General features: G+C 71.5%; 232 protein-coding genes, 9 tRNA genes and 1 pseudogene (2 of these 242 running past the window's edge). 117 read left to right on the top strand and 125 right to left on the bottom strand.

Annotated elements, in window-relative coordinates; genetic code table 11:
- Window positions 1-166, top strand: the final stretch of a protein-coding gene (locus QDS12_RS11195; protein ID WP_279879067.1) for an alkaline phosphatase family protein. It extends 782 nt beyond the left edge of the window; 166 of the gene's 948 nt are visible here — the last part of the coding sequence; its start codon lies beyond the left edge, outside the window; the stop codon is at window positions 164-166.
- A 7-nt stretch (window positions 167-173) separates the two neighbouring features.
- On the opposite strand, the gene dapF is transcribed toward QDS12_RS11195, so the two are convergent.
- Genes dapF through miaA form a run of 5 tightly spaced genes read right to left on the bottom strand, consistent with a single transcriptional unit; the run spans window position 174 to window position 5073 of the window.
- The gene (dapF, locus tag QDS12_RS11190; RefSeq protein WP_279879066.1) at window positions 174-1010 is read right to left on the bottom strand and encodes a diaminopimelate epimerase; all 837 of its coding nucleotides are present in this window, start codon (window positions 1008-1010) and stop codon (window positions 174-176) included.
- Window positions 1010-1642 carry a pyridoxamine 5'-phosphate oxidase family protein gene (locus QDS12_RS11185; protein ID WP_279879065.1) on the bottom strand — a complete coding sequence of 211 codons (633 nt, stop codon included), beginning with the start codon at window positions 1640-1642 and terminating at the stop codon, window positions 1010-1012. The genes dapF and QDS12_RS11185 overlap by 1 nt, the downstream gene beginning before the upstream one ends.
- Window positions 1643-1660: 18 nt before the next feature.
- Window positions 1661-3517 (bottom strand): gamma-glutamyltransferase, encoded by a 1857-nt coding sequence (ggt, locus tag QDS12_RS11180; RefSeq protein WP_279879064.1) that lies wholly within the window; start codon window positions 3515-3517, stop codon window positions 1661-1663.
- Window positions 3518-3548: 31 nt separating this feature from the next.
- A complete protein-coding gene (locus QDS12_RS11175) occupies window positions 3549-4094 on the bottom strand; it encodes a dihydrofolate reductase family protein (protein ID WP_279879063.1) in 546 nt (181 codons plus the stop codon).
- 19 nt (window positions 4095-4113) lie between these two features.
- Window positions 4114-5073 carry a tRNA (adenosine(37)-N6)-dimethylallyltransferase MiaA gene (gene miaA, locus QDS12_RS11170; protein ID WP_279879062.1) on the bottom strand — a complete coding sequence of 320 codons (960 nt, stop codon included), beginning with the start codon at window positions 5071-5073 and terminating at the stop codon, window positions 4114-4116.
- A gap of 61 nt (window positions 5074-5134) precedes the next feature.
- Between miaA and QDS12_RS11165 the strand changes: the two genes are divergently transcribed.
- Both QDS12_RS11165 and QDS12_RS11160 read left to right on the top strand, forming a co-directional pair.
- On the top strand, window positions 5135-5338 hold the full coding sequence (locus QDS12_RS11165) for an antitoxin (protein WP_279879061.1): 204 nt from the start codon (window positions 5135-5137) through the stop codon (window positions 5336-5338).
- A 177-nt stretch (window positions 5339-5515) separates the two neighbouring features.
- Window positions 5516-5863: a hypothetical protein gene (locus tag QDS12_RS11160; protein WP_279879060.1), complete on the top strand. Its 348-nt coding sequence runs from the start codon at window positions 5516-5518 to the stop codon at window positions 5861-5863.
- Here the strand turns inward: QDS12_RS11160 and miaB are convergent.
- Entirely contained in the window at window positions 5860-7344 is a 1485-nt protein-coding gene (gene miaB / locus QDS12_RS11155; RefSeq protein WP_279879059.1) for a tRNA (N6-isopentenyl adenosine(37)-C2)-methylthiotransferase MiaB, read from the bottom strand. The two genes, QDS12_RS11160 and miaB, sit on opposite strands and share 4 nt — an antisense overlap.
- Window positions 7345-7401: 57 nt before the next feature.
- Between miaB and QDS12_RS11150 the strand changes: the two genes are divergently transcribed.
- From QDS12_RS11150 to QDS12_RS11125, 6 genes are all read left to right on the top strand, one after another.
- Window positions 7402-7749, top strand: a complete 348-nt coding sequence (locus QDS12_RS11150; protein ID WP_279879058.1) for a hypothetical protein — start codon at window positions 7402-7404, stop codon at window positions 7747-7749.
- A gap of 76 nt (window positions 7750-7825) precedes the next feature.
- Window positions 7826-8587 (top strand): amino acid ABC transporter ATP-binding protein, encoded by a 762-nt coding sequence (locus QDS12_RS11145; protein WP_279879057.1) that lies wholly within the window; start codon window positions 7826-7828, stop codon window positions 8585-8587.
- Between the two features lie 29 nt (window positions 8588-8616).
- Window positions 8617-9504: a glutamate ABC transporter substrate-binding protein gene (locus QDS12_RS11140; protein ID WP_279879056.1), complete on the top strand. Its 888-nt coding sequence runs from the start codon at window positions 8617-8619 to the stop codon at window positions 9502-9504.
- A 120-nt stretch (window positions 9505-9624) separates the two neighbouring features.
- Complete coding sequence (locus QDS12_RS11135) at window positions 9625-10278, top strand: amino acid ABC transporter permease (protein WP_279879055.1); 654 nt, start codon at window positions 9625-9627, stop codon at window positions 10276-10278.
- On the top strand, window positions 10275-11141 hold the full coding sequence (locus QDS12_RS11130) for an amino acid ABC transporter permease (protein WP_279879054.1): 867 nt from the start codon (window positions 10275-10277) through the stop codon (window positions 11139-11141). Before QDS12_RS11135 ends, QDS12_RS11130 begins: the two co-directional genes overlap by 4 nt.
- A gap of 12 nt (window positions 11142-11153) precedes the next feature.
- Window positions 11154-11675 (top strand): YbhB/YbcL family Raf kinase inhibitor-like protein, encoded by a 522-nt coding sequence (locus QDS12_RS11125; RefSeq protein ID WP_279879053.1) that lies wholly within the window; start codon window positions 11154-11156, stop codon window positions 11673-11675.
- Here QDS12_RS11125 and QDS12_RS11120 read toward each other — a convergent pair.
- From QDS12_RS11120 to QDS12_RS11110, 3 genes are read right to left on the bottom strand one after another with little or no spacing between them, the layout of a single operon-like run.
- The gene (locus tag QDS12_RS11120) at window positions 11656-12123 is read right to left on the bottom strand and encodes a hotdog fold domain-containing protein (protein ID WP_279879052.1); all 468 of its coding nucleotides are present in this window, start codon (window positions 12121-12123) and stop codon (window positions 11656-11658) included. The genes QDS12_RS11125 and QDS12_RS11120 overlap by 20 nt on opposite strands.
- 10 nt (window positions 12124-12133) lie before the next feature.
- On the bottom strand, window positions 12134-12526 hold the full coding sequence (locus QDS12_RS11115; RefSeq protein WP_279879051.1) for a VOC family protein: 393 nt from the start codon (window positions 12524-12526) through the stop codon (window positions 12134-12136).
- Window positions 12523-13278 (bottom strand): methyltransferase domain-containing protein, encoded by a 756-nt coding sequence (locus QDS12_RS11110; RefSeq protein WP_279879050.1) that lies wholly within the window; start codon window positions 13276-13278, stop codon window positions 12523-12525. Before QDS12_RS11110 ends, QDS12_RS11115 begins: the two co-directional genes overlap by 4 nt.
- 95 nt (window positions 13279-13373) lie before the next feature.
- Between QDS12_RS11110 and QDS12_RS11105 the strand changes: the two genes are divergently transcribed.
- Complete coding sequence (locus QDS12_RS11105; protein WP_279879049.1) at window positions 13374-13859, top strand: MarR family transcriptional regulator; 486 nt, start codon at window positions 13374-13376, stop codon at window positions 13857-13859.
- 102 nt (window positions 13860-13961) lie between these two features.
- Here QDS12_RS11105 and QDS12_RS11100 read toward each other — a convergent pair whose 3' ends face one another.
- The 4 genes from QDS12_RS11100 to QDS12_RS11085 form a co-directional block, all read right to left on the bottom strand.
- On the bottom strand, window positions 13962-15806 hold the full coding sequence (locus QDS12_RS11100) for an ABC-F family ATP-binding cassette domain-containing protein (protein ID WP_279879048.1): 1845 nt from the start codon (window positions 15804-15806) through the stop codon (window positions 13962-13964).
- A gap of 15 nt (window positions 15807-15821) precedes the next feature.
- Window positions 15822-16760 carry a 4-(cytidine 5'-diphospho)-2-C-methyl-D-erythritol kinase gene (locus QDS12_RS11095; protein WP_279879047.1) on the bottom strand — a complete coding sequence of 313 codons (939 nt, stop codon included), beginning with the start codon at window positions 16758-16760 and terminating at the stop codon, window positions 15822-15824.
- On the bottom strand, window positions 16757-17617 hold the full coding sequence (gene rsmA / locus QDS12_RS11090) for a 16S rRNA (adenine(1518)-N(6)/adenine(1519)-N(6))-dimethyltransferase RsmA (protein ID WP_279879046.1): 861 nt from the start codon (window positions 17615-17617) through the stop codon (window positions 16757-16759). Before rsmA ends, QDS12_RS11095 begins: the two co-directional genes overlap by 4 nt.
- Window positions 17618-17716: 99 nt before the next feature.
- Window positions 17717-18853 (bottom strand): resuscitation-promoting factor, encoded by a 1137-nt coding sequence (locus tag QDS12_RS11085; RefSeq protein ID WP_279879045.1) that lies wholly within the window; start codon window positions 18851-18853, stop codon window positions 17717-17719.
- 404 nt (window positions 18854-19257) lie between these two features.
- Here QDS12_RS11085 and QDS12_RS11080 point away from each other — a divergent pair, with 404 nt between their 5' ends.
- Window positions 19258-22188 (top strand): immune inhibitor A domain-containing protein, encoded by a 2931-nt coding sequence (locus tag QDS12_RS11080; RefSeq protein ID WP_279879044.1) that lies wholly within the window; start codon window positions 19258-19260, stop codon window positions 22186-22188.
- An 85-nt stretch (window positions 22189-22273) separates the two neighbouring features.
- Here the strand turns inward: QDS12_RS11080 and QDS12_RS11075 are convergent, their stop codons facing one another.
- Window positions 22274-23122, bottom strand: coding sequence for a TatD family hydrolase (locus QDS12_RS11075; protein WP_279879043.1), 849 nt, complete (start codon window positions 23120-23122; stop codon window positions 22274-22276).
- Entirely contained in the window at window positions 23119-23961 is an 843-nt protein-coding gene (rsmI, locus tag QDS12_RS11070; protein ID WP_279879042.1) for a 16S rRNA (cytidine(1402)-2'-O)-methyltransferase, read from the bottom strand. The genes QDS12_RS11075 and rsmI overlap by 4 nt, the downstream gene beginning before the upstream one ends.
- 25 nt (window positions 23962-23986) lie before the next feature.
- Between rsmI and QDS12_RS11065 the strand changes: the two genes are divergently transcribed.
- Complete coding sequence (locus QDS12_RS11065) at window positions 23987-25687, top strand: phospholipid carrier-dependent glycosyltransferase (protein WP_279879041.1); 1701 nt, start codon at window positions 23987-23989, stop codon at window positions 25685-25687.
- 1 nt (window position 25688) lies between these two features.
- Here QDS12_RS11065 and QDS12_RS11060 read toward each other — a convergent pair whose 3' ends face one another.
- Window positions 25689-26819 (bottom strand): HoxN/HupN/NixA family nickel/cobalt transporter, encoded by a 1131-nt coding sequence (locus tag QDS12_RS11060; RefSeq protein WP_279879040.1) that lies wholly within the window; start codon window positions 26817-26819, stop codon window positions 25689-25691.
- Window positions 26820-26981: 162 nt separating this feature from the next.
- On the opposite strand from QDS12_RS11060, the gene QDS12_RS11055 reads away from it, so the two are divergent.
- The 6 genes from QDS12_RS11055 (at window position 26982) to QDS12_RS11030 (ending at window position 33209) form a co-directional block, all read left to right on the top strand.
- Entirely contained in the window at window positions 26982-27842 is an 861-nt protein-coding gene (locus QDS12_RS11055; RefSeq protein WP_279880420.1) for a cation diffusion facilitator family transporter, read from the top strand.
- 219 nt (window positions 27843-28061) lie between these two features.
- Complete coding sequence (gene gndA / locus QDS12_RS11050) at window positions 28062-29516, top strand: NADP-dependent phosphogluconate dehydrogenase (RefSeq protein WP_279880418.1); 1455 nt, start codon at window positions 28062-28064, stop codon at window positions 29514-29516.
- Between the two features lie 65 nt (window positions 29517-29581).
- Complete coding sequence (locus tag QDS12_RS11045) at window positions 29582-31093, top strand: molybdopterin-dependent oxidoreductase (protein ID WP_279879039.1); 1512 nt, start codon at window positions 29582-29584, stop codon at window positions 31091-31093.
- 132 nt (window positions 31094-31225) lie between these two features.
- The gene (locus tag QDS12_RS11040) at window positions 31226-31879 is read left to right on the top strand and encodes a fasciclin domain-containing protein (RefSeq protein WP_279879038.1); all 654 of its coding nucleotides are present in this window, start codon (window positions 31226-31228) and stop codon (window positions 31877-31879) included.
- Between the two features lie 21 nt (window positions 31880-31900).
- The gene (sigK, locus tag QDS12_RS11035; protein ID WP_279879037.1) at window positions 31901-32512 is read left to right on the top strand and encodes an ECF RNA polymerase sigma factor SigK; all 612 of its coding nucleotides are present in this window, start codon (window positions 31901-31903) and stop codon (window positions 32510-32512) included.
- Window positions 32502-33209, top strand: coding sequence for an anti-sigma factor (locus QDS12_RS11030; protein WP_279879036.1), 708 nt, complete (start codon window positions 32502-32504; stop codon window positions 33207-33209). Before sigK ends, QDS12_RS11030 begins: the two co-directional genes overlap by 11 nt.
- A 25-nt stretch (window positions 33210-33234) precedes the next feature.
- On the opposite strand, the gene QDS12_RS11025 is transcribed toward QDS12_RS11030, so the two are convergent.
- Complete coding sequence (locus QDS12_RS11025; protein WP_279879035.1) at window positions 33235-33834, bottom strand: hypothetical protein; 600 nt, start codon at window positions 33832-33834, stop codon at window positions 33235-33237.
- A gap of 164 nt (window positions 33835-33998) precedes the next feature.
- Between QDS12_RS11025 and QDS12_RS11020 the strand changes: the two genes are divergently transcribed.
- The 3 genes from QDS12_RS11020 to QDS12_RS11010 all read left to right on the top strand — a co-directional run bounded on the left by QDS12_RS11020 (window position 33999) and on the right by QDS12_RS11010 (window position 35324).
- The gene (locus tag QDS12_RS11020; protein ID WP_279879034.1) at window positions 33999-34604 is read left to right on the top strand and encodes a LysE family transporter; all 606 of its coding nucleotides are present in this window, start codon (window positions 33999-34001) and stop codon (window positions 34602-34604) included.
- 71 nt (window positions 34605-34675) lie between these two features.
- Window positions 34676-34900 (top strand): DUF2630 family protein, encoded by a 225-nt coding sequence (locus QDS12_RS11015; protein ID WP_279879033.1) that lies wholly within the window; start codon window positions 34676-34678, stop codon window positions 34898-34900.
- Window positions 34901-35048: 148 nt separating this feature from the next.
- The gene (locus tag QDS12_RS11010; RefSeq protein ID WP_279879032.1) at window positions 35049-35324 is read left to right on the top strand and encodes an HU family DNA-binding protein; all 276 of its coding nucleotides are present in this window, start codon (window positions 35049-35051) and stop codon (window positions 35322-35324) included.
- A gap of 63 nt (window positions 35325-35387) precedes the next feature.
- Here QDS12_RS11010 and QDS12_RS11005 read toward each other — a convergent pair.
- The 8 genes and pseudogenes from QDS12_RS11005 to QDS12_RS10970 form a co-directional block, all read right to left on the bottom strand.
- Window positions 35388-35524: pseudogene (locus QDS12_RS11005) on the bottom strand (heat-shock protein HtpX); the annotation flags it as partial.
- Window positions 35525-35663: 139 nt separating this feature from the next.
- Window positions 35664-35736: transfer RNA gene (locus QDS12_RS11000), tRNA-Ala, on the bottom strand.
- 44 nt (window positions 35737-35780) lie between these two features.
- Window positions 35781-36689: a hypothetical protein gene (locus tag QDS12_RS10995; protein ID WP_279879031.1), complete on the bottom strand. Its 909-nt coding sequence runs from the start codon at window positions 36687-36689 to the stop codon at window positions 35781-35783.
- Window positions 36690-36776: 87 nt separating this feature from the next.
- Entirely contained in the window at window positions 36777-37379 is a 603-nt protein-coding gene (locus QDS12_RS10990) for a GNAT family protein (protein ID WP_279879030.1), read from the bottom strand.
- Window positions 37369-37851 carry a MogA/MoaB family molybdenum cofactor biosynthesis protein gene (locus QDS12_RS10985; protein WP_279879029.1) on the bottom strand — a complete coding sequence of 161 codons (483 nt, stop codon included), beginning with the start codon at window positions 37849-37851 and terminating at the stop codon, window positions 37369-37371. The genes QDS12_RS10990 and QDS12_RS10985 overlap by 11 nt, the downstream gene beginning before the upstream one ends.
- Complete coding sequence (gene moaC / locus QDS12_RS10980; protein WP_279879028.1) at window positions 37848-38366, bottom strand: cyclic pyranopterin monophosphate synthase MoaC; 519 nt, start codon at window positions 38364-38366, stop codon at window positions 37848-37850. Before moaC ends, QDS12_RS10985 begins: the two co-directional genes overlap by 4 nt.
- 3 nt (window positions 38367-38369) lie before the next feature.
- A complete protein-coding gene (gene glp, locus QDS12_RS10975; RefSeq protein WP_279879027.1) occupies window positions 38370-39593 on the bottom strand; it encodes a gephyrin-like molybdotransferase Glp in 1224 nt (407 codons plus the stop codon).
- Window positions 39583-40968 (bottom strand): UTP--glucose-1-phosphate uridylyltransferase, encoded by a 1386-nt coding sequence (locus QDS12_RS10970; protein ID WP_279879026.1) that lies wholly within the window; start codon window positions 40966-40968, stop codon window positions 39583-39585. The genes glp and QDS12_RS10970 overlap by 11 nt, the downstream gene beginning before the upstream one ends.
- Before the next feature lie 86 nt (window positions 40969-41054).
- On the opposite strand from QDS12_RS10970, the gene QDS12_RS10965 reads away from it, so the two are divergent.
- From QDS12_RS10965 to QDS12_RS10950, 4 genes are all read left to right on the top strand, one after another.
- Window positions 41055-41630, top strand: a complete 576-nt coding sequence (locus QDS12_RS10965) for a 5-formyltetrahydrofolate cyclo-ligase (protein WP_279879025.1) — start codon at window positions 41055-41057, stop codon at window positions 41628-41630.
- Between the two features lie 45 nt (window positions 41631-41675).
- Window positions 41676-41984, top strand: a complete 309-nt coding sequence (locus QDS12_RS10960; RefSeq protein ID WP_279879024.1) for an FmdB family zinc ribbon protein — start codon at window positions 41676-41678, stop codon at window positions 41982-41984.
- Between the two features lie 51 nt (window positions 41985-42035).
- Window positions 42036-42683 carry an SAF domain-containing protein gene (locus QDS12_RS10955; RefSeq protein ID WP_279879023.1) on the top strand — a complete coding sequence of 216 codons (648 nt, stop codon included), beginning with the start codon at window positions 42036-42038 and terminating at the stop codon, window positions 42681-42683.
- Between the two features lie 69 nt (window positions 42684-42752).
- On the top strand, window positions 42753-43115 hold the full coding sequence (locus QDS12_RS10950; RefSeq protein ID WP_279879022.1) for an MscL family protein: 363 nt from the start codon (window positions 42753-42755) through the stop codon (window positions 43113-43115).
- Between the two features lie 50 nt (window positions 43116-43165).
- Here the strand turns inward: QDS12_RS10950 and QDS12_RS10945 are convergent, their stop codons facing one another.
- A complete protein-coding gene (locus tag QDS12_RS10945; protein WP_279879021.1) occupies window positions 43166-43345 on the bottom strand; it encodes a hypothetical protein in 180 nt (59 codons plus the stop codon).
- Window positions 43342-44730: an LCP family protein gene (locus QDS12_RS10940; RefSeq protein ID WP_279879020.1), complete on the bottom strand. Its 1389-nt coding sequence runs from the start codon at window positions 44728-44730 to the stop codon at window positions 43342-43344. Before QDS12_RS10940 ends, QDS12_RS10945 begins: the two co-directional genes overlap by 4 nt.
- Window positions 44731-44885: 155 nt before the next feature.
- Between QDS12_RS10940 and QDS12_RS10935 the strand changes: the two genes are divergently transcribed.
- Window positions 44886-44961: transfer RNA gene (locus QDS12_RS10935), tRNA-Arg, on the top strand.
- Window positions 44962-44973: 12 nt separating this feature from the next.
- Here QDS12_RS10935 and ctaD read toward each other — a convergent pair.
- From ctaD to QDS12_RS10910, 5 genes are all read right to left on the bottom strand, one after another.
- Window positions 44974-46587: a cytochrome c oxidase subunit I gene (gene ctaD / locus QDS12_RS10930; RefSeq protein WP_279880416.1), complete on the bottom strand. Its 1614-nt coding sequence runs from the start codon at window positions 46585-46587 to the stop codon at window positions 44974-44976.
- 62 nt (window positions 46588-46649) lie between these two features.
- On the bottom strand, window positions 46650-46835 hold the full coding sequence (locus tag QDS12_RS10925) for a hypothetical protein (RefSeq protein WP_279879019.1): 186 nt from the start codon (window positions 46833-46835) through the stop codon (window positions 46650-46652).
- Window positions 46832-47818, bottom strand: coding sequence for a TIGR03557 family F420-dependent LLM class oxidoreductase (locus QDS12_RS10920; RefSeq protein ID WP_279879018.1), 987 nt, complete (start codon window positions 47816-47818; stop codon window positions 46832-46834). Before QDS12_RS10920 ends, QDS12_RS10925 begins: the two co-directional genes overlap by 4 nt.
- Window positions 47819-47947: 129 nt before the next feature.
- A complete protein-coding gene (locus tag QDS12_RS10915; RefSeq protein WP_279879017.1) occupies window positions 47948-49591 on the bottom strand; it encodes a methyl-accepting chemotaxis protein in 1644 nt (547 codons plus the stop codon).
- Window positions 49592-49705: 114 nt separating this feature from the next.
- Window positions 49706-50881, bottom strand: coding sequence for a saccharopine dehydrogenase NADP-binding domain-containing protein (locus QDS12_RS10910; protein ID WP_279879016.1), 1176 nt, complete (start codon window positions 50879-50881; stop codon window positions 49706-49708).
- Between the two features lie 140 nt (window positions 50882-51021).
- On the opposite strand from QDS12_RS10910, the gene QDS12_RS10905 reads away from it, so the two are divergent.
- Both QDS12_RS10905 and QDS12_RS10900 read left to right on the top strand, forming a co-directional pair.
- The gene (locus tag QDS12_RS10905; RefSeq protein ID WP_279879015.1) at window positions 51022-51393 is read left to right on the top strand and encodes a hypothetical protein; all 372 of its coding nucleotides are present in this window, start codon (window positions 51022-51024) and stop codon (window positions 51391-51393) included.
- A 101-nt stretch (window positions 51394-51494) separates the two neighbouring features.
- Window positions 51495-52199 carry a response regulator transcription factor gene (locus QDS12_RS10900; protein WP_279879014.1) on the top strand — a complete coding sequence of 235 codons (705 nt, stop codon included), beginning with the start codon at window positions 51495-51497 and terminating at the stop codon, window positions 52197-52199.
- A gap of 67 nt (window positions 52200-52266) precedes the next feature.
- On the opposite strand, the gene QDS12_RS10895 is transcribed toward QDS12_RS10900, so the two are convergent.
- The 7 genes from QDS12_RS10895 to QDS12_RS10865 form a co-directional block, all read right to left on the bottom strand.
- The gene (locus QDS12_RS10895) at window positions 52267-52728 is read right to left on the bottom strand and encodes a chemotaxis protein CheW (RefSeq protein ID WP_279879013.1); all 462 of its coding nucleotides are present in this window, start codon (window positions 52726-52728) and stop codon (window positions 52267-52269) included.
- Window positions 52725-54995 (bottom strand): chemotaxis protein CheA, encoded by a 2271-nt coding sequence (locus QDS12_RS10890; RefSeq protein ID WP_279879012.1) that lies wholly within the window; start codon window positions 54993-54995, stop codon window positions 52725-52727. Before QDS12_RS10890 ends, QDS12_RS10895 begins: the two co-directional genes overlap by 4 nt.
- A gap of 116 nt (window positions 54996-55111) precedes the next feature.
- The gene (gene csrA / locus QDS12_RS10885; RefSeq protein WP_279879011.1) at window positions 55112-55357 is read right to left on the bottom strand and encodes a carbon storage regulator CsrA; all 246 of its coding nucleotides are present in this window, start codon (window positions 55355-55357) and stop codon (window positions 55112-55114) included.
- Between the two features lie 21 nt (window positions 55358-55378).
- Complete coding sequence (locus QDS12_RS10880) at window positions 55379-55798, bottom strand: flagellar assembly protein FliW (protein ID WP_279879010.1); 420 nt, start codon at window positions 55796-55798, stop codon at window positions 55379-55381.
- An 8-nt stretch (window positions 55799-55806) separates the two neighbouring features.
- Window positions 55807-56700, bottom strand: coding sequence for a flagellar hook-associated protein FlgL (flgL, locus tag QDS12_RS10875; RefSeq protein ID WP_279879009.1), 894 nt, complete (start codon window positions 56698-56700; stop codon window positions 55807-55809).
- Complete coding sequence (flgK, locus tag QDS12_RS10870; protein ID WP_279879008.1) at window positions 56700-58079, bottom strand: flagellar hook-associated protein FlgK; 1380 nt, start codon at window positions 58077-58079, stop codon at window positions 56700-56702. Before flgK ends, flgL begins: the two co-directional genes overlap by 1 nt.
- Window position 58080: 1 nt before the next feature.
- A complete protein-coding gene (locus QDS12_RS10865) occupies window positions 58081-58557 on the bottom strand; it encodes a flagellar protein FlgN (RefSeq protein ID WP_279879007.1) in 477 nt (158 codons plus the stop codon).
- Between the two features lie 259 nt (window positions 58558-58816).
- Between QDS12_RS10865 and QDS12_RS10860 the strand changes: the two genes are divergently transcribed.
- Window positions 58817-59659 (top strand): FliA/WhiG family RNA polymerase sigma factor, encoded by an 843-nt coding sequence (locus QDS12_RS10860; RefSeq protein WP_279879006.1) that lies wholly within the window; start codon window positions 58817-58819, stop codon window positions 59657-59659.
- 75 nt (window positions 59660-59734) lie between these two features.
- Here the strand turns inward: QDS12_RS10860 and QDS12_RS10855 are convergent, their stop codons facing one another.
- Together QDS12_RS10855 and QDS12_RS10850 are read right to left on the bottom strand one after the other, a co-directional pair.
- Entirely contained in the window at window positions 59735-60739 is a 1005-nt protein-coding gene (locus QDS12_RS10855; protein ID WP_279879005.1) for a glycosyltransferase, read from the bottom strand.
- A 37-nt stretch (window positions 60740-60776) separates the two neighbouring features.
- Window positions 60777-61814 (bottom strand): glycosyltransferase, encoded by a 1038-nt coding sequence (locus QDS12_RS10850; RefSeq protein WP_279879004.1) that lies wholly within the window; start codon window positions 61812-61814, stop codon window positions 60777-60779.
- A gap of 155 nt (window positions 61815-61969) precedes the next feature.
- Here QDS12_RS10850 and QDS12_RS10845 point away from each other — a divergent pair, with 155 nt between their 5' ends.
- The 5 genes from QDS12_RS10845 to QDS12_RS10825 all read left to right on the top strand — a co-directional run bounded on the left by QDS12_RS10845 (window position 61970) and on the right by QDS12_RS10825 (window position 65550).
- A complete protein-coding gene (locus QDS12_RS10845) occupies window positions 61970-62806 on the top strand; it encodes a flagellin (RefSeq protein WP_279879003.1) in 837 nt (278 codons plus the stop codon).
- 158 nt (window positions 62807-62964) lie between these two features.
- On the top strand, window positions 62965-64317 hold the full coding sequence (fliD, locus tag QDS12_RS10840) for a flagellar filament capping protein FliD (protein WP_279879002.1): 1353 nt from the start codon (window positions 62965-62967) through the stop codon (window positions 64315-64317).
- A gap of 15 nt (window positions 64318-64332) precedes the next feature.
- Entirely contained in the window at window positions 64333-64719 is a 387-nt protein-coding gene (gene fliS / locus QDS12_RS10835) for a flagellar export chaperone FliS (protein ID WP_279879001.1), read from the top strand.
- Window positions 64719-65024, top strand: a complete 306-nt coding sequence (locus QDS12_RS10830; RefSeq protein WP_279879000.1) for a hypothetical protein — start codon at window positions 64719-64721, stop codon at window positions 65022-65024. The genes fliS and QDS12_RS10830 overlap by 1 nt, the downstream gene beginning before the upstream one ends.
- A 181-nt stretch (window positions 65025-65205) precedes the next feature.
- Window positions 65206-65550, top strand: a complete 345-nt coding sequence (locus QDS12_RS10825; protein ID WP_279878999.1) for a hypothetical protein — start codon at window positions 65206-65208, stop codon at window positions 65548-65550.
- A 9-nt stretch (window positions 65551-65559) separates the two neighbouring features.
- Here QDS12_RS10825 and QDS12_RS10820 read toward each other — a convergent pair whose 3' ends face one another.
- Complete coding sequence (locus QDS12_RS10820; protein ID WP_279878998.1) at window positions 65560-66618, bottom strand: chemotaxis response regulator protein-glutamate methylesterase; 1059 nt, start codon at window positions 66616-66618, stop codon at window positions 65560-65562.
- 119 nt (window positions 66619-66737) lie between these two features.
- Between QDS12_RS10820 and QDS12_RS10815 the strand changes: the two genes are divergently transcribed.
- The 35 genes from QDS12_RS10815 (at window position 66738) to QDS12_RS10645 (ending at window position 93865) form a co-directional block, all read left to right on the top strand.
- Window positions 66738-67601: a protein-glutamate O-methyltransferase CheR gene (locus QDS12_RS10815; RefSeq protein WP_279878997.1), complete on the top strand. Its 864-nt coding sequence runs from the start codon at window positions 66738-66740 to the stop codon at window positions 67599-67601.
- An 11-nt stretch (window positions 67602-67612) separates the two neighbouring features.
- A complete protein-coding gene (locus tag QDS12_RS10810) occupies window positions 67613-67987 on the top strand; it encodes a response regulator (protein WP_279878996.1) in 375 nt (124 codons plus the stop codon).
- Window positions 67984-68460 carry a chemotaxis protein CheX gene (locus tag QDS12_RS10805; protein ID WP_279878995.1) on the top strand — a complete coding sequence of 159 codons (477 nt, stop codon included), beginning with the start codon at window positions 67984-67986 and terminating at the stop codon, window positions 68458-68460. Before QDS12_RS10810 ends, QDS12_RS10805 begins: the two co-directional genes overlap by 4 nt.
- Before the next feature lie 27 nt (window positions 68461-68487).
- Window positions 68488-68850: a response regulator gene (locus tag QDS12_RS10800; RefSeq protein WP_279878994.1), complete on the top strand. Its 363-nt coding sequence runs from the start codon at window positions 68488-68490 to the stop codon at window positions 68848-68850.
- Window positions 68850-69332, top strand: coding sequence for a hypothetical protein (locus tag QDS12_RS10795; RefSeq protein WP_279878993.1), 483 nt, complete (start codon window positions 68850-68852; stop codon window positions 69330-69332). Before QDS12_RS10800 ends, QDS12_RS10795 begins: the two co-directional genes overlap by 1 nt.
- A gap of 125 nt (window positions 69333-69457) precedes the next feature.
- Window positions 69458-69829: a flagellar basal body rod protein FlgB gene (flgB, locus tag QDS12_RS10790; protein WP_279878992.1), complete on the top strand. Its 372-nt coding sequence runs from the start codon at window positions 69458-69460 to the stop codon at window positions 69827-69829.
- Window positions 69829-70227 (top strand): flagellar basal body rod C-terminal domain-containing protein, encoded by a 399-nt coding sequence (locus tag QDS12_RS10785; protein ID WP_279878991.1) that lies wholly within the window; start codon window positions 69829-69831, stop codon window positions 70225-70227. Before flgB ends, QDS12_RS10785 begins: the two co-directional genes overlap by 1 nt.
- Window positions 70228-70232: 5 nt before the next feature.
- On the top strand, window positions 70233-70574 hold the full coding sequence (locus QDS12_RS10780; RefSeq protein WP_279880414.1) for a flagellar hook-basal body complex protein FliE: 342 nt from the start codon (window positions 70233-70235) through the stop codon (window positions 70572-70574).
- A 1-nt stretch (window position 70575) separates the two neighbouring features.
- Window positions 70576-72174, top strand: coding sequence for a flagellar basal-body MS-ring/collar protein FliF (gene fliF / locus QDS12_RS10775; protein WP_279878990.1), 1599 nt, complete (start codon window positions 70576-70578; stop codon window positions 72172-72174).
- Window positions 72171-73229: a flagellar motor switch protein FliG gene (gene fliG, locus QDS12_RS10770; RefSeq protein ID WP_279878989.1), complete on the top strand. Its 1059-nt coding sequence runs from the start codon at window positions 72171-72173 to the stop codon at window positions 73227-73229. Before fliF ends, fliG begins: the two co-directional genes overlap by 4 nt.
- Window positions 73229-73855, top strand: a complete 627-nt coding sequence (locus tag QDS12_RS10765) for a FliH/SctL family protein (RefSeq protein ID WP_279878988.1) — start codon at window positions 73229-73231, stop codon at window positions 73853-73855. The genes fliG and QDS12_RS10765 overlap by 1 nt, the downstream gene beginning before the upstream one ends.
- Window positions 73852-75156, top strand: coding sequence for a FliI/YscN family ATPase (locus tag QDS12_RS10760; protein ID WP_279878987.1), 1305 nt, complete (start codon window positions 73852-73854; stop codon window positions 75154-75156). Before QDS12_RS10765 ends, QDS12_RS10760 begins: the two co-directional genes overlap by 4 nt.
- Window positions 75153-75614 (top strand): flagellar export protein FliJ, encoded by a 462-nt coding sequence (locus tag QDS12_RS10755; protein ID WP_279878986.1) that lies wholly within the window; start codon window positions 75153-75155, stop codon window positions 75612-75614. The genes QDS12_RS10760 and QDS12_RS10755 overlap by 4 nt, the downstream gene beginning before the upstream one ends.
- Window positions 75611-76294, top strand: coding sequence for a C40 family peptidase (locus tag QDS12_RS10750; protein WP_279878985.1), 684 nt, complete (start codon window positions 75611-75613; stop codon window positions 76292-76294). The genes QDS12_RS10755 and QDS12_RS10750 overlap by 4 nt, the downstream gene beginning before the upstream one ends.
- A complete protein-coding gene (locus QDS12_RS10745) occupies window positions 76291-77550 on the top strand; it encodes a flagellar hook-length control protein FliK (protein WP_279878984.1) in 1260 nt (419 codons plus the stop codon). The genes QDS12_RS10750 and QDS12_RS10745 overlap by 4 nt, the downstream gene beginning before the upstream one ends.
- Window positions 77551-77559: 9 nt before the next feature.
- Entirely contained in the window at window positions 77560-77994 is a 435-nt protein-coding gene (locus QDS12_RS10740) for a flagellar hook capping FlgD N-terminal domain-containing protein (protein ID WP_279878983.1), read from the top strand.
- Between the two features lie 27 nt (window positions 77995-78021).
- Window positions 78022-78861 (top strand): flagellar hook-basal body complex protein, encoded by an 840-nt coding sequence (locus QDS12_RS10735; RefSeq protein ID WP_279878982.1) that lies wholly within the window; start codon window positions 78022-78024, stop codon window positions 78859-78861.
- Between the two features lie 168 nt (window positions 78862-79029).
- Window positions 79030-79353, top strand: coding sequence for a flagellar FlbD family protein (locus QDS12_RS10730; protein WP_279878981.1), 324 nt, complete (start codon window positions 79030-79032; stop codon window positions 79351-79353).
- Window positions 79353-80120 carry a motility protein A gene (locus QDS12_RS10725; RefSeq protein ID WP_279878980.1) on the top strand — a complete coding sequence of 256 codons (768 nt, stop codon included), beginning with the start codon at window positions 79353-79355 and terminating at the stop codon, window positions 80118-80120. The genes QDS12_RS10730 and QDS12_RS10725 overlap by 1 nt, the downstream gene beginning before the upstream one ends.
- Window positions 80120-81034, top strand: coding sequence for a flagellar motor protein MotB (locus tag QDS12_RS10720; RefSeq protein ID WP_279878979.1), 915 nt, complete (start codon window positions 80120-80122; stop codon window positions 81032-81034). Before QDS12_RS10725 ends, QDS12_RS10720 begins: the two co-directional genes overlap by 1 nt.
- A complete protein-coding gene (locus QDS12_RS10715) occupies window positions 81031-81471 on the top strand; it encodes a flagellar basal body-associated FliL family protein (RefSeq protein ID WP_279878978.1) in 441 nt (146 codons plus the stop codon). Before QDS12_RS10720 ends, QDS12_RS10715 begins: the two co-directional genes overlap by 4 nt.
- Window positions 81472-81567: 96 nt before the next feature.
- Window positions 81568-82539 (top strand): flagellar motor switch protein FliM, encoded by a 972-nt coding sequence (locus tag QDS12_RS10710; protein ID WP_279878977.1) that lies wholly within the window; start codon window positions 81568-81570, stop codon window positions 82537-82539.
- A 64-nt stretch (window positions 82540-82603) separates the two neighbouring features.
- Entirely contained in the window at window positions 82604-83419 is an 816-nt protein-coding gene (gene fliN / locus QDS12_RS10705; protein ID WP_279878976.1) for a flagellar motor switch protein FliN, read from the top strand.
- 14 nt (window positions 83420-83433) lie between these two features.
- Window positions 83434-83871, top strand: a complete 438-nt coding sequence (locus QDS12_RS10700) for a flagellar biosynthetic protein FliO (protein WP_279878975.1) — start codon at window positions 83434-83436, stop codon at window positions 83869-83871.
- The gene (fliP, locus tag QDS12_RS10695; RefSeq protein WP_279878974.1) at window positions 83868-84659 is read left to right on the top strand and encodes a flagellar type III secretion system pore protein FliP; all 792 of its coding nucleotides are present in this window, start codon (window positions 83868-83870) and stop codon (window positions 84657-84659) included. The genes QDS12_RS10700 and fliP overlap by 4 nt, the downstream gene beginning before the upstream one ends.
- The gene (locus QDS12_RS10690) at window positions 84656-84940 is read left to right on the top strand and encodes a flagellar biosynthetic protein FliQ (RefSeq protein ID WP_279878973.1); all 285 of its coding nucleotides are present in this window, start codon (window positions 84656-84658) and stop codon (window positions 84938-84940) included. The genes fliP and QDS12_RS10690 overlap by 4 nt, the downstream gene beginning before the upstream one ends.
- Window positions 84937-85716, top strand: coding sequence for a flagellar biosynthetic protein FliR (locus tag QDS12_RS10685; RefSeq protein ID WP_279878972.1), 780 nt, complete (start codon window positions 84937-84939; stop codon window positions 85714-85716). Before QDS12_RS10690 ends, QDS12_RS10685 begins: the two co-directional genes overlap by 4 nt.
- Window positions 85717-85719: 3 nt before the next feature.
- Window positions 85720-86955 (top strand): EscU/YscU/HrcU family type III secretion system export apparatus switch protein, encoded by a 1236-nt coding sequence (locus QDS12_RS10680; protein ID WP_279878971.1) that lies wholly within the window; start codon window positions 85720-85722, stop codon window positions 86953-86955.
- A 58-nt stretch (window positions 86956-87013) separates the two neighbouring features.
- Window positions 87014-87799 carry a helix-turn-helix transcriptional regulator gene (locus QDS12_RS10675; RefSeq protein WP_279878970.1) on the top strand — a complete coding sequence of 262 codons (786 nt, stop codon included), beginning with the start codon at window positions 87014-87016 and terminating at the stop codon, window positions 87797-87799.
- A gap of 132 nt (window positions 87800-87931) precedes the next feature.
- Window positions 87932-89992: a flagellar biosynthesis protein FlhA gene (gene flhA, locus QDS12_RS10670; RefSeq protein WP_279878969.1), complete on the top strand. Its 2061-nt coding sequence runs from the start codon at window positions 87932-87934 to the stop codon at window positions 89990-89992.
- 31 nt (window positions 89993-90023) lie between these two features.
- Complete coding sequence (locus QDS12_RS10665; RefSeq protein WP_279878968.1) at window positions 90024-90419, top strand: hypothetical protein; 396 nt, start codon at window positions 90024-90026, stop codon at window positions 90417-90419.
- Window positions 90420-90479: 60 nt separating this feature from the next.
- Entirely contained in the window at window positions 90480-91523 is a 1044-nt protein-coding gene (locus QDS12_RS10660; RefSeq protein WP_279878967.1) for a phosphatase PAP2 family protein, read from the top strand.
- Complete coding sequence (locus tag QDS12_RS10655; protein ID WP_279878966.1) at window positions 91520-93241, top strand: MFS transporter; 1722 nt, start codon at window positions 91520-91522, stop codon at window positions 93239-93241. The genes QDS12_RS10660 and QDS12_RS10655 overlap by 4 nt, the downstream gene beginning before the upstream one ends.
- Window positions 93242-93265: 24 nt before the next feature.
- Window positions 93266-93424 carry a hypothetical protein gene (locus tag QDS12_RS10650; RefSeq protein ID WP_279878965.1) on the top strand — a complete coding sequence of 53 codons (159 nt, stop codon included), beginning with the start codon at window positions 93266-93268 and terminating at the stop codon, window positions 93422-93424.
- Window positions 93425-93439: 15 nt separating this feature from the next.
- Window positions 93440-93865 (top strand): SRPBCC family protein, encoded by a 426-nt coding sequence (locus QDS12_RS10645; RefSeq protein ID WP_279878964.1) that lies wholly within the window; start codon window positions 93440-93442, stop codon window positions 93863-93865.
- Between the two features lie 32 nt (window positions 93866-93897).
- Here the strand turns inward: QDS12_RS10645 and QDS12_RS10640 are convergent, their stop codons facing one another.
- Window positions 93898-94563, bottom strand: a complete 666-nt coding sequence (locus QDS12_RS10640) for an HAD family hydrolase (protein WP_279878963.1) — start codon at window positions 94561-94563, stop codon at window positions 93898-93900.
- A gap of 116 nt (window positions 94564-94679) precedes the next feature.
- On the opposite strand from QDS12_RS10640, the gene QDS12_RS10635 reads away from it, so the two are divergent.
- A complete protein-coding gene (locus QDS12_RS10635; protein WP_279878962.1) occupies window positions 94680-95258 on the top strand; it encodes a hemerythrin domain-containing protein in 579 nt (192 codons plus the stop codon).
- A gap of 183 nt (window positions 95259-95441) precedes the next feature.
- Here QDS12_RS10635 and QDS12_RS10630 read toward each other — a convergent pair whose 3' ends face one another.
- Window positions 95442-96671, bottom strand: a complete 1230-nt coding sequence (locus QDS12_RS10630) for a cytochrome P450 (RefSeq protein WP_279878961.1) — start codon at window positions 96669-96671, stop codon at window positions 95442-95444.
- A 100-nt stretch (window positions 96672-96771) separates the two neighbouring features.
- On the opposite strand from QDS12_RS10630, the gene QDS12_RS10625 reads away from it, so the two are divergent.
- The 4 genes from QDS12_RS10625 (at window position 96772) to QDS12_RS10610 (ending at window position 100961) form a co-directional block, all read left to right on the top strand.
- Entirely contained in the window at window positions 96772-98913 is a 2142-nt protein-coding gene (locus QDS12_RS10625) for a catalase (RefSeq protein WP_279878960.1), read from the top strand.
- Between the two features lie 93 nt (window positions 98914-99006).
- Window positions 99007-99855: an ERCC4 domain-containing protein gene (locus tag QDS12_RS10620; protein ID WP_279880412.1), complete on the top strand. Its 849-nt coding sequence runs from the start codon at window positions 99007-99009 to the stop codon at window positions 99853-99855.
- A gap of 138 nt (window positions 99856-99993) precedes the next feature.
- A complete protein-coding gene (locus QDS12_RS10615; protein WP_279878959.1) occupies window positions 99994-100389 on the top strand; it encodes a universal stress protein in 396 nt (131 codons plus the stop codon).
- Between the two features lie 215 nt (window positions 100390-100604).
- Window positions 100605-100961 (top strand): STAS domain-containing protein, encoded by a 357-nt coding sequence (locus tag QDS12_RS10610; RefSeq protein ID WP_279880410.1) that lies wholly within the window; start codon window positions 100605-100607, stop codon window positions 100959-100961.
- Here the strand turns inward: QDS12_RS10610 and QDS12_RS10605 are convergent.
- From QDS12_RS10605 to QDS12_RS10580, 6 genes are all read right to left on the bottom strand, one after another.
- Window positions 100958-101329: an ATP-binding protein gene (locus tag QDS12_RS10605; RefSeq protein ID WP_279878958.1), complete on the bottom strand. Its 372-nt coding sequence runs from the start codon at window positions 101327-101329 to the stop codon at window positions 100958-100960. The genes QDS12_RS10610 and QDS12_RS10605 overlap by 4 nt on opposite strands.
- 239 nt (window positions 101330-101568) lie before the next feature.
- Window positions 101569-102189, bottom strand: coding sequence for a dihydrofolate reductase family protein (locus QDS12_RS10600; RefSeq protein ID WP_279878957.1), 621 nt, complete (start codon window positions 102187-102189; stop codon window positions 101569-101571).
- On the bottom strand, window positions 102189-102701 hold the full coding sequence (locus QDS12_RS10595) for an SRPBCC family protein (RefSeq protein WP_279878956.1): 513 nt from the start codon (window positions 102699-102701) through the stop codon (window positions 102189-102191). The genes QDS12_RS10600 and QDS12_RS10595 overlap by 1 nt, the downstream gene beginning before the upstream one ends.
- Complete coding sequence (locus QDS12_RS10590) at window positions 102688-103047, bottom strand: metalloregulator ArsR/SmtB family transcription factor (RefSeq protein ID WP_279878955.1); 360 nt, start codon at window positions 103045-103047, stop codon at window positions 102688-102690. Before QDS12_RS10590 ends, QDS12_RS10595 begins: the two co-directional genes overlap by 14 nt.
- Window positions 103048-103077: 30 nt before the next feature.
- On the bottom strand, window positions 103078-103587 hold the full coding sequence (locus QDS12_RS10585; protein WP_279878954.1) for a DinB family protein: 510 nt from the start codon (window positions 103585-103587) through the stop codon (window positions 103078-103080).
- Window positions 103588-103608: 21 nt separating this feature from the next.
- Window positions 103609-104277, bottom strand: a complete 669-nt coding sequence (locus QDS12_RS10580; protein ID WP_279878953.1) for a class I SAM-dependent methyltransferase — start codon at window positions 104275-104277, stop codon at window positions 103609-103611.
- A gap of 62 nt (window positions 104278-104339) precedes the next feature.
- Here QDS12_RS10580 and QDS12_RS10575 point away from each other — a divergent pair, with 62 nt between their 5' ends.
- Window positions 104340-104609, top strand: coding sequence for a hypothetical protein (locus QDS12_RS10575; protein ID WP_279878952.1), 270 nt, complete (start codon window positions 104340-104342; stop codon window positions 104607-104609).
- 19 nt (window positions 104610-104628) lie between these two features.
- Here QDS12_RS10575 and QDS12_RS10570 read toward each other — a convergent pair whose 3' ends face one another.
- Complete coding sequence (locus QDS12_RS10570) at window positions 104629-104997, bottom strand: lipopolysaccharide assembly protein LapA domain-containing protein (protein ID WP_279878951.1); 369 nt, start codon at window positions 104995-104997, stop codon at window positions 104629-104631.
- A gap of 34 nt (window positions 104998-105031) precedes the next feature.
- Window positions 105032-106606, bottom strand: a complete 1575-nt coding sequence (locus QDS12_RS10565; RefSeq protein ID WP_279878950.1) for a DNA polymerase ligase N-terminal domain-containing protein — start codon at window positions 106604-106606, stop codon at window positions 105032-105034.
- Between the two features lie 70 nt (window positions 106607-106676).
- Between QDS12_RS10565 and QDS12_RS10560 the strand changes: the two genes are divergently transcribed.
- From QDS12_RS10560 to QDS12_RS10545, 4 genes are all read left to right on the top strand, one after another.
- The gene (locus QDS12_RS10560) at window positions 106677-107450 is read left to right on the top strand and encodes an MBL fold metallo-hydrolase (protein ID WP_279878949.1); all 774 of its coding nucleotides are present in this window, start codon (window positions 106677-106679) and stop codon (window positions 107448-107450) included.
- A gap of 96 nt (window positions 107451-107546) precedes the next feature.
- On the top strand, window positions 107547-107795 hold the full coding sequence (locus QDS12_RS10555) for a hypothetical protein (protein WP_279878948.1): 249 nt from the start codon (window positions 107547-107549) through the stop codon (window positions 107793-107795).
- Window positions 107792-108364, top strand: a complete 573-nt coding sequence (locus QDS12_RS10550; protein ID WP_279878947.1) for a DUF2231 domain-containing protein — start codon at window positions 107792-107794, stop codon at window positions 108362-108364. Before QDS12_RS10555 ends, QDS12_RS10550 begins: the two co-directional genes overlap by 4 nt.
- Window positions 108365-108367: 3 nt before the next feature.
- Window positions 108368-109828, top strand: a complete 1461-nt coding sequence (locus tag QDS12_RS10545; RefSeq protein ID WP_279878946.1) for an SIR2 family protein — start codon at window positions 108368-108370, stop codon at window positions 109826-109828.
- A 66-nt stretch (window positions 109829-109894) separates the two neighbouring features.
- On the opposite strand, the gene QDS12_RS10540 is transcribed toward QDS12_RS10545, so the two are convergent.
- Together QDS12_RS10540 and QDS12_RS10535 are read right to left on the bottom strand one after the other, a co-directional pair.
- Entirely contained in the window at window positions 109895-110512 is a 618-nt protein-coding gene (locus QDS12_RS10540; protein ID WP_279878945.1) for a TMEM165/GDT1 family protein, read from the bottom strand.
- Between the two features lie 223 nt (window positions 110513-110735).
- Complete coding sequence (locus tag QDS12_RS10535; RefSeq protein ID WP_279878944.1) at window positions 110736-111527, bottom strand: hypothetical protein; 792 nt, start codon at window positions 111525-111527, stop codon at window positions 110736-110738.
- 245 nt (window positions 111528-111772) lie between these two features.
- Here QDS12_RS10535 and QDS12_RS10530 point away from each other — a divergent pair, with 245 nt between their 5' ends.
- The 5 genes from QDS12_RS10530 to QDS12_RS10510 are packed head-to-tail and all read left to right on the top strand — an operon-like array spanning window position 111773 to window position 114912.
- Window positions 111773-112051, top strand: a complete 279-nt coding sequence (locus QDS12_RS10530) for a hypothetical protein (protein ID WP_279878943.1) — start codon at window positions 111773-111775, stop codon at window positions 112049-112051.
- A complete protein-coding gene (locus tag QDS12_RS10525; RefSeq protein ID WP_279878942.1) occupies window positions 112051-113439 on the top strand; it encodes a hypothetical protein in 1389 nt (462 codons plus the stop codon). Before QDS12_RS10530 ends, QDS12_RS10525 begins: the two co-directional genes overlap by 1 nt.
- On the top strand, window positions 113439-113807 hold the full coding sequence (locus tag QDS12_RS10520) for a hypothetical protein (RefSeq protein WP_279878941.1): 369 nt from the start codon (window positions 113439-113441) through the stop codon (window positions 113805-113807). The genes QDS12_RS10525 and QDS12_RS10520 overlap by 1 nt, the downstream gene beginning before the upstream one ends.
- Entirely contained in the window at window positions 113804-114253 is a 450-nt protein-coding gene (locus QDS12_RS10515) for a hypothetical protein (protein ID WP_279878940.1), read from the top strand. Before QDS12_RS10520 ends, QDS12_RS10515 begins: the two co-directional genes overlap by 4 nt.
- On the top strand, window positions 114250-114912 hold the full coding sequence (locus tag QDS12_RS10510) for a hypothetical protein (RefSeq protein ID WP_279878939.1): 663 nt from the start codon (window positions 114250-114252) through the stop codon (window positions 114910-114912). The genes QDS12_RS10515 and QDS12_RS10510 overlap by 4 nt, the downstream gene beginning before the upstream one ends.
- 12 nt (window positions 114913-114924) lie before the next feature.
- On the opposite strand, the gene QDS12_RS10505 is transcribed toward QDS12_RS10510, so the two are convergent.
- The gene (locus QDS12_RS10505; protein ID WP_279878938.1) at window positions 114925-115359 is read right to left on the bottom strand and encodes a hypothetical protein; all 435 of its coding nucleotides are present in this window, start codon (window positions 115357-115359) and stop codon (window positions 114925-114927) included.
- A gap of 66 nt (window positions 115360-115425) precedes the next feature.
- Between QDS12_RS10505 and QDS12_RS10500 the strand changes: the two genes are divergently transcribed.
- From QDS12_RS10500 to QDS12_RS10470, 7 genes are all read left to right on the top strand, one after another.
- The gene (locus QDS12_RS10500) at window positions 115426-116328 is read left to right on the top strand and encodes a F0F1 ATP synthase subunit gamma (protein WP_279878937.1); all 903 of its coding nucleotides are present in this window, start codon (window positions 115426-115428) and stop codon (window positions 116326-116328) included.
- A gap of 1 nt (window position 116329) precedes the next feature.
- Window positions 116330-117088, top strand: coding sequence for an MBL fold metallo-hydrolase (locus tag QDS12_RS10495; RefSeq protein WP_279878936.1), 759 nt, complete (start codon window positions 116330-116332; stop codon window positions 117086-117088).
- Window positions 117089-117185: 97 nt separating this feature from the next.
- Window positions 117186-119261, top strand: a complete 2076-nt coding sequence (locus QDS12_RS10490) for an alkaline phosphatase family protein (RefSeq protein WP_279878935.1) — start codon at window positions 117186-117188, stop codon at window positions 119259-119261.
- A gap of 14 nt (window positions 119262-119275) precedes the next feature.
- Window positions 119276-121669, top strand: a complete 2394-nt coding sequence (locus tag QDS12_RS10485; RefSeq protein WP_279878934.1) for a lysylphosphatidylglycerol synthase transmembrane domain-containing protein — start codon at window positions 119276-119278, stop codon at window positions 121667-121669.
- Window positions 121670-121742: 73 nt separating this feature from the next.
- Complete coding sequence (locus QDS12_RS10480) at window positions 121743-121961, top strand: hypothetical protein (protein WP_279878933.1); 219 nt, start codon at window positions 121743-121745, stop codon at window positions 121959-121961.
- 267 nt (window positions 121962-122228) lie between these two features.
- Window positions 122229-122301, top strand: a tRNA-Lys gene (locus QDS12_RS10475).
- A 197-nt stretch (window positions 122302-122498) separates the two neighbouring features.
- Window positions 122499-123383 (top strand): hypothetical protein, encoded by an 885-nt coding sequence (locus QDS12_RS10470; RefSeq protein ID WP_279878932.1) that lies wholly within the window; start codon window positions 122499-122501, stop codon window positions 123381-123383.
- A 7-nt stretch (window positions 123384-123390) separates the two neighbouring features.
- Here QDS12_RS10470 and QDS12_RS10465 read toward each other — a convergent pair whose 3' ends face one another.
- Complete coding sequence (locus tag QDS12_RS10465) at window positions 123391-124848, bottom strand: NAD(P)/FAD-dependent oxidoreductase (RefSeq protein WP_279878931.1); 1458 nt, start codon at window positions 124846-124848, stop codon at window positions 123391-123393.
- A 302-nt stretch (window positions 124849-125150) separates the two neighbouring features.
- Here QDS12_RS10465 and QDS12_RS10460 point away from each other — a divergent pair, with 302 nt between their 5' ends.
- From QDS12_RS10460 to crcB, 3 genes are all read left to right on the top strand, one after another.
- A complete protein-coding gene (locus tag QDS12_RS10460; protein ID WP_279878930.1) occupies window positions 125151-126008 on the top strand; it encodes an ATP-binding protein in 858 nt (285 codons plus the stop codon).
- Between the two features lie 96 nt (window positions 126009-126104).
- Window positions 126105-126662, top strand: coding sequence for a CrcB family protein (locus tag QDS12_RS10455; protein ID WP_279878929.1), 558 nt, complete (start codon window positions 126105-126107; stop codon window positions 126660-126662).
- A complete protein-coding gene (gene crcB, locus QDS12_RS10450) occupies window positions 126659-127024 on the top strand; it encodes a fluoride efflux transporter CrcB (RefSeq protein WP_279878928.1) in 366 nt (121 codons plus the stop codon). The genes QDS12_RS10455 and crcB overlap by 4 nt, the downstream gene beginning before the upstream one ends.
- 66 nt (window positions 127025-127090) lie before the next feature.
- Here the strand turns inward: crcB and QDS12_RS10445 are convergent, their stop codons facing one another.
- The 3 genes from QDS12_RS10445 to QDS12_RS10435 all read right to left on the bottom strand — a co-directional run bounded on the left by QDS12_RS10445 (window position 127091) and on the right by QDS12_RS10435 (window position 128157).
- A complete protein-coding gene (locus QDS12_RS10445; protein WP_279878927.1) occupies window positions 127091-127447 on the bottom strand; it encodes a metallopeptidase family protein in 357 nt (118 codons plus the stop codon).
- Window positions 127448-127508: 61 nt separating this feature from the next.
- A tRNA-Asp gene (locus QDS12_RS10440) sits at window positions 127509-127582 on the bottom strand.
- Window positions 127583-127674: 92 nt separating this feature from the next.
- Window positions 127675-128157, bottom strand: a complete 483-nt coding sequence (locus tag QDS12_RS10435) for a GNAT family N-acetyltransferase (RefSeq protein WP_279878926.1) — start codon at window positions 128155-128157, stop codon at window positions 127675-127677.
- A 46-nt stretch (window positions 128158-128203) separates the two neighbouring features.
- Between QDS12_RS10435 and QDS12_RS10430 the strand changes: the two genes are divergently transcribed.
- Window positions 128204-128770, top strand: coding sequence for a TetR/AcrR family transcriptional regulator (locus QDS12_RS10430; RefSeq protein WP_279878925.1), 567 nt, complete (start codon window positions 128204-128206; stop codon window positions 128768-128770).
- Window positions 128771-128884: 114 nt separating this feature from the next.
- Window positions 128885-129178, top strand: a complete 294-nt coding sequence (locus tag QDS12_RS10425) for a DUF4287 domain-containing protein (protein ID WP_279878924.1) — start codon at window positions 128885-128887, stop codon at window positions 129176-129178.
- 49 nt (window positions 129179-129227) lie between these two features.
- On the opposite strand, the gene dtd is transcribed toward QDS12_RS10425, so the two are convergent.
- On the bottom strand, window positions 129228-129662 hold the full coding sequence (gene dtd / locus QDS12_RS10420; RefSeq protein WP_279878923.1) for a D-aminoacyl-tRNA deacylase: 435 nt from the start codon (window positions 129660-129662) through the stop codon (window positions 129228-129230).
- 371 nt (window positions 129663-130033) lie between these two features.
- Window positions 130034-130106: transfer RNA gene (locus QDS12_RS10415), tRNA-Glu, on the bottom strand.
- Window positions 130107-130208: 102 nt separating this feature from the next.
- Between QDS12_RS10415 and QDS12_RS10410 the strand changes: the two genes are divergently transcribed.
- A tRNA-Phe gene (locus QDS12_RS10410) sits at window positions 130209-130282 on the top strand.
- Window positions 130283-130335: 53 nt separating this feature from the next.
- Here the strand turns inward: QDS12_RS10410 and QDS12_RS10405 are convergent.
- The 3 genes from QDS12_RS10405 to QDS12_RS10395 form a co-directional block, all read right to left on the bottom strand.
- A complete protein-coding gene (locus QDS12_RS10405; RefSeq protein ID WP_279878922.1) occupies window positions 130336-130638 on the bottom strand; it encodes a hypothetical protein in 303 nt (100 codons plus the stop codon).
- A 239-nt stretch (window positions 130639-130877) separates the two neighbouring features.
- On the bottom strand, window positions 130878-132518 hold the full coding sequence (locus tag QDS12_RS10400) for an alpha/beta hydrolase (protein ID WP_279878921.1): 1641 nt from the start codon (window positions 132516-132518) through the stop codon (window positions 130878-130880).
- A 109-nt stretch (window positions 132519-132627) separates the two neighbouring features.
- Window positions 132628-134091, bottom strand: coding sequence for a histidine kinase (locus tag QDS12_RS10395; protein WP_279878920.1), 1464 nt, complete (start codon window positions 134089-134091; stop codon window positions 132628-132630).
- Window positions 134092-134229: 138 nt separating this feature from the next.
- On the opposite strand from QDS12_RS10395, the gene QDS12_RS10390 reads away from it, so the two are divergent.
- Both QDS12_RS10390 and QDS12_RS10385 read left to right on the top strand, forming a co-directional pair.
- Window positions 134230-134499 carry a DUF2277 domain-containing protein gene (locus tag QDS12_RS10390; protein ID WP_279878919.1) on the top strand — a complete coding sequence of 90 codons (270 nt, stop codon included), beginning with the start codon at window positions 134230-134232 and terminating at the stop codon, window positions 134497-134499.
- Entirely contained in the window at window positions 134489-135310 is an 822-nt protein-coding gene (locus QDS12_RS10385; RefSeq protein ID WP_279878918.1) for an NAD-dependent protein deacetylase, read from the top strand. Before QDS12_RS10390 ends, QDS12_RS10385 begins: the two co-directional genes overlap by 11 nt.
- Here QDS12_RS10385 and QDS12_RS10380 read toward each other — a convergent pair.
- Window positions 135294-135638 (bottom strand): hypothetical protein, encoded by a 345-nt coding sequence (locus QDS12_RS10380; protein ID WP_279878917.1) that lies wholly within the window; start codon window positions 135636-135638, stop codon window positions 135294-135296. The genes QDS12_RS10385 and QDS12_RS10380 overlap by 17 nt on opposite strands.
- 136 nt (window positions 135639-135774) lie before the next feature.
- A complete protein-coding gene (locus QDS12_RS10375) occupies window positions 135775-136461 on the bottom strand; it encodes a metal-dependent transcriptional regulator (protein WP_279878916.1) in 687 nt (228 codons plus the stop codon).
- Window positions 136462-136483: 22 nt separating this feature from the next.
- Here QDS12_RS10375 and QDS12_RS10370 point away from each other — a divergent pair, with 22 nt between their 5' ends.
- Window positions 136484-138109 (top strand): glycoside hydrolase family 13 protein, encoded by a 1626-nt coding sequence (locus QDS12_RS10370; RefSeq protein ID WP_279878915.1) that lies wholly within the window; start codon window positions 136484-136486, stop codon window positions 138107-138109.
- 60 nt (window positions 138110-138169) lie between these two features.
- Here QDS12_RS10370 and QDS12_RS10365 read toward each other — a convergent pair whose 3' ends face one another.
- Both QDS12_RS10365 and QDS12_RS10360 read right to left on the bottom strand, forming a co-directional pair.
- Complete coding sequence (locus QDS12_RS10365) at window positions 138170-138622, bottom strand: MarR family transcriptional regulator (RefSeq protein ID WP_279878914.1); 453 nt, start codon at window positions 138620-138622, stop codon at window positions 138170-138172.
- A complete protein-coding gene (locus tag QDS12_RS10360; protein WP_279878913.1) occupies window positions 138619-140247 on the bottom strand; it encodes an MDR family MFS transporter in 1629 nt (542 codons plus the stop codon). The genes QDS12_RS10365 and QDS12_RS10360 overlap by 4 nt, the downstream gene beginning before the upstream one ends.
- A gap of 136 nt (window positions 140248-140383) precedes the next feature.
- Between QDS12_RS10360 and QDS12_RS10355 the strand changes: the two genes are divergently transcribed.
- Entirely contained in the window at window positions 140384-141298 is a 915-nt protein-coding gene (locus QDS12_RS10355) for a PfkB family carbohydrate kinase (protein WP_279878912.1), read from the top strand.
- Between the two features lie 302 nt (window positions 141299-141600).
- Here QDS12_RS10355 and QDS12_RS10350 read toward each other — a convergent pair whose 3' ends face one another.
- The 4 genes from QDS12_RS10350 to pdxH are packed head-to-tail and all read right to left on the bottom strand — an operon-like array spanning window position 141601 to window position 146664.
- On the bottom strand, window positions 141601-143625 hold the full coding sequence (locus QDS12_RS10350) for an ABC transporter ATP-binding protein (RefSeq protein ID WP_279878911.1): 2025 nt from the start codon (window positions 143623-143625) through the stop codon (window positions 141601-141603).
- On the bottom strand, window positions 143625-145358 hold the full coding sequence (locus tag QDS12_RS10345) for an ABC transporter ATP-binding protein (RefSeq protein WP_279878910.1): 1734 nt from the start codon (window positions 145356-145358) through the stop codon (window positions 143625-143627). Before QDS12_RS10345 ends, QDS12_RS10350 begins: the two co-directional genes overlap by 1 nt.
- Before the next feature lies 1 nt (window position 145359).
- Window positions 145360-145953: a helix-turn-helix domain containing protein gene (locus tag QDS12_RS10340; protein WP_279878909.1), complete on the bottom strand. Its 594-nt coding sequence runs from the start codon at window positions 145951-145953 to the stop codon at window positions 145360-145362.
- Between the two features lie 54 nt (window positions 145954-146007).
- Complete coding sequence (pdxH, locus tag QDS12_RS10335) at window positions 146008-146664, bottom strand: pyridoxamine 5'-phosphate oxidase (protein ID WP_279878908.1); 657 nt, start codon at window positions 146662-146664, stop codon at window positions 146008-146010.
- A 94-nt stretch (window positions 146665-146758) separates the two neighbouring features.
- On the opposite strand from pdxH, the gene QDS12_RS10330 reads away from it, so the two are divergent.
- A complete protein-coding gene (locus QDS12_RS10330) occupies window positions 146759-147871 on the top strand; it encodes a citrate synthase 2 (RefSeq protein WP_279878907.1) in 1113 nt (370 codons plus the stop codon).
- A gap of 58 nt (window positions 147872-147929) precedes the next feature.
- Here the strand turns inward: QDS12_RS10330 and QDS12_RS10325 are convergent, their stop codons facing one another.
- Window positions 147930-150467 carry a nitrate- and nitrite sensing domain-containing protein gene (locus tag QDS12_RS10325; RefSeq protein ID WP_279878906.1) on the bottom strand — a complete coding sequence of 846 codons (2538 nt, stop codon included), beginning with the start codon at window positions 150465-150467 and terminating at the stop codon, window positions 147930-147932.
- A 274-nt stretch (window positions 150468-150741) separates the two neighbouring features.
- Window positions 150742-150996: a hypothetical protein gene (locus QDS12_RS10320; protein ID WP_279878905.1), complete on the bottom strand. Its 255-nt coding sequence runs from the start codon at window positions 150994-150996 to the stop codon at window positions 150742-150744.
- A 77-nt stretch (window positions 150997-151073) separates the two neighbouring features.
- On the opposite strand from QDS12_RS10320, the gene serC reads away from it, so the two are divergent.
- Complete coding sequence (gene serC, locus QDS12_RS10315) at window positions 151074-152189, top strand: phosphoserine transaminase (RefSeq protein WP_279878904.1); 1116 nt, start codon at window positions 151074-151076, stop codon at window positions 152187-152189.
- Here serC and QDS12_RS10310 read toward each other — a convergent pair.
- The 9 genes from QDS12_RS10310 to QDS12_RS10270 form a co-directional block, all read right to left on the bottom strand.
- On the bottom strand, window positions 152186-152674 hold the full coding sequence (locus QDS12_RS10310; RefSeq protein WP_279878903.1) for an O-acetyl-ADP-ribose deacetylase: 489 nt from the start codon (window positions 152672-152674) through the stop codon (window positions 152186-152188). The two genes, serC and QDS12_RS10310, sit on opposite strands and share 4 nt — an antisense overlap.
- 3 nt (window positions 152675-152677) lie before the next feature.
- Window positions 152678-153703, bottom strand: a complete 1026-nt coding sequence (locus QDS12_RS10305) for a DNA topoisomerase IB (RefSeq protein ID WP_279878902.1) — start codon at window positions 153701-153703, stop codon at window positions 152678-152680.
- A gap of 56 nt (window positions 153704-153759) precedes the next feature.
- Window positions 153760-154752, bottom strand: a complete 993-nt coding sequence (locus QDS12_RS10300) for a hypothetical protein (RefSeq protein ID WP_279878901.1) — start codon at window positions 154750-154752, stop codon at window positions 153760-153762.
- Window positions 154745-155950, bottom strand: coding sequence for an SAM-dependent methyltransferase (locus QDS12_RS10295; protein ID WP_279878900.1), 1206 nt, complete (start codon window positions 155948-155950; stop codon window positions 154745-154747). Before QDS12_RS10295 ends, QDS12_RS10300 begins: the two co-directional genes overlap by 8 nt.
- 144 nt (window positions 155951-156094) lie before the next feature.
- Entirely contained in the window at window positions 156095-156511 is a 417-nt protein-coding gene (locus QDS12_RS10290; RefSeq protein ID WP_279878899.1) for a hypothetical protein, read from the bottom strand.
- Window positions 156512-156611: 100 nt separating this feature from the next.
- Window positions 156612-159404: an FAD-binding and (Fe-S)-binding domain-containing protein gene (locus tag QDS12_RS10285; protein ID WP_279878898.1), complete on the bottom strand. Its 2793-nt coding sequence runs from the start codon at window positions 159402-159404 to the stop codon at window positions 156612-156614.
- 110 nt (window positions 159405-159514) lie between these two features.
- On the bottom strand, window positions 159515-160018 hold the full coding sequence (locus QDS12_RS10280; protein ID WP_279878897.1) for a hypothetical protein: 504 nt from the start codon (window positions 160016-160018) through the stop codon (window positions 159515-159517).
- A gap of 40 nt (window positions 160019-160058) precedes the next feature.
- Window positions 160059-160982, bottom strand: coding sequence for an NUDIX domain-containing protein (locus QDS12_RS10275; RefSeq protein ID WP_279878896.1), 924 nt, complete (start codon window positions 160980-160982; stop codon window positions 160059-160061).
- Between the two features lie 7 nt (window positions 160983-160989).
- The gene (locus tag QDS12_RS10270; RefSeq protein WP_279878895.1) at window positions 160990-162267 is read right to left on the bottom strand and encodes a geranylgeranyl reductase family protein; all 1278 of its coding nucleotides are present in this window, start codon (window positions 162265-162267) and stop codon (window positions 160990-160992) included.
- Window positions 162268-162359: 92 nt separating this feature from the next.
- On the opposite strand from QDS12_RS10270, the gene QDS12_RS10265 reads away from it, so the two are divergent.
- Together QDS12_RS10265 and QDS12_RS10260 are read left to right on the top strand one after the other, a co-directional pair.
- Window positions 162360-162551: a helix-turn-helix transcriptional regulator gene (locus tag QDS12_RS10265; RefSeq protein WP_279878894.1), complete on the top strand. Its 192-nt coding sequence runs from the start codon at window positions 162360-162362 to the stop codon at window positions 162549-162551.
- Entirely contained in the window at window positions 162541-162957 is a 417-nt protein-coding gene (locus QDS12_RS10260) for a hypothetical protein (protein ID WP_279878893.1), read from the top strand. Before QDS12_RS10265 ends, QDS12_RS10260 begins: the two co-directional genes overlap by 11 nt.
- Before the next feature lie 21 nt (window positions 162958-162978).
- On the opposite strand, the gene QDS12_RS10255 is transcribed toward QDS12_RS10260, so the two are convergent.
- Window positions 162979-163365 carry a helix-turn-helix domain-containing protein gene (locus QDS12_RS10255; RefSeq protein WP_279878892.1) on the bottom strand — a complete coding sequence of 129 codons (387 nt, stop codon included), beginning with the start codon at window positions 163363-163365 and terminating at the stop codon, window positions 162979-162981.
- A gap of 102 nt (window positions 163366-163467) precedes the next feature.
- Between QDS12_RS10255 and QDS12_RS10250 the strand changes: the two genes are divergently transcribed.
- On the top strand, window positions 163468-164361 hold the full coding sequence (locus tag QDS12_RS10250; RefSeq protein ID WP_279878891.1) for a zinc-binding dehydrogenase: 894 nt from the start codon (window positions 163468-163470) through the stop codon (window positions 164359-164361).
- A 139-nt stretch (window positions 164362-164500) separates the two neighbouring features.
- On the opposite strand, the gene QDS12_RS10245 is transcribed toward QDS12_RS10250, so the two are convergent.
- The 18 genes from QDS12_RS10245 to QDS12_RS10160 form a co-directional block, all read right to left on the bottom strand.
- The gene (locus QDS12_RS10245; protein ID WP_279878890.1) at window positions 164501-168346 is read right to left on the bottom strand and encodes a DNA-directed RNA polymerase subunit beta'; all 3846 of its coding nucleotides are present in this window, start codon (window positions 168344-168346) and stop codon (window positions 164501-164503) included.
- A gap of 150 nt (window positions 168347-168496) precedes the next feature.
- The gene (rpoB, locus tag QDS12_RS10240) at window positions 168497-171967 is read right to left on the bottom strand and encodes a DNA-directed RNA polymerase subunit beta (protein ID WP_279878889.1); all 3471 of its coding nucleotides are present in this window, start codon (window positions 171965-171967) and stop codon (window positions 168497-168499) included.
- A 246-nt stretch (window positions 171968-172213) separates the two neighbouring features.
- Window positions 172214-173074, bottom strand: a complete 861-nt coding sequence (locus QDS12_RS10235; protein ID WP_279878888.1) for a DnaJ domain-containing protein — start codon at window positions 173072-173074, stop codon at window positions 172214-172216.
- Window positions 173071-173733, bottom strand: a complete 663-nt coding sequence (locus tag QDS12_RS10230) for a hypothetical protein (RefSeq protein WP_279878887.1) — start codon at window positions 173731-173733, stop codon at window positions 173071-173073. Before QDS12_RS10230 ends, QDS12_RS10235 begins: the two co-directional genes overlap by 4 nt.
- Complete coding sequence (locus tag QDS12_RS10225) at window positions 173730-175019, bottom strand: MlaD family protein (protein ID WP_279878886.1); 1290 nt, start codon at window positions 175017-175019, stop codon at window positions 173730-173732. Before QDS12_RS10225 ends, QDS12_RS10230 begins: the two co-directional genes overlap by 4 nt.
- Window positions 175016-176464 carry an MCE family protein gene (locus QDS12_RS10220; protein WP_279878885.1) on the bottom strand — a complete coding sequence of 483 codons (1449 nt, stop codon included), beginning with the start codon at window positions 176462-176464 and terminating at the stop codon, window positions 175016-175018. Before QDS12_RS10220 ends, QDS12_RS10225 begins: the two co-directional genes overlap by 4 nt.
- A 65-nt stretch (window positions 176465-176529) precedes the next feature.
- On the bottom strand, window positions 176530-177681 hold the full coding sequence (locus QDS12_RS10215; protein WP_279878884.1) for an MCE family protein: 1152 nt from the start codon (window positions 177679-177681) through the stop codon (window positions 176530-176532).
- Window positions 177681-178676 (bottom strand): MCE family protein, encoded by a 996-nt coding sequence (locus QDS12_RS10210; RefSeq protein WP_279878883.1) that lies wholly within the window; start codon window positions 178674-178676, stop codon window positions 177681-177683. The genes QDS12_RS10215 and QDS12_RS10210 overlap by 1 nt, the downstream gene beginning before the upstream one ends.
- On the bottom strand, window positions 178673-179704 hold the full coding sequence (locus QDS12_RS10205; RefSeq protein WP_347882185.1) for an MlaD family protein: 1032 nt from the start codon (window positions 179702-179704) through the stop codon (window positions 178673-178675). The genes QDS12_RS10210 and QDS12_RS10205 overlap by 4 nt, the downstream gene beginning before the upstream one ends.
- A complete protein-coding gene (locus QDS12_RS10200; protein ID WP_279878881.1) occupies window positions 179704-181008 on the bottom strand; it encodes an MCE family protein in 1305 nt (434 codons plus the stop codon). Before QDS12_RS10200 ends, QDS12_RS10205 begins: the two co-directional genes overlap by 1 nt.
- Window positions 181009-181010: 2 nt before the next feature.
- On the bottom strand, window positions 181011-181838 hold the full coding sequence (locus QDS12_RS10195; RefSeq protein WP_279878880.1) for an ABC transporter permease: 828 nt from the start codon (window positions 181836-181838) through the stop codon (window positions 181011-181013).
- A 4-nt stretch (window positions 181839-181842) separates the two neighbouring features.
- On the bottom strand, window positions 181843-182628 hold the full coding sequence (locus QDS12_RS10190; RefSeq protein WP_279878879.1) for an ABC transporter permease: 786 nt from the start codon (window positions 182626-182628) through the stop codon (window positions 181843-181845).
- Between the two features lie 2 nt (window positions 182629-182630).
- Window positions 182631-183590, bottom strand: coding sequence for an ABC transporter ATP-binding protein (locus QDS12_RS10185; RefSeq protein WP_279878878.1), 960 nt, complete (start codon window positions 183588-183590; stop codon window positions 182631-182633).
- A 307-nt stretch (window positions 183591-183897) separates the two neighbouring features.
- Window positions 183898-184287, bottom strand: coding sequence for a 50S ribosomal protein L7/L12 (gene rplL / locus QDS12_RS10180; RefSeq protein WP_279878877.1), 390 nt, complete (start codon window positions 184285-184287; stop codon window positions 183898-183900).
- 78 nt (window positions 184288-184365) lie between these two features.
- Complete coding sequence (gene rplJ, locus QDS12_RS10175) at window positions 184366-185034, bottom strand: 50S ribosomal protein L10 (protein ID WP_279878876.1); 669 nt, start codon at window positions 185032-185034, stop codon at window positions 184366-184368.
- Between the two features lie 214 nt (window positions 185035-185248).
- Complete coding sequence (locus QDS12_RS10170; protein ID WP_279878875.1) at window positions 185249-186004, bottom strand: amino acid ABC transporter ATP-binding protein; 756 nt, start codon at window positions 186002-186004, stop codon at window positions 185249-185251.
- The gene (locus QDS12_RS10165) at window positions 186004-186798 is read right to left on the bottom strand and encodes an amino acid ABC transporter permease (RefSeq protein ID WP_279878874.1); all 795 of its coding nucleotides are present in this window, start codon (window positions 186796-186798) and stop codon (window positions 186004-186006) included. The genes QDS12_RS10170 and QDS12_RS10165 overlap by 1 nt, the downstream gene beginning before the upstream one ends.
- A 43-nt stretch (window positions 186799-186841) precedes the next feature.
- Window positions 186842-187633, bottom strand: coding sequence for a transporter substrate-binding domain-containing protein (locus QDS12_RS10160; protein WP_279878873.1), 792 nt, complete (start codon window positions 187631-187633; stop codon window positions 186842-186844).
- 143 nt (window positions 187634-187776) lie between these two features.
- Between QDS12_RS10160 and QDS12_RS10155 the strand changes: the two genes are divergently transcribed.
- Together QDS12_RS10155 and QDS12_RS10150 are read left to right on the top strand one after the other, a co-directional pair.
- Window positions 187777-188766 (top strand): DnaB-like helicase C-terminal domain-containing protein, encoded by a 990-nt coding sequence (locus QDS12_RS10155; RefSeq protein ID WP_279878872.1) that lies wholly within the window; start codon window positions 187777-187779, stop codon window positions 188764-188766.
- A gap of 108 nt (window positions 188767-188874) precedes the next feature.
- A complete protein-coding gene (locus tag QDS12_RS10150; RefSeq protein WP_279878871.1) occupies window positions 188875-189396 on the top strand; it encodes a hypothetical protein in 522 nt (173 codons plus the stop codon).
- Window positions 189397-189462: 66 nt separating this feature from the next.
- Here QDS12_RS10150 and rplA read toward each other — a convergent pair whose 3' ends face one another.
- The 5 genes from rplA to QDS12_RS10125 all read right to left on the bottom strand — a co-directional run bounded on the left by rplA (window position 189463) and on the right by QDS12_RS10125 (window position 191948).
- The gene (rplA, locus tag QDS12_RS10145) at window positions 189463-190176 is read right to left on the bottom strand and encodes a 50S ribosomal protein L1 (protein WP_279878870.1); all 714 of its coding nucleotides are present in this window, start codon (window positions 190174-190176) and stop codon (window positions 189463-189465) included.
- Window positions 190177-190237: 61 nt separating this feature from the next.
- Window positions 190238-190666: a 50S ribosomal protein L11 gene (rplK, locus tag QDS12_RS10140; protein ID WP_279878869.1), complete on the bottom strand. Its 429-nt coding sequence runs from the start codon at window positions 190664-190666 to the stop codon at window positions 190238-190240.
- Window positions 190667-190810: 144 nt separating this feature from the next.
- Window positions 190811-191572, bottom strand: coding sequence for a transcription termination/antitermination protein NusG (gene nusG / locus QDS12_RS10135; RefSeq protein ID WP_279878868.1), 762 nt, complete (start codon window positions 191570-191572; stop codon window positions 190811-190813).
- Window positions 191573-191605: 33 nt separating this feature from the next.
- On the bottom strand, window positions 191606-191851 hold the full coding sequence (gene secE, locus QDS12_RS10130; RefSeq protein ID WP_279878867.1) for a preprotein translocase subunit SecE: 246 nt from the start codon (window positions 191849-191851) through the stop codon (window positions 191606-191608).
- A 24-nt stretch (window positions 191852-191875) separates the two neighbouring features.
- Window positions 191876-191948: transfer RNA gene (locus QDS12_RS10125), tRNA-Trp, on the bottom strand.
- A 230-nt stretch (window positions 191949-192178) separates the two neighbouring features.
- On the opposite strand from QDS12_RS10125, the gene QDS12_RS10120 reads away from it, so the two are divergent.
- The 5 genes from QDS12_RS10120 to rlmC are packed head-to-tail and all read left to right on the top strand — an operon-like array spanning window position 192179 to window position 196356.
- The gene (locus QDS12_RS10120; protein WP_279878866.1) at window positions 192179-192322 is read left to right on the top strand and encodes a hypothetical protein; all 144 of its coding nucleotides are present in this window, start codon (window positions 192179-192181) and stop codon (window positions 192320-192322) included.
- 53 nt (window positions 192323-192375) lie between these two features.
- Window positions 192376-193584, top strand: a complete 1209-nt coding sequence (locus tag QDS12_RS10115; RefSeq protein WP_279878865.1) for a pyridoxal phosphate-dependent aminotransferase — start codon at window positions 192376-192378, stop codon at window positions 193582-193584.
- Window positions 193585-194616, top strand: a complete 1032-nt coding sequence (locus tag QDS12_RS10110; RefSeq protein WP_279878864.1) for an adenosine deaminase — start codon at window positions 193585-193587, stop codon at window positions 194614-194616.
- Window positions 194613-195242: a DUF4190 domain-containing protein gene (locus tag QDS12_RS10105; RefSeq protein WP_279878863.1), complete on the top strand. Its 630-nt coding sequence runs from the start codon at window positions 194613-194615 to the stop codon at window positions 195240-195242. The genes QDS12_RS10110 and QDS12_RS10105 overlap by 4 nt, the downstream gene beginning before the upstream one ends.
- Window positions 195243-195249: 7 nt before the next feature.
- Entirely contained in the window at window positions 195250-196356 is a 1107-nt protein-coding gene (gene rlmC / locus QDS12_RS10100; protein WP_279878862.1) for a 23S rRNA (uracil(747)-C(5))-methyltransferase RlmC, read from the top strand.
- Window positions 196357-196456: 100 nt separating this feature from the next.
- Here the strand turns inward: rlmC and QDS12_RS10095 are convergent, their stop codons facing one another.
- From QDS12_RS10095 to QDS12_RS10060, 8 genes are all read right to left on the bottom strand, one after another.
- A complete protein-coding gene (locus QDS12_RS10095; protein ID WP_279878861.1) occupies window positions 196457-197488 on the bottom strand; it encodes a UDP-N-acetylmuramate dehydrogenase in 1032 nt (343 codons plus the stop codon).
- Window positions 197481-197885, bottom strand: coding sequence for a MaoC/PaaZ C-terminal domain-containing protein (locus tag QDS12_RS10090; RefSeq protein WP_279878860.1), 405 nt, complete (start codon window positions 197883-197885; stop codon window positions 197481-197483). The genes QDS12_RS10095 and QDS12_RS10090 overlap by 8 nt, the downstream gene beginning before the upstream one ends.
- Window positions 197882-198271 carry a MaoC family dehydratase N-terminal domain-containing protein gene (locus QDS12_RS10085; protein WP_279878859.1) on the bottom strand — a complete coding sequence of 130 codons (390 nt, stop codon included), beginning with the start codon at window positions 198269-198271 and terminating at the stop codon, window positions 197882-197884. Before QDS12_RS10085 ends, QDS12_RS10090 begins: the two co-directional genes overlap by 4 nt.
- An 83-nt stretch (window positions 198272-198354) precedes the next feature.
- Window positions 198355-198525, bottom strand: coding sequence for a 50S ribosomal protein L33 (rpmG, locus tag QDS12_RS10080; RefSeq protein ID WP_192680422.1), 171 nt, complete (start codon window positions 198523-198525; stop codon window positions 198355-198357).
- A 37-nt stretch (window positions 198526-198562) separates the two neighbouring features.
- Window positions 198563-198639 (bottom strand) — tRNA-Met (locus tag QDS12_RS10075).
- A 37-nt stretch (window positions 198640-198676) separates the two neighbouring features.
- Window positions 198677-198749 (bottom strand) — tRNA-Thr (locus tag QDS12_RS10070).
- Between the two features lie 73 nt (window positions 198750-198822).
- Window positions 198823-200211 (bottom strand): amidase, encoded by a 1389-nt coding sequence (locus tag QDS12_RS10065; protein WP_279878858.1) that lies wholly within the window; start codon window positions 200209-200211, stop codon window positions 198823-198825.
- A gap of 339 nt (window positions 200212-200550) precedes the next feature.
- On the bottom strand, window positions 200551-201753 hold the full coding sequence (locus tag QDS12_RS10060; RefSeq protein ID WP_279878857.1) for an ROK family protein: 1203 nt from the start codon (window positions 201751-201753) through the stop codon (window positions 200551-200553).
- A gap of 86 nt (window positions 201754-201839) precedes the next feature.
- On the opposite strand from QDS12_RS10060, the gene zwf reads away from it, so the two are divergent.
- Genes zwf through eda form a run of 3 tightly spaced genes read left to right on the top strand, consistent with a single transcriptional unit; the run spans window position 201840 to window position 205877 of the window.
- Entirely contained in the window at window positions 201840-203393 is a 1554-nt protein-coding gene (gene zwf, locus QDS12_RS10055; protein WP_279878856.1) for a glucose-6-phosphate dehydrogenase, read from the top strand.
- Complete coding sequence (edd, locus tag QDS12_RS10050; protein ID WP_279878855.1) at window positions 203390-205270, top strand: phosphogluconate dehydratase; 1881 nt, start codon at window positions 203390-203392, stop codon at window positions 205268-205270. Before zwf ends, edd begins: the two co-directional genes overlap by 4 nt.
- Entirely contained in the window at window positions 205257-205877 is a 621-nt protein-coding gene (gene eda / locus QDS12_RS10045; protein WP_279878854.1) for a bifunctional 4-hydroxy-2-oxoglutarate aldolase/2-dehydro-3-deoxy-phosphogluconate aldolase, read from the top strand. Before edd ends, eda begins: the two co-directional genes overlap by 14 nt.
- Window positions 205878-205993: 116 nt before the next feature.
- Here eda and QDS12_RS10040 read toward each other — a convergent pair whose 3' ends face one another.
- The 7 genes from QDS12_RS10040 to QDS12_RS10010 form a co-directional block, all read right to left on the bottom strand.
- Entirely contained in the window at window positions 205994-206737 is a 744-nt protein-coding gene (locus QDS12_RS10040; protein ID WP_279878853.1) for an IclR family transcriptional regulator, read from the bottom strand.
- On the bottom strand, window positions 206738-208480 hold the full coding sequence (locus QDS12_RS10035; RefSeq protein ID WP_279878852.1) for an L-lactate permease: 1743 nt from the start codon (window positions 208478-208480) through the stop codon (window positions 206738-206740).
- A 29-nt stretch (window positions 208481-208509) separates the two neighbouring features.
- Entirely contained in the window at window positions 208510-209892 is a 1383-nt protein-coding gene (locus QDS12_RS10030; protein WP_279878851.1) for a heterodisulfide reductase-related iron-sulfur binding cluster, read from the bottom strand.
- Window positions 209893-210048: 156 nt separating this feature from the next.
- Window positions 210049-211272, bottom strand: coding sequence for an FAD-binding oxidoreductase (locus tag QDS12_RS10025; protein ID WP_279878850.1), 1224 nt, complete (start codon window positions 211270-211272; stop codon window positions 210049-210051).
- The gene (locus QDS12_RS10020; protein ID WP_279878849.1) at window positions 211273-212742 is read right to left on the bottom strand and encodes an FAD-linked oxidase C-terminal domain-containing protein; all 1470 of its coding nucleotides are present in this window, start codon (window positions 212740-212742) and stop codon (window positions 211273-211275) included.
- Window positions 212739-214334, bottom strand: coding sequence for a malate synthase A (aceB, locus tag QDS12_RS10015; protein WP_279878848.1), 1596 nt, complete (start codon window positions 214332-214334; stop codon window positions 212739-212741). Before aceB ends, QDS12_RS10020 begins: the two co-directional genes overlap by 4 nt.
- 130 nt (window positions 214335-214464) lie before the next feature.
- Window positions 214465-215487: a pirin family protein gene (locus QDS12_RS10010; protein WP_279878847.1), complete on the bottom strand. Its 1023-nt coding sequence runs from the start codon at window positions 215485-215487 to the stop codon at window positions 214465-214467.
- Between the two features lie 137 nt (window positions 215488-215624).
- Between QDS12_RS10010 and QDS12_RS10005 the strand changes: the two genes are divergently transcribed.
- The gene (locus tag QDS12_RS10005; RefSeq protein ID WP_279878846.1) at window positions 215625-216509 is read left to right on the top strand and encodes a hypothetical protein; all 885 of its coding nucleotides are present in this window, start codon (window positions 215625-215627) and stop codon (window positions 216507-216509) included.
- A gap of 63 nt (window positions 216510-216572) precedes the next feature.
- Here the strand turns inward: QDS12_RS10005 and hpnH are convergent, their stop codons facing one another.
- The 3 genes in view from hpnH to shc are tightly spaced (at most 15 nt apart) and all read right to left on the bottom strand, a layout consistent with a single transcriptional unit that may run on beyond the window.
- Complete coding sequence (gene hpnH / locus QDS12_RS10000) at window positions 216573-217577, bottom strand: adenosyl-hopene transferase HpnH (protein ID WP_279878845.1); 1005 nt, start codon at window positions 217575-217577, stop codon at window positions 216573-216575.
- Window positions 217578-217592: 15 nt separating this feature from the next.
- A complete protein-coding gene (gene ispH, locus QDS12_RS09995; protein ID WP_279878844.1) occupies window positions 217593-219059 on the bottom strand; it encodes a 4-hydroxy-3-methylbut-2-enyl diphosphate reductase in 1467 nt (488 codons plus the stop codon).
- A protein-coding gene (gene shc / locus QDS12_RS09990) for a squalene--hopene cyclase (protein ID WP_279878843.1) crosses the window boundary here: on the bottom strand, window positions 219056-220562 show its 3' portion. The gene runs 473 nt beyond the window's last position; 1507 of the gene's 1980 nt are visible here — the last part of the coding sequence; its start codon lies off the right edge, out of view; the stop codon is at window positions 219056-219058. The genes ispH and shc overlap by 4 nt, the downstream gene beginning before the upstream one ends.

The following is a 220562-nucleotide window of genomic DNA, read 5'->3' as shown; positions in this document are numbered from 1 at the left end:
GCTCACCGTCGTCGCGACCCCCGACCAGCGCCCCCAGGTCGTCCGGACCCCGCTCAGCCACTACTCGCTGGCCGGCTTCCTCGAGGACGTCCTGCACGTCCGGCACCTGCGCCAGGCCCGCACGGCACCGTCGCTGGCGAAGGCGTTCGGCGTCCCGGTGCGGTAGTCGGCGGTCAGAGGTCGGTCACACCCTCCGCGACGACGACCGCCGGCCCGGCGAGCAGGACCCGGTCGTCGGCCGTCCACGTGATGGTGAGCCGGCCGCCGGGAACGTCGACGACGTACGGCGTCTCGCGGGCCGCGCCGTCGGCGTCGGCCGTGGCGACCATGACCGCGCAGGCGCCGGTGCCGCAGGACCGGGTCTCCCCGCTCCCCCGCTCGTGCACCCGCATCCGGACGTGCCGGTCGGCGACGCGGACGACGAACTCGACGTTGACGCCGTGGGGGTAGACGTCCTCGTCGTGCTCCGGCGGGTCGAGCAGCGGACCGACCGGCCCGTGCGGGTCGAGGTCGGCAGGGTTGTCGAGGAACACCACCGCGTGCGGGTTGCCCATGTCGACGTGGCGCGCGCTCCACGTCCAGTCGCCGACGGAGACCGCTGACGAGCCGAACAGCTGCGGCGTGCCCAGGTCGGCGGTGATCTGGTCGCCGTCGACGTAGACCGTCTTCAGGCCCGCGCGGGTGCCGATCGGGATACCGCCGGCCGGGTCGGCCAGGCCCGCGTCGACGAGGTGGCGGGCGAAGACCCGGATCCCGTTGCCGCACATCTCGGAGGTGGAGCCATCGGAGTTGCGGTAGTCCATGAACCACTCGGCCCGGTCGGCGTACTCCGGCGCGTGGGCGCTGCTGCGGACGACACGCAGCACGCCGTCGCCGCCGATGCCGGCCCGGCGGTCGCACAGCGCTCGCACGCGCTCGGCCGCCAGCTCGCCGTGCACCGTGCCGTCGTGGTCGGGCAGGAGGACGAAGTCGTTCTCCGTGCCGTGTCCCTTGAGGAAGGGATAGGCCATCAGTAGAGGCCCTTCTCGTAGGACGGGCCGTAGTAGGCCTCGAGCTCCTCGAGCGTGCCCGGGGCGTTCTCGACCTCCTTGGCGATGACGGCGCGCCGCGGCACGCGGGCGTCCGGCGCCCAGGTCTCCGGCTTCCACAGCGCGCTGCGCAGGAGCGCCTTGCTGCAGTGGAAGAAGATCTCCTCGATCTCGACGACCAGCGCGAGCACCGGCCGCTTGCCCCGGACCATCATCTCGTCGAAGAACGGTGCGTCGGACACCAGCCGGGCGCGGCCGTTGATGCGGAGCGTGTCGCCGCGGCCCGGGATCAGGAAGTCCAGCCCGACGTGGGGGTTCGCCAGCACGTTGCGGTAGCCGTCGACCCGCTTGTTGCCGGGCCGCTCGGCGATCGCGATCGTGGTGTCGTCGATGACGTGGACCAGCCGGCCGGCCGGGTCGCCCTTCGGCGAGGCATCGCAGCGCCCGTCCGCGTCGGCGGTGGCGAGCACGCAGAACGGCGTCGCGGCCAACCAGTCGCGGTCGACCTGGAGCAGCCGCTCGCGACCCTTGGTGCGGGCCCGCTCGTTGGGCTCCCCGACCAGGCCGACGAGCTCGTCGAGCGTGCTGATCTCGGTCCAGGTCGCTGCGGTCACCCGCTGATCGTACGGGGGTCAGCGGCGCGGCTTCACCACCATTGCGGAGCCGCCGCCGCGGCGCTTGGGCTCGGCCACCGCGGTGAGCTGGCCGTGCCTGCCCATCTCGATCGCGGTCGCCGCGCCGATCTCCTGGGCGCCGGTGAACGTGTCGCCGGACGCCTTCAGCTGCTGGCCGTACGGCGCCAGCGCGGCGCCGTACTCGGCGATGAAGGCGGGCTCGGCCGTGCTCACCTGCGTGTTGGTGTTGGCGACGCGCGGCTCGGCCATCGCCTGGGCGATCGTCAGGCCGCGGTCGATCCGGTCCACGAGCAGCTGGCTGACGGTGTCGATGATCGTCGCGCCGCCGGGCGAGCCGAGCGCGAGCCAGGGCCGGTCGCCCTCGAGCACGATGGTCGGCGACATCGAGCTGCGCGGGCGCTTGTTCGCCTCGATGCGGTTGGGGTCCTTCGGGTCGTAGGCGGCGCTGAAGTCGGTGAGCTCGTTGTTGAGCAGGAAGCCACGGCCGGGCACGACGATGCCGGAGCCGCCGGTCTGCTCGATGGTGAGCGTGTACTCGACGACGTTGCCCCAGCGGTCGACGACGGTCAGGTTCGTCGTCTCGACGTTCTCGGTCTCCCTGCCGGCCTGGCCGCGGGCGGCGGCCGTGCCGCACTTCCCGTCGTACGACGACACGGTGCCGGCCGCCACCGGCTTCTGCGCGGCCTGGTGCTCGTCGAGGGAGCAGGCCCGCTCGGCTGCATAGGTGTCGCTGAGCAGGTCGGTCAGCGGGACGTGGACCGACTTCGGATCGCCGACGTAGGCGTTGCGGTCGGCGAACGCGAGCGCGGAGGCCTCGATGTAGTGGTGGTAGAGCGCGCCCGGGTCCATGCCCGCGAGCTTGTAGCGCTCGAGGATGTTGAGCATCTCGCCCACGGTGGAGCCGCCGGAGGAGGACGGCGCCATGCCGTAGACCTTCAGGCCGCGGTAGCCGACCTCGGTCGGCTTCCGGTCGATCGTGCGGTAGCGGCGCAGGTCTTGCCGGGTCATCGTGCCCGGCATGGCAGGCAGGGTCGCGCCCTGGACCGTCGGCGGGTGCTGGACGGTGTGTGCGATCTGCCCGGCGAGCGGGCCACGGTAGAGAGCGTCGACGCCGCGACGGGCGATCAGGTCGTAGGTGCGGGCCAGGTCCGGGTTGCGGAACCGGCTGCCCACGCGGGGCAGGTGCCCGCCCTTGAGGAAGAGCCGCTTCGTCGGCCGGAACTGCGCGAACCGCTTCTCGTTGTCGGCGGTCTGGTCGTGGAAGGTCTGGTCGACCACGAAGCCCTTCCGGGCGAGCCGGGTGGCGGGCTTCAGCGACCCGGCCAGGCTGCGCGTGCCCCAGCGGTGCAGGGCCCGCTGCCACGTCTTGAGGGTCCCGGGCACGCCGACCGCCACCCCGCTCGAGACGCGCTCGGGGGTGAAGTTGTAGGGCTTCCCCGTCTTCGGCTCGATGAACGCGTCATGGCTCATCCCGTGCGGCGAGGTCTCGCGACCGTCGATGGTGCCGATCCTGTGCGTCTTCGCGTCGTAGTGGACGAAGTAGCCCCCGCCACCGATGCCGGAGCTGTAGGGCTCCGTGACGCCGAGCGCCGCGGCCGCGGCGACGGCCGCGTCGACCGCGTTGCCGCCGTTCCGCAGGACCCTGAGGCCGATCCGCGTCGCGTCGGGGTCGACCGTGCTGATCGCGCCGCCGCGCCCGACGCTCGTCGGGATCTTCGGTGGCGCGTTCGGGGCCTGCCTCACCGCCGCTGCCGCGGCGGCGCGCGCGCTGGCGAATCCGGGTGCGACCAGCGCGGGGCTGGTCGAGCTGATGACGGCGAGGGCGATCGCGACGGTGGGGATCCGGTGACGCATGGGATCTCCAGTGCCCCGCGGGACCGGTTCTTTAACGGTCGATCTGATCGACCACCCGGTAACGACCGCAGAGGAACGCCTCGTTGCGGGCGATCTCGAGCAGCTCGAGGTCGAGCGCCCGCGGCAGCAGCGGGGCGCCACCACGCAGCGTGACCGGGGCGTACTGCACCCACACCTCGTCGAGCAGCCCCGCGTCGGCGAACTGACCGGCCAGGTCGCCACCCCCGACCACCCAGAGCGCCTTGCCGCCCGCGGCGGCAGTCATCTCTGCGTGCACCGGCGCGACCGGCCCGCGCCGGAACCGCACGTCCGCGCCCTCGACGACCGGCAGGTCGCGGTGCGTCATCACCCAGGCCGGCTGCGAGTAGCCCCACTCGTCGCCGGCGTCGACGTGGTGCTCCTTGATCCAGAGGTAGGTCGTGGCGCCCATGACGAGCGCGCCGACGCCATCGATGAACGGGCCGTAGTGCATGGGGCCGTTGGCGTCGATCGGCTGCTTGAACAGCCAGCCCAGCTCGTTGTGCTCGTCGGTGATGAAGCCGTCGAGACTGCTCGCGGTGAAGTACGCGGTCACCATGGGACCAGGGTGCACCCGCTCAGGCCTGCCCGACCGCCTCGACCGCCTCGATCGCCTCGATCGCCTTGTCGACGCGGCCCGGGTCGTCGAACCAGACCCAGACCACGCGCGGGTCCTTGCGGAACCACGCGTCCTGGCGCCGGGCGAACTGCCGCGTCTTCACGGCCGTGCGCCGCTTCGCCTCCGGCAGCGTCAGTACGCCGGCCAGGTGCTCCGCCACCTCGCGGTAGCCGATCGCCGTGGCCGCTGTGCGCGACCGCGCGAGGCCTTCGTCGAGCAGGCTCTCGACCTCCGCCACGAAGCCGGCGTCGAACATCTCCTCGACGCGCTGCAGGATCCGGGCGTCGAGGGTCTCCCGGTCGATGTCGACGCCGATCTGGATCGAGTGCGGGTCGACGTACTCCTGCACGGGGAGCCGCGCGCTGAACGGAGCGCCGGTGATCTCGATGACCTCCAGTGCGCGGACGATGCGGCGGCCGTTGTCGGGCTCGATGCGGCCGGCCGCCACCGGGTCGGCCTGCCGGAGCCGTTCGAAGAGCGGGCGGACGCCGTGCTCCTCGAGCTCGCGCTCGAGCCGCTCGCGGACCGTCGGGTCGGTGCCGGGGAAGTCGAACCGGTCGAGGACCGCGCGGGTGTAGAGGGCGCTGCCGCCGACCAGCACCGGGGTGCACCCGCGGCCGCGCAGGTCGGCGATCGTCGTGCGGGCCAGTCGCTGGTACTCCGCCACGGTCGCCGGCTCGGTCACCTCGAGCAGGTCGAGCAGGTGGTGCGGGATGCCGCGACGCTCGCCGAGCGGGAGCTTGGCGGTGCCGATGTCCATCCCCCGGTAGAGCTGCATGGCGTCGGTGTTGACGACCTCGCCGCCCAGCCGCTCCGCGAGGTCGAGGCTGAGCCCGGTCTTGCCGGCGGCCGTGGCGCCGACCACGGCGACGACCGGGATCGCGTTCGCGTCGCCGACGCCCTGCCCTCCCACCGCCATGAGGACTAGTGTTTCAAACGGCCCGGCTCCGCTCGGAGCCACCGACCGACGGGGGAACGACATGGGCTTCCTGGACAAGGCGAAGGGCGCACTGAAGAAGGGCGTGGACACCCAGGGCGAGAAGGTCGGCCAGGGCGTCGACAAGGCGGCCGACATCGCCGACGAGAAGACCGGCGGCAAGCACAGCCGGCAGTTCGACCAAGGCGCGGACCGGACCAAGGACGCGCTCGACGGGCTCGACGGCAAGGACGACGACATCCGCTGACCGACCTCCGCCCTGCCCCCGCGGACCTTCTGGGGCGGGCGGGAACGGCGTGACCGACGGGGCGCCTCACCGGCCACGGCAGTCAATCGCGCCCCAATGGGCCCTCAGTGCCATACCTCACCGCTCGACCGGTTACCGGTCGTCGGAGCAAGTGATGTTCGACGAGGGAGGCACACGATGGATCTGGGTCCACAGCCACGGCCCGCGGCGGAGCCCGGGGAGCCGGAGCCCGGCGGCCCCGACGCACCGCCGTATGCAGGAACGGGCGTGGTGCGCGACATCCGCGCCTCGAACCCGCCGACGGGCGGGGACGAGAGCAGCGGCATGGGCGTGAGCAGCGAGCGTGTCGGTCACACCGGACCGGGCCAGCACGCCACGGACGGCGTGAAGGACACCTCCGTCGACAACGACGGCGACACCGACGTCCCACCGGAGCAACGGCCCGGCAACGAGGAGACCAACCCGGTCGGTCTCGAGCCGAAGGCGGGCTACCCCTCGCTCGACCCGCGGTCCTCGGACACCTAGCCGCAGACGGGAGCGTCCGGCAGCGGCGCCGGTACGCCGACCGTCGGCATCCCGAGTGAGACGCCGGCGGGAGCGGTCGGTGCCGCGTGCCGCGCCTCCCAGGCGTCACCTGACCGGGTGCGGCGCACCGCGAGGACCGCACCGTCGGCCTCGAGGTAGTGCGGCGCGCCCCGGGTGATCTGCACGGTCACCATGTCGCCCGGTCGGATCTCGACGCGCTCGACCAGCGGAGAGAGCGCCGACGAGAAGTGCACGAGCCGGTTGTCGGGCGCGCGCCCGGACAGCCGGCCCGTCGCCTCGTCGCGCCTGCCCTCGCCCTCGGCGACCAGCACCTCGACGACACGGCCCTCGAGCTTCTGGTTCTCCTCCCAGGAGATCTGGTTCTGCAGCTCGATGAGCCGCTGGTAGCGATCCGCCACCACCGACGGCTCGATCTGGTCGGGCAGGTCGGCGGCCGGCGTACCGGGGCGCTTGGAGTACTGGAACGTGAATGCGCTCGAGAAGCGCGCCTCGCGGACCACCTTCAGCGTCTCCTGGAAGTCCTCCTCGGTCTCCCCGGGGAAGCCGACGATGATGTCGGTCGTGATCGCGGCGTCGGGCAGCGCGGCGCGGACCCGCTCGATGATCCCGAGGAACTTCGACTGCCGGTAGGACCGGCGCATGTCCTTGAGGACCTTCGAGGAGCCCGACTGCAGCGGCATGTGCAGCGAGGGCATCACGTTGGGCGTCTCCGCCATCGCCTCGATGACGTCGTCGGTGAACTCGGCCGGGTGCGGGCTGGTGAACCGGACCCGCTCGAGGCCCTCGATCTCACCGCACGCACGGAGCAGCTTCGAGAACGCCTGCCGGTCGCCGAACTCCACCCCGTAGGCGTTGACGTTCTGCCCGAGCAGGGTCACCTCGGAGACGCCCTCGGCGACGAGCGCCTTCACCTCGGCGAGGATCTCGCCGGGTCGACGGTCCTTCTCCTTGCCGCGCAGCGACGGGACGATGCAGAACGTGCAGGTGTTGTTGCAGCCGACCGAGACCGACACCCAGGCCGCGTACGCCGACTCGCGCTTGGTCGGCAGCGTCGACGGGAAGACGTCGAGCGACTCGAGGATCTCGACCTGCGCCTCCTCCTGCACGCGGGCGCGCTCGAGCAGGACGGGCAGCGAGCCGATGTTGTGGGTGCCGAACACGACGTCGACCCACGGTGCCCTGCTCGTGATCGTGGCGCGGTCCTTCTGCGCCAGGCACCCACCGACGGCGATCTGCATGCCCGGGCGCTTGGCCTTCACCGGCGCGAGGTGGCCGAGGTTGCCGTAGAGCTTGTTGTCGGCGTTCTCGCGCACGGCGCACGTGTTGAAGACGACGACGTCGGCCTGCTCCCCGTCGGGGACAGCGACGTAGCCCGCGTTCTCGAGCAGTCCGGAGAGCCGCTCGGAGTCGTGGACGTTCATCTGGCACCCGTAGGTGCGGACCTCATACGTGCGCGTCATGACGGGAAAAGCGTACGGCGACCCGCCGACGCCGCCGGAATCTGCGATCGTGGGTCCATGGCTGGCTGGTCGATCGGTTCCACCGACTCCATGCTCTCGCTCTGGTCGCGCGGGTCGGTGCTGTCGATCGGCAGCGTCGGCTCGTGCGCGTCGGTGGGCAGCGTCGGGTCGTTCGCGTCGGCGTTCTCGATCGGCTCGTCGATGTCCCTCGGCTCGCTCTGGTCGTTCCAGTCGCGCGGCTCGGTGCTCGCGCACCAGTCGGACGGCGCCGTGGCGTCCAGCCAGTCGAGCCGGGCACTCGGTGGCCGGCGTACGTCCGGGGCGCTTCCGCCCTGGACGGCGACCGCTGCCGTCGTCGGCGCCGTGGCCCTCGCGGTCGTCGCCGTGAGCCGCCCGCGACGCTGAGTCTGCGACTGTTCGAACGATCGATCGCCTATGCGTCGTGTTAAGGCGTTCCTCAGTATGGGTAGGGTCTACCGCCATGACAGAGCTCGGAACTGTCGGCCGTGGCCCTTTGGTGACGCTCGACCACGTGGACAAGTGGTTCGGCGAGCTCCACGTGCTGCAGGACATCAACCTGACGATCGCCCGCGGCGAGGTCGTCGTCGTCATCGGGCCCTCCGGGTCGGGGAAGTCGACGCTGTGCCGCGCGATCAACCGCCTGGAGACGATCGACAAGGGCACGATCACGCTGGACGGCCAGCCGCTGCCCCAGGAGGGCAAGGCGCTGGCGCAGCTGCGTGCCGAGGTCGGCATGGTGTTCCAGAGCTTCAACCTCTTCGCCCACAAGACGATCCTCGAGAACGTCATGCTCGGCCCGATGAAGGTCCGCAAGCAGTCGCGGGCTGACGCCGAGAAGAAGGCGCGCGAGCTCCTGGACCGGGTCGGCGTCGGTGCGCAGGCGGAGAAGTACCCCGCCCAGCTCTCCGGCGGTCAGCAGCAGCGCGTGGCGATCGCCCGCGCGCTGGCGATGGAGCCGAAGGTGATGCTCTTCGACGAGCCGACCTCGGCCCTCGACCCCGAGATGATCAAGGAGGTCCTCGACGTCATGGTCGACCTGGCGAAGCAGGGCATGACCATGGTCGTCGTCACCCACGAGATGGGCTTCGCGCGCACCGCCGCGGACCGGGTCGCCTTCATGGCGGACGGCCGCATCGTCGAGGAGAACACGCCCGAGGAGTTCTTCGACAACCCGCGCAGCGAGCGGGCGAAGGACTTCCTCTCCAAGATCCTCAAGCACTGATCAACGACACAAGGAGACAGAGGATGCGCATGACCAGGATCAAGGCGGCCACCGCCGCGACCCTCCTGGTGCTCGGGCTCGCAGCCTGTGGCAACGCGGGGAACGACAACAGCGACAGCGGTCCGGACGTGAAGGTCAGCGAGAACGCCGCCGACAGCTTCGCCGACGGCAGCCGGATGAAGGAGCTCGCCCAGTCCGGCAAGATCAAGATCGGCGTGAAGTTCGACCAGCCGGGCATCGGCTTCAAGGGCGCGACCGACAAGATCCCGAGCGGCTTCGACCCCGAGATGGGCAAGATCCTGGCCGCCTCGCTCGGCATCAAGCCGGACGATGTCGAGTGGACCGAGACGATCTCGGCCAACCGTGAGCCGTTCCTCCAGAAGGGCCAGGTCGACCTCGTGATCGCGTCGTACTCGATGACCCCCGAGCGGCAGAAGATCGTCGGCCAGGCCGGCCCCTACTACGTCACCGGCCAGCAGCTCCTGGTGAAGAAGGACAGCGACATCTCGAAGCTGGACGACGTCAAGGGCAAGCAGGTCTGCTCGGTCACCGGCTCGACGTCGTTGGACCAGATCGAGGCCAAGGGTGCCAAGCCGCGCGGCTTCGACACCTACTCCGAGTGCGTCGACCAGGTCCTCAACGGGACCGTCGACGCGATGACGACGGACGGCGCGATCCTCATGGGGTACGCCGCCGAGAACCCGGACAAGCTCAAGGTGGTCGTCGACCCGTTCTCCGAGGAGCGCTACGGCGTCGGCTACAGCAAGGACCACCCGGAGATGTGCCAGTGGATCGTCGACACGATCAAGAAGGCGCAGGACGACGGCGACTGGGCCAAGGCCTTCGAGGCGACGCTCGGCAAGTCGGGCGTGGACACCCCTGAGCCGCCGCAGATGGACGCCTGCCCGTCCGCGTGATCCCCACCCGGTCTCGATACGTCCTCGCCGGCGCTCGGGCTGCTCGACCGGCGGTCGCCGGTCGAGCAGCCCCGCGAGGAACGAGCGGGGCGTATCGAGACACTCTCGGAAGGTGATGAGTTGAGCGAGATCCTCGACAACTTCGACCTGGTCCTCCGCGCGTTCTGGCTGACCATCCAGCTGGCCGTCCTGTCGGGGATCGCGTCGATGGTGCTCGGCACCCTGCTGGTCGCGATGCGGATCGGGCCGGTGGCCGTGCTGCGCGGCATCGCGACGACGTACGTGACGTTGCTGCGCAACACGCCGCTGCTCATCATCTTCATCTTCATCTTCATCGCGGCGCCCGACCTCGGCTGGTTCGTGCACACGCCGTTCCTGGTCAAGGGCGTGATCGCGGTGACGCTCTACACCTCGGCCTTCGTGTGCGAGTCGCTGCGCGCCGGCGTGAACGCCGTACCGCTCGGTCAGGCGGAGGCGGCGCGCGCGATCGGCATGACGTTCGGGCAGAACCTGCGCCACGTCGTGCTGCCCCAGGCGTTCCGCGCGTCGGTGCCGCCGCTGGCCTCGACGCTGATCGCGATGACGAAGAACACCTCGGTCGCCGCCGTCTTCGGCCTGATGGAGGCCACCGCCCGGATGCGGTGGTTCACCAACCGCTACACCGACGACACGATCACGATCTTCATCGTCTTCGCGATCGGCTACATCATCCTCGTCGAAGTGCTCTCGCTCGGCTCCTTCGGCCTCGAGCGGCGCTGGAAGGCGGCCCGATGACCACCGTCCTCTTCGACGCGCCTGGCCCGCGGACGCGCGCCCGACACCGGCTCTACACGGTCGTGACGGCCGTCGCCATCGTGGCCGCGGTCGTCGGCTTCATCGCCTACCTCAACAGCAAGGGCGCTCTGGCCTACCACCTGTGGGAGCCCTTCGTCACCCCGCAGTACGTCCGCGCGCTGCTCGTCGACGGGCTCCTGAAGACGCTGGAGATGGCGTTCGCATCGGTGCTCTTCGCCATCGTCTTCGGCGTCGTCTTCGGCGTCGGCAAGCTCTCCGACCATGCCTGGCTCCGGTGGATCTGCCTGCTCGTGGTCGAGTTCTTCAGGGCCGTGCCCGTGCTGCTGCTGATGATCTTCGTGTTCTTCTACTGGGGCATCACCCACGACGAGTTCGGCCGCCTCGGGAGCGTCGTCATCGCTCTGACGCTCTACAACGGCGCCGTTCTCGCCGAGGTCTTCCGAGCCGGCATCCAGGCCGTCCAGAAGGGACAGGCGGAGGCGGCGTACGCCATCGGCCTCCGCAAGACGCAGGTGATGACCTCGATCCTGCTGCCGCAGGCGGTGAAGATCATGCTGCCCGCGCTCATCAGCCAGTGCGTGGTGGCGGTGAAGGACACCAGCCTCGGCATGTACGTCGCCGCGCCCGGCCTGACCTTCGTCGGCAAGCAGATCTACAACCAGTTCCACAACCAGTTCCAGACCGCGATCGTCATGGCGGCGCTCTACATCGCCGTGAACCTGCTGCTGACGCTCGCCGCGACCTGGGCACAGCGGAGGCTGGTCGGGGAGAAGAAGCCGCTCGACGTCGGCATGACCGCGATCTCGACCGCGGGTGCGGAGACGCAGAGAAGCACTGTCTGAGAGCCTGTCCCCATGCGCGCGCTGCTGGTCGGCGTACTCGCCGTGGCGGTGTCGGGCTGCGGCGCCGACCGCCCCGCGCCGCCCGCCGACGCGGGCCCGGCCACCATCGCCGTGACGTCGAGCGCGTTCACCGACGGCGCGTCGATCCCGGAGCAGTTCACCTGCCGCGGCGCTGGGACCGCTCCCCCGCTCGCGTGGACCGGGGCGCCGCCCTCAGCGGCGGCGCTCGCGCTGGTCGTGGTCGACCCGGACGCGCACGACTACTACCACTGGATCGCGCTCGACCTGCCGGCCGCGTCCACCTCGCTGGACGGCCCGGCCGCGCACGAGGCCCGGAACTCGAAGGGCACGACCGGGTGGACGCCACCGTGCCCGCCGAGCGGTCGGCACCGCTACCGGTTCACGGTCTACGCGCTGGATGCGGAGACAGGGCTCGCGACCGGGGCCGGCACCGTCGAGGCGCTCGACGCCATCGAGGAGCACGCGGTCGCGCACGGCACGCTGACCGGCGTCGTCAGCGCTTCTTCGGGGTGACCCAGAGGCGGATGACGCCCTCGACGACGACCGTCCCGTCGTCGCGGACGCCCTTGACCCGCACCGGCAGGTCGCCGTCGGCGGTGTCCCACTGCTCCTGGTCGGTCTCGGCGATGCAGGTGATGTCGCTCGTCGCCTTGGCGGTGTAGGCGACCTCCATCCCCTTGGGGATCCAGCGCTTGTCTGTCGGGATGGTCACCTCCGCCAGCGCGCCCATCGCCATCTCGAGGCCGTTGCACAGCGCGATGGCGTGCACCGTGCCGAGGTGGTTGTGCACGCGCCGCCGGTGGCGGATCCGGACCGCCGCGCGGTTGGGTCGCAGCTCGGTCACCAGCGGCCGGATCGAGCCGAAGTACGGCGCCTTCTGGCTGAACGCCAGCGAGAAGACCTTCTTGCCGATCACGGGCATCCGGCTGGTCGTGTTCCACAGGGACTCGAGCTGGCTCATGCACCAGAGATTACTGGTCGGTAACCTCGCGCACCACCTCGACCCGGTTGCCGAACGGGTCATGGGCGTGGAATCGCTCGAACCCGCCGGTCTCGGTCAAGGCGTTGTAGCGCTGCGACCAGTCGACCTCGAAGCCGAGGTCCTCCAGCCGGGCACCCAGCGACTCGAGCTCGGCGGTGCTGTCGACGGCGAGGGCCGGGTGCGCGCGCTCCGGAGGCCGGGGGTCGGCCTCGACGCCGAGGTGGATCTCGGCGCCGCCTGCGCTGCGGAACCAGGCGCCGCCGCGCTGGGCGAGCCCGGCCGGCTTGTCGACCTCCGCGAGGCCGAGGCCGTCGCGGTAGAACCGACGCGCCTCGTCCTCGCCGCCCGCCGGCATGCCGACCTGGACGTGGTGGAGCCTCATCGACGCACTCCCACCACGAACACGCGACGGAACGGCAGCACGACCTGGCCGTTCCTGGCGGGGTAGGCGGCACGGAGCCGCCGCTTGAGCCGGGCCGCGAACCGCTCGAACAGGTCCTCCGGCAGGGCCGCGCGCGTCGGCAGCAGGCTGGTACCGCTGATCCAGTCGAAGACCGCGTCCGCGCCCGGCAGCACGTGGAGGTACGTCGTCTCCCAGGCGTCGACCTCGAAGCCCTCCGCCTCGAGCACCTCCAGGTAGGTGGCCGGGTCGTGGCTGCTCGGCTTCTGCAGGTCGAGGGTGTGCCGGCGGTAGGGCTCCTCGGCGGCGAGCTCCTCGCGGAGCGCGTGACTGGGCTCGTCGAAGTTCCCCGGCACCTGGAACGCGAAGACCTCGCGGGCGCCGGCCGCCAGGCGCGGCAGCAGCTCGAGGTGGTCGGGCACCCACTGGAAGGTGGCGTTGGAGACGACCACGTCGGCGCTCCCGTCCCACTCGCGGACGTCGGCGAGCTGCCAGTCGATGCCGTCGTGCTCGTGGCGCGCCCGCTGGATCATCGCCGGGCTGCTGTCCACGCCGGTGACCTTCGCGCCCGGCCACCGGTCGGTGAGCAGCCGGGTCAGGTTGCCGGGGCCGCAGCCGAGGTCGACGACGGTCGCGGGGGTGGGCGTGGGGATGCGGGCGATCAGCTCCACGAACGGACGGCCGCGCTCGTCGGCGTACGTCAGGTAGCGGTCGGGGTCCCAGGGCTGCGCCATCGTGGTCGCCTCCAGATATCTTGATGTCGAGATATCTCAACCTTGGCCCGAGTGTGTCTCGATGTCAAGATTCTCGATCCGCTACCCTCGTGCCCATGAGGGACGAGGTCGACGACCTGGCCGAGGCATGGGCGCGCGAGCGCCCCGACCTCGACCTGGCTCCGGTCGCAGTCTTCTCCCGGCTCTCCCGGTTGTCGCGCCACCTCGACCTGGCCAGGCGCGAGGCGTTCACGGCGCAGGGCATCGAGTCGTGGGAGTTCGACGTGCTGGCCGCGCTGCGCAGGGCCGGGTCGCCGTACGAGCTCTCCCCCGGCCGGCTGCTCCGGGAGACGCTGGTGACGAGCGGGACGATGACCAACCGCGTCGACCGGCTCGCCACGCGCGGCTTCGTCGAGCGCTACCCCGACCCGGAGGACCGCCGTGGCGTGCTCGTGCGGCTGACCCCGGAGGGCAAGGACGCGGTCGACGGCGCCTTCACGTCCCTGCTCGAGGCCGAGCGGGCGTTCCTCACCGACCTCACCGCGCGCCAGCAGTCCGACCTGGCCGACCTGCTGCGCAAGCTGCTGTCGCCGTTCAGCTGAGGCGACGGGCGTTGGTTCGTCGAGGTATGCAGACGAACCAACACCTCCCGCGCGGAGTTCCGCCCGGGGAGTGCGCATTCGCCTGCATACCTCGATGAACAGTCAGTCGAGGACCTCCGCCGCCTCCAGCCACTCGAGCTCGAGATCGGCCTTCTCCGCGAGGAGCTCGTCGAGCCGGCGACCCAGCTCGGCCAGCTTCTCGTAGTCGGAGACGTGCTCGGCGAGCGCGATGTTGAGCTGGGCCTCCTGCTCGGCGATGCGGGCGAGCTGCTTGTCGATGCGGGTCATCGCCTTGCGGGCGTTGCGCTCCTCGGCCGAGCCGGACTTGGCGACTCGCCTGTCGTCACGGTGAGCGTCCGGCTCACCAGGTCTCGACGCGCTGCCGCCACCTCGTTCCTCGGTGGCGACGCTTGCTCGACCTTCGCCCGCCCACGGGGCGCCCTCGTTCCTCGGGCCCCCCTGCTCCCTCCGCTCGAGGTACTCGTCGACACCCCGGGGCAGCATCGAGATCTGGCCGTCGCCGAGGAGCGCCCAGACGGAGTCGGTGACGCGTTCGAGGAAGTAGCGATCGTGGGAGACGACGATGAGCGTGCCGGGCCAGCCGTCGAGGAAGTCCTCGAGCACGTTGAGGGTGTCGATGTCGAGGTCGTTGGTCGGCTCGTCGAGGAGCAGCACGTTGGGCTCGGTGAGCAGGAGGCGGAGCAGCTGGAACCGACGCCGCTCGCCACCCGAGAGGTCGCCGAGCCGCGCCGTGAGGCGGTCGCCGGTGAAGCCGAACCGCTCCAGCAGCGAGGTCGCCGACAGCTCGCGGCCGTCGAGCGTCTTGGTCACCCGGCGGATCGACTCGACCGTGTCGAGCACGCGGGCGGTGGCGTCCACGTCGTCCAGGTGCTGGGTCAGGTGCGCCAGCGCGATCGTGCGCCCGTGCCGCACCCGGCCCGCCGACGGAGCGAGCGACCCGTCGAGCAGGGACAGGATCGAGGTCTTGCCGGCGCCGTTGACGCCGACGATGCCGATCCGGTCACCGGGGCCGATCCGCCACGTCGCGTGTGAGAGCAGCTGCCGCTCACCACGGAAGAGGTCGACGTCCTCGACGTCGATGACGTCCTTGCCGAGCCGCTGGCTCGCCATCCGCGACAGCGCGAGGTCGTCGCGCGGCGCGGGCTCGTCCTCGATGAGGGCGTTGGCGGCGTCGATGCGGAACTTCGGCTTCGACGTGCGGGCCGGGGCGCCGCGGCGCAGCCAGGCCAGCTCCTTGCGCATGAGGTTCTGCCGGCGTACCTCGGACGCGGCGGCCTGTCGGGCCCGCTCGGCCTTGGCGAGCACGAAGGCGGCGTACCCGCCCTCGTAGGTGTCGACCTGGCCGTCGTGGACCTCCCAGGTCCACTGGCAGACGGCGTCGAGGAACCACCGGTCGTGGGTGACGACGACCAGCGCCGACGGCCGGGCGGCGAGGTGCTCGGCCAGCCAGGCGACGGCCTCGACGTCCAGGTGGTTGGTGGGCTCGTCGAGGACGATCAGGTCGTGGTCGCCGAGGAGCAGCTCGGCGAGCGCGCAGCGGCGGCGCTCACCGCCGGAGAGCCCGAGGACGGCGCGGTCCAGCGAGACGCCGGCGAGCAGCACCTCGACGACCTCGCGGGTACGCGGGTCAGCCGCCCACTCGTGGTCGCTGCGGCCGCCGAGCACCGCCTCCCGGACCGTGTGGGAGTCGACGAGCTGGTCGCCCTGGTGCAGGTAGCCGACCAGCAGCCCGCGCTGCCGCGACACCCGCCCGGTGTCGGGCTCCTCGAGGCCGGTCATCACCTCGAGCAGCGTGGTCTTGCCGTCGCCGTTGCGGCCGACGATGCCGATCCGGTCCCCCGCGCCGACACCGAGGGAGACGTCGGACAGGAGCGGACGGATGCCGTAGGACTTCGAGACGTGCTCGAGGTTGAGGAGGTTCGCCATGACCTCCCCAGTGTTTCAGAGCAGGTCGACGACGTGACATCCGGCGACCGGCGCCGGAGCGAGCCAGTGCCCGATGCCGGCGTCGACGAGCTCCGCCGCGGCCGCACGAGCACCCTCCACGTCGTCGTAGAGCATGAGGTGGGTCGGGCCGGAGCCCGACAGCAGCACGGCGTTCGCGCCGATCGCCTCGAGCCGGCGGCGGACCTCCACGAGGTCCGGCCGGAGGTCGTACGCCGCCGCGGCCAGGTCGTTCGACAGCTCGGCCCCGAGCGCCTCGGACTCGCCGGCGGCGAGGGCGTCGAGGAGGTCGGCCGGGACCTCCGGATCCGCCGCGTCGACGACGCCACGCTCGACGAGCGCGTCGAAGTGGCGGTAGACAGCAGGGGTCGACAGGCCCTCGGGATGCGGCACGACGATCCACCAGAGCTCGGTGGCATCGGCGACCGGCGTGACCAGCTCCCCCCGGCCAGAGCCGATCGCGGTACCGCCCAGCAGGGCGAACGGGACGTCCGAGCCGAGGTCCGCGGCGATCGCGAGGAGGTCGTCGTCGGGGGTCTCGAGGCCCCAGAGACGGTCGAGGGCGACCAGGGTCGCGGCCGCGTCGGCGGAGCCGCCGGCCATCCCGCCGGCCACCGGGATGCCTTTGTGGATCTGGATCTGTGCGGTCAGGGCCACGCCGTGGTGAGCGGTCAGCGCACGCCCCGCGCGGATCGCGATGTTGGTCTCGTCGTCCGGGACTGCGGCGAGGTCGATCCCGTCGTCGGCCACGGTGTGGACGGACCAGTCGGCGGCTTCGGCCACGGTCACGTCGTCGTAGAGCCCGATGGCCTGGTAGACGGTCGCCAGCGGGTGGAAACCGTCGCCGCGCACCCGCCCGACGCCGAGGTGGAGGTTGATCTTGGCGGCCGCGCGGACCGTGACGGCGCTGCTCTCCGGCTCGGCCAGCTCGCTCACTCCAGCTCCTCGGCGATCCGCACGAAGTCGGTGATCTCCAACGACTCGCCCCGCGCCAGCGGGTCGATACCGGCGCGCTTCAGGGCCGCCTCGACGCCCTGCGCGTCCCGCGCGGCCAGGCCCTTGAGCGCGCCCCGCAGGGCTTTGCGCCGCTGCCCGAAGGCCGCGTCGACGACGGCGAACACCCGCTCGCGCGGCACGGTCGTCGTCGGCGGCTCGCGGTGCTTCCAGTAGACGAGACCGCTGTCCACGTTGGGGGCGGGCCAGAAGACGTTACGGCCGATCGCGCCGGCCCGGCGTACGTCGGCGAACCAGGCGGCCTTGACGCTGGGAACCCCGTAGACCTTCGACCCCGGCTTGGCCGCCAGCCGGTCGGCGACCTCGGACTGGACCATCACCAGCCCGTGTCGCAGGGACGGCAGCAGGGTCATGAGGTGCAGCAGGACCGGGACGGAGACGTTGTAGGGGAGGTTGGCCACCAGCGCGGTCGGCGGCGGCCCGGGGACCTCGGTGACCCGCAGCGCGTCGGCGAGGACCACCTCGAAGGACGCCGCCTGGGCGGGTGCGAACTCCGCGATGGTGCGCGGCAGCCGCTCGGCCAGCACCGGGTCGACCTCGATGGCGGTGACCCGGCCGGCCACCTCCAGGAGCGCCAGGGTGAGCGACCCGAGCCCGGGGCCGACCTCGACGACGACGTCGTCGGCGCCGACGCCCGACTCGCGCACGATCCGCCGGACCGTGTTGGGGTCGATGACGAAGTTCTGACCACGCTGCTTGGTCGGCCGGAGGTCCAGCTCGGCCGCGAGCGCCCGCACCTCCGCCGGTCCGAGCAGGCGCGGCGGGGTGGGCTCGGACATGGAGGTCACCCTATCGGCGGCGGGTCGGGAGCCTCGCACCCTCGGGTCGGGGCTCTGCGTCAGAGCCCGACGGGAGGGGCGAGGCTCCCGACCGCCGGTTCAGCGGGGCAGGCCCAGCTTCGCGGCGCAGGCCGGCCAGGCGCCGTACCCGCCGGCGTTGTCACGGACCCGGGTGGCGACCCGGATCTGCTCCTCGCGGCTGTTCTGGTCGGGCCGGCCGGACCCGCCGTTGGCCTGCCAGGTGCCGATGTTGAACTGCAGGCCGCCGTAGTAGCCGTTGCCCGTGTTGGTCTGCCAGTTGCCGCCGGACTCGCAGCCGGCGAGGCGGTCCCAGACGGAGCCGTCGGCGACGGCGGGCGCGGCGGGCGCAACGGGAGCCGACTTGGTGCCGACCTTGACGATCTCGGGCACCGGGCGTCGCGTGACGGACGACGACACGACGGTCCGCTTGATCAGCTCACCGTTCTTGAAGACCAGGCGGTAGGTGACGTCACGGACGCCGTCCTTCCCCCCGCGAGCCACGGCGCGGGCGCCCTTGAGCGCCGAGGCGTCAGGCTTCTCGACGGTGCCGAACGGGACCGGCTCGGACCCGACGTGCTTGGTCGCGGTGCGCAGGCGGGTCCAGGTGATCTTCGTGCCGTCCTTGACGACGGCGTCGAGGGCCGGGCGGACCTTGTCGTCCGAGTCGGGCTTCGCGCCGACCTGCTGCAGCGCCTCGGCGACCGTGCTGGCCGTGACGGTACGCCGGACCGGGTGGTGCCCGGCCAGGTCGAGCGTCAGCGTCTTGGGAGTGACGACCTCGAGGGCGAGCCCCGCGCGGCCGATCGTCGCGCTGCGGCTGACCGAGAGGGCTGCCTTGTTGAAGCTGCGGCCGATCTCGGAGAGGGCGGAGGAGACACCCGTGGAGGTGACCCAGTAGGTCTGCTTGGTGCCATCGACGTCGACGGTCAGCGGGCGGCCGAACTTCACGCTGATGCGAGTGCCGTCCTCGACCTTGTCGTCGAGGCTGGGAGCGACGCGGTCGTGGTCGCCGACGCGGATGTGCTGGTCGCGGAGGATGTCGGCGACGGTGTCGCCTCGGGCCGACACCTCACGGGTCTTCCCGTCGAGGGTCAGGCTGACGTCCTTGGCGAGGGCGGTGTAGCCGGCGGTGACGCCGACCACCGCGAGGAGGGCCAGGGTGCTCAGGCCGATGAGCAGCGGTCGGCTGCCACGGGCCAGAGCGAACTTGAACATGCGGCTCTGGGCGAAGGACACAGGGCTCCAGACTTCGTGCTACCCGGGCCTCGGGCACCGCGGGCAGCAGCCCCCGAAGGCACCCCCGCCGCGGTGGCGCCAGTGGCTACTGGCTACCGATCCCGGCTGTCAACCGTCCACCCGAACAAATTCCGCCGCGATTGGCAAGTCGGGACCGTCCCGGGTACGGGGATTCTCGACCCGCGCGGGCCCGGCGCGAGCCCGCCCCACAGCCTGTTCTCAGGAATCTGAGGCGTTTTTCCCGGATTTTGCTTCGCCGGCCACCGCTTCTCTGGTGAGGTGCCCCTGCAGGCACAACGTCTGCTCCCCGAGACCGTCGCGTCCGAGCCGGCCGGGGTCTTCTTTCCTCGGAGGCACATGTGAATCGACGCATCACTGGCGTCTTGAGCGCGGCCGCGGTCCTCGGACTCGCGGCCGCCACGGTTCCAGGCGGCGCGCACGCCACCCCGTCGCCCGCACACGTCAAGGCGCTCAAGACCGACGCCGGCGCTGCGACCAGGAGCGACGACCGGCCCAGCCCGCTCGAGCAGAAGCGACGGGCGGCGAAGAAGATCGCCGCCGAGAAGCTGGCGTCCGGGAAGGCCAAGACCGTCACGAAGAACGGCAGCAAGGTCGTCGACATCGGCGACGGTGACTGGGTGGAGTACCAGACCGAGGAGACCCAGCAGCTGCTGACGTTCCTCGTCGACTTCGGCGACACCAACACCAACACCGCCTTCCCGGCGAACGCCAGCGGACCGGTCCACGACCAGATCCCGCAGCCCGACCGGGCGAAGGACAACTCGACGTACTGGAAGCAGCACTTCGACCGCCAGCACTACCTGGACATGTTCTTCAACGGCATGCCTGACCAGAACAACGAGTCGTTCAAGGGCGTCTACAAGGAGATGTCGTCCGGTCGCTTCGACCTCGAGGGCGACGTCAGCGACTGGGTGACGGTGCCGAAGACCGAGGCCTCCTACCAGGATGCCAAGGGCAACGAGACCGGCATGGACGACTTCCTCGCGGACTCCGGCAACGCCTGGTACGACGCCCAGGTGAAGGCCGGCAAGACCGATGCCGACATCGCCGCCTACCTCGACCAGTTCGACCAGTGGGACCGCTACGACCTCGACGGCGACGGCAACTACAACGAGCCCGACGGCTACATCGACCACTTCCAGGCGATCCACGCCGGCACCGGCGAGGAGGACGGCTCGCCGGCCTGGGCCATCTGGTCGCACCGCTCGGCCACCAACGTGAACGGCTACGGCGTCGACGGGCCGGCGGTCGGCTCGTGCGCCGCCTGCGCCCCGATCGGCGGCGTCGAGATCGGCCACACCGGCAAGTGGATCTACGACTACACCACGGAGCCGGAGAACGGCGGCCTGGGCGTCTTCGCCCACGAGTTCGGCCACGACCTCGGCCTGCCGGACTACTACGACACCGCCACCGACACCGCTCCCGACGACAACAGCGTCGACTTCTGGAGCCTCATGAGCGCCGGTTCCTGGCTCAGCCACGGCGTCAAGGACAGCCCTGGTGCCGGCACGACGCCCAACCACATGGACGCGGTCTCGAAGTTCCTGCTGGGTTGGCTGGACTACAAGAAGGTCGACCCGTTCCAGACGGCGAGCATCGACCTCGGCCCGTCGTACCACGCGAGCACCCTGCCGCAGGCGGCGGTCGTCGACCTGCCGGACGGTGACGCCTTCGTGACGACCGGCACCGGCTACGCCGGCAGCAAGGGCTACCTCTACAGCGGCCGGGGCGACGACTGGCGCACCTCCGCCATCCAGAGCCCGTCGTTCACGGTCCCGGCGGCGGCGCAGCTGACTGCCCAGGTGGCCTACAACATCGAGCAGGACTGGGACTACGCCTACGTCGAGATCTCGACCGACGGCGGGACCACCTGGAAGAAGGTCCACACCAACCTCTCGACGAGCGACGACCCGAACGAGCAGAACGAGGGCGAGGGCATCACCGGCTACTCGAACCCGAACATCGCCGGCAACCTCACGGGGCAGCCGCCGACGACGTGGGTCAAGCTGGTGGCCGACCTCGGCGCGTACGCGGGCCAGACCGCCCAGATCCGGTTCAAGCACGTCAACGACGCGGCCTACAACGACTTCGGCCTCAAGGTCGACAACGTCGCGGTCGGCAGCGCGCTGTCGACGAACTTCGAGAACGGCTTCGCGGGCTGGACCCAGGGCACCGCCGACGAGTTCTACACGATCACCGGCACCGGCTACGACGTGTCGTTCCCGCGGTTCTACGTCGCCGAGAACCGGGTGTACGGCGGCTACGACCAGACGCTCGAGCAGGGCCCGTACAACCGCGGGTGGCCGGTCTCCAAGCCGAACTACCTGGAGAACTTCCCGTTCCAGGACGGCCTGCTGGTCTGGTACGTCAACGGCCTGTACGACAACAACAACACCAGTGCCCACCCCGGGGGTGGCCTGGCCCTGCCGGTCGACGCTCACCCGACGGCGCTGCGCTGGTCGACGCGTGACGCAGCCCGGTCCCGGATCCAGACGTTCGACTCGACCTTCGGGCTGGCGTCGACGACGCCGCTGAACCTGCACAGCGAGTACAAGGACACCAAGGGACGGCTCCACGCCGTCACGCTCACGTCCCCGGCTCGTCCCGGCGTGGCGACGTTCGACGACTCGGTGCCGTCGGCGTACTACGACGCGGCGAAGCCCGACTCCTCCGTGAAGGTCGCGGGCACCGGCACGACGATCCGCGTCGTCGCCAACAACGAGTCGACGGGGCGGATGACCATCCAGGTCGCCCCGGTGGCTCCCCGACCGGTCACCAAGCTGACGATCTCCCCCGCGCCCCGGGTCGGCATGCGACTGCACGTTGCCGGCGCTTGGACGCAGAGCCCGTCGCTGAAGTACCAGTGGTACGCCAACGGCAGCCCGATCGCCGGCGCCACCGGAGCGACCTTCACCCCGCCGATGGCCCTGCTGGGCAAGGTGCTGACGGTGCGCGTGACCGCGACCACCGCTGAGCACCCCACCGGCACGGCCACGACGGCTGCCGCTCGGGTCCTCCCGGCCGCCGTCGGCCTGTCGGTCAAGGCGAACCGGACGGTGCGGCCGCACAAGAAGGCCAAGGTCACGGTCATCGTGTCGTCGCCGGGCCTGGCTCCCGCCGGCCGCGTCACCGTGCGGTTCTCCGGCAAGAAGGTCACCAAGGCCCTCTCCGGCGGCCGGGCCAGCTTCAAGATGCCGGCCAGGTCGAAGGGCAAGAAGAAGCTCGTCGTCGTCTACACGCCGTCGACCGGCTACTCGAGCGCCACGAAGACCGTGATCATCAAGGTCAAGTGACGCCCGCGCGATAGCGCAGCACGGGGCCCGGCACCGCGAGGTGCCGGGCCCCGGTTCGTGTCTCCAGGGTGTTGCGAGAGGCGCGCTACCAGGCGCCGCCGAACGCAGCCTCGGTGTTCGCGTCGATGGCGGCGCACAGCTCGCCGAGGTCCTCCCCGAGCACCTCCGCCATGACCCGCAGCGTGTGCGGGATGAGGTAGGGCGAGTTGAGCCGGCCGCGGTAGGGCGCCGGCGTGAGGAACGGGGCGTCGGTCTCCACGAGCACTCGGTCGCGCGGCACGATGGCGAGCGCCTCGCGCAGGCCGTCGGCGTTCTTGAACGTCACCGTGCCGGCGAACGAGAGGTAGGCGCCCCGGTCGAGGCAGGCCCGGGCGAACGCCGCGTCACCGGAGAAGCAGTGCATCACCCAGCGGTCGGGCGTGCCTTCGGCGTCGAGCACCTCCAGGATCGCCTCGTGGGCGTCCCGGTCGTGGATCTGCAGCGTCTTGTCGTGCCGCTTGGCGATGTCGACGTGCCGGCGGAAGGAGTACTTCTGGTCGGCGATCCCGTCCTCGCCGGTCCGGAAGAAGTCCAGGCCGGTCTCCCCCACGGCCCGCACCCGGTCGTGGGCGGTCGCGAGCCGCTCGATCTCGTCGAGCGCGGCATCGAGACGCGCGGGCCCGCCGTGCAGCGGCGCGTCGTTGGGGTGCAGCGCGACGGCGGCGATCATCTGCGGGTGCTCCCTGGACGCTTCGACCGCCCAGCGGGCCGACGGCAGGTCGCAGCCGACCTGCACGAAGCGGGAGACGCCGACCGACGCTGCGCGCGCCAGCGCGTCGGCGAGCGGCAGCGCCGCGCCGTCGCGGGCGATGTCGAGGTGGCAGTGGTTGTCGACGACGGGGTGCGGCAGCACGGTGTCGGGGACGGGCGGGAAGGTGCTCCTCTCCGCGCTCACGACTTGTGCACCAGGTCGTAGACCTCGCGCTTGGGTACGCCGGCCCGGCGGGCCACCTCCACGATCGCCTCCTTGCGCGACATGCCGCCCTCCTCCAGCCCGGCGACGGCGGCCAGCAGATCCTCCGGCTCCGACGACGCGGCCGCCGCGGTCGCCCCGGACACGACGACGGTCACCTCGCCGCGCACGCCCTCGGCGGCCCACTCGACGAGCGCGGCGAGGGGCCCCCGCCGTACCTCCTCGTGGGTCTTGGTGAGCTCGCGGCAGACGGCGGCCGCACGGTCGTCGCCGAATGCCGTCGCCATCGCTTCCAGCGCGGCCTGGGTGCGGTGCGGCGCCTCGAAGAACACCATGGTCCGCTCCTCGGCGGCCAGCGACGCGAGCCGCCGAGCCCGCTCGCCGGCCTTGCGGGGCAGGAACCCCTCGAAGCAGAACCGATCGACCGGCAGACCCGAGACCGCCAGCGCCGTCAGCACGGCCGAGGGGCCCGGCACCGCCGTCACGAGTACGTCGGCCTCGACCGCGGCGGCCACCAGCCGGTAGCCCGGGTCGGACACCGAGGGCATCCCGGCGTCGGTCACCAGCAGGACGCGCTCCCCGGCCAGCAGGGACTCCAGCAGCACCGGCGTACGGGCCGACTCGTTGCCCTCGAAGTAGGACACGACCCGGCCGGCGATCGTCACGCCGAGGTCGCCGACCAGCCGCTTGAGCCGGCGGGTGTCCTCGGCTGCGATGACGTCGGCGGTGGCGAGCTCGGACGCCAGACGGGGAGGCGCGTCCTCGACCCGTCCGATCGGGGTCGCGGCGAGGACAAGCGTTCCGGTCACGCGTCCGATCATGTCAGCCCCCGTACCCTTGCCCGTCGTGACGGTCATCGACGAGCAGCCGGTGGCCTCCCTGTCCCGGACGGCGTCGGGCGCGGAGGTGCCCACGGCCTGGGAGCGGGCGCGCGCCCTGCTGCGCCTGCGCGACCCGCTCGTCGGCTGGGTCGCGACGGTGCTCGTCACGGTGCTCGCGTTCGTGATGCGGCTGTGGCACCTCGGCACCCCGCGTGAGTTCCAGTTCGACGAGACCTACTACGCCAAGGACGCGTGGTCGCTGCTGCACTTCGGCTACGCGCGCAACTACGCGGACAACGCCAACGAGCAGATCCTCGGCGGCCACACGACGGGCTCCTTCCAGAGCTCGCCCGAGATGGTGGTCCACCCCGAGGTCGGGAAGTGGCTGATCGCGCTGGGCGAGAAGGCGTTCGGGATGGACCCGTTCGGCTGGCGGATCTCGTCGGCCGTCGTCGGCGCCCTGATGATCCTGGTGATGATCCGGCTCGCCCGGCGGATGACCGGCTCGACGCTCATCGGCGTCGTGGCGGGGCTGCTGCTGAGCTTCGACGGCCTGCAGTTCGTGTTGTCCCGGCTCGCCCTGCTCGACATCTTCGTCGCGTTCTTCACGCTCTGCGCGGTCTCCTGCGCGGTCGCCGACCGGGACTGGTTCCGGGAGCGGCTGGCGCGCCGGCTCGAGGGCCCGGCGACGGGCTGGGGCCCGCGGGTCCTGTGGCGGCCCTGGCTGCTGGCCAGCGGCCTGTTCTGGGGGCTCGCCGTCGGCACCAAGTGGACGGCGATGTACCCGCTCGCCGCGTTCGGCGTGCTCGTGTTCGTGTGGAGCGCCGGTGCTCGCCGGTCCTTCGGCGTGAGGATGCCGCTGCTCAAGGGCGCTCTCGCGGACGGCGTGCCCGCTTTCGTGCACCTCGTCGTGGTCGCCGCGCTCGTCTACACCGTGTCGTGGACCGGCTGGCTGATGCACGCGCACACCTACGAGCAGGCGCTGTCCTCCACGCAGTACACCACCTACGCGGGCCAGGGGCACTGCGAGAAGACGACGTACGTCGCCGACAACCCGGACACCGACAAGCGCTGGCCCACGGCGACCGAGCCGGACGCGCACGGGCTCGGCGAGGTGGAGCAGTCGCTGCGCTCGCTCTGGTACTACCACCAGGACGTGTGGACCTTCCACACCCACTTCCTCAACTGCGCGACGCACGTCTACGCCTCCTCCCCGGCGGGCTGGCTGCTCCTCAACCGGCCGGTCGGCGTCGCCGCGACGACCGACATCAAGCCGGGCGACCAGGGCTGTACGGCGCCGCAGGGCTCGGACTGCATCAAGCAGGTCATCCTGCTCGGTACGCCGATGCTGTGGTGGGGCGGGGTCGTGGCGCTGCTCTACGCCGTCGCCATGTGGCTCGGCGGGCGCGACTGGCGCTTCGGCGTGGCCGTGGTCGGCGTCGCCTCCACCTGGCTCCCGTGGTTCCTGTACGACGACCGGCCGATCTTCAGCTACTACGCGATCGTCACCCTGCCGTTCCTGGTGCTCGCCCTCGCGCTCGCGATCGGCAAGCTCATCGGCCGGGAGCGCGAACCGTCACCGCGTCGCACCGCGGGCGTCGTGCTCTCCGGTGCCTACCTGGTGCTGGTGATCCTCAACTTCGCGTGGTTCTGGCCCATCTACACCAACGCGCTGCTCACCCACGCGTCGTGGCTGGACCGGATCTGGTTCCAGCGCTGGATCTAGCTCAGCCGGCCAGGTCGGCCGACCACCGCTCCTCGATCCGCAGGCCCTTCCAGATGGCGATCGCGACGATCCAGGTCACGACGAAGAGCACCACGATCCCGTAGCCGACGTAGTCGAGCGGGACGTCGGCGATCGCGGCGAGCGGGCCGCTGGTGATGTCCAGCCGGTCGGCGAAGACACCGACCAGCTCGATGGTGCCGATGACCAGCGCCACCGCGACCGAGATCGACGTGATCGTCAGGTTGTAGAACACCTTGCGGACCGGCTTGGCGAACGCCCAGCCGTAGGCGAGGTTCATGAAGACGCCGTCGATCGTGTCCATCAGGCACATGGCGGCCGCGAAGAGCACCGGCAGCACGAGGATCGTGTAGAAGGGCAGGTTGAACACCGCCGCACCACCGGCCAGCACGAGCAGTCCGACCTCGGTCGCGGTGTCGAAGCCGAGGCCGAAGAGCACGCCGATCGGGTAGATGTGCCACGGCTTGCGGACCGACTTGGTGAGCCCACCCAGGAGTCGGTTCATGAAGCCGCGGGAGTCCAGCTGGCGCTCGAGCTCGGCCTCGTCGTACTCCCCCTGCCGCATCCGGCGGAACACCTTGAGGATGCCCATGAGGGCGGCCAGGTTGAGCAGGCCGAGGACCCACAGGAAGACGCCGGAGACGGACGGGCCGATGAGGCTCGTGATGGTGTGCAGCGTCGAGTCGTCGTCCTCGACCGAGCCGACCAGCGCCTTCACGCCGAGCATGAGCAGGAAGGACAGCGCGAAGACGATCGTGGAGTGGCCGAGCGAGAACCAGAAGCCGACCGACAGCGGCTTGCGCTGCGGCACACCGGTCTCCGCCTCGGTGGCCTGGACGTCGGAGAGCAGCTTGCGGGTGGTGTTGTCGACGGCCGCGATGTGGTCGGCGTCGAAGGCGTGCCGCAGTCCGAACGTGTAGGCCAGCAGCCCGACCCCTACCGTGAAGACGGGATGGTCGCCGCCGAGCTTGAAGTGCTGCGGCGCGACGACGCCGAGCAGCAGGCCGAAGCCGACCACGTGGAGCAGGACGACGACGCCGCCCATCCACCACAGTGACCGCTTGTCGGCGACGGTCAGTGCGGCGCGGGTCCGCTCGGCGACGGCGATGCTCACGGCGGTGGCTCCTCTCGTTGGTTATTGCGAACCTATCGCAACAACGAGATCGTGGCATCAGCAGGTCGACTCGGGGGCGACTCTGGGAGGATGGCGAGCGTGCCTGACCACTCCCACGCCGGCCACAGCCAGGCGCCGACGCCGAGTGCCGACCGGCGCTACCTGGTCGCCGCGCTGGTGCTCCTCGTCGCGTTCCTGGTGGCCGAGGTGGTCGTCGCCGTCCTCGCCGGATCGCTGGCGCTGCTCTCCGACGCCGGGCACATGCTCAGCGACGTCGGCGCGATCGCGCTCGCCCTCGTCGCGGCCCGGCTGGCACTGCGGCCGGCGGCCGGCACGTGGACGTTCGGGATGCACCGCGCGGAGATCCTGTCCGCCGCCATCAACGGGGTGACGCTGCTCGTCGTGTCGGTCATCGTCGCCGTCGAGGCCGTACGCCGGCTCGTGGACCCGCCCGACGTCGCGGGGTGGCCGATGGTGCTCACCGCCGTCGCCGGCTGCGTCGTCAACGTCGTCGTCGCCTGGATGCTGGCCCGCGCCGACCGTCGCTCCCTCAACGTCGAGGGCGCCTACCAGCACGTGCTCACCGACCTCTACGGCTTCGTCGGCACGCTCGTCGCCGGGGTCCTGGTGATCACCAACGGGTGGACCCGGGCCGACCCGGTCGCGTCGCTGCTCGTCGTCGCGCTGATGCTCTACGCCGCCTGGGGGCTGCTGCGGGACTCCGGTCGGATCCTGCTCGAGGCCGCCCCCGCCGACACCGACCTGGCCGCGATGCGCACCCACCTGCTGGAGGTGAGCCACGTGCGAGAGGTGCACGACCTCCACGTGTGGACGGTCACCTCGTCGCTGCCGACGCTCTCGGCGCACATCGTCATCGACGACGCCTGCTTCGCCGACGGGCACGCTCCCCGGATCCTCGACGAGATCCAGGCCTGCCTCGCCGGACACTTCGACGTCGAGCACAGCACCTTCCAGCTCGAGCCTCCCGGCCACGCCGACCACGAGGCGGGCGCGCACGCCTGAGGGCCGGGCTCTCCGGCGTGCGCGGGGACAGCAGCAAAGTGTCACCGTGACAGCCGCGAAGTGTCACCGTGACAGCCCGCGACGAGCGTGACCGTTCGGAAGTGTCACTCTCAGCGCGAAGGGTCACGGTGACAGTTCGGTTCCCGCGCCGCCCGGCCGTCGTACGCCCGCAGGAGCGGACCGGGTGACCCTGGCGAGACCCACCACGCTCACGACAGACTGCCTGACATGACCTCTGCGAACATCGGCGTCGTCGGCCTCGCCGTCATGGGCTCCAACCTGGCCCGCAACCTGGCCTCCCGTGAGGGCAACACGGTGGCCGTCTACAACCGCACCTACGCCCGCACGCAGCAGCTGCTGGAGGAACACGGGGACCTGGGCTTCGTCGGGTCGGAGTCGATCGACGACTTCGTCGCGTCGCTCAGCAAGCCACGCACCGCGATCATCATGGTCCAGGCGGGTGCCGGCACCGACGCGGTGATCGAGCAGCTCGCGGAGCGGTTCGAGCCGGGCGACATCATCGTCGACGGCGGCAACGCCAACTTCCACGACACCATCCGGCGCGAGCGTGAGCTGCGCGAGCGGGGGCTCAACTTCGTCGGCACCGGCATCTCCGGCGGCGAGGAGGGCGCGCTGCGCGGTCCGTCGATCATGCCCGGCGGCTCGGCGGAGGCGTGGGAGACGCTCGGCCCGATCCTCCGGAGCATCGCCGCGGTCGCGCCCGACGGCGAGCCCTGCGTGACGCACGTCGGCACCGACGGCGCGGGCCACTTCGTGAAGATGGTCCACAACGGCATCGAGTACGCCGACATGCAGCTGATCGCCGAGGCCTACGACCTGCTCCGCCGGGTCGGCGGCCTCTCCGTCCCTGACCTGGTCGAGGTGTTCCGGAGCTGGAACGAGGGCGACCTGGAGTCCTACCTCATCGAGATCAGCGCCGAGGTGCTCTCCCAGACGGACGCGGAGACGGGCAAGCCGCTGGTCGACGTCATCCTCGACGAGGCCGGGTCCAAGGGCACCGGCGTCTGGACGGTGCAGAACGCGGTCGCCCTCGGCATCCCGGTCTCCGGGATCGGCGAGGCGGTCTTCGCCCGGGCGGTCTCGAGCAAGCCGGAGCAGCGGGCCGCCGTACGGAAGACGGTGCGGGAGCGGCCGTCGACGCCGGACGTGCCGGACACGTTCGCCGACGACGTCCGAGCGGCGCTCTACGCCTCCAAGGTGGTGGCCTACGCCCAGGGCTTCGACCTGATCGTGGCGGGTGCGCGGGAGTTCGGCTGGGACATCGACCTGGGCGCGATCGCGAAGATCTGGCGGGCCGGCTGCATCATCCGGGCCCGCTTCCTCAACCGCATCGTCGACGCCTACGCCAACGAGCCGGGTCTCGCCTCCCTGCTCGCCGACCCCTACTTCGCCGACGCGGTCGCGTCCGGCCAGGAGGCGTGGCGGCGGGTGGTCGCGACGGCGGCGACGGCCGGCGTACCGGCACCGGGCTTCGCCTCGGCGCTCGCCTACTTCGACTCGCTCGCCTCCGACCGGCTGCCCGCGTCGCTCATCCAGGGTCAGCGGGACTTCTTCGGGGCGCACACCTACCGCCGGGTCGACAAGGACGGCGTCTTCCACACGCTCTGGTCGGACGACCGGCGCGAGATCGAGACGGAGCCGTCCACGCACTGACCCGCCGCTGACGATCGGACGGCACGCGGCCGATCCGGCCGGGCCGCCCGCTCCGAACCCCGGGCATGGCCCGCCCGTGGAGCAGCACCCTGACCACCGCCCTCGCCGGCCCGCTCGCGGCCGCCGCCGGACTGGCGGTCGGGCACCTGCTCGCCGCGCTCACCTCCCCGGCGACGTCGCCGGTGCTGGTGGTCGGCTCGACCGTGATCGACCGGACGCCGACGCCCGTCAAGGAGTGGGCGATCGCCCGGTTCGGGACCGACGACAAGGCGTTCCTCGTCGGCTCGGTGCTCGCGGTCGTGCTGCTCGCGGCCGTCGGTGCGGGCCTCCTGGCGCGGCGCCGTCCGGTCCACGGCGCGGCGGCGCTGGCCACCCTCGCCTGCGTCGCGGCGGTGCTCGCCCTGCTCCGTCCGGCGGCGGGCCCGGCCGCGGTGCTGCCGAGCCTCGCGGCCGCTGTCGTCGCAGCCGGTGTGCTGCTCCAGCTGACCCGGCTCCCGGCGACCGCCCGGGACGGTTCGGCGCGGCGCGCCGTGCTGCTGGGCATGGGCATGGTGGCGCTGGGTGCAGCGGGTGTCGGGGAGGCGGGACGCCGGACGATCGCGCGCCGGCAGCGGTCCGAGACCGTCGCACTCCCCGCCCCGACCGAGCCCGCGGGCCCGTTCCCGGCCGGACTGGACCGGGTCGTCCCGGGCATCACGCCGCTGCGCACGCCGACCCGCGAGTTCTACCGGGTCGACACCCGGCTCGACGTGCCGGTGATCGACAGCGCGGGTTGGACGCTGCGCGTCGACGGGGACGTACGTCGCCCGTTCACCCTGACGTTCGACGACCTGCTCGCGATGCCGCTCATCGAGCGCGACATCACCCTCACCTGCGTCTCCAACAGCGTCGGCGGGCCCTACGCGGGCGGCGCACGCTGGCTCGGCGTACGGCTGACCGAGCTGCTCGACCGTGCCGGCGTGGGCGACCGCGCCGACCAGATCCTCAGCACCGACGTCGCCGCGATGACGATCAGCACGCCGCTGGCCCTCGCGGCGGACGGTCGCGACGCCATGGTCGCCGTCGGCATGAACGGCGCGCCCCTGCCGCGCGAGCACGGGTTCCCGGCCCGACTGCTCGTACCGGGGCTCTACGGCTTCATCAGCGCGACCAAGTGGCTGACCCGCCTCACCCTGACGACGTATGCCGACCAGTCGGCGTACTGGACCGACCGCGGCTGGGCGACCGACGCGCCGATCAAGATCGCGAGCCGGATCGACATCCCCCGACCGCTCGCCCGGCTCGACGTCGGCGAGGTCGTGATCGGCGGCGTCGCCTGGGCGCAGGGCGCCGGCGGGGTCGCCCGGGTGGAGGTCAGCATCGACGGCGGCGCCTGGCAGCCGGCCCGCCTCGGGCCGACCGCCGGCGACGCCTACTGGCGCCAGTGGTTCCTCCGCTGGAACGCCGGTCCGGGGCCGCACACGCTGTCGACCCGCGTCGTCGACGCCCAGGGTCACGCCCAGACCCCGGTGCGTGCGAACCCCTTCCCCGCGGGCGCGAGCGGCCTCCACACCATCGACGTCACGGTCGGCTCCTGACCCATCCGGACCGGCGGCGTCTCCGAACAGCTGGTGAACGTCATGACGGACAGCCACTCACCACCGATCACCCACTGATCCACCAGCGATCCACCAGCGATCCACCAACGTTCGACACGGAAGGCAACTGCCATGAAGATCCGTCCCACCGGCCCGGCGGCCGCGGTCGCCCTGGCCTCCGCGCTGTCTCTCGGCCTCACCGCCTGTGGCGGGAGCGACTCCGGTGACGCGGCCGCCGCCAGCGGCGACTCGACGTCCTCGTCGACGACCCCGTCCTCCTCCATGAGCTCGGACGCCATGAGCGGAGCCGCCTCGCAGACGTTCGGGCCCGGCTGCTCGGCGATCCCGGCGAGCGGAGCCGGCTCGTTCGACGGCATGGTCAAGGACCCGGTCGCAACCGCGGCGAGCAACAACCCGTTGCTGAGCACGCTCGTCACGGCCGTGACGAAGGCCGGTCTCGTCGACACCCTCAACGGTGCCGACGGGCTCACCGTCTTCGCGCCGACCAACGACGCGTTCGCGAAGATCCCGAAGGCACAGCTCGACAAGGTCCTCGCCGACAAGGCGACACTGACCGCGATCCTCACCCACCACGTGGTCGCCGGACAGCTAGACCCGAGCTCCGTCGCGGGGACGCACACCACCCTCGACAAGGACGAGGTGACGGTTACCGGCGGCACCGACGGCATGAAGGTCGACGGCGCGAACGTCCTCTGTGGCGACATCCCCACCGCCAACGCCACCGTCTACGTCATCGACACCGTCCTCATGCCGCCGGCGGCGTGACCGAGCGCGGAGACTAGGACGGTGGAGCACCTCCGGCCCGTACCCGACGACGCCCCCGAGCCCGGGGCGTCGTCGGGGCCTGACCTCGCCGACCTGCTGCGCCGGTCGTCGCGCGGGGACCAGGCGGCGTTCGCGATGCTCTACGACGCCGTGTCGCCGAAGGTCTACGGACTCTCGCTGCGCGTCGTGCGCGACCCGGCGCAGGCCGAGGAGGTCGCCCAGGAGGCGTTCCTCGAGATCTGGCGTACGTCGGCCCGCTACCGCCCCGACCGGGGCAGCCCGCTCGCGTGGATGCTGACCATCGCGCACCGGCGGGCGGTCGACCGGGTCCGGTCCGCCGAGTCGGCGAGCCGACGCGACGTCGTCTACGAGCAGAGGAACCAGCCGGTGAGCCACGACTCGACGGCCGAGGCCGCCCAGGCCTCCCTCGATGCCCGCCGGGTGCGGGGCGCCCTCGAGACACTGACGCCGATCCAGCGCGAGGCCGTCGCGCTGGCCTACCTCGGGGGTTACACGCACACGGAGGTCGCCGGTCTGCTCGACCTCCCGGTGGGCACGGCCAAGACGCGGATCAGGGACGGACTGATCCGGCTGCGAGACACGATGGGAATGGGGGTGCGCGATGAGCAATGACATCCACGCGCTGTCGGGCGCGTACGCCCTCGACGCTCTCGATCCCGCCGAGCGGGCGGAGTTCGAGAAGCACCTGGCCGGCTGCGCCACCTGCCGGGCCGAGATCGAGAGCCTGCGCGAGACCGCGGCGGGCCTGGCCGGGCTCGCCGAGACGTCGCCGCCTCCCGGCCTGCGCGACCGGGTCCTCGCCGACGCAGCAGTCGTGCGCCCGCTCCCGCCCGCCGTCGACCGGGCCCGACGCCGCCGGCGCTGGGGTGCCCTGGTCGCGGCGGCCGCGGCCCTCGTCCTGGTCGGTGCGGGTGTCGCCTGGCACCCGTGGGACCGCCCGTCGTCGTCGGTCGTCGTGTCGGCGGTCGACCGGATCGCCCAGGCTCCGGACGCCCAGCGCAGCACCCAGACGCTGGCCGACGGCGGCACGGTCACCGTCTACCGCTCCGCCCGCCTCGACAAGGCGGCCGTCGTCGTCGCCGACCTCGCGACGCTCCCCGAGGGCAAGGTCTACGAGATGTGGCTGCAGGACGCCGCCGGCACGATGGCCCCGGCGGGCGTCATCCCGCCCGGGGTCGGCACGACGGAGATGGTGCTGGCCGGATCCGCGGCCCGTGCGGTCGGGGCCGGCATGACCGTGGAGCCGACCGGAGGCTCGCCCGCCCCGACCTCCGACCCGGTCGCGTTGCTCAGCTTCGGGAAGGTGTGAGCGCAGAGCCCGCGGCCAGAGCCGGTCAGCCCTCCGCGTGCGCGGCGAGCTCGACGAGCACCGCCCGCACCTCGGCGATCTCGACGTCCTCGGCGCGCCGGCCCCAGTGCTCGGGCTGCCGGAGGTGTACGCACCCGGACGACTGGGAGCAGCCGACGGAGACGAGCACCGTGTGCAGCGCCCGGAGCTCGGCGGCCAGGCGCAGGGTCTGGCGGTACGCCGGGTGTGCGCGCTGCTCGGCCAGGCCCTCGCGGGCCAGGTCGCGCGTGAGGTCGAGGACCACGTCGCCCATCGTCGCCGCGAGCTTGCGCTCGGCCGCGCACCCGTCGAGGTCCCCGACCCGACCAGGCACGTCCCGTCCGGTCTCGCCGGCCGCGGCCAGTGCGCCGGTGACGTTGACGGTCTCGGGCGGGCCGTGCGTCTCGGGGACGGCCCGGCGCAGCAGGCGGCGCTTCGCCTTCGCCGTCTCGGGAGCGGACAGCACGAGCGGGACCTGCCCGGTCCACTGGTCGAGCCTGGCCAGGTCGCGATAGGCCTCCTCGGCGACGTCCCCGAACTGCTCCTGGGTCGCCTCGTCGGCGAAGACCACGTAGCGCGCGACGGGCTGGCGACGGTCGGCCGTCATCGGCACGCTCCCGACGTCCGGTGCTCGTCGCGCATGTTCAGTCCTCCTGGACCGCTCGCCGACGTCCGTCGTCCGCACGTCCTGGGTGTCTATCGGCAGGTCGGTCCCAGGGTAAAGCCATCCGAGGGTCGACATCGTCCGCCCACGGCGTCGAGACTGACGCCGTGACCCCCACGTTCCTGCTCACCTCGCTCGTCATCGTGCTCCTGCCCGGCTCCGGGACCGTCTACACGGTCGCGGCCGCGCTGGCCCGCGGGACGCGGGCCGGCGTCGTCGCTGCGGCGGCCAGCACCCTCGGCATCCTGCCGCACCTGCTCGCCGCCATCACCGGCCTGGCCGCGCTCCTGCACGCGAGCGGGGTCGCCTACCAGGCCGTGAAGTACGCGGGCGTCGCCTACCTGCTCTACCTCGCCTGGTCGACCTGGCGCGACACCGGCGCCCTCCGCCTCGACGCAGCGCCCCACCGGACCACCACCGCGTCGGTGCTGCTCAACGGCGTCGCGGTCAACCTGCTGAACCCGAAGCTCACCATCTTCTTCGTCGCCTTCCTGCCACAGTTCGTCCCGGCCGGCGACGGCTCGCTGCCGCTCATGCTGGCGCTCAGCGCCGTCTTCATGCTCATGACGTTCGTCGTGTTCGTCGCGTACGCCGCCCTGGCCGGTCGGCTCCGCGAGCGCGTCCTCGGCAGCGAGCGGGTGATGCGCCGGCTGCGGCAGGCCTTCGCCGCGTGCTTCGTCGGCCTCGGCGCGCGGCTCGCGACCGAGCGCTGAGGCCCCGCCAGGGCACGATCTTCGCCCAGCAGAGGTGTTCGGAGAGCACGACGGAGTGCCACAGTGGGCCCATGGCCGACAACGACATCTTCACGCGCATCGACGACCTGGTCGACGAGGAGCACCGCCTCCGCAGCGGCGAGGCCCACGACCCCGAGCGGCTGCGCCACCTCGAGGAGCAGCTCGACCAGTGCTGGGACCTGCTCCGTCAGCGGCGCGCCAAGCGGGAGTTCGGACAGCCGGAGTCCGGCGCCGAGGTCCGTTCTACTAGTACGGTCGAGGGCTATCAGGGCTGAACGTCCGCATGGCAGGCACGCGTGTCCGCATGCCCGCCGGACCGCGAACACGCGCACGTGAGGCAACGATGATGCATGGCACCTGCTCGAGGCGGGCACGCATGAGCAGGCGGAAACGCCAGGAACACCCGTCAGATTCGGAGGAGACATGAACAAGAGCGACCTCGTCGAGCACATCGCGCAGGAGGCCGGGACGGACAAGGCCGCGGCGGGCCGTGCCCTGGACGCCGCGTTGAAGGGCATCTCGGACGCGCTGTCCAAGGGCGAGTCCGTCGCCCTGGCCGGCTTCGGGACCTTCGAGACGCGCGAGCGCGCGGCTCGCACCGGCCGCAACCCCCAGACGGGCGAGTCGATGGACATCGCGGCATCGACGAGCGCGGGCTTCAAGCCCGCCTCGGCCCTGAAGAAGCTGCTGAACGGCTAGCCACCGGCGGCCCACCCCGGGTCGCCCCTTCCGCGGCGAGCACCGGCCGGCCGTGAGACGCCCTCAGGGGACCAGCTCCCCGATCAGCGTCTCGACGCGTCGTCGGATCTCGTCGCGGAGGGGGCGCACCCGCTGGATGTCGTGCCCGCGCGATCCTCGAGGACCCAGTCCTCGTAGCGCTTGCCGGGGTGGAACGGGCACCCTGGCCGACGCCCACCCCGAGCTGGAGGGCAGGACCTCGCTCGACCATGGGGCGAGCCGGCCGCGCTCCCGGGTCCGCTCAAGCAGAAACCCCGCCTGAGCTGCCTTTCAGCAGGTCAAGCGGGGTTCTCTACTCGGTGGAGGTGAGGGGATTCGAACCCCTGGCCTTCTCATTGCGAACGAGACGCGCTACCAACTGCGCCACACCCCCGAGTGCGTCGGAAAGGCTAGCAGCACCCGACGCCCGACCTGAAATCAGGCCCCACTCACGCGCCTGTGCGAAGCAGCCGCGTCGGCCCCGGCAGCCCCGGCAGCCCCGGCAGCCCCGGCAGCTCCCGCGGCACGCACGGCGTCGGCCTGCTGGGCCAGCGCGCTGTCGGCCGCGGTCCGACCGGACGTCCACACGCCGGTTGAGTCGAGATCGATCGCGTTGACCGAACGGCGCGCCGCCGGCTTCGAGACGTACGTCGGCAGCGTGACCGGCACGAGCTCCCAGCCGTCGCCCGAGGCGATCGGCTCGGCGTCGGCGACCTCGGCCCGCACGGCCGGCACCTCGGCGGTCTCGTCGAACCGGACGGCGTCCTCGATGCCGATGGGCTCCGGCTCCTTCGGGTCGGTGATCCGCTGGACGGGGCGACGCGCGGCCCGCTCCCCCTTGACCATCATCCGGCAGGCGACCAGCCAGCCGGCGAGCAGGGCGACGGGCGCGACGATCCACCAGGCGCTGATGACGCGGCCCGCGGCGATCGCGCCGACCATGGCGGTCACGAGCAGGAGCACTCCGAGCACGCGGCGGCGCCGGCGCGCGGCGTGGGAGGCGGCGCTGCGGCGGACGAACGTCTGGGCGGCGAAGAAGCCGGTCTGCTCCACCTCCGGCGCGGCGGAGTGGTCGACCGGGCGCTCGGTCTCGGAACCGGTGGCGGTGGCCGGCTCCATGGCGGGCTCGGGCACGTCGGCGGCGGGCGCCGCCGGCTTGCGGTTCCGCACGAGCTGGGTCTGGCGACGGTCGACCGCCTCGCGACGGGCGAGCACCCGCAGCGTGTGGGAGAACCGGTCGACGGTCCGGCTGCGCGCGCCCGCCTCGTGGTGCTCGAGCGCCTTGGGGATGAGATAGGCCGCCCAGGCGAGGGCGAGGCCGACGAAGATGAGGGCGCTGGGATCCACGTACGAGAGGTTAGAAGCGGTAGCGCACGGTGGGTCGGATGTCCACAGGTGTGTCGCAAATTGCTGCTGTGACTGGTGGGACTGAACTCAGGTCACGCGGCGGATCAGACCACCCGGCGGAACGTCCTCGGCGGTGATCCCGTAGAGCCGGTGATCGCGCCAGTCACCGTCGATGTGGAGGTAGCGCGGGGCGTACCCCACCTCCGGGATGCCGAGCTTCTCGACGACCCGGAGCGAGTTGGAGTTCTCCGGCCGGATCGCCACCTCGATCCGGTGCAGCCCGGTCGCGAAGCAGTGGTCGATGACGAGCGCGACGGCGCGCGGCACGATCCCGCGGCCGGCGTACGCGACGTCGATCCAGTAGCCCACGGAGGCGAACATCGCCGAGCCGCGCACGATGTTGGAGACCGTCACCTGACCCGCGAAGTGGCCGTCGACCTCGATCGCGAACGGGTACGCCGTCCCCTGCCGGGCCGCCTTGCGCAGCCGCTTCACCAGCGAGCGGAACGTCGTCGGGCGGGCGTCGCCGCCGGGCGGCACGGTCGCGTCCCAGGGTCGCAGCCAGGCGGCGCTGCGCTGGCGAGCCGCCCGCCACTCGGTCGCATCACGTGGCGAGAGGGGCCGGACGGTCACCTCGCCGGAGCGCAGCGTCACGGGCCACGCGGCGCCGGGCCTCGACTCAGTGATCACTGCCCACCGACTGCTCCACGGCGTGCTCCAGGACCGGACGCAGCACCTCGATCGCGTCCTTCACCCCGCCGCGCGAGCCCGGCAGGTTGATGACGAGGCAGTCCCCCGCGAGACCCGCGAGGCCGCGCGAGAGCATCGCGGTCGGCACGCCCTTCGCGACGCCCGCGGCGCGGATCGCCTCGGCGATGCCGGGGACCTCGCGGTCGAGCAGGGGGCGGGTCACCTCGGGCGTCTGGTCGGTGGGCGTCAGCCCGGTGCCGCCCGTGGTGAGCACCACGCGCGCTCCGGCGCCGATGAAGCCGCGGATCGCGGTGCCGACCGGCTCGCCGTCCGGGACCACCGCGGGCTCACCGACCAGGTAGCCCAGGTCGGTGAGGAAGACAGTGAGCAGCGGCCCCGTCGTGTCCTCGTAGACCCCCGCCGCGGCGCGGTTGGAGGCCACGACGACGCCCGCCGGGAAGTGGTGGGTCATGGGGCGTCGTCCTGAGCCTGTCGAAGGGTCCAGTCCCCCGACTTGCCGCCGGTCTTGGACTCGACGCGGACGTCGGTGATCACGGCACGCTTGTCGACCGCCTTGACCATGTCGACCACGGTCAGCGCGGCGACCGAGACGGCGGTCAGCGCCTCCATCTCCACCCCGGTGCGGTCGGAGGTCCGCACGGTGGCCGTGATCTCGACGGCGCCTCCTCCTGACCCTGTCGACAGGTCGTCGGTGACCGCGAGGTCGACGGTGACGCCCGAGATCGCCAGCGGGTGGCACAGCGGGATCAGCGACGGCGTCTGCTTGGCGCCCATGATCCCGGCGATCCGCGCGACCGCGAGCGCGTCGCCCTTCGGGACGCCCTCGCCCCGCAGCAGGGCGACCACCTCGGCCGAGACCAGCACCCGGCCGGTCGCCGTGGCCGTCCGGGAGGTGACGTCCTTGCCTGTGACGTCGACCATGCGGGCCGCGCCGGACGCGTCGAGATGGGTGAACTCGGGTGGCATGTCCTAGAACTCCTCGTCCAGTGGGAGCACGTCGACGGTCGCGCCGGCCGGGACGGACGTGGTGTCCTCGGGGATCACCATCAGGCAGTTGGCGTTGGCGAGGTCGCCGATCAGGTGCGAGCCGGCACCGCCGACGGGGCTCACCGACGAGCCGTCGTAGTCGCCCCGCAGGAACTGGCGCAGCCCGGGTCGCGACGAGATCGCGTGGGTGAGCCGGGCCGGCACGACCGGCCGCACCTCCGGCCGCATGCCCATCATCCGGCGCAGCGCAGGGAGGACGAACACCTGGAACGAGACGTACGACGACACCGAGTTGCCCGGCAGCGTGAAGATCGGGATCCGGTCCTCGCCCACGCGGCCGAAGCCCTGCGGCTTGCCCGGCTGCATGGCGACGCCGCCGAACCAGACGCCCTCGGGCCGCAGCGCCTCCTTGACGACGTCGTAGTCGCCCTGCGAGACGCCGCCGGACGTGATGACGAGGTCGGCGCGGACGAGCTGGTCGTTGAGCGCCTCGAGGAACTTGGTCGGCTCGTCGGGGACGATGCCGACGCGGTAGGCGATGGCGCCCGCGCGACGGGCGGCGGCGGCGAGCAGGTAGGAGTTGCCGTCGTAGATCGAGTCGTGGCCGAGCGGCTGCCCCGGGTCGCGCAGCTCGCTGCCGGTGGAGAGGATCACGACGCGTGGGCGCGGCCGGGCGGCCACGGTGGCCCGGCCGACGGCCGCGAGGAGGCCGAGCTGGCGGGGACCGAGCACGGTTCCCTCCTCGACGAGCAGGTCGCCGGACCGGACGTCGTCGCCGACCGGCCGCACATGCTCGCCCTTGTCGTCGGGCCCCTGGGTGATGACGACCCGGGCGACACCCCGGTCGGTCCACTCGTAGGGAACCACCGTGTCGGCGCCGGTCGGCATCGGAGCGCCGGTCATGATCTTGGCCGCCGTACCCGGTGAGAGGGCGAGCAGGCCCGCCTGGCCGGCGGCGATCTCGCCGACGACCGGTAGGTGCACGGGCGCTTCGTCGGTGGCGGCGGCGACGTCCTCGAAGCGGACCGCGTAGCCGTCGTGCGAGGAGTTGTCGAAGCTCGGCAGCGAGATCTCGGCGTGGACGTCCTCGGCACAGGCCAGCCGGTAGGCGTCCATCAGCGGCTGCGGGTAGGCCGGCAGCGGCTCGATGTCCGCGAGTATCCGCTCGCGGAGCTCGTCGACGGAGATCAGATCGCTAGTGGCCACCTGAGGACAGTACCGAGTCGTGCTCGACCCGCTGAGCCCCCGCACCCTTGAGCTCGACCTCGCCGATGACCTGGACGCCCTTGCCGAAGGTCCAGTCGCCGTCGACCTTCAGCGAGGTCGCCTTGCGCAGCGACGGGATGCCCTCGGGGAAGCGCTTCTCGAACTCGCCGACGACCTTGTAGTAGTGGTCGTCGAGGTCGATGAAGGGGATCGACTCGACCGTCTGGTCGAGCACGAAGCCGTCGGCCAGGTCGTAGACGTCGGAACGCAGCACCAGCAGGTCGTTGGTGGTCTTGACCGGGACGAACCGGTCGCGACCGACCTCGATGAGCGCCGCGCCCTCGAACACCTCGATGGCGGCGCCCATCGCCGTCTCGATCTGCACGACCTCCGGGGAGGTCTTGTCCGACGGGTCGACGTTCTTGACGTTGCGGATCAGCGGCAGCCCGAGGATGCCGTGACGCATGTCGAGCGTCTCCTTCATGGCGCGCAGGTCGAACCACAGGTTGTTGGTCGAGCAGTAGCGGTGGCGGCTGAGGTCGCGCAGCGCCTCCACGTCCTCGGGCAGGGTCTGCGCGGTCTCGCGCAGGATGATCCGGCCGTCGGACTTGCGCCGAGCGAAGTGGCCGCCCTTGCGGTCGCTGGGGGTGCGGCGGACCGCCTCGATCGCAAACGGCGCCCCGCTGGTCGCGAACCAGCCGGCCACCTTCGGGTCGGGCACGGCGCCGAGGTTGTCGGAGTTGGACACGAAGACCCGTTCGTAGCCCTGCTCGATGAGCAGGTCGAGGAGGCCGGTGCCGCGGAGGGCGGTGTAGAGGTCGCCGTGGCCGGGCGGGCACCACTCCTGCTCGGGGTCCTTCGGCCAGCTCACCGGGGAGAGGTCCTTGAGCAGGAGCTTGGGCTCCTTGTTCTGCAAAAACTCCAGCGGCAGGCCCTCGACCGGCAGGTCGGTGTAGCGCGCCAGGGCGTCGAGAGTGTCCGCCGAGGTGCGGAACGAGTTCATGAAGAGGACCGGCAGCGGCGCCTGGTAGGTCTTCCGCAGGTGCAGGAGCTGGCGCGCGATGACGTCGAGGAAGGACAGCCCCTTGCGCACGCACAGCAGCGACTTGGCCCGGTCCATGCCCATCGAGGTGCCGAGACCGCCGTTGAGCTTGATGACGGCGGTGGTGCGCAGCGCGGCGGCGGCGTCCTCGTCGGACACCGTCACGTCGGCCAGCGCCGGCATGTCGACGGGGTCGATCGTCGACTCCGGGATCATGCCCGTCTCGCCGTGCTCGAGCAGTCGGTAGTAGTGGGCGAAGGTCTCGACCGCGACCTCGTCCACCCCGGCGTCCCGCATCTTCGCGGCCGCCTTCTGGAGCCCTGCGCTACCCATGCCTTCGATCGTAGGCTGAGGGAGTGTCCGACCGGCAATCGTTCTCCACATCTGGGGACGGAAACGAGTCACACGGCGCGTCAGGCATGTCCGTGCGCAAGCTGGGTACCCGCGACCAGCTGCTCGCCGGCCGGCGTCGCCGCTCGCTGACCGAGGTCGGTCAGGCGGCCGCGGCGATCGCCGAGCACCTGCTCGCCTCGGAGGAGGTACGTCGGGCGGCGACCGTGGCGGCGTACGTGTCGATGGGCACCGAACCGGGAACGGGCCTGCTGCTGGAGGAGCTGCTCCTGCGAGGCACGCGGGTGATCCTGCCCGTGCTCCAACCGGACAACGACGTGGACTGGGCGGTGCACACCGGCACCCTGGTCCCGGCGCGGCGCGGCCTGCTCGAGCCGGCCGGGCCGCTGCTGGGCGTGGACGCTGTGGCCACCGCCGACCTCGTGCTGGTGCCGGGGCTGGCGGTCTCGGGCGCCGGTGAGCGGCTGGGCCGCGGCGGCGGCTCCTACGACCGTGCGCTCGCCCGGGTGCCGGCCGGCACGCCCGTCTGGATCCTGCTCTACGACGAGGAGGTCGGCGTGCCGGTACCCGTCGAGGCCCACGACCGACCGGTCACGGGAGCGGTGACACCGTCCGGAATCGTGCGACTGCGCCAGACGTTCTAGAATCTGGCAGTCGCCACCGGCGAGTGCTAGACCCAGGAGATCATCGTGCCTACCTATCAGTACGCCTGCACCGAGTGCGGCCACGCCTTCGAGCAGTTCCAGAGCTTCTCCGAGGACGCCCTCACCGTCTGCCCGTCGTGCAGCGGCAAGCTGCGCAAGCTCTACAACGCGGTCGGCGTCGTCTTCAAGGGCTCCGGCTTCTACCGGACCGACAGCCGGAGCTCGTCCTCGAGCACCACGACCGCGTCGAGCAGCGGCTCGTCCTCCTCGGACAGCGGCTCGTCCTCCTCGGACAGCGGCTCGTCGAGCGGCGGGTCCACGACGTCGACCGCCGCCGCGTCCTCCGCCGACTGAGGCTGTGGAGAGCCGGAGACACCGATCCGGCATCCGGCCTAGCGTCGTGGCGTGCTCGCCGCGACGTCCCGCCTCCTCCCCCGCCTCCGGCGTCGGCTGCTCGCCCACCGGCGGCTGCTCGCCGGCCTGCTGACAGCCGTCGCCGTCACGGCGGGTCTGGCGGCGGTACGGCCTCCGGAGACCGGAACCGTCGCGATGACGGTCGCGGCGCACGACCTCGCCGCCGGTGAGACCCTCTCGGCCGCCGACCTCACCACGACGAGCGTCCCGCCCGGCGCGGTGCCCGACGGCACGGTCCGCGACCCGGCCGACGCCGTGCTGGCTGCGCCGGTCCGGCGCGGCGAGCCCATCACCGACGCCCGCCTGGTCGGGCCGGCCCTCTCGACCGGCCATCCGGGACTGGTCGCGCTGCCGGTGCGGCTCTCGGACGCGGCGATGGCGGGGCTCCTCGAGAGCGGCGACCGGATCGACCTCTACGCCGTCGCCGCCGCCGGCGACGCGGCCGCCTCGTCGCAGGAGGCGACCCGGGTCGCGGCCGACGTACTCGTGCTCGCGGTGCCGCCGCCAGGAGGTCGGGGCACGTCCGACACGGCCGGCCTCAGCGGCCGTCTCATCGTCGCCGGGGTCCCCGACGAGGCCGTGCCCCGCGTCACCGACGCGGCGGTACGCGCTTTCTTGACGTTCGCGTTCGTTCACTAGGGTCGAGGCCGACTCGGGGAGATCTCCCTATCGACCGACGACTTCAACCGACGACACGGAGACGACCAGATGACCGGCTTCAAGAACTTCCTCTTGCGCGGCAACCTGATCGAGCTGGCCGTCGCCTTCATCATGGGCGGCGCCTTCGCCACCGTGGTCACCGCGACCGTCACGCTGATCATGGACCTGATCGGCAAGCTCGGGGACCAGCCCGACTTCTCGGGGTGGCGGCCCGAGGGCGTCTCGCTCGGCGCCTGGGTCACCGCGGTGATCTCGTTCCTCATCCTCGCGGCCGTCGTGTACTTCTTCATCGTCATGCCCTACACGAAGGCGAAGGCGCGCTACTTCCCCGCCACCGACGAGCCGGGCACACCCGAGGACGTCGCCCTGCTGACCGAGATCCGCGACCTGCTCGCCGCGCGCCAGGTCTGAGCCCCGCCGCGACGCCGGCGTCGGGAGCCGACCTCCCGGATGCGCGCTCCTCAGGAACCGTGGTGCGGGGGGACCTGCGCCCGGAGCCAGGCGTCGGTGCCCCGCTCGGTGGTCTCGGGGTCGTCCTTCTCGTCGCGCGTGGTGTCGGGGAGCACGTCACCGAAGATCCGGGCGAGCCGGCGCCTGCGCTCCCAGTCCGGCTCGTCCTCGGTCAGGCGCTCGTCGCTCACGTGCAGAGACCGACCTGCTTGAGATCGCTCTTCTGCGTCTCCGTCAGCCCGTCGGACTTCCCGGTCGAGGACGAGGACGGCGAGCCGCCGGCCGAGGCGCCGGCAGTCGGCGAGGACGAGGCCCCGCCGCTCGGCGAGGAGGAGGGCGACGAGGACGAGCTCGGCGAGGCCGGGTTGGTGCTCGCGGCCTGGCCGGGGACGTGGTTCACCTTGATCGAGTTGGCCGTCAGGACGTCGCCCAGCGGGCGATCGTTCTTGATGCGGTCCCAGACCTTCGTGGCGTCAGACGTCCACAGGACACGGCCACGCTCGTCCCCACTGCCGTAGACGAACGGGACGGTGAGGAACTCGATCTTGTCGAGGCCGATGTTCTTGAACTGCAGCGCGAGGCCGGCGAGCTCCTTGATGTTGCCCAGGCCGGTGGAGCCGACCTCGGAGAGCTCCAGCGACTTCGTCGCTGCCCGGAGGAACTTCACGACCTTGATCGGGTTGGCCAGCGTGTTGGCCGACATCACCTGGTTGACCATGGAGGCGATGAACGCCTGCTGGCGGCGCGTACGCCCGATGTCCGACCCGTCGCCGATGCCGTGCCGGACGCGGACGTAGGCCAGTGCCTTGGTGCCGTCCAGCTTGTGGGTGCCGCCCTCGAAGGTCGTCTTGGTGTAGGAGTCGTAGAACGTCTCGGGGACGCAGACGTCGACGCCGCCGACGGCATCGACCATCCCCTTGAACCCACCGAAGTTGACCACCACCGAGTAGTCGACGGGGATCCCGGTGTCGTGCTGGAACTGGCTGATCGTGCACGCCGGTCCGCCGTAGGCGAAGGCGGCGTTCCACATCGTCCGGCTCGAACCCGGGACGATGCTGCCGTCCTCCTTCTTGCACTCCGGCCGCTCGACGAGCGAGTCGCGCGGGATGCTGATGCCGTAGGCGTGCTTCCGGTCGCGGGAGAGGTGCAGCAGGATCGTGGTGTCGGAGAGCCCGGCCGTCTTCTCCTTGTCGACACCGCAGCCGCTGCAGTCGCGCGAGTCCTCACCCATGATCAGGATGTTGATCGGGTCGGTCGGGCCGGCGAACTCGACCTTCTTCGGGGCCTTCTCGACGAACTGGTCCTTGTAGTTGGCGATCGTGAGGTTGCCGTTGAGGTCGCGGTAGAGATACGCGACGCCCAGACCGGTGATCATCGCCAGCACGACCACCGTGGTGAGGACGACCTTGAAGACCGTGTGGCGCTTGCGCGTCGTGGCCCGGCGCCGGCCGCCCCGGGGCCCGCGGGACGATCCGCGTCGCGCGATCCGCGGGTCGACCGGACGGATGGCGGTGTCCTCGATGTCATCTCGGGACGACCCACCGACGTGGGCAGAGCTCTGCTCGACGTCGGTCATCTTCACCATCGCTCAGGTCGGGGTCTCGGGCGCATCCCTCGTGCGTCCTCCGAGAATGTACGTGGATCGTTCAATTGTGACTGGCCAGACGGGAGAACCCCAAACGGAGGCGGTTTCGCCCTCCGTGCCGCGTGATGCCAAGATGACAGGCGTTCGCCCCGGTAGCTCAGTGGATAGAGCAGCCGCCTCCTAAGCGAAAGGTCGCGAGTTCGACTCTCGCCCGGGGCACCACAGGCTGAAGGGTCACCCCCGAGCCCCCACCTCGCCCGCAGGCTCGTGCTCCCGCTCCTGCCCCACCGCCGCGATCTCGGGATGGTGCAGGTCGAAGGCGGGCGACTCGGAGCGGATCCGGGGCAGTTCGGCGAAGTTGTGGCGGGGAGGCGGGCAGGACGTCGCCCACTCGAGGGAGCGGCCCCAGCCCCAGGGGTCGTCCACCGTGACGAGCGGGTGACGGCGCGAGACCCAGAGGTTCGCGAACCACGGGACCATCGAGAGGCCCAGGAGGAACGCGCCGACCGTCGAGACCTGGTTGAGCCGCTCGAACCCGTCCGACGGCAGGTAGTCGGCGTACCGCCGCGGCATGCCCTCGACGCCCAACCAGTGCTGCACGAGGAAGGTGGTGTGGAAGCCGATGAAGAGCAGCCAGAAGTGGATCTTGCCCAGCGTCTCGTCCAGCATCCGGCCGGTCAGCTTGGGCCACCAGAAGTAGAAGCCCGAGAACATCGCGAACACCACCGTCCCGAAGACGGTGTAGTGGAAGTGGGCGACCACGAAGTAGGAGTCGGACACGTGGAAGTCCAGCGGCGGGCTGGCCAGGATGACGCCGGTCAGACCGCCGAACAGGAACGTGGTCAGGAAGCCGATCGCCCACAGCATGGGCGTGTCCAGGCTGACCGAGCCGCCCCACATCGTGCCGATCCAGTTGAAGAACTTCACCCCGGTCGGCACGGCGATGAGGAACGACATGCCGGAGAAGAACGGCAGGTTGACCGCACCGGTGACGAACATGTGGTGCGCCCACACCGAGATCGACAGCAGCGTGATCGTGATCGTCGCACCGACCAGGCCGACGTACCCGAAGACCGGCTTCCGGGAGAAGACAGGGAGCACCTCCGAGACGATCCCGAAGAACGGCAGCGCGATGATGTAGACCTCGGGATGGCCGAAGAACCAGAACAGGTGCTGCCAGAGGATCGCTCCCCCGTGGTTGGCGTCGTAGACGTGGGCGCCGAGCTGGCGGTCGGCCTCCAGCATGAGCAACGCGCCCGCCAGGACCTGGAACGCGATCAGCGCCATGATCGAGGTCAGCAGCACGTTCCAGGTGAAGATCGGCATCCGGAACATCGTCATGCCCGGCGCCCGCATGGTGACGATCGTCGTCACGAAGTTCATCGAGCCGAGGATCGTGCCGACGCCGGCCATCCAGAGCCCCATCACCCACAGGTCGCCGCCCACCTCAGGCGAGCGCACGGCGTCCGACAGTGGCGTGTAGGCGAACCAGCCGAAGCTCGCCGCGCCGTCGGGCGTGAGGAAGCCCGAGAGCACGATGATCCCGCCGAACAGGAACAGCCAGTAGCTGAACATGTTGAGCCGCGGGAACGCGACGTCCGGCGCACCGATCTGCAGCGGCATGATCACGTTGGCGAACCCGACGAACAGCGGGGTCGCGAACAGCAGCAGCATGATCGTGCCGTGCATCGTGAAGAGCTGGTTGTAGCGGTCCTCGTTCACGATCTGCATGCCCGGATAGGCGAGCTCGGCACGCATGATCAGCGCCATCACGCCCGCGATCATGAAGAACACGAACGACGTGGTGAGGTAGAGCCGACCGATCGTCTTGTGGTCGGTGGTCGTCAGGAGCCCGACGACGCGGCGTCCGAGGGCGGGACGTGCCCCCGGCGTCGCGACGTCCGGGCGCCTCACGTGTCTCGGTCCTGCTGGTGGCGCGGGGTCGACGTGGGACCGTGCGGGTCGACGTGGAGCCGCTCGGCGTCGTTCGCCGTGTCACGGCTGCGTTGGCGGTCCTTCATGAAGGCGCCGATGTAGAACGCCGCCCAGACGACGACGATCACGACGGCCACGGGAACCAACCACCAGAGGCTCATGACGTCGCTCCGATCAGCCCGCTGTCGTCGGCGTGGGCTCGTACGGCGGGCAGGACCTCCTTGCCGAACACCTCGATCATCTCCCGGTAGTGCGGGCCGATATTGGCAACGTAGACCTCCTCGAAGCCCGCGTCGAGGTAGGGCTTAAACGACTCCACGTGGCGCTCGACGTCAGGCCCGGCCACCATCGCGTCCCGGGTCTGCTCGCGGGTGACGAGCGTGGCCGCCTGCTCGAAGTGTCGGGGCGAGGGAAGCACCTGCGCGAGCTCGCCCGGCAGGCCGGCCGTGGCCCACAGCCGATGGGCGTGGTCGACGCCCTCGTCCTCGCTGGGTGCGTACGCCGCCTTGAATCCGGCCATCGCCGGCTTCCCGCTCGAGACCCGGCGGAACAGGTCCAGGAGCTCGGTGTCGGGCGACGTCGTGACGTAGCCGTCGCCGATCCGCCCGGCCAGCTCGGTGGCCTTCGGCCCGAAGCCGGACACGTAGACCGGCGGCGGAGCGTCGGGCAGCGTGTAGATACGGGCGTTCTCGACGGTGTAGTGCTGGCCGTGGTGGGTGACCTCCTCGCCGGTCCACAGCTTCCGCATCACCGCGACGGCCTCCTCGAGCATCTCCAGCCGTACGTCGGCCGAGGGCCAGGCGTCGCCGTGGATGTGCTCGTTGAGCGCCTCACCGCTGCCGACGCCGAGCCGGAAGCGGCCCTCGTGCATCACCGCCGCGGTCGCGGCGGCCTGGGCGGTGATCGCCGGGCTGAGCCGCATCGTCGGGCACGTGACGGCGGTGGTCACCGGCAGCGTTGTCGCCTGGGAGAGGGCACCGATCACGCCCCAGACGAACGGGCTCTCGCCCTGCTCGTCGTTCCACGGGTGGAAGTGGTCGCTGATCCAGAGTCCGTCGAACCCCGCCTGCTCGGCCAGCACGGCCTGCTCGACCAGCTGGCGGGGGTCGTACTCCTCGCACGAGAGGAAGTAGCCGATCTTCATGGTCGGCCTGTACCCCTGCCGCGGGGGCCGATGCACCAGGACGCGGCCCGTCCGCTCCGCGACGTCGCACGTGGCCGTGCGGCGTACGTGAGAGGGGCGAGCCGCGTCTCGGGCGGGTGGTTCCCTGCCTCAGTAGACGAACGAGGCGACCTGCGCGCGCAGGTCGGCGGCCATCCGAGCGAGCTCGTCGGTCGCGTTGCGCGACTGGGTGACCGCCTCGGTCGTGCTCGCGGCGGCGCTGGCGACACCGCCGATGTTCTCGGCGATCTCGCCGGCGCCGGTGGCGGCCTGGGTGACGTTGCGGCTCATGTCCATCGTCGTCGCGGTCTGCTCCTCGACGGCCGAGGCGATGGTCAGCTGCGACTCGTTGATCGTGCCGATGACCTCGGTGATCTGGCCGATGGCCTCGATCGCCCCGCTCGTGTCGGCCTGGATCGTCTGGACCTTGGCGATGATCTCCTCGGTGGCCTTCTGGGTCTCCTGGGCGAGGTCCTTGACCTCGTTGGCGACGACCGCGAAGCCCTTGCCCATCTCGCCGGCACGAGCGGCCTCGATGGTGGCGTTGAGGGCGAGCAGGTTGGTCTGCGCGGCGATCGAGGTGATCGCCTTGACGACGTTGCCGATCTCCTCCGAGGAGGTGCCCAGCCGACGGACGGTGTCGTTGGTGGTCTGGGCGGCGCTGACGGCGGTGGAGGCGACCCGAGCCGCTTCGGTGGCGTTACGGGCGATCTCGCGGATGGAGGCGTCCATCTGCTCCGACCCGGCGGCGACCGTCTGGACGTTGCTGGAGACCCGCTCCGAGGCGTTGGCGACGACGCCGGCCTGGACGCTGGTCTCCTCGGCGGCGGCGGCGATCTGGACCGACGACGCGGACAGCTCCTCGGCGGACGCGGCGACGGCGTCGGCGGAGCCGACCACCTGGGCCATGACCTCGCTGAAGTTGCGCTGCGCCTCGAGGAGCGCGTTGGCCATCTGGCCGACCTCGTCGGCGCAGTCCACGTGCGCCGCCACCGTCAGGTCGCGGTTGGCCATCGCCTCGAGCGAGGTCTGCACCGAGCGGATCCGGCGCAGCGTGTTGCGGGCGATGACGAAGGCGAGCGCGAACGCGACCACCAGCCCGAGGCCGAGGATGATGAACTGCAGCCGGTAGTTGTGCTTGGCCTGGGCGACGGCAGCGCTCGCCTGGCTCTTGTAGTAAGCGACGCCGGAGGCATCGGCCGCGTCCATCGCGTCGGCCATCTTGCTCACGACCGGCGCCATCTTCGCGTTGTAGATCCTCAGGAACGTGACGTCGTCGTTGGTCTTCATGGCCGGCATGAGCTCGTTGTCGCGGACGTCCTTGAACTCGACCCAGCTCGCCTTGAACGCGTCCCACCAGCTCTGGCCGGCCAGGACCCCGTCGACCTGCGCGATCGACTTCTCGACGTCGGCGTCGTTCGACGCGATCTGCGCCTTCCAGTCGTCGCGGCCCTTCGCGGTCGTCTGAGCGGCGAACATGGCGATCTGCATCCGCGCCTTGATCTCGTTCTGGTGGACGGCGCCCAGCGGCATCGTGACGGTCGCGTTGGAGGTCGCAAGCGTCGAGAGGTCGTCACTGGCGGCGGTCAGGCCGCGGGCGGCGAAGACGCCGCTCACGATGGCGACGGCGCCCAGGAGGCCGACGGCGGTCATCAGCTTGGTCTGGATGCCACGGTCGGCGAACCAGGCGACCAGACGCTTGGCGCCGGCGGGCCGGGCGACGGGGAGGGCGGCGGAGCTGGGGGGAATGCTCACGGCAGTCATGGAGACCTCGAAGAACGGTGCGGGTGTCGGAAGGGCAACCCCCGGGCGGTCACCGCACCTACCTTCGGCAGTCCCCACTTCCACCTGAGCAGACGTGGTCGCCGCTCAGGAGAGGGTCTCGAACCTCATGCCCGCGCGCTGCAGGCGCCGCAGGAGGTGATCGCCCATCGCCTGAGCCGTCGTGACCTGGCCGGCCGTCGGCGGACTGTCGTCGAAGGCGAGCGAGAGCCCTGACTCGGCGAGCATCTTGGCGGTCTCGGTGTAGCCGGGGTCGCCGCCGGCGACCCGCGTGCGGACCCGGCGGCCGCCGGTCTCGCCCAGCAGGTCGACGGTGAACCACGACGTGTCGCGGCGCCGCTCCGAGGGCCCCTCCCCCTGCGGCAGCCGCCGCCCGAGCGCCTCGCGCAGCGGACGCAGCTGGGCCGCGACGGCGAGCCCGCCGACGAGCGCGGCACCACCGACGGCGTAGCGCAGCGTCTTGGTGCCGGCGAAGTGGGAGTAGCGGAACTCCGGACCGTACGCCGGCAGGGCCGCCCCGCTGCGCGCCACGATGATCGGGTCGATCGTCGGCAGCGGCACCAGCCAGTGGCCCAGCTCCGCGTCGCGGCCGGGCTTGCCCCTCACGGCCCGCGACGTCCGCCCGGCGGCCCTCGGCTCCGCCGCACGGCGGGCGCGCGCGGCCTCGGCCATCTGCCGCGGCCGGGCGAACTGGCCGAGCGCTGAGTGGAAGGTCCCTCCCGACAGCGCCGCACCGCTCCTGACGACGCCGCGGACGACGAGCGGCTCGTTGATCGGCCCGCTCTTCTCGAGCTCGCGGACCAGGTGCAGGACGCCGAGGTCGTGGGGCACGGAGTCGAACCCGCCCGCATGCACGATCCGGGCGCCGGTGCGGACGGCCGTCGCATGGTGGGCGAGGTACATGCGGTCGACGAACTCGGGCTCGCCCGTGAGGTCCACGTAGTCGGTGCCCGCGTCGGCGCACGTCCTGACGACCGGCTCGCCGTGCTCGAGGAAGGGGCCGACGGTCGTGATCACCACGCGGGTCCGCTCCGCCAGCGCCGCCAGGGACGCCGGGTCGGAGACGTCGGCGTGCAGCAGCGGCAGGTCGGCGTACGCCGGGCCGAGGCCGTCGCGCACCTCGGCGAGCCGCGCCTGGTTGCGTCCGGCGAGCGCCCAGCGCAGCCCGTCGGGCGCGTGCTCGGCGAGGTAGGCCGCAGTGAGGGCGCCGGTGAAGCCAGTGGCGCCGAAGAGGACGAGGTCGAGTTCGCGGTCGCTGGTCATCGGCACAGCGTGCCATGGAGCACATCCTCGGGACTTTCGTCCCCATTTCCTGGATCGGTCGTTACCCTCGAGTAGGAAGTTTCGTGGGAGTTCCGTCTGGGTAAGAGCCCCCGCCGAGCCCCACTGAGGAGGGACCGTCCATGGAGGCCATCGACCTCGACCTGAGCGACTTCACGATGCGTTGCCGCTCGGCGTCCGTGTCGCACGTCGCGGCCTCGCTCCCCCGCGGGCTCGAGCCCGGCGAGCAGGTCGTGCTGCACGATCGCGTGCGCGGCTACTACTCGGGCTTCGTCGCCGACCTGGCCTTCGAGCCGGAGGACACGGTCTACCGCATCCAGATCGGCGTCCGGCTCACCGACGAGGAGGCGCACGAGCGTCTCCACGGGGTCCCCGAGCCCATCGGCGAGCGGATCACGAAGCAGGACCTCCTCGACCTGCTCGGCAGGCTCCGGTCGTCCTCCGCGACGCTCCCGGCCGCCGCCCGGCGCCGCCGCGCCGACAAGGCACTGTGACGTAGCCCGATCGGGCTACGGATCGGGACGTTCGACCGATCCTGGGACGGGGTCTGCCATTTGCCTGCGGACGGGGTCTCCGGTTCGCCAGAATCCCCGCCATGGGAGGCCACATCCGCGTGTTCCTCGTCGATGATCACGAGATCGTCCGGCGGGGAGTCAAGAACCTGCTCGAGTCCGAAGGCGACATCGAGGTCGTCGGCGAGGCGGCCACCGCCGCCGAGGCGAAGGAGGCGATCCTCGCTCTCCGTCCGGACGTGTGCGTCCTGGACGCCCACCTGCCCGACGGCTCCGGCATCGACGTGTGCCGCGAGGTGCGTGCCGTCGACTCCAGCATCAAGGGCCTCATCCTGACGTCGTACGACGACGACAGCGCGATCTCCGCGGCGATCCTGGCCGGCGCGGCCGGCTACGTGCTCAAGCAGATCGAGGGCAGCTCGCTGGTCAGCGGCGTCCGGCTCGTCGCGAGCGGCCACAGCCTCATCGATCCCGCGGTCGCCGCGCGGGTCGTGGAGCAGGTGCAGTTCCACCGCCGGTCGCTGGACCTGCTCACGGACCTGACGCCGCAGCAGAGCAAGATCCTCTTCCTCATCGCCGAGGGCCTCACCAACCGGCAGATCGCCGAGCGTCTGTTCCTCGCCGAGAAGACGGTCAAGAACCACGTCACCGGCCTGCTCGCCCGCCTCGGCGTGCAGCACCGCACCCAGGCGGCCGTGCTCGCGCTCAAGCTGCGCGGCGAGGGCGGGGGCCACGCCAGCGTCCCCGCGCCGCGCAGTGTCGCCCCGGTCGCCGAGCCGGCGTACTGACAGACGCCACTCGAACGCCGAAAGCCGGGTCCCTGCACGCAGGGGCCCGGCTTTCGTGCTGCTGGGATCAGGCGGTCGCGCCCGCGGGCTCGGCGGCCCGGACCTCGACGGCGCTGTCGGAGTCGAGGACGAGCAGGAGCTTGTCGGGCAGCGGACGCACGGCGCGCACGACCTGCTGGACCTCCCCCGGGATGTTCGACGGGATCTGCTCGACCGCCAGCCCGGCGGCGTCCACGACGTCGCCGATGTCGTCGACCAGGAGACTGACGACCTCGCCGCGGCTGCGGACGATGACGTTCATCGGCAGCCGGTCGCCGCGCGGCGGCAGACCGAGCCGGAACCGCAGGTCGACGGCCGTCACGATCTGTCCGCGCAGGTTGATGAGTCCCTGGACGCCCTCGCTGGCGCGCGGGACCGGCGTCATCGGCTGGTGGCGCAGCACCTCCTGGACGTCGTCGACGTCGACCCCGAAGAAGAGGTCGTCGATCCAGAACGTGCAGTACTGCGCGACGTCGGTCAGCGACTTCATGCGGAGGCTCCTGCCCAGGCCACGACGGCCTCGATGTCGACCAGGTCGGTGACCCGGTCCTGGACGACGGCGGTGCCGGTCACACCCGGCCGGCTACCCACCTGCGAGGACGACACGGCGATCTCGACCACGTCGAGGACCCGGTCGATGACGATGCCGACCGCGCGGTTCGCCCTCTCGTGGACGACGACCGACATCTGGTCATGGCTGTCGGAGGTGTCGGGCAGGCCGATCGTCGGCGCGAGCCTGACCAGCGGCAGCAGGCCGCCCCGGTACTGCACCACCTCGGCGGCGCCGGAGCGCTCGACGCGGTCGCGGTCGAACTCCTCGAGCCGGGCGACAGCGGCGAGCGGCAGGGCGGCGCGACGGCCGCCGGCGACCTCGAGCACGAGCAGCTGGGTGCGGTCGTCGTCGGTGGCCCGCACCTCGGTCGCGTCGGTCTGGGTCGCGTCGATGCTCTGCTCGCGGGCCAGGCCCGCGACGTCGAGGATCAGAGAGACCCGGCCGTCGCCCATGATCGTGGCGCCGGCGTACATCGCGAGGCTCTTGAGCTGGCGGCCGATCGGCTTGACCACGATCTCCTGGGTGTCGTGCACCGCCGAGACGCACAGGCCGAACCGCACGTCGTCGGACTGCAGGACCACGACGCTGAGCGCCTCGCCGTCCACGCGCCGGCCGCCGAGCGCCTCCGAGAGGGAGACGAGCGGCAGCAGCCGGCCGCGCAGACGGAGCACCGGGGCGCCGTCGAGGAACTCGAGGTTCCGGTCGTCGGCCTCGAGCCTGACCAGCTCGACGAGGTTGGCCTGCGGGATCGCGTAGCGCTCGCCGTTCTCGCCGACGACGAGGGCCGGGATGATCGCGAGGGTGAGCGGGATGCGCACCCGGACGGTCGTGCCGCGCCCGGCCTCGCTCTGCAGGTCGACCGAGCCGCCGATGCGCTCGATGTTGGTCCGGACGACGTCCATCCCGACACCGCGCCCGGAGACGTTGGTGACCTCGCTGGCGGTGGAGAAGCCGGGACGGAAGATCAGGTTGACGATCTCCCGGGTGTCCATCCGGGCGATCTGCTCGCGGGAGACGACGCCGCGCTCGATCGCGACGCTGGCGATCTTGTCAGGGTTGATGCCCTTGCCGTCGTCGGTGATCTCGACGACGACCTGGCCCGACTCGTGGAACGCGCGCAGGTGCAGCCTCCCGGAGCGGGACTTGCCGGCGGCGAGCCGCTCGTCGGGCTTCTCGATCCCGTGGTCCATCGAGTTGCGGACCAGGTGGGTCAGCGGGCCCTTGAGCGCCTCGAGCAGGCTGCGGTCGAGCTCGGTCTCGTGACCCTCCATCACCAGCTCGACCTCGCGGCCGAGCTGGTGCGAGAGGTCGCGCACCATGCGCGGCATCTTCGACCAGACCTGCCCGATCGGCTGCATGCGGGTCTTCATGACCGACTCCTGCAGCTCGCTGGCGACGAGGTCGAGCCGCTGGCCGGCCCGGATCAGCTCGACGTCCTCGGAGACCAGCGTCCGCTGCAGCAGCTGGTTGCGGGTGAGCACCAGCTCGCCGACGAGCTGCACGAGGTTGTCGAGCAGGTCGACGTCGACGCGGACGGAGGCGTCGACGAGGGTGCGCCGCTCGGCGGGGTCCTCCTCGACCTCCGCCGGCGCGGCCGGCTCCTCGGCGGCCGGCACCGGTTGGGGCTCCGGCTCGGGGGCGACCTGCGCCTCCGGGGCGCGCGGCGCCGGCGGGACCGGGGGGACGTCGGCGACCTCGGTGCGCTCGAGCACGGCCACGCCGTTGGAGCCGGCGTGGCGGACCCCGTCCGGCTCGGCCACCGCCGCGGCGGGCACGAGCAGGACCTCCGGTACGTCGGCGGCCTGCTCCTCCCCGGCGAGGAGCGCCTCGATGAGCGCGGCCACGGGCGCGACGTCCACGGAGGCGTCCTCGTCCTTGCCGGTCCGCTCGATCACGTCGAGCAGCGCGCGGACGGTGTCGACCATCCGCAGCAGCGCCTCGGCGATCGGCGGTGTCATCGTCTTCTGCCCGTCGCGGAGCTGCGACAGCAGCGTCTCGCCGACGTGGGTCAGCTTCTCGAGGCGACCGAGCGCGAGGAAGCCGCTCGTCCCCTTGATCGTGTGGATCGTCCTGAAGATGCTCGACAGCAGCTCCCGGGAACCCGGGTGCTGCTCCAGCTCGACCAGGTCACGGTCCAGCTGGTCCAGGTTCTCGTGGCTCTCCACGAGGAACTCGGCGATGATCTCGGCGTCGTCGTCCATCATGCTCTACGGCCCTCCTCCGCCGACCTATCGGCGGAGGGACGGACCGTCTGAGCCGGTTGGCGGTGGTGGTCCGCCCAGGGGTCACCGCGACAGTCGGGCAGCGCGGGGACGGCCGGTCAGGACGGCTTGCGGAGCGCGCGGGCGAGCTCCGCGCTGAGCGACTCGACGGCGTCCTGGCTCGGCGAGGCGGACTCCTGGTTGCTGGCCGCCAGCTCGGCGAGCAGCTCGGCCCGGTGCACACTGACCGAGCGGGGCGCGTCGATGCCGACGCGGACGACGTCGCCGCGTACCTCGAGCACGGTGACCGTGACGTCGTCGCCGATGACGACGCTCTCACCAACGCGACGGCTCAGGACCAGCATGGGCCCACGCTACCGTGCCGCTCAGCCGAGAATCGGCGCGGCCACCGGCAGCGAGACGTCCTCCAGGACGATCTGCGCAGCGCGGCTGGTGCCGATGTTGACGACGATCGGCGCCCGCAGGTTCACGGTCGTCGACGCCAGGTCGGGGCCGGCGTGCACCACGAGCAGCACCAGCGCCTGCTCGGCGGCCGACAGCTCCAGCTCCGCGGCGATCTCGTCGTCGATCTCCGGCGCGTACGTCGGGTGGAAGCTCCCCGGCGGCACCACGAGGAACTGCAGGTCGGCGTGGTCGAGCGACCGGAGCGCGCTGAGCACCCCGGTCTCGTCGAGCGGCTGCAGGGCGAACCGGTGGCTGTCGGGGAAGCCCGGCATCGGGTGGATGAGCTCGATGACGGGGAGCTCGTGCTGAACGCTGGCCGGGGCCGCCGCCGACTTGGTCATGGTCGCGATCATCGCAGGAAGTCCAAGAGGCTCGGCTGGATCGTCTTGCCGGTGGCCGCGAGCGCCGCCTGGTAGGCGACCTCCTGCGTCTTCAGGTCGATCGCCACCTCCGCCAGGTCGACGTCCTCGACGTCGGACAGCGAGGACTTGAGCTGGAGCTGGGACTGCGACGCGAGGTCGCTGGCCTTGTCGATGCGGTTGAAGCGGGCGCCCGCGGTGGCCTGGGCGGCGCTGAGGTTGGTCAGGTCGGCGCCCAGGGTGGCGATCGCCGACTGGACCCCGGCGGCGCCGTTCGGGTCGCGGAGCGCGGTCGACAGGGCCGCCAGGTGGCTGAACAGGTTGTCGGCGTCGGGACCGAACGTCGCGACCCCGTCGGCGTTGACCTGCACGGTCGTGTCGGTGCCGACGCGGCGCTGGACCTGTCCGGCATCGCCCTGGTAGGTGCCGTCGGTGCCGAAGGCCGTCGCCTTGTCCGTCGTACCGCCGAAGACCGGTCGGCCGAGGTACTGCGTGTTGGCCTGCTGCAGGACGCTGGCACGGATCTGGTCGACCTCGGTCGCCAGCGCGTCCAGCGCCGTCTGGGACATCGAGGCGGTGTTGGCGCCCTGCTGGGCGAGCACCTGGGCCCGCTGGACCTGGGACGTGATGCCGCTCAGCGCGGTGTCGACCGTGCTCAGCCAGGCCTTGCCGTCGTCCGCGTTCCGGAGGAACTGCGTCTGGTCGGCGAGCGAGCTGCGCACTCGCAGGGCGGTGGCCGTGTCGGCGGGCGAGTCGGACGGCCGGTTCAGCTTGCGGCCCGTCTCCATCTGCTCCTGCACCTTGGCGAGCCTGGTCAGGCCACCCTGCACCGCGTTCTGCGACCGCTGCGACATCATTCGCTGGGTCACGCGTGTGATCGCCATCAGCCCACTCCTGTCCCGTTGATGAGGGTGTCGAGGATCGAGTCCATGATCGACAGCACCTTGCTGGCTGCCTCGTAGGCGTGCTGGGCGGCCACCATGTTGATCGTCTCCTCGTCGAGGTTGACGCCGGCCATCTGCTCGCGCTCGTCGTCGACCTGCTGCGTCAGCGCCTGCTGGTTGCTGGTCTGCCGGTTGACGCTCGCCACGGTCGTGCCGAAGCCGGTGACGAGCGCCGAGTACGCCGACTCCACGGTCGTGCCGTCGGCGTTCTTGGCCGTCTTGGTGATCCGGCTCAGCGCGTCGGCGTTGCTGCCGTCGAGGGTGCCCGTGCCCGGGCCCGCCGCGGCGAGCTGCTGGGCGGTGACCGCGACGGTCAGCGAGGCGGCCGGGTTGCCGGAGTCGCCGATGGTGAACAGCGGCTGGCCGGTGCTGCCGTCGAGCCCGGTGCCCTTCGCGTGCTGGGTGTTGATCGCGTCGGCGAAGTCGGACGCGATCTTGTCCAGCGACGCCTTGTAGGTCGGCAGCGTCTTGTTGAGCACGTCGACGACGGCCCCCAGCTCGCCGCTGAACCCGCTCACCGGGTCGCTGCCGATCGTCACCGCGACCGACGGGCTCGTGCCGGCGACCGCCATCGTGCTGGCGGTGCCGCCCGTGACCAGGGCGACGCCCTTGACGGTGACGTTGTACTGGCCGTCGTCCTGGACCTTGACCTCGGCACCGGTGAGCTTGGACAGGTTGAGCGCCAGCAGGTCCCGCTGGTCGTAGAGGGTGCCGACGTCGGTGTTGTTGAGCTCCGCGACCCTGATCGTCTTGTTGAGGCGGGCCAGCTCGGTCGCCGCGTCGTTGACCTGCTGCACGACGGTGCTGGCGTGCTGCTCCTGGTCGGCCGTCTCGGCGGTGATGTTGTCGGACTGCGCCTTGAAGGCGGTCGCAACGGCGGCGGCCTTCGCCAGCACCGTCTCGCGGGCAGCGGTGCCGCCCGGGTCGGAGACGAGGTCCTGGAAGGCGCTGTTGAGCTCCTTGAGCGCGGCCGTCACGCCGTTGTCGCCGGGCTCGTTGATCCCGGTCTCGACGCGGTTGAGCACCGTCTGCTGCGCCGTGAGGTAGGACAGCGTGCCGTTCTCGCGGCGCGAGCGCGTGTCGAGCAGCGGGTCGACCAGGCGGCTGACCTGCTGGGTGCGGACGCCGTCGCCGTGTCCGTCGTACCTCGACCACATCGCCGGCTGGTCGGGCGCTGCCACCGCGCCGGCCTCGGCACGGCGCCGGACGTACCCGTCCGTGTTGATGTTGGCGATGTTGTTGTTGGCGACGTCGAGCGCCACCTGCTGGTAGCGCAGCGCGCTGAGGGCGGTGTTGAGCCCCCCGAACGTGCCGGTCATCTCAGAGGCTCCGATCCACGAGGCGGCGGGCGGGGGCGGCGGTCACGGCGGCGCCGTCCGGGGTGTAGCCCTCGGCGGTGCCGCGGATCGCGAGGAGCGTCTCGTGGGCCGAGCGGAAGCCGGCGGTGATGAGGCCCTTGTTGGTGTCGGAGAGCTCGGCGATCTCGCGGGTCATCGCGAGGAAGGCGTCGCGGTGGTCGAGCAGGATGGTGCGCCACGGCTCGGTCGCGGCGTCGGCCAGCGCTGACAGGCTCGGGTTGGGCTCGAGGCCGACGGTCTGCGCGACCTCGTCGGCCGCCATCGCACGGAGGACCTCGGTCTCGCGCAGCGTGACCAGGACGTCCTCCACCTCTCGGTTGGCCTGGCTCAGCCAGCGGGAGTGGCCGCTGCCGAGCACCAGCCTCTCGAGCTCCAGCTTGTAGGCCAGCAGCTCGAGCAGCTCACGCTCACGCCAGAGGATGAGCGACAGCTTCTCCACGTCGTAACCTTTCGGTCGGCGGACCCACCCTGTTCGGGGTCTCGCGGGACTGATCGCCCACGACGTGCGAGAGCTGAGGGTTTGTTACCTCAGTGTTGCCATCGGGTGGATTTCTCCTCGACATAGTCCGCACGTAGTCCGTTCGGGGGATGCCACCCGTGCCGTGACTAGGACGACAGGCCCCCTTTACCTAGGCCGAACGACCGATACTGGCCGGTTTTACTCCAAATTGGGGAAAAGGATTGCCACAGTCCTCTCTGTGACCGATCACAACGGCGACCCCCGCGCCGAGGGTCTCGTCACCAGCAACATGCCGCTGGTGGGACATATCGTCCGCGAGACCATGGGCCGGGTGCCTTCCCACGTCAACCGTGACGACCTGACCTCTGCCGGCCTGACCGCACTGGTGCAGGCCGCTCAGGCCTACGACCCCGAGCGAGGCGTTCCCTTCGAGCGCTACGCCGCGACCCGTATCCGCGGAGCGATCCTCGACGAGCTGCGCAGCGTGGACTGGGCCTCGCGCTCGGTACGCCGCCGGGCCCGCGACCTCGAGGAGACCCGCACCCGGCTGTCGAACGCCCTCGGGCGCACCCCCACGGTCGCCGAGGTCGCCAGCGCGCTCGGGATGTCGGTCGACGAGGTGGTCGCCAACGACGACGACGTCAACCGCGCCCAGGTGCTCTCGCTACAGGGCACGACGTCGTCCTCCCTGGACGAGCTGCTGCCGACCCGCGCGCCCAGCCCTGAGGAGCTCATCGAGCACCAGGAGAAGCTCACCTACCTGGTCGAGGCGATCGCCGAGCTGCCGGAGCGGCTGCGCATCGTCGTGCAGGACTACTTCTTCGCCGAGCGCCCGATGGCCGACATCGCCGCCGAGCTGGGCGTCACCGACTCCCGCATCTCCCAGATGCGTGCGGAGGCGCTGGTCCTCCTGCGGGACGCGCTCAACCACGCGCTCGAGCCGAGCCTCGTGCAGCCGGTCGGCAAGCCCGGTGGCTGCGCCAGCCGGCGGCGGGAGGCCTACTTCGCCGCCGTCGCCGCCCGCCACGCCGACGCCGCTCGTCGCGGCATGCGGCCGACGTCGCTCGATGCCGCCGGCTGACGACGGCTGACGACCACGACGTGAAAGGCCCCGGGGTTCTCCCCCGGGGCCTTCCACGTCCGTGCGGCGTCGCCGTCAGGCCGTCGCCGGCTGGCGGCTCAGCGCCGTCGCGTAGGTCTCCGCCCAACGCGGCGCCCAGTCGCGGGTGACCAGGCTCCGCGCCACGTCGCGGGCCCGCTCCCCCATGGCCCGACGCAGCGGCTCGTCACGCGCGAGCGTCCTGATCGCGCGCTCCCAGTCGGCGCGGTTGCGGCACAGGAAGCCGGTCTCGCCGTCGACGACGAAGTCCAGGTAGGGCCCGGCGGCCGACGCCACGACCGGGATCCCGAGCGCCGCGGCCTCCAGCGCCTTGAGCGGCGACTTGCAGCGGTTGAACTCGTCGTCGCGCAGCGGCGCCAGGGCGACGTGGAAGTCAGAGATGCACTGGTAGTAGCCGGTCAGCCGCGACTCCCAGGGACGCACCTCGACGGGGTAGCCGATGAGCGAGCTGTAGTCGGCGCCGACGACGACCATGGTGGCGTCGACGGCGCGCAGCGCGCGGGCCACGGCGGGCGCGTTGTCCTCCCAGTCGGGCTGGTGGGTCGCCGTACCTGCCCAGCCCACGCGCAGAGGCTGGCCCGGTGCGCGGACGGGAGCCGCGACGTCGAGGAGGCTGTGATGGATCGTGTTCGGCAGCACGACGATCGAGGCGTCGGTGTGCTCGCCCAGGCGCTCGGCGAGGTGCGGGACCGACACAGTCACCAGGTCGGCCTCCGCCAGCGCCTCCCGGATCGCCGGCACCCACTCGCGCAGGTAGACCGAGCGGTCGATCGTGGCCCAGGCCGGGTTGTCGGCACGGAGCGACAGGAGGTCGTCGTCGTACTCGAGCACCTTCAGCGGAGCCTCGGCGGCCCGCCACCGCCTGACCGTCTGGTCGCTCATCGCGCGCTGCCCGACGAGTACGTCGGCCCCGCCGGTCTCGGACCACCCGGTGTCGAAGGCGACCTCGAGCAGGCCCTGGTCCGCGGCCGCGTTCAGCGGGAGGCCGAGGCGGTAGAGGAAGCAGAACTCGACGGCGTCGCGCCACGCGGTGACTCGCATGGTGGACCCATCGGCTCCGCCGCCGCGCACCTGAGCGTCAGCGACCGGCAGCCGGCTCCAGCTGGGCCTGCCGGTAGGCCTCGACCCAGCGCGGCGCCCAGGCCTGGGTGGTGAGGTCGCGGGCGACCTCGCGGGCCTTGCGCCCCATCTCCCGGCGCATCTCCTCGTCGTTGCCCAAGGCGCGGATCGCCTTCATCCAGTCGGTGTCGCTCCGGCAGAGGAAGCCGGTCTCGCCGTCGACGACGAAGTCGCGGTAGGGCCCCGCGTCGCTCGCGACGACCGGGATCCCGAACGCCGCCGCCTCGAGCGCCTTCAGCGGGCTCTTCGAGCGGTTGAAGGCGTCGTCGCCCAGCGGCGCCAGCGCGACGTGCCACGTGGTCATCGGCAGGTAGTACTCGTCCATCGAGTCCGCCCACGGGAGGTATTCGGCGTCGCGGTAGCCGATCAGGCTGCGGTAGTCGGCGCCCATCAGCACCAGGTGCGCCTGGGTCTTCGCCAGCCCGTAGCGGACGCCGTCCGCGCAGAGCCGCCAGTCCAGGGTGTGGCTGGCACTGCCCGCCCAGCCGACGCGGAGCTGCTCGCCCGGTGCGCGCACCGGCTGCGGCACCTCGAGGAGCACCTCGTCGATGGTGTTGGGCAGCACGACGACCGGGGCGTCGGTGTGCTGGGCGTAGATCTCCGCGAGGTACGGCACCGTGACGGTGACGAGGTCGGCCAGCTCGAGCGACCGCCGGATCCGCGGCAGCACCTCCTCGACGTACAGGTCGAAGCTGACGCCCCCGCCCTCGGCACTGAACATCGGGTTGTCAGGTCGTACGTCGAGGTGGTTGTCGTCGTTCTCGATGACGACGAGACGGGGGCGGTCCGGCATCGCCGCCAGCGCCTCCTCGAGGTCGTGCTGCACCAGGCCGTGCACGACGAGCACGTCGGCGTCGGCACCCGCGGGAACCGTCGGGTCGCCGCCGATCGACACGTTGGCCAGCTGCTGCCACGCGATCTCCGTCATCGGAGCGTTGACGCGGTAGTGGAAGCTGCCGTTGCCGAGCGTGAGCTTGCTCCAGACGAAGATGTTCACGCCCTCACCATCGACGCGCGAGGGCCGAACCTGACCGGTCCGGAATTTGTGGCCCGAATCCCTCAGGCCACCGCACCGAACGCCGAATGACCCACCGCAAGGGCCCACGGACGGGCTCTTCGAACCTAGGCACGTGATCCAGGAAGGAACCACCCATGAGCCTCCGCATCAACACCAACGTCGACGCGCTGACCGCGTACCGCAACCTCAGCACCACGCAGAACTCGATGTCGACCTCGATCGAGCGCCTGTCCTCCGGCCTGCGGATCAACAAGGCCGCCGACGACGCCGCCGGCCTCGCGATCTCGCAGGGCCTCACCGCTCAGATCAACGGCATCGGCCAGGCGCAGCGGAACGCCCAGGACGGCATCAACGTCGTTCAGACCGCCGACGGCGCGCTGACCGAGACCCACTCGATCCTTCAGCGCATGCGCACCCTCGCCGTCCAGTCGGCCAACGACTCGAACGACCAGAACTCGCGCGACGCCATCCAGTCCGAGGTCACGGCCCTCAGCTCCGAGCTCGACCGGATCGCCAACAAGACCACCTTCAACAACGTGAACCTGCTCAACGGCAGCTTCACCGGCAAGAAGATCCAGGTCGGCTACGCCAAGGACGACAACATCACGGTCGACATCCAGTCGGCCAGCGGCGGCAAGAGCTTCGACGCGAACGGCCTCGGCCTCAGCGGCATCTCGCTGGCGTCGCAGTCGGGCGCCAACGCGGCGATCGCGACCCTCGACACGGCCATCAAGACCGTCTCGACGGCTCGCGCCGACCTCGGTGCGCTGCAGAACCGCTTCCAGCACACCATCAACAACCTGGCCGTCACGCAGCAGAACCTGCAGGCGTCCAACTCCGCCATCCAGGACACCGACATGGCCGCGGAGATGAGCAACTACACCCGCTCGCAGATCCTCTCGCAGGCGGGCACGTCGATGCTCAAGCAGGCCAACTCCGCCGCGCAGAGCGTGCTCTCGCTGCTGCAGTGATCCTGACCCAGCAGTACCACGTCGTCAGGTCCGCCTGACGCACCCGTCGGTGCCGGTGGGGCCCACCCGGCCCCACCGGCACCGCTGTTTTTCCCGCAAGCCCCCCGCACGTTTCCTCGCACGATCCGACCGGCACCCCGCCAGACAGGGAGACCACGATGGCGTCGACGATCCAGTTCTCCGGCCTCAGCGGCTTCGACAGCTCGAGCATCATCAGCGCCCTGATGGACGTCGAGAAGGCTCCGCAGACCGCGCTCAAGACCCGGCTGGCGAACACCCAGACCCAGGTCAGCGCGCTGCAGCAGCTCAACACCTCGCTGTCGTCCCTGTCGGACTCGGCCAAGAGCTTCGCCACGGGCAGCACCTGGACCCAGCTCTCCGCCACGTCGAGCAACTCCGCGGTCACCGTCACCGCGTCGAACAGCGCGGCCCCTGCGTCGTTCAGCCTCAAGGTCGGCGCACAGGCGACCGCCGCGCAGGTCACGCTCTCCGCGTCCGCGCTCAGCGCCGACGGTGGCGACGTCACGATCACCACCGGGACCGGCGCCTCGGCGACCTTCGCAGCCGGCACGTCGCTCGAGACGATGGCGTCCAAGATCAACGCCGACTCGAAGACCAACGGCCTGCAGGCCCAGGTCGTCAAGGACGCCGTCGGCGGTTCGGTCCTGCTCCTGTCCACCACGTCGACCGGCAAGAACGTCAGCCTCACGGTCGCGACCACCGGGAACGCGAGCTTCGCGACGGCGACGGGCACCAACGCGAGCGTCCTCCTCAACGACAGCATCACCGTCGAGTCGTCCACCAACACGTTCACCGGCCTCATGGGCGGCATCGACGTGACGCTGGGTGCCGGCGCCACGAGCGGCACCACGACGGCGATCTCCGTGGCGGCCGACGGCGCCAGCCGCGCGACGGCGATGAAGGCCTTCATCGGCCAGCTCAACGACGTCCTGACGCAGCTCAGCAGCGCGACGTCGTACGGCACCATCACCGCCGGCCAGGCCTCGACGGGCGGCGGCGTGCTGCCCGGCGACTCGACCCTGCGCTCGGTGGCCGACCAGCTGATCAACACGGTCTTCCCCGCCGGCGCCGGCTCGCTCTCCGACTACGGCATCTCGATCGACCGCTACGGCCAGTTCACCTTCGACGCCGACACCTTCACCGCCGCCTACGCGAAGGACCCCGCCAAGGTGCAGGCCGCCCTCGTGGGCGTCCCCGCCAGTGGGGCCACGCCCGCGGTCGACGGGTTCGCCCAGCGGGTCAAGAAGGTCGCCGACCTGGCCAGCGACGCCTACGACGGCTCGATCAGCCAGTACATCAAGAACGAGAACGACGAGATCGCTCGCTACAACGACCAGATCGCCGCATGGACCGACCGACTGGCGGCCAAGCAGGCATCGCTCGAGCAGATCTACACCGCTCTCGAGACGCAGCTGAGCAGGCTGCAGACCCAGCAGTCCTGGCTCGCCAGCCAGATCGAGTCCCTCGACGGACTCACCAGCTCGAAGTAACGCGGGAGCGCCACCATGGGATCAGCCCGGGACATCCGGTCCGCCTACACGTCCAACGCCGTCGCGACCGCCGGTCCGGCGCAGCTCCTCGTGATGCTGCTCGACCGGCTCGTGCTCGACGCCGAGCGCGGCCAGACGGCCCTCGCCGCGAGCAACGCGGAGGAGGCCAACCGCCAGCTGCAGCACGCGCAGGCGATCGTCACCGAGCTGCAGTCGACGCTCGAGGTCGACGGGATGCCGGCCGGGCGCGAGCTGCTGGCGCTCTACGACTACCTCCAGCGGCAGCTGATCAAGGCCAACGTCGCCCGCGACCAGGTGGCGGCCGCCGAGGCGGTCAAGCTGTCCCGCGAGCTCCGCGACACCTGGCGCCAGGCCGCCCTTCTCGCCGCTGCGAGCGCCTGATGACCGCCGCCACCACCTGGGAGTCGGTCCTCGACGACCTCGAGCGCCAGGTGCAACGTGCCGAGCGGCTGATCGCGTCGCCCGAGGCCGACGACCTGACCCGCTGGGAGCCGCCTGCCCACCTCGGCCCGCTCCCCCGCCACCTGCTCGCCCGCGCCCAGAGCCTGGTCGAGCGCCAGCAGACGGTGATCGACCGCATCCCGCCGCTGCTCCACGCCACGCGGCAACAGCACCAGGTCGGCCGGCGCATCGGCGACGCGACGACGCGACCCAGCGCTCCCGTGTACGTCGACGTCACCGCCTGACCGCTCGGCGTCGTCCGATCGGCGGGCGACCCGGGACCCCTCGGTCCGGTATCGGGGGGTCCGATCGGGCACTGCCTCCGGACGCGCCCCCGAACTACGCTCGGGCCACCTCGTGTCGCGCTCGTGGGCGACGCCGATCACGACGCCGATCGCCACGCCGATGACAGGGAGAAGCACCCACATGCCAGAGCACGACACCCCGACCGCGCGGGAGTGGGAGGCGGCGCTCGAACGGCTCGAGGTCCGGCTCAACCGGGCCGAGCGGATGGGCACCACCCTCGACGCGCTCGACCTCGAGCTCGGTCTCCCGGCCTCGCTCCACGTGATCCCCCGCTACCTGCTCGCCCGCGCGCAGGCGCTCGTCGAGCGGCAGCAGCGGCTGGCCAGCCTGCGGCCCACCGGCGAGCAGCGGTCGGCCGACGGCTTCACCCTCCACGACCGCGTCGGCCACCTCTACGACGGCCCGCGCGAGCCTGTCGGGTTCGACTTCTTCGGCGCGCTGAAGGACGACGAAGCCGCCGGCTGAGCGGTTGGCTCAGCGGCCGGCGCGGATCCCGCCGCGCACGGCCGCCACCATGCGCGCCGGCAGCTCGGCCAGCGGCAGCGTCTCGTCCGCCAGGCCGGCGTGGGCCACGGCGCCCGGCATGCCCCAGACGACCGACGTGGCCTCGTCCTGCACCAGGACGCGGGCGCCCCGGGCGGCCAGGACGCGCACCCCCTCGAGTCCGTCCTGACCCATCCCCGTGAGGACCGTCGCCACCGCCCGGCCGCCGTACGCCTCGGCGGCGGTGCGGAAGAGGACGTCCACGGCGGGGCGGCAGAAGTTCTCCTGCGGGCCCTGGTCGAGGCGGACGCGGACGCCGCCCGCCGCGGTGGCCAGCCGCAGGTGGAAGTCGCCGGGCGCGAGCAGCACCTCGCCGGCACGCGGGACGTCGCCGTCGACCGCCTCGCGCACCTTGAGGGGTGAGATCCGGTCGAGCCGCTGCGCGAGCATCGTCGTGAACACCGGCGGCATGTGCTGGACCATCAGGACCGGCACGCCCAGGTCGGCGGGAAGCTGCGCGAGGACTGTCGCCAGGGCGTCGGGGCCTCCGGTCGAGCTGCCGACGAGGAGCACCTGCGGGACCCCTGCGGCGGGCTTCGCCACCAGCGGCGTACGCCGGACCGGTGCCGCGGACGGGACGAGCGTGCTCCGTCCGGCGAGCGCGCGGATGCGCGGCACGAGCTGGTCGCGGACGCTGGCCAGGCCCTCGGCCACGGACCCGGTGTTGGACGGCTTCGTGACGTAGTCGGACGCACCGCGCGAGAGTGCCTCCAGCGTCGCGGCGGCGCCGCGCTCGGTGAGCGTGGAGAACATGATGACCGGCAGTCGGCGGTGCTTCTCGCGGATGCGCTGGAGCGCGCCGAGCCCGTCCAGCCGGGGCATCTCGATGTCGAGGGTGACCACGTCGGGCTGCAGCTCGTCGACACGGTCGACCGCCTCGAGCCCGTCGCGGGCCGTGCCGACGATCTCGATGTCCGCGGCCTCCGAGAGGGCGGTGGAGATCAGGCGACGGATGAGGGCGGAGTCGTCGACCACCAGGACTCGGATCATGCGTCGCCCATCGGCCCCTGCACGCTGCTCCTGAGCCACCGAGACCGGGATGACACGGATGTGACCTGGAGGTGGACGTTTCGGCTCAGGACCCAGGACCACTTTCCGATGGACACGGCGTGACCATCTCGACGTCGAGCTTCCAGCTGATCGCCGCTCTCGTGCGGCGCGAGACGGCGATGGTCTACGACTCGGGCAAGGAGTACCTCGTCGAGGCCCGGCTGACGCCGCTCGCCACCGCCGCCGGCTGCCCTGACGTAGACGCCTACATCGCCCGGATCAGCACCGACCTGGCCGAGCGCCGCAAGGCCCTCGACGCCCTCACCATCAACGAGACCAGCTGGTTCCGCGACCAGACGCCCTACCAGGCGTTCACCGAGACGATGCTCCCGCGACTGATCGAGACCCGCGCGGCGACCCGGCGGCTGCGGATCTGGTCCGCCGCGTGCTCGAGCGGCCAGGAGGCCTACTCCATCGCGATGCTGCTCGACCAGCACCTGCCGCCGGGCTGGACCGCCGACATCCTCGCCACCGACGTGTCGACCGCGATGCTCGAGCGGGTTCGCGCGGGCCGTTACAGCCAGGTGGAGATGAACCGCGGCCTGCCCGCGACCACGCTGGTCAAGTACTTCACGCGTGCCGGCACCGAGTGGGAGGTCTCCCCCGAGCTCCGGCGGATGGTCAGGGTCCAGCACCTCAACCTCGCCGACGCCTACGCGTTCACCGCCATCGGCACCTACGACGTGGTGCTGCTGCGCAACGTCCTCATCTACTTCGACCAGGCCACCAAGTACGACATCCTGCGCCGGATGCGTCCCCACGTGGCACCCGACGGCTACCTGCTGCTCGGCTCGTCGGAGACCACCCTCGACATGCCGGCCGACGTGGCCGGGCTGTGGAGCCGCGAGCAGCTGGGCCGCGTGCAGGCGCACCGGCCGGTCGCCGCCGTACCCGTCGCCTCTCCCACTCCGATCGGAGCCTGACCGTGCGCGCCATGATCATCGACGACTCCCGGGCGATGCGGAGCATCCTGCGTCGCATCCTGGCCGGCCTGGACTTCGAGACCCTCGAGGCCGGCAACGGACGGGAGGCCCTCGACCTCTTCGAGGCGGGCCAGGTGCCCGACCTGTGCCTGGTCGACTGGAACATGCCGCTGATGGACGGCTACACGTTCATCACCGAGGTGCGGGCCAACCGCGACTGGCGCGACGTGACGCTGATGATGGTGACCACGGAGAGCGAGCAGGGCCAGATCGTGAAGGCGCTCGCGGCCGGTGCGCACGAGTACGTCATCAAGCCGTTCACCCCCGACGCCATCGTCGACAAGCTCGAGCTGCTGGGCCTCGTCAACCGGGAGGTCCTGGCATGACCGCCGCACCCGCGATCACCGACGTCCAGGCGATCGTCGAGCAGGTCTGGTCCAGCTTCCTCGGCGAGGCCGAGCCGCTGCTCCCCGCGCCGGTCGCCCCGGGCCGCGCGTTCCCTGCCGATGACGCGTGGTCGGCCGCCGTGTCGATCTCCGGCGGCTGGGACGCCGCCGTCACCGTCGAGCTGTCCACCCCGCTCGCCCTCTCGCTGACCACCACCATGCTCGGGCTCACCGCTGACGAGACGGCCGAGGGCCCCCTCGACGCAGACGTCGCGGACGCCGTCGGCGAGCTGGTCAACATGATCGGCGGCAACATCAAGAGCCTCATGCCGGGCCCGAGCGTGCTGTCGCTGCCCGCGGTCGCCGCCGGCCGCGCCGCCCACCCGTCGGGCGCCGCCGAGGTCGCCCGCTTCGACGGCGTCCGGGCCGGCCAGCCGGTCCGGGTCGCCGTGCACGTCATCCCCCAGCCCTGACCCCCACGACAGCACTCGGAGAGCCCCATGAAGATCCTCGTCGCCGACGACAGCAAGGTCATGCGACAGATCGTGATCCGCACCCTGCGCCAGGCCGGCTTCGGCGGCCACGACGTCGTCGAGGCCGAGAACGGTCGCGACTGTCTCGAGAAGGTCGCCACCGAGAGCCCGGACCTCGTCCTCTCGGACTGGAACATGCCCGAGATGAACGGCATCGACTGCCTCGCCGCGCTGCGCGCACAGGGCTCGCAGGTGACGTTCGGCTTCGTGACCTCGGAGGGCTCCGACGAGATGCGCGCCCGCGCGGCCGCCGCCGGGGCGCGCTTCCTCATCGCCAAGCCGTTCACCGCCGAGACCTTCACCGAGGCGCTCGCCGGGGTGCTCGTCTGATGCCCTCGCACCTCCCCGAGCCGAAGGAGCTGAAGGACCTGTTCGAGGGCGTGCTCGGCCGCGACATCACGCTCGCGCCGGCCGCGCCGTTCGCGCCCGGACCCCAGGTGCCTGCGAGCGTCGCGATGTACGTCGACGACTCGTTGCGCGTCACCGCGCTCATCGCGTGCGACCTGCGCTTCTCGGCGTACGCCGGCGCCGCTCTCGGTCTGGTCCCGCCCGGCGGGGCCGAGGCGGCGGTGGAGGCCGGCGGTCTGACCGAGACGCTGGCGGAGAACCTCTACGAGGTGCTCAACATCGCGGCGTCGCTGTTCAACGCCCCCGGCGCCGAGCACCTGCGCCTGCACGAGCTGCATCCCGCCGGCGCCCCGCTGGCCCCGATGGTCCGCGCCCAGGCGCTCACCCTCGGCCGCCGCGAGGACGTCTCCCTGGAGATCGGTGGCTACGGCAAGGGGCAGCTCTCCATCGTCATGGTCGCCTGACGGCGAAGAAACTTCTCAGGTCCGCTCCGGCGCGGCCGACAACCCAGGTGAGCACGGACTAGCTCGACAACTCAGCCGAAGGACCGGCACCCGACCAGCCCCACCCCCGAGGGGAAGGAACAGTCGTGTCTTTCGCCGTGTCCGACGGTGTCAGCCTTGCGCTGCACACCGCGCTCAATGGCCTGTCCCAACGCCAGCAGGTCATCGCCGACAACATCGCCAACGTCGACACCCCTGGCTTCCGCGCGCAGTCGATCGACTTCGAGGACTCGCTGCGCAGCGCGATCGAGAGCGGCTCCTTCGACTCCTCCAGCGCCCGTGCCGCGCACGTCGTCGCGACGGAGGTGCCGACCGACACCCCGGTGGGTGCCAACGGCAACAACGTCGACCTCCGCAAGGAGACCATCGCGGCGCTGCAGACCCAGTACAGCTACCAGATCCTCGGCCGGGCGATGACCGACCACCTGGGTCTGCTCAAGATCGCGGCGGGCTCCTGATGAGCGGCGCGTTCGAGATGCTGCGCATCGCCAACACCGGGCTCGGAGCGCACCAGACCTGGCTGGACGCCCTCGGCGGCAACATCGCCAACATCAACACGGTGCGGTCGATGAACGACAGCGCCTACCAGGCGAAGTTCGTGGTCTTCCAGCCCCGTCAGGACGGCGGCGTCGACGTCGCCGGCTTCGCGGAGAGCAGCGCCGAGGGGCGCGTCACCTCGATGCCGGACAACCCGCTCGCCGACGCGGACGGCTACGTCCGCGCGCCTGACGTCGACATGTCCAGCGAGATGAGCCAGCTGATCATGGCCCAGCGCGGCTACCAGTCCTCGGTGCAGGTCACCAAGACCGCGCAGGACACCTACAACGCCGCCCTGAGCATCGGGGAGGGCAAGTGAGCTCCATGGGGATCGAGGCGCTCGCCGGCGCCACCACGATGCCGCAGCTCCCGACCATGCCCACCGTCGGCGGCACCGACTCCACCCTGGGCACCGACCAGACCCACGCGGCCGGCGCGAGCACCGGCGGCGACTTCGGCAACCTGCTCATCAAGAGCCTCGACTCGGTCGAGGCGATGGGAGACAAGGCCTCCGACCTGTCCGTCCAGGCCGCGACCGGCGACCTCGACGCGATCCACGACTACACGATCGCCGCAACCGAGGCCCAGGTCGCGACCCAGCTGACCGTGGCCGTGCGCGACAAGGCCGTCGCCGCCTTCACGCAGATCATGCAGATGAGCGTCTGACATGCGCGACAACCTGACCCGGACGCTCACGCGCTACACGCGGGCGTTCGCCGACTTCACCACCGGCCAGAAGGCCGTCGCCCTCATCGGTACGGCGGCCCTCCTCCTCGGCGGGTTCCTCGTCTTCCGCTGGGCCGCCGCGCCGACGTACGCGCCGCTCTACTCGAGCCTCTCCGGCGAGGACGCCTCGGCGGTCGTCGACGAGCTCGACAAGGAGGGCGTGAAGTACCAGCTCTCCAACGGCGGCACGACGGTGATGGTGCCGCAGGGTCAGGTCTACTCCGCGCGCATCGCCCTGTCGGGCAAGGGGCTGCCGAGCTCGGACGACAACGGCTACTCCCTCCTCGACAACGAGTCCCTCTCGACCTCCGACTTCCAGGAGCAGAACGACTTCAAGCGGGCGATGGAGGGCGAGCTCTCCAAGACCATCGAGGCCATCAACGGCGTCGACACCGCCGTCGTGCACCTCGCCCTGCCGGAGAAGAAGGTCTTCTCCGACGAGCAGGACCCCGCCACCGCCTCGGTGCTCGTCAAGACCCGTGTCGGCACGACCCTCAGCGACGAGCAGGTGCAGGCCATCGTGCACCTCGTCGCCTCGAGCATCGACGGGCTCGACCCCAAGAACGTCACCGTCGCCGACGCGTCGGGCAAGGTGCTCACCCTCCAGGACGACACGGCCGCCGGCGCTGCGAGCACCCGGATGCAGCAGGTCACCGAGTTCCAGGACCAGATGAAGAGCAACATCCAGGCGGTCCTCGACCGCGTGGTCGGCCCCGGGCACTCGACGGTGAACCTGACCGCCGACCTCGACTTCGACCAGACGACGACGAAGACGAAGCGCTACATCTACGACCCGAAGGTGCCGCCGCTCTCGCAGACCGAGCAGACCGAGAAGTACAACGGCACCAACGGCTCCACCAACAGCGCCGCCGGCGGGGTCGTCGGCCCCGACGGGCAGATGGACAGCTCCACCACGAGCAGCTCCCCGTCGACGTACGAGAACGGCACGAAGACTCAGGACAACGCCGTCGGCTCCACCGAGGAGGACCGCGTCGCCGCACCCGGCGGCGTGAAGTCGCTCCACGTCGGCGTCGTCCTCGACGCCTCCGCGATCGGCACCATCCAGCCGCAGGACATCCGCAACGTGATCGCCGCCGCGACCGGCATCAACACCAACCGTGGCGACACCATCGACGTCAGCTCCATGGCGTTCGACCACACCGCGGAGCAGGCGAGCGCCAAGGAGCTCGCCCAGGCCGAGGCCGCCGACAAGAGCGCGCAGCGGATGAAGCTCTACCGCAACATCGGTCTGGGCGCGGTCGTCGCGCTGATGATCCTGTTCGCGTGGATCCGGGCCCGTCGCCGCAGCAAGGCGCGCGAGCAGGCGACGTCGTACGTCGTCGAGCAGCTGCGCTCCGAGGCGGCCGCCCGGGCCGAGGCCCAGGAGCTGGCCGCCGCGCAGCTGCTCAACGAGCTCGAGCCGCCGATGCTGCCCAACCCGGCCGACGAGATCCGCGACGAGCTCAACGCCCTTGTCGAGCGCCAGCCCGACGACGTCGCCGCCCTGCTCCGCGGCTGGCTCGTGGAGCCGAAGTCATGAGCGTGATGACCCCCGCCCTCGCGGTCATGGCCTCGAACGGAAGCACCGGGCTGGCCGGCTCCGCCGGGCTGCGCAAGGCCGCGATCCTGCTCATCCAGCTCGGCCAGGAGCGCGCGTCAGCGGTCCTGCGGCACATGTCCGACGCCGAGGTCGAGGCGATCACCGCCGAGATCTCGCGGCTCGACGCGGTGACCTCCAACGAGACCGACCAGGTGCTCGGCGAGTTCCGCGAGATGATGGTCGCCCGCGCCCACATCGCCCAGGGCGGCTTCAGCTTCGCCCAGCAGCTGCTGCAGAACTCCATCGGCGAGGAGCGCGCGGCCGAGATCATGGACCGGCTGCACGCGGCCGCCGTGCAGATGCCGTTCCAGTTCCTGCACCGGGCCGACCCGGCCCAGCTGCGCGGCTTCATCGCCGAGGAGCACCCGCAGGTGATCGCGCTCGTGCTGGCGCACATGACACCGGACAAGGCGTCGCTGCTGCTCTCCGGCCTGCCGAACTACTTGCAGGCGCAGGTCGCGCACCGCATCGCCGTCATGGACCGCACCTCGCCGGAGATCATCCGGTCGGTCGAGGCGGTGCTCGAGCGCAAGCTGTCCTCGATGCTGCAGCCGACCGAGGTCTCCCGCGTCGGCGGCGTCGACCCCCTCGTCAACATCATCAACCGGTCCGACCGGCCCACCGAGCGGCTCATCGTCGAGGGGCTCGAGGCCCTCGACCCGGCGCTAGCCGACGAGGTCAAGAGCCGGATGTTCATGTTCGAGGACATCGTCGGCCTCGACGACCGGTCCGTGCAGCAGGTGCTGCGCCAGGTCGACACCGGCGAGCTCGCCCTGGCGCTCAAGGGCGTCAGCGCCGCGGTCAAGAACAAGATCACCAGCAACCTCTCCGAGCGCGCCGCCGAGAACCTCCTCGAGGAGGTCGAGCTCCTCGGCGCCGTCCGCCTCGCACAGGTGGAGGAGGCGCAGCAGAGCGTCATCCGCACCATCCGCCAGCTCGAGGAGCAGGGCCAGATCACCGTGCGCCGCGGCAACGACGAGGAGTTCGTGGTCTGATGAGCCGCGTCACGCCGCTCCCCCTCGCCGAGCTCCCCCGCGACGGCTGGACGGACACGAACGCCCTGGCCCGCACGGTCCTGGGCGAGGTCGCCGAGCGTGCGCGCGCCGAGGCGCACGCGCAGGGGTACGCGGTCGGCTGGGCCCGCGGTCGGCGCGACGCCCAGGAGGCCGCCGCCGTGGCGGCGGAGCAGGCCGAGCAGGAGCGTCGCGCGGCCGAGGAGCGCCGGCAGGGCGAGCACCAGGCCGCCGTGACGGCGCTGCGTCAGGCCGCCCAGCAGGTGCGCGGCCTGCTCACCGAGCTGTGCTGCAGCATCGAGGAGCAGGGCACCGAGCTGGCCTGGGCCATCACCGAGACGATCGTCGCGCGGGAGGTGTCGGCGATGACCGACGCCGACGTCGTACGGCGGGTGCTCGCCATCGCCCCCGGGACGCCGTCCGCCACCGTCCGGCTGCACCCCTCCGTCGCCGCGTCCGTCGACGCCAAGGAGCTCGTCGACGCCGGCCTCGTCATCGCGGCCGACCCGACGCTCGGGGAGGCCGACGCCGTCGTCGAGCGCGACGGCGCCGTCACCGACCTGCGCATCTCCACCGCCATGGACCGCCTCCGCGAGGTGCTCTCGTGAGCGTCCTCACCACCGCCGTCGCCGAGCGCGCCCGCGAGGCCGCCCGGCCGCCCAGGCTCGGCACCGTGGCCGAGCTGGTCGGTCTGCACCTCGTCGTGACCGGCCTGCCGGTCGCCGTCGGCGACCTGGTCGAGGTCTCGACCGGCTCGGCCGGTGGCCGCCTGCTCGCCGAGGTCGCGGCCCTGCGGCCGTCGGCCGCTGTCTGCCTCCCGCTCGGCCCGATCGCCGGCGTCCGCGTCGGCGACCTGGTGCGTCACACCGGCGGGCCGCTGCGCATCCACGTGGGCGACGCCCTGCTCGGCCGGGTGCTCGACGGCCTCGGCCGCCCCGTCGACGGCGGCGTCTCGATCGAGGGGCTGCCCCGGGTGGGCGTCGACCTCGAGGCCCCGTCGGCCTACACCCGCCCCCTGATCACCACCCCGCTCCCCCTCGGCGTGCGCGCGCTGGACGCGCTGGTGCCGTGTGGGCGCGGCCAGCGGATCGGCATCATGGCCGGCTCGGGCGTCGGCAAGTCGTCGCTGCTGTCGATGATCGCCCGCGGCGGCGACGCGGACGTGAACGTCATCGGGCTCGTCGGGGAGCGCGGCCGCGAGGTGCGGGAGTTCCTCGACAACGACCTGGGCCCGGAGGGCCTGGCCCGTTCGGTCGTCGTCGTCGCGACCTCGGACGCGCCGGCGGTGGAGCGGATGCGCGCCGCGTTCGTCGCCACCCGCATCGCCGAGTGGTTCCGCGATGCCGGCCGCGACGTCGTCCTGATGATGGACAGCCTCACCCGTGTCGCCATGGCGCAGCGCGAGATCGGCCTCTCGGCCGGTGAGCCGCCGGCGACCCGCGGCTACCCGCCCAGCGTCTTCGGTCTGATGCCCCGGCTGCTGGAGCGCGCCGGCACGTCGCCGCAGGGCTCGATCACCGGGCTCTACACCGTCCTCGTCGAGGGCGACGACCTGCAGGACCCGATCGGCGACACCGCCCGCTCGATCCTCGACGGCCACGTGGTGCTGTCCCGCTCGCTCGCCACGGGCGGCCACTTCCCGGCGATCGACGTGCTCGAGTCGATCTCCCGCCTCACCGGTGCCGTCACGACGGCCGACCAGCAGCAGGACGCGACCCGCCTGCGCCGCCTGCTCGCCGCCCACCGCGGCGTCAAGGAGCTCGTCGAGATCGGTGCCTACGCCGCCGGGTCCGACGCCGACGCCGACGCAGCGCTGGCGCTGCTCCCCCGGATCGACGGGTTCCTCCGGCAGCGCATGGACGAGCCGGCCGGCGACACCTGGGCCCGGCTCAAGGAGCTCGTGGCATGACGACCACCCACGACCCCGGCCTGCACGCCGTCGCGCGCGTGCGCGGTGTGCGCGAGCAGGACAGCCTGATCGCGCTCCAGCGCGCGCTGACCGCCCAGCGCGAGCACGAGGAGCGACTCGCCCAGCTGCGCGACCAGCTGACCGCGGCCGCCGCGCTCGAGGCCGACATCCTCGGCGGCAGCGGTACGCCGGGCGCGCTGCTCACCCTCCGGATGACGCTCGGGCACCTCGCCGAGTCGACCCGGCTGGCCCGCGAGGAGCTCGCCTCCGCCGAGGTGCTCACCGACGCCGCCCGGGACCGCTGGGAGCGCGACAAGAGCGACCTCTCGGCCGTCGAGCAGCTGCTGGAGCGTCGTACGACCGAGCGCCGGCACGAGGCCCGGCGGGCCGAGGACCGACAGACCGACGAGACCGCCGCCCAGGGCTGGCTGCGGCGCACGACCGGAGACCACCGATGAGCATCGCGTCAGTGACCGACCGGATCCAGCAGATCCAGTCGCAGATCGAGCAGCTGCAGAGCTACCAGTCGACCGACGCCGCGACCAGCGCGGCGTTCGCGACCACCCTCGACGAGGCGACCGCGACCTCGCGGGTCGCGTCGACGACGGACGCGAGTGCCGACAGCAGCACCGTCGCCCCGACCGACTCGCAGCAGGCGGTGGTCGACGAGGCGGAGAAGTACCTCGGTCTCCCCTACGTCTGGGGCGGCACCTCGATCACCTCCGGTGTCGACTGCTCCGGGCTGGTCCAGTCGGTCTACAAGAGCCTGGGCTACGACCTGCCCCGTCTCTCCGCCGACCAGGCCAGGTCCGGCCGGCCGATCGCGTCGATGGCCGACGCCCAGCCCGGCGACCTGCTCGCGTGGAACAACAGCTCGCGCAACAACGGCGCCGACCACATCGCGATCTACGTCGGCAACGGCAAGATGATCGAGGCGCCGCACAGCGGCGCCGAGGTGCGGCTGGTCGACGTGCCGTCGACCCCCGACTACATCCGACGGATCCTCCCCGACTCCGAGAACGGCTCCGAGAACGGCTCCACGAGCCGCTCGCTCAGCTCCTCGGACGGAGTCGCGGCCTCGCGCGCGTCGTTCGACCTCCAATCACTCCTCTCCGCCGCTCAGGAGGGCGCCGCATGAGCGTCACACCCTTCGTCCCGACCCTGCCGACCACCTCTGCCCCGGGCAAGGGGAGCAAGGCCGACGGCACCGGGAAGCCCTCCTCGGACGAGAAGACCGAGAAGTCCACCGGCGCCGAGACCCTGGACGGCTTCCTCGCGGCGCTGAGCACCGCGATGACCGCCGTTGCTCAGCCGGTGCCCGTCCCTGCCGATGGGTCAGTCACCCCGAGCCCTTCGGGGCCGGCCGAGTCCGTCTCGGCGATCGCAGCGGCAATGCGCGGCCTCCCGGGCAGCGGCGGCAACCCCTTCGACGCCGCCCTGCCCGGGACCGTCGTGCCGACCACCCCGGCTCCCGGCACGACCGGCCCGACCACGCCGTCCACGTCGTCCGCACCGTCCGCGGGCGACCCGCCCGGCACCCCGGGCGGTGCGTCAGCAACCGTTCCGGCGCCGCCGACGGTCGACCAGTCACCGCTCCCGGCCGACGCGCCCGCCGGCGGTGAGGAGTCAACGCTTCCGCCCGCCTCGACGGTGGGTGGCTCACCGCTCTCCGACTCCGACCCGGGCGACTCGGACGGGACCGACGACCAGCCGCCGGGCTCGGCCCCGCCGGCCGTCACCGCCGTGCCCCTCCCGGCTGCGCCGGTGACCGTGACCCCGGTGGCCCCGGTGACCGCCCCCGTCAACGTCGCCGTCGACGCGACCGGGACCGGCGAGCCGACCACCGCCGTCCTCCGCCAGGTGTTCCCCGAGGTCACCCGCGTCGCAACGCAGGCCGGCCCGGGCACGCACCGGCTGTCGATCACGCTGCACCCGGAGAACCTGGGCGAGGTCAACGTGACCCTGGTCATCCGCGCCGGCGCCGTCCACGTCAACCTGGCCGCCGGCAGCGGCGCCGCCCACGACGCGCTGCTGCAGGGTGCGCCCGAGCTGCACCGCCTGCTGGAGGTCGCCGGCGGAGACGCCCGCGTCGTCGTGAGGGACGCGTCCTCGAGCAGTGCCTCCGCCGCCTCCGCTTCGGCCACCACGTCCACCAGCGCCGACCAGCGCGGCGCGGACCAGCGCGGTCAGCAGGCGGCGTACGCACCGTCGGCCGACCGTGGCGGCTCCGGCGACCCGGGCGCCTCGGGTCGCAACGCTCGTACGACGACCAGTGGGTCCGTCGACGAGCCCACCAGCCCCCGGGGCATCCGCCCCGGCAGCCCCACCGGTGCCAGTGAGGGCAACGGGGCCAGCACCGCCGTCCACTCCGGTCGCGTCGACCGGTTGATGTGAGGAGGACAGTTGTCAGTCTCTAGCACCGAAGGGGTGTCGTCGGGCCTGCTGGCCCTGGCCAACTCCTCGTCGAGCGGGTCCAGCAAGGCCACCGACGACCAGGACATGTTCCTGCAGCTGCTCGTCGCGCAGCTGAAGTACCAGGACCCGATGAACCCGACGGACTCGACCGAGTTCTTGTCGCAGAACGCCCAGTTCACCGCCCTGTCGAAGATGCAGGACGTCGCGGACGGGATCAGCCAGCTCACGTCGCTCCAGCTGTCGTTCGGCGCCGCCGGGATGATCGGCCGCCAGGTCACCTACACCGACGCCACCGGCGCGAGCAAGACCGGCATCGCCACGGGCGCCGGCTTCCCGTCCACCGGTCCCGTCCTCACCGTGGACGGCACCGAGGTCCCGCTGACGTCGGTGACCTCCGTGACCGCCCCCAGCACTTCCGCCTGACCGCCTTCCCCTCACCAAGGAGATCCCATGCTTCGCTCGCTCTTCGCCGGCATCAGCGGCCTGCGCGTCAACCAGACGATGCTCGACGTCACCGGCAACAACATCGCCAACGCCAACACCACGGGCTTCAAGAGCTCGAGCACCGTCTTCCAGGACACGCTCAGCCAGATGCTCACCGCCGGCACCGCGGGCAACGCCCAGCGCGGCGGCACCAACCCGATCCAGATCGGCCTCGGCGTCCAGGTCGCCGCGACGTCGGGCAACTTCAACCAGGGTGCCAACCAGACCACCAACAGCCCGACCGACATGATGATCAACGGCGACGGCTTCTTCGTGGTCCAGCAGGGCACGACTCTCAACTACACCCGCGCCGGCGCCTTCCACTGGGACCCGGCGGGCAACCTGACCGCGCCCGACGGCAAGTTCGTGATGGGCCTCGACGCCACCGGCAACCTCGTGAAGATCAACCTCAACAACCCCGTCCAGGCGCCGCCCGTCACGACCCCGCCGACCGAGCTGGTCTCCTACGAGATCGGGTCCGACGGCGTGGTGACCGGCATGTACTCCGACGACCAGCGCCGCACGATCGGCCAGGTCGCCATCGCCGACTTCGTCAACCCCCAGGGCCTCAACAAGGTCGGCGACACGCAGTTCGCCGCGACGTCCGCCTCGGGCTCCGTGACGTACGGCGCCCCCGGCACCGGCCGCATGGGCACGCTGACCGTCGGCAGCCTGGAGATGTCGAACGTCGACCTCGCCCAGGAGTTCACCAACCTCATCCTGGCCCAGCGTGGCTTCGAGGCCAGCTCGAAGGTCATCACCACCTCCGACCAGGTCCTCGAGGACCTCGTCAACATCAAGCGCTGACGCACGCGACACGTCCGGCGCCGCCCCTGTCCACGGACCGGGTCGGCGCCGGCGCGCATTTTGCACTCTCTCCCGCTCAAGTCCTGCCGCAACTCGCCGAAGAGTGAGAAGACCCGCCACGGACGGCGAGCAACGAGCAACACGAACGGCACAAGGACGGTGCACCCGATGATCACGCTCACCCGGCTCTCCGGGTCGGTGTTCCTGCTGAACGCCGACCTCATCGAGCGCGTGGACAGCACGCCCGACACCGTCATCACGCTCGTCGACGGCAAGAAGTACGTCGTCGCCGAGACGATGGGCGAGGTCATGGACGCGGTCGTCGGCTACCGCGGCGAGATCGTCGCGCTCGGCTCGCTGCTCGACGCCGCCCACTCCGCCCAGCAGCACCGCCGCGAGCCGAGGTCCGGGCCGCGCCTGGCCGCCGTCGCGCCGCACCCAGCAGCACACGCCTCCGCCGACCTCGGCGCCAGCACCGCAGGAGATGACTGATGGATCCGGCACCCGCGATCGGCATCGGCCTCGGATTCGCCGTCATCGTCGCCTCCAACGTCATGGAGGGCGGCAACCCGGCGAGCCTCTTCATCCTGCCGCCGATGCTCCTGGTCATCGGCACGACCATCATGGTCAGCATCGCCGGCGGCACCATGCAGGACGCGAAGAACGTCGTGACCAGCCTCAAGCGCGCGTTCACGGCCAAGGTCGAGCCGGCCGGTGCGATGGTCCCCGTGGTCGTCTCCCTCGCCGAGCGGGCCCGCCGCGAGGGCCTGCTCGCGCTCGAGGACGGCCTCAAGGACATCGACGACCCCTTCCTCGTCAAGGGCGTCACGATGGCCATCGACGGCACGGACCCCGAGGAGGTCCGCGACATCCTCGAGGCCGAGGTCCACGCGAAGAAGTCCGAGGACAAGCACGCCGCGAAGTTCTTCGCCGACGCCGGTGCCTACTCGCCGACCATCGGCATCATCGGCACCGTCATGGGTCTCGTGCACGTGCTCGAGCAGCTCGCCCAGCCGGAGAAGCTCGGACACCTCATCGCCGGCGCGTTCGTCGCCACCCTGTGGGGCGTCATGCTCGCCAACGTCGTGTGGTTCCCGATCGCCAACCGGCTCAAGCGGCTCAGCCAGCTCGAGGCCGCCCGGATGGAGATGGCCATCGAGGGCATCGCCGCGATCCAGGCCGGCTCCAACCCGCGCCTCGTCGCCGAGAAGCTCCGCTCCCTCGTCCCCGCCGGACAGCAGGACCGCGAGGCAGCCTGATGGCCCGCAAGCGCCGTGAGGAGGAGGAGGAGCACGACGAGGGGTCGGAGCGCTGGCTCGTCACCTACGCCGACATGCTCACCCTGCTCATGGTGCTGTTCATCGTCCTGTTCGCGATGTCGACGGTCGACGCGGACAAGTACGAGCAGCTCAAGAGCGGCCTCGCCGACGGGTTCGGCCGCTCGCTCAGCATCCTCGACGGCGCCAGCAAGACGATCGAGAACAAGGGCTCCATCGAGCAGGCCTCCACCAGCTACGACCAGCTCCTCGAGGAGCTGCCCCAGAACGAACGCGCCAAGATGCAGGAGATCGTCGACAAGTCCGCGCAGCAGCGCATCCAGCGGCAGTACGCCGACGCGAAGAACGAGGTCGACAACCTGCTCGCGGTCTGGCACCAGATGCAGGCGGCGCTGCGCAAGCAGGGGCTCCAGGACGACGTACAGGCGCAGATCGACGAGCGGGGGCTCGTCGTCAGCCTCGTCTCGCGGCACGTCGTCTTCGAGCCCAACGTCGCCACCCTGACCCCCCGTGGCCGGCGGATCCTCGACACGCTCGCGCCGGTGCTCGCCCGGCTCCCCGAGCCGATCGAGGTCGACGGCCACACCAACCAGGTCAAGGTGAAGCCGAAGTACTACCCGACCGACTGGGAGCTCTCCTCGGCGCGCTCGATCACGGCGCTGCGCCACCTGCAGGAGGTCGACGGACTCCGCGCCGGCCGGCTCACCGCCTCGGCGTTCGGTCACACCAAGCCACTCGTCGACCCGCGCACGCCCGGGTCGCAGCAGGTCAACAAGCGCGTCGACGTCGTCATCCTCTCCCAGGTCCCCGCCGAGACCCGGGAGAAGCTCGGCGAGATCCAGAACGAGCTCCAACCGAAGCAGACCAGCGTCACCGTCCAGGGAGGGACATCATGACCGTCACCGCCATGCCGAAGGGCGAGGAGGAGCAGGAGACCAAGAAGCGCAAGCCGATCAAGCTGATCGCCTTCCTGCTCGTCCTGGTCGTCGCCGCGGCCGCCGGCTACTTCCTGGTCCTCGCGCCGAAGGGCAAGAAGGACGAGGCGCCGAAGCCGGGCGCCGTCCTCGCGCTCGACTCGCAGCAGATCAACCTGGCCGCCGGCCACTACCTGCGCCTCGGCGTCGCGCTCCAGCTCACCGCGAAGGCCCCCGAGGAGGTGGACGGCAGCAAGGCTCTCGACGCTGCGATCGGGATCTTCAGCGGTCTGTCGGTGGAGCAGGTCACCAAGACCGGGGCCCGGGACGCGCTGAAGAAGAAGCTGCTCACCGATCTCGAGCACCGCTACGAGGACGAGGTGATGGACGTCTACTTCACGGAGTTCGTCACGCAGTGACCAGGGGCCCCAGGCCCGTTCGGACTACCCAGGACCATCCGTTCGACGGTCCCGGTTCTGCTCAGGTGCGCCCGCGCACCGCCGATCACCAGGGGCGTGACCCTTGCCGCCACCCCCTCGCCCGGCACCCGCGCGTCCCAGCCCGGTGGCGCCGCGCCGCGGCAGCGTCGGCGGCGGGAGCATGCTGAGCCGGTCCCCTACGACTTCCGTCGCCCGATCCAGCTCTCGCGCGAGCACTCCCGCACGCTGCAGCTGGGCTTCGACGGCTTCGCGCGCCAGGCGACGACGGTGTTCACGTCGTCGCTGCGGACCGTGTGCTCGGTGACGCTCAACGACATCCAGCAGCGCACCTACGCCGAGTACGTCGACTCGCTCGGCCAGAGCACCTACATGACCCTGTTCTCGGCCGACCCCATGCCGGGCGTCGGCATGATCGAGCTGCCGCTCTTCGCGGTCTTCTCCTGCGTCGACCACATGCTCGGCGGCCCCGGGTCGGACACCCAGCCCGAGCGCCCGCTCACGGAGATCGAGGGCGGGGTCGCCCGCGGCCTCGTGGAGCGGCTGCTCTCGGAGATGCGCTACTACCTCGCGCCCGTCGTGCCGCTGGAGCCCACGATCACCGGCGTCGAGTACAACCCGCAGTTCGCCCAGGTCGCCGGCACCGCCGACGTCATGGTCGTGGTCACCTTCGACCTGCGCATCAACGAGCGCGACCACCGGATGACGATCTGCCTGCCGTTCAGCGGGCTGGTCCCCCACCTGACCAGCGCTACCCAGGCCGGCCCGATGTCCGACCGCGAGCGCACGCAGCGCGCCATGTCGGCCCAGCTGCTGCAGCAGCAGTTCGAGAAGGTCCCCGTCCAGGTCTCGGTGCGGTTCCGGCCGACCAAGCTCGGCCCCGACGCCATCAGCGCCCTGAAGCCGGGCGACGTCGTCCGGCTCGCTCACTCCGCGTCGCTCCCCCTCGACGTCACCGTCGCCGGCGACACCTTCGCCCACGCCACCGCCGGAGCCCGCGGGCAACGCCTCGCCGCGCTCATCGTGGACACCCCCAAGGAGAAGTCATGACCACCCCACGCGATCCTTCGCTTTCCCGCTTCGCTCCTCCGCGAGCGATCGAGCGGGGACCCCGATGAGCACCACGGATCTCGCCGCGGCCGCCGCCGAGGCGAACGCGACCGCCGCCGCCGAGGCCGCCGCGCAGGTGCTGCCCGCCGTCGAGCCGCTCACGGTCGGCCCGGCGCAGTCCGGCTCGCCGCACGTCACCGCCGCCTTCGCACGCGCGGCCGTCGCCGACCTGGAGGCTCCCGTGCCGGGCCGGATCGCGGTGCTCGTCGGCCACGACCTGGTCACGGCGCTCGACAACAGCCCGCTCGGCGGTCTCGACCTGCACGCCGCCATCCTCCCGACGCTCGAGGCCGTCGCCGGCCAGCTGGGCAGCCGCGCCCGCTCCGCGCGGACGGTGGAGCTCGAGGCCGTGGTGGGCGAGCTCGGCGGCTCGTTCACGACCGTCCCGCTCATCGGCATCGGCATCGACGCCGCCGTCCTCGTCACCGACGACGCGCTCGCCGGCGCCCGAGAGCCCGTCGCGGAGCCGGAGCCGGTCGTCGAGCCGCAGGCAGCCGCCCAGCCGGTGCCCGCGTTCACGGCGCCCCTCGAGGAGCCGGGCGCCCGTCCGTACATGGCGTCGGTCGCCGGCCAGCGCGGCCTCGAGATGCTCCACGGCGTCGACATGGAGGTGACCGTCGAGCTGGGCCGCACCCGGATGACGGTCCGCGACCTGCTCGCCCTCTCCCCGGGCGCGGTCCTCGAGCTCGACCGGGCCGCCGGCAGCCCCGCCGACCTGCTCGTCAACGGACGCCTCATCGCCCGCGGCGAGGTCGTCGTCGTCGACGAGGACTTCGGCCTGCGCGTCACCGAGATCCTCGACGACGCCGCCGCGGTCTGAGGCCGACGATGGACATGCTCGGGCTCGTCGTCCGCCTGGTCTTCTCGCTCGCGATCGTCCTCGGGCTGCTGCTCCTCATCGCGCGGTTCGCCGGCCGGCGCTTCCAGGGCCGCGCCGGTGCGCCGGTCCAGGTCCTGCACCGGCAGCCGATCACCCGCGGCAGCTCGGTCGCCGTCGTCACCGTCGGCACGCGGGTCCTCGTCCTCGGCACGACCGAGCAGCAGGTCACGCTGCTGACCGAGCTCGAGCCCGACGAGATCGACCTGCCTGAGCAGGCGCCTGACCTTCTGGACGCCGACACGCCGGCGCGCGGTTCGAAGGGTCAGGTCCCCGCAGGGACCGGGCCGCTGAACGGCTCGCTGCTCTCGCCCCAGACCTGGAAGCAGGCGCTCGCCGCCGCGACCCGCGCCTCCGGCGCGACCTCGACCGCCTCGGAGAACCAAGCCTCATGACCTCATGGACTGCCCTCGGCCGGCGCCTCTGGCTGGTCGGGGCGACGGTCGCTGCCCTCGTCCTGGCACCGGGGGCGGCGTACGCCGCTCCGCACGGTCCCGACGGCCCGAAGAACCCGAGCGGGCCGACCGTCTCGGTCAACCTCGACGGGCTGACCGACAAGCCCAGCAACAGCCTGGTCACGATCATCGCGCTGACCCTGCTGTCGGTGGCGCCGGCGATCATCCTGACCTGCACGAGCTTCACCAAGATCCTCGTGGTGCTCGGCCTGACCCGCAACGCCCTCGGCCTCCAGCAGAGTCCGCCCAACCAGGTGCTCGCGGGGCTGGCGCTCTTCCTCAGCCTCTTCATCATGGCGCCGGTGCTCTCGCAGGTGAACGACGCCGGTGTGCAGCCCTACCTCAACGGCGACAAGACGACGAGCCAGGCCTGGGACGCCGGCATCAAGCCGCTGCGCACGTTCATGCTCGACAACACCGACGACGACGAGCTCAAGCTGCTGACCAGCGTCGCGAAGCGCGACCTGCCGAAGACCCGCGACGACGTGCCGCTGTCGACCCTGGTGCCCGCGTTCGTGCTCTCGGAGCTCAAGGACGCCTTCATCATCGGGTTCATCATCTTCATCCCCTTCCTCGTCATCGACATCGTCGTGAGCGGGGCGCTGATGGCACTCGGCATGATGATGATGCCGCCGGTGATGGTGTCGCTGCCGTTCAAGCTGTTGCTGTTCGTGCTGGTCGACGGCTGGGCGCTGGTGATCAGGGCGCTGGTGGGGAGCTACGGATGATCCCCTTCGAGCTCACCGACACCGCGATCATCGGGCTGGCACTGAAGACCATGCTGGTCGCGTTCGAGCTGTCGGCGCCGATCCTGGCGACCTCGCTCGTCATCGGCTTCACGATCTCGCTGTTCCAGTCCATGACCCAGATCCAGGAGGTCACGCTCTCCTTCGTCCCGAAGGTGATCGGCGTCGGGATCGCGCTGCTCGTCTGCGGCAACTGGATGCTGCACACGCTCATCGCGTTCACGCAGAACCTCTTCGAGAGCATCCCGTCGCTGCTGTCATGACGATCACCGTCCAAGGTGCGCCCCTCATGGCCTACCTGCTCGCCTCGGTCCGGATCATCGCGTGGCTGGCCGTCGTACCGCCCTTCTCGTCCCGGTCGGTCCCGTCCATGGCGAAGGTCGTGCTCGCCCTGGGGCTCTCCTTCGTCGTGGCGCCGTCGCTCGCGCAGGGCCGACTGCCGGGATCGACCCCCGAGCTGCTCCTGGTGGTGCTCACCCAGGTCGTCGTCGGGCTCGGCATGGGCTTCGTGACGATGCTGCTGTTCAGCGCCGTCTCCACGGCCGGGTCGCTCGTCGACGTGTTCGGCGGCTTCGCCCTGGCCGCCGCCTTCGACCCGCTCGCGATGAACCAGACCAGCGTCTTCGGCAAGTGGCATCAATGGCTCGGCACCGCGCTGCTGGTCGTCAGCGGCGGCCACCTCGTCGTCATCGGCGGCCTGCTCAAGACGTTCTCGTTCCTGCCGCTCTCCGGCATGCCCGACCTCGCCGGCTGGCAGCCCGTGCTGGTCACCGCGTTCGGGATGTTCTTCACCGTTGCGGTCCAGATCGCGCTGCCCCTGGTCGCGGTGCTGTTCCTCGCCGATCTCTCGCTCGCCCTGCTCACCAAGGTCGCACCGCAGCTGAGCGCGATCAACATCATGTATCCCGCCAAGATCGGGCTGACCCTGCTCCTGGTCGGCCTCTCCTTCCCCGTCCTGCCGCACGCGCTCGACAAGCTCGTCGACTACTCGCTGCAGGCCATGTCGGCCATGTCATCGGCCGGGCCGGGATCGGGGTGACCCATGGCCGGCTCCGGTGAGGAGAAGACCGAGAAGCCCACACCCAAGCGCAGGCGCGAGGCGCGCAAGGAGGGGCAGATCGCGCGTACGCCGGACCTCGGCGGCTGGCTCTCGATCCTGGTCCTCGGCCTGGCCGTCGGCCCGCTCCTCGGGCACGAGGTCGACGCGTGGCGCCGGCTCATCACCGCCAGCCTGACCGCCGCCGAGCACCCGAGTGTGCCGCTGGCGATGCAGCTCCTCGGCAACGGCGCCCGCCACGCGTTCTTCGCGCTCCTCACGATGTCGGGGATCGTCCTCGTCGTCGGCGTGTCCTCGGCGATCGCCCAGGGCGGCATGATCGTCTCGCCCAAGCTGGTGAAGCCGTCCTTGAAGAAGCTCGACCCGATCAAGGGCTTCAAGAAGGTCTTCGGCCCCAAGGCGCTGTGGGACGGCGCCAAGATGCTGCTGAAGAGTGCGGTCGTCGCGCTCTTCGGCTACCTCACCGTGAAGTCGGTGATGCCGCTGGTCGGCGGGCTCGTGCCGATCCCGACGACCATCGACATCGTCCACGACAAGGCGCTGGGGCTCATCCGCAACGCCGCCCTCGCGGCGCTGGTCATGGCCGCCGCCGACTACGCGGTGCAGCGGCGCCGCGTGAACAAGCAGATGCGGATGAGCCGCACCGAGGTCAAGCAGGAGCACAAGCAGTCCGAGGGCGACCCGCTCGTGAAGAGCGCGATCCGCTCCCGCCAGCTCGCCGCCGCCCGCAACCGGATGATCGCCGACATCCCGAACGCCGACGTGGTGCTCACCAACCCGACCCACGTCGCGATCGCGCTGCGCTACAGCGGCGAGGCGGCACCCAGGGTGGTCGCCCGCGGCGCCGGCGCGATCGCCGCCCGCATCCGCGAGACCGCCACCGAGGCCCGCGTCCCGCTCGTGCAGGACGTCCCGCTGGCCCGCGCGCTCTACCGCTCGTGCGAGGTCGGCCAGGAGATCCCCCGCGAGCTGTGGACGGCCGTCGCGCAGGTGCTCGCGTTCGTCATCAGCCGCCGGCGCGCCGGTCAGTACGGCGGCCACCACCGCAGCCCGCGCGCCGACCAGCCGCTGCCCGACGTACCCGTGGCGGGGCGGCGGCGTCGGCCCGCGCCGGCGGCCGGCGACCGGACCGACCGGACCGACGACCGGACTCGCGACCGGAACGACGACCGGAACGACGATCTGACGCGAACCCCGGCACGGCGACGATCGGCTGGGTAGTCTCCGCCAGGTAAAGGAACCAGGGGAGGCGACTCCCCGCCTGGCAGGGAAGCCGACGATGACCGACGACGCCTCGTCCCAGCACGACCTCGACCTGGGCGTCTTCGACAAGACGCCGATGTTCGCTCCGAAGAAGGTCACGCACGTCCTGGACGCGCTCGCGACCCTGCAGGCGCGGCGCAGCGCATTGGCTGCGTCCGTGATCTGGGGCGACACCGACGACACGCGGGTCATCGCCCGGGGCCCGGTCGAGATCAACCGCTGGCTGTTCGCCCTGGCGTCCGAGCGGCACGACCTGCTGTCCGTGCGGCCCTTCGGGCGGGTGGACGAGCTGCGTGTCAGCCTCCCCGCCAACCGGCGGTCGGTCGAGGCCGGGAACCAGATGACCAGCGTCTTCGACTACCGCGCGACGACGCCCACCGCACGCCTCCTCCTGGGGGCGGAGCCCGCGCCGCCGACGTACCTGTTCGCCTACGCACCGCTGCAGATGAAGATCATCGACGAGGAGCAGGTCCTGCTCGAGGGACCGACCATCGACGGCGGGCCGACGGTCATGCTGACCTCCGACCAGGCGTGCCTGACCGCCGCGCTGGCCTACTGGCGCGCGGTGCTCGACACCTCCTTCCCGTGCTCCGAGGCGCCGGAGTGCATCCCGGAGCTCACCGACCGGCAGCGGCAGGTGATGGCCCTCATGTCGGCCGACCTGTCGGACGAGCAGATCGCCGAGGCGGTCGGGGTGAGCGTGCGCACGGTCCGCAGCGACATCGCCCGCGTCATGGCCGAGCTCGGGGCCGGTTCCCGCTTCTCCCTCGGCCGCGCCATCCAGGACCGCCTGCAGGACTGACTTGTCCCGAATTCCTCAGATCGCCCCGGCTCGGTGCCGATGCGGGGCCTGAGGACCGCCAGGACGGTGGGCCTTTCCACGCAGCGCCACGGACGGCACTGAGAGAACAGCCCTCCCTGGAGCCGTCCCCTGATGAAGTCGCTGACCAAGCTCGGCGTGCCCGTCGGCATCGTCCTGATCGTCGTGATGCTGGTCGTCCCGCTCCCGGCGATGATGCTCGACCTGTTGATCGCTCTCAACATCACCGGGGCGCTGCTCATCCTCCTGACCGCGATGTTCGTGCCGCGGCCGCTCGACTTCGCCGCGTTCCCGTCGGTCCTGCTCGTGATGACGCTCTTCCGGCTGGCGCTCAACGTCAGCGCGACCCGGCTCGTGCTCCTGCACGGGTTCGCCGGCAAGGTCATCGACACGTTCGGGCACTTCGTCGTCGGCGGCTCCCTGATCGTCGGCCTGATCGTGTTCGCGATCCTGCTGGTCATCCAGTTCGTCGTCATCACCAACGGTGCCGGCCGCGTCGCCGAGGTCGGCGCCCGCTTCACCCTCGACGCGATGCCCGGCAAGCAGATGGCCATCGACGCCGACCTCAACTCCGGCCTCATCGACGAGGAGCAGGCCCGCCGGCGCCGCGCGGAGGTGCACGCGGAGGCCGACTTCTACGGCGCGATGGACGGTGCGTCGAAGTTCGTCAAGGGCGACGCGATCGCGGCCATCGTCATCACCCTCGTCAACCTGCTCGGCGGCTTCGCGATCGGCGTCGCCCAGAGCGGGATGAGCTTCTCGGAGGCGGTCAACACCTACTCCCTGCTCAGCGTCGGCGACGGCCTCGTCTCCCAGATCCCCGCGCTCCTCCTCAGCGTCGCCACCGGCCTCATCGTCACCCGCTCGGTCAGCGACGACGACATGGGCTCCGACATCCTCGCCCAGATCACGCGCCGCAAGCTCCCGCTGCGCATCGCCGGCTTCGCCGCGCTGGCCCTCTGCCTCATCCCCGGCCTCCCGAAGATCCCCTTCATCGTCGCCGGCGGCCTGCTGCTGCTCGCCTCCAGCAGGATCGACGAGAGCACCCCGGCCGCCGAGGAGCTCACCACCGGCAACGAGCTGGTGCCGTCCCCCGACTCCCCCGAGATGCTGGCCCAGGAGATCCTGGTCGACCCGCTCGGCCTCGAGCTGGCCGCCGACATCATCGACCTGGTCGACGCCTCCACCGGCGGCGACCTGCTCGACCGGGTCAAGGCCCTGCGTCGGAAGGTCGCCGGCGAGCTCGGCATCGTGATCCCGCCGGTGCGCACCAGAGACAACCTCGAGCTGCCGATGAACAGCTACGCGATCACGCTGTTCGGCGTCGAGGTCGCCCGCGGCGAGGCACCGCGAGGCACGGTCCTGGCCATCAGCGACCACCTCGGCGCCCTGCCCGGTACGCCGACCCGCGAGCCGGTCTTCGGCCTGGACGCCAAGTGGATCCCCGCCGAGCTGCGCCACCAGGCGGAGATCTCCGGGGCGACCGTCGTCGACCGGGCCAGCGTCATCACGACCCACCTCGCCGAGGTCGTCAACACCCATGCCGGCCGGCTGCTCGGCCGCGAGGACGTCCGGCTGCTCACCGACGTGGTCAAGCGCAGCCACCCCGTCGTCATCGAGGAGCTCACCCCGGTGCTGCTCTCCCTCGGCGAGATCCAGCGGGTCCTCCGGGGGCTCCTCGACGAGCAGGTCTCCGTCCGCGACCTGGTCCGCATCTTCGAGGCCCTCTCGCTCCGCGCGGCCGTCACCAAGGACAACGACCAGCTCGTCGAGGCCGCCCGCACCGCCCTGGGGCAGGCCATCGTGGCGCCCTACCTCACCGACGGGGCGGTCTCCGCGATCAGCTTCGACCCGCGCCTGGAGCAGGGCATGCTCGAGGCGCTGCGGGCCAGCGACCACGGGGCCGTACTGGCGCTCGACCCCGAGCTGGCGCAGAACATCCTCGTCTCGCTGCACGGCCTCGCCACGGCGGCGGAGAACACCGGCGTCCGGCCCGTCCTGGTCTGCGCGCCGCAGCTGCGGGCCGCCGTACGACGGCTCGTCGCGCCGGCCCTCGACCGGTTGCCCGTCCTGTCCTACAGCGAGATCGCCGGCGCGCTCTCGGTGCGCTCGGTCGGCACCGTCACCGGCGAGCGGGCCGAGGTCGCCGGCGGTGCCCTGGCGGTCTCGGCATGACCATCCCTCAGACAACCGAACGGGGAACACGATGACCACGCTCAGCCTGTTCGACGAGCCCGAGCGGCTCGACCCGCACGCGGTCCGTGACCTGCCGCCGACGGTCCGTCCGGTGACGCCGGGCGGGCTCAGCCTGTCGGTGCTCGCGTTCGCCGCCCTCGTGGCCTCCCCCGCGATCTGGCAGTGCCTGGTCCGCCACACGGTGCCGATGCACGTCATGCTCGAGCGGTACGTCGTCATCGCGCTGGGTTGCCTCCTCGTCTCCGAGGCCGCCCGGCGGCTGCTTCGGCACGCGGGCGCCCAGGAGCCGGCCGGCGGTCAGGCGGGCGAGGCCGTCGACGCGACGGTGACCGACACGCTGGTCATGCCCACTGCCCCGGGTGCGCCGGCCGACCCCGCGCTCGCGCTGCTCGCCGCCGAGGAGTGAGCGCCCCGGAGGGGCGCCGTGCATGAGGTCCGACCCGGGCCGGGGCCGTACCATTCCCAGGTGGCAAGCATCCCGGCCAACGAGCCCGCAACGGTCGTCGACGTCGCCGAGCCCGAGCTCGGTGGCCCGAGCGTCCCGCGGCGCTACGGCTACCTCGCCGGGGTCTGGCTGACCGTCCTCGCGTTCGGGATCGTCGCCGTCCTCTGGTCGCGCCACGTCGGCGTCGGGTTCAAGGACCCCGGCGGCCGGATGTTCAGCGGGAAGATCACCGCCTCGCTCAGCGGCCTGGTCGTCGCGCTCGTCGCCGACGCGGCCTGGCGCTGGTGGCGCACGCCGCGAGGCGAGCGGAGCGTGCGCCGGACGCTCGAGGACCGGTGGTCGGCCGAGCGGCTCCTCCTCCTGGTGAGCGGGCTGGCGGCCTACCACTTCGTCTACTTCTTCTACCGCAACCTCAAGAGCTGGGACTCCTTCAACACCCCCCGCGACGACTGGCTGCTCCGGGCCGACCGCAACCTCTTCGGCGGCCACAGCCCCGCCGTGCTGCTGCACGACCTGCTCGGCACGCACACCGCGGCATACGTCCTGGAGGACATCTACCGGTCCTTCACCTACCTGACCGCGAGCTCGGTCGTGATCGCGCTCGTCTTCAGCCGGAACATCAGGCGCGGCTACGTGTTCCTCGTCGCCGCGATGTGGACCTGGATCCTCGGCACGGCCAGCTACTACCTCATCCCGAGCCTCGGCCCGTTCGCGAGCGCACCGGACGAGTTCTCCCGGCTCCCCCACACGGCGATCACCGACACGTGGGCCGAGTACCTCAGCCAGCGCCAGGACTTCCTCGCCGACCCGACCGCGCCGACGTCGTTCGTGAGCATCTCCGCCTTCGCGAGCCTGCACACCGGCTTCACCGCCCTGGTCTGCTTCATGGCGTTCTACTACGGCCACAAGTGGCTCGGCTCGGCGGTCGCCGTCTACCTCGTCGCCATCATGGTCTCGACCATCTACTGGGGCTGGCACTTCACTCTCGACGACGTGGCCGGCCTCCTCGTCGCCGCGGTCGCCGTCGCCATCGGGCATGTGATGGTGCGGCCCGGACGAACATGACCGCGCTGACCGAGTCGGCCCGCCGTACCGTCCAGGTCCGCGGTCTCACGACGCACCCGGTCACGGCCTCGCTCCTCGTGGGCCTGGTGCTCCACCTGCTGTGGTGGTTGCTGCTCGCCAACAGCGGCGGCGACATCGCCGCGCAGGACGCGTGGGCCGAGTTCGCACGGGCGCACCCGGGCAGCGCCTACAACCTGTCCTGGTACGGCGGGATCCACGCCGCGTCCTACAGCCTCGTCAGCCCGTTCGTGATGGCGGTGCTGGGTGTGCGCACGACGATGGTCATCGTCGGGACGATCTCGTCCGCGCTGCTGGCGCTGCTGGTCGTGCGGAGCAAGGCCGTGCGGCACCCGCTGGCCGCCTCGCTGGTCGGCGTCGTCGCGCTGGTCGGCAACGCCATCTCGGGGCGGGTGACGTTCGGGCTCGGCATGATGTTCGGGCTGGGCGCGCTGGCCGTCGTCTTCGCGTGGCCCACCGAGTGGCGCACCGACGGCTGGCGCTACCGGCTCCCGCGGGCGGTCCTCGCCGTCGTGCTGTCGGCGCTGGCCACCGCGAGCTCACCGGTGGCCGGCCTCTTCCTCGGCGTCGCGGCGGCCGGCCTCTGGCTGGGACGCCGCCGCGCGGCGGCGTACTGCCTGGGCGTGCCGCCGGTCGTCGTCGTCGCGTTCAGCACGCTGGCCTTCCCGTTCTCGGGACGACAGCCGATGAGCTGGATCTCCATCATCCTGCCGGTCATCCTCGGGGTGATGGTGCTCGTCCTGACGCCGCGCACGTGGCGCGCGGTCCGTCTCGGCGCCGCCGTCTACACCGTCGGCACGGTGCTCTGCTGGCTCGTCCCCTCGCCGGTCGGCACGAACGTGACCCGGCTCCCGCTCCTCTTCGCCGGGGTGATCCTCACCGCCGTTGCCACGACGGGCGGGATGCGCCGCCGCACGGCTCCGTTGCTCGTCGCGACCCTCATCACGTCGGCCGCGTGGCAGGTCGGCGTGGCCGCGCGCGACGTCGTCACGACAGCACCGGACGCCGCGTGGTCGGCCGACATCCACGCGCTCGTCCGGCACCTCAAGCGCACCGACGCGGCCGACGGCCGGGTCGAGGTGGTGCCGCCGAAGTCGCACCGCGACGCGGCCGCCCTGGCGCCGTACTTCAACCTCGCGCGCGGTTGGAACCGCCAGGCCGACGCCGAGCGCAACCCGCTGTTCTACGACCGCAAGGTCCCCCTCACGGCCGACGCCTACCGCGCCTGGCTGGACCGCTGGGCGGTGCGCTACGTCGTCCTGACGCCGGGCCGACCGGACAACGCCGCCCGCCAGGAGGCGGCGCTCGTGGAGGGCGGCCTGTCCTACCTGCGGCCGGTGTGGTCCAACGCCTCGTGGCGGGTGTACGCCGTCGAGAGCCCGCGGCCCCTGGTCGACCCGCCCGGCCAGCTGATCTCCTTCGGCCAGGCGCAGGTGACCGTGCGGGTCGCCTACCCCGCCAAGGTCTGGGTGCGCATCCCGACGTCGCCGTGGCTCACCCTGTTCGACTCCTCCGGGCACGCGCTGCCCCCGCCGCGGACGCCGGAGGACAACGTCGAGGGCTGCCTCTCGGTGCTGCGCATCCCCGGCACGCCGGAGGACGACTGGGTCGTGCTCGACGCGCCGCACCGCGGCACCTACCGGATCGCCGCGCCCTACTCGCTCCGACGCGGCACTCCCTGCCCGACACCGAAGGAGTAGCGCCCGCCTGGGTACCGGGCTCCGATGGACATGGTGGGCCTGATCCTGATGATCGTCGCGGTGGTCTTCGTGGTGGTGCTGATCCTGCTCTTCGAGCGGAAGCGCGCGGAGGGCATCGAGCGCGACCTGCGGTCGCGCGACGGCAGCGGGCCACCCAGCGACGAGCCGGAGCAGCGGCGGTAGCCGGGAGCCGCGGTGATGCCGAGCATCTCCACGACCGTCGCCGCACCGCCGCAGGCCGTGTTCGACTACCTCACCGACCCGCGCCGCCGCCCGGAGTGGCAGGCCAGCCTGCACTCGGTCCAGGTGCTCGACCACGGACCGGTCCGGCTGCACATGCGCTGGATCGACCACACGGTCGTCGGGGCGCGACCCCGGCTCCAGATCGTCGAGCTCCGGGCGCCCGACGACGCGCGGGCGGGCACCTGGCGCGAGGTCGGCCGGTGGCACGGCATCCGCGCCGAGCTCGCCCTGACCTTCGAGACCGACCCCCGCGGGACCCGTGTCAGCGGCACCGTGGAGATCGGCGGCTGGCGCCTCGCGAGCCTCGTCCTCCAGGCGCTCGCGCCCGCCGCCATCGCCTCGGACCTGCGCCGCGCCGGGCGGATCCTCGAAGCTCACTGAGCGGCGACAGCCCCTGCGGGACCGAGTCGCCGCTACCCGCCGGCCGCGACCCTGAGCGCCTCGTCCAGCGAGGCCAGCAGGTCGGCCGGGTCGGCGTACACGGCCACCGCACCGGCGGAGCGCAGCTCGGCCTCGCCGAAGCCACCGCACAGCAGCCCGATCGTGGGGATGCCCACCTCGGAGGCCGCGTAGACGTCCCACGTCGCGTCGCCGATCATCACCGCCTGGGACCCCTCGACCCGCTCGAGCGCCTTCTCGAGCAGCTCGGGGTCGGGCTTCGACTCCGACGCGTCCTCGCTCGTGGTCCACGCGTCGGCACGCTCTCCGGCGTCGAGCAGGTCCAGGGCGTGGCGCGCGTGCTGAGGCTGGGAGGAGCTCGCCAGCACCACCCGCAGGCCGGCCGCGCGCAGGCCGTCGAGCAGGTCCTGGGCGCCGGGCAGGAGCCCGGTCTCGCCGATCATGTCGTCGTAGGCCTTGGTGTGGCGCTCCTTGAGCTCCTCCCCGAGCCGCTCGGCGACCTCGTCGGAGGACACCGCGGGGATGAGCCGGTCACCACCCATCCCGATGTGGCGGTGCAGCTTCCACACCGGGACCGGATGACCAGCGCCGGCGAAGGCGCGCGCCCAGGCGACGGCGTGGTGGTAGGTCGAGTCCAGCAGCGTTCCGTCGATGTCGAGGAGCGCGACGTCGAAGGTCATGCGTCCCGCTACCCGCAACCGGTCGGCGACATGCCGGGCCGGGTACGTGTGACTCGTGCCGGTGGGGTACCGATCCCGGTCCGGTGATCGCCGGACACCGACACGGAGGAGATGACATGGGTGACGCTGCGGAGGACCGCGCCAAGGCGGCCCGGCTGCCGGAGGGTGACGTGATCCGCGTGCTGCTGGAGCAGCACGCCCAGATCAAGGACCTGTTCGCCGAGGTCAAGCGTTCGAACGGTACGGACAAGCAGGAGGCCTTCGACTCGCTGCGTGCGCTGCTCGCCGTCCACGAGACGGCCGAGGAGATGGTGCTGCGCCCGGTGTCCGCGGACGCCGCCGGGCAGCACGTCGTCGATGCGCGCAACCGCGAGGAGGCGGACGCCAACGCGGTGCTCGCCGACCTCGAGAAGATGGACCTGGACGACCCCGAGTTCGACCTCAGGCTCGAGGCGTTCCGCAAGTCGGTCGACGAGCACGCCGAGGCCGAGGAGACCGAGGAGTTCGAGCCCCTCCTCGCGAGCCGTGACGAGGAGGAGCGGCGCACCCTCGGCACCAAGATCAAGGCGGCCGAGGCGATGGCGCCGACCCACCCGCACCCCCACGTCGACCCCGGATCGCCGCAGCAGAAGATGGTCGGGCCGTTCGCCTCGATGGTGGACCGGGTGAAGGACGCCCTCTCGAAGGCGGTCTGACGGGCGTCGACGTCCTCGGCACGCGCGTCGACCGGACGACCGCATGAGCTCCCGGGTCACCACCGTGGTCGTGACGCGGAACCGCTGGTGCGACCTGGAGTGGTCCCCCGCCAGCAGCCCCCGGTCGTCCTCCGTGCCCGCGCCGGCTCGGCGCAGAGTGACCTGACCGGACTCCCGGTCCCGTCACGGAGCGACGCTGACCACCAGACCCCGGTCCGGGCACGACGGCATCCGCGTCGGGTCGTACGCCGGCCGCGAGACGACCTGCAGGTCGAGGTCGGCGACGACACCGACCGTGTCGGCCAGCAGCCGGACGGTCAGCGGCTCGCCGGGGCACCGGTGCCCGGTGGCCGGGTCACCGCCGCCCTGCGGGACGAAGGCGTACGGGTCGGGGTCGAGGTCCTGGAACCGCTCGGGGAGGAACTCGCCCGGTGCCCGCCACTGCTGGGGGTCCTGGTCGGTGCCGACCACGTCGAGCACGATCCGGTCGCCCGGGCCCAGGTCGACATCACCCGCCTTCACCGGACACGTCACCCGGCCGGCGAGGGCCGGCACGAACGGGTAGAGCCGACGCACCTCGTGGACGAACGCCACCCGCCGGGGGTCGGCGTCGGGGCCGCGCAGCTGGGCGGCCCACTGCGGGTGCTCGGCGAGCGCCAAGACCGCGAACGTCCCCAGCCAGGCGACGGCGACCGTGGGGCGCAGCACGTTGAGCAGCTCCACCCCGGCCACTCGCGCCGGGAGCTCGCTGCCCGCGATGACGGCCAGCACCGTCCCGGGCTCGGGCGTCCGCCGCCCGGAGCGCGTGTCCTCCACCAGCCGTGTCGCCCACCGGTCGGCGAGCACGCGGGCCGCCCAGCCGCGCGGGTAGGCCCTGCCGGCGAAGCCGAAGCCGTCGACGATCGCCGCCAGCCGGCGCGACCACCGACGCGCATCCGCCGGGGACAGGTCCACCCCCGCCCAGCGCAGCACGGCGGCGCCGTACGTCTCGGCGAGCTCGTCGAAGACGACGACCTCCCGCCCCCGCCAGGAGTCGGCCCGCCGCCGCAGGTCGTCGCACGCCGCGGACGCGAGCGGGGCGATCCGCTCGTCGGCGAGGAGGTCCATGAACATCTCCTTGCGCTCGGCGTGCGCGCGGTCGTCCATCCCGTGCACCGCCCCTCGACCGAAGAGCAGCCCGGCCAGCGGGGCGGGCATCGCGCGCCTCCGGCTCACGACGGCGTCGTCGTAGAACAGCCTCGCGCCGGCCGGTCCCCGGACGACCGCCGTACGCCGGCCGAGGAGCGACCCGGCGAAGGCGTCCGGGTCCTCGTGGCGCAGCCGCTCGGCGGGCAGGGCGCGATAGCCCTCGCGCCAGAGCTTGAGGGCGAGGTCGTTCCTGCGGCGCGGGACGCGCGGGACGTAGGCGGACATGCGGTGCGGTACCCACACCGGAACGTCGGGCGCGGCGCGTATCGCCGGAGGGATCGGGTACACGCGCCGGGTCCGACCCATCCACGTCTCGGAGGTCCCCATGCCTGACAAGTTCGACGTCCCCGGCGCGCCCGGCTCCGAGGAGCCCTCGTTCGACGAGCCCACCGAACCGCGCGGCCCGCTGCCGCCGAAGCCGGACCAGACCGGTCCCGAGGTCCGCACCGCGAGCGGTGCGGTCGCCGACGAGGACCAGGCGGTCAACGCCCAACAGGGCGAGTGGCTGACGACCTCGGTCGGCGCCCGGCTGCGCGACACCGACCACTCGCTCAAGGCGGGCGAGCGTGGCCCGACGCTGCTCCAGGACCACCACCTCCGCGAGAAGATCACCCACTTCGACCACGAGCGCATCCCCGAGCGGGTCGTCCATGCCCGGGGCTACGCGGCGCACGGGGTCTTCACGGCCTACGGCAACGCCGACTCCGTGACCTGCGCCGCGTTCTTGCAGAAGGGTGTCGAGACGCCCGTCTTCACCCGGTTCTCGACAGTGCTCGGGTCCCGCGGGAGCGCCGACACGGTGCGGGACACCCGCGGCTTCGCGACGAAGTTCTACACCGAGGAGGGCAACTTCGACCTCGTCGGCAACAACATCCCGGTCTTCTTCATCCAGGACGGCATCAAGTTCCCCGACGTCGTCCACGCGGCCAAGCCGCACCCGGACCGGGAGATCCCGCAGGCGCAGAGCGCCCACGACACGTTCTGGGACTTCGTCTCGCTGCACACCGAGGCGCAGCACCACACGATGTGGAACATGTCCGACCGCGGCATCCCGCGTTCCTACCGGATGATGGAGGGCTTCGGCGTTCACACCTTCCGGCTGGTCAACGCGGCCGGGGAGACGACGCTGGCGAAGTTCCACTGGAAGCCCAAGCTCGGCGTGCACGGCCTGGTCTGGGAGGAGGCGCAGTTCCTCGGGGGCTTCGACCCCGACTTCCACCGGCGCGACCTCGCCGACGCCATCGAGGCCGGCGCCTACCCCGAGTGGGAGCTCGGCATCCAGGTCTTCCCGGACACGCCGGACCAGACGTTCGAGGGCATCGACCTGCTCGACCCGACGAAGATCGTCCCCGAGGAGCTCGCGGAGGTGCAGCGGATCGGCAAGCTCGTGCTCAACCGCAACCCCTCCAACTACTTCGCGGAGACCGAGCAGGTGGCGTTCCACGTCGGCAACCTCGTCCGGGGCATCGACGTCACCGACGACCCGCTCCTGCAGACCCGCCTCTTCTCGTACGTCGACACGCAGCTGACCCGTCTGGGCGGCCCGAACTTCAACCAGATCCCGATCAACCGGCCGCACGCGCCCGTCAACGACATGCTCCGGGACGGCTTCCACCAGGACGGCGTGCACCGTGGCGTGGCGCCGTACCGGCCCAACTCCCTCGACGGCGGCTGCCCGTTCCACGCCGGCGTCGACGACAACGCGTTCGTCGAGGCGCCGGTGCAGGTCTCGGGACCGAAGAGCCGCGCGCAGGCGGCGTCGTTCGACGACCACTACACGCAGGTGCGGCAGTTCTGGAAGTCGATGACGCCGGTCGAGCAGGAGCACATCGTCGCGGCGTACGCCTTCGAGCTCGGCAAGTGCTACGAGCAGACCATCCGCGCCCGGCAGCTGCAGTGCCTGGCCAACATCGACGGCGAGCTCTGCGCGCAGGTCGCCGAGCAGCTGGGCATGGCCGCGCCGGAGCCGACCGAGCCGCTGACCGAGCCGCAGCCCAGCCCGGCGCTGTCGATGGTCGGCGAGACCTGGCCGCTCGATGGCCGCATGATCGGTGTCGTCGTCGCGCCGGGCACCTCCCTGGAGCAGGTCGGCGAGCTGCGGGCGGCCGTCTTCGAGGCCGGCATGGTGCCGCTGCTCATCGCCCCGACCGGCGGCGTGCTCGGCGACGGGACGCCGGGACAGCGCAGCTACACGACGGCGCGGTCCGTGGAGCTGGACGCCCTGCTCGTCGCCGACGGGACCGGCGCCCACGCCGTCGACCCGCACGTGGTCCTCCTGGTCCAGGAGTGCTTCCGGCACGGCAAGGCGATCGGCGTCTGGGGCGACGGGTCCGAGTCGCTCACGGCGGCCGGCGTCGACCCGTCCGGTCCCGGCATCGTGAACTCCTCGGCTCCGCTGGAGGTGCTCTCGGAGGTCTCGACCCTCATGGGCGCGCACCGGGTGTGGGAACGGGCCCTCCCCCGCTGATGCCTCACCGCGGAGCGGGCCCGCCTCTGAGCGGGCCCGCTCCGCTGTCGTTTGGCGGCGAAGGCGTCCGGGTAGCGTCGTGGCGTGGTCGAGATGGGTCCGGTCCTGGTCGACCACCGCGAGAGGGGCAGCGGCATCCCGGAGGCACTCATGGCCGCCGGCCTCGACGTACGGCTCACGGACCTGCCGGTGGGCGACTACGTGCTCGGACCCGGGCTGGCGATCGAGCGCAAGGGTCCCGGTGATCTGGGCGCGTCGATCCGCGACGGGCGCATCTTCGACCAAGCGGTGCGCTTGCAGTCGGCGTTCCCGCAGGCGGTCCTCCTGATCGAGGGTGAGCCCCGTTGGATCGCCGAGGACGCCTGGCGGGGTGCGGTGTGCCGGTTGGTCGAGGACGGGTTCACCGTGTTGCACAGCCTGGACGCCGAGGACAGTGCTGCGTGGCTCCTCCGACTCGCCAAGCGGGCCCGGCGCGCCGCGCCGACCAACCGCGGCGACGGCCCCCGACGAGTCCCGCGACATCCGTCAGCACAGGCCGAGGTGATGCTCGCCGTCGTCCCGGGTATCAGTCCGACCATGGCCCGCAGCCTGCTCGCCGCCTACGGCAGCGTCGCAGCGGTCGCCGAGGCCGCGCCCGAGGGTCTCCGCCACCACCCGGGCATCGGCCGGGTGCGAGCCGCGCGGCTCGCCGAGGCGCTGCGCGGCGGGTACGTCGCACCCGTGGACCGGGACCCTGAACCCGAACGACCTGCGCGCGGCACCCGACCCGCCCGCCGCTGGATCCTCGCCGGGCCGGACCGCAGTGTCGAGCCCCAGTCGTTCGACCGTCGCGCCATCGCACTGCGCGCCCTGCGCTCGGCCGGTGAGGGCACCCAGCTGATCGACGGCCTCACCGGCGAGGTCCTCGAGGCGGGCTCGCACCCGGGGGCGGGAGCGGACTGAGACGAGCTGCTGCCGGGACTTCGCACGCTCCACGTTGTCGTGCAGAGTGTCGAGCAGCTCGTAGCGCGCCACGGACGAGGTTCTCGACCCGTCGGCGATGAGGAGACAGACCCCGAAGCTCAGCCCAAGGAGATCAACATGAACATCGTCGTCGGATACGTCCCGTCTCCGGAGGGCACCGCAGCCATCGACTACGCCGTGACCCTCGCCGGACGAGACGGCGATCGGGTCGTCGTGGTCAACTCCGGCGTACGCGGCAACGACGCCCACCCCGCGTTCGCGAGCGCCGCGGACTGGGACGCCCTCGAGGAGCGGCTCAGCTCACTGGGCATCGACCACGAGCTCCGCCAGTCGCTGCAGGCGCAGTCCCCGGCGGAGGAGATCCTCACCGTGGCCGATGCGGTCGACGCGGGCCTGATCGTGATCGGCCTCCGGCGGCGGTCGCCGGTCGGCAAGCTGTTCCTCGGGAGCAGCTCCCAGCAGGTCCTCCTCGACGCGAAGTGCCCCGTGGTCGCGGTCAAGCGAGCTGAGTGAACCCTCGCAGACCGGACTGCGTGCATCGCCGGACCGCACACCCTGCCGTCGAGGGCGCGTGCTGTCCGGCGTGCGTGACAGCACGATGGTGGGGTACCGTCGAGATACCGAGTCTTCTTCGTTCTCCGCACCAGCGGCGGCATTCCCGGCGAGTTATCAACACGGGAGCCGCGCACCAGCTGCGGGAGGGCCCCGGGGAGACCACGGTGATCGCGATGCTGTCGGAGCCGAACCAGCTTCACCCGCCGGATGGGCGGGGGCACGACGAGGCGCTGAGCATCGAAGTGCGCCGGCCGGACGGGGAGACCATGGTGGTCGAGCTGCGCGGGGAGGCCGACATCTCCACCGCGCCTGCTCTTCGAGAAGTCGGGAACGACGCGGCAGCTGGCGACCTGCGGCGCCTCATCGTGGACCTCGACGGGCTGACCTTCCTGGACGCCGCCACGCTTGACTGGCTGGCGGAGACACACAACCGTCTCTCCGCCACGGGAGCGAAGCTGCAGGTCAGCTGTCACACCAATCTCCCGCGGCGGCTGCTGACGGCCACCAGGCTGGACTTCCTGCTCGCCTAACGGTCGAGCGTGAACCAGACGGTCTTGCCGGCCCCCGCCTGCTCCACGCCCCAACTACCCGACAGGGCATCGACGAGCACGAGGCCCCGGCCACTGGTCGCCTCTCGGTCCACCCTCCGCAGCACTGGACGCTCTGCCGACTGGTCCTGGACCTCGACACGGACCGGTCCTGCGCCCCAGGTCAGGCGCAGCTCCACTGGGCCCGCCCCGTGGCGGACCGCGTTCGTCACGAGTTCGCTGGTCAAGACGAGGACGATGTCCAAGGAAGGTGCGGGCAGTTCGCGCAGACGACTCGCAACCAGCCGGCGGGCCAAGGGGATCGAGTCGATCTCCGCGGCAAGCATCCAGCCTGCCCGCCGCAGCTCCATGTGCCCCACTTTCCGAGGCCATCCCGAGGCCGTACTCAGAAGGTAACCCGGGCCCGGCGGCCGCATCCTCTCGAATGCCTGGGCACTTGCTGCTCGACCAGGTCCGCCACCCTCCTCGGCCACGCCTCCCCCACGCCACCGGCACCGAGACCAGCCGGGTCGACCACACCTCACCGACGACGACCTGGACCTCATCCGACGCATCCACGCCGCGTAGGACCGCGGGCCTGGGAACGCGGCTACCGCTGCCGGACGGCGTAGGCCAGGTGCGTCACCCGCGGGGAGGACTCCACGCCGACCGGCTCGAGAGCGATGCGGCCCGCGTCGATGCCATCGAACAGGCGGACCCCGGAGCCGAACAGCACGGGTGACAGGGCGACCGAGAACTCATCGACCAGGCCGGCGTTGACGTACTCCACGAGTGTCGCGCCGCCTCCCGCGATCCGCACGTCGCGGTCGCCCGCTGCGTCGCGGGCCAGGTCGAGCGCGGCCTCGATCCCGTCGTTGACGAAGTGGAACGTGGTCCCGCCCGGCCGCTCCCAGGGGTTCCGCTTCTCGTGCGTCACGACGAACACCGGCGTGTGGAACGGTGCCTCCTCGGGCCACATCTCCTCGCCGGCGTCGAACATGCGCTTGCCCATCACGCTCGCCCCGGTGCGCTCGTACGTCTCGCGGAGGATGTCGTTGTCGCGCCCCTCCTCGCCACCGCCGCCGCGCTTGAGGTTCTCCCGGAAGAACCGCTGCGGGAAGACCCACCGCTGCAGCTCCATCCACTGGCGTCCCATCAGCTCGCCGGGCGAGTCGGGCGCGATGAAGCCGTCCAGTGACATCGACACGCTGAAGAACACCTTCCCGGCCATCAGTCCTCCCCTCCCGCCCGGACGATCCGGACGAGCTCGGCGACGTACGTCGCCAGGTGGCTCAGGGTCTGCTGGCCGCCCTCGATCGCGTGGTACTTCTCGGCCGCCTCGTCGCGAAGCTCTTTGGTGGGGAACAGCGTCCGCATCACGATCCGGGTCTCCTCGCCGACCGGCTCGAAGGTCAGGACCGACGAGAACGCGTTCGGGTCGTCGCGGGATGCGCCGTGCGCCAGCGCGATCCGCTCGGACGGGACGATCTCGGTCCAGGTGATCCACTCCTGGTAGTCGGTCCCGTCCGGCCCGTGCAGCACGAAGTCCCACTCCCCGCCGACGCGGAACTCGAACGAGCGCGTCGTCGTGGTGAACCCCTCCGGTCCCCACCACCGCGACAGGTGCCGGACGAGCGTGAACGCCTCGAACACCGGGCCCGGCGGGGCACCGATCAGCCGGGAGACCACGATCTCGCGGTCAGCGGTCGCGTACGCCGGCTCGCCGGCGTTACTGGTCGTCATCGCGTGCTTCCTCCTGTTGTGCCTGCTTGAGCTCCTGCACGTAGTCGTCCAGGCGGCCGAAGCTCTCGTTCCAGAACCGCTCGAACCCGCCGGCCCACTCGTGGACGGGCCGCAGCCCGCGGGCGTCCAGGCCGTAGAGCCGCTGCCTGCCGGCCTCACGGACACCCACCAGCCCCACCTCCCGGAGGACCCGCAGGTGCTTGGACGCCTGCGGCTGCGCCATCCCCAGCTCTTGCGCGAGGTCGGTCACCGGTCGCTCGCCGCCCCGCAGCAGCACGAGGATCTCCCGCCGCTGCGGCTCCGCGATCGCGTTGAAGACGTCCGAGGTCGTCGCCGCACGTGCCATAGATCAATCATATTCCTATATGGGAATGCGTCAACCGTCTTCGCCGACCGCCCCGTCGGCGAGCTCACGGGCGATGTCGAGGTGGCCGGCATGGCGGGCGTACTCCTGGAGCACGTGCAGGAGGATCCACTGCAGCTGCGGCGCCTCCGCGGGCGTCGCGAACCGGCCTCCCGGAGCGGCCTGATCGGTCAGGGCGTGGGCCTCGACGATCTCGCGGGTGCGGCGTCCGACGCCCTCGAGGCGCTCCAGCAGGGTGGCCAGGCCCTCGTCAGGAGTGACCCAGCCGTCGCCGTCGCTGTCGCCCCACGGCTCGGGGACCTGCTCGCCGAGGAAGCCCCACTCCATCCAGCGGCGCTCCATGTGGGCGAGGTGGGTGAGCAGTCCCGCCGGGGTCCAGCCCGACGGCACCCGGGAGCCGCGGAGGTCGCCGCCGGTCAGGCCCGTGACCTTCGCGGCGATGACGGAGCGGTAGTAGTCGAGGTAGTCCAGCAGCAGTCCGCGCAGGTCGTCGGTGGACGCGGGCTCAGGAAGAGCGATCATGCCTCATCTTCTCGAGGAGGCTCACGCCTCGCGCTGTGCCACGAGCACCACGCCCGGCCCGTAGGGACCGCGTGCGGGCATGCGCAGCTCGGCGACCGGGCGGAGGCCCGCCCGCTCCACGAGCGCCGTCAGCTGCTCCGGCCGCCACTGGTACGTCGTCCACTGCACCGGGACACCGCCGTAGGCCTCGGTCCGGACCGCGTCGTCGTCGCCGACGTGCGTCGCGATGATCGCCTGACCCCCGGGTACGAGCGCGTCGCGGAACGTCGCGAGCACCGTCGGGAGCACGTCGCGCGGCAGGTTGAAGAGCGACCACCAGCCGAGGACCCCGCCGAGGCATCCGGGCTCCAGGTCGAGGTCCGTCGAGGAGCCGACGCTGAAGGCGCACCGCGGATGGCGACGGCGCGCGTGCTCGATCATCCGCGGCGACAGGTCCACGCCGGAGATGTCGACGCCGCGCTCGTGCAGGTAGGCGGTGACCGCCCCCGGCCCGCAGCCGACGTCGAGGACGGGCCCCAGGTCGCGGACCGCGTCCGCGAACGTGTCGATGGCCGCCTTGAGCCACGGGTCCTGGCGAACGTCAGCCATGCCGGTGGTCTCCAGCAGCTGCACATAGCTGTCGGCCACGCGGTCGTACGAGTCGCGTACGACGTCCAGGTCCGCCGGCCGGGCGAGCGACGAGGAGTCCATCGCGCTCACCGTAGGGGCGACGTCACCACGTGAGAACCAGGCTCGCCGGGTACCGCGTCGACATGGCAATCATCGGCTTTCTCGTGTTCGGTCTCGTCGTGGGCGCGCTCGCGCGCCTGATCAAGCCGGGTCGCCAGCACCTCGGGTTCCTCGGCACCCTCCTGCTCGGCGTCCTCGGATCGCTCATCGGAGGCATCGTCGCCTCCGCGCTCGGCACCGGCGACATCTTCGAGCTCAACATCCTCGGCTCGATCGTGGCGATCATCGCCGCCGTCCTCCTCATCGGCGTCGTCGAGGGCGTGATGGACAAGCGGCCCGCCGCGCACCACTGACGGCTGACCGGGGGCACCGCTAGGCGCGGCGCTTCTGGTCGCGGCGTACGCGCGTCCGCAGCTGGAGGATCCGCAGGCTGCCCGCCACGGCCGCCAGGAACAGCCCGGCGACGGCCGCGATGAGCAGCGCCACCGCCAGCGAGGTCTGTCCGTTCCACCCGAGGAACGACACGGTCACCGAGCGGGTGTTCTGCGCGATGAAGACGATCAGCAGGACGAGCACGACTCCCAGCGCCACGACGCCGACCCACGCGCGGCCGGTCCGCGTGGCCTTGAGGGGGTCGTGCCCGCGCTGGGGCTGCGTCGTCGTCATGTCCGGATCCACGCCGGGGTCGACGCCGCGCGTCCCCGGAGCGTCGCGCGTCTCAGGTGCGTTGGGCTCAGTCATGGAGAGCCGGTACCCGGATCGGCGACCGGCCGACCTAGGTGATCTCCGGCAGCTCCTGCGCCGCGCCGAGCACGGCGCGGAAGGGGTCGCCGCGCTCCGCGAGCCGGTCGAGCACCGTGCGGATGGTCCAACGGTCGGGGCGCAGCTCGGGGTCGTCGAGCTCGTCCCACCCGATCGGCACCGACACGGGTGCACCCGGTGCGGGGCGCGGTGAGTACGGCGCCACGAGCGTCTTGTTGATCGCGTTCTGCGTGTAGTCGAGCCTGGCCAGGCCGCCGCGCGACTTGACCTCCCACTTCCAGCTGACCAGCTCGGGGACCACCTTCCCGACCGTCCGCGACAGCTTCTCCACCCAGGCCCGGGTGTCGTCGAAGGAGTAACCCTCGACGACCGGGATCCAGATCTGGATGCCGCGGCGCCCGGTGACCTTGGCCCGCGCGGTCACCCCGAGGTGCTCCAGCGCGGTCCGGTGCAGTCGGGCCAGCGTCAGGAGGTCGTCCCAGCCGGTGCGCTCCCCCGGGTCCAGGTCGACCAGCGCGTACGACGGCTCGTGCGGCGCCGTCGTACGCGATGTCCAGGGGTGCCACTCCAGCGCGCCGAAGTTGGCGGCCCAGACCAGCGCGGCCGGCTCGTCGACGACCACGTAGGTGTCGGTCTCCCCGGGATCGGCGTCCGGGTTCGCCCAGGCGCCGACCCACTCCGGCGCATGGGACGGCCGCTGCTTGTGCCAGAAGCCTGACTTGTCGGCTCCGTCCGGGTAGCGGTGCAGGTTGAGCGCCCGGCCCTCCAGGTAGGGCAGCGCGACGGGCGCGATCCGCGCGGTGTAGGCGAGCAGCTCGCGCTTGGTCACCGGCGGGCGGTGCCGGTCGGGCGCGGGGAAGAGCACCTTGTCGAGGTTCGTCACCTTCAAGGACCGCCCGAAGACCTCCCACGTGCCCTGCTTGCCCAGCTCGCCGAGCGCATCGATCGCGTCGTCGTCGAGGGGCTCCGGAAGCAGCGACACGTCGGCCTCGGCCGCCGGGGCGTCCGACCGCCACAGCCGGTCGGGATCGGCCTTCACCTCGTCGTTGGTGCGCCCGCTCGTCACCGAGCGCGGGTGGTCCTCGGGGTCCCAACCGTCGACGGCGTGGTCGTCGTGCTTGTGCAGGAGCATCCAGTTCTTCTCGTCGCCGTCACGGCGCACGAGCACGAGCCGCCCGTGCAGCTTGTCGCCGTGCACCTCCGCATGCAGCTCCCCGTCGCGCACCGCCGCCGCGGGGTCGTCGGTGTGCACCGGCTCCCAGGTGCCGAGGTCCCAGACGATCACGTCGCCGCCGCCGTACTCGCCGTGTGGGATGACGCCCTCGAACGTGAGGTACTCGATCGGGTGGTCCTCGACGTGCACCGCCAGCCGCCGCGACGACGGATCGAGCGTCGGCCCCTTCGGAACCGCCCAGCTCACGAGCACGCCGTCGATCTCGAACCGGAGGTCGTAGTGCAGCCGCCGGGCGCGGTGCCGCTGCACGACGAAGCGCCGGCCCTCTCCCGCGGCCGGCGTCGCGCCGCGGGGCTCGCGGGTGCGCGTGAAGTCGCGCTTGCGGCGGTAGACCTCGAGCGGGTCGGCTGTCATACCTGACAAGTGCCCACCCGCCCGCCGGTGAAGCGCGATAGCCCGCGGCCGCGGTGGGCACCGGCGCGGAATGGAGGCCTCCCTCGAGTTCATCGGTACGGCGACCACGCTGCTGCGGCTCGGCCCGCACACGCTCCTCACCGACCCGGACTTCCGGCCACGGGGCAAGCGCGCCTACCTCGGGAAGGGCCTCTTCTCGAAGCGGCGGACCCAGCCGGCCCGGCAGCCCGAGGAGCTGCCGCCGGTCGACGGCGTGGTGCTCTCGCACCTGCACGGCGACCACTTCGACCCGGTGGCACGGGCGCGGCTCGGCAAGGACATGCCGGTGCTCACGACGCCGGCGGCCGGTCGCAAGCTCACCCGTTGGGGCTTCCACGAGGCGCACGGGATGCGCACCTGGGAGGTCGCCGGCCTCGCCGACGGCCTGACGGTGACCTCGGTGCCGGGCGAGCACGCGCCGTCGTACGCGCGAGCGCTGCTGCCGCCGGTGATGGGCAGCGTCATCGAGGCCAGCGACGGGACCGGGACGTTCCGCGTCTACGTCACCGGCGACACGCTCTACCGTCCGTTCCTCGGGGAGGTGACCGAGCGGCTCGGACCGCTCGACGCGATGGTGATCCACCTCGGCGGCACCCGCGCCTTCGGGATCCTCGTGACGATGGACGGCGACCAGGGCGCCGACCTCGTCGACCTCATCGCGTCGCCCGTCACCGTGCCGGTCCACCACGACGACTACACGGTGTTCCGCTCGCCCCTCGGCGACTTCCTCCGCGCGTGCCGGGACCGCGGCCTGGCCGGCCGGGTGCGGACGGTCGGGCGGGGCGAGACCGTGCCGCTCGCCTGAGTCGGGATCCGGCGCTCCCGAGGACGCGTTCCCCGCGGCCAGATGGGGCACCGGTGGGACCCAACGACCATCACGGATCCGCAGGAGGGCAGAGCCATGGCAACCGGCGAGACCGGCTTCGACGACGTCACCTTCGACCTGATCTCGGTGCAGTACCACTCGCTCAAGGCCGGGCACGACTACGGGCAGTACGTGCGCGACGCCGAGAACGCGGGCGAGCAGGAGATCGCCGACTTCTTCAAGCAGGTCATGGACGAGGACGCCCAGCGCGCCCACCAGGTCCACGAGTTCCTGCGGCGGCTCGGCGGCACCGACAACACCGCACCGCAGGGGACGACGGCGTGAGTCACCTGTCGACGCGGGAGGACAACCCCGACGTGCTGGTCCGCCTGACCCAGCAGCTCGAGGGCGACGCGTCCCTCGACTCCCTGGCGGAGGTCATCCGACCGCTGGCGGACCGGCTCGTCGCCGACCCCGAGCGGCGCCGGCTGCTCCAGGGCGAGTGGCTGGGGCACGCGCTCCACCCGTTGCTGACCGACCTGCCCATCGGCTTCTGGACGTCGGCGAACGTGCTGGACCTCGTCGGCGGCCGCGCCGCGCGACCGGCCGCCCGGCGCCTCGTCGGACTGGGCGTGGCGTGCGCGGTGCCCACCGCGATCACCGGGCTGGCCGAGTTCGCGGCGCTGCAGGTCACCCGGGACCGGCGTACGGCGAGCGCCCACGCGCTCGGCAACGTCGTCGCGCTGACCTGCTACACCGCGTCGTGGGTCGCCCGTCGGCGGGAGCGCTGGACGGCCGGCGTCCTGCTCGGGCTCGCCGGAGCGTCCGCCGCGACGGTCGGGGGCTACCTCGGCGGCCACCTGGCCGCCGGCCGGCGCGTGTCGACGCGCCATCCTGCGTTCCGGAACGGCTAGCGCGTGGCCGGTGGGCACCTGTTCGTCGTCCACGGCCGACTGGAGATGCTGGTCCACGACGCCGCGGTGGTGCCGACCGACGATCGGTTCACCTTCGCGGACACGTGGTCGCCGTTGGTGGGCGGCTCGGACCGCGACGGCCTGCGCCCCGACGGTTGGCCCGGCAGCGGCTGGGCCCGTGCGCGCGACGAGCGCCCGTTCTGGTTCGTGAGCGTCGGCCCCGGGTTGTCGACCCGGGAGATCGCCGACCGCGTCGCCGCCGCGGCGCGCGACGTCGCCGAGTCCGAGGTGACGGCGGGCCGCAACCGGGTCATCCCGCTGCTGGCAGTGCCTGTGCTGGGCATCGAGGGCGGCGGCCACTCCGACGACCGCGGCGAGGTCATCCGCCAGCAGCTGCACTTGCTGCGCGGCGTCGTCGAGTCCTGCCGGCTCGACATCGCGGTCGTCGCACCGGAGCGCTCGATCCACGGCGCCGCCCAGCACGTCCGCGGGGAGCTGCGTCCCGCCGACCTGCCCGCCGCCCACGCCCGGGAGGCGGCCAGGCTCGGCGACCTGGCGCGGCGTGGCGAGCTCGCGCTGTTCTTCGGCGCCGGGCTCAGCGTTCCCGCGGGTCTGCCCGGCTGGGAGGCGATGCTGTGCCTGCTCGCGCAGGAGGCAAGGGTCGACCCGACCCACCTCCACCGGCTGTCCCGCCTGGACCAGGCGCAGCTCCTACAGCGCCGGTTGCCACACCTCGGCGAGGCCGTCGTCCGCGCGCTCGGGCGACCCGAGCGCCCCTCGCTCGGCCACGCCCTGCTCGCCGGCCTGGGATGTCGCGAGGCCGCGACCACCAACTACGACGACCTCTACGAGCGTGCCGTCGGCGCCACCGGCCGGCGTCCACCCGCGGCGCTGCCGTGGGAGCAGGCGGTCGGCTCGTGGGTGCTGAAGATGCACGGCGACATCGCCCGCCCGGACACCGTCACGCTCACCAGGCGCGACCTGGTCCGGTTCGACGCTCGCGCCCGTCCGGCCGGCGCCCTGCTGCAGGCGCTCCTCATGACCCGCCACCTCATGCTCGTCGGCGCCTCGCTCGACGACGACAACGTCATCCGGCTGGTCCGCGAGGTCGAGGTCTTCCGCGAGGACTGCGGACTGACCGGGCCGGTCGCCACGGTGCTCGACGTCGATGACGACGAGGCAAGACGGGAGCTGTGGGAGGACCAGCTCGACTGGCTCACCCTCACCGGCGACGACCTGCCCCAACGGGCACGTGCCCTCGAGATCTTCCTCGACGCCGTCGCCTGGCACGCCGCCGACACCGGCTCCTGGCTTCTCGACCCGCGCTTCGCGGGCCTCCTCGATGAGGCGGGCCGCGGTGCGGCCGAGGCAGGCCGCCGGTGGCGGGCCGACCTGGAGCAGCGCGGCGAGGAGTGGGCGACGGTCCGCGCCGCCCTCGACGGCGCCGGGGCGAGCGTGGAGTGACGCACCCGAGGTGGCCGCGTGCTCACTGCTCGCCGCGCTCGGCGTCGGCCGCGTCGCGCGCTCTCGTCAGCCCCCGATGACGCCCACGGCGTTGAGGAGGCTGTAGACGGAGAGCACGACCATGACGGCCGCGGCGACCCGGGTGATCCAGCGCATCGGAAGCACTCGGATGAGACTCCGCCCGCCGAGGATCGCCAGGAGCCCGACGGCCCAGAGGCCGAGCGTCGCGCCGATGCCGACCGAGAGCGGGTCGTGGTACTTCGCGGCCAGGTTGGCGGTGAGGATCTGGGTGAGGTCGCCCCACTCGGCGACGAAGATGACGCCGAACCCGAGCGAGGCGATCTTCCAGAACCCGGCGGTGTCGGGGAGCTCGGGGATCTCGGCCTCCTCCTCGGCTTCCATCTCCTCCTCGTCCTCCAGCCCCTCGCGCCAGATCAGGACGGCGCCGATGACGAACAGCACCGCGACGACGCCCTCGACGGCGCGGTGCGGGAGGAGCGTGAGCAGCGACCCGGCCGCCACCGCGATGACGACGTGGGCGAGGAACGCCGCGGCGATGCCGGTGAAGGCCCATCGCCACGGGAACCGTGTCCCGAGCACGAGGGCGGCGATGGCGCTCTTGTCGGGGAGCTCGCCGACGAAGATGAGGGCGAAGGTCACGGCGATGACGCCGAGCTCGATCATGAAGGTCGTCCTTGTGGTCAGACGGCTGGGTCCGAAGTCGACCCGCGGGATCGGTCCGGACGCCAGCCGGGCATGGCTGGTGGTCCGAACGTCTCGTCCGGTCGCTGTGGCGACCCCGGACACCGGGCTGGTTGGCCAGCCAGTATGTCGACATCCGGTCGAGGGACTACTCCCGTCCGGCGGCGACCCTATCGGCTGCGGCGGGGAACGAGCGAATCCGTCATCACGTGCCCGGCAGGTCGTTCGACATGGTCATGGAAGGTGGCTGCGGCAGGCCCGGTTGCGCCGTCGAGCATCCGCCCGCGCGCCGGGCGGAGCGGACGGCGTCACGGTAGGCGTCGAGCTGGGCCTGGCCACGCTGCCACATCGCCAGCCACATCTTGGTCGCCGTCGCCGGCGCCAGCGTCCCCGCCCGCAGCCGGTCCATGTCGAGGACGTGCATGTGCCAGGTGTGGACCGCCGTACGCGCGGCATCCAGCGTCTGGAGATCGGCGCTGACCTGGCGGGCGCAGGATCGTAGCGCCACGCCCTCGCTCGGCCGGACGAGGCTCGGTGACGGGCAGGAGACGTCGTGCCCACGGAGGGTGCGGACCGCTGCGCGGAAGTGCTCGATCCGGCCCTGGGCACCCACCCGCGTCTGGTTCCAGAAGGCAGTCGCCTGCTTCAGGGAGATCGCGCCCACCACGAGCTTGTTCATGGCCCCGATGTGGACGGCCCACTGGTCCATCGCCGGACCCGCCGCCTCCAGCGGCGCGGTGAGCGCACTCGCTGCGCTTCGGCACAGCTCCATCCGGGTCGGCTGCGCCTGGGCCGGCTTGGACGCGCTCAACGGCGCGACCTGTCCGGAGCCGGAGCTCTCAGGCGCGTCCCCGGAGCCGCCCCCGACCAGCGAGATGAACATCCAGATCAGGCCGAGAACGGCCGCCCCGACTGCCACGCCACCGCCGAACATGAGCGCGGTGTCTCGCGCCGGCCTCTCCGGAGCCGGTCCCAGCGCATCCTCGTCGTTCCCCATGTCGTCGCCTCCCGAGCGGGGAGCGCCATCGCCCCCACGTCCACCTTGCGTCCATCGGCGCCTGGTGAGGTCACCCAAAGAGGGGAAAACCCAAAGAACGCCGTGGCTCGCCCGCCGGCGACCGGCCGGACGTCGGCTGCGGCCCGCGTGGCGCCGGGTGCTCGGGTTTGGCAAACCCCTGATCGGGGCAGCCTGCAAGAACCAGGGCCAGCACGGCCTGTTCTGACGAGCTTTCGGGGGCGACGATGAGCGGCAACGTCGGTGGTGATCCGGCCGCGATGACCGGGGGCGCCAAGTCCCTGCACGGGGCGGGCGGCAAGATCGAGGAGGCCGGCCGAGGCCTCGCGCACGCGGTGGCGCAGGCGTCCGGGAGCGCCGGGTACGCCGACCTCGCCGGTGCGCTGCGCCGCCTGGGCGCCGCGACGGGGACGGCGATCGAGGACCTCGGCACCCAGACGAAGATCGGCGCCGCCCTCGCCGAGGCCGCCGCCCAGGACGTCGTCGCCGCGTCCGGGGGACATTGATGGTCGAGGGCTTCGACTACCCCGAGGGTGAGCCCGGGCCGCTGAAGTCGGCGGCGGCGACCCTCGGCACGATCCACACCGACCTCGGCACCCACGGCACGACCATCGCCGGCGGCGTGGACGACGCGTCGTCGACCTGGCGAGGCCCCCGCAAGAAGGACTTCGTCGACGCGGGGACCGGCATCCTGGGCGCGTTGGACGGCGCGGGCGCCGTCCTGCAGGGAGCGCAGGAGCAGCTCGCGGGCTACGCGCAGCGGCTGGCGCGGGCCCGCACCGACATCGACGACCTGCGGGTGCAGGCCGAGCGGCATCTCGGTGACGTCGCCGACCTGCCCGACGGCGACCCCGCGACCGCCACCGCACGCAGCCGCGCCGCGGGCGCGGTGAGCAGGCTCCGGGAGCACGCGGAGGAGATCCGCGACCGGATCAAGCGCGACGCCGGCGCCACGGCGGCCGCGCTCGACAGCGCGACGGGCCTGATCGTCCCCGGCGCGGTGAGGCTGACGCCCGACCAGGTCGCGCGCCGGGTCCACGCGCAGTCCGACCTCGGGTCGGCACGCGCCGCGCTCGTGGGCGGCGCGCTCACCGCTGACGCCGCGTGGGACGCGCTCAGCGGCCTCGTGAAGGCGGGGGCCTCCCTCGGCGAGAAGTTCGTCAGCGAGTGGGGCGGCTTCAAGCCGCCGGGTGAGGGCGGCCCGATCGCAACGACGCTCTACGCCCTCGGCCAGGCCCAGTTCGCCGCGTCGAGCGTCACCGGCTGGATGGCCGACCAGCGCTTCTCCCACTTCCGCCCGATCAACGCCGCCGGGCAGACGATCCCGAAGGCCGGGCTCGGCTTCTGGGAGCGCCTCAAGTACGGCGCCGGCCGGTTCCCGACCCGCCAGGGTCTCAACCCGCTGGAGCGCCTCACCGGCTTCGACCCGAAGGGGCACTTCAGCGCGCGCCCCTGGAAGGGCGGCGCGGCCGAGGGGTGGGGCACCGCCGGCAAGTGGCTGTCGCGGGGCGGCACCGTGCTCACGTTCGCCACCTCGGCCTGGGGCGAGTGGGAGCAGGACGCGAAGTACCCGACCGACGAGCGCGCCGGGCGGGCCGCCACGGTCGGGGCGACGACCGCCGCGGGCGCCTGGGCCGGGGCCGAGGTCGGAGCCTGGGCCGGAGGCGCGATCGGCACGGCCATCTGTCCGGGTGTCGGCACCGTCATCGGGGCCGGCATCGGCGGTCTGGTGGGAGGCTTCGTCGGCTCCGAGGCCGGTCAGTGGGTCGGCGACCAGCTCAAGGACCTCGGCGGCGAGGCGGGGCACGCGATCTCGGAAGGCGTCGGGGCGGCCGGGGATGCCATCGGCGGCGCGGCCCACGCCGTCGGGGACTTCGTGGGAGGGTTGTTCTGATGGAACCCAGCGCGACGTCCTACCTGTGCCTGGCCGTCGGGATCGTGCTCACCGGGCTCGGCGTGTGGCAGCGGCTGGGCCGGGGACGCAGCGCGCGGGCGTGGTCGGGAGCGGCCGGCGAGGGCGGCGTACGGCTCGCGCTGTTCGTGCTGCCCGGGATCGGGCTGCTGGCGCTCGCGCTCGGGCTCGGCCCGTGGGCCGACGACGTGCCGGCCATCGGGCTGCTGCTCCTCGTCCTGGTCCTGGCCGGGGCGTTGCTCCTCTTCGGCTGGGGGATGATGCGGCTGCCCTACCCGCGCTGGGCCGTGCCCGGCTGGGCGCGGCACACCATCGCGCTGCGGTTCGAGAAGGAGGGCTGGCTCCGGTGAACGTCGTCCACGACGGCGCCTCCTTCCCGGCGCCCGAGGGGTGGGACGTCGTCACGCCCGCCCCCGACGCGACGATCGTCATCGAGCCCGACCGGGCCGACGGCGGCTTCCGCGCCAACCTCGTGCTCACCGTCGGCGACAACGGCGACCTGAGCTTCCGCGACTGGCAGAACGGCACCGACGTGCTGCTCCGCCACGAGCTGGTCGACTTCCTCCTGCTCGACCTCGAGCGGCTCGACGTGGACGGCCGACCGGGCGGACGCAGGCTCGCCCACCACACCAGCCGCGAGGGAGCAGGTCTCGTCATGGAGCAGTGGTTCGCCCAGGTGGGCAGCACCGGCTACACGCTGACCGCGACGGTCGACGCCCTGCGCTACCCGCTCCTCGCCGCGACCCTCGACGAGTGCGCCGCCGGCCTCACCCTCCCGGACGGGGCCGGCCGGTGAGCCTCACCCTGCGCGACGGCGAGCTGCACGTCGACGTCGCCGCCTGGACGGCGATGATCGGCGCGGCGCCGTCCCCCGGCGCGGTCGACGCGGCACGCCAGGTGCCCGGCGGCGAGCGCGCCCTTGCGGCGGTCGCGCACCCGCTGGCCGTGCTCCAGCTGGAGACGGCCACGCCGGGCGGCGTCCGCAACCACGAGGTGTGGCTGGGGTCCGACGCCGCCGCCCTGCTCGTCCACACCGCCGACGGAACCGACCGCCACGTGGTGCCACTCCCCCACGACCAGGTCACCGCGGCCCTGGCCAGGCTGACCGGACTCGGCCCGCGCGACCGGATGCGGGACGACATCCCCCGCCACCCGCGAGACGTTGCGGACGAGGTGCTCGCCGGCTGGTTCGCCCTCGACGCCGACGTACGCCGCTCCGCGCTGGCGCCGTTCGGAGCCGACCGGGCCTGGCGGCTGGTGGCGCACGCCGTCGGCTCCACCGAGGAGCCCCTCGTGCTGGTCGTCGCCGACGGAAGCGACGGCGGCGCCTGGCTGGTCGAGCTGGCCGACCAGGCGTTCGTCGCGGCCCCGGTCTCGCCGACCGTCCTCTTCCGCCAGCTGGCAGCGGTGCTGCCGCTGCTCGGCCGGGACGTCGAGTCGGTGACCGGCCGCTGACGGGTCACCGGCTCAGTCGGTGACCTGCCACCTCCAGTCGGCGTCCGGGCGCGCGCCGAGCACGTCGAGCGACCGGGCGCAGAGATCGGCCAGCTGCGCGAGCTCGGCCGGCGCGGCGTCGTAGACGTAGTTGTCGGTTCCCCACCGCTTCGGGTTGGCGGCCGGGTCCGACCAGCCGAGGTCCAGCAGCGCCCGATGCTGGGTCTCGCTGACGTCGCGGTAGGCGCCGGAGACGCACTCGGCGCGGACGACGTCCTCCCAGCGCAGGAACTGGACGTAGCGGCCCGGGACCGCACGCGGGCCCGCGGCGCCGAGCTGCCACCACTTGCGCGCCGGCGCCGGCCCCGCCGGCGGGTCGGGCTCGCTCACCAGGAGGCTGTGGTCGACCGGTAGCGCGACGAGCTCGCTGCCGAGCCGGTCGCGAAACACCTGCCACGCGTCAGTCATGGCTCGACCGTAGTCGAACGGTCACCGGGTGCCGTCGACCCGGGCGCGGGCGTAGCGTGACGTGACGTGCCCGCCTCCCTGCGCGAGTACCGCGCCAAGATCCGGACGATCGAGTCGACCCGGAAGATCACGCGCGCGATGGAGCTCATCGCCGCCGCCCGTGTCGTCCGCGCTCGGCAGCAGGCGGCGGCGGCCCGTCCGTACTCACGCAAGATCACCCAGGCGATCTCGGCCGCGGCGACGATGACGCACACCAACCACCCACTCCTGGCGGAGAAGACCGACGACTCGCGCCGGGCGGCGATCCTGGTCGTCACCTCGGACCGGGGGCTGGCCGGCGCGTACTCGGCCAACGTCATCCGCACCGCCGAGCGGCTCATCGCGAAGATCCACCAGGAGGGCCGCGAGGTCGCCCTCTACTGTGCCGGCCGGAAGGGCCTCACCTACTACACGTTCCGGGACCGGCCGGTCGTCGACTCCTGGGTCGGGCACTCCGACCGGCCGACCTACGACCTGGCCTGCGAGATCGGCGACGCGCTCGTCGCCCAGTTCCTCACCGAGAACACCGGGGTCGACGACGTCCACCTCGTCTACACCCGTTTCCACTCGATGATCGACCACGAGCTGGTGGCCGCCCGGATGCTCCCGACGGAGGTGGTGGAGGGGGTGTCTGTCCCGCCGCCCGAGGAGCTGCTGCCGCTCTACGACTTCGAGCCGAGCGTCGAGGCGGTCCTCGACGCGCTGCTGCCGAACTACGTGCACCACCGCATCTACGCGGTGCTGCTCCAGGCCGCGGCGTGCGAGCAGGCGGCACGCCAGCGGGCGATGAAGGCGGCGACCGACAACGCCGACGAGCTGATCCGGCTCTACACGCGGATCGCCAACCAGGCGCGCCAGGCGGCCATCACCCAGGAGATCACCGAGATCGTCGGCGGCGCCAATGCGCTCGCCGAGCGGGACCAGGACTGACATGAGCACCGACGCGCTCGCGGTGACCTGGTGGGGCCACGCGTCGACGACCGTGGAGATCGGCGGCCTCCGGGTCGTGACGGACCCGGTGCTGGCCGAGCGGCTCTTCCACCTGCGCCGGTACGCCGACGCGCCGGTCGACCATGCGATCTCGGCCGACCTGGTGCTGGTGTCGCACCTCCACCACGACCACTGCCACCTGCCGTCCCTGCGTCGCGTCGCGCCCGAGGCCACGGTGGTGCTCCCCCGCGGTGGCGAGCGGCTCCTGCGCGACCGGGCCGACGTCCGGCCGGTGCGGCCGGGCGACCAGCTCGACGTAGCCGGGGCCCGGATCACCGTGCTGCCCGCCTTCCACGACGGCCGGCGACTGCCCGGTTCGCGCTACCGGGGCCCGGCGCTCGGGTTCCGGGTCGACTGCGGTGACCGGGCCTTCTGGTACCCGGGCGACACGGGGTCGCAGGTCGACTTCGCGTCGGTGAAGCCGGTCGACCTGGCGCTCGTCCCGGTCGGAGGCTGGGGACACTCGCTCGGTGACGAGCACCTGGATCCGGAGGAGGCGGCCGAGGCCGTCGCGGCCGTCGGCGCGCGCTGGGCGGTGCCGGTGCACTGGGGCACGTTCTTCCCGCGGGGACTGGCACTGGTCGCCAGGCGTACGCACCAGCGCATGTTCGTGACCCCGGGCGAGCGGTTCGCCGCCGCGATGGCGGGCCGCGAGGCCGAGGCCGTCGTCCTCACCCCGGGCCAGCGGGTGACGCTCTAGACGTTCACCCGGTTCAGGGGAACGCCGCCGCCGCGCTCCGTCGCCATGATCGACCAGGATCTCCGCGAGCCACGCTGGACCGGTGAGGAGTGGTGGCATGGGTCGACAGCCACCGTCCGCGCTCCGAACACTCGGCGCCCGCGACCTCGCCGCCGCGCTCCTCGGCGTGCTCGGCGCGACGCTCGGGCTCCTGCTGGCGGCGTGGCTGGCCCCCGGCACGCAGGTCCAGAGCGCCTGGCAGGTCGTCGTCGGCGGCCTGCTCGTGTCGGTCGGCGGCCTCGTGCTGCGGCTGGTGCTGACGCCGCTGGCCGTGCGGCTGGGCTGGGCGGGTGCGGTGCTCCTCGGGCTCGGCGGTCAGTGGCTGGCGATCTGGCTGGTGCTCTACCCGTCGGCCGACACCGGCTGGGCGGAGTTCTGGTGGTCGGTCCTGGCCGCGTGGCTGGTCGCCGCCGTGTCGACCGTCCTGGTCTGGCTGTTCACCGCCGGCACCGACGACGCCGTGACGGCGTCGCTGCTCCGCCGCGCGCGGCGGTCCTCGGTGACCGTCCCCGATCCGGACGTGCCCGGTGTCGTGTTCGTGCAGGCTGACGGGGTCCCCTTCCCGGTGCTCGATGTCGGCATCCGCGCCGGGACGATGCCGACCGTGTCCCGCTGGCTCCGCGGCGGCACCCATCGGATGGCGGAGTGGCGTCCGATGCTGCCGGCCACGACCCCGGCGAGCCAGATGGGCATCCTGCACGGGACGATCGACGGCATCCCCGCGTTCCGCTGGGTCGACCGGGCCTCGCAGCGGGTCCTGGTAGCCAACCGGCCGCGCGACGCCGCGGAGATCGAGGCACAGCACTCCGACGGGCACGGCCTGCTCGCCGACGACGGCGTCTCGATCAGCAACCTGTTCACCGGGGACGCACCGACGGCCGTCGCCACGATGAGTGCCGTCGAGCGGTCCCGCGAGACACGGCAGGCCCGGGAGGCGATCTCGGACTTCCTCGGCCGGCCCGCCGGCTTCGCGCGCAGCTTCAACCGCACGCTGAGCGAGGTCGTGCGGGAGCGCTACCAGGCCACCCGCGCCCGCCGGCGCGACGTACGTCCTCGGATCCGCCGCGGCTGGAGCTTCGCCGGCGAGCGGGCAGCGCTCGTGGGTGTGCTGCGGGACCTCAACACCACCCTGGTCACCGACGCCATGCTGCGCGGCAACCGGTCGATCTACGTGGACTACGTCGACTACGACGCCGTTGCTCACCACGCCGGCCTCCTGCAGCCCGAGTCCCTCTCGGCGCTCGAGGGCATCGACGCGGTCCTCGCCCAGCTGGAGAAGGTCGCCGCGGTCGCGCCGCGCCGCTACCGCCTGGTCGTGCTCTCCGACCACGGCCAGTCGCAGGGCGAGATCTTCGCCGACAGGTACGGCGAGGACCTCGCCACGCTCGTCTCCCGTCTCGCCGAGGCGCCGGCCCTGGACGCGGTGCGCAACGCCGAGAGCAGCGGCTCCCTCAACTCGATGGTCGCCTCGGCGGGTGGCGGAGACACGGTCATGGGCCGCGCGCTCAACCGCGTCTCCGACCACCTGACCGACGAGACCTCGGTCGGCGACGGTGACCGGAGCGTCGAGCAGCCGGCGACGTCGGACGTGGCCCCGGAGCGGTTCATGGTCTTCGGGTCGGGCAACCTCGGGCTCGTCTACGTGTCCGGCGAGTCGCACCGGCTCACCCTGGAGGAGCTCGCGGCCCGGTTCCCGGGACTCGTGCCCGGCCTCGCCGACCACCCCGGGATCGGCTTCGTCGTCGGGCGCTCCGCCGAGCACGGGCCCGTCGTGCTCGGCGCGGACGGTGAGCACCGGCTACGCGACGGGCTGGTCGTCGGCAAGGACCCGCTGGCGCCGTTCGGGCCGCACGCCGCGGCGTTCATCCGACGCGTCGACGCGATGCCCGAGGCGCCGGACCTCTACGTCAACAGCCTCATCGACGAGCTGGGCGAGGTCGCCGCCTTCGAGGACCTCGTCGGCTGCCACGGCGGGCTCGGCGGCTGGCAGGACCGAGCGATGGTCGTGCATCCCGTCGACCTGCCGCTGCCGGACGAGATGGTCGTGGGTGCCCACGAGCTGCACCGGGTCTTCGTCGGATGGCTCGACAAGCTCGGCCACCGTACGAACCTGACGGCGAAGCTGCCCGGATGACCCGTCGGTGAACCGTGAACAACGAGACCCGTCGCCGTCCCCTCGCCCGCTGGTTCGTCGATCCCGACAGTCGGCGCGGTCGCCGACCGCTGGACGTCACCGCGACGGCGGTGGGGACGCTCGTCGGGGTCCTCGGCACCCGAGCGGCCCTCGACCGCGGCCCGGTCCAGGATGCCGTGGTCCAGCTGGCCGACTCGCTGCCGCACTGGGGGGTGACCCTCGGGCGGGCGGCGTACGCGCTCGCCGCGGTGTACGCCGTCGCGGTGGTCCTGGTCGCCGTCCTCTCCTCCTGGCGCCACACCCCGCTGGCGCTCACGCTCCTCGTCGCCGTGCCGGTCGCCGCGGTCGGGTCGGCGATCACCTCGCTCGTGCTCGACGGTCGGCTGCCGGGCCTGATCTCGGAGGCGACCCCCGGTGGGCGGTGGGGGGAACCGGTGCTTCCGGTCGCGGCCCTGACCGCAGGACTGCTCGTGCTGCGGGCGTGGATGGTCGAGCCGCTGCGGCGCTACGACGCGACGCTCGTCGTGCTGGTGGCCGTCGGCGCCTGGGCCGCAGGGACTGCCGAGCCGGCCCTCGTCGCGAGCGCGCTGGGCTGGGGCCTCGCCGGGGCGGGCGCGGGCCTCCTCGTGGTCGGCTCGCCGGGCGGCCATCCCGACCTCGCCGACGTCGCCGCCTCGCTGCGCAGCTTGGGGGTCGAGGCGCACGACCTCCACTTCGCCGACCGGCAGCCCATGGGGGCCAGGGTCGTGCACGGGCTGGCGGCCGACGGTGGGCTGCTGCACGTGAAGGTCTACGGGCGCGACGCCCTCGAGGCCTATCGGGCCTCGCGATGGTGGCGGACGCTCGTCTACCGCGACCAGGAGATCCCCGGCGCCACCCGGCTCCAGCTCGTCGAGCACGAGGCGCTGCTGACCCTGCTGGCCGAGCAGGCGGGCGTCCCCGTCGCACCGGTCGTCGCGGCCGCGGAGACCGGCGGCGACGCCTTGTTGGTGCTCGCTCCTCCGCGAGCCGTCGCCGACGCCGCCGACGCCGCCGACGCCGCCGAGGAGCCGCTCTCGGACGACCGGCTGGTCGAGACCTGGCAGGCGGTCGGCCGGCTGCACGGCGCCGGGCTGTGCCACGGTCAGCTCACCTTGGAGCACCTCGTCGTCCCGGGCGGCTCGGCCCCCGACCGATCCGTCGTCGTGCTCGACCTCGGCGACGGCGCCGTCGCCGCCCCGGCGGCCCGCCTCCAGCAGGACGTGGCCACGCTGCTGACCAGCACCGCGCTCCGCGTCGGACCGGACCGCGCCGTCGACGCCGCCGTCAAGACGCTCGGACCGGAGGCGGTCGCGGGCGCGCAGCCCTATCTCCAGCGTGCGGCTCTCCCGCGCGGTCTCCGAGCCGGCGTACGACGTCCGGCAACGGTGCTGAGCGACCTCGGCCGCGTCATCGGCGAACGGACCGGCGTCGCGCCGGCGCCGCCGGCCCCGATCGTCAGGGTCGGCTGGAAGGACCTGCTGCGCGTGACGATCGTGCTGCTCGCGGCGTACGCCCTGCTGACGGCGCTGGTGCAGCTCGACTGGAACCTCGTCCTGGAGTCGTGGGCGAACGCCACCTGGGCGTGGATCGTGGTCGGCGTGCTCGTCGCCCAGGTCACGACGGTGTGCGACGCGGCCACGACGATGTCGGTCGTCCGCACCCGGCTCCCGCTGGTGCCGCTCGTCCACCTGCAGTACGCGATCAAGCTGGTCGGTCTCGCCGTCTCCGCCACGGCAGGCCGGGCCGCGCTCACGGCCACGTTCGTCACGAAGTTCGGGGAGAGGCCGGCCGTCGGCGTGACCGTGACGGCGCTGGACTCCGCCGCCGGGTCGGTCGTCAACATCGTCATCACCGCCGTCTTCCTGCTGGTCGACGGCGACCTGCTCTCCTCCCTGAGCCTGGACGCCGACCACGTCGTCCGGCTGCTCGTCCTGCTCGCGCTCGCCGCCGTCGCCTCCGCGGTCGTCGTCGCGACCGTGCCCAAGCTGCGCCGCTCCGTCGTGAAGACGCTCCACCAGCTGCGCGACGCCCTCGACGTCGTCACGTCCAGCCCGGCCAGGACCGCCCTTCTCCTCGGCACCAACCTGGCCTCGCTCATGGTCACCGCGATCGCGATGCTCTGCATGGTGCAGGCGATCCATCCCGGGCTCTCCTACCCCACCGTGCTGGCGGTGACCGCCACGTCCGGCCTGATCGCGAGCATCATCCCCGTGCCCAGCAACGTCGGCGTCGGCGAGGCGGCGATCGCCGCCACGCTCGGCCTGGTCGGGGTGCCCTCGGCTCCCGCGTTCGCAATCGCCGTCACCCAGCGGATCGCGACTTCCTACCTCCCGCCCGTCATCGGCTCGTTCTCACTTCGCTGGCTGCGCCGCGAGGACTACCTGTGATGTGCCGAAAACCTCCTGGGTACCGACTCTGAGGCGCGGCCGGCCGGTCGCACGCGCACACCAGGAGGAAACGATGCCGGGTGGCAAGTCATCGAACATCAAGAACGAGAAGCAGTACGAGGCCCTGAAGGACAAGGGCATGTCGAAGGAGCGCGCGGCCAAGATCGCCAATGCGAAGGACTCCTCCAAGCACGGCGGCCAGCAGTCCGGCAAGGGCGGCGACAGCAAGCAGGGCGGCACCACGGCGCAGAAGAAGGAGGCCGGCCGCAAGGGCGGCAAGGCCAGCCACTGACCGCCGCCCGCTCCGACGCGGCCTCCGTTGGCATCGTCGACGTGCTGCCCCGGGCGTTTCGAGGACCGACCATCAGCCCGACGCCGTCGCGGACATCACCGCCTCGGGGCGCACCGACCTGGCTGACGCGCCAGGTCTGAGTCGCTCGAGGTTCTCGGCCCAGCACCGCGTCGCCCGCGGCGAACTGCGATACTGACCCGGCACGTGGGGGCCGAGTCGACTCGGCTGAAGTCCTCAGGCTTCTCCCGATCGATCCCCGCATGTCCGGGGCCTCTAGCTCAATTGGCAGAGCAGCGGACTTTTAATCCGTTAGTTGTGGGTTCGAGTCCCACGGGGCCTACCCGACCGGCGTGGCCGGATGCGCTCGCGCTCGCCGGCGCCGTGCGGCCGGCGTTCGCCGACGGCACGCTGGAGGTCGCGGGCCGGGGCCGACCGCGACGGGTCACGGTCGTACGTCGGTCCCAGGACCTAGGTCCGTGCCGGACTGCGTCCGATCGGACGATTCCGGGCGGGCCGACGGGGTTCTAGCGTCGGACCATGGCGGACGAGTCGGCACCGGGCACGGCCGGAGGGGGCGATCTCTTCGAGCGGTGGCTCGCGCACCGCGACGGTGAATCCGCCGGCCAGCTCCGCGCCACCACCGAACCGCCCCGGTGGGCGCCGCGCGTCGTCACGCCCCGGTCGGAGCCCGAGGCCCCGGCGGAGGCACCGGAGCCACCGGAGCCACCGGCCGCGATCGATCTTCCGACCGCAGCGGCCGCCGTCGAGGAACCGGAAGTGATCGAGCCCGAGCCACAGGCGGTCGAGCCTGAGCCGGAGCCCGACCCGGAGCCCGAGACGACGGAGCTCGTCACGGTCGAGCGGGTCGCCGAGCCGGTCGCCGAGCCCGTCATCGAGCCCCTCATCGAGCCCGTGGTCGAGCGGACGCCGCCGGCCGTCGTACCGATCGCGAAGCCCCAGACGGTGCGGGACGGAGAGCCTCCGATCCGGCTCACCTTCCGGCCCCGCACCCGCGCGCGTACGGCGGTGGGCATCGGCACGCTGCTCGCGGCCGGGGCCGGGGTGATCGGCTGCTACGTCGCCGTCCGTCAGCAGGACATGCCGAGCATCGGGATCGCCGCCACGCTCTGGATCCTCACCGGCATCATCTGGGCGGTCCACGCGGGCACGAGCGTCACGCGCCTGTCGGTGCGCGGCGGTCAGCTCCAGGTGGTGCGCCAGGGCCTCCGGACGACCATCGACCTCACGAGCACCTACACGCCCGTCGAGGTCCACGGCCGGCCCGGGAAGCACGGCTGGAAGGTGGTCTTCCGGCGCCGCGACATGAGCCCCTTCGTGATCGACCAGTCGATGGTCGACCCCGCGGAGTTCATGCGGGTGCTGCGCTACTACCGCCCCGGCGTCGAGGCCGGGGCGGAGTAGCGGAGCGTCACGCAGGCAGGTGGACGCCGCGTTCGCCGGCGTCGGTGAGCCGGACCTCCTCGGCGGCGGTCTCCTCGAGCTCGCGGCGCCGAGCCTCGTCGGCCGCGGCCCGCTCGGCGTCGTACTGTCCCGGCGGCGAGACGAGCGACGACGCGCCGCCCTCGAGCCGTTCCAGCGCCGACCGGCCGAAGATCTGCTGCATCGTGGTCGTCCGCTCGGCGCGGTCGCGGCCGAGGAAAGAGACCAGCCAGTGCAGCACCGCGGTGATCCGGTTCTTGAAGCCGGTGATGTAGAAGAGGTGCACGACCAGCCAGGTCACCCAGGCCAGGAAGCCGGTGAGCTTGATGCTCCCGATCGATGCCACCGCCTTGAAGCGGCTGATCGTGGCCATCGAGCCCTTGTCGAAGTACTTGAACGGGCCCTGCGACGGCTTGCCGTCGAGACGACGTTCGATCTCGTGCGCGGCGTACTTGGCGCCCTGGATCGCGACCTGGGCGACGCCCGGCAGGTGGTCGAGGTTGATCATGTCGCCGACGACGAACACCTCGGGATGGCCCGGAAGCGTGAGGTCCGGGTTCACCGCGATGCGGCCGGCGCGGTCGAGCGGCGCGCCGGTCTGCTCCGACAGCGTCTTGCCGAGCGGCGACGCCTGCACGCCGGCCGCCCAGATCTTGGTGACGCTCTCGACGCGCTCGGTGCGGCCGTCCTTGAACTTCCACTCCAGGCCGCGCTCGTCGACGTTGGTCACCATCGCGCCGAGGACCACCTCGACGCCGAGCTTCTCCAGCGAGGACTTCGCCGAGCCGCCCAGCTTGGCACCGAACGGAGGCAGCACCTGCGGCGCCGCGTCGACGAGGATGATCCGCGCCTGCTTGCTGCTGATGTTCTTGAAGTCGCGCTTGAGCGTACGACGGGCCAGCTCGGCGATCTGCCCGGCCAGCTCCACACCCGTCGGGCCCGCGCCGACCACCACGAAGGTGAGCAGGTGCTCGAACGGCTCGCCACGCTGCGCGGCGAGCTCGGCCAGCTCGAAGGAGCCGAAGATGCGGCCGCGGAGCTCCAGGGCGTCGTCGATGCTCTTCATGCCCGGGGCGAACTCGGCGAAGTGGTCGTTGCCGAAGTAGGACTGCCCGGCACCCGCCGCGACGATGAGCGAGTCGTAGCCGACGGTGGTCTCCCGGCCCAGGAGCTGCGACGTGACGGTGCGGGTGTCGAGGTCGATGTCGGTGACCTCGCCCAGCAGCACGGTGGCGTTCTTCTGGCGGTGCAGGACCTCGCGCGTCGGCGGCGCGATCTCGCCCTGCGACAGGATCCCGGTCGCCACCTGGTAGAGCAGCGGCTGGAACAGGTGATGGGTCGTCTTCGCCACCATCGTGACGTCGACATCGGCGTTCTTGAGCGCCTTCGTGCCGAACAGGCCGCCGAATCCGGATCCGATCACCACTACCTGGTGACGATCTGACATGTCCCTACCTCTCCGTAGCCGACAGAACGCGAGCTATTTGAACGTTCAAGACCATTCTCTCGCGCGCGCTTCCCAGGCTCAAAGCGGTACCCCGTCTGTATCCTCACACTCGGTGCGGGAATGTGGCGGCCCGCGGTGCTGATGACCAGCCGCTTGGTTTGGGGGACGAAGCGGTCGGGTATATGCCACAAAGCTCTCGGATCGTCTCAGCTTCACCGGAGGACCCCCGCGTGCCGCTCAGCAGACCGGCTCTCACCCTGGCGCCAGGACCCAAAGGAGTCCAGGACGCGCGCCGGTGGGTCGTGCGCACCTACCAGGACATCGACCGTCACGACCTGGTCGACTGCGCCGAGCTCGGCGTCTCCGAGCTGGTCTCCAACGCGATCCTCCACGGCTCCGACCCCATCCAGGTCCGCGTACGCGGCACCGCGAGCCATCCCCGGATCGAGGTCCGGGACGCCTCGGTCGAGACGCCCGTGCTGCCCGCCCCGCTCACCCTCGACCACGACGACGACCTGCTGCTGACCTTCGGCCGCGGGCTCTCGATCGTCTCCCGCTGCTCCAAGGCCTGGGGCGCCGAGATCGAGGCGGACGGCAAGGTGGTCTGGTTCGAGCCGTCGGACGACATCGCCGAGGAGGGCGTCGACGGGACGATCCGCGTCCTCACCCCGCCCGCCGAGAAGCACGTCGACGCCGACGCCCTCGACATCGTGATCCTGGGCGTGCCGCTCAAGCTCTACGTCGGCTTCCAGGCCCACTTCCGCGAGCTGCGCCGCGAGGTCCGTCTCCTGGCGCTCGCCCACGCCGTCGACTACCCGCTCGCCGACGACCTCTCCGACCTCTTCACCGCCCTCGAGGCCGACCTCCACTCCGGCATCGGACTGACCGAGTTCCTCGAGGCACCGGCGGAGGGCTCCGCCGTGGCCGACCTGACCGTCCGGATGCCGCGGTCGGCGGCGCCGACGCTGCAGCGGTTCGTCAGCCTCCTCGACCTCGCCGACGAGTTCTGCCGCCAGGAGCGGCTGCTCTCCCTCGCCCGTACCGACGAGCAGCGGGCCTTCCAGACCTGGTTCCTCAGCGAGTACGTCCGCCAGGCCGCCGGCGGTCAGCCGCACCCCTGGCCGGGCCTGGCCGAGCCGGCTCGGCAGCACGCTCAGTAGACTCCCACCGCGATGGCGGTGGGGCTCGCCGACAACCGCGACCGATCAGTCGCCAACAGTCCCTACCTGATCACGAGGTAGGAGGAGTCCGTCCCGATGGCGCACCGGCCCGACGAGCCCCACGAGGCCCACGAGCACCGCCACGCGTTGGAGCACGAGGTCGAGGCCGACCTGCACCGGCTCCCGCTCGACTCCGACGTCACCGCCGAGCCGACCCGCGCGAGCCTGCGCGACCTGCTCCGCGAGCACGCCGACCTGTTGCCGGTGATCGCCGTCGGCGGCGCCCTGGGGTCGCTTGCCCGCTGGGGTCTGGCCAACGCGTTCCCCCACCGGCTGTCAGAGGTGGCGTGGGGCACGGTGGTGGTCAACGTCGCCGGCTCGTTCCTCCTCGGCCTGCTGATGGCGTTCGTGCTCGACGTCTGGGCCGACCGACGCTACGTCCGGCCGTTCGTCGGCGTCGGCGTCCTGGGCGGCTTCACCACGTTCTCGACCTACGAGCTGGACGCGCGCGGTCTCTTCGCCACCGGTCATCCCGTGCTCGCGCTGGTCTACGTCGGCGGCTCCGTCGTGGCGGCACTCGTCGCGGTCACCGTCGGCGTGGTCGCGGGACGAGCGGCGATCGATGCCCGACGTACGGCGGGAGCGCGGTCGTGACCGCCCTGCTGATCGTCCTCGGGGGGCTGGTCGGCGCTCCCGCGCGCTACCTGGCCGACCTCCTGGTCCAGTCGCGGCACTCGTCTCGGATGCCGTGGGGCACGCTGACCGTCAACGTGGTCGGCTCGTTCGTCCTCGGCCTCGTGGCCGGCCTGACCTCGGTCCACCACGCGCCCACCTGGGTCCTCACCCTGCTGGGCACCGGCTTCTGCGGGGCCCTGACGACGTTCTCGACGTTCTCCTTCGAGACGTTCCGACTGCTCGACGAGCGGCAGTGGCGCGCGGCCGTGCTCAACGTCGGCCTCTCCGTCGCCGCGGGGCTGGGGGCGGTGGCGCTGGGGTTCTGGGTCGGCTCCATGTGACCCTCAGTTCGGTCATCTGGGTGACGGCTGCAGGCTTTAGGTAGATGACCGAACCGGCGGTGACAGCTACGCCCACCCCAGCTCGTGCAGCCGGTCGTCATCGATCCCGAAGTGGTGCGCCACCTCGTGGACGACCGTGACGCGGACCTCCCGGACGAGCTGCTCCTCGGAGTCGCAGTAGTCGAGCAGCGGGCCGCGGAAGATGAGGATCCGGTCCGGGAGCGCGCCGGCGTAGCGGCTGTCCCGCTCGGTCAGGGCGACGCCGTCGTAGAGGCCGAGGAGGTCGGCAGGCTCGTCCTCCGGCGGCTCGTCCTCGACGAGCACGACGAGGTTCTCGACGAGCGTGGCGAGCGACTCGGGGATCTGGTCGAGCGCGTCGTCCACCAGCTCGTCGAACCGCTCCGGCGACACCTCGATGGGCACGGGACGAGCGTACGGAAATGCACGAGAGCCGCTCAGTTTCCTGAGCGGCTCTCGTGTCAAGCGACCCCGACGGGACTCGAACCCGCGGCCTCCGCCGTGACAGGGCGGCGCGCTAACCAACTGCGCTACGGGGCCTTGCTTCTGCTCCCTGCGGGAGCGATGGAACTCTAACCCATGGTGCTTGTCGCATCCCAATCGGCACCGATCGGCACCGATCGGCGCCCGGGTCAGAGGTCCAGCGCCCATGTCTGCCCGACCAGGTCGTGGCCGAAGCTGTGGTGCGGGTCCTCCTCGACGAGCCCGAAGCCGGCGGTCTCGTAGATCCGACGCGCCGACACCAGGACGCTGTTGGTCCACAGGACGACCCGACGGTACCCGGCACCGCGGGCGAACGCGAGGCAGTTGTCCACCAGCAGCCGGCCCACTCCGTGACCACGGAAGCGCGGGTCCACGAGAAGGATCCGCAGCTTCGCCTCGCCGTCGTCGCCCGGCATGCAGAAGACGGTCCCGGCGCGCTCACCGTCGACCTCGGCGATCCACGCCTCGACACCAGCGCGGTCCCGCTTCGCGACGAACTCGGCAACGATCTCGAGGACGAGCGCCTCGAACGTCGCGTCCCAGCCGTACTCCCGGGCGTAGACCTCGCCGTGGGCCATCACCACCCACCCGAGGTCCCCGGGTGCACCCAGCGTGCGGATCGTCGTCGACATCGCTCCTCCTACTGACACGACTGTTTCAGTATGCCAGTCTAGGGACATGGCCGCCGACGACTCAACCGCCCTTCGGGAGCCTTCGGCACGCGAGACCGAGCTGCTCGACGCTGCCTATGCCTACGTGCTCGAGCAGGGCCTCAGCGACCTCTCCCTGCGCCCCCTCGCCGGCGCGATCGGCTCGAGCCCGCGCGTCCTCCTCTTCCTGTTCGGCAGCAAGGACGGCCTCATCCGGCGCCTCCTGGCACGGGCCCGCGAGGACGAGCTCGCCTGGCTGCAGCAGTACGACGCCCGAGCGCTCGACCTCCCGGACACCGTCCGACACCTCTGGGAGTGGCTGGCCGCCCCCGAGCACGACCGGCTGCTGCGGCTGTGGGTGGAGGCCTACGGCCGCTCGCTCGTCGACCCGGCGGGACCATGGGCGGAGTTCGCCGCGGCAACGGTCGAGGACTGGCTGCGGCTGCTCGGTCGGTCCGGCGACGCGGACCCGGGCCGGCGTACCCTCGCGCTGGCGACGCTCCGAGGGGCTCTCCTCGACCTGCTCGCCACCGGGGAGCGGTCGCGCACGACGAGTGCCGTCACCCTGCTGGCCACGCTCCTCGAGGAGGGCTGAGCGGCGGACGACCCGCGCGGCTCGAAAACCTCCTGTGCCCCAGGCGTCACCCGTGCCAAGGTTCTCCCCACGTCGCGTGGCACCAGGTCGCGCCCCCACCAGGAGGACTCCCCCATGTCGTTCCAGGCCTACCTCGACACGATCGAGGACAAGACCGGGCAGACGCCGCGGCAGCTGCTGGAAACCGCCCGCAGCAAGGGGTTCGACGCCCCGACGACCAAGGCGGGTGACGTCGCGGCGTGGCTGAAGGACGAGTACGGGCTGGGTCGAGGTCACGCGATGGCGTTCTGGCACGTGCTCAAGAACGGTCCGGCCATCAGCGACAAGCATGTGGGGTCGACCGGCAGCCACCGCGACGACTCCGACACGCTCTGGCTCGACGGCAAGGCCACCCGCCCGGTCTCCTGATGGGAACCGCCGTGAACGCGGCGTGAAGCGCCAGCCGGACCCCGCGTGACTACGGCCGGGGCGAGTCCAGGACCACCGTGACGGGGCCGTCGTTGACCAGCGACACCTGCATGTCCGCCCCGAAGCGGCCCTGTCCGACGTCGGCCCCGAGCGCACGCAGCTCGGAGCAGAACGCCTCGTACAGGGGCTCGGACACGGGCCCGGAGGCGGCCGCCTCCCAGGTCGGACGCCGGCCCTTGCGGGCGTCGCCGTAGAGAGTGAACTGACTGACCACCAGCAGCGGCGCGCCGGTGTCGGAGCAGGACCGCTCGTCCCGCAGGATCCGCAGACCCCAGATCTTCCTGGCCAGCCAGGCGGCGTCCGACGGCCCGTCGTCGTGGGTGACGCCGAGGAGCACCATCAGGCCCGGTGCGCCCAGCTCGGCGACGGACTGCCCGCCGACGGCGACCGATGCCTCGAGGACCCGTTGGACGACCGCACGCATGGGTGCATCCTGCTGCCTCAGGCGACGGAGGGCATCTCCAGGGGGTCGCCGACGACCGCGGGCGGCGTCACCGCACTCTGCTCGTCGCGTCGAGCCGGTGACGCCCATGACCCAGGCGACCGACGAGTCGCCGGGTCTCCAGGCGCACATCGCATGGACGACGTGGGGGACGATCGTGATGGTCGACGAGGGGCGACACGAAGACGAGCTGCCTCCCGGGACTGGCGTGGATGCTCCTTCGCGCAGGCCGGAGCCGACCGCAGGAGGGGAACGCCTCTCCCCTCGGGTGCGGCCGGTCGGCCTGAGCAAGGTCTCTCGCGAAACGATGTGACCTGCGCTGCAGCGCTCGACCATGCGGTCGACGACCCTCGCACCCCCTACCGGATTCGAACCGGCGCTACCGCCGTGAAAGGGCGGGGTCCTGGGCCGCTAGACGAAGGGGGCTCCAAGCGCGGTCAGTCTAGGGCCGGGAGCGGACTGCCCTCAAAACCGCCCCGGGTCCCGATTGGTCCCGCCCGTGACCGGTCCGGTAGTCTCTCCCCGCCCGGCCAGGTAGCTCAGTTGGTACGAGCGACCGACTGAAAATCGGTAGGTCGGCGGTTCGACCCCGCCCCTGGCCACAGGCAGACGAAGGCCCCCGAGGATTCCTCGGGGGCCTTCGTGCGTCAGGCGTCTAGTACTGCAGCGCGTTGCCGATCTGCGTCAGCGCACCGTGCAGGTCGATCTCGTTGAGGCGGCGGGCCGCCTCGACGAGCGAGAGCCGCCGGCCGAGGTGCAGGAAGTAGATCGGATCGACACCGGCGTTGTCGATCATCAGCACCCGCGCGCTGTGGAAGTCCCCGTCGAGATCGGTGAGGACGACCTCCTCGCGCGGCGTCAGCCGGCGCCTGAGCACGGTGTCGTCGTGCGACACCTCGACCGGACCCCTGCGCGCCGCCAGCGCAGCACCCGAGAACTGGACGTGAATGATCTCCATGGACCACCGATCTCCCTCTTGCAGGTCCTTCACCTGCAGGTCACCGCGGTGTCGCCTACACCGCCGAGTCCCCCAGGCGCAGAGCCTAGAGGGAGGGGTCCCGGGACCGCACCTGTGGGCTAGATCACACGTCCGGGCGGTCGACCAGGTGTAACGACGGAGGCCCCCGACGACATGGTCAGGGGCCTCCGCTCACCGAGCCTGGGTCACGGCCGGGTCATGCCTGCGTCATGGCTGCGTCATGGCTGCGGCATCGCTGCATCCGTGATCAGCTTGCGCAGACCGCTGCCGAGCCGGTCGTGCACGGCCGAGCCGGCCGGCGCCACCGTGGCGGCGGCGGCGACGGGGGTCGGTGCCGGCGGCGGCACCGGGTCGCACTTGAGGTCGGACCGGTTGTTGCCCGGCTGCCGCTTCGGCACGACGCCGGTCAGGAGGTACGTCGCGATCGCGTCGTCGGTGCACGAGACACCGGAGAGCGAGCCGGCGTGCGTCGTACCGCCGACGCCCTCGATGAGGGCCGACTTCGGGAACCGCTTGCGCACCTCGATGGCGCCCGACCACGGGGTCGCGGCGTCGTTGGTCTCCTCGATCAGGAGGATCGGCGAGACGCCCTTCCCGTCGACGTCGACCGGCTTCGACGGCGCGGCGGGCCAGGTCAGGCAGGGGGCGTTGTACCAGGTGTTGTTCCAGGCCAGGAACGGCGCCGAGGAGGCGATCTTGTCGGCGTCGTGCTCCTGGCGCTTCCAGCGCGGCCAGGCCGCGTCGGTGCACTCGACCGCCATGTAGGTCGCGTAGGTCGCGTCACCCGGGGCGCCGTACGCCTCCTTGGCGGGCGCCAGGTCGCCCTTCGCCGCCGAGGCCAGAACGTGGGCGTAGTAGTCCCAGTCGTAGACGTAGTAGGCGGCGCCGACGAAGACGTCGTTCCAGTCCGCCGGGCCGAAGTCGGCCTCCGGGTGGGCGGTCAGGTCGGCGAGCGTGTCGTAGTAGATCTTCCGGACGGCCTTGCCGTCGCTGCCGAGACCGTAGGCCGCGTCGTTGTCGGCCACCCACTGGAAGAACGTGTCCGCGTTGGGGTCGAACTGCTTCTCCTGGGCGAGGTTGCCCTCGTACCAGACCTGGCGCGGGTCGACGACGCCGTCGAAGACGAACCGGCGGACCCGGTCGGGGTGCAGGGTCGCATAGACCTGACCGAGGTAGGTGCCGTAGGAGAACCCGTAGTAGTTGATCTGCGAGGCGCCGAGCGCCTTGCGGATGCTCTCCATGTCGTTGACCCAGTCGGTGGTCTTGTCATGGTCGAGCAGGGCACCGCCCGCTTCCTTGCAGTCGGCCGCGTAGCCGGCGGCCTTGTCGAGCCAGTAGGTCTTGATGTCGGGCGTCACGGGGTTGTAGGACGGCCGGCCGGCCTTGAAGTAGGACGGGTCGCAGCTCAGCGACGGGATGCTCCGCCCGACGCCGCGCGGGTCGAACCCGATCCAGTCGTAGGGGTCGCCGCCGCCGTGCGGCACGCTCGCGCCGAGGCGGGCCAGCCCGAGCCCGGAGCCACCGGGGCCGCCGGGGTTGACCAGCATCGGGCCCTGCGCGGCGGCGTCGCTGGTCTTGTGCGCGATCTTGGAGACCGCGAGCTGGATCTTCTGGCCGTCGGGGTGGGCGTAGTCGAGCGGCACGGTGAGCATGCCACAGACGGCGCCCGCCTTCTGCAGGCTCGTGGTCGGGCAGGTGCCCCAGGTGATCGGCGGTGGGGTGTACGCCGGTGTGCCGGGGTCGTGGTGTCCGGGAGTGCCGTGGCCGGGATTGCCGGCGGTTCGGGCCTGGGCCGACGCGGTGGCGAGCCCTGAGCCCACCATCACCGCTGCGGCCACGACGGACAAGACTCGTCTCATGCGTGGACCTCCGAGAAATGCAGGACACGCCCCCCAGTGGGGCGCGCCGTGCCCTACCTAACACCCGGAAGGCCGCCGCGTCATCACCCTTCGGTGTCCGACGACGCTCCTAGCGGGCCGCCGGGACCAGCCAGACCAGGCTGGCGCCGTGCGGGGTCGCGGCGCCCATCCGGATGACACCGCCCAGCGACTCGGCCCGGCGCTGGGCGTTGCGGAGGCCGCTGGCGACGCCGGCGTCGGGCGCCATCCCGACGCCGTCGTCGGCGACGCGCAGCATGAACCAGGCCGCGGAGGCGGTCAGCTCGACCTGGGCAGCGGTCGCGTGGGCGTGCCGCGCGATGTTGGACAGCGCCTCCCGCAGGACGAGCAGCGCCTCGTCGGCGACGGACGCCGTGAGCGCGGTGTCGACGGGTCCGCTGAGCCGCAGGGCCGGCTGGAAGCCGAGCGCTGCGGCGTACTCCTGGACGAGCCCGCGCGCCTCCCCGGACAGCGTGCTCGTCAGTCCCCGGCCGAGCTCGAAGATCGTGGCGCGGAGGTCGCGGATGCTGGTGTCGATGTCCCGGACGCTGGCGGCGATCGCCGCGCCCATGCCGGCGGCGTCGCCGTTGCGCGCCGCCTGCAGCTGCAGGCCGGTCGAGTAGAGCCGCTGGATGACGAGGTCGTGCAGGTCCCGGGCGATCCGGTCGCGGTCGGCCGCGATGAGCAGCTCCTGGCGCTCCCCGATCGCGTGCGCGCGGTCGAGCGCCAGACTGACCTGACCGGCGAAGGTCGAGAGGAGGTGCTGCTCCAGCGCACCGAGCGAGGAGGAGATACCGGCCTGCTCCACGAGGAGTACGCCGGCCGGGGCGTGCTGGGTCTGCAGCGGGATGAGCAGCGACTCCCTGCCGGCGACCCGGCGCACGAGCCGCACCTGTCCCCCGGCGCCGGAGGCCGCGACCTCCTCGCTCAGCGCCTCGGCGGCGGCGGCGGCCTGGGCCTCGTCGCCCTGGTGGGCGACCAACTGCCACCGGTCCTCGCCGCGCCCGTCGGGCTCGAGCAGGGCCACCAGCGCCGCGCCCGCCACGGCGCTCACGCCCGAGACGAGCTGGGTGCGGGCGTCCTCCAGTCGCATCGTCGGCGCCAGGGCGGCGGCGACCTTCACGGTGCCCTCGAGCCAGCGCCGATGCCGCTCGCTCTCGTCGAACGCGACGGCGTTGGCGACGAGTGGCGCGGCCAGGGCCGCCAGCCGCTCGACCAGGCTGCGGTCGTCCCCGTCGATGCCGGCATCCGGTCGGCCGACGGTGAGCTGGCCGAGGACGGCGCCGTGGGCCAGCAGGTCGACGGTCAGGGAGCGGTCGTCGCCGGTCGGCAGGTCGCCGTGGTCGACGCGTCGGACGAGCGCGTCGGCGCCGGTCAGCTCCACGGCGGCGTACGCCGCCTGCCCCAGGGTGCACGCGACCGACGCGATGCGTCGGAGCGTCTCGTCGAGGTCCGGGGCGGACCCGATGAGGTCGATGGCGTCCAGCAGCGCGTGGGTTCTCGTCACGTCGTCGGGCAGACCCCTCACGGCCGCCGCCCGGTGGCGTCCCTGCACCCAGCCACCCTATGTGGTGCCCGGACCGGCCGACAGAGGTAAAGAAACGGTGGGACCGGAAGCACGGGAGAACCCCCCGGACGGACCAGGCGAACCGGGACCGCCCAGGAGGGCCGGCTGCCGACGTACCCTGGCGACATGTGTCGCAACATCCGCCCGCTCCACAACTTCGAGCCGCCGGCGACCGACGACGAGGTCACCTCCGCAGCACTGCAGTTCGTGCGGAAGGTGGCCGGGACGACCAAGCCGTCCACCGCCAACCAGGACGCCTTCGATCGAGCGGTCGCCGAGATCGCCCACATCACGCGGCACCTGCTCGACGACCTGGTGACCACCGCGCCGCCGAAGAACCGCGAGGTCGAGGCCGCCAAGCGGCGGGCCCGCGCCGAGGCCCGCTATGCGGGCTGACCGCGACGCGGCCCTCGACCTGCTGCGCGACCGGCCGCTCGTGGTGCTCACCGGCGCCGGCCTGTCGACGGACTCCGGAATCCCCGACTACCGCGGCCCGGGTGCCCCGGACCGCACCCCGATGACCTATCAGGAGTTCGTCTCGGGCCCCGGCGCCCAGCAGCGGTACTGGGCGCGCAGCCACCTCGGCTGGGGCCGGATGCGTACGGCGGACCCCAACCCGGGCCACCACGCCGTGGCCGCGCTCGACCCGACGCTCCTCATCACCCAGAACGTCGACGGCCTGCACGAGCGCGCGGGCAGCCGCGACGTCGTGGCGCTGCACGGGCGCATCTCCGACGTCGTCTGCCTGGCCTGCCGGCGGGTGTCCTCCCGCGCCGACCTGCAGCGGCGCCTCGACGAGCTCAACCCGGGCTGGGCGGCCGCCCACGCCGACGTCGCGGTCCGTCCTGACGGCGACGTCGACCTGGAGACCACCGACGGGTTCGTCGTGCCGGAGTGCGAGATCTGCGGCGGCGTGCTCAAGCCCGACGTCGTCTTCTTCGGCGAGAACGTCCCCCGCGAGCGCGTCGACAGGTGCTACGCAGCGGTGGACGCGCTCGGCGCGGACGGGACGCTGCTCGTCGCGGGCTCCAGCCTCACGGTGATGAGCGGGCTCCGCTTCGTGCGACGCGCGGCCCGCAACGGCACGCCGGTCGTCATCGTCAACCGGGGCACGACACGCGGCGACGACCTGGCGACCTACAAGCTCGACGAGGGCTGCAGCGAGTTCCTGACCGACCTGGCGGAAGCGCCTACCGCTGTCGCGTGAAGGCCTGCGCGCGGCGCAGGTCGCCGAGCAGGTCGACGATCTCGTGCAGGCCCTGGTTCTCCGGGTAGACGTCGACGTCGGTGAGCCGCTGCGCGGCCATGTCCATCGGCAGCCGGGCGCCGACGTGCAGCGCGTAGACCGGCTCACCCCGGCTCGAGTCGACGGAGAGAACGACGGCGGCGTGGAACTCGCCGTCCCGGTCGCTCACGAGGACGTCCTGGCCCTCGACGAGGACCGACAGGAGCCCGGTGGACTCGTGGGTCACGACGAGCGGCCCGGGTCCGGAGACGAGGTCGACGGACGACCGGTCGACATGGAACAGCTCCATCTGGCACTCCCTCCGAGGCCGGCCACCCCCGCAGCGTCCCTCCGACGCGCCGACGGGGAGAAGTCAACCATCAGCGCACGACCGGCACGAGTCCCGAATCCGTGGCGTTCGGTGCCGAATTGCGCCGATCCGTGCGTCAGAGCCGACGAACGAAGATGTGCTCGGCCGCCTCGGGGACGATCTCGGCGCTCTCCCCACCCGACCCGACGAGCACGCCCTCGGTGGTCGCGACCACGGTGATCGAGCGGTCGGGCAGCGCACCGACGCGACGCAGCGCGCTCATCAGCGACTCGTCCTTCTGCATCTCCTCGGAGATGCGTCGCACGAGCACCATGCCCTTCTCGTCCGTGGCGACCTTCGAGAGCGGCTCGACGCCGTCCATGAAGCCCTCCCCCGGCGTGTCGGAGCCCAGCTCGTGGAGCCCGGGGATCGGGTTGCCGTAGGGCGACTCCGTCGGGTGGCCGAGCAGGTCGAGCAGCCGCTTCTCGACGGTCTCCGACATGACGTGCTCCCAGCGGCACGCCTCCTCGTGGACCAGCTCCCAGTCGAGCCCGATGACATCGGTGAGCAGACGCTCGGCGAGCCGGTGCTTCCGCATCACGCGGGTGGCCAGCCGGTGGCCCTCCTCGGTGAGCTGCAGGTGCCGGTCGCCCTCGATGGTGAGCAGGCCGTCGCGCTCCATCCGGGCGACGGTCTGGGACACGGTGGGGCCGCTCTGGTGCAGCCGCTCGGCGATCCGCGCACGCAGCGGGACGATGCCTTCCTCGACCAGCTCGTAGATGGTCCGGAGGTACATCTCGGTGGTGTCGATCAGGTCGCTCACCTGTCCATTCTAGGGTTGATGCGTGACTGACACCGCCGCAGCGCCCTGGTGGCGCCACGCCGTGACCTACCAGGTCTATCCACGCAGCTTCGCCGACGCCAACGGCGACGGGATCGGGGACCTGCCGGGCATCACCTCGCGCCTCCCCTACCTGCGCGACCTGGGCGTCGACGCGCTCTGGATCTCGCCGTTCTACACGTCACCCCAGAAGGACCACGGGTACGACGTCGCCGACTACCGCGACGTCGACCCGCTGTTCGGCAGCCTGGCCGACGCCGACGCCCTGATCGCCCGCGCCCACGAGCTGGGCCTGCGCCTGATCGTCGACCTGGTCCCCAACCACACCTCGAGCGAGCACGAGTGGTTCAAGGCGGCGCTCGCCGCCCCTCCGGGCTCGCCGGAGCGGGCGCGCTACCTCTTCCGCGACGGCCGCGGGCCGAACGGCGACGAACCGCCGAACAACTGGCGATCCGTCTTCGGCGGCTCGGCCTGGACCCGCGTGCCCGACCACTCGACGGGCTCGGGGCAGGGCGGCCAGTGGTACCTGCACCTCTTCGACAGCTCCCAGCCCGACCTCGACTGGCGCAACCCCGAGGTCGGCGACATGTTCGAGGACGTGTTGCGGTTCTGGCTGGACCGGGGCGTCGACGGCTTCCGGATCGACGTGGCGCACGGCCTGCTCAAGGAGGAGTCGCTGCGCGACCAGGTCGTCCCCGACGGCGTCGACCCGTCGTCCGACGCGAGCGCCATGATCGAGCGGGCGCTCACCGACGAGCCGATGTGGGACCAGCCGGAGGTGCACGACGTCTACCGGCGCTGGCGTCGGGTGCTCGAGGAGTACCCCGGCGACCGGATCCTCGTCGCCGAGGCCTGGACCCAGACGGCCGTCTCGTTGGCTCGCTACGTCCGTCCCGACGAGATGCACCAGGCGTTCAACTTCGCCTGGCTCCTGGCGCCGTGGTCGGCCAAGGCGTTCGCCGAGGTCATCACCGGCACCCTCGAGGAGCTCTCCGACGTGAAGGCGTCCCCGACGTGGGTCCTCAGCAACCACGACGTCATCCGGCACGCGACGCGCTACGGCGGCGGTGCGCTCGGCCTGGCCCGGGCCCGCGCGGCCACCGTGGCGATGCTCGCACTGCCCGGATCGGCCTACGTCTACCAGGGCGAGGAGCTCGGCCTGGAGCAGGTCGAGGTCGCGCCCGACCAGCGGCAGGACCCGACCTGGCTCCGGACGCGCAACACCGCGGCGCCCGAGGAGGGCCGCGACGGCTGCCGGATCCCGATCCCGTGGAGCGGCACCGAGCCGCCGTACGGCTTCGGGCCCGGCGAGGGCCAGCCGTGGCTCCCGCAGCCGGCGTCGTGGGGCGGTCTCACCGTGGCGGCGCAGACCGGCGACCCCGACTCCACGCTGGAGCTCTACCGCCGCGCGCTCGACGCCCGCCGACGCCACGCCGGCACAGACAGGGGCGACACCGTCGAGATCCTCGACGAGGGCCACCAGGTGCTGGCCTTCCGCCGCGGCGGGCTGACCGTCGTCCTCAACTGCGGCGAGGAGCCCGTCGAGCTGCCGGCCGGCGAGGTCGTGCTCAGCAGCGAGCCGCTGGACGGCGCGACGCTCCCGGCCAACGCCTCGGCCTGGCTCGTCTAGACACAGAGAGTCGGCGCATCCCGGCAGACGAGCTGCCGGGATGCGCCGACTCGGCGTGGATCAGGCGTCGAGCGCCTCGTTGTAGTGGGCGAGCGAGCGGGCGAACGCGTCCAGCTCGGCCACCGACCAGTCGCCCAGGCGCTCGTCGAGCGACACGCGCTGCTCGGCGTCGACCTCGTCGAGTCGCCGGGCGGCCTCCGCGCTGAGCGAGATCAGCGTGGCCCGCCCGTCCGCCGGGTCGGGCGTCCGCTCGATGAGCTCGAGCTCCTCGAGGTGCTGGAGCTGCCGGCTGAGCGCGCCCTTGTCCATCCGGAAGACCTCGATGATCGCGGACGCCCGCACCGGGCCGTTCTCCGCGAGCCAGCCGAGCATGAGGTACGACGCCCCACCGAGGTCACGGTGGATCGCGTGGGCCCGCTCGCCGATCGCGCGCTTGAGCCGACGTACCAGGACACCGATCTCGTCCTCGATCGCCCGGAGGGCGTCGACCCGAGCCACCGCGGTGCTGGTCATCGCCGACCCAGCTCCCCCGCCTCCAGCTCGGCGGCGATGTCCATGTTGATCTCCGGCTCCTCGATCTTGTCGAGCGTGGTCCGCAGGCGGTTCTCCTTGATGAAGAGGACCGTGATCAGGGCCAGCACGGCGAACGGCACGGTCAGCAGGAAGATCTGGCCGGTCGCGTCGCCGAAGGCACCCTCGAAGAGGTTGCGCAGGGGCGCGGGCAGCGTGGCGACGTTCGGAACGCCTCCGTCACCCAGCGACTTGGCCTGCTGCGGCGTCACGTTGCCACCGGCGATGAGGGCGCCGAGGCCGTCCACGACGTGCGTCGTGACGCGGTGGGAGAGCACGGCGCCGAACGCGCTGACGCCGATGGCGCCACCGAGGGTCCGGAAGAAGGCGACCACGGAGCTGGCCGCGCCGATGTTGGCCTGGTCGACGTTGTTCTGGACCGAGAGGATCAGGTTCTGCTGCGTCGCACCGAGGCCGGCGCCCAGGACGAACATGTAGAGGCCGACGAGCCACAGCGAGGTGGAGTGGTCGATCGTGGCGAGCAGGCCCGCGCCGGCGACGACGCCGACCATGCCCCAGACGAGCCAGATCTTCCAGCGTCCGGTCTGGCTGATGAGGCGGCCGGACACGATGCTGGTGCCCATCAGGCCGACGACCATCGACAGCGACATCAGGCCGGCGTGGGTCGGGCTCATGCCGCGCGAGGTCTGGAAGTACTCCGAGAGGTACGTGGTCGCGGTCAGCATGGCGATGCCGACGAAGACGGCGGCCAGCGTGGCCAGGGAGATCGTGCGGTCCTTGAAGAGCTGCATCGGGATGATCGGCTCGGTGGCGATCTTGGCCTCCACGAAGGCGGCGAGGGCGAGCACCACGACACCGCCGCCGACCATGTAGACGGTGGTGGTCGAGGCCCAGTCGAACTGCTGGCCGGCCAGCGACACCCAGACCAGCAGGATGCTGACGCCGCCCATGATGAGGACGGAGCCGAGGTAGTCGATCTTGACCTCGCGCTTGGTGGTCGGCAGGTGCAGCTTGAACTGCAGCACGAGGAACGCGATGATCGCGAACGGCAGGCCGACGTAGAAGCAGCCGCGCCAGCCCAGAGCGCTGTCCACGATGACGCCGCCGACGAGCGGGCCGATGAGGGTCGCGAGGCCGAACGAGGCGCCGATGTAGCCCGAGTAGCGGCCGCGCTCGCGCGGGGAGACCATCGAGCCGATGATGATCTGGATGAGCGCCATCACGCCGCCGACGCCGAGGCCCGTGATGACGCGGGCGCCGATCAGCCAGGTCATCGACTGCGCCACGCCGGCCAGCGCCGAACCGCCGACGTAGACGACCAGGGCGATCTGCATCAGCAGCTTCTTGGAGAACAGGTCGGCGAGCTTGCCCCAGATCGGCGTGGTCGCCGTCATCGCGAGCATGGTCGCGACGAGCACCCAGGTGTAGCCGGTCTGGGAGCCGTGCAGGTCGGACACGATCGTCGGCAGGGCGTTCGTGACGACCGTGCTGGAGAGGATCGCGACGAACATCGCGACGAGGAGACCCGAGAGCGCCTCGAGGATCTCCTTGTGGGTCATGGGGACCGCGCTCTGTGGCGCGGTCTGCGTGGTGATGTCCTGGGACATGCTTCTCGATTCGTACGGTGCGGGCGGTGGACTCGCCTAGTAAAAGGTTGCTTACGGCAACTATATTCCCGGTTGGTTGACATCGACAACTTTCGGAGCCGACAGAGGCCGATAGCGGGCCGATAGGGTGCGCCCCATGGACGCGACCGGCACCGCCGTCGTCATCGGCGAGGCGCTCATCGACGTCGTCGTCACCCCCGACGGTCGGGTCGCCGAGGCCTCGGGCGGCTCACCGCTCAACGTGGCCGTCACGCTGGGCCGGCTCGGCGTCGCGACGACGCTGGTCACCGCGCTGGGCGAGGACCCGCGCGGCGAGCGGATCGCCGAGCACGTGGCTGCCTCGGGCGTCGCGCTCGCGGCGGGGGCGCACACGCTCGACGCGACGTCCACGGCGGTCGCCCGGCTCGGAGCGGACGGCGCGGCGACGTACGACTTCGACATCCACTGGCACGTGCCGGACCGCCCGCTCCCCCCGGCGACGGTCGTGCACGCCGGCTCGCTGGGCCTCTTCCTGCCGCCCGGGGCTGACGTCGTGCGGGCCCGGCTGGCGCAGGCCGCCGAGCAGTCGCTGGTCACCCTCGACCCCAACGCCCGGCCGACGATCGTGCCGGACGCGGCTGCGACCACGGAGACGTTCGAGGAGCTCTGCGGCCACGCGCACGTGGTCAAGCTCAGCGACGAGGACGCCGCGTGGCTCTACCCCGGGCTGACGCTCGAAGCCGTCGTGACGCGGCTGCTCGGCCTCGGGCTCGGGCTGGTCGGGGTCACCCGGGGCTCGGCCGGCGTACTGCTGGCGAGCGGCGACGAGGTCGTCACCGTCGCCGCTCCGGCCGTGCGTGTGGCGGACACCATCGGGGCTGGCGACTCGTTCATGGGTGCGCTCGTCCAGCAGCTGATCGCCCGGGAGCTGACCGGGGGCCTGCGGGACGGTCGTGCGCTCACCGCGGCGCAGCTCGCGGACGTCGGCGCCTTCGCCGCGTCGGTCGCGGCGGTGACGGTGAGCCGCCACGGCGCCGACCCGCCGTGGCTGCACGAGCTGGCGCTCGGCTGACCTCGCTTCCGGGTTCGAGGGAGCGGTGAGTGGTCGACCGGAAATGCAGCGACCCGCAGACGTGGCGCCCCTCGGAAGGGGGCCGCACCGGGGGACGTGTTCCCGGTCGTCTGCGGGTCGGGTAGCTGCCAGGTATTCGCCAGCAGCCGGCGGGGTGTCTCAACCCCGACGTCCCTGCTGGGGGCTGCTAGCGGGCAGCCACCTCACGCGTCCAAGAAGAATTCATTCTTCGGATCACCTCCTTTCCCGTGTACGAAAACCTTACGCGCGGCGGGGCCGCCACTCAACGGGTTATCCGACGCTCACGCCACCTGCTCGTCGTCGACCGGCGCCGCGAACTGCGACTGGTAGAGCCGCGCGTAGGCGCCGTCCGCCGCCAGCAGCTGGTCGTGGTTGCCCTGCTCGACGATCGCGCCGTCCTCCATGACGAGGATGAGGTCGGCGTCGCGGATCGTGGAGAGCCGGTGGGCGATCACGAACGACGTGCGGTCGGTGCGCAGCGCGGCCATCGCTTTCTGGAGCAGCAGCTCGGTGCGGGTGTCGACCGACGAGGTCGCCTCGTCGAGGATCAGCAGCGACGGCTCGGCCAGGAACGCCCGGCAGATCGTCAGGAGCTGACGCTCGCCGGCCGAGAGCGAGCCGCCCTCGGCGTCGACGACGGTGTCGTAGCCGTCGGGCAGGGAGTGGACGAACCGGTCGACGAACGTCGCCCGGGCCGCCGCGAGCAGCTCCTCCTCGGTCGCGTCCGGGCGGCCGTAGAGCAGGTTCTCGCGGATGGTGCCCTCGAACAGCCAGGTGTCCTGCAGCACCATGCCGGTCTGCGCCCGGAGGTCCGCACGCCGGATGTCGGTGATGTCCACGCCGTCGAGCGTGATCCGGCCGGCGTCCAGCTCGTAGAACCGCATGATGAGGTTGACGAGCGTCGTCTTGCCGGCGCCGGTCGGACCGACGATGGCCACCGTCTGACCGGGCTGCGCGACCAGCGAGAGGTCTTCGATGAGCGGCTTCTCCGGGTCGTAGGAGAACGAGACGTGCTCGAAGCGCACCTCGCCGCGCCTGACGTCGGGCAGCGAGCCGTGCCGGTCGGGCACCTGCTCGGGCGCGTCGAGCAGCTCGAAGACCCGCTCGGCGCTGGCGACGCCCGACTGGAGCAGGTTCATCATCGACGCGACCTGGGTCAGTGGCATGTTGAACTGGCGGGAGTACTGGATGAACGCCTGCACCTCGCCGATCGTCAGGGCGCCGTGGGCGACCCGCAGACCGCCGACGACCGCGACGAGCACGAAGTTGATGTTGCCGATGAAGAACATCACCGGCATCACCAGACCGCTGATGAACTGTGCCTTGAAGCCGGCGTCGTGCAGCGAGTCGTTGCGCTCCGCGAAGGTCGCCTCGGCGTCCGCCTGGCGGCCGAAGACGCGGACGAGCTCGTGGCCCGAGAACGTCTCCTCGATGTGAGCGTTGAGCTGGCCGGTCGAGCGCCACTGGTTGATGAACTGGCCCTGCGAGCGCTTCATCACCTGCCGGGCGATGGTCATCGACACCGGTACGGACACCAGCGCGATCAGCGCGAGCAGCGGGCTGATCCAGAACATCATCACGAGGATCGTCACGACGCTGACGATCGAGGTGAGGAGCTGGGACATCGTCTGCTGCAGTGACTGGCTGAGGTTGTCGATGTCGTTGGTGACGCGGGAGAGGATCTCGCCGCGCGGCTGGGAGTCGAAGTACTCGAGCGGCAGGACGTTGAGCTTGTCCTCGACCTCGCCGCGCAGGTCCCGCACCGTCGAGTTGACCAGCCCGTTGAGCATGAGGCCCTGGAGGAACGAGAACAGGTTGGAGAAGAGGTAGAGCCCCAGCACGAAGAGGAGGATCGAGCCGACCGCGCCGAAGTCGACGCCCTGCCCAGGCACGAGGTGGTCGATGCCGCCGACCACGTCGGCGAGGCGGTCCTGGCCCTGGGCGTGCAGGCCCGCGACGACCTGGTCCACCGTCTGGCCGGCCGGAAGCTGCCGCCCGATCGCACCGGCGAAGACGCGGTCGGTCGCGTGGCCGAGGTAGCGCGGCGCGAGCGCCGAGAGCACCACACTGGTCACGGCGAGGACGAGGAGCGCCGCCAGCTTGAGGCGCTGCGGCGCGAGCCGGCCGATGAGCCGCTTGGCCGACGGCCCGAAGTTGGACGCCTTCTGGCCGACCATGCCGCCCGGGCCGCGCCCGGGCCCGCCGGCCATCTGGATCCGCTCGGTCGCCTTCAGCTGCTGGCCCTGCTTGGGGCTCTGCTTGGGGCTCTGCCCCGAAGCCTGGCCGGACGTCTGGGTCGTGGCCATCAGGCTGCCTCCTCCGCGCTGAGCTGGGACGCGACGATCTCCTGGTAGGTCGCGTTGTCGGCGAGCAGCTCCGCATGGGTGCCGCGGCCGACGATCCTGCCGTCGTCGAGGACGAGGATGAGGTCGGCATCGCGGATCGTGGAGACCCGCTGAGCGACGATCACCACACAGGCCTCGGCCGTCTCGGGCTTGAGCGCGGCGCGCAGCCGGGCGTCGGTCGCGAGGTCGAGCGCCGAGAAGGAGTCGTCGAACAGGTAGATCTCGGGGCGTCGGACGAGGGCTCGCGCGATGGCGAGGCGCTGCCGCTGACCGCCCGAGAAGTTCGTGCCACCCTGGACGACCGGGGCGTCGAGCCCCTCGGCGAGTGCCCGCACGAAGTCGGCCGCCTGGGCGACCTCGAGCGCGTGCCACATCTCCTCGTCGGTCGCGTCGTCCTTGCCGTAGCGCAGGTTGGACCGGATGGTCCCGGAGAAGAGGAACGCCTTCTGCGGCACCAGCCCGAGCCGGCCGCCGAGCGCGTCGGGCTCCCAGGCGCGTACGTCGATCCCGTCGACCAGCACGCTGCCCCCGGTGGCGTCGAAGAGCCGGGGCACGAGGTTGAGCAGGGTCGACTTCCCGGCACCGGTCGAGCCGATGACGGCGAGCGTCTGGCCGCGGCTGGCGGCGAAGCTGATGCCGGTGAGCACTGACTGCTCGGCACCGGGGTAGGTGAAGTCGACGCCGTCGAAGGCGAGCTCGCCGCGAACCGCTGACGTGTCGAGGCCCGAGAGCGGAGCCACGATCGAGGGCTCGGTGTCGATCACCTCGCCGATCCGGTCGGCACAGACCGACGACCGCGGTACCTGCATGAAGAGGAACGTCCCCATCATCACGCTCATCATCACCTGCATGAGATAGGCGAGGAACGCGGTCAGCGGGCCGACCTGCATCTGACCGGAGTCGACCAGGTGGCCGCCGAACCAGATCACCGCGACTGCCGCGACGTTGACGATGAGCATCATCAGCGGGAAGAACGTGGCCAGCCAGCGACCGGCCCGCACCGAGACGTCGGTCAGCTCGTCGTTGGCCCGGTCGAACCGGACCCGCTCCTGCGGCTCGCGCACGAAGGCTCGGACGACCCGGATGCCGGTGATCTGCTCGCGCAGGATCCGGTTGACGTTGTCGAGCCGGGCCTGCAACCGGGCGAAGTTGGGGATCATCCGGGTGGCGACGATGCCGACGGTCACGAAGAGTGCCGGGATGAGCACGGCGAAGATCCAGGCCAGATGGGTGTCCTGGTGCAGCGCCATGATCACGGCGCCGACCATCATGATCGGGATCTGCACCGCCATCGCGCACAGCATGTAGGCGAGCATCTGCACCTGCTGGGCGTCGTTGGTCGTCCGGGTGATCAGGCTGGGCGCACCGAACCGGCCGAGCTCGAACGCGCCGAAGCCGCCGACCTGGTGGAACAGGGAACGGCGCAGGTCGCGGCCGAACGCGGTCGCCGACCGCGACGCGAAGTAGGCGGCGATGACCTGGCAGACCATCTGGACGATGCAGACGGCGAGCATCCACGCACCGGTGCGGAGGATGTAGCCCTGGTCGCCCTGCGTCACGCCCTTGTCGATGATGTCGGCGTTGAGGCTGGGCAGGTAGAGCGCGGCCCCCGTGGCGATGAACTGGAGCACGACGATGACGCCGAGCCAGCGGCGGTACGGACTCAGGTAGGTCCGCAGGAGACGTAGCAGCACGTCAGTCCTTTCTGAGGGTTCCGTGCAGGAGGGTGTCGACGATCTGGTCGGGTGTGAGCACCTGACCGTCGGCGATCTGTTCGTTGCTGCCTGCGAACGTCAGCAGGCGGAGCATGTGGACGAGCATCGCGGGCTCGACCGACAGCCGGGCGGCGTCCGGCTCGAGGAGCGCGGCCATCGACTCGCGGACCGCCCGCATCTCGTCGTGGCGCCGCTCGGGGTGGACGTGCTTGTGCCGGGGCGGGCCCATCTCCCCCATCGCACGCATCAGCCCGAACGTCGCCCGGAACCGCTGCTGCAGGATGCTGGTGATCTTGAGCAGCTTCTCGCGCAGCGGCTCGGCGGGGTCGATCTCGGCGATGCGGTCGGCGATCTGCCCCGGCTCGAACGCCTTCGCCATGGCCGCGTCGACGAGCTGCTCCTTGGAGTCGAAGACCCGGAAGATGGTGCCTTCGGCGACGCCGGCCGCCTCCGCGATGAGCTTGGTGGTCACCGCGCGACCGTGCTGGTAGAGCAGCGGCAGGGTCGCCGACACGAGCGCCTCGCGGCGCTCGTCGGGCGTCAGCGGTCGGGCCCGCTCGCGTCGTGCTTCCACATCGGACGACTCTAAATGAGTGAGCACTCACTCACAAACGGTTTTACCCGTGGATCAGGGGGCCAGCCGCTCGGTCGCCCACCCGTCGTCGGTACGCCGGTAGACGAGCCGGTCGTGCATGCGGCCGGTGCGCCCCTGCCAGAACTCGACGACGTCGGGACGGACCCGGAAGCCGCCCCACTCGTCGGGCACCGGCACGTCGACGCCCTCGAACCGGGCCGACACTGCGGCGTACTCCCGGTCGAGCTCGTCGCGGCCGCTCACCACCGCCGACTGGTGCGACGCCCACGCGCCGAGCTGGGAGCCGCGGGGCCGGGAGGCGAAGTAGGCCTCCACCTCGGCGCGCGGCAGCTCGGCCGCGAGGCCCTCGACCCTGACCTGGCGCTCGAGCGGGTGCCAGGGGAAGAGCAGCGCGCAGCGGGGGTTCGCGAACAGCTCGTGACCCTTGCGGGAGCGCAGGTTGGTGAAGAACACGAAGCCGTCGGGCGACACGCCCTTGAGGAGCACGAACCGCTGCGAGGGGGCGCCGTCGGGCGTGGCCGTCGCGACCGCCATCGCGTTCGGCTCGTGGAGGCCGGCACCGGCCGCCTCGGCGTACCACCGCTCGAACATGACGATCGGGTCGGCCGCCAGGTCGGACTCGGCGAGGCCTCCGCGGGCGTAGTCCTCGCGCCGTGCGGCGATCGTGTCCAGGGGGCCGTCGGAGGTCATGACCCGCACCCTAGTAGGGCCGCTCACCCAGACCCTGGGGCAGAATGCGCCAGAACCTGGAGAGTCGCGGGCAATGCAGTCGTGAGGAGCAGCAATGACCGAGGTACACCACGGCCTTGAGGGCGTCGTCGCGTTCGAGACGCAGATCGCCGAGCCCGACAAGGAGGGCTCCGCGCTGCGCTACCGGGGGGTCGACATCGAGGAGCTCGCCGGCCGCGTCCCGTTCGAGAACGTCTGGGGGCTCCTGATCGACGGCGCCTACGCCCCGGGCCTGCCCCCGGCCGAGGCCTACAACCTGCCGGTGCACACCGGCGACGTGCGCGTCGACGTCCAGGCCGCGATCGCGATGCTCGCGCCGGCGTTCGGCTTCGGGCAGACCTACGACATCTCCGACGAGCAGGCCCGCGCGGACCTGGCCCGGGTGGCCGTCATGGTCCTGTCGTACGCCGGCCAGTCGGCTCGCGACATCCACCTGCCGGTCGTGCCCCAGCGTCTCGTCGACGAGGGCCGCACCCTCGCCGAGAAGTTCCTCATCCGCTGGCGCGGGGAGGCCGACCCGAAGCACGCGCACGCGATCGACGCCTACTGGTCGTCGGCCGCCGAGCACGGCATGAACGCCTCCACCTTCACCGCCCGCGTCATCACCTCCACCGGCGCCGACGTCGCCGCGGCCTTCTCCGGCGCCATCGGCGCGATGAGCGGCCCGCTGCACGGTGGCGCGCCATCCCGCGTCCTCGGCATGATCGAGGAGGTCGAGAGGTCCGGCGACGCCCGCGGCTACGTGAAGTCGCTCCTCGACTCGGGCGAGCGCCTCATGGGCTTCGGCCACCGTGTCTACCGTGCTGAGGACCCGCGCGCCCGGGTGCTGCGTCGCACCGCGCGCGAGCTCGGCGCCGCGCGCTACGAGGTGGCCGAGGCCCTCGAGCAGGCCGCCCTGGCCGAGCTGCGCGAGCGCCGCCCCGACCGCGTGCTCGAGACCAACGTGGAGTTCTGGGCGGCGATCGTGCTCGACTTCGCCGAGGTGCCGGCGCACATGTTCACGTCGATGTTCACCTGCGCGCGCACCGGCGGCTGGTCGGCCCACATCCTCGAGCAGAAGACGACCGGCCGGCTGATCCGGCCGTCGGCCGTCTACACCGGCCCGGCGTCCCGCCCGGCCAGCTCGGTCGAGGGCTGGGACGGCGCCTGGTCACCGACCGGCCGCTGACCGGCCGCTCACCTGCCGCTGACCGGCCCCGCCGAGCCGGTCAGCGTCGCAAGGCTGCTCAGTCGTCGCCGTCGTCCAGCGTCTCGCCCCGCCGGGCGCGGCCGACGCCGCGCTGGAAGCTGCCCAGACCTCGGCTGCGCTGCGGGTCGGCCCGCGGAGCCGGCGGCGGTGCGGCCGGCGCGCCGGCGCCACCCGGGATCAGGTTGCGTCCGGGGACACGCACCGGCAGGCCCTCGGGCGTCTGCGCCGCCGCCGTGGCCTGGGTGCCCACCTCCGCGGCGCGACGCCAGCCGGCGTCGCCCGGGGACTGCCAGGTCCGGGCCCGGACCGCGGTGTCGGTGCTGCTGCCCCCGGCCGTGCGCCCGCGGAACCACTCGGACTGGAGCAGCGCGTAGATCGGCGTCGACTCGTTCTCCGGCCGCACGGCGGGCAGGTCCAGGGCGGTCGGCGCGATCGACCCGAGGACGGGACCCTTCGCCGTCCGGGGTCCCGGCACGGTCCCCTGCTTGCGATTGAGCGAGACCTCGAAGACCCGCCCCGAGAGGTGGCCGAAGGTCGAGGGGGCGAACTGCTCGCGCACCGCGGCCGACAGCGTGGTGGGCGCGGGGGCACCGGCGGTCACCAGCGCCTTGGCGGACACGTCCGGCCGGGCGGCGTACGACGGCGCGCGGCTCGGCAGCGGCGCCGGGTCGGAGGCGACGAAGACGTCGGCGGGCAGCAGCACGGTCGCGACCACGCCGGACGGCGAGTTCGCGTGCAGCTTGACGGTCAGGCCGTGACGGTGGGCGAGCCGCGAGGTCACGACCAGCCCCATCATGCGGGCCACGTCGGCGTCGAGGCCGGCGCTGCTGCGCAGCTTGGCGTTGGCGGCGGCGAGCTCGTCGGGCGACATCCCGATGCCGTGGTCGGCGATCTCGATGACCATCGGTCCGGTGGAGGTGGCCCGCGTGGTGCGCACGAGGACCGACGTGTCCGGCGACGAGAAGTTGGTGGCGTTCTCGATCAACTCGGCCAGCAGGTGGACGACGTCCGCGACGACCGGACCGCGGAAGCTGGCGCTGACGCGGCACTCGATCTGGACGCGGGCGAAGTGCTCGATCTCGGAGGAGGCGGCGCGCAGCGCGTCGAGCACGGGCACGTCGCCCCGGTTCGCCTGGGCGGCGTCGCCGCCGGCGAGGACCAGCAGGCTCTCGTCGTTGCGGCGCATGCGCGTGGCCAGGTGGTCGAGCCGGAACAGGTTCGCGAGGTCGTCGGGGTCCTGCTCGTTGGCCTCGAGCTCGTCGATGAGCCGCAGCTGCCGCTCGACCAGGCTCTGGCTGCGGTGGGACAGGTTGACGAACATCCTGTTGACGTTGGCGCGCATGTGGGCCTGCTCGCCGGCGAGGCGGACCGCTTCGGCGTGCACCGCCTCGAACGCCTCGGCGACCTCGCCGATCTCGTCGCCCCGGGCGACGCCGATCGGCTCGACCGTCACGTCGACGGGCTCCTCGGCCAGCTCGATGCGGCGGACCCGGTCGGGCAGCTCCCGATGGATGTCGAGCGCTGCCTGCCGGAGCCGGCGCAGCGGACGCAGGATCGAGCGCGCCGCGAGCGAGGCGGCGATGAGCGCGAGCAGCAGCACGACGACGACCATGACGGCGTTGAGGATCGCGGTCCGACGGGCGGCGTCGCCGCTGGCTGACACGTCGTCGGACAGATCGGTCGCGGCCTGCACGATGACGCCGACCATCTTCCTGATGAAGTCCGCGGAGGCGGCCTGCCAGTCGGTCGGTGACATGTCGAGGTCACTCACGTCGCCGGTCGACACGACCTGGGCCACGGCTCCCTGCATGGGTGCTCCGGTGGAGCCCTTGGTGCTGGTGTCGCCGGTGATCTTGTCGAAGCCCGCGCGAGCCGCGGGCGACGTACGGGCGTAGAACTTCTCGCTCGCCTCGGCCCACGAGCGCTGGGCCTGGGCGAGGGCCACCTGGTCGGCGCGGGTGATGCGGCCCTGGGCGAGCGCCCTGCCCATGAGGGTGCGCTCGACGCCGAGCGCCTCCGAGGCGGTCCGGATCTCGGCGAGGGCGTAGGTCTGGCGGTACATCCCGCCGTCGTCGAGCTCGGGAAGCCGACCGGCGATGCCGAGCAGGACGTTGAGGGCGGTCGTGTAGTCGGCGCGCGCCTGCTCCTGGGTGTTGGGACGGGTGATCTGCTTGCGCAGGTTCGCGAGGCCATCCATGGCGGCACGCGACGTCGCGAGGTCACGGGCGAGCGCCGGGTTGCCGGTCGTGTCCACACCCGGGAGATCACGCCGCCACGCCGTCACGGCCGCGTCGGTGGTGGCCTCGACCTGGGCCAGCGTCGCCGCCGAGGCCCCGGCGCTGGCGGCGTCGCGCTCGACCGTCAGCTGGACGGCCAGCCGGAAGCTGTCCGGCAGCGTGACGGCCACGCTCTCCGCGCGGGCAGCAGCCCGGCTCGCGGAGATCGCCGACTCCATGTGCAGTGCTCCGAACGCGAGTGCCGCGATCGTCGGCACCAGCATGATCCCGAGGAGTCGGGGCCGGATGCCGCGCCACGCCCTCCTGCTCGAACTACGGGCGTCCGTTGTGTCGGCCATGCTCCCTCTCCCTGGCGTTGCCCCCACAACCCAAGGACCGGCCTGCCCCTCCCGGGTAGTGCCGGCCCTTCCCTTGTCCCCGCGACCGCGACTCGGAGCCACGACCGGGGGTTTGGCGGCTCACCCTGTCAGAAAGTGGTCTAGAACAGCAATGCCGATGTGAGAATTCTGCCCACGAGGGACGAAATCATGTGCTACACGTGGCTCGTGGTGCGACCTCGGTCGTCCGACATCGACCTCCACGGCAGGATGCGCGGCAGGATCAGCGGCGGGATCAGCGGCGGGCGCCGCGGAAGCCGTCGTTCCAGGCGCTCATCCCGGACATGGCGATCAGTCCACCGCCAGCGAAGAGCAGGATGCCGGCCAGGACGCTCCGGGCGAGCGACGCCATGTCGTCGGCGAGCGAGCCGCGCGTGAACACGAAGGCGCCGCCGACCATCGCGGCCGCACCGGAGAGCATCAGCAGCACGCCCAGGACGCAGAGACCCTTCCGGACCGGGGTCCGTTCCGGAGGGTCGTCGTTCGTCATGAGGACTCCTCGGTGAGCCGCTGCCGTCGTGCTGGGACAATTCCTCTGACGGTCCCATCAAACCGAAGGTTGCCCCGATGACGCTACGGATCCCCGCCGACCTCCTGCCGCGCGACGGGCGGTTCGGCTCCGGTCCGTCCAAGGTTCCAGCGGGACGGCTGGACGACCTCGCTGCCAGCGGCGCCTCCCTGATGGGCACGTCGCACCGGCAGTCCCCCGTCAAGCACCTCGTACGCCGGGTGGTGACCGGTCTCGGCGACCTCTTCTCGCTGCCGGACGGCTACGAGGTGGCCATCGGCAACGGCGGCTCCGCGGCGTTCTGGGACCTGGCGACGTTCGCGCTGGTCGAGCGGCGCAGCCAGCACGCGGTGTTCGGTGAGTTCGCCGGCAAGTTCGCCGCCGCGGCCCGCAAGGCGCCCTGGCTCGGCGACCCGACCGTGCTCAGCGCCGAGCCGGGCGGGCTCGCGCTGCCGGTCGCGGAGGCCGATGTGGACGTCTACGCCTGGACCCACAACGAGACCTCGACCGGCGTCGCCGCACCGGTCGTCCGCCCGCAGGGCGCCACCGCCGACCAGCTCGTGCTGATCGACGCCACGTCGGCGGCCGGCGGCCTCGCCGTCGACCTGGCGCACACCGACGTCTACTACTTCGCGCCCCAGAAGTCGTTCGCCTCGGACGGTGGCCTCTGGCTGGCCACGCTCTCCCCCGCCGCCGTCGAGCGGGCCGAACGGATCGCCGCGTCCGACCGCTACGTCCCCGCGTTCTTCGACCTGATGGGCGCGCTGAGGAGCACCCGCCTCGACCAGACCTACAACACGCCGAGCGTCGCCACGCTCTTCCTCATGGCGGAGCAGCTCGACTGGATGCTCGCCGAGGGCGGTCTCGACGCGATGGCCGCGCGGACGTCCGCGTCGGCCGAGCACCTCTACGCCTGGGCCGAGAAGTCGTCGTACGTCGCCCCGTTCGTGCCGGACCCAGCGCACCGGTCCGCGGTCGTCGCGACCCTCGAGCTCGACGCGTCCGTCGACAAGACGCGGGTGATGGAGGAGCTGCGCGCCAACGGCATCGTGGACCTCGACGCCTATCGCGGCATCGGCACCAACCAGCTCCGGATCGCGATGTATCCCGCCGTCGACCCCGCCGACATCGAGGCCCTCACCCGCTGCATCGACTGGGTCGTCGAGCGCCTCTAGGACACCCGCGCCGTCATCAGGTCGTACGTCGACCGGTCGAACGCCACCATCCGGGCCTCGGCCACCGACGTCTGCGCGGTCCGGAGCACCTCGAGCGCAGCGTCGATCGCGTCGTCCTTCGGCCAGCCGTAGACCCCGGCGCTGACCAGCGGGAACGCGACCGTCGCCGCCCCGAGCTCGTCGGCGACCTCGAGCGCGCGTCGGTAGCACGAGGTCAGCTGGTCGCGGCTGCCGACGCCGTGGACCGGCCCTACCACGTGGATGACCCACCGCGCGGGCAGGTCGCCCGCGGTCGTCCACCCCGCGTCACCGGTCGCCAGCCCGTGGGGGAAGCGGCGGACGCAGTCCTCCAGCACGGCGGGGCCGCCCGCCCGGTGGATCGCCCCGTCCACTCCGCCACCGCCGCGCATCGCGTTGCTGGCCGCGTTGACGACCGCGTCGACGTCCTGACGCGTGATGTCGCCGTGCACGACGGCGATCTCCATCGCTCAGCCCTCCTCGGCCTCGTTGCGGATCAACCGCAGCGTGGCACGCTCCAGGGCGGCCTGTCGCTCGTCGGGGCCGTGGTGGCGGCGCCGCACCGCGGTCGCGATCGTGCGGTGCTCCTCGAAGGCGGAGACGACCCGCGGGTCGACGTACGACGTGCGGGCGAGGGTGGGGGTGTTGCCGAGGAAGTCGGCGACCTCACGCATGGTCGCCGTGACGAGGCGCTTGCCCTTCGTCCGCGAGACGCTGCCGCCTGCCTCGTCGAGCCGCGCCGCCAGCCCGGCCGCCGCGATGACCGTCGCGTGCCAGGTGCGGAAGTCCTTCGCCGACGCCTCGACGCCGGTGACCTCGCGGACGTAGTCGTTGACCAGCGCGGGCTGCAGCGCACGCCATCGCCGTCCGACGCGGTAGGCGAGCAGCGACCCGTCGTCGGAGTGGCGCCGGCGCATCGCCTCGATCGCCTTGATGACCGTCGCGTCGTCGATCTCGATGCGGTGGTCGATCCCCGACTTGCCGGTGAAGCTGAAGACCAGGCCGTCCCGCTGCCGCCGGACGTGCCGGCGCTGCAGCGTGGTGAGACCGAAGCTGCCGTGCTTGTCGACGTAGACGTCGTTGCCCACCCGGAAGTAGCCGAGGTCGAGCAGCCGTACGGCGACCGCGCAGGCGCGCTCGAGGGGCATCCCCTGCCGGCGCAGGTCGACGAGCACCTGCTCGCGCGCCTTGCCGAGCGCTTCGCCGAAGACCAGCACCCGGTCGAACTTCTGCGCATCGCGCCGGGTGCGCCAGTCCGGGTGGTAGAGGTACTGTCGGCGCCCGGCCTCGTCGGTGCCGACCGCCTGCAGGTGGCCGTTCTCGTACGGCGTGATCCAGACGTCCTCCCAGGCCGGCGGGATCACCAGCGACCGGACCCGCTCGGCGTCGCGCGCCGACAGCCGCTCGCCGCGCTCGTCGAGGTAGACGAACCCCTTGCCCGCGCGTCGTCGGCTCCAGCCCGATTGCTCGGGGGACGTGCGACGCAGCCGGACCATGCGCTCAGGTTGCCGCGCGGTCAGGGCCTTATGCGCCCCCGGCGCCCGATGTGCACTCAGCGTGAGCGAAGGACCCGCATCTGCAGCCAGACGACGGCCGCTCCGACGCCGCCGACCAGCAGCCAGGGCCACCAGGTGTGGTTCGTCCGGTGCTGCCCACCCGCCTCGGGCGTCTCCCGTGCGGGATCGGGTGCCGGAACGGCGGTGGCCGCCCCACCGCGCACGCAGATCCCCGCGGCGGCCGTGCACAGACCCGACTCGGGGAGGCGGAGGACGTCGGCGTAGGTTCCCTCGCTGCTGACGTAGATCGTGCCGTCGGTGGCGACCGCGATGCCCTCGCCCTGCGGCTGGTCGGGCAGCGGGACCGGCCGGATGCGGCCGAAGTCGGGGAAGGAGTAGACCACCGCGCCGACGTAGCCCCGGATCAGGACGTGCCGGCCGTCGGGCAGGAAGGTGCCGTCGGTCGCCATGGGGAGGATCCCGTCCGCCACCCGTACCAGACGGTTGGGGTGGTCGGCGCTGAGCTCGGCGGGCGCGGCGTAGACGGCGCCGCCGAGGAACCCCTTGGTGACGATGTAGAGCCGCCCGTCAGGCGCCGCCAGGAGCGTCTCGGCGTCGTGGGCGCCGTCGGGGTAGGTCAGGTCGTAGACCGGCTCGTCGGAGTGCCGGTCGCCGCGGCCGGCCGGCACCTGCGTCACCTGGATCGAGTCACGGGAGGCCCGGTTGTCGCCGATGTCGCCGACCCACACCTCGCCGCCGCCGGCCGGCGCGAGCGCCTCGACGTCGTGGGCGTCGCCTGACCACTCGGTGACGCCGACCGTGCGGCCGCGGTCGTCGACCGTGAACACCCGGGCGGAGTCGCCGGAGTCGTTCGTCGTGACGAAGAGCCCCGTGCCGAGCGCGACGAGCCCGCTGGACTCCGTGATCCGCTTGTCCTGGAAGGAGAACTCGACATGCTCCTGGCTGCTCGGGGCGGCCGCGGCGCCGAGCAGGAAGGGGACGACGAGGAGGACGAGCAGCGCCCGCTCCGGGCGCCCCGACCTAGGCACCCAGGAGCTCCCCGAGCCTCGGCTTGAGACCCCAGGTGTCCACCAGGTCGTCGTACTCCTTGCGCACGGAGCCGCCCGTGACCGGCCCGCTCGTCCGGACGGCGCGGAGCATCGTGTTGCGCGGCGTGTGCTGGCTCTCGACGAACTGGACGACGTCGACGCGGTAGCCGGACAGCCGCATGAGGGAGGCGCGCAGCGCGTCGGTCAGGGTGTCGGCGAGGCGCTCACGGAGGATGCCGTGCCGCGTGAGCATCGCGTAGGGCGCCGGGGTCGGTGCCTTGCGGAGCTGGGCGGCGATGTCGTGGTGGCAGCAGGGCGCGGCCAGCACGAGCGGGGCCTCCCACTCGACCGCTCGGGCGAGCGCGTCGTCGGTGGCCGTGTCGCAGGCGTGCAGCGCGAGGACGACGTCCGGCAGCTGCGGCAGGTCGACCCCGGAGATGGTGCCCGCGACGAACTCAGCCTCGACGCCCAGGTCGCGGGCCACCGACGCGTTGTGGTCGCGCGACTGCTCCTTGACGTCGACGCCCGTGACGACGACGGGGAGCTGCCTGACGCTGGTGAGGTAGCGCTGTGCCGCGAACGTCAGGTAGCCGTTGCCGCAACCGAGGTCGACGATGCGCAGCGGCTCGTCAGCGGCCGGGCGGCGCAGGTGCCCCTTGTCGATCGCCTCGGTCACGGAGGCGTCGAGCAGTCGGAGGAACTCCTCGACCTGCCGGTACTTGGCCTGGCGGCTCGGTTTGAGCCGGCCCTGCTGGTCGGAGATCCCGAGCGCGACGAAGACCGGGTCGTCCTCCGGCAGCAGCCGTGCCTTCGGCTGGTCGTGGCCGCGGACCGCCTCGACAGGCGCCGTCCGCGGGCTCGTGTTGACGACCGCCTCGAGCTTCTTCGTCACCCGCAGCGCGTGGTCCTCGGTCGTGGTGGCGACGTTCCAGTGCCCGAACGGCAGGTCGATGAGCTCGTCGACCAGTTCCCGCGCGCTGTCCGCGTCGTGGTTGGAGGTGAACGCCTGGGTGGCGTCGTACTTCGTGACCTGCAGCTGGCGGCCGGCCTTGAGGTCGACGTAGCGCAGCTCGACGCGCCGCCACGGCGGCGCCTGCTCGCCCTTCTGGCGCCCGGACGCGACCGCCTTGACCAGCGTCTCGGGGTCGAGGATCAGGGTGCGCATGCGGTTGAGCGCACGCAGCAGCGGCTCGGTCATGCGGTGGTCACTTGAACACCTGGGCGATGAGGACGATGAGGAGGAGCACCACCAGCGCCGCCGGGATGACGAGTCGGCGGTGGCGGGGGTTCACCCCTCGATTCTAGGAGCCGGGTGGCGAGCGGGCCGCATCGCTGGCCACGATCACGCGACCGCGTCCATCGGCACCGGGGTGATCGCCGCGTCGCTGGCGACGTGGACCACCTCCAGCACCACTCCGCTGCCGCGGGCGATGCCGGTCAGTGCCCTGACCCACTCGCGGTCGGAGGCCGTGAGGCGCTGCTCGCCCGGGCGACACAGCAGGGTTGCGACACTGCCACCCGGGTCGAACTCCTCGAGGAGGCCGCGGCATCCGTCGAGCAGTCGTCCGACGTCGTGCGCGTCGGGCTCCTGGGGCAGGTCGGAGATCTGGTGCACCGAGGGGAACGGCTCTCCGTCCTCGTCGACGAGGACGACCCAGAGCTCGCGGGTCCGCCACCCGAGCGGGTGGCAGATCGTTGTCCAGAACTTCTCCACATCGGCCTGGGTGCGGAACACCGGCCGGAAGGTCTGCTCGGTCATGCCTCCAGCATCCGCCTCGCCACCGACAGTCCCGGGCAGCCCGGCCCCGGCGTGTGGAGGAGCCGGCTTCAGCGCAGGGCTGTGGACGGCGACCGGCCTGTCAGAGCCGCGAGGCGAACAGCTCGGCCAGGTGCATGGTCGGTACCTGCGCCAGGTCGTCGAGCTGGACCCGGCAGGACATGCCGTCGGCGAGCACGACCGCGTCGGGGTGCGACCGGACCGCGGGCAGCAGGTGGGTCTCGGCGACGGCGACGGAGACCTCGTAGTGCCCCTCCTCGACGCCGAAGTTCCCGGCCAGGCCGCAGCAGCCCGCCACCTTGGTGACCGTCGCACCTGCCTTCTCCAGGAGGCGCTGGTCGGCGGCCCAGCCGAGCACCGCGTGCTGGTGGCAGTGCGGCTGGGCGACCACCTCGACGCCGGCCAGGTCGGGCAGCGGCAGGTCGAGGCGCGTCACGAGCTCGGCGAAGGTCAGCATCCCGTCCGCCACGGTGCGCGCCTCGGGCAGGGCCGACAGCTCCACCGAGTCCGACCGCAGGGTGGCCAGGCACGACGGCTCCAGCCCGATCACGGGCACACCGGAGGCGACGTACGGCGCCAGCGTGCGGACGGTCCGCTCCATGATCGAGCGGGCCTGGTCGAGCTGGCCGGTGGTGATCCAGGTGAGGCCGCAGCAGGCCCGGTCGGAGATGACTCGCACGGTCAGGCCCTGGGCCTCGAGGTAGCGGATCGCCGCCTGCCCCGACCGGGTGAAGAAGTGGTCGGTGAACGAGTCGGCCCACACCCACACGTCGGGCGTGGCCTCGCCCAACGACGCGGTGGCCGCCGACCGCTTCAGCGTCACCGGCGCGAACCGCGGGACCGACCGTCGTTGGTCGATGCCGGCGAACCACTTCGCGATCCAGGCGAGCGGCGCGAGCCGCATCAGGAGGTTGGTGAGCCTGGCGAACGGGGCGCCCAGCCTCGCCCAGAACGGCAGCCGCCCGAGCAGGTAGTGCGACCGGGGCCGGCGCCGGCCGGCATAGCTCTGGTGCAGGACCTCGGACTTGTACGTCGCCATGTCGATGCCCGTCGGGCAGTCCGACGCGCAGCCCTTGCAGGCCAGGCACAGGTCGAGCGCCTCGTGGACCGCCGGGTCGGACAGGCCGTGCACCAGGCCGCCGTCGAGCGCCTCCTGAAGCACGCGGGCGCGGCCGCGGGTGGCGTCCTTCTCGTTGCCGGTGGCGAGGTAGGAGGGGCACATGACGCCGTTCGTGTGCGGGGCGACGCACTTGCCGACGCCGGTGCAGCGGTGCACAGCGGCGCCGAGGTCGCCGTCGTCGTGGACGAGCCGGAGCGCGGGCCGGACGCTGGCGCGCGGGCGCACCGGGCGCAGGTCCTCGGTGATGGAGGCCGGGTCGACGATGTTGCCCGGGTTCATGAGCGCGTTCGGGTCCACCAGCCGCTTGACCGACCCGAAGAGGGCGATCGAGTGGTCGTCGTACATCAGCGGCAGCAGCTCGGAGCGGACCCGGCCGTCGCCGTGCTCGCCCGAGAGCGAGCCGCCGTAGTCCTTCAGCTTGTGCGCGCACGCGGTCATGAAGTCGCGGAAGACCCCGGCAGAGGCCGGGTCGCCCGGCGCGAACGGGAAGTCGATGCGGCAGTGGATGCAGCCGTCGCCGAAGTGGCCGTAGGGCACGCCTTGGAGCCCGTGACCGGCCAGGATCTCGTCGAAGTCGCGCAGCCAGGCGCCGAGGTGCTCGGGCGGGACGGCGGCGTCCTCCCAGCCGGAGTACGCCGGCGTGGGCAGCGAGCGCCCGGCCAGGCCCGCGCCGTCCTCGCGGATCCGCCACAGTGTCGCGGCCTCGGCGGTGTCGGTGACCAGGCGGGCGTCGAGCGCCCCGCCCGCCGCGCGCAGCCGCTCCACGAGGTCGGGGGCGTCGGGGCCGGCGACCTCGGCCATCAGCCAGCCGCCGCCCTTCGGGAGCTCGGGGACGGCGCCGCCCTTGGCGCGGACGAGCTCGACGATCCGGGCGTCCATCCCCTCGCACGCGATGAGCCGGCCGGCGGCGGCCGCGAGCAGGCCGGGCACCGCGTCGGCGGCCTCGTGCATCGTCGGGTAGCCGAGCACGAGCAGCAGGCGGCCGGGCTCGTCCTGCACGAGCCGCACGGTCGCCTCGAGGACGGTCGCGAGGGTGCCCTCCGTACCGACCAGGAACCGGTCGATCCGGCGGCCCTTCTCCGGGAGCAGGTGCTCCAGCGAGTAGCCGCTGACCTGCCGCCCGAACCGGCCGAACTCGGTGCGCAGGTGGGCGAGGTTGGCGTCGGCGATCTCCAGCAGGCCGGTCGCCGCGGCGCCGGCGGGGGCCGAGCCGTCATACGTGGCGACCTCGCCGCTCCCCCACACGACGGTCATCGCCTCGACGTTGTCGACGGTGCGGCCGTAGCCCAGCGCCCGCGAGCCGCAGGCGTTGTTGCCGATCATGCCGCCGATCGTGCAGCGCGGGTGCGTGGACGGGTCGGGTCCGAAGCGCAGGCCGTACGGCGCCGCCGCCCGCTGCAGGTCCGCGTGGACGAGGCCCGGCTCGACGCGCGCGGTGCGGGCGTCGGGGTCGATCGCGAGGACGCGGTTGAGCAGCCGGGTGTCCACGACGATGCCGGTGCCGACCGCGTTGCCGGCGATGCTCGTGCCCGCGCCGCGGAGGGTGACCGGCACCCCGAGGGCCCGCGAGGCCTCGTGGATCGCGACCAGCTCGTCGGTGTGCCGCGGCTTGACGACGACCTGCGGCACCAGCCGGTAGAGCGAGGCGTCGGAGCTGTAGAGCGCTGTCGCCAGCGTCGAGTCGTCGACTCCGCTGACGCCGCGACTGCGAAGCTCCGCGGCGAGGTCGAGGGCAACGGCGGTCACGCCTGGCATTCTCCCAGACGGGCGACGGCCGGCCGGACGCAGCCGAGGGCGTGGACGTCCGGATCGGCCACGTGGCGACTTCTGCCATCCCTTGAGCTGACGCCGCACGCCGGCAGCCGTCAAGCGTGATCGAGACAGCCGAGCGCCACGTCGGCCGCGTGCCGGCCGGAGGTGAGCGTCTCCCCGGTCCAGCTGACGTGGTGCCAGTCCTGCTCCACCCCGCCGTCCTTGCTGGGGAAGCCGATGTCGATCAGGTGCGGGTCGCTGGTGCCGGCCCCGGCGGCGTTGGTGAGGGCGAGGCTGCGGGAGGTACCGCCCGCGAGACTGCCATCGTCGTGGACGTAGGCGCGCTCGACGGCGAGGACGTACCAGTCGCCGCTGGACGTGTGCGCCGCATGGACCAGCGCCGAGGCCGTGATGGGGCCTGGCTGGCTCGCGACCGACACGCCCGCCCACCGGAGCAGCCGCTTCGAGGGCTTCTCGCAGGTCACGGCCGGCTGGGGAGGAGTGGTGACCGCGGCGTGCGGGGGCGCCGAGGCGCCGGCCGCGGGCCGGTCGTCGGACGAACCGGTGCAGCCGGCGGTCACCATCACCGGCACCAGCAGGAGCAGCGCGTGCCTCACGCCGCTGACAGTAAAGCCCCGGAGCCGGCCTGTCAGCCCTTCACTCGGAGGAGGCTCGGCGCGCGTAGGCGTCCAGCGCCGCCGTCACCGTGCTGGTGACGGTCAGGTCGTGGACGGACCCGAGCGGCACCCAGGCGACCGCGTCGGTCGTGCCGTCCACCTCGACCACCCGCGGGTCCTCGCCCGGTGCGACCGTGCCGACGAAGATCAGGTGGATCCCGTGGAACTCCTCCAACCGCCCGCTCGGCGCGACCCCCGTGAGCGCGATGTCGTGCACCTCCAGCGGGTCGCCGAGCGTGACGGCCAGGCCGGTCTCCTCGTGGACCTCGCGGACCAGCCCGTCGCGCGGGTCCTCCTGGAAGTCGAGACCGCCGCCCGGCAGGTGCCACTTCCCGCCGTGGACCGCGTGCGGCGCGATCCGGGTGAGCAGCACCTCCTGGTCCGGCGCCCGTCCGCGCAGGATCAGTGCGTACGACGCCACCCGCTGCACCCGCGCGATCCGGTGCTGCTCGAGTGCCTCGAGCACGAGCGGCAGCGTGGGCACCTCGCCGGACAGGACCTCGCCCAGCGGCAGCCAGGCCGCCTCGGCCGTCGACCCGCCGACCTCGACGGTCTTCGGCTCCGGGGAGTCGAGCGGCACCCAGCCGTCGTAGACGATCCGCAGAGCATGGGCGTCCACGTTGCGTCCGCGCCGCCAGGTGTTCGCACGGTGCGCGGACAGCACCCAGGCGGTCTCGCCCACCGTGACGGCGAGGCCGGTCTCCTCGTAGACCTCGCGCACCACCGCCGCGCGTGGGTCCTCGCCGTGGTCGAGCCCGCCTCCCGGGAGCGTCCACAGCGGCGTGCGCGTCAGCGCGTCCGACAGGCGGCTGAGCAGGATCCGGTCGTCGCGGAGGATGACGGCGTACGCGGCGACGCGCTGGACCTGGGGCAGACGGCGCCGACGCGGTGCGGCCGGGCTCATGCGGTGCTCATGAGAAGGGCGGCCGGTGGTCCCGGGCGAGGGACCGGCGTCCGGCCCAGCGCCACACCCGTGCCGCACGGTCGCGATCCTCGTCGGTGACCAGGTTGCCCATCCAGCGCAGGGCGAGCGTCATGAGCGCGTCGGAGCGCATGCCGACGGGCCCGAGCGCGGCGACCAGCCGCGGGTTGGTCGCGATGCCGGCCAGACGACGGGCGATCGAGAACGCCTCCCCGTAGTGGTCGCGCAGCAGCGCGGGCCAGACACGGGCGAGGTCGCCGGTCGAGAGCAGCTCCTCGGCGACCAGTCGGCCGGTCTCGAGCCCGTAGTCGATGCCCTCGCCGTTGAGCGGGTTCACGCAGCCCGCCGCGTCGCCGATCAGCGCCCAGTTGGGCCCGGCGACGCCGGTGACCGCGCCACCCATCGGCAGCAGCGCCGAGGCCTCGGCACGGAGGTCGCCCTCGAGCCCGAAGGCGTCGCGGATGGACTCGGCGTAGAGCCGCATCAGCGGCTTGATGGCCACGTCGGCCGGGCGCTTCGCCGTCGCCAGCGTGCCGGCACCGAGGTTCACCTCGCCGGTCCCGAGCGGGAAGACCCACCCGTAGCCGGAGAGCACCTCCCCCTTGGTCCCCGAGCCCGTCGCGGGGCCGCGCAGCTCGAGGTGCGAGCTGATCCAGGGGTCGTCGGTCGCGGACGACGTCGCGTAGGACCGGCCGGCGACACCGTAGACCGTGTCGCGGTGCCACTCGCGCCCGAGCACCTTCCCGAGGGGGGACCGCACGCCGTCGGCGACGATCAGCCGCCGGCAGGCCACCTCGACGAGGCGGTCCTCGCCGGCGGAGCCGGTCGGCACCCGGAACACGACCGCCGCGACGCGCCCGCCGTCCCGGCGTACGTCGACCGCCTTGACGCCGTCCACGGCGGTCGCGCCCGACTTGATCGCGGTCGTGCGCAGGTGGTCGTCGAGCTCGGTCCGGGCGACCGCCGAGCCCCAGTCGGGCAAGGAGTCGCCGGGCCACGGCAGCTCGAGGGTCTGGCCGAAGCCGTGCGCCCGCAGGCCGCGGTTGACCGGGTGCGCACGCACCCAGTCCTCCAGCCCGAGCCGGACCAGCTCGTCGATCGCGCGCGGCGTGAGGCCGTCGCCGCAGGTCTTGTCACGCGGGAAGACCGCCATGTCGGTGAGCAGGACGTCCAGACCCGCCCGCGCCAGCCACGCGGCAGCCGCCGAGCCCGCCGGGCCGGCCCCGACGACCAGGACGTCTGTCGAAGCGGGCAGCGGGGCGGTCATGCGCCCATCCTTCCAGACGGCCGTGGGCGTCCGGCAGCCGCCGATGTCAAACATGCTTGACATCCGATCCCAGTGTCAAACATCCTTGACACATGAAGAACGTCGTGAGGGAGCTGCGCTCCACGCGCGGGCTCTCCCAGGCCGACCTCGGCGGAGCGCTCGGGGTCTCGCGACAGACCGTGAACTCCATCGAGACCGGGCGCTACCTGCCGTCGCTCCCCCTGGCGATCGCCATCGCGCGGTTCTTCGACCTGACCGTGGAAGAGGTGTTCGATGTCGACTAGTCCCGCGACCAAGGAAGCGACCAGGCCCTGGTACTGCAGCCGCTGGATGGCCCCTGGCGCGTGCGTCGCCGCCGGGATCGCCTACCTGGCCACCGGCCTGGCCGCGGGCGAGCGCGGCTTCGGGATCGGCGGGTTCGTCACGATGATCGTCATCGGGGCGGCCATGGTGCTGGCCGGCCGCTACAGCGAGACCGTCAAGGGCCTGCTCGACCACAAGGACGAGCGGATCAACGCGCTCGACCGCAGCGCGACGGTCTTCACCGGCGTGGTGCTGATCCTGGTCATCATCGCGATGGCCCTCGTCGAGACCGCCCGCGGCGAGGACGGGTCGCCCTACTTCCAGCTCGCCGGGTTCGCCGGCGTGACCTACGCCGCGGCCCTGCTCTGGCTGCGCTGGCGACGCTGAGACACCGGCGCGGCGCGCGCCTCAGACGTTCGCCGCGTCGTACGACGCCCGGGCGGCGTCGACCTCGCCCATGTGCTCCTCGGCCCAGTCCTTGAGGTGCTGCAGCACGTCGAGCAGGGACAGGCCGAGGGGCGTGAGCTCGTAGTCGACCCGCACGGGGACCGACGGCGTGACCGTGCGCGTCAGCAGGCCGTCGCGCTCCATGCCGCGCAGCGTCTGCGTGAGCATCTTCTGACTCACGCCGGCGATCTGCGCGGAGAGCTGCGAGTAGCGGAGCGGTCCACGCAGTCCGAGCGCCACCACGACGAGGCTCACCCACTTGTCGCCGATCGTGTCGAGCAGCCGCCGGCTCGGGCAGGACGCCTCGAAGGCGTTGAAGCCCGGCGCGGGCTCGAGTGTCGTGGTCATGGCTCACCTCCGGGTGCGTACCCCACTGCAAAGTGCCTACTTCCCAACAGAGAGTAGGTCACCGACAGTGGGGTGGCAACCATTCGTCAAGGAGGAGTCACCATGTCCGCGCTGATCAGCCGCCCCGGCGTTGCCAGCCCCCAGCTCGAGGAGGTCGCGCTGCCCCCGCTCGGCCCCGGCGACCTTCGCGTCGAGGTCGTCGCCGCCGGCGTCAACCCGGTCGACGCCTTCGTCGCCGCCGGTCCCGGCCGGGCCGTCTTCGGCCTGGACGGCCCGGTCGGCCTCGGCTGGGACCTGACCGGCGTCGTCCGGGAGGTCGGCACCGCCGTCGCCGACTTCCGCGTCGGCGACACCGTCGCTGCCCACCTGGGCGATCCCGGAGCGCCCGTCCGTGCCCACGCCACCGAGACGGTCGTGCCGGCCGCGGCCGCCGCCCGTCTTCCCGACGGGCTCGACCCGGTCGGTGCCGCGTCGATCCCGCTCAACGCGACCACCGCCGCGCAGGCCGTCGACCTGCTCGGCCCCGGTGACCACCGCACGCTCCTGGTCACGGGCGCCGCGGGCGCCGTCGGCGGGTACGCCGTCCCGCTCGCCCGTCGCGCGGGCTGGGTCGTCACCGGCCTGGCCCGTGAGCACGACCGCGGGTTCGTCCTCGGGTCCGGCGCCGGTGAGCTCCTCACCGAGCTCCCCGGTCCCCGCTTCGACGCGGTGCTCGACGCCGCCGGGCTCCAGGAGGCGGCGATCGCCGCCGTCCGCGACGGCGGGCTCTTCGTGGGTGTCCTGCCGGGGGCACCGGTGCCGCCCGAGCGCGGGGTGACGGCGACCGCCGTCCAGTCCGACCCCGACGGCGCACTGCTCGCCGAGCTGCTCGCCCTGCACGCCGACGGCACGCTCGCGGTCCGGGTCGCCGGTGCCGTGCCGCTGGGCGAGGCGTCGACGGCGTACGACAAGGTCGCCGGTGGCGGCCAGCGGGGGCGGTGGGTGCTGGTCCCGTGACCGGCCCGGCCGGCGCGACGTCGCTCCGGCGATGCGTCGCTGGCACGACGTGATCTCGATGCACCGAAGCCCCGCCCGAGCAAGCTCGGGCGGGGCTTCGCTACTCGATCCGGTCAGTCAGACCAGAGCTTCGCTGCGCTCAGTTCTGGTACTGACCGAAGTCGAAGTCGTCCAGCGCGACGGCCTGGCCGCCACCGTTGCCGAACTCGTAGTCGTAGGTGTCGTAGCCCGTGACGGAGTACGCAGCGGCGCGGGCCTCCTCGGTCGGCTCCACCCGGATGTTGCGGTACCGCTCGAGGCCGGTACCAGCCGGGATCAGCTTTCCGATGATCACGTTCTCCTTCAGACCACGCAGCGAGTCCGAGCGACCGTTGATCGCCGCGTCGGTGAGGACGCGGGTGGTCTCCTGGAAGGACGCGGCCGACAGCCACGACTCGGTCGCGAGCGAGGCCTTGGTGATGCCCATGAGCTCGGGACGACCCGAGGCCGGCTTGCCGCCCTCGGACACGACGCGACGGTTCTCGATCTCGAACTTGGCCCGGTCGACCAGGTCGGACGGGAGCAGGTTCGTCTCGCCCGACTCCAGCACGGTGATCCGACGCAGCATCTGCCGCACGATGATCTCGATGTGCTTGGCGTGGATCGCCACACCCTGGCTCTTGTAGACGCCCTGGACCTCGTCGACGAGGTGCTTCTGGGTGCTGCGGACACCGAGGATGCGGAGGACCTCCTTCGGGTCGGGAGTGCCGACCGTCAGGGTGCGCCCGACCTCGATGTGGTCGCCGTCGGCGACGTTGAGGCGGGCACGACGCGACACGACGTACTCCTTGACCTCGTCGCCGTTGTCGGGCGTGACCAGGACCTTGCGGGCCTTGTCGGTCTCCTCGATCTGGACGCGGCCGGCGACCTCGCTGATCGGGGCGACACCCTTCGGGGTGCGCGCCTCGAACAGCTCGACGACGCGGGGCAGACCCTGCGTGATGTCGTCGGCCGACGCCACACCACCGGTGTGGAAGGTACGCATGGTCAGCTGCGTGCCGGGCTCGCCGATGGACTGCGCGGCGATGATGCCGACCGCCTCACCGATGTCGACCAGCTTGCCGGTGGCCAGCGAGCGGCCGTAGCACTTGGCGCAGGTACCGGTGACGGCCTCACACGTGAGGACCGAGCGGATCTTCACCTCGGAGATGCCGGCGGCCACGAGCTCGGCGATCTTGACGTCGCCCAGGTCGGTGCCGGCCGGGGCGACCACGTCACCGTTGGCGTCGAGGACGTCCTCGGCCGTCGTACGGGCGTAGGCGGTCGTCTCGACGTCCTCGTTGGTGATGTCGACGACGAAGCCACGCTCGGTGCCGCAGTCCTCCTCGCGGATGATGACGTCCTGCGACACGTCGACCAGACGACGGGTCAGGTAGCCCGAGTCGGCCGTACGCAGCGCGGTGTCGGCCAGGCCCTTGCGGGCACCGTGGGTCGAGATGAAGTACTCGAGCACGGAGAGACCCTCGCGGAAGTTGGCCTTGATCGGCCGCGGGATGATCTCGCCCTTCGGGTTGGCCACGAGGCCACGCATGGCGCCGACCTGGCGGATCTGGTTGAAGTTACCGGACGCACCCGAGATGACCTGCATGAAGATCGGGTTGCGGCGGTCGAAGGCCTTCTCCATGGCCTCACCGACCTCCTTGGCGGCCTCGGTCCAGATCTCGACGAGCTCCTGACGGCGCTCCTCGTCGGTGACCAGGCCGCGCTCGAACTGCTTCTGGATCTTGGCGGCCTTGTCCTCGTAGCCGGCCAGGATCTCGGCCTTGTCCGACGGCGTGGTGACGTCGTCGATCGAGACCGTGACACCCGAGCGGGTGGCCCAGTGGAAGCCGTTGTCCTTCAGCGCGTCCAGCGAAGCCGCCACGACGACCTTCGGGTAGCGCTCGGCGAGCGCGTTGACGATCGCGCCGAGCTGCTTCTTGCCGACCTCGACGTTCACGTACGGGTAGTCCGCCGGGAGCGTGTCGTTGAAGATCGTCCGACCCAGGCTGGTGTCGAGGAAGATCGGGTCGCCCTCGGCCCAGCCCTCCGGAGCCTCCCAGTCGACCGGCGGGACGATGTCGTCGAGGCGGATCTTCACCTTGCTCTGCAGGGTGATCTCACCGCGGTCGAACGCCATGATCGCCTCGGCCGGCGACGCGAACGAGCGGCCCTCGCCGGGCTCGCCGTCACGGTCGGAGGTCAGGAAGAACAGGCCGATGATCATGTCCTGCGACGGCATGGTCACGGGACGGCCGTCGGACGGCTTGAGGATGTTGTTGGTCGACAGCATCAGCACGCGGGCCTCGGCCTGCGCCTCCGCCGACAGCGGCAGGTGGACAGCCATCTGGTCACCGTCGAAGTCGGCGTTGAAGGCGCCACACACCAGCGGGTGCAGCTGGATGGCCTTGCCCTCGATCAGCTGGGGCTCGAACGCCTGGATGCCGAGACGGTGCAGCGTGGGTGCACGGTTGAGCAGCACCGGGTGCTCGGTGATGACCTCTTCGAGGACGTCCCACACGACCGGACGGGCACGCTCGACCATGCGCTTGGCCGACTTGATGTTCTGCGCGTGCGACAGGTCGACGAGGCGCTTCATCACGAACGGCTTGAAGAGCTCCAGCGCCATCTGCTTGGGCAGACCGCACTGGTGCAGCTTCAGCTGCGGACCGGAGACGATGACCGAACGACCGGAGTAGTCGACGCGCTTGCCGAGCAGGTTCTGACGGAAGCGGCCCTGCTTGCCCTTGAGCATGTCGGACAGCGACTTCAGCGGGCGGTTGCCCGGACCGGTGACGGGACGGCCACGACGGCCGTTGTCGAACAGCGAGTCGACGGCCTCCTGCAGCATCCGCTTCTCGTTGTTGACGATGATCTCGGGGGCGCCGAGGTCGAGCAGTCGCTTGAGGCGGTTGTTGCGGTTGATGACCCGGCGGTAGAGGTCGTTGAGGTCGGAGGTCGCGAAGCGGCCACCGTCGAGCTGCACCATCGGGCGCAGGTCCGGCGGGATGACCGGGACGGCGTCGAGCACCATGCCGATCGGCTGGTTGCCGGTCTTGCGGAACGCGTCGACGACCTTGAGCCGCTTGAGGGCACGGACCTTGCGCTGGCCCTTGCCGGTCGCGATGGTCTCGCGCAGCGCCTCGACCTCGCCGTCGATGTCGAAGTCCTGGAGGCGCTTCTGGATCGCCGTGGCGCCCATGTGGCCCTCGAAGTACTTGCCGAACCAGTTCTTCATCTCGCGGTAGAGGAGCTCGTCGCCCATGAGGTCCTGGACCTTCAGGCTCTTGAAGGTGTCCCACACCTCGTCGAGGCGGGCGATCTCGGCTTCGCCGCGCTTGCGGATGGCGGCGAGCTCACGCTCGGCACCGTCGCGCACCTTGCGCTTCTGGTCGGCCTTGGCACCCTCGGCCTCGAGCGCCGCGAGGTCCTCCTCGAGCTTCTTCTGGCGGTCGGCGAGCGCCGTCTCCATGCGGTTGGTGAGGCGGTCGCGCTCGAGACCGACCTTGCCCTCGAGCGAGGACAGGTCGCGGTGACGCGCCTCGTCGTCGACCGAGGTGATCATGTAGGCGGCGAAGTAGATGACCTTCTCGAGGTCCTTCGGCGCCAGGTCGAGCAGGTAGCCCAGGCGCGACGGGACGCCCTTGAAGTACCAGATGTGGGTGACCGGGGCGGCCAGCTCGATGTGGCCCATCCGCTCACGGCGGACCTTGGAGCGGGTCACCTCGACGCCGCAGCGCTCGCAGATGATGCCCTTGAAGCGGACGCGCTTGTACTTGCCGCAGTAGCACTCCCAGTCCCGGGTGGGACCGAAGATCTTCTCGCAGAAGAGACCGTCACGCTCGGGCTTGAGCGTGCGGTAGTTGATGGTTTCCGGCTTCTTGACCTCGCCGTGGCTCCACGCGCGGATCTCATCCGCGGTGGCCAGGCCGATCCGAAGCTGGTCGAAGAAGTTCACGTCGAGCACGGTGGCTTCTAGTCCTTCGTTAGTTCTCGAAATTCAAGTCAGGTGGACTGAGGGGTCTCGATACGCCTTCGCCTAGCGGCTCCGGCCACTCGACCAACGAAGCTCGTTGGTCGAGTGCCGAGCGCCGGCGAGGCGTACCGAGACCACGACTCAGACTTCTTCGACCGAGCTGGGCTCGCGCCGGGAGAGGTCGATGCCGAGCTCCTCGGCGGCGCGGAAGACGTCCTCCTCCGCGTCACGGAGCTCGATGCTCGACCCGTCCTGGCTGAGCACCTCGACGTTGAGGCACAGCGACTGCATCTCCTTGACGAGGACCTTGAACGACTCCGGGATGCCCGAGTCGGGGATGTTCTCGCCCTTGACGATCGCCTCGTACACCTTCACGCGGCCCGGCACGTCGTCGGACTTGATGGTGAGGAGCTCCTGGAGGGCGTAGGCGGCGCCGTAGGCCTCCATCGCCCAGACCTCCATCTCGCCGAACCGCTGGCCACCGAACTGGGCCTTACCGCCCAGGGGCTGCTGCGTGATCATCGAGTAGGGGCCGGTCGAGCGAGCGTGGATCTTGTCGTCGACCAGGTGGTGGAGCTTGAGGATGTACATGTAGCCCACGGACACCGGCTCCGGGAACGGCTCGCCGGAGCGGCCGTCGAAGAGGCGGGCCTTGCCGTCCTCGCCGACGACCCGGAAGCCGTCGCGGTTCGGGATCGTCGAGCTGAGCAGACCGGTGATCTCGTCCTCGCGGGCGCCGTCGAAGACCGGCGTGGCGACCTTGGTGTCAGGCTCCGCCTTGTCCGCGTGGATCTTGATCAGGCGCTGCTTCCACTCGGCGTCGTCCTTGTCGCCGGACAGGTTGAGGTCCCAGCCCTGCTTGGCGAGCCAGCCGAGGTGGAGCTCCAGGATCTGTCCGATGTTCATACGACGCGGAACACCGAGCGGGTTGAGGATCACGTCGACCGGTGTGCCGTCCTCCATGAACGGCATGTCCTCGATCGGCAGGATCTTCGCGATGACGCCCTTGTTGCCGTGGCGGCCGGCGAGCTTGTCACCGACGGAGATCTTCCGCTTCTGCGCGACGTAGACGCGCACCAGCTGGTTGACACCCGGCGGGAGCTCGTCGCCCTCCTCGCGGTCGAAGACGCGGACACCGATGACGGTGCCCTCCTCGCCGTGCGGCACCTTCATCGAGGTGTCGCGGACCTCGCGCGCCTTCTCACCGAAGATCGCGCGGAGCAGCCGCTCCTCGGGGGTCAGCTCGGTCTCGCCCTTCGGGGTGACCTTGCCGACGAGGATGTCACCGGTGGTGACCTCGGCGCCGATGCGGATGATGCCGCGCTCGTCGAGGTCGGCCAGCATCTCCTCGGAGACGTTGGGGATGTCCCGGGTGATCTCCTCCGGACCCAGCTTGGTGTCGCGGGCGTCGACCTCGTGCTCCTCGATGTGGATCGAGGTGAGGTAGTCCTGCTGGACCAGACGCTGGCTGAGGATGATCGCGTCCTCGTAGTTGTGGCCCTGCCACGGCATGAACGCCACGAGGAGGTTCTGGCCGAGAGCCATCTCCGCCTGGTCGGTGCACGGGCCGTCGGCGATCGGGCTGCCGACCTCGAGGCGGTCACCCTCGTTGACCAGCGGGCGCTGGTTGATGCAGGTGCCCTGGTTGGAGCGCTTGAACTTCGCGAGGCGGTACGTCGAGTAGGTGCCGTCGTCGTTGAGGGTCTCGATGATGTCCGCCGAGACCTCCTTGACGACGCCGGCCTTCGTCGCGGTGACGACGTCACCGGCGTCGACGGCGGCGCGGTACTCCATGCCGGTGCCCACGAGCGGCGACTGGCTGCGGACCAGCGGGACCGCCTGACGCTGCATGTTGGCGCCCATGAGGGCACGGTTGGCGTCGTCGTGCTCGAGGAACGGGATGAGCGCGGTCGCGACCGACACCATCTGGCGCGGCGAGACGTCCATGTAGTCGACCTCGCCGGCCGAGATCTCGGCGACCTCGCCGTCGCGCTGGCGGACCAGCACGCGCTCGGTGGCGAACCGGCCCTTCTCGTCGAGCACGGCGTTGGCCTGGGCGATGACGAAGCGGTCCTCGTCGTCGGCGGTCAGGTAGTCGATCTTGTCGGTGACCTGGCCGTTCTCGACCTTGCGGTAGGGCGTCTCGACGAAGCCGAACGGGTTGATCCGCCCGTAGGACGCGAGCGAGCCGATCAGACCGATGTTGGGGCCTTCCGGCGTCTCGATCGGGCACATGCGGCCGTAGTGCGACGGGTGGACGTCTCGGACCTCCATGCCGGCGCGGTCACGGGACAGACCACCCGGCCCGAGCGCCGAGAGGCGACGCTTGTGCGTCAGGCCGGCGATCGGGTTGGTCTGGTCCATGAACTGCGACAGCTGCGAGGTGCCGAAGAACTCCTTCAGCGCCGCCACGACGGGCCGGATGTTGATCAGCGACTGCGGCGTGATCGCCTCGACGTCCTGCGTCGTCATCCGCTCGCGGACGACGCGCTCCATGCGGGCGAGGCCGGTGCGGAGCTGGTTCTGGATCAGCTCGCCGACCGTGCGCATGCGACGGTTGCCGAAGTGGTCGATGTCGTCGGGGTCGATGTCGATCGTGCCCTGCGGAGCCTCGAGCTGGGTGCGGCCGTCGTGCAGCGCGACGATGTACTTGATCGCGGCGACGATGTCGTCGACGGTCAGCGTCTGCTGGTCGAAGGCCTCGGTCAGGCCGAGCTTCTTGTTGATCTTGTAGCGGCCGACCTTGGCGAGGTCGTAGCGCTTCGGGTTGAAGTAGTAGTTGTTGAGCAGCGTCTGCGCGGCCTCGCGCGTCGGCGGCTCGCCCGGGCGCAGCTTGCGGTAGATGTCGAGAAGGGCGTCGTCCTCACCGGCGGTGTGGTCCTTCTCGAGCGTGAGCATCATCGACTCGTACTCGCCGAACTCCTCGCGGATCCGCTCGTTGGTCCAGCCGAGGGCCTTGAGCAGCACCGTGACGTTCTGCTTGCGCTTGCGGTCGAGACGGACGCCGACCATGTCGCGCTTGTCGATCTCGAACTCGAGCCAGGCGCCGCGGCTGGGGATCAGCTTGGCGGTGTAGATGTCCTTGTCGGACGTCTTGTCGGCGGTGCGCTCGAAGTAGACGCCCGGGGACCGGACCAGCTGCGACACGACGACGCGCTCGGTGCCGTTGATGATGAAGGTGCCCTTGTCGGTCATGAGCGGGAAGTCGCCCATGAAGACCGTCTGGCCCTTGATCTCACCGGTGTCGTTGTTGGTGAACTCCGCGGAGACGTAGAGCGGTGCGGAGTAGGTGAAGTCCTTCTCCTTGCACTCGTCGACGGTGTACTTGGGGTCGTAGAAGACCGGGTTCTCGAACGAGAGCGACATGGTCTCGGAGAAGTCCTCGATCGGGGAGATCTCCTCGAAGATCTCCTCCAGTCCGGACTTCTCGGAGACGTCCTCGCCCGCAGACTTGCGGGCGGCGATCCGCTCCTTGTGGACCTCGTTGCCGACGAGCCAGTCGAAGCTGTCGGTCTGGAGGGAGAGGAGCTGGGGAACCTCGAGAGGCTCGGTGATCTTTGCGAAAGAAATGCGGCGAGACTTGGAGTCAGCGGAGGTGCTGCGCGCGGCCAAGAGGAATCCTTCGACAGGTTTCGCTGGTGGTGAGCGACGATGCCCCCCACTCGATCAGCCACCGGGCAGGCTGAAGGGCATTTGAGGGCACGCGCAAAGCGCAACATTACCGCAAAATTGGGGGCGCCACAACCTCGGCGCCGACACCAGACCCGGTCCCTGCCACCCTGCGCGGACGATGATGCGCCTGTCCGGGCCCGAGGTCAAGCACCTCACCGACGAACGGCCGAGGGATCGACCGATCGGTCAGGTCGTCATGTCGTCGATCAGCCAGCCGTGGTCGCTCCTCTCCATCGTCACCGTGACATGGTCCTCGTAGGTGACCGGCGTGGTCTGCTTCTTGTTCGTGGTCGGCCGGTCGACGAGCACCAGCACCTCGACCCGGTCCTCCCCCGCCCGCACGATCGCCGACTCGACGACCTTCGTCGTGACGACTGCCTGGGTGCCCGGCGCGTTCTTCTTGATGGTCGCGAACAGCGGGCGGAACGCCTTGTCGCGGTAGTGGGTCGTCAGGTGGGACTCCGCGTCGCGCTGCCCTTGGTCGAGCGTGCGGTAGTCGTAGGACAGCACCGGTACGACGGCGCGCTCGGCCGCCTCCCGAGCGCCGGCGGCGTCGCGCTCGATCGCCTTCGGGTCCGGCCGGGTCCAGGCGAACGCGGCCAGTGCGACCAGGACGAGCGCGACGACGGCCGCCGCGCCGAGCAGCCACAGCGGCACCGTCCCTGTCGGGACGAACCGCTGGAACCGCTCCGGACGCTCCGGCACCGCCGGGTCGTGCTCCACCTCGACGGAGGCCGGCTCGATCTCGGAGATGCCCGGCTCGGTCGTCGGCAGGTCGCCGACGGACGACGCGGCCGCGCCCCGGGGCAGCTCGGCGGGCAGGTCGCGGGTGTCGGCCTCCACCACCGAGGCGGTCGGCAGGCTGCGGTCGTAGTCCCGCCGGCGCTCCTCGTCGAGGAGCACGGCGGCGGCCTCGGACAGCCGCTGGAAGCGCCGGTCGGTCGGGTCGAGGTCGACGACGGCGCTCTTCCAGGCGGCGCGGATCTCCTCGGTCGACGCGGTGGGCTCGACGTCGAGCAGGTCGTACCAGGTCGGTGCTGTGCTCACTGGGCGCCTCCTGCCGGCGCCGTCGGCGTCGGTGCGGGCGTCGGCTGCTGCTGGCCGCTCTGGCCGCTCTGGCCGCTCTGGTCAGCGCCGACGGGGGCGAACGCGTCGACCTTCCACGTGCCGCCCTGCCGCACCAGCGTCACCTCGACGCGGTAGGGCTGCGGGTCGGCGGGCACCCGCTTGGTCTTGTCCTGCGGGTCGGGGAAGGAGTTCGTGAAGGAGCCGGCCACCAGCGCGGTCGCCCGGCCCCGGTCGAGGTCGAGGTCGCCGACCCCGACGGCGTACACCTCGGTGGTGCGGGCGAGGCCCGCCTGGGCGACGGTCGCCTCGGCGTAGGGCACGTTCTTCTGGAAGTCGGCGCCGAACTTCGAGGTGACCAGGTCGGCGACCCCGCTGCGGTACTTCGGCATCTTGCTGCCCTCGAGCAGGTCGGGACCGTAGGTGTTGACGCGCACCATGAACCGGCGCGCCTGCGACATCACGTCGTCGCGGGCGGCCTGGACCTTGTCGGTCGTCGAGAACGGGTTCCCGCCGCGGTGGACGGCCTGGATGCCGAGCGCGACGAGCGAGCCGACGATGAGCACCCCGAGCACCGCCAACACTCCCCACCGGAGGACGGCGGGGGCGGGTGCAGGGGCGTCGGTCTCGGGGGTCGTCACTCCTTCAAGGTCGTCGAGGATCGGAGGTACAGCCACTTCCACGTGTCCTTCCCTGGCGTCTGCCGCGCCAACGTACTCGGCGCCCCTGAGGCCGTCCGGGGGTCACCCCACTGCAGCTCGCCGGTCGCGCTGTCGTAGGCCCCCACGACGGGCGCCTGGGCGGTGGAGCCGCCCGGCGCCGGCCGGTTGAGGTTCTGCGCACCGCGGGCGTTGCTCTGCGAGGCCGACTCGGCGCACCGGGCGTCGGTGTTCATGGGCTTGTTCGCTCCGTCCTGCGGAGGCCGCTTCACGGTCCCCTGGTACCCGTTCTTGCAGAGCTTGGCCGGCGTCAGGACGAGGCCGAAGTGCGCGTCGTAATGGCCGGCCTTGTTCTTGTCGAGGACCGTGAAGCCGCCCTCGACCACGTAGGGGTAGAGCACGAGGACCTGGCGCAGGCCGGGCAGGTGCTTGAGGACGATGTCGCCGGTCGTGACCGACTCGCTGAGGAGCTCGGTCAGGTCGACCTTGTTGGCCTGCAGGAAGGCCTGCACCTCCTGGGCACCGGCGGAGCCGTTGACGAGGAGCTTGCGCAGGTCGGCGTCGCTGCCGGCCAGGGTGCCGCTGAAGAGCGAGAGGTCCCGCGCGAACGTCCGCAGCGAGCCCTCGCTGGCCACCTGGCCGCTCAGGACCGTGTTGCCGTCGCGGATCAGGGCGCTGGTGACGTCGAAGTTGTCGTCGGCGGTCTTCACGAACGAGTTGCTGGTGTCGAGGATCTGCTGCAGGTCGTCGCCCGCGCCGCCGAACGCCTTGCCGAGCTCGCTGACGGTCGTGCTCAGGTCGTCGGTGTTCACCGAGGAGACGGTGTCGGCGGCGTCGGCCAGCAGCTTCTCGGTCGGGAGCGGGGTACGCGTGTCGGTCGGGGCGATCTCCGACCCGTCCCGGAGGTACGGCGCCGCGTCGGTCTGCGGCTGGAGCTCGACGTACTGTTCGCCGACCGCCGACCGGTTGCCGACCACGGCCAGGGCGTCCGACGGGATCTTGTCGTACTTGTTGTCGATGTCGAGGGAGACGTCGACACCGTCGTGGGTCAGCTTCATCGCGCCCACCTGGCCGACCTTCACCCCGCGGTAGGACACCTCGCCGCCGGTGTAGATGCCGCCGGAGGACAGGAAGTGCCCGACCACCGTGTAGTGGTCGTCGAGGAAGAGCCGGTCGAGGCGGGCGTAGCGGGCGCCGGCGAAGGAGACGCCGAGCAGCGTGATGATCGCGAAGACCAGCAGCTGGAGCTTGGTCCGATGGGTGATCACGGTGCCACCTCCCCCTTCGCGTCGGAGCCGGCGCCGAGGCCGGGGACGAGGAGCTTGACGAGCGTGGGGTCGTAGATCCCCGCGAGCCCCTCGTAGCTGAACCGGGTGGACCTCGTGACGAGGTGCCCGTCGGGCGCGGCGCGCTGCAGCCCGAGGCCGCCGACGAGGTCACCCAGCGGGTTGGTCGAGCTGCCGCCCGGCTGCGAGGTGCCGCCGAGGCCGGGGACCGGCAGCCCGATCAGCAGCTGGTTGAGGCCCTTGCACACGGCCGTGTCTCGGTTGCCGGGCTTCTTGCACTCGTTGGTCAGGTTGACCAGCGCGGTGACCGAGTTGAGGACCGCCTTGCAGGCCGGGCTGCTGAGACTGCCGCTCGCCAGGCACTTCGCGACGTTCCCGACGGTCTTGGTCGGGTCGAGGTCGGACGGCAGGACCGAGCCGCTCGCCGCGGCCTCGAGAGGTCCGCCGAGGTCGACCTGCAGGTCGATCGACAGGTTGACGTAGTCGCCCATGTGCAGGTTGCGCGCGACCTGCGGGTCCCGGCCGACGACCTCGTCGACGAACGGGTAGGTCAGGGCGGTGTTGAGCGACTTGACCAGGCTGTCGCCGGCGTCGGCGAGCTGGGTGAGCGTCGGCTCGAGGTTGTGGACGACCTGGATGGTGGCGGTCTTGGACGCGTTGATGACCCGGACGCCGACGTCCCCGAGGCGGCTGAGCGCCTGGAGCATGGTGACGAGGTCCTTGCGCTGGGCGTCGATGCTCTTCAGCGCGCTCGGCAGCTCGCCGAGGGTGGCGTCGATCGTGCTCTCCTGCGACCGCACCGACTTCGACAGCCGATTGATCGACTCCAGCGCCTGGACGATGGACGCCTTGTTGTCGTCGAGGTTCTTCATCAGCACCTCGACCTGGGTGAGCACCGACCTCGCGGAGTCCTCGTGGCCGGCCAGCGCCTTGTTGAGCTCGGTCGAGATGGTCTTGAGCTGGGCCACGCCGCCGCCGTTGAGGATCAGGCTCAGTGCGCCGAGGACCTCCTCGATCTCGGGGTTGCGTCCGCTGCGTGCGAGCGGGATCGTGTCGCCGCTCTTCATCAGGGCGGGACTCGGGTCGGAGGCCGGCGCCACCAGCGACACGAACTTCTCGCCCAGCAGGCTGGTCTGCCGGATCTCGGCGGTCGCGTCGGCGGGCAGCTTGGTGTCGCGGCGCACCTCGACGGTGACGTCGGCGTGGCCGTCGACGAGCTTCACCGACGTCACCTTGCCGACGGACACCTCGTCGACCTTGACGGCCGAGTCCGGCACCAGGTCCAGGACGTCGGCGAACTCCACGTGCAGCGTCATCGGGTCGGACCCGGTGTCGGCGCCGCCGGGCAGCGGCAGGTCGTAGACGTCGAAGTCGCAGGCGGTCAAGGACAGGCAGACCGCCGCCAGGAGGGCGAGGAGTCGCTTCATCGGGGTCCCCGCGTGATTGTTCGCGGAGGAGCGAAGCGGGGAAGCGAAGAATCGCGTGGGGTGATTCATCGCGAGCCTCCCTCGGCCGGCGTACGGACCAAACCGCCGAGCGTCGGGTCCGTCGGCTTGTCGACCGACGAGCCGGTGCCGGCGCCGAAGACGCTGCCCCGCGGCAGGACGCTGTCGACGAGCTTGCAGAGTCCGCCGCTCTTGTCGGCCTGGTTGAGGAAGGTGCACAGCGTCAGGGCGGGGTTGTTGACGGCGTTCCCGATCGCCGAGGGCACGTTGGCGCTCGTGTCGAGCGTCCCTGTGTGGGGGTCGTAGGCGTAGAAGAGGTTGTTGAGTGCGAGCGGGGCGTCGTCGAGGGTCTCGCTCAGCTCCTTGCGGCGCTTGACGAGCACCTTCGCGACGCGGTTGAGGCTGCCGATGTCGGAGTGCAGCACGCTCTTGTTGGTCCGCACGAAGGTCGTCACGTCGCCGAGCGCGGTGGCGAGGTCGTGCAGCGAGGCGGCCAGGTCGCCGCGCTCCCCGGCGAGCATGGTCGAGACCTTCGCCAGCGAGGCATTGAAGTCGCGCACCGTGGTGTCGTTCTTCGCCAGCGTGCTGATGAAGCTCTGCAGCTGGGCGGCCGACCCGAACAGCTCGTCCTTGTTGTCGTCGAGGGTCTTGCTGAGCTTGCCGAAGTCGCCGATCGTCTGCCGGACCTGCGCGCCCTGGCCGCCGAAGTTCTTGGCGGTCTGGTCGAGCAGGTCGGACAGGGCGCCGTTCTTGTTGGCGCCGGTCGGGCCGAGGGCCACGACGAGCTTGTCGAGGCTCCCGTAGACGTCGTCGAGCTCGAGCGGTACGGCGGTCCGGCTGGTGTCGAGCACCGCGCCGTCGCCGAGGACGGGACCCGACGTGTAGGCGGGGGTGAGCTGGACGTAGCGGTCGCCGACGACGGACGGGGCGACGATCACCGCCTTCGCGTCCTTCGGCACCTGCACGTCGTCGGAGTAGTGCATGGTCACCTTGACGTCGGTGCCGTTCGGCGTGACCGAGTCGACCTTGCCGACCGGCACGCCGAGCACCCGCACGTCGCTGCCCTCGTAGATCGAGATCGTCCGGGGGAAGTGGGCCACGAGGGTGCGCTCCCCACCGCCCGTGAACATGGTGAGACCCGCCGTCGCCGCGAGGATCACGATGAGGCCGGGCACGAGCCACCGCAGCACCTTGCTCATCAGCCCACCGCCGGTGCCGGAGGCATGTTCTGGATGTAGGTGTCGAACCACGGCCCGTTGCCGAGCGTGCTGGCGAAGACGCGGTAGAACGGCGCCATCAGCCGCAGGCTGTTGTCGATGTTGTCCTCGTTCTTGGTCAGCACCGCGAGCACGCTCTGGAGCTTGGTGAGGGCCGGCTTCAGGTCGTCACGGCTCTGGTCGATGAGCGCGCTCAGCTCGGTCGACAGGCTGGCGGTCGACACCAGCAGCTGGTGCACCGACTGGCGGCGTTGGACCAGTGCCTGGAACAGGACGTCGGAGTCCTTCATCAGCCCGACGATGTCGCCGTCGCGCTGGTCGAGCACCGTGGAGACGCGCTTGAGGTTGGTCAGCAGGGTCCCGATCCGTTCGTTCTTCGCCGCGACGTTCTTCGACAGGGCCGACACCCCGGTCAGGGCCGCTCGGAACGAGTCCGGCGTCGTCCGGGTCAGGTCGGACAGCGTGTTCAGGGCGCTGGCCAGCTGGTTGGTGTCGATGTCGCCGGAGGTCTCCGCCAGGCCGGTGAACGCCTCCACGACGTCGTAGGGCGACCTGGTGTGCTCCACCGGGATCTCGCCGCCCTTGGCCAGCTGGCCCGCGCCGGCCGGCTCGAGGGCGAGGTACATGGCGCCGAGCAGCGTCTTCACCTTGATGCTCGCGCGGGTGTCGCCGCCGAACTCGGCATCGCCCTCGAGCTTGAAGGCGACCTTCACGTGGCCGTGGTCGAGACCGACCTCGGTCACCTTGCCGACGCGGACGCCGGCGATGCGGACCTCGTCGCCGGCCTTCAGCCCGCCGGCCTCGGAGAAGTCGGCGTAGTAGGTGTCGCCACCGCCGATCAGCGGCAGGTCCTGCGCCTTGAAGGCGGCCAGCATGACCAGCGCCAGCACCGCCAGGCTGACGGCGCCCACCTTGACGGGGTTGCGCTCCCTGAAAGGCGTGAACGACCGCTGGGACACGGTTCGAAGGGTCTTCATCCGAGGGAGCACCTCGCTCCGCCGGTCTTGTAGCTCACCGGGAGCTCGGCGCCGGCCGGCAGCTTCACGGTTCCGGTGAAGTTGCACAGGTAGAAGTTGAAGAACGAGCCGTACGTCGCCGTGTTGCCGACCTTGTTGAGCTTGATCGGGAGGACCTGCAGCTGGCGGTCGAGCTCGGCCTTGTTGTCGTCGATGTTGCCGGCCACCCGCCGCAGCTGCTTGATGTCCTGCACGAACGGCGACCTGATGCCCTTCAGCAGGCTGGCGGTCTGGACCGAGAGGCCGGAGATCTGGTCCAGCGAGGAGAGGATCGCCTGCCGGTCACCGGTCAGCCCGTGCACGAAGCCGCGGAACGTCGTGATCAGCGAGGACAGCTGCTGGTCCCGGTCGCCCAGGTGGTCGAGCACCTGGTTGAGGTTGTCGATCAGGGAGTCGATCACCTGGTCGCGATCGGCCAGCGTCTGGGTCACCGAGGCGGTGTGGGCGAGCAGGCTGTCGAGCGTCCCGCCGTCGCCCTGGAAGACCTGGACGATCTCGTAGGACAGCTTGTTGATGTCGCTCGGCGACAGTGCCTGGAAGAGGGGCTTGAAGCCGTTGAACAGCACCGTCAGGTCGAGCGCCGGCGTGGTCTGGCCGACCGGGATGGTCTGGCCGGGCTTGAGCTGCGCGCCGTCGGCGATCTCGTCGGTGAGCGCGATGTAGCGCTGGCCCACGAGGTTCCGGTAGCGGATCGCCGCGTGCGTGGCCCGGCTCAGCGCCTGGTCGTCCTTGACCGAGAACGTGATGAGCGCGCGGGTCCGGTCGGTGATCTCGACCTTGCCCACGGTGCCGACCTTGACGCCGGCGATGCGGACGTCGTCGCCCTTGTTGACGCCGGTGGCATCGCTGAAGACCGCCTTGTAGTCGTGCGTCCCGCCGAACGAGATGTTGCCGATGGTCAGCACGAGCAGTCCAGTGGCCAGCGTCGTGACCACCACGAAGACCAGGAGCTTGACCAGGTCGCCGCGGGTCCGCTTGTCGAGGAGCATCACGGCCTGCTCCCCCCGGGCGAGGCCTCGTCGAAGCCGATGGTGGCGCCGCGCGCCATCGGGCCGACCAGCAGGCCACCCAGGTCGGGCACGTCGCCGGACGAGACGCCCAGACCGGGTGCCAGGAGCTCGTCGAGCGCCGTGGTCTCGGCCGGGCTGCCGGCGTAGCCGAAGCCGTTGCGGAAGAAGTCGTGGTTGACGGGAGCGCGTCGGACGGGGCCGGCGACGCCGTCGTTCATCGACGGGACCTCGGTCAGCGGGTTCTTCTGGCTCCACGGCGGGCTGGGCAGGTGGCCGCAAGCTGGACCCCGGTCCTCGCCGTAGCGCGGCTTGTCGGCCGCGGTGTAGCGGCGCGGCTGCTGCGGCAGGGTCTCCAGGACGATGTGCAGCGTGTAGTCGCGGAACGCGTCCGCCTCGCGCCTCCCGAGGTTCTCGAGGCCGCCGAGGAGGCAGGGGTACTCGGTCGAGTAGCGGGCCGCCGTCTTCAGCAGGCCGTCGTTGATGTCGGCGAGGTGGATCAGGCTGTTCTCGTTGGTCGCGAGGAAGTCCCGCGCCGTGCCGGACACCGACGTCACGTTGGTGAGCAGCGCGTGCAGCTGGGCGCTGTTGTCCTCGAGCGTCCCGGTCGTCTTGATCGTGTCGCGCAGGATGCTGCTCAGCTCCGGGATCATGCCGTTGTAGGTGTCGGCGACGCTGACCGACTTCTTGAGGTCCTCCACCAGCGCCGGGATCTGCGGGTTGAGCCGCTTGAGGTAGGCGTCCGCCGTGTCGATGGTGCTGCCGAGCTCCTCGCCGCGGCCCTCGAGCGCGGTCGCCAGGGCGTTCAGCGTCTCGTTGAGGTCGGCCGGCTGGACGGCGCGCAGCAGCGGGTAGAGGTCGGAGAGCACGCTGTCGAGCTCGGTCGAGACCGCCGTACGCCGGATGACGGCACCGGCCCGCAGAACAGTGCTCTCGGGCTGGTCGGGCACGACCAGCGAGACGTACTTCTCGCCGAAGAGCGTCTTCGGGAGGATCGAGCCGGTGACGTCGGCGGGGATCGTGCCGATCTCGTCGGGCTTGATGCCCAGCGTGAGCTTGGCACCGTGGGCGCTGGCCTCCTGCTTGAGCACCTGCCCGACGAGCACGCCGCGGACCTTGACGTCGGCGCGGTCGGGCAGCTGCAGGCCGACCCGCGAGGTCTCCAGGGTGACCTCGTCGAAGTGCGAGAACCTCTGCGTGAAGACGGCATAGGTCAGCCACACCCCGCCCACCACGAGGGCGAGGAAGCAGATGCCGAGGACGCGTAGGCGCAGGACGCTGAGCACGACTAGCCCGCCAGCCTCACGGTGGTCGACGCACCCCAGATCGCCATCGACAGGAACAGGTCGAGCACGTTGATGACGACGATGCTGGTCCGCACGGCGCGGCCGACGGCGACGCCGACGCCGGCGGGACCGCCGGACGCGTTGTAGCCGTGGTAGCAGTGGATCAGGATCACGACGACGCTGAAGACGAGCACCTTGCCGAAGGACCACAGCACGTCGCCCGGCGGGAGGAACGTCGTGAAGTAGTGGTCGTAGGTGCCCGAGCTCTGCCCGAAGACCCAGGTGACGGTCAGCCGGGTGGCGAAGTAGGACGACAGCAGGCCGATGACGTAGAGCGGGACGATCGCGATGAGGCCCGCGAGGATCCGGGTCGTCACGAGGAACGGCAGCGACGGGACCGCCATCACCTCGAGAGCGTCGACCTCCTCCGAGATCCGCATCGCGCCGAGCTGGGCGGTGAAGCCGCAGCCGACCGTGGCGGCCAGGGCGATCGCCGAGACCAGCGGTGCGATCTCGCGGGTGTTGAAGTAGGCCGACACGAAGCCCGAGAACGCGGAGGTGCCGAGCTGGTTGAGGGCCGCGTAGCCCTGGAGACCGACCTCGGTGCCGGTGAAGAACGTCATCGCCGCGATGACGCCCACCGTGCCGCCGATCACGGCCATGGCGCCGGTGCCGAGGGTCACCTCGGCGAGCAGGCGCATGACCTCTTTCTTGTAGCGGCGCACCGTGCGCGGCGTCCACGCCAGCGCGCGCAGGTAGAACGACAGCTCCTCACCGAGCTTGTCGAGGGTCTCGAGGGGTCGCTCGTAGACGGCCTTCACGTTGGACATCGGGTCACCCTGTCTTCGAAGGCACGAGCTGGAAGTAGATGGCGCTCATGACGAAGTTGACGACGAACAGCAGCATGAAGGTGACGACCACCGACTGGTTGACGGCGTCGCCCACGCCCTTCGGTCCACCGCCGGCGTTCATGCCCATGTAGGCGGCGACGATCGCCGCGATCATGCCGAACACGAGCGCCTTCGCGAGCCCCTGCCACACGTCCGGCAGCTGGGCGAGCGCGGTGAAGCTGGCCAGGTAGGAGCCCGGCGTACCGCCTTGGAGGAGGACGTTGAAGACGTAGCCGCCGGCCACGCCGACGACGCTGACCAGGCCGTTGAGGAAGACCGAGACGAGCATGCAGGCGAGGACGCGAGGGACGACCAGGCGCTGGATCGGGTCGATGCCCAGCACCATCATCGCGTCGAGCTCCTCCCGGATCTTGCGGGCACCGAGGTCGGCGGCGATCGCGGAGCCGCCGGCGCCGGCGATGAGCAGGGCGGTGGCGATCGGCCCGGCCTCACGTACGACGGCCAGCACGCTCGCGGAGCCGACGAACGACTGCGCGCCGAACTGCTTGATGAGGCCACCCACCTGGAGCGCGATCACGGCACCGAACGGGATCGCGACCAGGGCGGTCGGGATGATCGTCACGGAGGCGATGAACCACGCCTGCTGGATGAACTCACGGAACTGGAAGGGCCGCTGGAACAGGCCCCGGGCGACGTCGAGTCCGAAGGCGAAGAAGTTGCCGACGGTCCCGACCGGCTTGAGGGCTCTCGCGGCGGTCAAGGAGGACACGATCAGGCTCGCGCTCCCCCGGCAAGGACAGAATCCGGCTGGAACGATCCGGGCGGTGGCGTGATCCCGTTGAGCCGGCACCACTCCCCCGGCGCCCGCTGGCTGCGCCGCGGGATGCCGTTGGACGGCTCGAGCTGCATGGCGATCGGCGGCAGCGGCGGCAGGTCCATGTCCTTCTCGGCGGCGAGCTGGTCGGCGTCCTTCTCCTCGGACATGCCGATGGGGCCGACCCGCTGCGCGTTGAGGAACTGCCGCACGACCGGCTCCTCGCTCGAGAGCAGCATCTCCCGCGGGCCGAACATCGCGAGGTGCTTGTGGTAGAGCAGCCCGATGTTGTCCGGCACCGTCCGGGCCGTGTTGATGTCGTGGGTGACGATGAGGAACGTCGCGTCGATCTGGGCGTTGAGGTCCACGATCAGCTGGTTGAGGAACGCGGTGCGGACCGGGTCGAGACCTGAGTCCGGCTCGTCGAAGAGGACGATCTCCGGGTCGAGCACCAGCGCACGCGCCAGGCCGGCGCGCTTGCGCATGCCGCCGGAGATCTCGCCGGGGAGCTTGTCCTCGGCGCCGATCAGGCCGACGAGGTCCATCTTCTCCATGACGATGTTGCGGATCTCCGACTCCGACTTCCGCGTGTGCTCGCGCAGCGGGAACGCGACGTTGTCGTAGAGGTTCATCGACCCGAACATCGCGCCGTCCTGGAACAGCACCCCGAACAGCTTGCGGATCTCGTAGAGGTCCTTCTCGGAGCAGGAGCAGATGTCGGTGCCCTCGATGACCACGGAGCCGGCGTCCGGCTTGAGGAGGCCGATGAGCGTCTTCAGCAGGACCGACTTGCCGGTACCGGAGGGGCCGAGCATCACGCAGATCTCCCCGGCCGGGACGGTGAGGGTGACGTCACCCCAGATGAGCTGCTTCCCGAAGCTCTTCGTCAGATGCTCGATCCTGATGTCAACGCCCATGCGAACGTCACTCCCTCCGTTGCTGCAGCCGGCGGACCGACCGCCCTCCACTCGGCAGTAACAACGGCGCCGTACGGCCGGGGTTACGGGCGAGTGAGGCGGCGGTCACTTCCCCCGGGTCGCTCGTACCCGCGGGTAGCCTGCCGAACGGCCGGGTCGCTTGTGACCCACGTCACCCCCGACCGAGCCGGACCGGAAATGGCGAACGGGCGGCCACCCCGGAGGGTGACCGCCCGTTCGGCGGGTGATCAGGCGGCCGACGTACGTCGGGCCGATCGGTGAGACGCGGGATTCACTCCCGCGCTGCTCACTTGAGGGTGACGGTGGCGCCAGCGGCCTCGAGGGCCTCCTTGGCCTTGTCCGCGGCCTCCTTGTTGACCTTCTCGAGGAGGGTCTTCGGGGCGGCCTCGACCAGGTCCTTGGCCTCCTTCAGGCCGAGGTTGGTGAGCGCGCGCACCTCCTTGATGACGTTGATCTTCTTGTCACCAGCGGCCTCGAGGACGACGTCGAACTCGTCCTGGGCAGCGGCCTCCTCGGCGCCCGCGGCGCCGCCGGCGGCCGGAGCAGCGGCAACGGCGACCGGAGCAGCGGCGGTGACGCCGAAGGTGTCCTCGAAGGCCTTCACGAACTCGGAGAGCTCGATGAGGGTGAGCTCCTTGAACGCGTCGAGCAGCTCGTCGGTGGTGAGCTTCGCCATGATTGGCATTCCTTTCAGCTTGGCCGCTTCGTCGGACGACGGCACGGCCGGGTTACAGGTGGTGGTTGTTCCCGGGCCTCAGGCCTCGGTGGTCTCCTCGGCGGCGGCCTCGGGGGCAGCCTCCTCAGCGACCTCGGCCTCGGCAGCGGGAGCCTCGACGTCGGCGGGAGCCTCGGTCGCAGCCTCCTCGGCGGCAGCCGGCGTACCAGCACCACCTGCGAGGATCGTGGGGTCGTTCGCGGCCTTCTCCTGGAGGGCGGCAGCGAGCTGCGCGGCCTTCTGGGGGAGGGCGTTGAAGACGTAGAGCGCCTGCGAGAGCGACGCGGTCATCGCGCCGGCCAGCTTGGCCAGCAGGACCTCGCGCGACTCGAGGTCGGCCAGCTTGGCCACCTCGGCAGCGTCGAGCGTCTTGCCCTCGTAGACCCCGCCCTTGATGACAAGGTTCGGGTTCGCCTTGGCAAAGTCACGCAGACCCTTGGCCGTCTCGACGACGTCGCCCTTGATGAAGGCGATCGCGGTCGGGCCGGTCAGCAGGTCGTCGAAGCCGTCGATGCCGCTGTTCTTGGCGGCGATCTTGGCCAGCGTGTTCTTGACCACGGCGTAGTCGGCGTTCGCACCGAGGGAGCGTCGGAGGTCCTTCAGCTCCTTGACGGTGAGACCGCGGTACTCGGTCAGCACGGCACCGACCGAGGCGCTGAACTCGTCAGCGATCTCGGCGACGGCGGCCTGCTTGTCTGCCCGCGCCATGGGTCTCCTTCTTCCGTGGAACGAGACCACCGCGCTCGGCCGGAAAATCACGAACGCCCTGAGCGCAGGCTCAGGGCGTCGACTCGGCGTCTTGCTCTGTCACCTGCGCTGGCCGTCCGCTTCCGCGGCACCTTCGGTCACCCCTGGCGGAGTCACAACCGGCGGTCTCTGGTTTCAGTCGACAAGTATGCGGGCCGTGCGCCCGAACGCCAAATCAGAGGACCTTGGACAGGAACGCCCTCGTCCGCTCGTGCTTCGGGTCGGCGAGGACCTCGCGCGGGTCGCCCTCCTCGACGATGACGCCGTCGTCCATGAAGACGAGCTTGTCCCCCGCCTCGCGGGCGAAGCCCATCTCGTGGGTGACGACCATCATCGTCATGCCCTCGGTGGCGAGCTCCTTCATGACGGCGAGCACGTCGCCGACGAGCTCGGGGTCCAGCGCCGACGTCGGCTCGTCGAAGAGCATCATGTCGGGGTCCATCGACAGCGCCCGGGCGATGGCGACGCGCTGCTGCTGCCCGCCGGAGAGGTGGGCCGGGTAGGCGTCCTCGCGGTCGGCCAGACCGACCTTGGCGAGGTTGCGCCGGGCCACCTCGACGGCCTCGCTGCGCGACCGTCCCCTGACCTTCTCCTGCGCGATCGTCAGGTTGCGCAGCACCGTCATGTGCGGGAACAGGTTGAACTGCTGGAACACCATGCCGATCCGCGAGCGCAGCGCGTCCACGTCGGCATCCGGGTCGGTGATCTCGTCGCCCTCGACGAAGATCTGACCGCTCGTCGGCGCCTCCAGCATGTTGACGCAGCGCAGCAGCGTCGACTTGCCCGAGCCGCTCGGCCCGATGACGCACACGACCTGGCCGTTGGAGACGTGGAAGTCGATGCCCTTGAGCACCTCGTTGCTGCCGAACGACTTGCGCAGCTCGCGCACGTCGATCGCGGCCCCGGCGCGCTCGTTTGCTGTGGTGGTCATCAGCGGGCCCTCCCGGCCGAGGCCTCCATCCGCCGGACGACGATCGACAACGGCACGGTGATGAGCAGGTAGCACAGGCCGATGACGACCATCGGCGTCAGGTTGGCATAGCTGTTCATGCCCTCACGCCCCCACTTGGTCAGCTCGTACTGGTCGATCGACAGGCCCAGGATGTAGACCAGCGACGAGTCCTTGGTGAGCAGGATCAGCTCGTTGGTCAGCGGCGGCAGGACGATCCGGAGTGCCTGCGGCAGCACGACCGAGCGCATCGCCCGGGTGTGGGACATGCCCAGCGACCGGGCCGCCTCGAGCTGGCCCTTCGGGACGGCCTGGATGCCTGCGCGGATCGTCTCCGCCATGTAGGCGCCACCGACCAGCCCGAGCGCGAGGGTCACCGTCCCGACGTTGCCGCCCGGGATCTCGCGTCCCGGGAACGCCAGCGGGAAGCCGACGCCGAGGAAGAGGAACACCACGAGGGCGGGCAGCCCTCGGAAGAGCTCCACGATCCCGGTGGCGATCCACCGGTAGGGGCCGACGCTGGAGAGCCGCATGAGCGCCAGCACCAGACCGAGCGCGAGTCCGAAGACGAACCCGCACGCGGTGTAGATGATCGTCCACTTGAGCGCGGTGGTGATGACGTCGGGGAACTGCGCCTTGACGATGTCCCAGTCCCAGAACGCGCGGTGCAGCTCGCCCCAGTTGGCGCCGAACGCGATGACCAGGACGATCACCGCCAGGACGGCGTACTGGATGTAGCGGTTGCGCGCGGCGCGCTTGCGCGGACTCAGCGCCATGACCGTACCCCCGCCCGGCCGGCGCCGCTCACCGGATGGCCGCTCACTGCGGCGCGGCCTCGCCGAACCACTTGCTGTAGGCCTGCCCGTAGGCGGCCTTGTCGGCGATCGCCTTGTTGACGGCGGCGAGCAGCTTGTCGTTGCCGTTCTTCTTCACGGAGAAGCCGTACTTCTCGCCGGTCTGGAACTCAGTGGACACCTCGGTGTCCGGGTTCTGCTTGACGAAGTTGTAGAGCAGGCCGTTGTCGTTGACGCCGGCGTCGGCCTTGCCGGTCTTGACCGCCTGCATCGTCAGCACCGAGTCCTCGAAGGAGACGACCTTCGCGCCCTTCGGCGTGTGCTGCTTGACGTAGTCCTCACCGGTGGTGCCCTCCTGGACGGCGATCGTCTTGCCGGCCAGCTGGTCGAGGGACGTGATGTTGGCGCCCTTCTTGACGAGCAGCGCCTGGCTCGCGTCGAAGTAGGGGTCGGTGAAGTCCATGACCTTCTCGCGCTCGGGCTTGATCGTCATGGCACCGGCGGCGACGTCGCACTTGCCGGTGTTGAGCGCCTCGCCCGACACGATGGTGTCCCACGGGGTGTCGACGACCTTGGTCTTCAGCTTCTCCGCGTCAGCCGCGATCTTGAGGACGTCGATGTCGAAGCCGACGACCTGACCGTTCTGCGTCGACTCGAAGGGCGCGTACGGCAGGTGCGTGCAGATCGTCAGCGTGCCGTTCTTGACCACCTTGATCCCGGAGCTGGTCGTCGTAGAGCTGTCGTCCTTGGCGCATCCGGCGACGCCGAGCGCGAGGACGGTCACGGACAGGAGGGCGGTGATGACCCGAGACTTCATGCGTGCACCCTACGGGGAACCGGGACCCGATGGCCCAATCGAGCGGTCCCAGGACCGTCCTGATTGACGTTCCAGCCCCGTCCGGTGTGGCCAAGCTCGGCGAAACGCCGGCCCGCAGACGTGAACGTTGCTCTGATGGCGCTATGGACCCGGAGCTGCACTCCCTCGCCGGCGTGCTCGAGCGCATCGACGAGCGTGCGCGACTCGGCGCGGACACCCCGTTCCTGTGGCCCACGGGCTTCGGGATGCTCGACGACCTCCTGGACGGAGGGCTGCGCGGCGGCAACCTGATCCTGCTCGCCGGCCCCCAGGGCCAGGGCAAGACGACGATGGCGCTGCAGGTCGCGCGCAACGTGGCCAGCGCCGGCCAGGCCGTCCTCTACTTCTGCTACGAGCACGACCCCGAGGTGATGCTCGGGCGGCTGGTCTCGCTCGAGGCCGGGCTCCGCTACGAGTCGCACGCGCCGCACCAGGACCGCTTCCGCCACCTCTTCGAGGACCCGGTCCCGACGCCCGACGGTCTCGTCGGTCGGCTGCAGACGCTGCCGACGGCGACCGAGGCCGTGCAGGCGGTGCTGCGCTACCAGGACCTGTTCCACGTCCACCGCTCGACGGGCAGCACGACGAACATCAAGGTGATCGCCGAGGCGGTCGAGCAGGTCCGTGCCGCGACCGGCCAGTCCCCGCTCGTCGTCGTCGACTACCTGCAGAAGGTGAAGGCCGAGTCGGCGTCCGAGTCGGAGCGCGCCGCCGAGGTGGTCGAGGACCTCAAGGACCTGGCGATCATGCACCAGATCCCCGTCCTGGCGATCAGCGCCTCGGACAAGGCGGGCCTGCAGGCGGGCAAGCGGATGCGCGCCCACCACCTGCGCGGCTCGACGGCCCTCGCCTACGAGTGCGACGTCCTGCTCATCCTCAACAGCAAGTACGACATCGTCTCCCGCCAGCACCTGACCTTCGCGGCCAACGCCGACACGTTCCGGCAGTGGGTCGTGCTCAGCGTGGAGAAGAACCGCAACGGCCGCTCCGGCCTCGAGCTGGAGTTCCGCAAGCACTTCGAGCAGAACCGCTTCGACACCCACGGCGGCCTGGTCCGCGAGCAGCTCGTCGACGAGCGCCTCGTCCTGGAGTAGGCCGCGCCCCTCGCTGGTCGAGGGCTTTCTCGCTGGTCGAGTAGCGAGCGCCAGCGAGCGTATCGAGACCGCTCGACGCCCTCAGTCTGCCGGCGTACGTTTGATTACATGATTACATCCGAGCTCGAAGCCGTCCGGGGCTGGTTCTCCGGACGCCTCCCCGAAGGTCTCTTCGAGGAGCTGGTCGAGGTCGCCGTCGACCGCGAGGAGATCACCGTCATCGGACGGATCCCCGGGCCGGCGGTCACGTCCGAGACGTCGGAGGCCGAGCGGGCCGCCGCCGTCGAGGGCAAGGTGAGTGAGTTCCGCGAGCGGACCCGCGGCGACCGGATGGCGGTCGCCCGTGAGGCCGAGCACCGCTTCGAGCGGAAGGTCTCGTGGGGCGTCCAGTGCGAGGGCAGGCAGTTCCTCTACACCAACGTGGCAGCGCCGGTGATGACCCGTCTGCGGCAGCCGGAGCGGCAGGTGCTCGACCTGCTCATCGACGGCGGGGTCGCCCGCAGCCGCAGCGAGGCGCTCGGCTGGTGCGTCCGGCTGGTGCGCCGCAACAGCGACGAGTGGCTGAGCGACCTGAAGGAGTCGCTCGCACACGTGCAGGAGGTACGCCGGCAGGGCCCCGACGTGGCCTGACGCCCGCAGATGCAGAACCGGCCGCCACCCCGAGGGGTGACGGCCGGTTCTGGTGTCAGCTGAGGCTCAGGCCTCGTCCTCGACCGCGACGTTGCGCGTGCGGTTGGGGTCGACCTGGACGCCCGGGCCCATCGTCGTGGAGACGGTGACCTTCTTGACGTAGCGGCCCTTGGAGCTGGCCGGCTTCAGACGGAGGACCTCCTCCAGCGCCGCGGCGTAGTTCTCCGCGAGCTGGACCTCGGAGAAGGAGGCCTTGCCGATGATGAAGTGGAGGTTCGCGTGACGGTCGACGCGGAACTCGATCTTGCCGCCCTTGATGTCGGACACGGCCTTGGCCACGTCCGGCGTCACGGTGCCGGTCTTCGGGTTCGGCATGAGCGAACGCGGACCGAGGACGCGGCCGAGACGACCGACCTTGCCCATCATGTCCGGGGTCGCGACGACGGCGTCGAAGTCGAGCCAGCCGCCGGCGACCTTCTCGATGAGGTCGTCGGCACCGACGAAGTCGGCGCCGGCCTCACGGGCGGCGTCGGCCTTGTCGGCCTGCGCGAAGACGAGCACGCGGGCGGTCTTGCCGGTGCCGTGCGGCAGGTTGACGGTGCCGCGGACCATCTGGTCGGCCTTGCGCGGGTCGACGCCCAGGCGCATGACGACGTCGACGGTCTCGTCGAACTTCTTCTTGGAGTTGTCCTTCGCGATCTTGATCGCGGCGAGCGGGGCGTAGAGCTCGTTCTTGTCGAACGACTCGGCCGCCGCGCGGTAGGTCTTGCTGCGCTGCATGATGTTCCTCTTTATCTGTCAGGAGATGTGGTTAGCGAGCCAGCGCGGCTCTCCCACGGTTTCAGTCGGTGGTGACGCCCATGGAGCGGGCGGTGCCCTCGACGATCTTCATCGCGGCCTCGATGTCGTTGGCGTTGAGGTCGGGAAGCTTGGTGGTCGCGATCTCGCGCACCTGGTCCTTGGTCAGCTTGCCGACCTTGTCCTTGTGCGGGACCGAGGAGCCCTTGGCGAGACCGGCGGCCTTCTTGATGAGCTCGGCGGCCGGCGGGGTCTTCGTGATGAAGGTGAACGTCCGGTCCTCGTAGATGGTGATCTCGACGGGGATGACGTTGCCGCGCATGGACTCGGTCTGGGCGTTGTAGGCCTTGCAGAAGTCCATGATGTTGACGCCGTGCGGACCGAGCGCGGTACCGACCGGCGGAGCCGGGGTCGCGGAGCCGGCCTGGAGCTGGACCTTGACCAGCGCGGCGATCTTCTTCTTGGGAGGCATTCCTCTATCTCTTTCTTCTCGTGGTCATGACGAGGGCCTGACGGCCTCTGCCACTTGCGGCGTGCGTCTTCCGGCGGACCGGGACCACACACAGCAGAAGCCCAGTGTCACCGCTGGGGTGACACTGGGCCAAATCTGCAGAGCTCAGACCCGCTGGATCTGCGAGAAGCTGAGCTCGACCGGCGTCTCGCGGCCGAAGATCTCGACGAGCGCCTTGACGCGCTGCGACTCGGCGTTGAGCTCGGTGATCGTCGCGTGCAGGGTCGCGAACGGCCCGTCGACGACCATGACCGAGTCGCCCTCGCTGAAGTCGGCGACCTCGATCGGCTTCTTGGCCGGCGTGGTGGGCGAGCCGGCGGTCGGCGTACCGGCGGCGGCGGCCTCGGCCTCCGCTGCGGCGACGACGGCGGGCGCGAGCATGTTCTCGACCTCGGTCATCGACAGCGGCACCGGCTGGTGCTGGTGGCCGACGAAGCCGGTGACGCTCGGGGTGTGGCGCACGGCCGCCCAGGACTCGTCGGTGAGGTCCATCCGGACGAGGACGTAGCCGGGGAGGACGGTGCGCTTGACGAGCTTGCGCTGGCCGTTCTTGATCTCGGCGACCTCTTCGGTCGGTACGACGATCTCGTGGATGTAGTCCTCCATGTTGAGCGCGACCTTGCGCTGCTCCAGGTTGGACTTCACCCGGTTCTCCATGCCGGAGTAGGTGTGCACGACGTACCAGTCGCCGGGCTTGGCCCAGAGCTCGCGGCGGAACGCCTCGAGCGGGTCGTCCTCCTCGGCGGGCTCGGCCGCGACGTCCTCAGCGGGCGTCTCGGCGGCGGTCTCAGGGGTCGCCTCGTCGGCCGTGGTCTCGTCGACCTCGGCGGCTTCGGTGGCTTCCGCCTCGAAGTCCTGCTCAGACACGCTTCGCTCCAAACTCCATGTGATTCAGGCTCGTCAGTTCCGGCCGCCGAAGATCTCGAAGAACGCCTTGCCCAGACCGAGGTCCAGGAGCGAGACGATCGCCATCATGACCAGCACGAAAACGAGAACGACGATGAAGTAGGTGGTGAGCTGCTGCTGCGTGGGCCAGACGACCTTGCGCAGCTCTGCGACCACCTGTCGGTAGAACAGGAAGGGGCCTGTGCGCTTCTCGGACCGGTCCCGCTTCTTGGGGGCCGGAGCCGTGGTGCTCTCGGACATGCCTCTCCTCGTTGTTCCGTCCTGCAGGGCACGAGGGACTTGAACCCCCAACCTTCGGTTTTGGAGACCGATGCTCTGCCAGTTGAGCTAGTGCCCTCCGATGAAGTCCCGCGGTGTCGAGCCCGGTTGGAGGCGCGCACCAGCATGTGGGAATTCCACCAGTCGTGGAGTCTACGGGTCGGCCGTCAGGAGCACCAATCGGGTGCTCGCGGCCGGGACGGAGAGCCGGAGGAGGGAGCCGGCTCTGCGCGCTCGGCCCGGATGCGAGATGTCCTCTGGCACACCTCGGTCACCCGATCCGGACCGAGCTCCCGCTCGGTACCCCGTATGACGGCGATCACGTGGTCCGGCGACCGCGGCGAGTCGACGCCGGCGGCCATGCTCGTCATGGACATCCTCGACAGCCACGGCAACGGGCAGGCACCCGGCCCGGTCGGCGCCATGGGCGACGAGAACGCCGGGCAGGGCTGACCGAGGCGCAAATCGGTCCAGGGTCGGATCGGCGCGGCCGATAGAGTTGGCCCATGACCTCCTCCCCGCGCGAACGACGTGTCTCCCAGCGGATCGGCGCCATCGCCGAGTCGGCGACGCTGAAGGTCGATGCGAAGGCGAAGGCGCTCAAGGCCGAAGGTCGCCCCGTGATCGGGTTCGGTGCCGGCGAGCCCGACTTCCCGACGCCCGGCTACATCGTCGACGCCGCGGTCGACGCGGCCCGTGACCCGAAGAACCACCGCTACACGCCGGCCGGCGGCCTGCCCGAGCTCAAGGCCGCGATCGTCGCGAAGACCAAGCGCGACTCCGGCCTCGAGGTCACCCCGGCTCAGGTGCTGGTGACCAACGGCGGCAAGCAGGCGGTCTACGAGTCGTTCGCCGCCATGCTCGACCCGGGCGACGAGGTGCTGCTCCCGGCGCCGTACTGGACGACGTACCCGGAGTGCATCCAGCTCGCCGGCGGCGTCGCGGTCGAGGTGTTCGCCGACGAGACGCAGGACTACAAGGTCACCGTCGACCAGCTCGAGGCCGCCCGGACCGAGCGCAGCAAGGTGCTGCTGTTCGTCTCGCCGTCGAACCCGACCGGTGCCGTCTACACCTCCGACGAGATCCGGGCGATCGGCGCCTGGGCCGCCGAGCACGGGCTGTGGGTCGTGACCGACGAGATCTACGAACACCTGCTCTACGACGGCGTCGAGACGGGCTCGATCGCGACCCTGTGCCCCGAGATCGCCGACTACACCGTCGTCCTCAACGGCGTCGCGAAGACCTACGCCATGACCGGCTGGCGGGTCGGCTGGATGATCGGGCCGGCCGACATCGTCAAGGCCGCGACCAACCTGCAGTCGCACGCGACCTCCAACGTCGCGAACGTGTCCCAGCGCGCGGCGATCGCGGCGCTCGAGGGCGACCTCTCCGCCGTCGACGAGATGCGTACGGCCTTCGACCGGCGGCGCAAGACGATCGTCTCGATGCTCAACGACATCGACGGCGTCGTCTGCCCGACCCCGCAGGGCGCGTTCTACGCGTTCCCCTCGGTGAAGGGGCTGCTCGGCAAGGAGCACGACGGGCGGGTCATCGACACCTCCGCCGACCTGGCGGAGTACATCCTCGACAAGGCCGAGGTCGCCGTCGTCCCGGGCGAGGCGTTCGGCGCTCCGGGCTACCTGCGGCTCTCCTACGCGCTCGGCGACGACGACCTGGTCGAGGGCATCACCCGCCTCCAGAAGCTCTTCGCCTGAGTGCGCGACCTCCGCGCGCTGCCCAAGGCGCATCTGCACCTGCACTTCACGGGGTCGATGCGCCACTCCACGCTGCTCGAGCTCGCCGAGCGCGACGGCATCCGGCTGCCCGACCAGCTGGTCAGGGACTGGCCGCCGCAGCTGAGCGCCGCCGACGAGAAGGGCTGGTTCCGGTTCCAGCGGCTCTACGACGTCGCCCGTTCGGTGCTCCGGACAGAGGGCGACGTACGCCGGCTCATCCGTGAGGCGGCGGAGGACGACGTGGCCGACGGCGGTCGGTGGCTGGAGATCCAGGTCGACCCGTCCGGCTATGCCGCCCGGTTCGGCGGGATCACCGCGTTCACGGACCTGGTCCTCGACGCCGTCGACGCCACGTCGCGTGAGACCGGGCTCGGGATGGCGGTCATCATCGCCTCGAACCGGACCCGCCACCCGCTCGACGCCCGCACGCTCGCCCGGCTGGCCGGACAGTACGCCGGCCGCGGCGTCGTCGGCTTCGGCCTCTCCAACGACGAGCGACGCGGGTCGACGCCCGACTTCGCGCCGGCGTTCGCGATCGCCGAGCGCGCCGGGCTGATGCTGGTGCCGCACGGCGGCGAGCTGCGCGGGCCCGAGCACATCTCCGTGGTCATGGAGGCGCTCCACCCGCAGCGGCTGGGGCACGGCGTACGGTCCGGCGAGGACCCGGCGCTGCTGGACCGGATCGTCTCGGCGGGCATCGCGCTGGAGGTCTGCCCGACGTCGAACGTCTCGTTGGGCGTCTACTCCTCCCTCACGGAGGTGCCGGTGCCGGCGCTCCTCGCCGCCGGTGCGAGAGTCGCCCTCGGCGCCGACGACCCGCTCCTCTTCGGGTCGCGGCTGCTCGGTCAGTACGCCGCCGTACGCGCCGCCCACGACCTCACCGACGACACGCTGGCCGAGCTCGCCCGGATGTCCGTACGTGCCTCGGCTGCGCCGGACTCGGTCAAGCAGGAGCTGCTGGCCGACGTCGACGCGTGGCTCGCCGCTCCTGGGGCGACAATGTCGGCATGAGCGACGGCAGCAACGAGAACCCGTCCGGCGAGCAGCCGGGTCGGGCCGACGACCCCTTCGGGCAGCCGCCGGGCGCGCAGGGCCCGTATGGCCCGCCGCCGACCGCGCCCTACGCCCAGCCCTACGGCCAGCCCGCCGACCAGCCGTGGAGCCAGGGCACTCCCCCGCCCCCGTACGGCCAGCCGGGCCAGCCGGGCCAGCCGTACGGCCAGCCCGGCCAGCCCTACGGGCAGCAGGGTTATCCGCCGGCGCCGACCTATCAGGGCTACCAGGGCTACCAGGGCTATCCCGCCTACCCGACCTACCGGCGGCCGCCGGACGGCGGTGCCCAGACCGCGATGATCGTCGGGATCGTCGCCCTGGGGCTCGGGCTCCTCGGGTGCGGGATCGGCTTCCTGGGCTCGCCCGTGGCGTGGTACCTCGGCCACCAGGCGAAGCGGCGCATCGACGCGTCCGGCGGGCAGCTCGTCGGGCGCCCCAACGCGCAGGCCGGCTTCGTCCTGGGCATCATCGGCACGGTGCTGCTCGTCCTGCTGATCCTCGCCGTGATCACGGTGATCGTGGTCGTCGGCCTCGCGATCGACTGGGACACCTACGACGGCGGGTCCTCCGGGACCGCGGCCTGACCGTCCCGTGCACTGCTCCTACTACGACGCCCACGTCTGCCGCTCCTGCCGCTGGATCGAGCTGCCGTACGCCGACCAGCTGGCCGCCAAGCAGGCGCGGGTCCTGTCGGCCCTGCCGCCGATGCCGTGGCGCGACCCGGTCGCCAGCCCTGAGGAGGGCTTCCGCAACAAGGCCAAGATGGTCGTCGGCGGCACGGTCGACGAGCCGACCCTCGGCATCCTCGACCCGCGCGGCCGGGGCGTCGACCTGCGGGAGTGCGGGCTGCACGACCCGCGCCTGCGTGCGGCCCTGCCGGTGCTGGCCGAGCTGGTCAGGGCGGCCCGCCTGACGCCGTACTCGGTCCCCGACCGGCGCGGCGAGCTCAAGCACGTGCTCGTCACGGTCGCGCCGAGCGGAGAGCTCATGGTGCGGTTCGTGCTTCGCTCGACGGAGGCGGTCCCGCGCCTGCGCAAGCACCTGCCGGGGCTGCTCGCCTCGCTCCCGGTCGCGGTCGTCTCGGTCAACCTGCAGCCGGCCCACAAGGCGGTGCTGGAGGGACCTGAGGAGATCGCGCTGCACGGCGACACCCTGACGATGCGGGTCAACGACCTCGACCTGCACCTGCGCCCCCAGTCGTTCTTCCAGACCAACACCGCCGTGGCGGCGCGGCTCTACCACGAGGCGACCGGGCTCGTCGCCTCGGTCGGCCCCGCGTCGGTCTGGGACCTCTACTGCGGCGTGGGCGGCTTCGGGCTCCACGTCGCGGCTCCCGGCCGCACCGTCGTCGGGGTCGAGTCCAGCGAGCAGGCCATCGAGTCCGCGACGCTGACGGCCGCCGACCTCGGCCTCGCGGCGACGTTCCTGGCCGGCGACGCGACGGCGTACGCCCTGGCCTCCGCGGAGGTCCCGGAGCTGGTGATCGTCAACCCGCCCCGGCGCGGCATCGGCCGCGACCTGGCGACGTGGCTCGAGGCGTCGTCGGTGCGGCACGTCGTCTACTCCTCGTGCAACGTCGACACCCTCGCCCGGGACCTCACCTCGATGACGTCGCTGCGCCCGGTCTCCGCGCAGCTGCTCGACATGTTCCCGCACACTGACCACCACGAGGTGCTGGTGCTGCTGTCGCGGGGGTGACGGAGTACCCGGTCAACCGGGGAGAACGGAACTCCCGGGGTGTCATGAACCCCCGGAAGTTCCGGAGTTCCCGGTTGACCGGGTACTCCGACAGGGCGAGCTACAGCTCGACGCCCAGCAGCACCGGCTCGTTGACGAGCCGGATCCCGAAGCGTGACTCGACGCCGTCGCGGACCTCCCGGGCGAGGGCGAGCAGGTCCTTGGTCGTCGCGCCGCCGCGGTTGGTGAGCGCGAGGGTGTGCTTGGTCGAGAGGGTCACCGGGCCGTGGCCCGGGTAGCCGCGCGAGAAGCCGGCGTGGTCGATGAGCCAGGCGGCCGAGGTCTTCACGCTGCCGTCGGGCTGGGGGTACGCCGGCGCGCCCTCGGGCACCCGGTCCGGCTCGACGACGGGGTTGGTGAAGAACGAGCCGGCGCTCCACGTGTCCTGGTCGTCGGCGTCGAGGACCATGCCCTTGCCGCGGCGCAGCTCCAGCACCGCCTGCCGGACGTCGGCCGCAGGCGCCCGCTGACCGATCTCGACGCCCAGCGTGCGCGCCAGCTCGCTGTAGCCGACCGGCTCGGACAACGTGCCGACGCGGAGCTGGAAGGTCACGTCGACGACGACGTGGCGGCCGGGGTCGGCCTTGAAGCGGGAGGTGCGGTAGCCGAAGCGGCAGTCGGCGTTCGCGAAGGTACGGAAGCCCTTGAGCAGCCGGTCCCACACCCGCACCTGGGCGATGGTCTGGGAGACGTCCTGGCCGTAGGCGCCGACGTTCTGGATCGGCGTCGCGCCGACCCGACCGGGGATCCCGGCGAGCGCCTCAACACCGGCCCACCCGCGGTCGACGGCGGTCGCGACCAGGTCGTCCCAGCTCTCGCCGGCCGCGACGGTGACCAGGGCGCCACCGCAGGCAGGCCCGGCGTCGTCGAGGTCAGAGCTCACACCGCTCGTGGCGACCTCGACGACGGTGCCGGGGAAGCCGTCGTCGGCGACCACCAGGTTGCTGCCGCCGCCGAGGACCAGCAGGTCCTCGCCTGCCGCGTCGGCGGTCGTGACGGCCTCGGTCAGCTCGTCGACCGTCCGCGCGACGACGTACGACGACGCGGGACCGCCGAGCCGGAGCGTGGTGTGGTCGGCCAGGACCTCAGGCACGGACGACTGCCTTCGGGTTGCCGAGCACCTTCTGACCGTCGCAGGTGACCTCGAGCGCGAGGGTGACCAGCCCGTCGGCGACCGACTTCACCGTGCCGGCGACCGTGACGGTCGTGCCCTCGTCCGTGTCGGGTACGACGACCATGTTGGTGAACTTGCCGCCGAAGTCGACGACCGGCGCGCCGCCGGTCCACGCGGCCACCGCGCGGCCGGCCAGCGCCATGGTGAACATGCCGTGGGCGATCACCCCGGGCAGGCCGACGGCCGTGGCGGTCCGGTCGGACCAGTGGATCGGGTTGAAGTCACCGGAGGCACCGGCGTAGCGGACCAGGTCGGCGCGGGTGACCGCATAGCTCTGCGGCTCGAGGGCGTCGCCGGCGGCCAGGTCGAGCGTCATGCGGCCGCTCCGCGGTGGACCAGGGTGGCGGTGGCCGTGCAGACCAGGTCGCCCGACGCGTCGGTGAACGTGGTGCTCGTGCCGATGATGTCGTTGCCGCCGATCTGCCGCAGGCTCGCGACCGTCAGGGTGGAGGTGAGCTCGTCGCCGTCCGCGAGCGGCCGCTCGTAGGCGAACCGCTGCTCGCCGTGGACGATCAGCGAGAGCTCGAGGCCGAGCTCGTCGAGGAAGGCGTTCATCGAGGCACCGGCCAGGACGATCGGGAAGGTCGGAGGGACGCTGTCGTACTCCCACCCGATCGCGGTCGCGAACTCGCGAACCTTCTCCGCCGACACGAGGTAGGGGCCGACGGGCGGGAACTGCCGGCCGACGATCGAGCTGTCCACGGCGACCACCCTAGAGGGGCGACCAGGAACGACGAGACCCGCCCGGCGTGCGCCGGACGGGTCTCGCGGAAGATCTGCTGAGATCAGCGGGTCTCGCGGTGGACCGTGTGCTTGCGGTCGCGCGGGCAGAACTTCTTCATCTCGAGCCGGTCGGGGTCGTTGCGCCGGTTCTTCTTGGTGATGTAGTTGCGCTCCTTGCACTCGGTGCACGCCAGAGTGATCTTGGGGCGAACGTCGCTGCTCTTGGAGGCCATCAGAAGTCCTTCGTCGAAGAATGGTGGTGCTGTGCTGTGGTAGCGGGGGCGGGGATCGAACCCGCGACCTCACGATTATGAGTCGTGCGCTCTAACCGCCTGAGCTACCCCGCCACATCGGCAAGCATCGCACGTTGCGAGCCTGCCTCAGAGCCCCCTTACGGAATCGAACCGTAGACCTACTCCTTACCATGGAGTCGCTCTGCCGACTGAGCTAAGGGGGCAACGAGCGAGAACATTACAGAGGGAGTCCCCGGTTCGCGAAATCGGCGTCGCTTCCCGCTTCTCCGGCGCCGTTCAGGACCCCAGGGTGGGGAATCCGACCGCTTCCTCGAGCTCGTAGGCGAGCCTCAGGAGCAGCCCCTCCTGACCCAGTCCTGCGCCCAGCATCATGCCCTGCGGAAGCCCGTTCGCGGTGGTCGCCAGCGGCAGCGAGATGGCCGGGTCGCCGCTGATGTTCTGCCACGGGGTGAAGGCCACCCAGTCGCGCAGCCTCGTCATGATCGTGTCGAAGTCCTGCATCGGGTCCAGGTGCCCGATGAGCGGCGTCTCGTGGGCGAGGGTCGGCGTCAGCACCACGTCGTACGTCGCGTGGAAGTCGGTCGAGGTCGAGATCGACCGTCGGAGCCGGCGCAGCACCGCGGGCAGTCGGTGCAGCCGGCGTCCTGTGTGCGTGGCGAGCCCGCGGGTGAGGTTGTCGAGCTTGCGGGTGTCCCAGCTGCGGCCGGCAACGAGGCGGCCGGTGCGCACGATGAGCAGCGCGAGGAAGCCCCAGTAGAGGACGAAGTCGTCGGCGAACGCGGGTGTGACGGGGGCGTCGACCTCCTCGACCTTGTGGCCGAGGGACTCCAACAGCTCGGCGGTACGCCGGGTCAGCGCGTCGACCTCCGGGGATGCCGAGCGGCCAGCGGCCTCGGTGAAGTAGGCGATCCTCAGCCTGTCGGTCAAGGGGTCGGTGACGTCCCCGATCGGGGCGAGGCCGGGCGCCCGGTGTCGACGCTCCGCCTCCCGGAAGAAGGCGGCCGTGTCGCGCACGGACCGGGTCAGGACGCCGTCGACGACGATCCGCAGAGGCATCTGGCGGTTCATCGCATCCAGCGGCAGCCGGCCGCGCGACGGCTTCAGGCCGACCAGGCCGTTCACGGCTGCGGGGATCCGGATCGACCCGCCGCCGTCGTTGCCGTGCGCGAACGGCACCGCGCCGGTCGCCACGAGCGCGGCGGTCCCGGACGAGGAGGCGCCGGCCGAGCGGGTGGTGTCACGCGGGTTGCGGACCGGGCCGATCCGGGGGTGCTCCGCCACTGCCGAGAACCCGAACTCCGAGAGCTGGGTCTTGCCCAGCGCCACGACGCCCATCGACTTGAACAGCCGGGCGATGTCGCCGTCGTGCGCGGCCGGGCGGCCGACGTACGCGTCGCAACCCTGCTGGGTCGGCAGCCCGCCGACGTCGACGTTGTCCTTGATGAGCGTCGGGATGCCGTGGAAGAAGCCGCCCGCGCCCCTCGTTCGCCGGGCACGGTCGTAGTCCCGGACTGCGATCGCGTTGAGCTCGCCGTCCACCTTCTCGATGCGCGCGATGGCGGCCTCGACCAGCTCGTCTGCGCTGACCTCACGGTCGGCCAGGCGGCGGGCGAGCCCGACCGCATCGTCATGTCCCAGTGCGTCGTCGGCGAAGGCGTCCACCATGACAGGTCACCGTAGCGGCCGTCCTCCCTACATGACGGCGCATGCCGGTCGAATCCCGGGTTGCCGCCCCTCGAGATCGGGGTTCTTGCCCGTCGAGATCGGGGTTCCTGCCCCCTCGAGATTGGCGTTCTTGCCCCTCGAGATCGGGGTTCCTGCCCCCTCGAGATTGGCGTTCTTGCCCCTCGAGATTGGGGTTGTCGCCCTCAGGCGCTACCTCGCTGGCTCGATGGACGGGAACCACGATCTCGTCGGGCAACAAGCCGGATGTCGACGGGCAACAAGCCGGATCTCGACGGGCAAGACCCCCAATCTCGACGGGCAAGAACCCGGATGTGGGGGTCAGGCGGGGACGTGCCGGTCGTCGGCGGCGTCGGCGAGGCGCGCGTCGACGGCGGTGGGGGCCAGGACGTGGTCGATCGCGAGCGCCGCACAGCCCACCAGGCCGGCGGAGTCGCCCTGCGCCGAGGGCAGGAACTGCAGGTCGCGGGTGGCCAGCGCGGTGGAGCGGGCGTAGACGGACTCGCGTACGCCGGCGGCGTACACCTCGAACGCCTGGCCCATGTCGCCGCCGATCACGACGGCCTCGGGGTTGAGCAGGTTGATGGCCACGGCGAGCACCTCGCCGAGCCGGCGCCCCGACTCGCGCAGCAGCTTGCGGGCGACGGCGTCGCCGGCGAGGGCGAAGGCGACGAGGTCGCGGATGTGGCCGGCCTGGCGACCGGAGTCGTTGAACGTGTTCACCAGCGCCCAGCCGCCGGCGATGGTCTCGAGGCAGCCGCTGCCGCCACAGCGGCAGGGCAGGTCGTTGGCCTCGGTACGGGTGTGCCCGATCTCGCCGGCCGCGCCGAGGTGGCCGGTCAGCACCCGGCCGTCGGCGACGACGCCGAGGCCGAGGCCGGTGGAGGCCTTGACCACGAGCAGGTCGCGGTGCGGGCTGCCGCCGAACATCTCGGCGCGCGCGAGTACGTCGGCGTCGTTGGCGAGGAAGACGGGGGCGTCGGTGATCTCCCGGAAGTACGGCGCCAGCTCGACGCCGTCCCAGCGGCCCATGACCGGGGAGTCGACGCTGACCAGGCGCACCGGGTCGACGACTCCGGGCAGGCTCACGCCCACGCCGATGATCGGCGGCGTCGGCAGCCCCTCGAGCATGGCGTGCAGCCGGTCGATCATCTGGGGCATCAGGGTGGGCGCTCCGGCGCCGACCTCGTGGTCGCTGGTGTCGCCGGCGAGCTCACGGCCCTCGAGGTCGAAGACGGCGAGCTGGCTGCGCGAACGGCCGATGGCGACGGCGAGCACCACGCCCGCGTCGGCGTTGAACTGCAGCGTTCCGGGCGGGCGCCCGCCGGTGGACACCGACTCATCGCCGTGCACGACGAAGCCGGCGTCGGCGAGCGCCGCGACGCGGGCGGCGACGGCGGTGCGGGAGAGGCCGGTGAGCCGTTGCAGGTCGCTGCGGGTGACGGCTCGGCCGCTGCGGACCAGGTCGAGGAGGTCGCCGGCGGTGGGGAGCGTGGAGCCGGACGGGGCGGCGAGCTCGGACATGACAGAGGATGCTAAGGCAGAACTTTTGCCGCGCCAATACCTAAGTTCTGCTTGTATCGATCCAAAATACCTGTCACCGTTCTCACATGCCCCATGCTTCCGCCGCCGGCGCGGCCCAGCCCGGCGTGCCCGTGATGCCCGAGCGGTGTGACTTCACCGTCTTCGGTGGCACCGGCAACCTCGCGCTCGGCAAGCTGCTGCCCGCGCTCTACCAGTCCGACCTCGAGGGGCACCTGCCCGACGACACCCGCATCATCGGCGTCTCCCTCGCGGACCTGGACGACGACGCCTACCGGGCGACCGTCCACGACGCGCTCCTCGAGCACGTCGGCGACCTCGACGACGACACCGCCGAGCGCCTGCTCGGCCGCCTGCACCACGTGCGGCTCGACATCCAGGACGGATCCGACTGGCACCGGCTCTACGGCGTGCTCAAGGACCGTCCGCACGTCGACGCCACGGTGCGCGTCTACTACCTGGCGGTCGCGCCGACCCTGTTCGGCCCGATCTGCCGCGGCTTGGACGAGGGCGGCATGACCGCCGCGCCCGCCCGCGTCGTGCTCGAGAAGCCGATCGGCCACGACCTCGCCTCGGCGCGCGCGATCAACGCCGTCGTCGGCGAGGTCTTCGACGAGGCGCAGATCTTCCGCATCGACCACTACCTCGGCAAGGAGAGCGTGCAGAACCTGCTGGTCACGCGGTTCGCCAACACGCTGCTCGAGCCGCTGTGGAACAGCCACTGGATCGACCATGTCCAGATCACCGTCGCCGAGACGGTCGGCGTCGGCGAGCGGGTCGGCTACTACGAGCAGGCCGGCGCGCTGCGCGACATGGTGCAGAACCACCTGCTCCAGCTGCTCTGCCTGGTCGCCATGGAGCCGCCGATCGAGGTCGGCCGCGAGGACGTCCGCGACGAGAAGCTCAAGGTGCTCCAAGCCCTCAAGCCGATGACTCCTGCCGAGATCGACCGGGACACGGTCCGGGGTCGCTACGGCAGCGGCCTCGTCGAGGGGCGGCAGGTGTCGTCGTACGACGAGGAGGTGGGTCTCGAGACGCCCTCGCTCGCTCCTCACGAGGGCTACTCGACCAGCGAGGTCAGCCTGACCGAGACGTTCGTCGCGCTCAAGGTCGAGGTGCAGAACTGGCGCTGGGCGGGCGTCCCGTTCTACCTGCGCACGGGCAAGCGGATGGACCGGCGCTCCTCGGAGATCGTGATCGTCTTCAAGGAGCCGCCGCACGACGTGTTCCCGCACCGCACCGGCGTCACCGCGCCCAACCGGCTGCACATCCAGGTCCAGCCCGACGAGGGCATGCGCCTGCACCTGACCGCCAAGGAGCCGGGCCCGGGCGGCTACCGCCTCAAGCCGGTCTCCCTCGACCTCAACTTCGCGTCGGCCTTCAGCCAGCGCTCCCCCGACGCCTACGAGCGGCTGCTCATGGACGTCGTCAAGGGCAACCCGACCCTGTTCATGCGCCGCGACGAGGTCGAGGCCGCGTGGGCGTGGTGCGCCCCGATCATCGAGCACTGGGCGGAGACCGGGCTGCCGCCCAAGCGGTACGCCGCGGGCTCCGCCGGCCCCACCACCGCGATCACCCTCATCGAGCGGGACGGCCGCTCCTGGCAGGAGGACCACCTGTGAACCCCACCATCGCATCCGTCACCGCGCGCATCGCCGCGCGGAGCGCGTCCACCCGGGCGGCGTACGTCGCCCGGCTGCGCGCGGCCGCCGCGCAGGGCCCGGCCCGTGGCCGGCTCGCCTGCGCCAACCTCGCCCACGGCTTCGCCGGCGCCGAGCCGGAGTCGAAGGCCGAGCTCCAGGTCGTCGGCCCCGCCGCCAAGCCCAACCTCGCGATCGTGACGAGCTACAACGACATGCTCTCCGCGCACGCGCCGTACGCCGACTACCCGCCGGTCCTCAAGAAGGCGGTGCTCCGCGCCGGCGGCATCGCGCAGGTCGCCGGCGGCGTGCCGGCCATGTGCGACGGCATCACCCAGGGCCGCGACGGCATGCAGCTCTCGCTGTTCTCGCGCGACGTCATCGCGATGTCCGCGGCGATCGCGCTCTCCCACGACATGTTCGACGGCGCCCTCATGCTCGGGGTCTGCGACAAGATCGTGCCCGGGCTGCTCATCGGCTCGCTGTCCTTCGGCCACCTGCCGACCGTGTTCGTGCCAGCCGGCCCGATGGCGTCGGGCCTGCCGAACGGCGAGAAGGCCCGGGTGCGCCAGCTCTACGCCGAGGGCAAGGTCGGCCGTGAGGAGCTGCTCGCCGCCGAGTCGGCGTCCTACCACTCCGTCGGCACCTGTACGTTCTACGGCACCGCGAACTCCAACCAGCTCCTCATGGAGGTCCTCGGCCTGCACCTGCCGGGCGCGTCGTTCACGCCCCCGACCGGCGAGCTGCGTGAGGCGCTGACCCGCGCCGCCGCGGCCCGGGTCACCGAGCTGGCCGGCAAGGGACTCGGCATCGGCGACATCGTCGACGAGCGGGCGATCGTCAACGCCTGCGTCGCGCTGCTCGCCAGCGGCGGGTCGACCAACCACACGCTGCACCTGGTCGCGATCGCCCGCGCGGCCGGCATCCAGCTCACCTGGGAGGACCTGTCGGACCTGTCCGCCGTCGTACCGCTGCTGGCCCGGGTCTACCCCAACGGCCAGGCCGACGTGAACCACTTCCACGCCGCCGGCGGCATCGGCTTCCTCATCCGCACGCTGCTGGCCGCCGGCCTCCTGCACGAGGACGTGCAGACCATCGTCGGGCCGGGCCTGTCGCGCTACACGCAGGAGCCCCGCCTGGCGGCCGACGGTCTCGGGTCGGCTCCCGAGGCGGCCGGGATCGCGTGGGTCGAGGGGCCGACCGCGTCGGGTGACCTCGACGTGCTGCGTCCGGCGACCGACCCGTTCTCGGCCGATGGCGGCCTGCGGGTGCTGCACGGCCCGCTCGGCACGTCGGTGATCAAGACCTCGGCGGTCAAGCCCGAGAACCAGGTCGTCACGGCGCCCGCGATGGTCTTCGACGACCAGGCGCACTTCCTCGAGGCGTTCGCCGACGGCCGCTTCGACCACGACCTCGTCGCCGTCATCCGCTACCAGGGCCCGGCGGCCAACGGCATGCCCGAGCTGCACAAGCTGACCCCCGCCCTCGGCGTCCTGCAGGACCGCGGTCACCGCGTCGCGATCGTCACCGACGGCCGCATGTCCGGTGCCTCCGGCAAGGTGCCGGCCGCGATCCACGTGACGCCGGAGGCGGCGCTCGGCGGCCCGCTGGCGCGGGTGCGCGACGGTGACGTGATCACCGTCGACGCCGTCGCCGGCACGCTGACCATCGACGTCGACCCCGCCGAGTTCGACGCCCGCGAGGCCACCGGCCGCGCCCCGATCGGCGAGGAGTGGGCGGGCACCGGCCGCGAGCTGTTCGCCGCCTTCCGTGCATCGGTCGGCTCGGCGGACACTGGCGCCTCTGTCTTCGCCCCCGTCACCCCCGCCCCCGAGGAGCTGTCTGTTGTCCACGCCTGACCTGCTGTCGCTCGCCCCCGTCGTCCCGGTCGTCGTCGTCGAGTCCGTCGACCAGGCCGTCCCGGTCGCCCGGGCGCTCGTCGCCGGCGGGCTGCCGGTCATCGAGCTCACCCTGCGCACCCCGGTCGCGCTCGACGCGATCCGCGCCATCGCGGCCGAGGTCCCGGAGATCGCCGTCGGCGCCGGCACCGTCACCACGCCCGACCTGGCCAAGGCGGCCAAGGACGCCGGCGCGACCTTCCTCGTCTCCCCCGGCGCCACGCCGCGGCTGATGGACGCCATGCTCGACACCGAGCTGCCGTTCCTGCCCGGCACGGCCACCGTGTCCGAGGTCATCGCGGTGCTGGAGTACGGCGTCACGCAGATGAAGTTCTTCCCTGCCGAGCCATCCGGCGGGACGGCGTACCTCGGCTCGCTGCCGACCGTCGTCCCGTCCGCTCGGTTCTGCCCCACCGGCGGCATCCGTGCCGCGTCCGCGCCCGACTACCTCGCGCTGCCCAACGTCGGTTGCGTCGGCGGCAGCTGGCTCACGCCCAAGGCCGCGCTCGACGCCGGTGACTGGGACGCCGTCACCCGGCTGGCCGCGGAGGCTGCGGCGCTGGGGTGAGCGCGCCCGCTGGCTGTTCATCGAGGTATGCAGCCGAATCGTCACTGCCCGTGCGGAGTTCCGCACGGGCAGTGCGCATTTCCCTGCATACCTCGACGAACACGCGCGAGGACCCGTCACCCCGCCCCGAGCTCCTCACCCGCCCGGCACATCGCCTCGACCAACCCCTCGGTCGCGGCGCCGGCGAAGCGGTCGGCGGGACCTGAGACGGACACGGCAGCGACGACGCGGTCTCCGGGACCGACGGGGACGGCGACGCAGCGGACGCCGGTCTCGTGCTCCTGCTCGTCGACGGCGTAGCCCTGAGCGCGGACCCGGTCGAGCTCGGCGAGGAACGCCGCCCGTTCGGTGATCGTCGTCGGCGTACGCCGGGCGAGACCCGAGCGTCGGACCACGCCCGCCGCCCGGTCGGGCGGCATCGCGGCGAGCAGGACCTTGCCCACGGCGGTCGAGTGCGGGGGTACGTGCCGGCCGACCTCGGCGAACATGCGGAGCGTGTGGGGCGAGGCGACCTGGGCGACGTAGACGACCTCGTCGCCCTCGAGCACCGCGAGGTTGGCGGTCTCTCCCGACATCCTGACCAGTTCGGTGAGGACCGGCCGCGCCGACCGCACGAGCGCACGCTGGGCGGCGTCGGCCAGCCGGAGCGAGCCGGTGCCGAGGGCGTACTTGCGGGCGGGGGTACGACGCACGTAGCCGCGCCTCTGGAGCGCCTGGAGGAGCCGGTGGACCGTGCCCTGCGGCAGCGCGCAGAGGTCGACCAGCTCGGCGATCCCGAGCGGGCGGTCGGCCGCGACGAGCGCGTCGAGCAGGTCGAGCGACCGGTCGACCGACTGCACCCCGCCCGGGACGCTCGGCACCTAGGGGACCATCCAGTCGAGCACGGCCGTCGCCTGCAGCGCGACGAGCACGCACATGAACGCCACCATGACGATGCTCCAGCCGAACACCTTCCTGAAGATGTCGCCCTCGCGGCCCGCCAGGCCGACGGCGGCGGCGGCGATCGCGAGGTTCTGCGGGCTGATCATCTTGCCGAGCACACCGCCGGAGGAGTTCGCGGCCGCCATGAGCAGCGGGTCGAGTCCGGCCTTGGCCGCCGTCTGCACCTGGAGTCCCCCGAAGAGCGCGTTCGACGACGTGTCGGAGCCGGTGACGGCGACGCCGATCCAGCCCAGCAGCGGGGAGATGATCGCGAAGGCGCCTCCGGCGCCGGCGAGCCAGGCGCCGAGGGACGCGGTCTGGCCGGACAGGTTCATCACGTAGGCCAGCGCCAGGACGGCCATCACGGTGACGATCGCGAGACGCAGGTCGACGTACGTCTTGACGTAGGCCTTGGCCGCGACGGCCGGCGACACCCGCAGGATCACGGCGGTGATGATGCCGGCGATGATCATGAGGGTGCCGGCGGCGGGCAGCCAGTTGAGGTTGAACGTCGTCGTCGACACCGGCTCGCCGTGGGTGTTGAGGACGTCGAGGCTCGGCCAGTGGAAGGTCGTGGTCCACGGCTTCTCAGCCAGCCTGTCCTTGACGGCGGTGATGTTGGCGATCGAGAAGAGCACGATGATGACGACGTAGGGCGCGTAGGCGCGGACGACGTCAGCGCGGGTGTCGAGGGGCGGCATGCTGGTGCCGGTCCCGGGGGTCACCCTCGTCCGGGTGCCGCCGGCGGAGGGCGTGGTCGCCGGCGTCGTGCCGCCGGTCGCGCCGCCCGCGTCCTCGACGTCGGCCGCCGGGCCGCCGTCCGCGGTGGTGTCAGCGGTGATCGTCTCCTGCGGCTGCCAGCCGCGCAGCAGCACGACGACGGCGAGCGCCGAGAAGAGCGACGCGAGGATGTCGGCCAGCTGCACCGAGATGTAGTTGGCGCCGACGAACTGGGCCAGTCCGAACGCGACGCCGCAGACCACGGCGGGCAGCCAGGTCTGGCGTACGCCGCGGTGCCCGTCGACCACCGCGACGAGGATGAGCGGCACCACCAGCGACAGGATCGGCGTCTGGCGGCCCACCATCGCGCCGATCGTGTCGACGTCGAGGCGGGGGTCGTTGCTCGCGCCCGAGGACACGGTGGCGAGCGTGGTGATGGGTGTGGCGAGCGCACCGAACGCGACCGGCGCGGTGTTGGCGATGAGGGCGACCGCGGCCGCCTTCAGGGGCTGGAACCCGAGCGCCATCAGCATGACGACGGTGATCGCCACCGGTGTCCCGAACCCGGCCAGCGCCTCGAGCAGCGCACCGAAGCAGAAGGCGATGATGATCGCCTGGATCCGCTGGTCGGGGCTGACCGTCGCGAACGACCGGCGCAGCACGTCGAAGTGACCGGTGGCGACCGTGAGGTTGTAGACCCAGATGGCGTTGAGCACGATCCAGAGGATCGGGAAGAAGCCGAACGCGGCGCCCTCGGTCCCGGCGAGCAGGGCCTGGTCCACCGGCATGTCGAAGGCCCACACGGCGACCACGAGCGCCACCAGCAGGGACAGCAGCCCGGCCTGCCACGCCTTCATGCGCAGCCCGCCGAGCAGCAGGAACAGGGCGAGGAGGGGTAGCGCGCCGCAGAGGGCGCTGAGGGCAAGAGAGCCACCGACGGGGTCGAGTACTTGCTGGAACATGGCGTCACTCCCGAGCTGGTGCGGGGGTTCTAGGTGGTCGACCTGGCCTGCGTGAGCCGGTCGGGAGCGAGGCCCCGGATCGAGGCGTCGAGCACCTCGACGAGGTGGGCCATGCCCATCGGGTGACCGGGCTCCGCCCCTGGCCGGGAGAGCGCGGACGTGACCTGCAGCAGGCAGCCGGGGTTGGCGGTGACCAGGACCTCGGCGCCGGTGGCGACGATGTTCGCCGCCTTCCGCTCCCCGAGCTCACGGGAGGCCTCGGGGCGCAGGATGTTGTAGATGCCGGCCGAGCCGCAGCACAGCTCGGCCTCGGCGATCTCGCGCACCTCCAGCTCCGGGACGCCGGCCAACAGCCGGCGCGGCTGCTCGCGGATCCCCTGGGCGTGCGCGAGGTGGCAGGCGTCGTGGTAGGCCACCGTGACCGGCAGCGGGTGCCGCTCGGCGACCGACCCGAGCTCGGCGAGCAGCTCGGCGATGTCGCGGACCTTCTCCTGGAAGCGGCGGGCCCGGTCGGCGTACCCGTGCGGGCCGGTGTCGTCGGCGAGCAGCCGGGCGTAGTCCTTCAGCGTCGAGCCGCAGCCGGCGGCGTTGATGACCACGACGTCGACCTCGGCCTCCTCGAACGTGTCGATGGTGCGCCGGGCGAGTCGCTGCGCCTCCGCCTCGCGGCCGTTGTGGACCGACAGCGCGCCGCAGCACGACTGCCCGGGCGGGATCACGACGTCGCACCCCTCGGCCGCGAGGACGCGGGCCGTGGCGGCGTTGACCTCGGGGAAGAAGGCACCCTGGACGCAGCCGGTGATGAGGCCGACGGTCGCGCGACGGGTGCCGGCCGCCGGGATGCGCAGCGGCAGTCGCTCGGCCTTCGACAGCGGCGGCGTGAGACGCTCCATCGCTGCCAGGTGCGGCGCCATCCGCTCGAGCAGGCCGGTACGCCGCAGGGCGCGGTCGAGGCCGGTGCGCTGGAGCGTGCGCAGCGGGCCGCGCAGCAGCCGGAGCCGCTCCGGGTGCGGGAACAGCGCGAAGATCAGCCCGCGGAGCGCCTTCTCGGAGCGGGAGCGACGGTGGTTCCGCTCGACCTGGGCGCGGGTCTGCTCGATGAGCGTGTCGTAGCGGACGCCGGACGGGCAGGCGGTCACGCAGGACATGCAGCCGAGGCAGTTGTCCCAGTGCTCGACCATCGAGTCGCTCATCGAGGCGCCTTCGAGCCCCTCCTTCATGAGGTAGAGCCGCCCGCGCGGGCTGTCCATCTCCTCGCCCCACAGCACGTAGGTCGGGCAGGTCGGCAGGCAGAACCCGCAGTGCACGCAGTCGCCGAGCAGCGCCTCGTCGGGCGGACGGTGGGCGTCGAACGCGCCCGGGCCGTAGGACGACTGCGCGGTGATCGATCCGGTCTCGCCGAGCTGAGCCATCAGCGTGTCTCCTTGCTTGTCGCCGTCGCGAGCGGCGTCCAGCGCGTGCGCTGGCGAGGCGGTGGAGGGAGCCGTGGCGGAGCCACGGCGACCGACGACAACGCGGCCAGCGTGCGTGCTGGACGCCGCGCAGTAGGCGAGAGGTGACGAGACACGTCAGATGCCTCCCACGAATCGTCCGGGTGCGAGCCGGTGGTCGGGGTCGAACTCGTCCTTGACACGGCGCATCAGGTCCAGGCCCGGCACGGGTCCCCAGACGTCGACGGCCTGCTTGACGGCGGCCGGGGCGTCCACGACGACGACGCTGCCGCCGTGGCCGGCGCAGACGGCCCGCAGCCGGGCGACCGTGGCGGCCACCCAGGCCGGGTCCTCGCCGGGCACCGCGGCGTAGAGCACGCCCGCACCGGCGGATCCGGTGACCCGGAACCCGTCGGTCGCCGCGAGTACGTCGGCCAGGCCGGAGAGCCGGAACGTGAGCTTGAGGGCGACCGCCCGGTCGTCGCCGGTGGCGGAGAGGTCCCACGGGTAGGTGCCCCAGCCGTCCGGTCCGGTGTCGGAGACCGCGGAGCCGGGGAGCAGCTCGCGGGCCGCCTCGACGCGGGCGTCCACGCCGTCGGCCCGGCCCTCGAGGAGGAGGCTGAGCGACGCGCCGGCCGGCGAGAACGCGACGCCGATCGCGGCCGGCACGACCTGGGCGCCGAGGATCGACTGCACCAGCCGCTGGGCGTCGGCCGGCGACGCGACGTGGGCGGTCAGCCACCGGGTGGCCGGGGGCACGGGGTGCAGCCGGAACGTCGCCTCGGTCACCACGGCGAGGGTGCCGAAGGAGCCGACGAGCAGCTTGCCGACGTCGTAGCCGGCGACGTTCTTGACGACCTTGCCGCCTGCCCGCGCGACGACGCCGTCGGCCCGGACGAACGTGACGCCGATGAGCAGGTCCCGCACGGTGCCGGCGACCAGGCGCCGCGGCCCGCTGGCGTTGGTGGCCAGCGCGCCACCGACCGTCGTGCCCGGGACGGTCTCGTCGAGCAGCAGGCGCTGGCCGGCACCGCCGACGTGCGCCTGGAGCACCGTGAGCGGCGTCCCGGCCTGAGCGGTCGCGATGAGGTCGCCGGCGGCGTGCTCCACCACCTGGTCGAGGCCGGACAGGTCGAGCAGCACGTCGGCGGAGCGCGGCGGTAGCCCCCAGGTCAGCTTCGTGCCGGCGCCCTGGACGACGACGGTCTGCTGCTCGGCCGCCGCCTCCCGGAGCACGGCGGCGACCTCGTCGGTGCTGGTCGGTGCGACGACGGTCCCGGCGGCGACGCCGTCGATCGAGGCGGTGGTCCCGATACGCTCGCTGGCGCTCGCCACTCGACCATCGACGCTGTCCGGCACCACTCAGAACACCTCCGCCAGGCCGGCCTCCTGCAGCGGGTGAGCGCCCTTGCGTCGGCCCGGCGCCTCGCCGCACAGCCGCGGGGTCGGGAAGACCTTGCCGGGGTTGGAGACGTGGGCCGGGTCGAAGGCGCAGCGGACCAGCTGCATGGTGTCGAGGTCGTCGGGACCGAACATCTTCGGCATGTGGGCCGCCTTGTCGGCGCCGACACCGTGCTCGCCGGTGATCGAGCCGCCATGCTCGATGCAGAGGTCGAGGATCGCCCGGCTCACCTCCTCGGCCGCCTCACCGGCGCCGTGGACGGTGTCGTCGAAGAGCACGAGCGGGTGCAGGTTGCCGTCGCCGGCGTGGAAGACGTTGGCGACGCGTACTCCCGACTCGCCGGAGCTCTCCGCCAGCTCGGCGATGCGCCGCAGCACCTCCGGCAGCGCCGTGCGCGGGATGACCCCGTCCTGGACGATGTAGTCAGGGCTGATCCGGCCGACGGCCGCGAACGCCGACTTGCGGCCCTTCCAGATCAGGGCCCGCTCGGCGGCGTCGGTCGCCGTGCGGACCTCGAAGGCATCGTTGCCGCGGCAGAGCCGTACGACGTCGTCGTACTCGGCCTCGACCTCGGCCCGCGACCCGTCGAGCTCGATGACCAGCACCGCTCCGGCGCCCGGCGGGTAGTGGCACTGCACCGCCGCCTCGGCGGCCTCGATCGCCAGCGCGTCCATCATCTCGATCGCGGCGGGCACGATCCCGGCCGCGATGATCGCCGAGACCGCGCCGCCCGCGCGGTCGGTGGAGTCGAAGCCGGCCAGCACCGTGACCACGTGCTCCGGAAGCCGGGTGAGCCGGACGGTCACCTCGGTGACGACGCCGAGGGTGCCCTCCGAGCCGACCACCGCGCCGAGCAGGTCGTAGCCGGGCGTGTCGGGCGCGTCGCCGCCGAGCCGCACCAGGTCGCCGTCGGGCGTGACCATCTCGACGCCGGTGACGTGGTTGGTGGTGAAGCCGTACTTGAGGCAGTGCGCCCCGCCGGAGTTCTCCGCGACGTTGCCCCCGATCGAGCAGACCAGCTGGGAGGACGGGTCGGGCGCGTAGTAGTAGCCGTACGGCGTCGCCGCCCGGGTCACGTCGAGGTTGATGACGCCGGGCTCGACGACGGCGCGCTGGTCCTCGGGCCTGACCTCGCGGATCGTCCGCATCTTCGACGTCACCACGAGGACGCCCTCCGCATGGGGCAGGGCACCACCCGAGAGCCCGGTGCCGGCGCCGCGGGCGACGTACGGGACCCCGAGCTCGGCACAGCACCGGACGATCGCGGCCAGCTGGTGCTTGTCCCGCGGGATGACCACCAGCCCCGGCGTGACGCGGTAGTGCGCCAGCCCGTCGCACTCGTAGGTGCGCAGCCGGGCCGCGTCGGTGATGACCGCTTCGGGTGGCAGGAGGTCACGCGCCGACGCGGTGAGCTGCTCCAGGGGTGTCATGGCATGCGCTCGTAGGCGGGAAGGGTGAGGAACTCGGCGTAGTCGTCGGCCAGCGAGATCTCGGTGAACATGGCGCGGGCGTCGGCCCAGCGGCCCTGCGTGATGTCGGTCCGCTCGGCGATGCGGCCCATCTCCTCCTGGATGAGGCGCTCGACCAGGTCTCGGGTCACCTGGTGGCCGTTGGAGAGGACGACGCCGTTGTGGAGCCACTGCCAGACCTGGCTGCGGGAGATCTCGGCGGTCGCGGCGTCCTCCATGAGGTTGTTGATGCCGACGGCGCCCATGCCGCGCAGCCAGGACTCGATGTACTGGATCCCCACGCTGATGTTGCTGCGCAGCCCCTGCTCGGTGATCTCACCGGGCGTCGACCTCACGTCGAGCAGCTGGTCGGCGGTGACGTGGACGTCGCCACGGAGCCGGTCGAGCTGGTTGGGCTTCTTGCCGAGGACCTTGTCGAAGACCTCCCGGCACGCCTCGACCATGCCCGGGTGGGCGACCCACGACCCGTCGAACCCGTCGCCCGCCTCGCGGGTCTTGTCCTCCTTCAGCTTCGTGAAGGCGTTCTCGTTGACCGCGGGGTCCTTGCTCGGGATGAACGCGGCCATCCCGCCGATCGCGTGGGCGCCGCGCCGGTGGCAGGTCCGCACGAGCAGCTCGGTGTAGGCCCGCATGAACGGCACGGTCATCGTCACGCTGTTGCGGTCCGGCAGCATGAACTCGCGCCCGCGGGTGCGGAAGGACTTGATGACGCTGAACATGTAGTCCCACCGCCCGGCGTTGAGGCCCGCCGAGTGGTCCCGCAGCTCGTAGAGGATCTCCTCCATCTCGAACGCCGCAGGGTAGGTCTCGATGAGGACGGTGGCGCGGATCGTGCCGCGCGGGATGCCGAGGAAGTCCTGGCCGATGTTGAAGGCGTCGTTCCACAGCCTCGCCTCGAGGTGGGACTCCATCTTGGGCAGGTAGAAGTAGGGCCCGCTGCCCCGGTCGAGCTGCAGCCGCCCGCACGTCACGAGGTAGAGCGCGTAGTCGACGAGGCCGCCGCTGGTCCGCGTACCGTCCACGAGCAGGTGCTTCTCCGGGAGGTGCCAGCCTCGAGGCCGTACGACGATCGTCGGCTGGTCGGCGGCCGTGACCGCGTAGTGCTTGCCGCTCCCCGGGTCCGTGTGGGTGATCGTGCCCCGGACCGCGTCCAGGAGGTTGAGCTGGCCCTGGACGACGTTCTCCCACAGCGGGGTGTTGGCGTCCTCGTGGTCGGCCAGCCAGACCTTCGCGCCGCTGTTGAGCGCGTTGATCGTCATCTTCCGCTCGGTCGGCCCGGTGATCTCCACCCGCCGGTCGACCAGGCCGGGCGCCGGCGACGCGACCCGCCACGAGTCGTCCTCGCGGATCACCCGGGTGTCCGGCAGGAAGTCGAGGGTGCCGCCCTCCGCGAACTCGCGTACCCGCTCCCCGCGTCGCGCCAGCAGGTGCTCGCGGCGACCCTCGAGCTGTCGGTGCAGCAGCGCCACCAGCTCCAGGGCCTGGGGAGTCAGCACCTCGTCGAAGCGCTCGCCCAGCGGTCCCCTGATCTCGACGCCCTTGGGAACGTGCATCGCTCCACCCCGAGTTTTCGCATCGTGGAATCGATCTTCTGGTCACTGGAACAGTAAGAAGACGAGGCGCTGAATGCAACGGGTCGGAGTGATCGCCGTCACAACCGGCCGGCGCATGTGACCGTGACAGCTACTGCCGCGACCGCAGCCGCACCCCCGGCAGCGGCGGGGCGGGGATCGGCGGCAGGTGGTCGCCGACCACGACGCCGAAGCGTGACTCCGAGACCAGCTGCGAGTCGGTGACCACGGCGCCGGAGCCGTCGGTGATCGCCCGCTGCCACGCGTCGCGGTAGCCGACGACGTCCTCGTGGCTGCGGCCGATGAAGTTCCACCACATGACGATCGCCTCGCCGAACGGCGGCCCGCCGAGCAGCAGCAGCCGCGTCCACGTACCGCCCGCCTCGAGGGTCATCGACGTCGAGCCGGGCGGGGCATACACGAGGTGGTCCGTCGCGACGAGCGTCGACACCTCCCCCGTCGGACCGTCACCGGCCAGCGCGACCCCGCCGGCGTCGACGAGCACGCCGTGCTCGAAGGACGCGTCGACCGGCACGGTCAGGGACGTCCCGGGCTCGAGCAGGATCTCGGCGCCGAGCAGCGGGGTGTAGGTCGGCACCGGCGACGTGTCGCCGAGCAGCGAGCCGAGAAACACCCGGACCGTCCAGCCGGGTCCGGTGACCGGCGTCGGGACGTGGTGGACGAAGCCTGGCGCGGTGTCGCGGTGCTCCTCCGGAAGCGCCACCCACAGCTGCGCGCCGTGCAGGATCGGGACCGCGTCGGTGGAGATCTCGGAGTGGCTGATCCCGTGACCGCCGGTCATCAGGTTGACCTCGCCGGGCACGACCATCGCGTGGTTGCCGGCGGAGTCACGGTGCTCGATCTCGCCGGTGAACAGCCACGACACCGTCTGCAGGCCGGTGTGCGGGTGCGGCGGCACCTTCATCCCGCCGGTGACCGAGACGTCGTCGGGCCCGTAGTGGTCGAGGAAGCACCAGGCGCCGATCAGGGACCGCTCGCGGGACGGCAGCGTGCGTCGTACGTTCATCGCCCGCGGGCCGCCGAGCGGTACGTCGCGCGGCTCGATGACCTCGAGCCGACCGTGCTCCCGGTCCTCGCAGGTGATCTCCGCGGGCCGCGTCTCCAGGTTGGTCACCCGGTCATTGTCGCCCGGCGACACGAGCCGGCGACAACCCCTCGAACCTGTTCGACGGCGGCCGGGAACGATACGTTGCTCGCCATCACCGCGGGCGCGGCAGTTCGGGGCCGCCCCACGACAGGGAAGGCCACACGATGTCCACCACACCGCCGGACGAGCCGACCGGTACCCCCGGCTCGAACCCGCCGCCCTCGGGGCCCGACTACGGCAACCCGCCGCCGTCGGGGCCCGACTACGGAACGCCCCCGCCGTCCGGGCCGGACTACGGCTACGGCACGCCGCCCCCGCCGCCGGGCGGCTACGGCACGCCTCCGCCGGGAGGCCCGTACGGCGCCCCGCCGCCCCCGCCCGGAGGCGGCTACGGGCTCGCCGGCGATGAGTGGAGCATCGGCGGCGCGCTCGGCTACGGCTGGCGGAAGTTCACGCAGAACCTCGGGCCGATCCTGGTGCTCGCGCTCATCGTCTGGCTCGGCATCGCCGTGTTCGGCGTCATCGGCGCGATCATCGACCGGTCGATCAGCGACGGCGGCGGCCTCTGGGCCCAGCAGACGAGCAGCGCGATCTCGAGCCTGCTGAGCGCCTTCGTCCAGGCGATCCTGGGCGCGGCCGTCGTACGTGCCGCGCTCGACCTCACCGAGGGCCGCACGATCGAGGTCGGACCGATCTTCCGCCGGATCCCCTTCGGGCCGGTCCTCATCCTCGCCATCCTGACCGCGATCATCGAGGCCGTCGGCTTCCTGCTCTGCATCATCCCCGGGCTGGTCGCACTGCTCTTCCTCTACTTCGCGACCTACTTCCTGCTCGACAGGAACCTCTCCCCGGTCGACTCGATGAAGGCCAGCGTGGACCTCGTCCGCCGCAACCTCGGGACGGCGCTGGTGTGGGCGATCGTCGCGTTCGTCGTCACCATCGTCGGCGTCTGCTTCTGCTTCGTCGGCCTGCTCGTGACCTTCCCAGTCGCGACGATCGGTACGGCCTACACGTTCAAGAAGCTCACCGGCCAGCCGGTGGCTCCCTGAGCCGAAGGATCGACCGCTGCCCGGCACCGCTCGCGGTGCCGGGCAGCGGCCATTTCGCGGAGCTCAGGAAGCGACTGCGGCGCGCATCGTCTCCCGCAGCGAGCTCATGGTGGCGACGACGGCGGTCGGCTCGTAGCCGCAGTGCGCCATGCAGTTGGCGCAGCGCGGGTCCTTGCCGCGGCCGTACTTGTCCCAGTCGGTCTCGTCGAGCAGCTCCTGGTAGCTCGACGCGTAGCCGTCCTCCATGAGGTAGCACGGCCTCTGCCACCCCTTGAGCGAGTACGACGGGATGGCCCACGCGGTGCACTCGAAGTCGACCTTGCCCTCGAGGAAGTCGAGGAACAGCGGCGAGTGGTTGAGCCGCCACTTCTTCCGACGACCGTCGGCGAACGCCGTGGCGAACAGCGCCCGGGTGTCCTCGGGGCCCAGCCAGTGCTCCTGGTCGGGCGCCTTCTCGTAGGCGAAGCCCGGCGAGATCTGCATGTTGTCGACCTTCAGCTGGTCGTTGAGGTAGTCGAGCACCTCGATGACGTCCTGGGGCGTGTCGACGTCGAAGAACGTCGTGTTGGTCATCACCCGGAAGCCCTGCGACTGGGCCAGCTTGATGGCCGCCACGGCCTGGTCGAAGACGCCGTCCTTGCTGACCGAGGCGTCGTGGCGCTCGCGCAGCCCGTCGATGTGGACCATCCACGAGAAGTTCCGGTGCGGCTGGAAGCGGTGCAGGTGCTTGGGCATCAGCACCGCGTTGGTGCACAGGAACACCACCTTCCCGAGGTCGAGCAGCTGCCGGACGATCTCGTCGACCTGCGGGTGCATGAGCGGCTCGCCGCCCGCGATGGAGACCATCGGCGCCCCCGACTCCACGACGGCCCCGACCGCCTGCTCCACCGGCATCCGCTGCTTGAGGACCGACGCCGGGTGCTGGATCTTCCCGCACCCCGCGCACTTGAGGTTGCAGGCGAACAGCGGCTCGAGCTCGACGAGGATCGGGAACTTCTCCTTCCCCTGGAGCTTCTGCTTGGCCAGGTAGGCACCGACCTGCAGCGACTGTCGCAACGGCATCGACATGGAAGATCCTTTCCCTCAGCCCACCTCGCGGGGCAGCGTGAAACGCACGTTCTCGGAGGCGACGTGCGCCTCCCTGACCTCGACGTGGCCCAGGCCGGAGAGCCCGGCGACGACCTCGTCGACCAGCCGCGGCGGCGCGGAGGCCCCGGCGGTGAGGCCGACGCGGCGGGTGCCGGCCAGCCAGGAGAGCTCGACCTCGGCGAGGTCGTCGACCAGGTGGGCCGGCGTACCCTCGGCCGCCGCGACCTCGACGAGCCGCTGGGAGTTCGACGAGTTCGTCGAACCGAGCACGATGACCACGTCGGCGCCGCGGGCGACCTCGCGTACGGCGTCCTGGCGGTTGCTCGTGGCGTAGCAGATGTCGTCCCTGCGCGGCGCGCGCAGAGCGGGGAAGCGCTCGCGGAGGACGGCCGCCGTCCGCTCGGCGTCCTCGACGGCCAGCGTCGTCTGCATGACGTAGGAGACCTTGTCGGGGTCGGCGGCGCGGACCGTCCGCGCCGCCTCCGCGTCGCTGACGACCACGACGTGCTCCGGCGACTCGCCCAGCGTCCCGACGACCTCCTCGTGGTCGGCGTGCCCGATGAGGAAGACCGTGTAGCCCTGGCCGGCGAAGCGCCGCACCTCGGTGTGCACCTTGCTCACCAGCGGGCAGGTCGCGTCCACCACCTGGAGCCCCCGGTCGACCGCGTCGCGGCGGACGGTCGGTGCGACGCCGTGCGCGGCGAGGACCACCGTCGCGCCCTCGGGGACCTCCTCGACCTCGTCGACGAAGACCGCGCCCTTGCCCTCCAGCGCCGCCACCACGTGGCGGTTGTGCACGATCTGGCGACGGACGTAGACCGGGCTGCCGAACCGCTCGAGCGAGCGGTCGACGATCTCGATCGCGCGCTCGACCCCCGCGCAGAACGATCGCGGCGAGGCGAGCACGACCTCCCGCGGGCCGGTGGCGCGCTGCCAGGCGTCGAGCACCGGCGCCGCTCGGCGCAGCGCGGCCAGTGCCCCGACACCGCGCACGAGCATGCCGGGGCGGAGCAGCCGCGCCTCGGGCGTGTCCACGATGGCGCGTACGACGGCCGCCTGGCCGGTCGGGGCACCCGCGACCAGCAGGGCAGACTCGGTGTCGACCGCCACCGCACCGCTCTCGGCGAGCAGGGCGCGCCCGGCCGGGTCGTCGACGATGCGCTCGGTCGTGACGACCGGCCCGATGTGGGCGTCGAGGCCGGCCCGGCGCAGCGCCCCGGCGAGGAGCGGGGCGACGGGGAGGTCGGTGCGCTCCCCCGATGGCGTGAGCACGGCCGACGCGACGACGAAGTCGCCCGCGCGCAGCTCCGGCGCCAGCGCGCCCGCCACGCCCGCGACCAGCACCGGGCCGTCGGAGCTGGCGCCCCGCGACCGCCCCGACCTGATCGCCGGCTGGGACAGCAGCCGGGACACCGCCAGCCACTCGCTGCGCAGCGGGGTGAGCACGCGACCGGAGCTCACGGGCGCTCGCCTCCACCGGAGTCGGCGCGACCGGCGAGGTAGCGGCCCAGCGCCCAGAGCGGGAAGACCTGCCGGTAGAGCCCGTAGCCGATGTAGAAGTCACCCGGGAAGCCGGTCCCGGTGTAGAGCTCCTCCGCCCACGACCCGTCGGGCAGCTGGGTGCTGACCAGGTACCGGATGCCGCGCTCGACCGCGTCGGGTGAGTCGCCGGCCGCCAGCAGGGCGAGCAGCGCCCACGCGGTCTGCGACGGGGTCGACTCCCCGCGGCCGACCCAGTCGGGGTCGTCGTAGGACCGGAGGTCCTCGCCCCAGCCGCCGTCGTCGTTCTGGTGCCGGCGCAGCCACTCGGTGGCCCAGCGGACGTGGGGGTCGTGCGCGGGGATGCCCGCGGCCACCAGTGCGGGTACGACGGCTCCGGTGCCGTAGACGTGGTGGGCGCCCCAGCGGCCGAACCAGGAGCCGTCGGGCTCCTGGGCGTCGAGCAGCCACGCGACGCCGCGGCGGCACTCGGGCCGATCGACCAGCCCGGCGGTGGCCATCATCTCGACGACGTGCGCGGTGACGTCGGCGGACGGCGGGTCGATGACGGCGCCGAAGTCGCAGAACGGCAGGGCGAGCGGCAGCTCGTGCGTGTTGTCCGCGTCGAAGGCGCCCCAGCCGCCGTCGGCGGACTGCATGCCCACCGTCCAGGCGATGGCCCGGTCGACCGCCTTGTTGAGTCGCTCGCAGTCGGGGTGGCGGACGCGTCGCAGCGCCATCACGATCTCGGCCGTGTCGTCGGTGTCGGGATAGGCGTCGTTGGCGAACTCGAACGCCCAACCGCCGGAGGGGAGCTCGGGGCGGCGGACCTGCCAGTCCCCGCCCGCGGTGATCTGCTCGTCGAGGAGCCAGCCGGCTGCGGTGAGCACGGCGGGGTCGTCGCCGGGGACGCCCGCCTCGAGCAGCGCGGTCACGGCCAGTCCCGTGTCCCACACCGGAGACTGGCAGGCCTCGAGCCAGCGGACCGGGCCCTCGTCGGTCTCGGCGTGCACGGTGAAGCCGTCGAGACCCCGGATCCCGGCCGCCATGGCGGGGTGGTCGACCGGGTAGCCCAGCACGTGGAGGGCCAACAGGGAGTAGACCCACGGTGGCTGGATGCCGCCCCAGCCGCCGTCTGCCTCCTGCCGGGCCAGGATCCACTCGGCCGCCTGCCGCTCGGCGATCCTCCGCACCGGGTTGCGGCTGCTGGGCAGCAGCTTGCCGAAGGCGCGCAGCCCGCGGTCGAGTCGCTGGAAGCCTCCGGCGAGCGTCCACAGCGGGTCGGTCCGCGGCGGTTCGGCGCCGCTTCGCAGCTCGTCGACGCGGATGCCGACCTGCCGGACCGGCCGCCGCGAGCTGACGATGGTGAGCGGCACGATGGTCTGCCTGGCCCAGCACCCCCAGTTGTAGATGTTGAGCGGCGCCCGCTTGGGCAGCAGGATCAGCTCCGGGGGCAGCGTGGGGCAGTCGTCCCAGCGCCACAGG

The sequence above is a fragment of the Nocardioides sp. CER19 genome (assembly GCF_029846275.1).
Lineage (GTDB): Bacteria > Actinomycetota > Actinomycetes > Propionibacteriales > Nocardioidaceae > Nocardioides.
Note: the sequence above shows the minus strand (reverse complement) of the source record. Positions and strands in the feature narration are given on the sequence as shown.

What these genes read in the sequence shown, in the direction of transcription:
- dapF (WP_279879066.1), bottom strand. Translation starts at nt 1,010, where the DNA reads ATGGCCTATCCCTTCCTCAAGGGACACGGCACGGAGAACGACTTCGTC.
- ggt (WP_279879064.1), bottom strand. Translation starts at nt 3,517, where the DNA reads ATGCGTCACCGGATCCCCACCGTCGCGATCGCCCTCGCCGTCATCAGC.
- QDS12_RS11175 (WP_279879063.1), bottom strand. Translation starts at nt 4,094, where the DNA reads ATGGTGACCGCGTACTTCACCGCGAGCAGTCTCGACGGCTTCATCACC.
- miaA (WP_279879062.1), bottom strand. Translation starts at nt 5,073, where the DNA reads ATGGCGGTGGGAGGGCAGGGCGTCGGCGACGCGAACGCGATCCCGGTC.
- QDS12_RS11165 (WP_279879061.1), top strand. Translation starts at nt 5,135, where the DNA reads ATGGGCTTCCTGGACAAGGCGAAGGGCGCACTGAAGAAGGGCGTGGAC.
- QDS12_RS11160 (WP_279879060.1), top strand. Translation starts at nt 5,516, where the DNA reads ATGGATCTGGGTCCACAGCCACGGCCCGCGGCGGAGCCCGGGGAGCCG.
- miaB (WP_279879059.1), bottom strand. Translation starts at nt 7,344, where the DNA reads ATGACGCGCACGTATGAGGTCCGCACCTACGGGTGCCAGATGAACGTC.
- QDS12_RS11150 (WP_279879058.1), top strand. Translation starts at nt 7,402, where the DNA reads ATGGCTGGCTGGTCGATCGGTTCCACCGACTCCATGCTCTCGCTCTGG.
- QDS12_RS11145 (WP_279879057.1), top strand. Translation starts at nt 7,826, where the DNA reads ATGACAGAGCTCGGAACTGTCGGCCGTGGCCCTTTGGTGACGCTCGAC.
- QDS12_RS11140 (WP_279879056.1), top strand. Translation starts at nt 8,617, where the DNA reads ATGACCAGGATCAAGGCGGCCACCGCCGCGACCCTCCTGGTGCTCGGG.
- QDS12_RS11130 (WP_279879054.1), top strand. Translation starts at nt 10,275, where the DNA reads ATGACCACCGTCCTCTTCGACGCGCCTGGCCCGCGGACGCGCGCCCGA.
- QDS12_RS11125 (WP_279879053.1), top strand. Translation starts at nt 11,154, where the DNA reads ATGCGCGCGCTGCTGGTCGGCGTACTCGCCGTGGCGGTGTCGGGCTGC.
- QDS12_RS11120 (WP_279879052.1), bottom strand. Translation starts at nt 12,123, where the DNA reads ATGAGCCAGCTCGAGTCCCTGTGGAACACGACCAGCCGGATGCCCGTG.
- QDS12_RS11115 (WP_279879051.1), bottom strand. Translation starts at nt 12,526, where the DNA reads ATGAGGCTCCACCACGTCCAGGTCGGCATGCCGGCGGGCGGCGAGGAC.
- QDS12_RS11110 (WP_279879050.1), bottom strand. Translation starts at nt 13,278, where the DNA reads ATGGCGCAGCCCTGGGACCCCGACCGCTACCTGACGTACGCCGACGAG.
- QDS12_RS11105 (WP_279879049.1), top strand. Translation starts at nt 13,374, where the DNA reads ATGAGGGACGAGGTCGACGACCTGGCCGAGGCATGGGCGCGCGAGCGC.
- QDS12_RS11100 (WP_279879048.1), bottom strand. Translation starts at nt 15,806, where the DNA reads ATGGCGAACCTCCTCAACCTCGAGCACGTCTCGAAGTCCTACGGCATC.
- rsmA (WP_279879046.1), bottom strand. Translation starts at nt 17,617, where the DNA reads ATGTCCGAGCCCACCCCGCCGCGCCTGCTCGGACCGGCGGAGGTGCGG.
- QDS12_RS11085 (WP_279879045.1), bottom strand. Translation starts at nt 18,853, where the DNA reads ATGTTCAAGTTCGCTCTGGCCCGTGGCAGCCGACCGCTGCTCATCGGC.
- rsmI (WP_279879042.1), bottom strand. Translation starts at nt 23,961, where the DNA reads ATGATCGGACGCGTGACCGGAACGCTTGTCCTCGCCGCGACCCCGATC.
- QDS12_RS11045 (WP_279879039.1), top strand. Translation starts at nt 29,582, where the DNA reads ATGGCCCGCCCGTGGAGCAGCACCCTGACCACCGCCCTCGCCGGCCCG.
- QDS12_RS11040 (WP_279879038.1), top strand. Translation starts at nt 31,226, where the DNA reads ATGAAGATCCGTCCCACCGGCCCGGCGGCCGCGGTCGCCCTGGCCTCC.
- QDS12_RS11030 (WP_279879036.1), top strand. Translation starts at nt 32,502, where the DNA reads ATGAGCAATGACATCCACGCGCTGTCGGGCGCGTACGCCCTCGACGCT.
- QDS12_RS11025 (WP_279879035.1), bottom strand. Translation starts at nt 33,834, where the DNA reads ATGACGGCCGACCGTCGCCAGCCCGTCGCGCGCTACGTGGTCTTCGCC.
- QDS12_RS11015 (WP_279879033.1), top strand. Translation starts at nt 34,676, where the DNA reads ATGGCCGACAACGACATCTTCACGCGCATCGACGACCTGGTCGACGAG.
- QDS12_RS11010 (WP_279879032.1), top strand. Translation starts at nt 35,049, where the DNA reads ATGAACAAGAGCGACCTCGTCGAGCACATCGCGCAGGAGGCCGGGACG.
- QDS12_RS10985 (WP_279879029.1), bottom strand. Translation starts at nt 37,851, where the DNA reads ATGACCCACCACTTCCCGGCGGGCGTCGTCGTGGCCTCCAACCGCGCC.
- moaC (WP_279879028.1), bottom strand. Translation starts at nt 38,366, where the DNA reads ATGCCACCCGAGTTCACCCATCTCGACGCGTCCGGCGCGGCCCGCATG.
- QDS12_RS10970 (WP_279879026.1), bottom strand. Translation starts at nt 40,968, where the DNA reads ATGGGTAGCGCAGGGCTCCAGAAGGCGGCCGCGAAGATGCGGGACGCC.
- QDS12_RS10965 (WP_279879025.1), top strand. Translation starts at nt 41,055, where the DNA reads ATGTCCGTGCGCAAGCTGGGTACCCGCGACCAGCTGCTCGCCGGCCGG.
- QDS12_RS10950 (WP_279879022.1), top strand. Translation starts at nt 42,753, where the DNA reads ATGACCGGCTTCAAGAACTTCCTCTTGCGCGGCAACCTGATCGAGCTG.
- QDS12_RS10940 (WP_279879020.1), bottom strand. Translation starts at nt 44,730, where the DNA reads ATGACCGACGTCGAGCAGAGCTCTGCCCACGTCGGTGGGTCGTCCCGA.
- QDS12_RS10925 (WP_279879019.1), bottom strand. Translation starts at nt 46,835, where the DNA reads ATGAGCCTCTGGTGGTTGGTTCCCGTGGCCGTCGTGATCGTCGTCGTC.
- QDS12_RS10920 (WP_279879018.1), bottom strand. Translation starts at nt 47,818, where the DNA reads ATGAAGATCGGCTACTTCCTCTCGTGCGAGGAGTACGACCCCCGCCAG.
- QDS12_RS10910 (WP_279879016.1), bottom strand. Translation starts at nt 50,881, where the DNA reads ATGACCAGCGACCGCGAACTCGACCTCGTCCTCTTCGGCGCCACTGGC.
- QDS12_RS10905 (WP_279879015.1), top strand. Translation starts at nt 51,022, where the DNA reads ATGGAGGCCATCGACCTCGACCTGAGCGACTTCACGATGCGTTGCCGC.
- QDS12_RS10900 (WP_279879014.1), top strand. Translation starts at nt 51,495, where the DNA reads ATGGGAGGCCACATCCGCGTGTTCCTCGTCGATGATCACGAGATCGTC.
- QDS12_RS10895 (WP_279879013.1), bottom strand. Translation starts at nt 52,728, where the DNA reads ATGAAGTCGCTGACCGACGTCGCGCAGTACTGCACGTTCTGGATCGAC.
- QDS12_RS10890 (WP_279879012.1), bottom strand. Translation starts at nt 54,995, where the DNA reads ATGATGGACGACGACGCCGAGATCATCGCCGAGTTCCTCGTGGAGAGC.
- csrA (WP_279879011.1), bottom strand. Translation starts at nt 55,357, where the DNA reads ATGCTGGTCCTGAGCCGTCGCGTTGGTGAGAGCGTCGTCATCGGCGAC.
- QDS12_RS10880 (WP_279879010.1), bottom strand. Translation starts at nt 55,798, where the DNA reads ATGACCAAGTCGGCGGCGGCCCCGGCCAGCGTTCAGCACGAGCTCCCC.
- flgL (WP_279879009.1), bottom strand. Translation starts at nt 56,700, where the DNA reads ATGGCGATCACACGCGTGACCCAGCGAATGATGTCGCAGCGGTCGCAG.
- flgK (WP_279879008.1), bottom strand. Translation starts at nt 58,079, where the DNA reads ATGACCGGCACGTTCGGGGGGCTCAACACCGCCCTCAGCGCGCTGCGC.
- QDS12_RS10855 (WP_279879005.1), bottom strand. Translation starts at nt 60,739, where the DNA reads ATGCGAGTCACCGCGTGGCGCGACGCCGTCGAGTTCTGCTTCCTCTAC.
- QDS12_RS10845 (WP_279879003.1), top strand. Translation starts at nt 61,970, where the DNA reads ATGAGCCTCCGCATCAACACCAACGTCGACGCGCTGACCGCGTACCGC.
- fliD (WP_279879002.1), top strand. Translation starts at nt 62,965, where the DNA reads ATGGCGTCGACGATCCAGTTCTCCGGCCTCAGCGGCTTCGACAGCTCG.
- fliS (WP_279879001.1), top strand. Translation starts at nt 64,333, where the DNA reads ATGGGATCAGCCCGGGACATCCGGTCCGCCTACACGTCCAACGCCGTC.
- QDS12_RS10830 (WP_279879000.1), top strand. Translation starts at nt 64,719, where the DNA reads ATGACCGCCGCCACCACCTGGGAGTCGGTCCTCGACGACCTCGAGCGC.
- QDS12_RS10825 (WP_279878999.1), top strand. Translation starts at nt 65,206, where the DNA reads ATGCCAGAGCACGACACCCCGACCGCGCGGGAGTGGGAGGCGGCGCTC.
- QDS12_RS10820 (WP_279878998.1), bottom strand. Translation starts at nt 66,618, where the DNA reads ATGATCCGAGTCCTGGTGGTCGACGACTCCGCCCTCATCCGTCGCCTG.
- QDS12_RS10810 (WP_279878996.1), top strand. Translation starts at nt 67,613, where the DNA reads ATGATCATCGACGACTCCCGGGCGATGCGGAGCATCCTGCGTCGCATC.
- QDS12_RS10805 (WP_279878995.1), top strand. Translation starts at nt 67,984, where the DNA reads ATGACCGCCGCACCCGCGATCACCGACGTCCAGGCGATCGTCGAGCAG.
- QDS12_RS10800 (WP_279878994.1), top strand. Translation starts at nt 68,488, where the DNA reads ATGAAGATCCTCGTCGCCGACGACAGCAAGGTCATGCGACAGATCGTG.
- QDS12_RS10795 (WP_279878993.1), top strand. Translation starts at nt 68,850, where the DNA reads ATGCCCTCGCACCTCCCCGAGCCGAAGGAGCTGAAGGACCTGTTCGAG.
- QDS12_RS10785 (WP_279878991.1), top strand. Translation starts at nt 69,829, where the DNA reads ATGAGCGGCGCGTTCGAGATGCTGCGCATCGCCAACACCGGGCTCGGA.
- QDS12_RS10780 (WP_279880414.1), top strand. Translation starts at nt 70,233, where the DNA reads ATGGGGATCGAGGCGCTCGCCGGCGCCACCACGATGCCGCAGCTCCCG.
- fliF (WP_279878990.1), top strand. Translation starts at nt 70,576, where the DNA reads ATGCGCGACAACCTGACCCGGACGCTCACGCGCTACACGCGGGCGTTC.
- fliG (WP_279878989.1), top strand. Translation starts at nt 72,171, where the DNA reads ATGAGCGTGATGACCCCCGCCCTCGCGGTCATGGCCTCGAACGGAAGC.
- QDS12_RS10765 (WP_279878988.1), top strand. Translation starts at nt 73,229, where the DNA reads ATGAGCCGCGTCACGCCGCTCCCCCTCGCCGAGCTCCCCCGCGACGGC.
- QDS12_RS10755 (WP_279878986.1), top strand. Translation starts at nt 75,153, where the DNA reads ATGACGACCACCCACGACCCCGGCCTGCACGCCGTCGCGCGCGTGCGC.
- QDS12_RS10750 (WP_279878985.1), top strand. Translation starts at nt 75,611, where the DNA reads ATGAGCATCGCGTCAGTGACCGACCGGATCCAGCAGATCCAGTCGCAG.
- QDS12_RS10745 (WP_279878984.1), top strand. Translation starts at nt 76,291, where the DNA reads ATGAGCGTCACACCCTTCGTCCCGACCCTGCCGACCACCTCTGCCCCG.
- QDS12_RS10735 (WP_279878982.1), top strand. Translation starts at nt 78,022, where the DNA reads ATGCTTCGCTCGCTCTTCGCCGGCATCAGCGGCCTGCGCGTCAACCAG.
- QDS12_RS10730 (WP_279878981.1), top strand. Translation starts at nt 79,030, where the DNA reads ATGATCACGCTCACCCGGCTCTCCGGGTCGGTGTTCCTGCTGAACGCC.
- QDS12_RS10725 (WP_279878980.1), top strand. Translation starts at nt 79,353, where the DNA reads ATGGATCCGGCACCCGCGATCGGCATCGGCCTCGGATTCGCCGTCATC.
- QDS12_RS10720 (WP_279878979.1), top strand. Translation starts at nt 80,120, where the DNA reads ATGGCCCGCAAGCGCCGTGAGGAGGAGGAGGAGCACGACGAGGGGTCG.
- QDS12_RS10715 (WP_279878978.1), top strand. Translation starts at nt 81,031, where the DNA reads ATGACCGTCACCGCCATGCCGAAGGGCGAGGAGGAGCAGGAGACCAAG.
- fliN (WP_279878976.1), top strand. Translation starts at nt 82,604, where the DNA reads ATGAGCACCACGGATCTCGCCGCGGCCGCCGCCGAGGCGAACGCGACC.
- QDS12_RS10700 (WP_279878975.1), top strand. Translation starts at nt 83,434, where the DNA reads ATGCTCGGGCTCGTCGTCCGCCTGGTCTTCTCGCTCGCGATCGTCCTC.
- fliP (WP_279878974.1), top strand. Translation starts at nt 83,868, where the DNA reads ATGACCTCATGGACTGCCCTCGGCCGGCGCCTCTGGCTGGTCGGGGCG.
- QDS12_RS10690 (WP_279878973.1), top strand. Translation starts at nt 84,656, where the DNA reads ATGATCCCCTTCGAGCTCACCGACACCGCGATCATCGGGCTGGCACTG.
- QDS12_RS10685 (WP_279878972.1), top strand. Translation starts at nt 84,937, where the DNA reads ATGACGATCACCGTCCAAGGTGCGCCCCTCATGGCCTACCTGCTCGCC.
- QDS12_RS10680 (WP_279878971.1), top strand. Translation starts at nt 85,720, where the DNA reads ATGGCCGGCTCCGGTGAGGAGAAGACCGAGAAGCCCACACCCAAGCGC.
- QDS12_RS10675 (WP_279878970.1), top strand. Translation starts at nt 87,014, where the DNA reads ATGACCGACGACGCCTCGTCCCAGCACGACCTCGACCTGGGCGTCTTC.
- flhA (WP_279878969.1), top strand. Translation starts at nt 87,932, where the DNA reads ATGAAGTCGCTGACCAAGCTCGGCGTGCCCGTCGGCATCGTCCTGATC.
- QDS12_RS10665 (WP_279878968.1), top strand. Translation starts at nt 90,024, where the DNA reads ATGACCACGCTCAGCCTGTTCGACGAGCCCGAGCGGCTCGACCCGCAC.
- QDS12_RS10655 (WP_279878966.1), top strand. Translation starts at nt 91,520, where the DNA reads ATGACCGCGCTGACCGAGTCGGCCCGCCGTACCGTCCAGGTCCGCGGT.
- QDS12_RS10650 (WP_279878965.1), top strand. Translation starts at nt 93,266, where the DNA reads ATGGACATGGTGGGCCTGATCCTGATGATCGTCGCGGTGGTCTTCGTG.
- QDS12_RS10645 (WP_279878964.1), top strand. Translation starts at nt 93,440, where the DNA reads ATGCCGAGCATCTCCACGACCGTCGCCGCACCGCCGCAGGCCGTGTTC.
- QDS12_RS10640 (WP_279878963.1), bottom strand. Translation starts at nt 94,563, where the DNA reads ATGACCTTCGACGTCGCGCTCCTCGACATCGACGGAACGCTGCTGGAC.
- QDS12_RS10635 (WP_279878962.1), top strand. Translation starts at nt 94,680, where the DNA reads ATGGGTGACGCTGCGGAGGACCGCGCCAAGGCGGCCCGGCTGCCGGAG.
- QDS12_RS10630 (WP_279878961.1), bottom strand. Translation starts at nt 96,671, where the DNA reads ATGTCCGCCTACGTCCCGCGCGTCCCGCGCCGCAGGAACGACCTCGCC.
- QDS12_RS10625 (WP_279878960.1), top strand. Translation starts at nt 96,772, where the DNA reads ATGCCTGACAAGTTCGACGTCCCCGGCGCGCCCGGCTCCGAGGAGCCC.
- QDS12_RS10620 (WP_279880412.1), top strand. Translation starts at nt 99,007, where the DNA reads ATGGGTCCGGTCCTGGTCGACCACCGCGAGAGGGGCAGCGGCATCCCG.
- QDS12_RS10615 (WP_279878959.1), top strand. Translation starts at nt 99,994, where the DNA reads ATGAACATCGTCGTCGGATACGTCCCGTCTCCGGAGGGCACCGCAGCC.
- QDS12_RS10610 (WP_279880410.1), top strand. Translation starts at nt 100,605, where the DNA reads ATGCTGTCGGAGCCGAACCAGCTTCACCCGCCGGATGGGCGGGGGCAC.
- QDS12_RS10605 (WP_279878958.1), bottom strand. Translation starts at nt 101,329, where the DNA reads ATGGAGCTGCGGCGGGCAGGCTGGATGCTTGCCGCGGAGATCGACTCG.
- QDS12_RS10600 (WP_279878957.1), bottom strand. Translation starts at nt 102,189, where the DNA reads ATGGCCGGGAAGGTGTTCTTCAGCGTGTCGATGTCACTGGACGGCTTC.
- QDS12_RS10595 (WP_279878956.1), bottom strand. Translation starts at nt 102,701, where the DNA reads ATGACGACCAGTAACGCCGGCGAGCCGGCGTACGCGACCGCTGACCGC.
- QDS12_RS10590 (WP_279878955.1), bottom strand. Translation starts at nt 103,047, where the DNA reads ATGGCACGTGCGGCGACGACCTCGGACGTCTTCAACGCGATCGCGGAG.
- QDS12_RS10585 (WP_279878954.1), bottom strand. Translation starts at nt 103,587, where the DNA reads ATGATCGCTCTTCCTGAGCCCGCGTCCACCGACGACCTGCGCGGACTG.
- QDS12_RS10580 (WP_279878953.1), bottom strand. Translation starts at nt 104,277, where the DNA reads ATGGACTCCTCGTCGCTCGCCCGGCCGGCGGACCTGGACGTCGTACGC.
- QDS12_RS10575 (WP_279878952.1), top strand. Translation starts at nt 104,340, where the DNA reads ATGGCAATCATCGGCTTTCTCGTGTTCGGTCTCGTCGTGGGCGCGCTC.
- QDS12_RS10570 (WP_279878951.1), bottom strand. Translation starts at nt 104,997, where the DNA reads ATGACTGAGCCCAACGCACCTGAGACGCGCGACGCTCCGGGGACGCGC.
- QDS12_RS10565 (WP_279878950.1), bottom strand. Translation starts at nt 106,606, where the DNA reads ATGACAGCCGACCCGCTCGAGGTCTACCGCCGCAAGCGCGACTTCACG.
- QDS12_RS10560 (WP_279878949.1), top strand. Translation starts at nt 106,677, where the DNA reads ATGGAGGCCTCCCTCGAGTTCATCGGTACGGCGACCACGCTGCTGCGG.
- QDS12_RS10555 (WP_279878948.1), top strand. Translation starts at nt 107,547, where the DNA reads ATGGCAACCGGCGAGACCGGCTTCGACGACGTCACCTTCGACCTGATC.
- QDS12_RS10540 (WP_279878945.1), bottom strand. Translation starts at nt 110,512, where the DNA reads ATGATCGAGCTCGGCGTCATCGCCGTGACCTTCGCCCTCATCTTCGTC.
- QDS12_RS10535 (WP_279878944.1), bottom strand. Translation starts at nt 111,527, where the DNA reads ATGGGGAACGACGAGGATGCGCTGGGACCGGCTCCGGAGAGGCCGGCG.
- QDS12_RS10530 (WP_279878943.1), top strand. Translation starts at nt 111,773, where the DNA reads ATGAGCGGCAACGTCGGTGGTGATCCGGCCGCGATGACCGGGGGCGCC.
- QDS12_RS10525 (WP_279878942.1), top strand. Translation starts at nt 112,051, where the DNA reads ATGGTCGAGGGCTTCGACTACCCCGAGGGTGAGCCCGGGCCGCTGAAG.
- QDS12_RS10520 (WP_279878941.1), top strand. Translation starts at nt 113,439, where the DNA reads ATGGAACCCAGCGCGACGTCCTACCTGTGCCTGGCCGTCGGGATCGTG.
- QDS12_RS10505 (WP_279878938.1), bottom strand. Translation starts at nt 115,359, where the DNA reads ATGACTGACGCGTGGCAGGTGTTTCGCGACCGGCTCGGCAGCGAGCTC.
- QDS12_RS10495 (WP_279878936.1), top strand. Translation starts at nt 116,330, where the DNA reads ATGAGCACCGACGCGCTCGCGGTGACCTGGTGGGGCCACGCGTCGACG.
- QDS12_RS10490 (WP_279878935.1), top strand. Translation starts at nt 117,186, where the DNA reads ATGGGTCGACAGCCACCGTCCGCGCTCCGAACACTCGGCGCCCGCGAC.
- QDS12_RS10480 (WP_279878933.1), top strand. Translation starts at nt 121,743, where the DNA reads ATGCCGGGTGGCAAGTCATCGAACATCAAGAACGAGAAGCAGTACGAG.
- QDS12_RS10470 (WP_279878932.1), top strand. Translation starts at nt 122,499, where the DNA reads ATGGCGGACGAGTCGGCACCGGGCACGGCCGGAGGGGGCGATCTCTTC.
- QDS12_RS10465 (WP_279878931.1), bottom strand. Translation starts at nt 124,848, where the DNA reads ATGTCAGATCGTCACCAGGTAGTGGTGATCGGATCCGGATTCGGCGGC.
- QDS12_RS10455 (WP_279878929.1), top strand. Translation starts at nt 126,105, where the DNA reads ATGGCGCACCGGCCCGACGAGCCCCACGAGGCCCACGAGCACCGCCAC.
- QDS12_RS10435 (WP_279878926.1), bottom strand. Translation starts at nt 128,157, where the DNA reads ATGTCGACGACGATCCGCACGCTGGGTGCACCCGGGGACCTCGGGTGG.
- QDS12_RS10430 (WP_279878925.1), top strand. Translation starts at nt 128,204, where the DNA reads ATGGCCGCCGACGACTCAACCGCCCTTCGGGAGCCTTCGGCACGCGAG.
- QDS12_RS10425 (WP_279878924.1), top strand. Translation starts at nt 128,885, where the DNA reads ATGTCGTTCCAGGCCTACCTCGACACGATCGAGGACAAGACCGGGCAG.
- dtd (WP_279878923.1), bottom strand. Translation starts at nt 129,662, where the DNA reads ATGCGTGCGGTCGTCCAACGGGTCCTCGAGGCATCGGTCGCCGTCGGC.
- QDS12_RS10405 (WP_279878922.1), bottom strand. Translation starts at nt 130,638, where the DNA reads ATGGAGATCATTCACGTCCAGTTCTCGGGTGCTGCGCTGGCGGCGCGC.
- QDS12_RS10400 (WP_279878921.1), bottom strand. Translation starts at nt 132,518, where the DNA reads ATGAGACGAGTCTTGTCCGTCGTGGCCGCAGCGGTGATGGTGGGCTCA.
- QDS12_RS10390 (WP_279878919.1), top strand. Translation starts at nt 134,230, where the DNA reads ATGTGTCGCAACATCCGCCCGCTCCACAACTTCGAGCCGCCGGCGACC.
- QDS12_RS10385 (WP_279878918.1), top strand. Translation starts at nt 134,489, where the DNA reads ATGCGGGCTGACCGCGACGCGGCCCTCGACCTGCTGCGCGACCGGCCG.
- QDS12_RS10380 (WP_279878917.1), bottom strand. Translation starts at nt 135,638, where the DNA reads ATGGAGCTGTTCCATGTCGACCGGTCGTCCGTCGACCTCGTCTCCGGA.
- QDS12_RS10365 (WP_279878914.1), bottom strand. Translation starts at nt 138,622, where the DNA reads ATGACCAGCACCGCGGTGGCTCGGGTCGACGCCCTCCGGGCGATCGAG.
- QDS12_RS10360 (WP_279878913.1), bottom strand. Translation starts at nt 140,247, where the DNA reads ATGTCCCAGGACATCACCACGCAGACCGCGCCACAGAGCGCGGTCCCC.
- QDS12_RS10355 (WP_279878912.1), top strand. Translation starts at nt 140,384, where the DNA reads ATGGACGCGACCGGCACCGCCGTCGTCATCGGCGAGGCGCTCATCGAC.
- QDS12_RS10350 (WP_279878911.1), bottom strand. Translation starts at nt 143,625, where the DNA reads ATGGCCACGACCCAGACGTCCGGCCAGGCTTCGGGGCAGAGCCCCAAG.
- pdxH (WP_279878908.1), bottom strand. Translation starts at nt 146,664, where the DNA reads ATGACCTCCGACGGCCCCCTGGACACGATCGCCGCACGGCGCGAGGAC.
- QDS12_RS10330 (WP_279878907.1), top strand. Translation starts at nt 146,759, where the DNA reads ATGACCGAGGTACACCACGGCCTTGAGGGCGTCGTCGCGTTCGAGACG.
- QDS12_RS10325 (WP_279878906.1), bottom strand. Translation starts at nt 150,467, where the DNA reads ATGGCCGACACAACGGACGCCCGTAGTTCGAGCAGGAGGGCGTGGCGC.
- QDS12_RS10320 (WP_279878905.1), bottom strand. Translation starts at nt 150,996, where the DNA reads ATGACGAACGACGACCCTCCGGAACGGACCCCGGTCCGGAAGGGTCTC.
- serC (WP_279878904.1), top strand. Translation starts at nt 151,074, where the DNA reads ATGACGCTACGGATCCCCGCCGACCTCCTGCCGCGCGACGGGCGGTTC.
- QDS12_RS10310 (WP_279878903.1), bottom strand. Translation starts at nt 152,674, where the DNA reads ATGGAGATCGCCGTCGTGCACGGCGACATCACGCGTCAGGACGTCGAC.
- QDS12_RS10305 (WP_279878902.1), bottom strand. Translation starts at nt 153,703, where the DNA reads ATGGTCCGGCTGCGTCGCACGTCCCCCGAGCAATCGGGCTGGAGCCGA.
- QDS12_RS10295 (WP_279878900.1), bottom strand. Translation starts at nt 155,950, where the DNA reads ATGACCGAGCCGCTGCTGCGTGCGCTCAACCGCATGCGCACCCTGATC.
- QDS12_RS10290 (WP_279878899.1), bottom strand. Translation starts at nt 156,511, where the DNA reads ATGACCGAGCAGACCTTCCGGCCGGTGTTCCGCACCCAGGCCGATGTG.
- QDS12_RS10285 (WP_279878898.1), bottom strand. Translation starts at nt 159,404, where the DNA reads ATGCCAGGCGTGACCGCCGTTGCCCTCGACCTCGCCGCGGAGCTTCGC.
- QDS12_RS10275 (WP_279878896.1), bottom strand. Translation starts at nt 160,982, where the DNA reads ATGAGCCCGGCCGCACCGCGTCGGCGCCGTCTGCCCCAGGTCCAGCGC.
- QDS12_RS10270 (WP_279878895.1), bottom strand. Translation starts at nt 162,267, where the DNA reads ATGACCGCCCCGCTGCCCGCTTCGACAGACGTCCTGGTCGTCGGGGCC.
- QDS12_RS10265 (WP_279878894.1), top strand. Translation starts at nt 162,360, where the DNA reads ATGAAGAACGTCGTGAGGGAGCTGCGCTCCACGCGCGGGCTCTCCCAG.
- QDS12_RS10260 (WP_279878893.1), top strand. Translation starts at nt 162,541, where the DNA reads ATGTCGACTAGTCCCGCGACCAAGGAAGCGACCAGGCCCTGGTACTGC.
- QDS12_RS10255 (WP_279878892.1), bottom strand. Translation starts at nt 163,365, where the DNA reads ATGACCACGACACTCGAGCCCGCGCCGGGCTTCAACGCCTTCGAGGCG.
- QDS12_RS10250 (WP_279878891.1), top strand. Translation starts at nt 163,468, where the DNA reads ATGTCCGCGCTGATCAGCCGCCCCGGCGTTGCCAGCCCCCAGCTCGAG.
- QDS12_RS10220 (WP_279878885.1), bottom strand. Translation starts at nt 176,464, where the DNA reads ATGAAGCGACTCCTCGCCCTCCTGGCGGCGGTCTGCCTGTCCTTGACC.
- QDS12_RS10215 (WP_279878884.1), bottom strand. Translation starts at nt 177,681, where the DNA reads ATGAGCAAGGTGCTGCGGTGGCTCGTGCCCGGCCTCATCGTGATCCTC.
- QDS12_RS10210 (WP_279878883.1), bottom strand. Translation starts at nt 178,676, where the DNA reads ATGAAGACCCTTCGAACCGTGTCCCAGCGGTCGTTCACGCCTTTCAGG.
- QDS12_RS10205 (WP_347882185.1), bottom strand. Translation starts at nt 179,704, where the DNA reads ATGCTCCTCGACAAGCGGACCCGCGGCGACCTGGTCAAGCTCCTGGTC.
- QDS12_RS10195 (WP_279878880.1), bottom strand. Translation starts at nt 181,838, where the DNA reads ATGTCCAACGTGAAGGCCGTCTACGAGCGACCCCTCGAGACCCTCGAC.
- QDS12_RS10185 (WP_279878878.1), bottom strand. Translation starts at nt 183,590, where the DNA reads ATGGGCGTTGACATCAGGATCGAGCATCTGACGAAGAGCTTCGGGAAG.
- rplL (WP_279878877.1), bottom strand. Translation starts at nt 184,287, where the DNA reads ATGGCGAAGCTCACCACCGACGAGCTGCTCGACGCGTTCAAGGAGCTC.
- rplJ (WP_279878876.1), bottom strand. Translation starts at nt 185,034, where the DNA reads ATGGCGCGGGCAGACAAGCAGGCCGCCGTCGCCGAGATCGCTGACGAG.
- QDS12_RS10170 (WP_279878875.1), bottom strand. Translation starts at nt 186,004, where the DNA reads ATGACCACCACAGCAAACGAGCGCGCCGGGGCCGCGATCGACGTGCGC.
- QDS12_RS10165 (WP_279878874.1), bottom strand. Translation starts at nt 186,798, where the DNA reads ATGGCGCTGAGTCCGCGCAAGCGCGCCGCGCGCAACCGCTACATCCAG.
- QDS12_RS10160 (WP_279878873.1), bottom strand. Translation starts at nt 187,633, where the DNA reads ATGAAGTCTCGGGTCATCACCGCCCTCCTGTCCGTGACCGTCCTCGCG.
- QDS12_RS10155 (WP_279878872.1), top strand. Translation starts at nt 187,777, where the DNA reads ATGGACCCGGAGCTGCACTCCCTCGCCGGCGTGCTCGAGCGCATCGAC.
- QDS12_RS10150 (WP_279878871.1), top strand. Translation starts at nt 188,875, where the DNA reads ATGATTACATCCGAGCTCGAAGCCGTCCGGGGCTGGTTCTCCGGACGC.
- rplA (WP_279878870.1), bottom strand. Translation starts at nt 190,176, where the DNA reads ATGCAGCGCAGCAAGACCTACCGCGCGGCGGCCGAGTCGTTCGACAAG.
- rplK (WP_279878869.1), bottom strand. Translation starts at nt 190,666, where the DNA reads ATGCCTCCCAAGAAGAAGATCGCCGCGCTGGTCAAGGTCCAGCTCCAG.
- secE (WP_279878867.1), bottom strand. Translation starts at nt 191,851, where the DNA reads ATGTCCGAGAGCACCACGGCTCCGGCCCCCAAGAAGCGGGACCGGTCC.
- QDS12_RS10120 (WP_279878866.1), top strand. Translation starts at nt 192,179, where the DNA reads ATGACGGCGATCACGTGGTCCGGCGACCGCGGCGAGTCGACGCCGGCG.
- QDS12_RS10115 (WP_279878865.1), top strand. Translation starts at nt 192,376, where the DNA reads ATGACCTCCTCCCCGCGCGAACGACGTGTCTCCCAGCGGATCGGCGCC.
- QDS12_RS10105 (WP_279878863.1), top strand. Translation starts at nt 194,613, where the DNA reads ATGAGCGACGGCAGCAACGAGAACCCGTCCGGCGAGCAGCCGGGTCGG.
- QDS12_RS10090 (WP_279878860.1), bottom strand. Translation starts at nt 197,885, where the DNA reads ATGACGCTCGACCTGGCCGCCGGCGACGCCCTCGAGCCGCAGAGCTAT.
- rpmG (WP_192680422.1), bottom strand. Translation starts at nt 198,525, where the DNA reads ATGGCCTCCAAGAGCAGCGACGTTCGCCCCAAGATCACTCTGGCGTGC.
- QDS12_RS10065 (WP_279878858.1), bottom strand. Translation starts at nt 200,211, where the DNA reads ATGGTGGACGCCTTCGCCGACGACGCACTGGGACATGACGATGCGGTC.
- QDS12_RS10060 (WP_279878857.1), bottom strand. Translation starts at nt 201,753, where the DNA reads ATGTCCGAGCTCGCCGCCCCGTCCGGCTCCACGCTCCCCACCGCCGGC.
- zwf (WP_279878856.1), top strand. Translation starts at nt 201,840, where the DNA reads ATGCCCCATGCTTCCGCCGCCGGCGCGGCCCAGCCCGGCGTGCCCGTG.
- QDS12_RS10035 (WP_279878852.1), bottom strand. Translation starts at nt 208,480, where the DNA reads ATGTTCCAGCAAGTACTCGACCCCGTCGGTGGCTCTCTTGCCCTCAGC.
- QDS12_RS10030 (WP_279878851.1), bottom strand. Translation starts at nt 209,892, where the DNA reads ATGGCTCAGCTCGGCGAGACCGGATCGATCACCGCGCAGTCGTCCTAC.
- QDS12_RS10020 (WP_279878849.1), bottom strand. Translation starts at nt 212,742, where the DNA reads ATGACACCCCTGGAGCAGCTCACCGCGTCGGCGCGTGACCTCCTGCCA.
- aceB (WP_279878848.1), bottom strand. Translation starts at nt 214,334, where the DNA reads ATGCACGTTCCCAAGGGCGTCGAGATCAGGGGACCGCTGGGCGAGCGC.
- QDS12_RS10005 (WP_279878846.1), top strand. Translation starts at nt 215,625, where the DNA reads ATGTCCACCACACCGCCGGACGAGCCGACCGGTACCCCCGGCTCGAAC.
- hpnH (WP_279878845.1), bottom strand. Translation starts at nt 217,577, where the DNA reads ATGTCGATGCCGTTGCGACAGTCGCTGCAGGTCGGTGCCTACCTGGCC.